Source organism: Bacillus sp. REN10, from assembly GCF_016820555.1.
Lineage (GTDB): Bacteria > Bacillota > Bacilli > Bacillales > Domibacillaceae > Bacillus_CE.
The window spans coordinates 244750-451744 of the sequence record NZ_JADHDW010000002.1 but is presented as its reverse complement, the minus strand read 5'-3'; the positions used below and the strand labels follow the sequence as shown (position 1 = coordinate 451744).

Here is a 206995-nt window from a genome sequence, read left to right as displayed (position 1 = left end):
CGGCTTAATTACACCGCTCTTGATTAATTGATTTAAATACTGTCTGCTGCATCCTAAAATTTCGATGGCTTCTGACGTATTTACAATGTGATTTTGCAAAAACTCTTCAATGTCTTCACGACTATTCAACTGGTGCATATCCCTCATCCTCTTTTCGCTCTAACTCGTTCGTATATACTTAGCGACTTCTCTATTATTGATACTACAAAGAAGATAATGAGACAAATATACAAGCCTATTTTTAGCATGCCGCTCGGTACGTGTTCATCTAAAAATATTAGGTAAATCAACCCTAGAAAAATGAACACATCATTCGTCGATTCTTGAATTTTTTTCATCAGTTTAATAAGTGGCTGTTTATGTTATAATTTAGGTAAGGAAGAGAAGCCCGAACTTCTCTCCCTCGCTCAAAACTTATTTACGCTTTCTCTTGCGGGGTTGGCGTTTAGTTTTGGGCTTTTTTATTTGGTTTTTGATGACTAGGATTTTTTCGACTATGGTTAGTGCTGTAAGTACGATTCCTAGTGCTAATGCGATTTCAGCCACTTTGTTCTCCCTCCTTTCTATACTTTAATTATACTAAATAACTTTACTCAAGTCAAGTTAATTTGTGTTTTTATTTAACTATTTTTCTATAAATTTCTAATGATTAAACACTATTTGTTTGTTTTGGACATAGAAAAAGCACCGGTTAAGGTGCCTTATAATCTCCAATAGATAATTCTTTTTTCATGGTCTTTCTAAGTTTATGTTTTTGAGATAAGATCCCCTTTTCAATGTTCCTATCTTCCGCAAGGGTTTCATCATCAAGAAAATGATAGTTAATCAATAATGAATTTAGATTTTCTATAATGGCTATACAGTAAGTACTTGTTTCTTCAGATAAGAACAACTCGTTTTCATATACCTTACTTTGAAAAACTTCTAACTGATACTCAGCATCCTGATATTCAAGCATCTTCAAACACTGTCTTAACCTTTTTACTGATGCATTTTTATCAAACTTCCATAATCGAATAATCTCATCAGATTCGCGTCTTGGAACACGATGGTTATTCATATATTCAAGAAGATCTTCTTCATTAAACCCCTCCCATGTAAGATAAATTCGTTGGTGTTTTAATCTCATAATCATTGAATCGGTAATTAATATGTGTTTGTAGATTTCTGGATAAACTTCATGCCTCTTATTAGTATATAGACTAAAATCGTGAACTTTTCTTTGAAAGTCAAACCTCATCTTTTCAGTAACTTTTAATAGATTATTTCGATGATTCTCTAATTCTTTATCAAATTTACTTCTAATCCTATTCTCTATATATTTATTGATAATTAAGAGTATTATTGCCCCGATTCCTATTGCTTTTAACCACTGGTATACCTCTAATATTAATTGTTTCCCAGTCATCTCATTCTCCGTTTGTTTTTTATAGATTATATCAAGGTCATCATATGTATTTTACCACCACTTCTACAAAAGGTTTTCACCAAATTTTATTTTGTTGTCTTCTGTACTCATAATATTTTTCTAGGTGTTTGTCCTTGCTTTTTAAAGCGATATTGCAAATAGATGTTATTCTATAAACACACTTTCTTATATCTTCTTCAGTGTGATTAGATTTAACTATGATTGCTCGTAAAGATTTTTGAAACGAATTTATAATTCGAACTTCATCAACATCCAAATATTTATAAACTGTTTTTCTGTGCCTACCTAGATCCTCGTAAAGATCCTTCGCAATTTTCAACAGTATTTTATAGTCTTCTTCATTCCCGTTGAATGATAACTCGTACATAAATACTCTGTTTAGATACACACTTAAATTTTCTTCAAATTCCTCTAATTCTATTAACTTTTCAGTTGCGCTATTTAAATATTTTTCTCTTTCTTGATACTGTATTGTCTGTCTTACACCAACTAAAGTTAAAATGCCACCTATTATTGAACCTAGAAATCCTATAATAGCAGCTGTAATTTCTTTTTCCCAAACACCGAAAACTTTCATTACTGCATAAAAAATAATGAAGTTTAAAATAACTGCACCCATTATAAACAAAGGTAATAAATATGATTCAAGCTTCTCTTTCATGTGCATCCTCCTTTTCCAATAATTATACTGGAAATGGAAGGTAAAAAAACGCAACCGCAAGGATGGCGTCTACATCGAATTTCACTTGAAGGATGTAAATAATTCACAAAAAAAACATAGACCCCAGACCAGGCCAACTAAAATCGCAACCGCAACACCCAAAACTTTTCTTATAAACAAGTTGCTCGTCCTCCTAAAATAAATTTTGAATGAACTTATTCATTCTCTGAAATTATGTGAAGTAAACGATATTTTTCAAGGGTGTTTTATCGATTTTATTATATTATTTCCTTCTCATGCTGCCTCGCACTCGTTTGGTTCCCATTAACTCTAGAATATCTTGCCTAGTAAGCTTTTCTTCTTCTACAGAAAGAGCAGCCAATTTCTTTTTATCTGTTGTAGATAAATGCTCCCTAATTTTCATATACGTCTCTCCTTAGTAAGCACCGCCTTATGCTATTTGCTTTTATATTTTTTAGGTTCTCCACTTCTGTTCAATCACCCAGGAGGATAGCTAGGATTGAGTAAGTGGCAGGCCATTGTTTCACCACACCTTGCATTGGACTCTCACCAATTGCATCCCCGTGCCGATCGTGCGCAATACTGCTAGGCTCCGATTACTCCCCCTGTACAGCTAGTAACCTTCATCGCCATTCGATCCATCCGAGTACACCATTGATAAAGGAAAGATGCGTCTACTACCAACTAAATAGTTGATAAGAAAATGTTACCGCTGTTAGGAAAATAAAAAGGTCCCCAATTTGGTACCCTTTTTGTTCGATTTTTGTCCGGTTTTTGTTCGTAAAAATAACAGCACTTAAATGACTCCAAGTGCTGTCGCAAGACGATATATGGCTGCTCTTTTTTTCTCATAGTATTTTCCTTTCTTTAATCCAAGGTCCAAATAAATATTAATATCTTTCGTCTCCTCGGATGTGAAGTATTTCATTTCGATGATTCTACGTTCGATAAAATCTAAGCTATGCTCTAAAGCGCGGTCAATCTGCTTCACCTTCAATTCGTTAAGGCGGTCTTGTTGCCGTACAGAAGGAAACAAATCAATAACTCCAGCGGCTTCTTGTTCTTTTTTATTCTCAATCTGAACCTTAAGCGCGCGATAGTTTCTTAACTCCGTAATAATTAAATCTTGAACCTCTTTCTCATCGATATCATTAAACATTGATAGTTGTTTAGCGTTCATATGATCACTCCTTTGGTTGTGGTCCATATTGGTCCGATTTGGACCAATAAAAAAGGACACCAAGCTCTAAAGCAGCTGTAAAGCTACTCTAAAGTTTTGGTGTCCTCCAGTTGGCTGGTAGAACTTATTATTCATCACATTTTTTATTAATCAATTCTTTTACTTCAAAATAACCAAAATATTTATTAGGATTGAACATATCATAATTGCGAATCACGGGCGTTAATACAAACGACTGATAATAACAAGTTGAGTAGGGATCAAAATATTTAAATTTTATAATTAACTTAGGCAACAAATAATCGATTCCAATCTGATCTCTTAGTATATTTATAAAAATTAAGAAAAGTTTTGGTAAATATATTTCGCCGCTAAAATTTTCAGTAGACTGATAGCTCTTTAAATAGCCTAATTCTTCAATGTAGTGTGTGGCTTTAAACGTAGGACACTTTACATATCCATCATATGTTCTTAAAAACTGCACGTTATATACATTCTTTTGGGATTCATCTTCCTTAAATTTCACTCCAACTTGTGTACGCCTTTTAATATCTGTCTCATTCTTTTCAATGATTTTTTTAATTTCTTCTATATTTTCAATCCCAACTGAATATTCAATATTTCTTGCAGGCACGTTTCCGAGATTTTCTGCAAGTAGACAATAATCCGAAGCATACCTTGGTCTATATTGCTCTGTATCGTTTTCCCAATCGCTTAAAAAATCACCTCCCAAATTTATATCGAATGATGACTTTTTAATATATATTGATGGCCTTAGCGATTTTTCCTGATACTCACGATTCATTTCTATTTGTTTAGCTGCCAACTTATTTGTACTCATTGCAGTCTTTACTGTGGAATAAGTAAATATGGCTGCTAAAGCGGCGGAAGTAGCCGCTACAATGTTTGCTGTTATTCCTGCTATCTCCCAAATATTACTCAAAATTCTTCCCCCTCTTCTTTTTTCAATCGTTTTACTTTGCCTTGATGCATAATAATTTTATATTCACCATGCTCAGGCAGCTCCCTAATTTTAGCTTTTCCATCACCGATTACTACAACACAATTGTTTGGCACTTCCAATACATCTATTAATCTTTTTGTACCGGAATCTATTTCTATTTCAGTTAATCTCACAAACTCACCTCCTATTTACACTATTGTTCAAAACACTAGTTTTTATTCGAAAAGAGACATTTTTTATTAAATTTTTTCTTCACATCATTGCTTTCCTAATTGAGCTGATAAATCCCCTCTCACCAAGCTATTACTCCCAATGCCCATACCTTTTCGTTTTTAACACCTTTCTCGGAACACCACCAATAAACTCACTAATGTACCCTTCTTTTTCCATACGATTAATCATTCTATCTGCAGTTGCAAACCCAATCCTAAATCTCCGCTGAAACGTTGAAATCGATGGATAAAGATCGTCAAGTTCTTTAATAACAGTTAAAAAATCTAATGCCTTTTGATATAGCGTTTCTTCAACATCGATGACATCTTCAATTGGTGCGCTATGGCGACGCGAAATTTTAATACCGTATTCGCCAGCAACCATGTCTGAAAGACATTTATCTATGTCTTGCTGCTTCGTGAAATCGTATGGGTTAAATGTGCGATCGTGAGGACCACACACCCCTTTTTCAGTATCGATAATCGTGTATCGCTTATGATCACCATCTTCCACTGTCGCTACAATAAACTTGTCACCTTTGGCTTTAACCGTGAAAGGCTGCGGCTCATCTTTTTTGAAAAATAACTTGTCAGCCACTTCAAGTAGTGATAATTGATGCATATTATTTCCTCCTTCTTTTATCTGGCGATTTATCAACGGACGATAAATTACTCTATTTCAGCGTGCAATCCATCGCCATTTAAAAAATCACATAAAATATCAAACTCACCATGATTAACTACTAATGTTTGTGGCACTTTAATTCCCTCCTCTCTGTCGGGTTTTCAACAAACTACGCATCAAAGATATCACTCTAATAAGACAAGATTCATTTAATCAGGCCGACCCATATATTGATTAAAAGGAGTGATAGTAAAGTGCAATATTATGTCAGAGAGTCTTCTCCAAACCTGGAAATCATTAATGATATATCTAAAGCGCTCAACGGTGAATATAGTGCTATTCACTGCTACAAACAATTGGCAAACCAGACGCCAAATCTTGAAATTAAAAAGCGTATCCTTGAGATAAGAAATGATGAAATTAGACACTTTCAAACTTTTTCGCATATCTATACATCTCTAACAGGAAGACAACCTTCCCCACAGATAACAGAACAATGCCCAACAAATTTTCGAAATGGAATACTTGCTGCATTTAAGGATGAACAAGAAACAGTAGACTTCTATCACGATATCGCGCGAAGTACTAATAATCCAATTATTAAAAACGCATTTATACAAGCCGCAGCTGACGAACAAAATCATGCAGTTTGGTTTTTGTATTTTATGAATCATCATTAATTTTGTAGAAACCGGCAACCTTGTCGGTTTTTTTACTGCATATTTTGTGTCTATTCTTCTTTAAAATGACCATGCTTTTTCATAACGGCGATAATTTCATCAATATACGGTTCATCTGTATTAATGACAATATGGGAGTTGTAAGGTTTCTTCCCATCCAGTTGGCGGCCTTCCTCGATCCAATCACAGAGATTATTGAAAGAGGCATGAAAATCTTCTTGCGCTCCTTGTGGCACGTACTTTTTTACATCGCGTTCATTGATTACGGTGTACCGTCTTTCCCTTCCTTCCAGAACAGTTCCTTTGAAAGCTGTCTCTTCCATGTAAACTCCTCCTTTTATGTTGTAATATGTGTCGAACATTCATCTGTTATAATCACTGCATACCTGTATTTTTTGATAGAGCCGGGAGAAACCCCGGCTTTTTATTATTCGTTAGTAGCTTCTTGCTGCTGTTTCGGCCAATACCATTCACATAGATGCTGATCATGTGTGAATGCATCCTTTGCTCCTAAAATGTATCGCGGGTTGCACCCGTTATCGCACCGCCCCAGATTTCCCATTCTTTTCTCCCAATAATGACAAGTCCGACATTCCTTCTTTTTTTCACTCATGTTCTTCACCCCCGCTTCCACTTATAGTAGCCAGTACCGACCATCCGAGAGCCTTAATAATATGAGCGGCCATTTGTGGCCAATTTTGTAATAACCCATAGATCAAGACTAAATATAACGACACCACTAGATTTGCTATCGATAAAAGATGAAATAAACTAATCATTTTGCCGCTCTCATTTCTAGTGCTCTATCTAGCTGTTGTTTGATTACTTTTCGCTTTTTAGAATGCTTCGTACAAGCCAGTTTTTGTTGCAACAATTTAACGCTGTCTTCTTTCCTCTGTCTCTCTACTTTCTGAGTAAAGTAATCCTTTGATCTGATAAGATACTGAGCGACTTCATTTCCTGCAGCGGCCGCTTCCCTGATCGCTTGAGCAACTGGACTATAAGGTTTTGTACTAGCCCTATTCATCAACATTCCACTTCAACCTTCAACTTCATCGGAATCTCTTGAGCAATAGCCACATCTCGTTTGCCAAATTCGACACATTTTTTTACTTCTTCTTTCGCTTCATCCAAGGATTCAAATTTCTTAATGTTATGCCCGCCCACTACATTTTTTACAATCACTAAGTACATATCCATTCTCCTTTTTATTTTCTGTTAGAAATAGCAGGGATGATGTCCCCTCGAAACTTCGTACAATCATATCCAACGCGACTGGAACAGCGGCGGTACCAAGAACAAAATGTCCGGCACGTGTACTCTTTGTCCTCTTGCTGCATCCATTTCGTACGATCATCTCTGATTACAACTTTCACTATTTACATTTACCTCCTTGCCGCTCCGCAGTTACGATCCAGCGAAGCGGCCTGAGTATTGTATTTTTAAGCGATAATGACTACACGACCTGATTCAATTTCTACTTCAAGAGCAGCGGCTAAATATTCTTTAATGTTTCTCATCGCTTGCAGTTCCCATGCACCGCCATCTGCTTCAAACAATGCACAACGTGGTCCTTGTTGCATACGGAAAATGAAATTACTTTCTGGTTGATCCACTTCAACAAAAGTTCTGTATGGCTTTAATGAAACTGGATTCGGCACTTCTACTAGACCAACTGTTGCTACACCTGTTTTAGCTTGCACTGCTTGACTGACTCCATCATCACCGACTGTTCTCACGTTCTCCTCTTTGATATTGCCAACGACTTTCAACATGATGTCACGGTCATCGTTTTTTACAAACACACTTTGAAGCTTGATGTTGAAATCTTCTGAATCATAATAGCGGTCAAACGTGAATTCAGGCAGCATCGCTTTAGCTGTAATGAAATGTTCACGGTTAAAGTCGTTATTGTAAGATGAAAAACAAGTAACATTTGTTGGGCTCTTTACGTGGATCATCACTTTGTCTTCACCATCAAATTTGGAGCTGATATATTCAATTAGTCCAGAAAGGCTGTGTACCGTTAAAGCTTCCGGTGTTGGTTCTGGAACCAGGTGCAAGCGCTGAGTAGAGAATTGCTGGTTTCCCACCTCTACCATGCGTGTATTTCCTAAACCTACGATGTATTCAAATGCTTCTTTAATCATGAAAAATTCCTCCTAATAGTGTGTTTTATTTGAATGGGGCTAATTTATTTAAACTTAACGATCTTTTCACCTGTGTCCGTGCTGATATCGCCTTCTGTATCCATGAATGTTTGACCTTTTGCTCCAGATTTGAGCTCGCCAGCCGTTACTTTTCCGTTACCGTCATAGTCCACTAGCAACTGTGTTTCAACATCTTTTGCCGCTGCTAATGTACATTTCCCTTGTACGGCTACATTAATTAATTCGCGTTTGTCATTTGATTTAACACTGATCGTCAAAGTTACTTTTCTTGCTTTTGTGGGATCCGTGTTTGGGTCCATGATATTTTCAATTACTTTCTGCATTTCTTGATTAAAGCGTTCAGCCATTGCGCCATCCGCGAAACTATTTAAACAAAATTGCATTTTCCTCATCCTTTTCGTTGCATTAACTGCAGTATTTTAAATAATCAAGGGCAACACCCCTTTCAGATCGAATCCTTTCGCAATTCAGATCAATGTCTGCAATTGGAATCGACTTGGGTCTACCATTCTCCGCTGCTAGCCAGTATTTGTGCAAGAAATCAAATGGCACAAAATACGACTGATTCAGCGTGGCAAATTCGATAATGAAGAAAGCAAGGCCACCTTGATCTTTGAATCTCTGTAAGTAATCTACTTGGTGTGCATGAACATTCTTTAAATCAAAACGTGTTTTATTCCTAGTGCTTTTCGCGTCAAAGGCAAGTGCTCGGCCGTGGGTAATACCGTAATAATCGACTGTGCTCTTCTTTTCATATGCGATGTGTCCACGGATATTTTTAGTAGGAGTCGGTACTTCGTCAACGACCGCCCAGCCTTTCAATCTGTAAATCTGATTTGTAAGATTAATAACGTTTTGCAATGCTTTCCCTCTGTTCGCATGACTGATCTTCAAATTGACACCCCCTTTCAAGTGGTCCGCTGAATGATGAGCGGTTACCAGTGTTTGAACATGCTCTGAAGCAGGCTTTGTGGATAGCGAGAAAACTTCTCCTGCCTTTTGCGTTGCGACAGAACTTTTTGAAATTCTCCAAGTCCTCTTTCTTTATTTACAACAGTCACTAAATTGATTTGCATTCGATCAAATCGAGCAGCTATACGATCCAACGTGTAACAGTCTTGGCATAGCACTTCTTTTGATTTCTCCACCGTGCCTGTTTTGATCATAGCGCCCTCCTAATAGCCGCTCTCTTGGCGCGCGTGGTTAATAGCATTCTTTTCTTTGTAAGCGGCCACGATCTGCTCTCGGCTGAATCCCAACGCTTCACCAAGGAATAAAAACCTATTCAACGTGAACTCATAGATCTCTAAGCATGGTTCATCATGTTTCCAGTTATGATAGAGAACGGATATACCACCGTGTAGTTCTAAAAATCGCACCGTAATTGGCTTTCCTGCATCAATGTCATTTTCGAATAAAAATATTGGCTGGAAGTCTAGTTCATTCCCAATGTGCAACAAGAAACTAAAGCAATCTGCATATTCTTCAAGTAGCGGACGCTCTTGAATACCTGATCCATTACAATAAGTACACATTTCCTTTTCGTCTGGAATAGATGAAAACACTCCAGTAAAACCACCTTTTCCTCTACAACAATGGCATTCAACCTTATATCTTGGTTCCTGATCATCACTCCAATGTTTAAATCCTCGCCATTCATTAGCCATCTCTCCAACTTCTGTGTACAAAGCTAGCAGCATATTTAAAAATAGATCTTGCCCTTCCAACCCTTTTGTTTCGATGATCTTCTCATCCAGTTCATGTTGCATTACTTGCAAATTTTTCAACTCTTCAACAAAATTCATTCAAAATACTCCTTCCCAAGTGCCTTTTTTATTTTTTTAAGCGTTTTTGGACCAATGCCCTCAACTTCTGCTAATCTCTCAAACTTGTATTTAAAAAAGTTTGTAGCTTTGTTAATCCCGTGCTCTCTTCCTAAAGCAAATCCTTCTTCAAATGCTTTCTGAAATGCTGGGTTCTTAAAACGAAATTTATTTACTTGCATAGGAATTCACTCTCCTTTGCAGTTCTCGCAATGCAGCGGCTCTGTATTTCGTATAGCGCGCCAAATAGTAGAGTTGACCCAGCGTTAGTTTATTCACGTTGACGACCTAATCGCCTGTTTTTAATTCTTGCTTCTAGCTCTGCTCGTTTCCTCTCGATCTCTGCCTCGTTTTTTAGCTGCGCTTCTAGTTCTTCTTTTTTGAATTCTGCACATTCTGCTTCTTGTTGTTGATCATTTTGTTTGTTCAACCAATCCGGCACTTTTTCTTCACGAATAGGACGACCATAACCACGAGGCTGTTTTCTTTGAGACCGCTGCTGTTTAAATGCCAATTGATCCGCTTTAACTTGAGCAACAGTCGTAAATCTCTTCTGTGCCCAGCTTCTAAGAATCGTCTCTACGTAATTCCAATTCGTCTTGCCGTTTTCCACTGCCAGCTGCATTGCGTATATAACCATTTCATCTGAAAGATCTTCACACCAAGAAATAATCTTTTGAGTGATTAAACTTCCAGGCGTTCCAAATCCGTTGTTTTCCCAAAAATCAAATGGATTGTTCACTGGGTCATGAACAGGCGCATCTTCTTCAACTTCTTTTTTAATATCTGAAGTACTCTTTGAAGTACTCTTTGGTAACGTTCTGTTCAATTTGAACACTCGGACTGTTCGTTTTGAACAGATGGACTGTTCAACCCCTCCACTTTTTCAAAGTCAATGGAATACCATTTCGTTTTGTCACTTTTCCGCTTATTAAAATTTCCGGCAATTAGTAAACCTGCATCTTCTAAACTTTTAATAGAGCGGCGAATTGTACTTATGGACCAAAACGGAAAGTGTTCTTGCCATTGTTCATACGTGTTATAAACCCATTTACGACCATCATGTTCATGCTCACTACTTTGCAACCAGTAGTGGACCTGCTGTAGGATAATCGATTCGTTCAGCCCGATCTTTGTTGCTAAAGAAGGAATGATAACTAAGGGCCTTTCATCCAAAAGTAATTTACTCATAATCTCACCCGCTTTGCTTAACTAATACCGCTGTCTTCCCTACTACTTGTTTCAACTTTAGGTCTGGATGTACTAAGCGGAAATGACTTTTAATCCGTTCGATGTAGTCCTCTTTGTTTCTGTAAAGGCTGACAATCTCATGGGGAATGGCGTATTCAAATTCACGCATACAACTCGCACTCCATAATGTAAATGTGATATGATGGACTTAATAATTTTTCTTTTAAGAGACTTTTTGCTTCGTTACGGCATTCAGTTACGGTGCTAGCGTATATGAATGCCGTTAACATGACTTCGTGTACATCATTTACAAACTCAACCTCATAGACCATAACTACTTTTTCGTCACCCCTTTTTAACTCACCGCTCTTTTGTTTTTATTCATTTCGAACATTTTTTGTTTTAGGCTAAGTTCAAAAGCAAGCAACAAAACTGGGTTGTTACGCATTTTCTCGCATTCTTTTCTGACTTCCGCAGCAGTTTTCAATCTGCTGGCTGTTAATACTCCATTCACGTTTCTTCACCACGCTTTCGACTTTTATTCCTTGCTTTTGCATTTCAAGCACAAACTCTCTTAATCTAGTTCTTCTAGAGGAGTGGCTTGTAGCACATCTCATCATCCCGCTCTCTCCTTTTGATTTAATAGCTTGTCCGCTACTCGAATGGCATCTTGCAACTGGTTCGTTAAAGATAGATACTGAGGGATCGTCAATGACTTCAACGCATGCTTTTCTTTATAGTTGTTTAGCTTCGCTTTAAGGTTTGTATGATAGGCTGTGTTGTAGGCCGTTCTGAATTCATTCCAGGCTTTTTGGAATGTCAAACCTTGTTGTTGAGCCAATTTTCTAACCATGGCATTCAACCTTTGTTGCAAGTCCCCGATTGTATCGATTCGATCGATATTGTCTAAACGGTGATTTACTGTTTCCAGTTCTTTACCTTGCCGTTCGACAGTCTGCCGGATCTCTTTCATACTTTGAGCTTGCATGATGATGAGGTCCTCAACACTTTGCGGCTTCTGTTGTCGAAATCGCCTTTCTACCTCGATAAAGTATCTGCGTATCGCTCTTCCCTGTTCGTTGCTCTCCAACATGGCAATTTCTTTACCAGCATCTAATAAAAAGAAGAACTGAGTTGCTGGTCTTCCTCCGTCACTTTCGGACAAAAATGTCCAAAAGTCTTCTCCTTTAACGAATCCGTAATTTTCAATTCGACGCTCGATCCACTTATGAAATGGAGTAGTGACTAATAGTTGCTCGTGTAGTTCGCGAGCATTGATCAGCTTTTCGTCATATTCATTTTCATAAACAGGCAGCATGTCATTAGCGATGGTTTTTAAGTTCATGACTTAGTCACCTCACTTTCAATTAATTAGTTGGTTGTTCTTTAATCCATAAGAGTAAAAACTCTTCGCATTCCTGTGCCGGAAAATACCATTTGCCCCCAATTTTATGTTTTGGAAAACGAGGATCATAAAAAAACTTCTCTTTGATATTGTTTTCTGACATGGAGACTTGACGGCAAAGTTCTTTCATGTCCCACAGGGTACGGCTCCGATCAATTCGATCAAGATGCTTTTTCAATTCTTCAATAAAAAGTTGTTCAATCATCATTTCATCTACTTGAACATTGATCATAGATTATAGCCTCCTTTTAGTAGTCAAAGGACTTTACACTATTTTCTTAAGGTTATTAGCTCTTTCAATTACCCTTGCTTTTACTTGTACGAATTTTTCGTACTTAATACCAAAAAAAATTTCTTCATAGGGAACATCGAATAAATACATATATTTTTTAATCAACTCATCAGGAATATTCGATGAATCTTTCTCATATAACCAAAGTGTTTTTGGTGATATTTCTAAGATATCGGCGAGTTCAGCTTGATTCAGCCCAGCACTTTCTCTTAATTCGTTTAATGTTCTCTTTGTCACTCTCATACTAAAAGCACCTCCATGTTTTTGATTATATTACTAATTTTACGTATTTCCAATAATGTTTTTCGAAAAAAACGTACTTTCTTCATGCTTTACGAATTATTCGTATTATGATATTGTTTAAATACATACTTTAAAAGGGGGTGAAAACGTGGTTGAACAACAAAAAAAAGCTATAGTCGAAAATATTAAAAGGCTGCTTAAAGAAAACAACATGACTCAATCAGATTTAGCAAACAGAATAGGTGTTGCCAAAAGTACGGTTAGTGATTATATGAACTACAGATCTAAACCAGGAGCTGGTGCACTAGAAAAGATGGCAACAGTGTTCGGAGTAACTAAAGCAGATATTGATACGACGTATAAAGATTCAACTGTTGAAATTATTGATGGGAAACTTGAGTTAGTAAGTAACATAAAAAAAGAAACAAAAATTCCTATTATAGGGACTATATCAGCAGGTACTCCTATTGAAGCAATCCAAAATATTGTAGATGAAATTAGACCTCCATACGAAACAAAAAATGATGATGAGCTTTTCGGATTAGTTGTTAAAGGAGAAAGTATGAATAAAGTTGTACCAAATGGTCATTACGCAATCATTAAGAAGCAACAATCGGTCGAGAACGGTGAAATTGCGGCAGTTATAGTTAATGGAGACAGCGCTACACTTAAAAGGGTATACAAGTTTACTGATTTAATTATTTTAGAACCCTGTTCATTTTACCCAAACTTCAAAGATCAACAATACTCTCAACAAAACTGTGAAGATATAAAAATCATCGGTAAATTTTTATACAGTGTCAGCCCCATAATTCAATGATTAGGCGGTGAAATGGTGTATATCGTCGGCAAATGTCGACTCAATGAAATCTTAAAACAAAGAAAACTATCTCAGGTAGATCTAGCTGATAAGTTAGGGATGAAAAAGCAACAAATTAATGCTTATGCTACTAATGAAAGCAAAATGACACTAAAGACAGCTAAGAATATTGCCTATCAGCTTAATGTTTCAATAGAAGAGCTTTATGATTTCATTTGGGTCGAACAGTGAGTTAATCTCACTGGATGCCGAAGTCAATTACTTCATTGACTTTTACACCGAAATTATTACAACTTCAAAATATCACCACGACTTACACCTCAAAAATATTTTTTCAAAGGGAGTTAATAAAAATGGCTACATTCCACAAATATAAAAAGAAAAATCATAATAAAGATTTTTGGGAATATCGAATTTATTATCAGGATCCGATCACAAGGAAAATGAGAGAAAAGTCTAAGAAAGGATTTGCAAGTAAAGCTGAAGCAAAATTAGCAGCTGAAGAAGCAGAGAGATTAATTCGCGAAGGGTTTGAGTTAACTGAAGAATCGTTGAAATCATATCTTGAAACATGGTTGGTTGAATTTAAAAAAGGGAGCATTGCAAAAAACACTTACGAATTGCATGAGCAAAATATTAAAAAACACATTGTACCGTATTTTAAAAATGTATTTTTAAAAGATGTAAAACCAGTCATGTATCAAAAATTTATTAATCACCTTGCTGATCAAGGTTACAGTAAACGGACTGTAGAAATTATTCATGGGACCTTGTATAGCGCTTATGAAAAAGCTATCGTACTTGGTAAAATTACAAAAAATCCTTGTACTGGTGTGACTATAAAAGGGAAGCAAAAACCAAAAGAAGCCATTAAGTTTATTGAGTCAGAACACATTGCAAATTTTTTAAGAGAAGCATACAAATACGATTACATCTACTGGATATTTTACAAAGTGTTGATAGAGACCGGATTAAGAAAAGGAGAAGCTGCGGCTTTACAGTGGAGTGATGTGAATTTAAAAGAACGTACAATTAACGTTAACAAATCACTCGACTTTAAAGAAGCGTCAAAGAATCCGAATCAAATGTTTGGTGATACAAAAACATATAACTCGAAACGAATTATCACGATCAGCCAGTCACTAACAAACGATCTGCGATTTCATCAGAACTACCAGAATCAAAATAAAATAGCTTTAAATGACGTATATAAATTTGATTTTAATTTGGTACTGTGCCGAAACGATGGAAACTACATGCCGAAATCTAGCCTTTTCAATTCATTCGCAAAGATATTAGATCGATGCGGACTACCATCGTTACCAATACATTCGTTACGACATACCCATGCAGTATTACAATTAGAGGCTGGTGCAGATATGAAATATTTACAAGAACGCCTTGGTCATGGAAGTATCCAAATTACATCTGATGTATATTCACATATCAGCAAGAAAATCGAAAATGACAATATGAATAAATTCGAAGAACATATGCGAAATGTTCTTGAATAATTTTTTTGAAAATATATCGGGCAAAAGTCGGGCAATTGCATTTTTGGATAATAGATATACAAAACTGCCCGATAAAAAACCCCTCAAAGCCTTATGGCTCAAGGGGTTTCTCTATTAATACATTTGCAAATATTGCTCGCGCTCCCAAGGGTGAACTTGTGTGCGGAACATATCCCACTCAATTTCTTTCGCTTCAATAAAGTGTTCTAAAATGTGTGCGCCAAGGGCTGATTGAATGACTTCATCTTTTTTAAGAAGTTCTAAAGCTTGCGCTAAAGTGGAAGGTAAATCTTCTACACCCTCTTGCGCGCGCTCTTCTAGATTCATCGCATAAATATTGCGATCAACTGCTGGAGGAGGTGTCATTTGATTTTTAATGCCGTCAAGACCAGCTTGTAAAAGGACAGCCATTGCTAAATATGGGTTGGCTGCAGGGTCGACACTGCGCACTTCTACACGTGTACTCATCCCGCGAGAAGCTGGAATACGAATAAGCGGACTACGGTTTTGTCCAGACCACGCAACATAACAAGGCGCTTCATATCCTGGAACTAGACGCTTGTAAGAGTTGACCGTTGGATTTGTAATCGCTGTAAACCCTTTCGCATGCTTAATTGTACCTGCAATAAATTGGTAAGCTGTTTCACTTAACTGCAACTCGCCATTTTCATCAAAAAAGGCATTTTTTCCTTCTTTAAATAAAGACATATTGCAATGCATACCTGAACCACTCACTCCAAATAATGGCTTCGGCATAAATGTTGCGTGCAAGCCATGCTTACGAGCAATCGTCTTAACAACTAATTTAAATGTTTGGATATTATCGCATGCCGTTACAGCATCTGCATATTTAAAATCAATTTCATGCTGACCTGGCGCCACTTCATGGTGGGAAGCTTCAATTTCAAATCCCATTTCTTCTAATTCCAATACAATATCACGGCGGCAGTTTTCACCAAGGTCTGTTGGTGCTAAATCAAAATAACCGCCGTTATCATTTAATTCAAGAGTTGGTTCTCCATTGGCATCTAGTTTAAACAAGAAAAATTCCGGCTCTGGTCCTAGATTGAAATTAGAGAATCCTAGTTCTTCCATCTCTTTTAAAACTCTTTTTAAATTATTTCGTGGATCGCCTTCAAACGGAGTTCCATCAGGTTTGTAAATATCACAAATGAGGCGAGCTACTTTTCCTTTTTCTGCTGTCCACGGAAAAACTACCCATGTATCAAGATCCGGATAAAGGTTCATATCAGACTCTTCAATTCGTACAAATCCTTCAATTGAAGATCCATCAAACATCATTTTATTATCCAGAGCCTTCTCCAACTGACTAACAGGGATTTCCACATTTTTGATTGTCCCTAAGATGTCTGTGAACTGCAAACGAATAAATTTAACGTTTTCTTCCTTTGCTAAGTTCATAATGTCTTCACGAGTATACTTTCCCATAAAAAATACTTCCTCCTCATTTTCAAATACAAGTTTATATCAAAAGATTAATGAAAAAAGCGATTTCTTTCACCATAAGGATACCCATTTCGATGAAAACGTCCCGCGTTAATTAATTCTTTACGCAACAATTTTCTCAGCTCCTCATCCGTGAAATTCTTTTTCTGCTCTTCCCCTTGTTCTTTTGAATTCTGGTGTGGTTCAAAATGTTTTTCATCTAGCAAAAGCTTCTTGATTCCTGCCATATTGATTCCTTGGTCCAGTAAATCTTTAATTTCTAATAATCGATCAATATCGTACAAAGAAAAGAGACGACGATTCCCATCTGTTCGTTCTGGTTGAATCAATTGATGTTCTTCATAATAGCGAATTTGCCTAGCGGATAAATCAGTCAGCTTCATCACTGTTCCTATTGGAAAAAGCGGCATCGAACGTCTAATATGACTGCTCATCTTGATCCCCCTTTCTCTTTCTGTTGAAAATTATATATCACGTCATAAAACTTGTCAAACTCATGTTAGGTTTTCTTACATGATTTTTTAAAGGTTTTATGAATCAATAAAATCCGCACGACGTTTTTATTCTTTTCAAAAAAAGCTAACCTCATCATCAGTCTATTGAGGTTAGCTTTGTGATCAAACTATATTAAGTTCTTTTCCATTAAATGATCAATAGCGCTACATACAGCAATTTTCACATGAGCATACGTTAATCCACCTTGTACGTAAGCAGCATATGGAGGACGCAACGGACCATCGGCAGATAATTCTATACTTGCTCCTTGCACAAAGGCGCCTGCTGCCATGATCACATCGTCTTCATACCCTGGCATATAGCTCGGATACGGGGTAACGTGAGAATTCACTGGAGAGGCAAATTGAATTGCTTGGCAAAATGAAACCATTTTATCGCGATCATTAAATTGAACCGCTTGAATTAAATCCGTCCGTTTTTCATTCCATTTCGGCATGGTTGTCATTCCGAGCTTTTCAAGAATAGCCGCCGTAAATACCGCTCCTTTTAAACTTTCGGCAACAACATGAGGGGCCAAAAAGAAGCCTTGATACATTTCCTGCAAGCTATAAAGACTCGCTCCCGCTTCCGCTCCAATACCCGGGGAAGTCATTCGATAAGAACAACTTTCTACTACCTCTTTTTTCCCAGCGATATAGCCACCTGTTTTCGCTAAACCGCCACCAGGATTCTTAATTAAAGATCCTGCTATTAAGTCCGCCCCTACATGACAAGGCTCACGATCTTCTGTAAATTCACCGTAACAGTTATCGACAAACACAATGATTTCAGGATTTATTTCTTTCACAAACCGAATCATCTCTGCTATTTCATCGATCGTAAACGACGGGCGAACCGCATACCCTTTCGAGCGCTGGATACCGATCATTTTTGTATTCGGTTGAATAGCGGCTTTAATCGCCGCATAGTCAGGATACCCATCATCTAATAATGATACGCTTTTATAGCTAATGCCAAACTCTTTTAGTGAACCATTTCCATTTCCACGAATGCCGACAATTTCTTCAAGCGTGTCGTATGGGTTCCCCGTGATATACAAAAGCTCATCCCCAGGTCTTAATACACCAAAAAGGGCGATTGAAATCGCGTGAGTGCCTGAAATGATTTGCGGTCGAACGAGAGCACTTTCCCCGCCAAATACTTCGGCATATATTTGCTCCAGCGTGTCTCTCCCTGTGTCATCATACCCATACCCTGTCGAAGGGGTGAAATGAAAGTCACTGACTTGGTGATTTTGAAAGCTGCGCAATACACGAAACTGATTGCTTTCTGCCTGACGATCAATCGCGCGGTGGACGTCGATGATTTGCTGTTCTATTTCTTCTACAATTGGCTGTATTTGCTTTCCATGCTTTAATAAATCAAACATAACAATCTCCCTTAATCCTTTGATATATATTGACTGATCTCTCCAAAGATAGGATGATCAATAAACGAATAACCTTTTACCATATACTTCTGATCCTCTTCTGCAAAGTTTATCTCCTCTAGCACCGTCTCAGTTTTCAATTGAGCAAGAAGCTTTCCTTCATAAGAGGGAACCATGGCATAATACGTGCTCATTTGCTGCTTCACTGCTTCTTCGATGTGCTTCTTCAATTGATCTTGGTCAGAAGCACTCAATGCGCTAATTAGCAAATGGTTCGCGTGTGAAGAAGGGACAAATTCCGGATGAACCGCATCTTTTTTGTTATACACTGTTAGCTCCGGTAAATGATCCATCTCTAGCTGCTTCAATAAGTCTCTGACTGTTTTTTGGTGCTGTGCATAATCAGGGTTAGAACTATCAACTACATGAAGAAGCAAATCCGCTTCTCTTACTTCCTCTAAAGTCGACCGGAACGCCGCGACTAAAGTCGTTGGCAAATCTTGAATGAATCCAACCGTATCCGTCAAGATCACTTGGTACCCGCTCGGTAAAATAAATTTCCTTGTCATTGGGTCAAGCGTAGCAAATAGCTGATTTTCTTCTAAAGAATCAGCAGCTGTTAATCGGTTAAATAATGTTGATTTCCCGGCATTTGTATATCCCACTAAAGCAATTTGAAACGTTTTGTTTTTCTTACGGCGATCGCGATACCGTTCACGATGTTCAACAATGATGTTTAACTGCCGTTTAATTTCATCAATCCGTCTTCGAATATGCCGACGATCTGTTTCTAGTTTCGTTTCACCAGGACCTCTTGTTCCAATTCCACCACCTAAACGTGAAAGAGCAGCCCCTTGACCTACGAGCCTCGGAAGCAAATATTGCAGTTGAGCCAGTTCCACTTGCAACTTACCTTCCTTAGAACGTGCTCGCCTCGCAAAAATATCAAGAATTAATTGTGTCCGGTCAATGACTCGAGCATTTAATTGTGCAGATAAATTCCGAATTTGACTAGGAGATAATTCGTCATTAAAAATAATTAAATCCGGCTCAAGTTGTTCTTCTAATTGATGCAGTTCCTCCACTTTTCCTTTTCCGATATATGTACTAGGGTGGATCCGCTCTCTTTTTTGGGTCAAAGTAGCGACCGGTTCTCCTTGAGCCGTGTTTGTCAACGACTTCAATTCATCCATAGAATAGAAAAAATGAAAATCGTCACTATGATTTAATTGACAGCCGACAAGGATCACTTTTTCTTGTTCATTTTTTTTCAATGATTTTCCTACTTTCATCAAATGTTCTATCCTTCATCTTAACAAAAATCATTCCAAAAAACTATTCACAGGGAAAAGAAATCCACATGACACTTAAATAAAGCTTTAATAAAGCTAGCATTTCGAATTACTTCATAATATAATGAATTGTCAATTAATTAATTTTCGCGCAAAGGACGATAGATAATGGAGATGACATGGGATATTTTCACAATTATCGGTACGATTGCATTTGCGATTTCAGGTGCAATTGTCGCGATGGAAGAAGATTATGATCTATTCGGGGTATATATATTAGGCATGATTACAGCTTTTGGCGGAGGAGCCATCCGTAACTTATTGATTGGCGTACCCGTTTCTGCTCTATGGGAACAAGGAGACTTTTTTCAAATTGCCTTATTATCGATTACAGCTGTCGTTTTATTCCCTAATAATTTATTAAAGCATTGGCATGTGTGGGGTAACTTTTCTGATGCCATCGGTTTATCCGCTTTTGCTATTCAAGGAGCTTTATACGCGACCAATATGTCTCATCCGCTTAGCGCCGTTATTGTGGCAGCTGTTTTAACAGGAAGCGGCGGCGGACTTGTTCGTGACATATTAGCTGGAAGAAAACCAGCCTTGTTGCATAATGAGGTCTATGGTGTATGGGCCGCTTTAGCCGGTGCTTTAATTGGATTAAATTTCGCTCATTCCCCCACTGGTTTATTTGCAGTGTTTATTATGATTACTGGTCTTCGAATCGCCTCTTATAAATATCAATGGAAGCTCCCGAAAAGAGCCATTCATCATTAAAAGGTGCCGCTTATAAAACGGCACCTTCCCTTCTGCTATCGATGCAGAACTTCTTTCAGTCAATGAAAGAGCTCTCTCTTAGTAAGCATCTAATATAACATCATCCGCAACAGATATCTCTGCTTCTGTGCAATTTAAAATATCTTCTACTGAATAACCACTCGCCACTTCAACTAGCTTCAAATGTGAACCTTCGACATCCATCACCGCACGATCAGTAATGATTCGTTGCACAACTCCTTTTCCCGTCAGCGGAAGTGTGCATTCTTTTAAAATTTTCGATTGCCCATGCTTATTAACATGGTCCATAATCACAATAATTTTTCTAGCCCCATGAACAAGGTCCATTGCTCCGCCCATGCCTTTAACCATTTTCCCCGGAATCATCCAGTTGGCCAAGTCTCCAGCTTGCGAGACCTCCATTCCGCCAAGAATAGCTACATCAATATGTCCTCCGCGAATCATAGCAAAGGATTCCGCACTATCAAAAAATGAAGCACCTGGTATGGCTGTGACCGTTTCTTTTCCTGCGTTAATTAAATCAGGATCTACCTGTCCTTCTTCAGGATAAGGGCCGATACCAAGCAGACCATTTTCTGATTGCAAAACGACTTGCTTATTATCAGAAATATAATTAGCAACAAGTGTCGGGATTCCAATTCCCAAATTGACATAGTTTCCATCTTCAATTTCTTTTTCTGCACGTCTTGCAATTTTTTCTCTACTGTTCATCTTTTCCCCTCCTTACTTGCGAATCGTTCTTTTTTCAATTCGTTTTTCTTGATCTCCTTGAATTAGCGCTTGTACATATATGCTAGGAGTATGAATTGAATCAGGATCTAATTCCCCTGTTTCCACGATTTCTTCCACTTCAGCAATCGTCACTTTGCCAGCTGCGGCAATCATCGGGTTAAAGTTACGAGCTGTTTTATTGTAAACGAGATTTCCCATGCGATCCGCTTTATAAGCACTCACTAAACTAACATCTGCTACTAACGCTTCTTCTAGCAAGTATTCTTTCCCGTTAAACTTACGCACTTCTTTCCCTTCAGCAATCGGCGTTCCAACACCAGCTGGAGTGAAAAAAGCCGGAATTCCCGCTCCGCCTGCACGGATTTTTTCAGCTAATGTTCCTTGAGGCGTTAGTACAACTTCAATTTCACCTGCGAGCATTTGCCGTTCAAACTCTTTATTTTCTCCTACATATGAGCCAATAATTTTCTTAATTTGCTTATTTCTTAAAAGTAATCCCAGTCCCCAGTCATCGACGCCACAGTTATTAGAAATTACCGTTAAATCCTTTACTCCTGAATGAGCAAGTGCTTGAATTAAATGTTCGGGAATACCGCATAATCCAAAACCGCCTACCATTAATGTCATACCATCTTTAATCTCGGACACCGCTTCACTTACATCAGTATAAATCTTTTTCACCCCGCATCCCTCCTTTTGTTATACTGGATTGACTCCGTGCTTGCGATCTGTGAAGTGCAAATATTTCGACATATACATTTCTAATCTAACAGACAACTCATCCCGAAGCTTATTTGGTTCGACAATATCATCAATGATCAGCTCTGACGCAAGATGGTAAATATCAATATCTTTTTTATATTCTTCTCTTTTTTCATTAATAAAAGCGGCACGCTCCTCTTCTGGAAGAGCCGCGATCTTATTAGCATATACAGCATTGACAGCCGCTTCCGGTCCCATAACAGCAATTTGTGCTGTCGGGAGAGCGATACAGCAATCCGGCTCAAATGCTGGACCTGCCATCGCATAAAGTCCCGCACCGTATGCTTTTCTAACAACGACCGTCATTTTCGGCACCGTTGCTTCACTCATCGCGAAAATCATTTTCGCTCCATGACGGATAATGCCCGCTTTCTCCACATTCGTACCAATCATAAATCCAGGAACGTCGGCGAGGAATAACAATGGAATATGGAAAGCATCACATAAACTGATAAATTTAGCTGCTTTATCTGCTGAATCATGGAATAGCACTCCGCCTTTTACTCGCGGCTGATTGGCAATGATTCCGACCGGTTGGCCATTAATTCGCGCTAATCCTGTAATTAATTCAGAAGCAAATAACTTCTTAATCTCGCAAAAACTATCTTCATCAATCAAGCGGTCAATGAGCTGATACATATCAAAAGGAGCATTTTGATTCTTCGGAATCAGCTCTTCAATCGTTTTTTCAAAAGCGGCTGGAGCTTTCGGTGAAGCTGGATCAGGTTTTTTTGTATAATTTTCTGGGAAATAAGCTAAATATTTACGAGCATATTTAATCGCTTCCTCTTCTGTTTTCGCCAGTACATCCCCGCACCCTGAAACGGAACAATGCATTTTCGCCCCGCCCATTTGTTCCAATGTCACCTTTTCACCAATGACCATTTCAGCCATTCGCGGAGACCCTAAGTACATGGAGGCATTTCCTTCTACCATGACGACGATGTCACAAAAAGCAGGAATATAAGCGCCACCAGCTGCAGATGGACCAAACAATAAACAAACTTGAGGAACTTTTCCAGACATTTTTACTTGATTATAAAAAATGCGTCCCGCTCCTCTTCTCCCTGGGAACATTTCAATTTGATCGGTAATACGCGCGCCAGCTGAATCAACAAGATACAACATCGGGCAGCGAAGCTTTTCAGCTGTTTCTTGAATACGAATGATCTTTTCAACCGTGCGTTTGCCCCATGACCCTGCTTTTACGGTTGAATCGTTAGCCATCACACAAACCGTTCGACCATTAATTTTGCCAATTCCCGTTACAACTCCGTCCGCCGGCAAGTCTCCGGCCATCACATTAGCAAACATTCCATCCTCTACTTGAAGATCATCATCGAACAAGAGACGAAGGCGGTCACGAACAAATAATTTGCCTTGTTCTTTATTTTTCGCATGATATTTCTCTAATCCACCCTGTAAAACGGATTGTTTCTTTTCCTCATAAGGTGTTTTCATTTCTGTTTCGTTCATCACTGCTTCTCCTCACTTTCCTTGATATATTGGCGGACGTTTTTCCGCAAAAGCGCGCAGTCCTTCCAAACGATCTTCTGTCGGTATTAACGAATTGTAAGCCAGCTTTTCTATTTCAAGTCCAGTCGCAAGCCCTACTTGCATGCCGTTATTGATCGCTGTTTTCGCCTGGATTAACGCGAGCGGTGCGTTTTTGACCATTTGTTTCGCTAAATTTAACGACCATTCCAACACATCGGTCGGCTGTACAGAGTACTCGACAAGCCCGATTTGCTCTGCTTGATCACCTGTTAAGCGTTTCGCTGTAAAAATCAGTTCCTTCGCTCTTCCAAGACCGATTAGTCTCGGCAATCTTTGAGTACCACCAGCTCCTGGAATAATAGCAAGCGATGTTTCCGTTAATCCTAGCTTTGCTTCCTTTGAAGCGACACGAACATCACAAGCTAACGCTAATTCTAGTCCTCCACCAAAAGCAACACCATTAAGAGCAGCAATGACAGGTTGCGGCAAAGCTTCTACTTCATTTACAGTAGATCCAATTAGAGCCACCGTTTGCTTCACTTCCGAGTCAGACATTCCTTTTCTTTCTTTTAAATCAGCACCGGCGCAAAAAGCTTTTTCTCCCGCTCCTGTCATAATAACTGCACGTACATCACGGTCGTGCTTAATCGTATGCAACGTATCATGCATGTCATATAAAAGTTGTTTAGATAAGGCGTTGGCTGCGTCTGGCCGATTTAAAGTGACAATCGCAATGCCATCTTCTCTTTTTTCCAATGTAATCGTTTCACCCAAACCGCTCATCCTTTCTCCACTTTTCTAAAGATATCCATTTGTTTACTATGAAGCGGCTTTGCTACGATCCTCTCTAGCAGTTCTCCCGCCTGTAAGAGTTCGTCCATGTTCACACCCGTTTCGATCCCCATTGCATTAAGCATATATAAAAGGTCCTCCGTCGCTATATTCCCTGAAGCACCTCTAGCATATGGACAACCACCTAACCCTCCTAATGCACTGTCAAACGTCGTGATCCCCATCTCTAATGACTTTAGCACGTTAGCTAAAGCAGTACCTCGTGTATCATGAAAATGCATCGCCAACTTCTCTGCTTGAAAAATGGGTAACATTGTTTCTAGCAATCTTTCAACTTGAGTTGGCACGCCCACTCCAATCGTATCACCTAAAGAGAGTTCATCAATTCCCATTGAAAATAGCTGATCAGCCACTTGAACGACTTGCTCTGGATTTACTTCTCCCTCATAAGGACAAGCGATAACGGTTGATACATACCCGCGAACCGTTTTTCCAGCCCCCTTCGCTTCTTTGACTACCTCCGCTAATACAGGGAACGTTTCATCAATGGTTTTGTTAATATTATTTTTATTATGGGATTCACTAGCTGACATAAAAACACTGACTTCATCCACATCCACTTTCAGGGCAGCTTCAAGTCCTTTCATATTAGGAACAAGAGCCGCATATGTAACACCTGGTTTTCTCTTGATCGCAGATAGTACATCAGAAGCATCAGCTAGTTGCGGAATCCATTTCGGATGAACAAAAGACGTTACTTCTATATAAGAAAGTCCACTCTCGGACAATTGGTTAATCCAAGCGACTTTATTCTCTGTACTTACGTGATGGGGTTCATTTTGAAGCCCATCACGCGGTCCAACCTCTTTAATCGTTACTTTATTCGGCAGTTTCACTCCATCCGCCTCCTATTCAATATCGACTAGTCCGTCCGCCTCATTTACGAAATCTCCCTCTTGAATATGAACTTTCTGGACTACACCATCTTCTTCCGCCGCAATTGGTATTTCCATTTTCATTGATTCTAAAATCACGACATCTTGCCCAGCTTTCACTTCATCTCCCTCGCTCACTAATACTTTCCATACGTTCCCTGCCATACTTGCCTGAATTGTTGTCATATAAAACTCCTCCTTATTTTGCTGATGTTAGTTCTGGCAAATAATACTCATCTACAAATTGGGTGGTTGTATAACCTTTTAAAAATTGTTCATGGCTGATCGTTTGAATCAGCATCGGAATATTCGTTTTGATTCCTTCAATCTTGTATTGTTCGAGCGCCTGTTTTAAACGCTCACAAGCCTCTTGCCTTGTTTCTCCCCAAGCGATCAATTTACCAATCATCGGGTCATAAAACGGCGTCACTTGTGAACCTTGTTCGATGGCACACTCATTGCGAATGCCCTCTCCTTCAGGTAGCTGGAAAACCGCAATCTTTCCAGGAGATGGGAAAAAGGTTTTCGGATCCTCCGCATAAATTCTCACTTCAATCGCATGGCCTTTTCGCTTGACTTCTTCTCTTGTAAGAGAAAGCTTCTCTCCAGCAGCCACTTTTAATTGCTCTTCCACAAGATCCAACCCTGTAATTTCTTCTGTTACAGGATGCTCCACTTGCAGCCTTGTATTCATTTCAAGGAAATAAAAATTTTGCTCTTTATCTACTAAAAATTCGATCGTGCCAGCGTTCGTATAACCGATATGCTGTGCGGCTTTCACAGCAGCATCCAGCATTTTTTCACGCGTTTTCTGGCTAATAAAAGGAGATGGCGCTTCTTCAACTACCTTTTGATTACGCCGCTGAATGGAACATTCTCTTTCCCATAAAGGAATCACTTCTCCATGTGAATCAGCTAAAATTTGCACCTCAATATGATGCGGCTCTTGAATGTATTTCTCTAAAAACATCGCTCCATCACCAAAGAAAGATTCAGCACGTTTTTTATTCCCTTCAAAAGCTTTGCCGAGTTCTTCTGGAGAATGAATCAGTTGCATGCCGATTCCGCCACCGCCTGCCGAAGCTTTCAGCATTAACGGGTAACCGATTTTCTCAGCGGCCGCTTTCGCTTCTTCTTCATTCGCAAGAGGAACATCTACTCCTTCGATAACAGGAACACCCGCTTCTTTCATCGTTTTACGAGCTTCAATTTTACTTCCCATAGAAGCGATGATCGTTGGGGAAGGACCGATAAATGTTAATCCTTCTTCCATACATTTTGTTGCAAATGCAGCATTTTCAGAAAGCAGTCCATAACCAGGATGAACGGCCTCTGCTCCGCTTTCTTTCGCAACACGAATAATTTCATCAGCATTTAAATAACTTTGATTCACCGGAGGCTTTCCGATACAAAACGCTTCATCCGCTTGACGAACAAACAGAGAACTTGCATCTGCTTCCGAGTAAACAGCAACCGTTTGAATACCTAGCCTTTGACAAGTGCGAATGACTCGAAGTGCAATTTCGCCGCGATTCGCAATAATGATTTTTGAAAACATAAAGATCGCCCCTTTTCCGTTATGTCAATAAGCTGAGTGACTGTTCCCGCAGCTTAAATTTTTGGATTTTTCCCGATGCGGTCATTGGGTATTCCTTCGTAAAAACGATATGCTTTGGAATTTTGTGGCGTGAGATCTTCCCTTTGAAATATTCTTTAATCTCTTCAACATCCGCTGTTTCTCCTTCTTTCAAAATGATCCACGCCATCACTTCTTCTCCATACTTTTCATCTGGCACGCCAATGACTTGTGCATCAAGAATTTTTGGGTGTGTATATAAAAACTCTTCAATTTCACGCGGATAAATATTTTCACCGCCGCGAATAATCATATCTTTCAAGCGACCAGTAATTCGAACGTAACCCGTTTCGTCCATGACGGCCAAATCTCCTGTATGAAGCCAGCCTTCTTCATCGATCGCCTCGTAGGTTGCATCAGGATTGTTATAATAGCCTTTCATGACGTGATACCCTCTCGTACACAATTCTCCTTGAACCATTGGAGGAACCCCTTCGTTCGTTCCCGGTTCAACGATTTTCACCTCTACATTCGGAAGGGCGCGGCCCACCGTTTCGACCCGAAGCTCGACTGGATCGTTCACTCTTGTTTGCGTAATAACTGGTGAAGATTCTGTTTGCCCGTAGCAAATCGTGATCTCTTTCATATTCATTTTGTCCATGACGGATTTCATCACTTCTACCGGGCAATTGGAGCCAGCCATAACTCCTGTTCGCAACTGAGATAAATTATATTTTTGAAAATTCGGATGATTCAATTCAGCAATAAACATCGTTGGCACTCCGTGTAATGCTGTGCATTTTTCTTTCTCTACCGTTTGCAACACAGCTTCTGGATCAAATTCTTGAACAGGTACCATCGTCGCTCCTACCGTTACACAGGCGAGTGTGCCGATGACACAGCCGAAGCAATGGAAAAATGGAACAGGGATGCAAAGACGGTCCGCTTCCGTTAATTCCATGCAGCTAGCAATATTAAAGGCGTTATTAATTAAGTTGCTATGCGTCAGCATAACACCCTTAGGAAAACCGGTTGTTCCGGAAGTATATTGCATGTTAATGACGTCATGAGGATCAAGGGATTTTGTGCGTTCATCCAGCTCGATCTCACTTACTTGATCAGCCATATTTAAAATATCCGCCCAACTAAAAGCGCCATTGTACTCCTTCTCACTTAAAACGATGACATTTTTCAAAAGCGGCAGCCGCTTCGATTGCAACTTTCCAGGCTCACAAGTGTGAAGCTCCGGACAAAGTTCATAAATGGTATCAATATATGAGTTCCCACGGTAGTCTTCAATTAAAATTAACGTTGTACTCTCGGATTGATTGAGTAAATACTCCAATTCTGCTGTTCGATAGTTCGTATTCACCGTGACAAGAACAGCTCCCATTTTGCCTGTAGCAAACTGAAGAGTCACCCATTCAGGTACATTCGTTGCCCAAATGGCCACATGTTCTCCTTTATCAACTCCAAGAGCCATTAATCCTTTGGCCGCTTTACGGCACAACTCATCAAATTCACTGTACGTATAGCGCAGATTGCGATCAGAGTACACAAGCGCTTCATGCTGTGGAAGTTGTTTAGCTCTTTTAGTAAGTAATTCCCCTACAGTTTGGTGAATCAATTCCGTCATAACATCCTTCCTCCTCTTTTCAATTAGCACCCTAGATGACGAGCAATGACCAGTCGTTGAATTTCCGATGTTCCCTCTCCAATTTCAAGTAGCTTTGCATCGCGTAAATATCTTTCTACATCATATTCGCGCATGTAACCGTATCCGCCATGAATTTGAATCGCTTGGTTGCTTGCGCGGAAGCTTGTTTCTGATGCAAATAGTTTCGCCATCGCCGCTTCCTTGCCAAACGGTTTGCCTTGATCTTTCAGCCAAGCGGCTTTGTGTACAAGATTGCGGGCAAGTTCAATTTCTGTTGCCATATCTGCTAACTTAAACTGAATCGCTTGGAATTTGGAAATAGATTGACCAAATTGCACTCGTTCTTTTGAGTATTGCAATGCTTTTTCAAAAGCCGCTTGAGCAATTCCTACCGCAAGCGCGGCAATAGAAATTCGGCCACCATCTAGCGTAAACAAAAATTGACTGAATCCTTTTTTGCTGTCACCTAACAAGTTTTCCTTTGGCACGCGAACATTTTCCAAAACAATTTCACAAGTGTTGGACCCACGAACGCCCATTTTGTCATAGTTACAAGAGATCGTCACTCCTGGTGTATCTGCCGGAACAATAATAGCGGATACAATGTTTTTGCCGTCTTCTCTTTTTCCTGTAACCGCCGTCACAATAATTTGGCGAGCATAACCAGCGTTTGTAATCCAGCACTTTTCACCGTTAATGACGTACTCATCGCCATCAAGCACCGCTTTCGTTCTCGTTCCGCCAGCATCTGAACCAGCGTTAGGTTCCGTCAATCCGAAAGAACCTAATGTTTCTCCTTTCGCCATCGGCACGAGCCATTCCTGCTTTTGTTCTTCCGTTCCGAAATAATAAATTGGACTCGCACCTAAACTGATGGCTGCCGCATAGCTTAAACCGGTTCCTCCGCAAGCTTTCCCGATTTCTTCAACCGCAATCGCATAGGAAACAGTATCCCCACCAGCTCCACCGTATTCTTCTGGGAATGGAATGCCCAACAATCCAAGCTCAGCCATTTTTTGAAATGTTTCAAAACGAAACTCTGATGTTTCATCCAAATGTTGCGCATAAGGTTTGATTTCCTTTTCTGCAAAATCCTTCACCATTTCTTTTAACATTTGCTGTTCTTTCGTTAATTCAAAATTCATTATTGCTCCCCCTTTGTTTTCAATGGATTGAAATTGTACAGACTAGTCGGTCTCTTATTGGCGTTTTAATAGCCAGCTTCAATTAACCGGCTGACTGTTAAGCAAGTATTTTGTTATAGTTGGATCTTTTATGCCTTGTTCTGTCACTAAAGCATGAACGAGTAAATCGTTAAAAATCTCCCCAATTTGTTCCATCGTTAACTTTCCATCTTTTTTAAACCATTTATACGTCCAATTCACCATGCCGATAATGGCCATTGTAGATATTTCCGCGGGCACTTCCTTACGAAAATCGCCGCTTTCTTGCCCCTCCTGTATCACTTGTAAAATCACTTTTCGGTATGCATCTCGCTTTTCATTAATCTGCTGCTCAAAATCCCCTTTTAAATACGTACTTTCTTGATAAAAAACCGTGATATGAGGTTTATAAAGATCGAATACTTTCGTAAAAGACATAATGATTGCACATAATCTCGAAACGGGTGTGTTATAATTGTCATACGCTTCTTGGGCACGATCTAAGACATAGGAAATAAAAACGTCATGAATATGGTATAACAATTCATCCTTCGACTTGAAGTTGTGATAAAATCCCCCCTTCGATGTTCCGCATTCTTCCACAATTTGATCTACTGTTACCCCGTGATACCCATGTTTCTCAAACATAACAAGAGAAGTATCAACAATTCTTTGCTTCAAATTTTTTTTTGTCATAAAGACCATCCTTTAGCTTCATATTATCATAATCTTCACATTATTGACAAACAATTTATCAGAAAATAAAAAATAATAAGTAATTCAAACTACTATCTATCCTACTATATATGTATTTATTTATTTTGACCAGGTCGTGATATGTCACAAAAAGTCTGACTGTACCAATATGAATAGTTCAGTCAGACCCTTTTGAGATCATCACTTTATATACATCCATTAACAGATAATATCTTTCGAACGAATTAACATCAGCTCTTGATAGTGATAGTTGCTTTCCTTCAATAGCCTAACCGCCTGTGCCCGCACGGCTTTCTCTATCAAATTTCGTACATATCTTCCATTGGAAAAGGAGGAAGTGTTTTTTTCTTTCACTAACATAAAATGCTCCCGCATCTTCATCTTCGCCTCTGGGCTGAATTGATATTGTTTTTCTGCCGCAATTTTCTCGGCAATCGCCATTAATTGATCCGGCTCATAATCAGGAAACTGAAAAACAAACGGAAAACGGGATTCTAACCCTGGGTTTAAAGTGAAAAAATAATCCATTTCCCTTGGATAACCAGCTAAAATTAAAATAAAATCATTTTGTTTATCCTCCATATGTTTCACGAGTGTATCAATCGCTTCCTTACCAAAATCTTTCTCGCCGCCTCGTCCTAATGAATACGCTTCATCAATAAACAAAATGCCGCCCATTGCTTTTTTGATTAAATCCCTTGTTTTTTGTGCGGTGTGCCCAATATATTCTCCGACTAAATCCGCTCGTTCCGCTTCAATTAAATGACCTTTAGATAATACTTTCATTTCAAAAAACAACCGCCCAATAATGCGCGCTACCGTTGTTTTCCCTGTACCAGGATTACCTTTAAACATCATATGAAGCACTTGGCTCCCGGACTTTAACCCGCTGGCTTCTCTTTTTCTATTAATGTAAATCCAGGCATATATTTCTCTAATCATTTTTTTTAACTCATCGAGCCCTACTAAGGCGTCGAGTTCATTTTCAATACTTTTCAAGACGGCATGTTCATTAGAATTAGACCATTCAAATGGGTTTTCATTACGGCTCGGCTGTTGTTCAATCCGATCAGCTTTTGTATGCAGCACAACTTTAATTTGACCGCTCTCTTTCACTCGTATTGGCTGCTTCATCTTGACCACCCCATCAACTTTGACGTAATTCGTCGCAATCTGTCTCAATTTGCGCTTACCCGAGAAATTATTTCCCTCTACCCATTCTATTCATGAAAAAATCAAACCATACATAAAAGACAGCCGCAGCTGTCTTTTCATTCATATAAATTTCTGTAATCTACTAAAGAGCTCTGTACTACCTTGCGTAAATACCATAAACCGATTAAGTTAGGAAGAATCATCAGACCGTTGAAAAAGTCCGCCAGCTCCCAAACTAAATCCACTTGATGAATCGAACTTCCGATCACAATGAATGCCAGCACAATCACTCGATACGGTATCACACCTTTGCCTTTCCATAGATATTTGATATTTAATTCTCCGAAATAAGCCCAACCAATAATGGTTGTAAAGGCAAAAAACAATAGACAAACCGCAATAAAAATTTGTCCGGACATACCAAAGCTAGAAACAAAGCTTTGTTGCGTGAGAGCAATCCCTGTTTCACCAGTCTGATAGGCACCAGATGCTAAAATAACTAAAGCTGTAACGGTACAAATGATAATCGTGTCAATCAATACTCCTAAAATCGCAACGAGACCTTGCTCTGCCGGATGGCGAACATTTGCTGTTGCATGGGCGTGAGGAGTGGACCCCATTCCAGCCTCGTTAGAAAACAGTCCGCGCGCTACCCCGTAACGAATCGCTTCCTTAATAGTAGCTCCAAGCACTCCACCGCCTGCTGCCTCCAATTGAAAAGCCGATTTAAAGATCATTTCAAATACAGGGATGATTTCGTGTTTAAATTGAAACAGTAAAATGATGCTCCCAATAATATATAAAAGAGCCATAAAAGGAACTGTTTTCTCTGCAAAAGAAGCAATTCTTTGAATACCGCCAAACAAAACGAAACCAACTAATAAAGCAATAATGATACCGATATAAATAGACGGAACTGGTAATATACCTTTAAAACCAGCCGCGATGGAATTCGATTGTACCATGTTTCCAATAAAGCCCAATGCTAAAACAATAAATACCGCAAACAAGATTGCCAGTTTCTTACTGCCGACTCCCTTATCTAAATAATAGGCAGGACCGCCAAGATACTCTCCATTTCTTTCTTCACGATATTTTTGGGCAAGTACCGCTTCGGCAAAAATCGTCGCCATTCCTAAAAAGGAGCTCACCCACATCCAAAAGATCGCTCCAGGCCCCCCGGCCGCAATCGCTGTCGCTACACCAGCAAGATTTCCTGTACCGACTTGTCCGGCTACCGCAGTTGACAATGCTTGAAATGAAGAAAGACCGCTGCCTTCTTTCGGGTCTTTCTTAAACACTACTTTGAATGCACGGGAAATTTGAGTCAATTGAACAAATTTCAACTTGAACGTATAATACACACCCGTTCCAAGCAGAGAAATGATTAATACCCATCCCCATAAAAATTCATTAATAACTGATACTGCTTTAAACAAATCCAATATAATCTGCTCCTTACCATAGTTGTCTATCTATTTTACATGATTTTAACGAAATAAAAAACGTGTACATAGTAAATGTACACGCTTCTATTTGTTTATTCTTGATCATCTAAAGAAATTTGCACGTTTCTTTGAGGAGCAAAAGTAGAAATTGCATGCTTATACACTAATTGTTGCTTACCATCTGATTCAAACAAAACCGTGAAGTTGTCAAAACCCTTTATATAGCCACGTAATTGAAATCCATTTAACAAGAATACCGTAACCATTGTAGCGTCTTTTCTTAATTGGTTTAATATTTGATCTTGGATATTGATGCCTTGTTTCATGTTTAATCCTCCTCTTTCTATCTGTACTTTAGTATACTTCTATTTCAAATGCAGCTTTCCTGCTATGAAATCCGAAATTTCGTTAATTTTTTTTGAGCGATTTTGCTCTTCCGACAAATCAAACCAATGTACATCCATTTTATTGTGAAACCAGGTTAATTGGCGCTTAGCGTATCGTCTGGAATTTTGCTTCAATTGCTCTACCGCTTCTTCCAAAGTAACTTCTTTGCGAAAATAGCTAAACAGCTCTTTATATCCTATAGCTTGAACAGCTTGTCCTTCTCTGATACCTTCATCCCACAACTTTTGTACTTCTTGAAGCAGACCTTCCTCCATCATCTGGTCAATTCTAGCATTAATTCGCTCGTACAAAAGCGCTCGATCCATTGTTAACCCGATGATGACTGTATCATATAACAGATCTGGTTGCTGTTCTGCCTGATAATCCGACATTTTCCTACCGGTTGTCCGATAAATTTCTAATGCCCGAACCACCCGTCGCACGTTATTCGGATGAATATGGCTAGCCGCTGCTGGATCAACAAGCAACAATTCTTCATAAAGCGCTTGCTTCCCTCGACGGTCTGCCTCCTTTTCAAGCTCAAGACGAAGTTGCTCATCCTTTCCCTTATCAGAGAAATGGTAGTCATAAATCACGGATTGAATGTAAAGCCCCGTTCCGCCAACAATCATAGGCAAGCTTCCTCTTTCCGAAATATCGGTGATCTTTTCTCGCACAATCGCTTGAAATTCAGCAGTTGAAAAAGATTCGTCTGGATCTTTAATATTTAACAAATGATGAGGAATCCCTTCCATTTCATTTTCTTTAATTTTAGCGGTCCCGATATCCATTCCGCGATAAATTTGCATGGAGTCGCCACTAATAATTTCTCCATTAAAGCGGTGGGCCAACTGGATGCTGAGAGCGGTCTTGCCAACGGCTGTTGGACCAATCAGCACGATCAATTTTTCTCGATGTTGCAATCTCTTCACTGCCTTTATGCTTTTCTCTTATCGTATCATATGTTTCGATACTTGTTGAGGATAATAATCCATTCTCACCACTTTTTTCACTTCTAAACATAAGATTTTATGAAGCGATAAAGTTAACTTTATACAAATATCCTCTGTACTTTAAGCTAAATAAAAAAGAACGATCCAAAGATAAGATGTTCCCCCTATCGGATCGTTCTTTTTATTTACATCATTATGGCTGAATTTCTACGGGTGTTTCAGCATCTTGAATTTCTTGGTCTAATTCAGCTTCATAAGTAGCTAACGTTTGCTCGTCCCAGTCAAGCAATTGTGCCATTAGCTGAATGACTGGTTTTTTATATGTTTTTGCCCATTCAATATTGAAAAATACGGCACCAGTGCGGCGAATGAAAAAGTCCACCGGTTTCGCGATCATCTCATGTTTAACTGTGTAAACAACTTGAGCATAAATATCTGGCGGTAAAGCTTGCTGCTTGTTAGCAGCTGCAATGTTAAACAATTCATCGACATTGGAACCATACATTTGAGTCAGTTTTCGTCCTTGTTCTTTCGTTAAACCGAAAGCAACCGCCTCATTTTCTTTTTTATGAACGAAGAATTCAAAGTTACTAGAACCTCCTACATCTCCGCCTGAAATCGGCATGTGAAGCGTTTGAACGGATTTAAAAGATTTGCCTTCTTCAGCCGTTAAGCGTTGCGCCACTAAATCAACAACCGTTTCTGCCATTTTCCGATACCCTGTCAATTTACCGCCAGCAATCGTAATTAGCCCGCTATGCCCTTCCCAAATTTCATCTTTACGAGAGATTTCAGAAGGGTCTTTTCCTTCTTCATAAATTAACGGACGAACCCCCGCCCAACTCGATTCCACGTCACTAGCTTCCACTTTTACTTCAGGGAACATGTAGCGGATTGCCTTTAAAATATAGTCTCTATCTTCAGCTAACATTTTCGGGTTCGCTGTATCTTTATCAAAGAAGGTATCTGTTGTTCCTACATACGCTTTGCCATCACGAGGAATCGCAAAGACCATCCGGCCATCTGGTGTATCAAAGTAGACGGCCTGACGAAGAGGAAACTTCGACTGATCAATGACAATATGCACACCTTTTGTTAATCTTAAATTTTTATTATTCATTGAGTAGTCTTTTTTGCGTACTGAATCTACCCATGGGCCAGCAGCATTGACTACTTTTTTCGCGCGAATATCCACCATCTTACCTGTTAATAAATCTTTCGCCTGGACCCCGACTACTTTCTTTTGATCATAAATAAAGTCTTCAGCTTTCATGTAGTTGATCGCAAGAGCGCCTTCTTCTACGGCTTTTTTCATTACTTCAATCGTAAGTCGAGCATCATCTGTTCGGTATTCTACATAATAGCCTCCGCCAACAAGACCCTCTTTCTTCACTAATGGCTCTTTATTTAATGTTTCATCGGCTGATAGCATTGTTCTTCTTTCTGATTTTTTAACGCCTGCTAAAAAGTCATACACTCTTAAGCCAATGCCTGTTGAAAATTTGCCGAACGTTCCACCCTTATGCAGTGGAAGAAGCATCCATTCCGGCGTCGTTACATGAGGACCATTTTCATACACAACGGCTCTTTCTTTTCCGACTTCAGCGACCATTTTCACTTCAAATTGTTTTAAATAACGAAGACCGCCGTGTACCAGTTTTGTTGAGCGACTCGATGTACCAGCGGCGAAATCCTGCATTTCTACTACAGCTACCTTCATGCCGCGCGTCGCTGCATCTAGTGCAATACCAGATCCCGTAATTCCCCCACCAATCACGACTACGTCATATGTCATTGTTTGCAGTTTATTAATGATGTCATTTCGCTGTAAATTTGAAAACGCCATCTTACTTCCCTCCATTTATCTTGTCTTTACACCGTGAAAAAACAAAAAGAGACCTATCATAGGCACAGCAAATTCTCGCTATGCAGATAGGTCTCTCTCATTCTCTAGACAATTTATTAACTTAACTTCATTATACTATATTTCTTTATATTTTAAAAGCTAAAGTTGCTTCAATCGCTTTTTTCCAGCCATGATATAGTCGATCTCGTTGGCTTTCTTCCATACTCGGGTCGAAGTTCTTCTCAATTTTCCATTGAGCAGAGATTTCACTTCGATCCTTCCAAAAACCGACAGCTAGTCCTGCCAAATAAGCTGCACCAAGAGCCGTCGTTTCATTGATGATTGGACGATCAACAGGTACTTGCAAAATATCACTTTGAAATTGCATTAAGAAATTATTTTTCACCGCGCCACCATCTACCCGAAGCGTTTTCAAGGAAATACCTGAATCAGCTTCCATTGCATCTAGCACATCTTTCGTTTGATAAGCAAGCGCTTCAAGCGTTGCACGGATAAAGTGCTCTTTCGTCGTTCCTCTCGTCAATCCAAATACAGAACCGCGTACTTCACTGTCCCAATAAGGAGTTCCTAGTCCAACAAAGGCCGGTACAACATATACTCCTTCTGTTGATTCGACTCTCTTTGCATACTCTTCACTATCAGGAGATTGCTTAATCATTCTCATCCCATCGCGCAGCCACTGAATCGCCGAACCTGCCACAAAAATACTTCCTTCTAAAGCATATTCGACTTTCCCATCAATGCCCCATGCAATAGTGGTTAATAAGCCGTTTTGAGAGGATACTGCTTTTTCTCCTGTATTCATTAACATGAAACAACCTGTTCCATACGTGTTCTTCGCCATTCCTTCTTCATAACAAGCTTGACCAAATAAAGCCGCCTGCTGGTCTCCCGCGGCCCCAGCAATGGGAACTTCATGACCAAAGAAATGATGCGGAGCTGTTAAGCTGTATACTTCAGAAGAAGGTCTGACTTCCGGAAGCATGGATTTAGGAATAGTTAAAATGCGTAAAATTTCATCGTCCCATTGTAGATCATGAATATTGTACATCAATGTTCGAGAGGCATTCGAATAATCCGTCACATGAGCTTTCCCTCCAGATAACTTCCAGATTAGCCACGTATCAATCGTTCCAAAAAGAAGCTCACCTCTTTCAGCTTTCTCTCGCGCTCCTTCTACATTGTCTAAAATCCATTTCACCTTCGTACCGGAGAAGTAAGCATCGATTAATAAACCAGTTTTCTCACGGAATAATGAATCATAGCCTTGAGCTTTTAATTCTTCGCAAATTTCTGCTGTTTGACGAGATTGCCAAACAATTGCGTTGTAAATCGGACGTCCTGTGTCTTTTTCCCAAACAACCGTTGTCTCGCGCTGATTGGTAATCCCAATCCCAGCGATTTGCTCGGGACTAACGCCGTTTTCAGAAAGCACTGTTGCCATGCAGGCAAGAACAGTTCCCCAAATTTCGTTGGCATTATGCTCGACCCAGCCTGGCTGCGGAAAATGCTGCGTAAACTCTTTTTGAGCCACATGAGCAATTTCACCTTGCTTATTAAACAGAATCGCTCTTGAACTTGTTGTTCCTTGATCTAAAGACAAAATATATTTTTCCATCATACACCCTCCACTTATCTTTAATTACTCGCATCGAGTCGGCTTGTTAACATTTGTCTCTCCTTGCTTAACAAGAAAGCTGCTAATAAAGTAATGGCAGTAACAGCAAGCACAATCAAAAATGTGAGATCAAATTCTCCTTGGAAAGCTCCTTTATAGAAAAGTCCTCCTAATGAGCCCCCTAAAACAGGTCCTACTACCGGAACCCATGCATATCCCCAATTGGATGGGCCTTTACCTGGGATTGGCAATAGGAAATGGGCGATTCGAGGACCGAGATCCCGAGCAGGGTTAATCGCATAACCTGTCGTTCCACCGAGAGATAAACCAATCGCTACAATCAATAATCCTACAATAAATGGATTTAAGCCATCCGTAAACTTATTTGCTCCAATCGATAAAATCCCAACAACTAAAATAAATGTGCCAATGATTTCGCTCATTAAATTAGAAAATGAATGCTTAATAGCTGGTCCCGTGGCAAAAATACCAAGCTTCACCCCTGGATCATCTGTTGCTTTCCAATGAGGTAGGAAATGAAGATAAACGATCGCTGACCCAATAATCGCTCCAATCATTTGCGCTAACATATACGAAGGGACATCACTCCAGGAAAAGTCCCCTGTAAAGGCGAGCGCTAGCGTTACAGCTGGATTCAAATGAGCTCCGCTAAACTGGCCAACTGCATACACAGCCATCGCTACCGCAAGCCCCCAGCCCCAAGTAATCACAATCCAACCCGAACCAAAAGCGTACGATTTCTTTAAGTTAACACTCGCGTTGACACCAGCTCCTAAAATAATTAATAGAGCCGTTCCAATCAATTCTCCCATAAATGGATTCACGACTATGCATTCCCTTCTACATAAAATAAAAAAAGAGAACAAAAAACCACAACTCGTCCCAATATCGGGATTTAGCTGTGACTCTCATTGTTCTCTCTCACAAATTATTAACTTGGCTTTATATTAAATCGTGCTGAAAGCGTTGTCAACATTTTTTCTGATATAAACTAAAAATATGCAAGTACCTTGCTCAGTTTCAGCTCATTTAGAAAAAGAGAATAGGAATATTTTTGAACTTTTCCCTTCAAAATGTTATCATATTCCTAGGATTAAAGAAGGAGAGAAAATAAATGAGCTATTATTTCAATTCAATAGATTTAACCAAACAAATAGAGAGTAAGAAAGACTATAAAAATCAGTTAAAAAAATATCAACAACGTTTATTAAGCTTACAGCAGCTACTTTTCAAAGAAAAAATCGCCTTAATTCTTGTGATGGAAGGTTGGGATGCTGCTGGTAAAGGGGGGGCTATTAAACGAGCTACTGAAAAACTGGACCCTCGTGGTCTTCAAGTGCATCCTATTTCTGCACCAGCTCCTCATGAACTGCGCTATCATTATTTACAGCGTTTTTGGAGAAAAATCCCTCAATATGGTCAAATCGCCATTTTCGACCGTTCCTGGTATGGAAGGGTATTAGTAGAGAGAATAGAAGGCTTCGCTACAAAAGAAGAATGGAAGCGAGCTTATGAAGAAATCAATCACTTCGAACAAGAACTGACAAACGATCACTACATCCTTTCAAAATTCTGGATTCATATTAGCAAAGAAGAACAAGCGAAGCGTTTTGCTGAAAGACAACAAAATCCACTGAAGCGCTGGAAAATCACGGATGAAGATTGGCGCAACCGTGAAAAATGGGATTCGTATGAAAAAGCAGCAGAAGATATGTTTGAAAAAACTAATGTTGAATGGGCACCGTGGCATATCATTCCTGGCAATGATAAAAAATATGCTAGAGTAGCAGTCGCTAAACAAATCGTTGAAGATATCGAAAAGAATTTAACAGCTAGAGGCATTAAGCTGCCAGATTACTCATTATTTGAATAACTCCCATTTAAAAAGCCTGCCCCCACAAGAAAAGGGACAGGCTTTTATCTTATGGTAAATAATACCATTTTTTTTAATAATAAAGCTTCCACAATTCTCGATTAGAGGTCGTAATCGCACATGCTCCTGCTTCAAGAGCCATTTCGACTTCTTTTTGTTCCTCAATTAATCCGCCAGCAAAGATCGGTTTGCCTGTTTTCTCATGCAACGCTTTAATCACTTTCGGCACAACGCCCGGCAACACTTCAATATAATCCGGATCAGTCTTTTCAATTAACTTAATGCTACGGTTTAAAGCACTTGAATCAATAATAAATGCTCTTTGCGTGACATATAAACCTTTTTGCTTCGCTTTAATCAGCGCATTTCCTTTCGTAGAAATAATGCCATATGGCTTCACATATTGAGCAATAAATTCAGCTGCATGCTCATCTGTTGTCAATCCATGAATTAAGTCTAAGTGTAGAAACATCTTTTTCCCTTGCTGGTGAGCATATTCAAATACACTTTTCATCATGCCAACATGAAGGTCAAGGAATACTCCATATTCAAACGGCGTATCTAACATCTTATCAAAATCCTTCATCGTTCGCACAGCAGGCAAAATTTTTTGACCATGAAAGCTCATTTTCATTCTCCTTTTTATTCTGTCATACTCGTTACTTTCTTTTCCGTATGCTGAAAATTGTACACCATAAATAGAGCGGCTAAAAAGAAAAACATGACGCTAATCATCATAAAAAAATTGATTTTCTCAAACATTTGTAGCATTAAGCCCCCTATATATGGACCTGTCAAGCTACCAATACTAAAACTCATGCCACACAATAAATTCCCTGTCGGCAGCAAATGCTTCGGCATTAAGTCCGTCATAAAACTGATGCCTGTACTAAATGTAGAACCAACGACCATTCCAGTCAAAAACATCATGAGTAAAAGAAGATAATAATGGTCAATCACTAAACTAGATACGAAAAATAAGCAGCAACCTACTGTTAAGATTGCTCCTAATACTCGCTTTCTCCCATATTTATCGCTAATCATCCCAAGCGGAAATTGAAACAGAATTCCTCCAGTTGCAAATGTCATCAGCAGGACCGATACTTCTTGAATCGACAAATTACTTCGAACGCCATATATCGGAAATATACCATTTAATGATGATTCGAGGAATCCATACCCGAAAGTGGGCAAAAAGGCGATCCAGCCATAATGTGAAGCTTCTCGAAAACGTTTTAAGGTTTCCATAAATGAATTCGTTTGAATCGACTGCTCCGGAAAATCATTTTTCAACAAAAATAAAAATCCCCAACAAATGAAGCAAAGCACACTCGACACGATAAAAGGCAAGGCTTCATTAAACTTAATTAAGCTAGTCATTAACGGCCCAAGCGCAAAACCAACACCGAAAAATAAACCGTACAATGAAATGTTACGGCCGCGGCGATGTGGTGGTGAAAAAGAGGTAATCCATGTTTGTGTACCGAAATGAAGCGCATGATCTCCTATACCAATCAGCAATCTTAACAAAAACCAAAACCAGTAAGATTGCCATAATGGAAAGCAGAGCAAAGAGATGATCACAAGCAATCCACCGCCAATAATCACAGGTTTATATCCATACTGTCTAAGCGGCTTTTCCATAAAAGGGGAGACGAATAAAATTCCAATATAAAGAGCCGACGCATGCAATCCATTTAAAGAAGCAGAGACCCCTCCCTGCTCAAAAAGAATCGCAATTAACGGCAGCAACATCCCTTGACTAAATCCAGAAATGGCAACAATACTAACTAATATCCAAAAACGGTACTGATCTTTTACTTGTATCATATGTAGCCTCACTACTTTTCCAATTGTTTACTCACCATTGTAAGCGAACGAGACGCATTCGTACAGAGTACTTTTTATTGCCTATTTTATTACTTCCTTCTTGCCCTTCACGTTACGTGATGTTTTATGATAAGGATAATTACTTTTAAGGAGAGATGAATGATGAAAACATACACGATCGGAGAATTTGGAAAACTGACAGGTACATCCGCTCGAACGCTACAATACTATGATGAAATTGGTCTACTAAAAGCTGAGCGAACCGAAGCTGGACACCGCTCGTATAAAGAAGAAGACTTTGCGACGCTCCAAAAAATTATCTCTCTAAAATTTTTAGGATTTTCTCTTGATGAAACGGCCAAGTATCTTTGCAATAAAAACTGGGATATGAAGGATTCCCTTGTGTTTCAGCGAGATATGATGAAGAAAAAGAGAGAACAGTTAGATGATTCTATTCGATTGTTGAATCTAGCGATCGAACAAATTGAGAATAATAACAAACTAGATTCCCAAGTCTATACTTCCATTATTAATAGTGTCCAAATGGAAGAGGCACATAAAGAATGGATGAATTCTCATTGGCCCGAAGAATTAGTTGAACAGCTTTATCGCAGAGTAAAAGAGGATCAAGAAGAATATGAGAAAAAAATGATAGATCTTTTTTCTCGATTTAAAGAAATCATGTTTTCTGATTTTACGAGTCCTCAAGTGGAAAAACTCGTTAAGGAGTTCATTTCTATGGCGAATATTATCGCTGGTGATGACCTTTCCACTTTAGAAAAATTAGCAGAGAAAGATATTCCGTTAGATCCTTGGCTATTTCCTAATCCATTTTCACCTAAAGAAGAGAAATGGCTAGAACAAGTGATGACTTACTACATGGAAAAGGAGGCAGAAAATCATGCAGAAGAGTAATGATGCTAAACAATGGAAAACCTTTTTTCAATTGTTCATACAAAGTAAAATGCCAAAATGGGTGATTATTTTAGCGCTCACTTTAAGCATCATCGAAACCGCTGCCGGATTAGTGGTTCCCTTATTTACCCGCAACTTAGTAGATGGGCTAGCTCAAAATCAATTGCCGCCATCTGTGATCATTTTTTTAGCTGGTAGCTTTTTGTTGCAAACCGTTTCAGGTGGCTTTTCTTTTTATTTGATGAGTTATATTGGCGAATACGTTGTTTCCTCGATTCGAGAGCGCTTATGGAATCAAGTACTCATTCTTCCTGTTGACTATTTTGATCAGCATGAATCAGGTGAGACGATGAGCCGGATCACACAGGATACAAATATTATCAAAACGTTAATTACACAGCATCTCGTCTCTTTTGTCACAGGAATTATATCGGTAATTGGAGCCGTTAGCATTCTATTATTTATCGATTGGAAAATGACGGTAATTATGCTACTAGCCGTTCCGATTGCGATAGTAATCATTGTACCATTAGGGCAGAAAATGTATCGGATTTCTAAAGGTACACAAGAAGAAATGGCTCAGTTTTCAGGAGACCTTGGACGAGTACTTTCCGACATTCGTCTAGTAAAAGCTTATAATGCTGAACATGTTGAAAAAAGCAAAGGGTTAAAACGTATCCAAGGTTTATTTCAATTCGGATTAAAAGAAGCTCGTATTCAAGCCGTCATCTCCCCTTTTATGACGGTAATCATGATGCTTGTTCTTGTTGTCCTAATTGGCTACGGTGGCGTCCGTGTAGCCTCTGGGGAGTTATCAGCTGGTTCACTTGTTGCCATCATCATTTACATGTTTCAAATTGTCATTCCCTTTAGTCAAATGGCTTCTTTTTTTACCTCGTTTCAAAAAGCGATGGGAGCAACCGAACGAATTCAAGAAATTTTGTCTTTACCGACGGAAGCAGAAGATATTGGTCTTCCGATAAAAGAGGCTTCAACGGATCTCGTGCTAAAAGATTTGTCATTTAGTTACAGTGGAGATAAGCCTGTATTAAAGCAGTTTAATCTTCATATACCTGCCGGAAAAACAACTGCTTTCGTCGGACCGAGCGGCAGTGGGAAAACGACGTTATTTGCCTTGTTGGAGCGTTTTTATCATCCAGACAACGGGCAAATCCTACTAAAAGATACTCCAATTCATGAGTTTCAGCTAGAAAACTGGCGAAATCAAATCGGCTATGTGTCGCAAGAAAGTCCCATTATGTCAGGAACCATTCTTGAAAATATTTGCTATGGGATAGAAGATCAAGTGTCGTTGGAAGAGGTGAAACGAGTGGCGCAGCTTGCCAATGCTGATGAATTCATTGAACGCTTACCCGATCAATATGATACCGAGGTAGGTGAGCGTGGGATGAAGCTGTCAGGTGGTCAGCGACAAAGAATTGCCATCGCTCGCGCCTTTATGAGAAACCCGAAAATTTTGCTTCTTGATGAAGCAACATCCAACCTAGACAGCGCCTCTGAACGACTTGTGCAAAAAGCGTTGGATCAATTGATGAGCGGACGAACAACGCTTGTAATCGCTCATCGCCTCTCGACAATCGTCAATGCCGACCAAATTGTCGTCATCGAAAACGGACAAATCACCGGAACAGGTACACATGATACACTATATGATCAACACTCGCTCTACCGAAAACTATCCAACCAACAATTTAACAACTAAAACGTATGAATGCAGTGAGGTACCCCACTGCGTTCAATGATGTTATTTTCCAGTAAGAAACATTTTAGTGATAGCTGCAAATTCTCTTATGTATGCTTGTACTTTCGTAATTTCCGGTGTAGGAGCAGCGAGCGTATATGCTTTGAGCCCTTGTTGTTCTGCCAGTTTCTTAGCCCGATATAAGTGAAAATCACTTGTAACGATCACCGCTTCTTTAATCTTAAATTTCTTTTTGGAAAAAATAATATTTTCATAGGTAGAAGTCGATTCATCTTCTACTAATATTTTGTCTTTCGGTATGCCGTTTTCAATAAAAAACCGTTTCATTGCTTCCGCTTCAGTGATCTCTTCTCCAGGTCCTTGTCCGCCGGATACGATCACTTTCGATTGCGGATTTTTCTTTAAATAATCAAGTGCTGTGTTCACACGATATTGCAGGCTTAACGACATTTCCGTCCCATTTACTTTCGCCCCAAGCACAAGAAGATGTGCCGCATTTGCGGGAGGCTTTTCAGCAGCTGTTGCTTTCATTTGCTGATAGTAATAGGTACATAACCCAATCGGCACTAATACGAACAAACTGCCTATCACCCATAGCTTGCGAATGAGCATGACATCCCCCTTTACTATTATATATTTTCATTCACGCAGCGGAGTTTCCTCGCTGCGTGAACATTACATAATGCGTTTAAACATTTTTTCCAACTCGTAAGTCGAGTAATGAATAATAATCGGTCGGCCATGGGGACATGTAAAGGGATCAGAGCTTTGCCTTAAATCATCAAGCAGCTGTTGAATTTCATCTTGTCTTAAGTGATGATTGGCTTTGATGGATGCTTTGCAGCTCATCATAATTGCCGCTTCTTCCCGCAACTTTTTAATATCCACTTGCTTCATCGATAATAATTGCTCGATCATTTCTTCAATGATCACTTGCTCTTCCCCTTTTGGGAACCATTGCGGATGAGAGCGGACAATGAACGCCCGATCACCGAACGGTTCTAAGAAGATGCCGACTTCCTCTAATGGCTCGATGTACTGCGAAATTTTGATGCAATCATCTGCTGAATATTCCAATGTTAATGGCATGAGCATATCTTGTAGCTCTTTTTCAACTTGCCCTACCTTTTCTCGAAAGTATTCATATTTCAGTCTTTCTTGAGCGGCATGCTGATCGATCATATATAGTCCCTTTTCGTTTTGAGCAAAAATGTATGTCCCGTGCATTTGACCGATCGGATAAAGCGGCGGAATGCGGCTTTCCATTGGCTTACTTTCTACTGCCGATTCTTCCTCCCCCTCATCCTCACTGATGAAACATCTGCTGTCTTCTTTTGTCACAAAGTAATCTGCACTCGCTGTTGGCTCTTCACTAAAAGCATACATCGGCTCGCTTGCGGCGGGCCCTCCTTGTTGTAAAAAAACAAAAGGCTTCTCTTCTTTTACTGGACTTTCTACTTCCGCATTGACAGGCGGGTCGAGATGATCAAGCGTCAACGTTTGCTGCTCAGATGGAACGCGCACCTTTTTTAGAGTCGGAGCAGCACTTGGGATCAATGTTTCTTTTTTGAAAGCTTGTTGAACCGCCGCTGTAATTAATTCGATTAATTGCTGTTCTTTACTAAAGCGAACTTCTAATTTAGACGGGTGGACATTGACATCGACTAACAGCGGGTCCATTTTAATATTAACTAAAGCAATCGGATAGCGTCCGATTGGAAGAAGAGTATGATAGCCTTCTAAAACAGCTCTGACTAATCCATAATTTTTAATAAAACGGCCATTAACCATCAGCGACATATAGTTTCTCGAAGCTCGTGTCACTTCCGGAAGCGCCAGCCAGCCGTCTATTTCAAAATCAAGCGAAGAAGCGGTTAAAGGTACCATTTTTTTCGCTATATTGACTCCATAAATGGCGGCTAACACTTGTCTGACATCACCGTTGCCTGTCGTATGCAACAATTCTCGCCCATTATGGCGGAGACGAATGGAGACTTCCGGGTGAGCTAAAGCTAGCCGATTGACGACATCGGTAATATTTCCGAGCTCGGTATGAATCGTTTTCATATATTTTAATCTAGCAGGCGTATTGAAAAATAAATGAGATACTTTAATGTCTGTCCCTTTCCGGCTGTTAGCTTGAAGATGTTCCGTCACTACACCGCCTGAAAGCACAATCTTTGAGCCTGCTCCTTCTCCTGTACCAGTCGCCATTTCTAATTGTGAGACCGATGCGATACTTGGTAATGCCTCACCTCGAAAACCGAGGGTGCGAATGCGGAACAGATCATTTTCATCTTTAATTTTACTTGTCGCATGACGGGCAAAGGCAGTCAGTACATCGTCTCGTTCAATCCCATTTCCATTATCAACGATGCGAATGCTCTCAAGTCCCGCTTCCTCGACATCGATTTCAATGACCGTACTCTGGGCATCAATGGAGTTTTCCACTAATTCTTTCACAACAGATGCCGGCCGCTCCACTACTTCTCCAGCTGCAATTTTATTAGATAACAGGTCATCTAACAGAATGATTTTCCCCATTGTCGTCACCCTCTTTCACCGGTTATTTTTTCACTTTTTTCTGCAGAGCATAAAGAGCATTCATCGCATCTAGTGGCGTCATTTCCAGTAAATCAAAGTTTTTTAATTCCTCAATAGTCTTGCTTTCTTTTGACTTCGGTTCAGGTGAAGAAGCTACCTCTTCTTGAAAGAACGATAATTGAGCTGGTTCGTCTGTTTGCACTGCGATGTTTGCTTCCTTGATTTGCTGAAGGTTCAAACGATTTTCTTGCTGTTGTCCTTTTGCTTCCAACCCTTTTAAAATAGCATTTGCCCGGTTAATTAATTCTTTCGGGAGCTCGGCTAATTCAGCTACATGGATACCATAACTTTTATCAGCTGCGCCTTCTTTTATTTTATGCAAAAATACGACTCTTCCATTTTGTTCGACCGCTTGAACATGAACATTCTTTAATTGTGTTAATTCTTCTTCTAATACCGTCAATTCATGATAATGAGTGGAGAACAGTGTTTTCGCTCCAATTTTGTCATGAATATACTCGATGATCGCTTGAGCTAACGCCATGCCATCGTAAGTGGACGTTCCGCGCCCGATTTCATCGAATAAAATTAATGAGCGATTCGTGGCATGAGTAATTGCGTTTTTCGCCTCTAACATTTCAACCATAAAGGTACTTTGACCGGAAATCAAATCATCTGCCGCTCCAATTCTCGTAAATACTTGATCGAAAATAGGGAGCTCAGCTTTCGTAGCTGGCACAAAACAGCCGATTTGAGCTAAAATAGCTGTTAATGCCACTTGCCTCATGTATGTGCTTTTCCCAGACATATTAGGCCCTGTAATGAGGAGCATTTCTCTTTCTTCATTCATGTCACAATCATTCGGCACATACTCCTGAGAATCCATCACTTTCTCTACAACTGGGTGGCGACCGTCTTTTAAAACTAATTCCCGGCCGTTTGTCAGCACAGGTCGCACATAGCGACGCATTTCACTCACTGTTGCAAAGCATTGCAGAACGTCAAGCTCACTGACTAAATGAGAAAGCTGTTGAAGCCGAGGAATGTACTCCTTCACACGTTCTCTTAATTGTAAAAATAGCGCATATTCCAGCTCGACCATTTTTTCATTCGCCTGTAAGATCATCGCTTCTTTTTCTTTTAACTCCGGCGTGATGAACCGTTCGCAGTTAGCTAACGTCTGCTTTCGTTCGTAACGACTGTCGTCGAGCGCAGCGAGATTCGCTTTCGTAATTTCAATATAATAGCCAAAAATACGATTGTAACCGATTTTCAAAGACTTAATACCCGTCCGTTCCTTTTCCTCCCGTTCTAAGTTAGCAATCCATGTTTTACCATTCCGACTCGCATCACGATACGTATCGAGTTCAGCATGAAAGCCTTCTTGAATCATGCCTCCTTCTTTAATCGTCAATGGGGGGTGATCTACCAACGCTCTTTCTAGCAAATCGGTCAATTCTTCACAAGGATCAATTTTCTCGGCCAGTTCATGCATTTCTATAGTGTTAATTTGAGAAAGTATTTGCTTTAAAAGTGGAATTTGCTGCAATGATTTTTTTAATTGAACGAGATCGCGCCCGTTCACGTTGCCAAAGGCGACTCTTCCGGCTAGACGCTCTAAATCATACACTTCCTTTAATTGTTCACGAAGCTCCTGACGCTCAAAGAAGGACGTAATGAATGTTTGTACCATCGTTAAACGTCGCTCGATTTGATCTTTTTGGATCAGCGGCCGGTCGATCCATTGCTTGAGCAACCGTCCTCCCATCGCCGTCATCGTCTCATCGAGAAGCCAAAGCAATGAGCCTTTCTTTCCTTTAGAGCGAATGGTTTCGGTGAGTTCCAGGTTGCGCTTTGAATACTGGTCGATTCGCATAAACTGATGAACATTATACGGTTCAACCGGCTGCAAATGATCTAAACTTCTCTTTTGGGTGCGATGTAAATAAGAGAATAGCAAGGAAACGACTTGTCTAAGCTCCGCTTGATTGACCTTTTTCATTAATGAAAGAAAGGCATCTTGTTCAGTATTCTCTCCTTCAACGGAAAGTGTGGCGGATAATCGCTCTTTTAATTGCCGTTGCACTGCCGCATCAAGATCCGCTTGAATGACAATTTCTTTCACTTGTAAAGTCGCTAATTCATTCATAACTTCATCTAATGAGGATAAAGAAGTCACTTTATTTTCTCCAGTGGATAAGTCGCTGGCAGCTAGCCCATACGTTGGATTAGAGAATTGCAACGCCGCCAAATAGTTATTTTCCTTATCTTGAAGCCCTTTTCCTTCCATGACGGTTCCAGGTGTAATTAATTGCACCACTTCACGGCGAACGACACCTTTTGCTTGCTTTGGATCTTCTGTTTGCTCACAAATCGCTACTTTATAACCTAAATCGATGAGTTGTTCAATATAACCTGCCGCTGAATGGTACGGAACACCGCACATAGGGATCTTTTCTGTTCCCCCTCCCTCCCTGCTCGTTAACGTAATTTCTAGCAGTTGGCTCGCTTTTGTGGCATCTTCAAAGAACATTTCATAAAAATCGCCTAAACGGAAAAATAAAAAGGCATCTTGATATTCTGCCTTGACTTTTAAATATTGTTGGATCATTGGGGTATATTGCTTCATTTAATTCCAATCCCTTTCCACGTTACCTATCTGTTTTCAAATTACCATTATATCATAACCATTATCGTGAAACAGAAAAAAAGTGCCGGCCATATTTTTCGGCCCGCACTGGTGATTAATGTTCATGTTCATCATCAAGAAATGATGTATCCAAGTCATCATAGTCATCATCAAAATCGCAATCCCAATCATCTTCACAGCCATGCGGATGAACCGCTACACAAATTTTTGTTTCGCCAACCACCTCAACTAAAAATTCTCTCTCTACATGCACAACGATTTTATTTCCGTGCTTCGAAATGACAGCTTCACAACAATTTGGTTGCTGTAACACTCTTGCTAGCACTTCATTATCGTCAAAGCAATGCTCATCACGATATTTCAGTTTAATGACATCTCTGTAGTCCACTTTCTCTGTGACAACAGATGTTTTCGTGTTATCGTGATGAGAATACCAGACGTTAATCTCATATGTGCCGTGCACTTCTACTGTTTTTCCGACCTTTTTGGCTTTATACTCATGGTTAATGATCCAGCAGCCTAAAATGCTCGATGGATGGTGCGGCGGACAAATCGTGTGATGAGACTGAGTAAACTTACGGCCTTTGGCAACGACCGACTTTGTTATAATCTCCCTATATTCTGCCATTCGAGCGTACCTCCTCGCTTGTTCTCCATTTATCCTATGCAGAAAAAGCAAGACATGTGCCTAGCAGAAATAAAAATTATTTGAACAGAAAGTGGCGTTCATAACGAGTTTGCACAAGTGAATAAATTTAAAACAAAAAAGGGATTGCTCTTTTTTACGAGCAAGTCCCTTTATCATATATAGTTCGATTAACTGCAGCTTCCCGGCTGGCTGTTTTTCACTTGCGCCCCTGTCTCACCTCGAAGCAAGTCTCCACCAGTGGTTTCAATAATACGGTCCGTCACAGTGTTAGAAATGGCAGAAGCGACAATTTGCAAAATTTCATTCACTTCTACTTGTGATTCTTTAAATTGTTGCACCACAGGAATTTCATCTAACTCCTGCTCGATTTTCGCCATTTTGTCTTCTACCATTTTTAACGCTTCTGTCTTTCCATAATGCTGAAAGTTTACCGCTTGTTTTTGCAAGCTTTTTAAGCTGGCGATTTTTTCGCGAACCTTTTGATTTTCATGAATTTTTGCTTCTGCTTCTTTAAAGAACGCTACTTCCTCTGTTTCAGAAATCATTTGAGCAAGTTCTTTTGCGCGTGCCAAAATATCATCTTTCGTATATACTGCCATATCAGTTCACCTCTGCCATTGTATGTTCTTCTACCATTTCACCATTTAAGGACCATGTTTTCGCTTCTGTAATCTTTACTTTAACAATTTTTCCAATCGCTGTTTTTGGTCCTTTAAAGTTTACGAGCTTATTTTTATTTGTATAGCCAGCTAGGATATCAGGATTGTTCTTACTTTCACCTTCTACTAGCACTTCAACAACTTGATCTTGATACTGTTTCATTGCTTTAGCTGATAGCTCGTTCACTAACGCATTTAAACGTTGTAGGCGCTCTTTCTTTACTTCCATTGGAACATTGTCTTTCATTTTTGCAGCTGGCGTTCCTTCTCGCGGAGAGTAGATAAATGTATAAGCCGATTCAAAGCCTACTTCCCGATAAAGCGATAATGTTTCTTCAAATTGCTCTTCTGTTTCATTTGGATAACCAACAATAATATCCGTTGTTAACGCCACATCTGGAATGGCTGCTTTAATTTTACGAACAAGCTCTAAAAATTGCTCACGGTTGTATTTGCGCGCCATGATCTTCAATATTTCCGAAGAACCTGATTGCACTGGTAAATGAATGTGATCCATTAAATTGCCTTTCTTCGCTAATACTTCAATTAAATGATCATCGAAGTCACGCGGATGACTCGTTGTAAAACGAACACGCGGAATATCAATTTTGCGGATTTCATCCATTAAATCGCCCAGTCCGTATTTAATATCTTCAAAGTCTTTTCCGTACGCATTGACGTTTTGCCCTAGAAGCGTAATTTCTTGATAACCTTGAGCCGCTAAGTGACGCACTTCTTGAATAATTTCTTCCGGGCGACGGCTTCTTTCTTTGCCTCGTGTATAAGGGACGATACAATATGTGCAAAACTTATCACAGCCGTACATAATATTAACCCAAGCTTTAATATTGCCTCGACGCACTTTCGGAAGATTTTCAATGACATCTCCCTCTTTAGACCACACTTCAACAACCATTTCTTTCGATTTATAAGCTTCGTCTAAAATCTCCGGCAAGCGGTGAATATTATGCGTACCAAAGATCATATCGACATGCTGATACGTTTTTAAAATTTTGTTAACAACCGACTCTTCTTGCGACATACATCCGCAAACACCTAATAATAAATCTGGTCGCTCTTGCTTTAAGCCTTTAAAATGGCCTAATTCACCAAACACCTTATTTTCAGCATTTTCACGAATAGCGCATGTATTTAATAAAACGACGTTGGCGTCATCGACAGAATCCGTAGCTTCATAGCCTAACGCTAAAAAGATACCAGCCATGACTTCTGTGTCATGCTCATTCATTTGGCAGCCATATGTGCGGATATAGAATTTGCGTCCTTCGCCCATTCCTCGAAATCTCTCATCAATTTTGAAGTCATTATGATACTTGACTTCCTCTTTTCCGCGTTTTTTCGCCTCCTTTAAGGATGGCGGCTGATACACTGATTCGAAATATTTACTATAATCCTTTTCGGATTTTTTGTCCGTTGGATTATTTTCACTCACTTGTTGTCCATGCTTGCGTTGTTCTTCGTTCATTTTATTTCTCCTTTCCTTTGCTGCTGCTAAGCAAAAAGAAACTACATTTGTAATGCGTACACATTATTTTAGTATATAATACAACAAACGAAAGAACAACTAGACGCGTTCAATATGCATGAAAGTGTCAAAAAGCATTTGTTTTTGATTCATTTTATCAATAAAAAGAGGGTGACGTTCAAAAGACCAGTTTTCATCGACCTTTTGACTCACCCTCTTTTTTTTCATTACATAAATTCTTTCACAAGCTTATCAAAATAAGCATCTTCTAATTTCAAATCTTGAGCCGTTAACGGTTCATCAGAATAGCCGTATACAAGTTCTTGGTAAGACGGTTTCTCTTTATTTTGATAAATAATTCCCGTTACAAGACTATCATGCTTCATTAATGTATTCATTGCTAATTCACGATCAGAAGGATCATACCCTTCAATCGTTGATAATTTTGTTAAATGTTCTTTAAACCAGTCATACGTATTAATTTTATTATAAGTCACGCATGGGCTGAATACATTAATAATAGAGAAGCCTTTATGCTCAATCCCCGCTTCAATGATCGCTGTTAACTCTTTTAAATCGGTGGAAAAGCTTTGAGCAACAAATGTCGCACCACTCGTAATGGCCAGCTCCATTGGGGAAAGCGCACTTTCAATCGCCCCTTTTGGCGTAGATTTTGTTTTGAATCCTTCAGCTGAACGCGGAGATGTTTGCCCTTTTGTTAATCCATAAATTTGATTATCCATAACAATATAAGTTAAATCAATATTACGGCGCATCGCATGAATCGTGTGCCCCATACCAATGGCAAAGCCATCACCATCTCCACCTGAAGCGATTACTGTTAAATCTTTATTCGCCATTTTCACCCCTTGGGCAATCGGGAGAGCGCGTCCATGAATTCCATGCAGCCCGTAAGAATTAATATATCCTGAAATACGACCAGAGCACCCAATCCCTGAAATGACAGCCAGCTTTTCAGGCGTTAAGCCGACATTGGCTGCTGCACGCTGAATCGCCGCCTGTACAGAAAAGTCACCGCAACCTGGGCACCAGTTTGGTTTCACATTATTTCGAAAGTCTTTAAACGTCGCCATTTAAAACAACTCCTTGCTGCTTGTATAAATATGATGCGGCTGGAATGGGTTTCCGTCATATTTGCACAAACTTTTAATTTTTTGTGGGTGGCCTACGTTCATTTTAATAATATTAGCAAGCTGACCTGTTGCATTGTTTTCTACTACTAACACATGTTTCGTTGATTCAATTAAAGGTAAGACTTCCTCTGTCGGGAACGGATGAATCAGGCGAATTTGCGCATGGTTCACTTTAATTCCGTCTTTCTCTAGCCGCTCAACTGCTTCTTCAATCGCTCCTCGAGTAGAATTAAAGCCAATTAACAATAAATCAGACTGTTCATGTTTTGCATTTTTATAAACAGGTGTTTTAAAGGATAGCTCGTTCAGTTTGCGCATGCGCTTGTCCATTTGCGCTTGGCGATTAGACGGAGATTCAGACGGCTTTCCTGTCTCATCATGCTCAACGCCTGTTACATGGTGAATACCATGCTTCATGCCGGGAATCACACGAGGAGAAACTCCATCCTCTGTCACTTCATAACGTTTAAAATACGTCTTTTCTTCTACTTCAGGCAGTTCGCCTTGAATCAATTTTCCGCGGCGAATGTCTACTTTGCTATAATCAAGCGGTTCAACCGTTTGTTTCCCTAATGACAGTTGTAAATCAGATAAGATAATAACCGGACATTGGTATTCTTCCGCTAAGTTAAAAGCCTCTACCGTGTCAAAGAAGGCTTCCTCTACTGTACTTGGCGCAAGAACGATCTTTGGAATTTCTCCATGCGTTCCGTAAATCATTGCCATTAAATCCGATTGTTCTTGCTTCGTCGGCAACCCTGTTGATGGGCCGCCGCGTTGCGTATCAACCACAACAAGCGGTGTTTCGGTCATTCCTGCTAGTCCAATCGCTTCCATCATCAGTGAAAGACCAGGTCCTGCAGAAGCGGTAAAGGAACGAATGCCTCCATAGTTCGCACCGATGGCCATCGTTGCTGCTGCAATCTCATCCTCCGTTTGGATAACGGTTCCACCGACATCCGGTAGTTTTTCAATTAAATACTCCATAATTTCAGAAGCAGGTGTAATCGGATAAGCCGCCATTAAGCGAACGCCGCCCGCAAGTGCCCCAAGAGCGATCGCATCGTTACCGATCATAAACATTCTTTGCTTGCCATCCGCTTGTTTCAGCTGCAGAACGCCTTCTTTTCCATTTAGTTGGTCCAACATATAACGGTGGCCTGCTTGGATCGCTTCCATATTCTTTTGGACAACTGCTTCACCTTTACGTCCAAAGATTTCTTGCACCACACCTGTGAACACTTGAACATCTATGTTAATCACAGCGCAAGTTGCTCCTACAGCCACCATATTTTTCATGAGTGATGTTCCAAGTGCTGTCGCCATTTCCGTAAATGGCACAACATACAGCTCTGCCTTTGTATCCTCTGGCTTTACAGGATTAAACTTCGCATCTGCCAAAATAATACCTTGATCGTGCAATTCCTTATAGTTCACATCAATGGTTTCCTGATCAAATGCCACCAATATATCAAGATCATCCGCTACTGCACGAACAGGAGTCGTACTCACGCGAATTTTATTGTTCGTATGCCCGCCTTTAATTCTCGATGAAAAGTGACGATATCCATATAAAAAATAGCCTAAGCGATTTAAAGCCATAGAGAAAATCTCTCCGGTGCTTTCAATCCCTTCTCCTTGCTGTCCTCCAACTTTCCAAGAAAGCTGCTCTATCATTGAACAAACACTCCTTTAATACGCTTCTTTCTTCACTAAACTAGTGTATCACTTTTGAGAAGAAATCACTAACTTTATACTTGCTCGTTTAGTTTGGAAATCTACGTGCGAAATTATAAAAAAGAAATTTTTCTGTTTGTTTTGAAGAATAATACTTGTTAAGTAATTCTCCCCATTTTTCATAAGCTTGGTAAGAAGTTAAACCGGGAATCGTTTCATCAATTCCATCAAAGTCGGAACCAAATCCAAGATGTTCCTCCCCGCCAAGCTCGCAAATATATTCGACATGCTTTAATAAATCATCTGCTGTTGCTTTCCTTCCCTCTTTCACAAAGAAAGGAACAAATGTTAAACCTATTACACCATCTTTTTCAATGATTGCCTTGATTTGTTCATCCTTTAAGTTTCTTGGATGCGGACAAAGCTGATAACAATTCGAATGACTTGCAATCGGCAAATGAGCAACTGTCATCACATCCCAAAATGCGCGCTCACATAAATGAGACACATCCGTCCATATAGCCCACTGATTAAGTTTCTCTACCACTTGTATGCCAAATGCTGATAAACCTGCTCCTCTTTTCTCTAAAACTCCATCTGCTGCAGCATTGGCATAGTTCCAAGTTAATCCAACGGAACGAACTCCAAGATGATATAAAGTACTTAATTTTAATACATCTTCTTCAATCGCTTCACAGCCTTCAAGTGTTAACACGACGCCAATGTCTTCTTCGGCTAAATGTAGAATATCTTCCCTCGATTTGACTATTTTTATATCAGGATGAGGCTTAACAATTGTCTCATAAAATAAATCCACTTGCTCTAATGCTGCCCGAAATCGTTCAGACGGCTTTAATGCAGGAGAGAGGAAAATAGCAAAACATTGAACTTTGCTTCTTGCTTTCTTTAACTGCTCATATGTAATATGTAATTCCCAATTTCGTTGAAAACTTAGTCCTTTTTCATTCTGAAGCCGATAAAGAACATCACAGTGAGCATCAAAAATCATTTTCCTCCCCCTTTAATGTTGATTATTTAAATAGGATTAATAAGTTTAATATATGTCATTTAACATAAAATTGCAAATATTTTTATTTAAATAACCTGATGCAAATAACTCCTTTTCACTTAACTAATTAAATAAGTAAAAAATCAACACGGCATTTTAACTAAGCTTAAATAAAAGGTCAGCCTCCTACACAGCGCAAGCGAAAACTGCCTTCATTTCCCCTGTGTTTGAGTCTGACCTTTTCATCTCTCTATCGTGGTTCGACAATCAATTTGATGGCTGTTCGTTCTTCTCCATCGATCAAGATGTCGGTAAAAGCAGGAATACAAATTAAGTCTACCCCACTAGGAGCAACAAATCCTCTCGCAATGGCGACTGCTTTTACCGCCTGATTAAGCGCTCCAGCCCCAATTGCTTGGATTTCAGCGGCACCTCTCTCGCGCAGAACACCGGCAAGTGCACCAGCTACAGAATTAGGATTGGATTTTGCCGAAACTTTTAATACTTCCATTTCATGGCCCCCTTTATTAAACTATACCGAATGCTCATTCCATAGAACACGGTTCATCGCTCGCCTTCCATTGTTACTATATTCGCGGAATAGCCCGTGTATTACTTGTCTCTTTAACAAAAGGGGCAACAAGAGATCACTCTGCAATAAATGGGTGATCGTCATTGATAAGAATCGGGTCAATCTTTTTCGCTAAACCTGTTTTCCGATCCAATTCAATAAGACAGCCGCTCAGTTGCGTACGTCCGCTCTTTGGCACTTCAAATCTAACAGGCAAACTGGTTAGAAATTTTTTCAGCACCGCCTCTTTCTCCATCCCTAAAATACTGTCATACGGCCCTGTCATACCCACGTCTGATAAATAGGCTGTTCCTTTTGGCAACACCCGATGATCCGCTGTCTGAACATGAGTATGCGTACCTATAACCGCAGAGACTTTTCCATCCAAAAACCAGCCCATTGCCTGCTTTTCACTAGTGGCCTCCGCATGGATATCGACAAAGATAAATGGAGTCCGCTGTTTCGCCTCTTCTACCAGTCTCTCTACCGCTGTAAAGGGACATTCTAATGGAGGCATAAATGTACGCCCTTGAACGTTAATTACCGCAACCTCTACGCCCGCTTGTTTCACAAAGATTACCCCTTTACCAGGTGTACCTTCTGGAAAGTTTGCTGGTCGTACAAGCTGCTTCGCTTGATCGATAAATGCAAATATTTCTTTATTGTCCCAAGCGTGATTACCTAATGTGACGGCATCCGCTCCATCCTGTAAAAATTGACGGTAAATTTTTTCTGTAATCCCGCGTCCTGCAGCGGCATTTTCACCGTTTACAATCGTACATTCAGGGCGATATTTCTTTTTGAGCATCGGTAAATATTCACTGACCATTTCTCTTCCTGGTGAACCGACCACATCGCCTACAAATAGTATTTTCATTTTTCTGTCCTTCCTATCATTCGTTTCCTTAAAAAGGGAAAGCGGTGTGAAGGATTCACACCGCTTTATTTCGCATATTCCACAGCTCGTGTTTCTCTTATCACTGTCACTTTAATATGGCCTGGATAATCCAGTTCCCCTTCAATGCGTTTTCTAATATCGCGCGCTAGGCGATGAGCATGAAGATCATCAATTTGATCTGGCTTCACCATAATACGCACTTCACGTCCCGCCTGAATAGCAAAGGATTTCTCTACTCCTTCATAGGATTCAGAAATTTCTTCAAGCTTTTCAAGACGTCGTATATAATTTTCAAGTGTTTCACTGCGAGCACCTGGTCTAGCAGCCGATAGAGCATCGGCAGCTGCCACAAGAACAGCAATAATGGATGTTGGTTCTGTATCTCCATGATGCGACGCGATACTATTGATGACAACTGGATGTTCTTTATACTTCGTCGCAAGTTCCACACCAATCTCCACATGGCTTCCTTCTACTTCATGGTCTACCGCTTTTCCGATATCATGGAGCAACCCTGCACGGCGAGCAAGAATTTCATCTTCACCAAGTTCAGCAGCCATAAGCCCTGTAAGAAAGGCAACTTCCATGGAGTGTTTTAACACATTCTGGCCGTAACTCGTACGGAACTTCAAACGTCCTAATATCTTAATTAAATCAGGGTGAAGTCCATGAATACCCACTTCAAATGTAGTTTGTTCCCCCATTTCGCGGATGTATTCATCCACTTCTCTTCTAGCTTTATCCACCATTTCCTCAATACGCGCCGGATGGATTCGCCCATCTTGAACAAGCTTCTCAAGCGCGATTCGAGCGGTTTCCCGACGAATTGGGTCAAAGCCTGAAAGAATCACCGCTTCTGGCGTATCATCAATAATTAAATCAATGCCTGTCAGTGTTTCAAGCGTTCGAATATTTCGTCCTTCACGACCAATGATCCGACCTTTCATTTCATCATTCGGCAAGTTCACAACGGAAACTGTTGTTTCTGCCACATGGTCTGCTGCACAGCGCTGAATAGCCAGAGAAAGAATATTTTTTGCCTTTTTATCGGCCTCTTCTTTCGCGCGATTCTCTTGCTCTTTTGTCATCACAGCGATATCATGTGCAAGTTCTTGTTCGACGCGTTCTAAAATGATCGCACGAGCTTCATCACGAGTGAGACTTGAGATTCGTTCCAGTTCAGCTTTCTGTACTTTCACCATCTCTTCCACTTTGCTGTCCATCTCTTCAATATGTTGTTGTCTCTCAGTCAGAGCTTCCTCTTTCTTTTCAAGCTGAGCTTCACGTTTATCTAACTGCTCATCTTTACGATCAAGGTACTCTTCTTTCTGTAACAAACGATTCTCTTGTTTTTGCAATTCGTTTCTTCGTTCACGAAGCTCTAATTCAGTATCTGTACGAAGTTTATGAATTTCATCCTTTGCTTCAAGCAGGGCTTCTTTTTTCAATGCTTCCGCTTCTCGGTTAGCATCATCAATAATTTGTTCTGCCGCACCCTTTGCTCCTGCAATTTTAGACTCTGCAATGGATTTCCTAACAAAATAGCCAACAACGACACCGACGATTAGGCCAAGCAAAATGGAGATGATTGTAATAGCATCCATGATTTCACCTCCCCTTGCTATGATCTTTTGTCATGTTTTTAACATGTCGGCTGATACATTGTTTCAACATTTCAATATACAGCTTCAATTCTTCCACTTTTAAGAGAAAAAAATGTAAAATATACATATTAATTTTATAGGTGCGGAAATTCGTTGTCAAGCGTTTCATCCTGTACACAGTATTAATTCTTTGAAATGTACGAAAAGAGCAGCATCATCAAACGCTGCTCTTAAAAGTTTTATTCATCCAAAAGGCTGAACTCTTCCTTCGCCCCATCTTCTGTCGGTTCGATCACATCTTCATCTAATCCGTATTGCTTTCGGATCTTCAGCATAATCTCATGAGAAATCTCTGGATTCTCTTTTAAAAATTGCTTGGCATTTTCACGGCCTTGTCCTAGGCGCTCTTCGTTATAAGAATACCATGCACCGCTCTTTTGAATAATATCTTCATCTGAGCCTAGATCAATGATTTCTCCTTCTTTCGAGATACCTTCTCCGTACATAATGTCAACTTCTGCAACACGGAAAGGAGGAGCGACTTTATTTTTCACTACTTTTATTTTTGTTTTATTACCAACCATTTCATTTCCTTGCTTTAGCGTCTCAGCACGGCGAACTTCTAAACGCACAGAACTATAGAATTTAAGCGCACGTCCGCCTGGTGTTGTTTCAGGATTCCCGAACATAACCCCCACTTTTTCACGAATTTGGTTAATGAAGATCGCGATCGTCTTTGATTTGTTAATAGCACCCGAGAGCTTGCGTAGCGCCTGAGACATCAGACGAGCTTGCAATCCAACATGCGAGTCGCCCATCTCTCCTTCGATCTCTGCTTTTGGCACTAAAGCTGCTACTGAGTCAATAACAAGAATATCGACGGCGCCGCTTCTGACTAGTGCTTCAGCAATCTCCAATGCTTGTTCCCCTGTATCCGGCTGTGATAACAAAAGTTCGTCAATGTTTACTCCTAGCTTTTGAGCGTACACTGGGTCTAGTGCATGCTCGGCATCAATAAACGCTGCCTGACCGCCAGTTGCTTGTACTTCAGCAATCGCATGAAGAGCCACCGTTGTCTTACCTGAACTCTCTGGTCCGTATATTTCAATAATGCGTCCGCGCGGATAACCACCTACTCCAAGCGCAGCATCCAAAGCAAGAGAGCCGCTTGGCACAGTCGAGATTTTACGGTCGGTTTGCTCCCCTAATTTCATAATCGATCCTTTACCAAATTGTTTTTCAATTTGTTTTAACGCCATATCTAAAGCTGCTTGACGATCGTTCATTGATATTCCTCCTTAAAATGATACATCTATTAAAAAATTAACTTATGGATTTTCTGTTTCAAAATCTATTATTACTATACCTTTTTTATGAGACAATTTCAAGAGAAAAGCGAACATTTATTCGTATTTTTTATTTTTTTATTTATTGGAGAAAAGAATGAAGCAGTCTAAAGAAGTAAATTTTTTAGAAGAAAATGAAAAGAAAAGCTAGTAAATATCCGCATATTTATATTAACATACTCTTTAGAAAGAGCGTTATTTTTATGACTTTTTAATAAGGTATTTAACCATTAAAATCGTGTGAACAACAAAAAAGGGCGATCACCAAAATGTGCCGTCTACATGATTAGCAGGAAAACTGCTCCATATAGATACACATTTCGGTGTTGCCCTCTCATATTATTTTTATACTTCAACAGTTACCCCTGTTGCTTTTTCAATTGCTTGATTTAAGTCAGCAATCAAATCCTTTGTAGATTCTAATCCGATCGATAGACGAATTAGCTCTTCTTTCACGCCGGACTTAACCAGCTCTTCATCATTTAACTGTTGGTGCGTTGTCGTAGCCGGGTGAATAATGAGTGACTTTCCATCTCCAACGTTAGCTACGTGAGACCATAGTTGAACGTTATCAATCACTGTTTTTCCTGCTTCACGACCACCTTTAATACCAAATACAACAATTGAGCCGTTGCTGTGTTTCAAATATTTTTGCGCTAAATCATAAGATGGGTGTTCCGGTAAACTCGGATGAGAGACCCACTCTACACCAGGGTGGTTATTCAAATAGTTCACGATTTCTAATGTATTTTGGTGATGGCGCTGAATTCGCAAGTGCAGCGTTTCTAAACCTTGAAGTAATAAGAAAGCGCTATTAGCACTTAAAGCCGGGCCAAAGTCTCTTAATAATTGAACCCGAAGCTTCACAGCAAATGCTGGGCCTTCAATATCAGCATACTTTAACCCATGATAAGATTCATCCGGTTCTGTAAAGCCAGGGAATTTTTCACTATCCCAATTAAATTTCCCTCCATCTACTACTACACCGCCAATCACTGTACCATGACCGCTAATCCATTTTGTTGCCGAATGAACAACAATATCTGCTCCCCAAGTAAGCGGTTTGCAAACATAAGGTGAAGCAAATGTACTATCGACAATAAGCGGAATGCCATGATCACGAGCAATTTCTGCTACTTTTTCCACATCAAGGACATTTAGAGACGGGTTACCGATGATTTCCCCAAACAAAGCTTTCGTTTTTGGTGTAATCGCTTTGCGGTAGTTTTCTGGGTCTGTCGAATCAACAAATTTCACTGTGATACCGTATTTGGGAAGTGTATTAGCAAATAAATTATATGTACCTCCATATAAATTACTCGCTGCGACGATCTCATCTCCCGCATGTGCTAAGTTCAAAATTGAAAAGGCAATTGCCGCCATTCCTGAAGAGAGTGCCACCGCAGCTGCTCCTTCTTCAAGTAAAGCCACTCGTTTTTCAAACACATCAACTGTCGGATTCGTAATACGCGTATAAATATTCCCCGGCTTTTGAAGAGCAAATAATGCATTCGCATGGTCTGTATCTTCAAATACATAAGATGTTGTTTCATAAATCGGTACTGCACGCGCTCCTGTTACTGGATCCGGTACTTGGCCTCCGTGTAATAATAACGTCTCTTGATCCCAATTTTCTTTCGTCATGTGTAAACCCTCCTAATTCGTTTCATTATTCTTTCAGAGGAAGATAAAAACCCTCTTCTTATCAAAAAAGAAGAGGGTTTGATTATTAGGTCCTCCTCTTATCTTCCAGACAAAAAGTCTGTAGGAATTAGCACCGTTTCAGGCGGTCATCGCCTGAAGGTTGCTGGGCTTCATAGGGCCTAATCCCTCCGCCGCTCGCAATAAGAGTATCAATGTTTAATTGAACTATTAAATAAGCTATTGAAAAGATTATATAATAATCAAATCGGAATAGTCAATAATATTTCGAATATTTTTTTATTTGCGCTGGTGAATCGCATGTAGTAAATAATGACAGCCATATTTCACAGAACGCTTCCGGATACCCGTTCGGCTTCCAGCCAAATTAAGCTGATAAGCTTTCGTCTCTTGAGAACGTTCAGCCAGTCCAATCCAAACCGTTCCCGGCGCTTGCCCTTCCATTTCATCGGGACCGGCTACTCCAGTAAAGCTAATAGCAAAGTCACTATCAAAAATAGCTCTCGTATTTTCAGCCAGTTCTAGGGCACATTGTTCGCTGACTGCTCCATATGTGTCAATCGTTTCTTTTTTGACATGTACGAGCTGCTTCTTTGTCTCATTGGAATAGCAAACAATTCCGCCTTTAAAAATAGCGCTAACGCCTTTCACCGCTGTTAACTCACTTTGAAAAAGACCTCCGGTTAAGCTCTCCGCCACTGCAACCGATAAATTCCTTTCCTTTAATAACTCTGCCAGCTCTTCCATAATGGTCGTTTGATCGTATCCGTAAAAATATTGACCGACGCGACGAAGAATCTCATCTTCTACTTCTTGGATCATTTGCAGGGCTACTTCTTCAGACTCATGCTTCGCTGTAATCCGGAGCGTGACCTCTCCGTCTCCTGCTAATGGAGCGATCGTCGGATTTTGCTGATTCAATAATAAATCCTCAACTTCTACTTCAAGAGCCGATTCACCGATACCAAAAAAGCGCAACACGCGCGATTCAATCCGTTCAACTTTCTCTAGCAATTGAATTAATTCGTTCTTTCCATACGCTAAAAACATCGGCTGCATTTCTTTTGGCGGTCCAGGCAATAGCATATAGTGTTTATTGTTTGCCTTTAATAACATTCCTGGAGCCATCCCATGATCATTTGGCAACACTTTACTTCCGCTCATGACTAACGCTTGTTTTTTGTTGTTTTCTGTCATCTTTCGGTTCACTTTAGCAAAATAGGCCTCTATGCTTCTTAAAGCAGCTTCATTATATTCAAGCTCAAGTCCAATATGTGTAGCGATGGCTTCCTTCGTCAAATCATCCTTTGTTGGCCCAAGCCCACCTGTAAAAATTAATAGGTCGGCACGTTTCTCTGCTTCTTTCACCACATCAATCAATCGTTTCGAATTATCTCCTACAACGGTATGGTAATACACATTGATGCCAATTTCAGCTAAATGGTGAGAAAGAAACTGAGCATTCGTATTGGTAATTTGACCTAATAATAATTCTGATCCTACAGCAATAATTTCAGCATTCATACTAACACCTCTACCCTTATTTACAGACTATATTAAAAAAGAGGCCGACAAAATGCAGAACAGCCAACCTTAATGTCCGTATAGGGTGTACTGCAAAAACTATACGACAGTAAGAGCGCCGAATTCTCCGTTTTAATCAGCCTCCGATCTCTATTATTTTGAATGTTTAAACACATGGCGATTAAGATAAAAATAATCCCACCCAGACCAAATCGTAAAGAATGTAGCCACCCACAAAGCAATATCAGCAAATGGAATGGACAAGCTCTCGAATGGAGCATTATGAAGCAATAAGGCAGAAATCGCAATAATTTGTGTCCACGTTTTAATTTTACCGAGCATGTTAGCAGCAACTACCTCTCCTTCACCAGCAAGAATAAGACGAAGACCTGTCACTGCAAATTCACGGCTAATAATGATAATCACAATCCAAGAAGCAGCAGCACCAAGCTCCACCAACACAATGAGAGCCGCAGAAACTAATAATTTATCCGCTAATGGATCTAAAAACTTCCCTAAGTTCGTTACTAGGTTATACTTTCTGGCAAAATGCCCATCCACCCAATCCGTTGTCGCCGCGATAATAAAGATGAGCGCACCCACAAAATGAGTCATTGGCATCGTCGTGCCTAAAAATTCGATCTCTCCCCAATTAAAATCAGCTACCATAATGATTAGAAAAATAGGGATCATCAAAATTCTTGATACGGTAATCTTATTTGGTAAATTCACAATCGTCCCTCCACTTATCACAGTGGAATGCTTCTAAACAGCATTCCACCATCAAAACCAGTCCTTACGTAAGAAGCTTACTTCTTTTGAATAATAATATTTTGTGTTACTTGGCTCGCCGCAGGAATTTGATATGTAACAACTTCACCGTTTACTTTCACTTCCGTATCAGGAGCATTCCCCACTCTAATCCTGACCTCCGTTTGACCAGTTAAATCAAATGTTTGTGTTTGGCCACTTTGAACCATATCACCGAAATAACTTTTCCCGCTTCCATCTTTTACACCAACCCAAGTACTTCCTTTCGATGAAATCGATACTTCAAACTTTTCAGCTTCTTTCAACTCATAAGTGGAGTCACTTCCGCTTGTTCCAACAGCTGTTAATACTTGCTTCGCAGTTTTTTCTGCTTTAGGTTTCTTTTCTTTTTTCTCATCCTCTTTCACAGGCGCTTCTGCTTTGTCATCCTCTTTGCTATTTTGCTCAGCAGATTCCTTAACAACGGGCTTTTCGACCACTTGTTTCTCGTCTGCACCATTTTTAGGCATTAACGCCCATACTAGGAAAAGAGCTCCAATGATAAAAGCCGTCAACAATATTTTCGGCAAGTGCTCTAACAACTTAGAAGGCTCCGCAGGTACGTTTGTTGTCACTTGCTCTACCTTTGTTGCCCGTTGCGGAATTTCATCCTCATGAGAAGACGGCACTTCACTTTTAAATTCCTCAAACAGCTCCTCTGCATTTAAACCAACCGCTTCGGCATATTGCTTAATAAATGCCCGAACATAAAACTTCCCTGGCATCATATCATAGTTTCCTTCTTCAATGCCCGTTAAATATCTTTTTTGAATCTTCGTCATTTCCTGTACATCAGCCAATGACAATCCTTTTGCTTTTCGCGCTTCTCTTAAGCGATTTCCTAGTTCAGTCACCAATAACACCTTCCATAATTAAAAATCAAAACCACCGAAATTCGAATCTTGGAAAAAACCATTCCTTTCCACTGGTTCGTATGTAATTTCTTCGTCAGGGTGATTTCGAAGTTCAATAATATAATCAAAATCCTCTATTTTATACTCACTATTTCGGACAAAAATATCCGGATGTTCTATTACTTTAACAGCAGGGAGACGCATAATTTCCCGAACGAGCTGCCAATGCTTTTCACTCGCTCTCTTTGTTGATACTACACCATCCATAATAAAAATATTGTTCGCATTGTACTCATCGCGAATTAACTGATCACGAACGGTTTGTTTAATCATCGTCGAAGACACAAACAGCCATCTTTTATTAGCACAAACGCTCGCAGCAACGATCGATTCCGTCTTCCCTACACGAGGCATCCCCCGTATGCCGATTAATTTATGCCCTTCCATTTTATACAATTCTGCCATAAAGTCAACGAGAAGTCCAAGCTCATCACGAACAAACCGAAAAGTTTTCTTATCATCAGCATCCCGCTCAATGTATCGTCCATGCCTCACCGCCATGCGATCACGTAATTTCGGTTCTCTTAATTTAATGATTTGAATGGTATCAATTGTTTCAAGAATCGATTCCAGCCTTCTAATTTGATCTTCACTTTGGGCGCGCATTAATAATCCGCGACTGCCATCATCAACTCCATTAATCGTAATGATGTTAATGGAAAGCATCCCCAGCAAGGAAGAAATGTCCCCCAACAGTCCAGGTCGGTTTTTAACAATTTTATATTCTAAGTACCAAACTTTCTTGGACATATAAACACCCCTTGTGACTTGACCTTGATCATGTCCATAAATATATAACATCTAACTTCTATCATAAATGATTTGTGCACTTTTTAAAAGAAAAAAGAGAGGAAATTCCTCCCTCTCTTTTATCGAGACCCATTATTTTGAACTAACTTCACCATTACGCTGGCAATTGCATGCTGTTCTTCCTCAGAAGCAACAGACCATAAATCAGATAATACACGTTCTTGTTCATTTTTCGGGTCGACTTTTTTCGCTAAGTAATCACCCACTTGATAAGCGATATTGTTGATTGTTTCATTGTTCATGCCTTGGTCTTGGGCCTGATTCAACTTTGTTCCTAAAAAGTTTTTCCACTCGTGCCAATTTTCAAGTACTGACATCTTATTGTCCCTCCCTTTATTGAGTTACAATATTAGTTTGTGTCGGTTTCAAGAAATTATTCAACAAGTTTACGTATACCATCCGCCGTTGACAGCCAATACTTGTCCCGTCATATAGGAAGAGGCACGCGAACAAAGAAAGCCAACTACAGCGCTAATTTCTGCTGGCTCTGCCAGTCTCCCCATCGGAATATCTTCAGCTATTTCGTTTACTTCTTCGCTAGAAAAATGCGACATCATCTTCGTATTCACCGCTCCCGGCGCGACCGCATTCACTTTAATATGAGAAGGTGCGAACTCTTTCGCCAGTGATTTGACTAGCGCAATTTGCGCACCCTTCACTGTAGAATAGACCACTTCACAAGCGGCTCCTGTTTGCCCCCATATCGATGAAATAAAAACAATCGAAGGCGCTTTTCCTTTTTGTAACTTAGATACTAGCCGTTGAATGATCATCATCGGGCTTTTGACGTGAAGAGCCCAAAGCAGATCCATTTCTTCTTCCTTTACCTCTTGAAACAAGCCGTATTGAGCCGTTCCATGCGCAAAAACAACCGCTTCCACCGAAAAAAGATGCTGAAGAAGCTTCTCCACCCCAACAGATGACGATAAATCTGCCTGCACCGAAAAACTCTCTACTCCGGTTGCCTCTATTTGTTTTTGTAATGCTTTTATTTGATTTTCCCCACTCGAATATTGAAGATATAAGTTCCAGCCGTCATGAGCCAATTGCCGAGCAATCTCCTGGCCAATCCCACCACTGGCACCCGTAACTAAAGCAAATCGTTTCATTTTAGTTGTTCCCCTCTTGCTCATCTTGCCTTTAAAAAGCCGGACTCCCAAAGCAATCTAGAGCCGGCTTTTCTTTCTGTTTTCACTGTTTTGGTACGATATGAAAAGCGGTTAAACGTTCCTTTGCTATCATATGGTCGGCAGCAGATTGAACATCCGCAAACGTAATGGTTTCAAGCATCGGCACCACGTCAAATAAATCCATTTCATTAAACGTATAGCGAGTAAATTGATTCGCGATGTATTCAGGAGAATTGACCGCTCGTAAAAAAGCACCGATTTTCTTTTTAACCGATCTCTTTAGCGCTTCCTGCGTTAAATGCTTCCCTTCCTTCGCTTCTAAGAGTATCTTTTGTACTCTTTCTTCGAGCTCATCTGGATGAGCTGTGTCTCCTCCAATCATCGCGAAACCGAAGCCCTTTTCTTGGGTAAAGTCATAGCCAAACGTATCATCAATCAATCCTTCGCGATACATTTGATAATATAATTCTGAGCTTTTTCCAAAGAGCATATCGAGCAAAATATTCATCGTTAATTCTCTTTTCAACAATTCCTTGCCTTGTAAATCCGTATCGATCGCTTTCAACCCAACTTCACATTTCGATGATTGCACATTCATCGGAAGCACTCTCTTCTTCTCTTTCACGGTTTCCGGTTCCTGTTCAAAGCGGCGCTCAATCGCAGGCTGTTCCTTAAATGGCTTTTTGGATTGATTGTTGCGGACGAGCTCGATCGTTTCTTCTGGGTTAATCGAGCCAACAACAAATAAGAGCATATTGCTTGGATGATAAAAAGTATGATAGCACTCATACAGATGATCCTTCGTAATATCTGCAATCGATTCGACGGTTCCAGCAATATCAATTTTGACGGGATGAGTATGGTACATATTTTGAATCACCCCAAAGTACACTTGCCAATCCGGATTATCATCATACATACGAATTTCTTGTCCGATAATCCCCTTCTCCTTTTCGACTGTTTTTTCTGTGAAATAAGGATCTTGCACAAAGTCAATCAATGTCTCGAGATTTTGTTTGACATTCGCTGTACTGGAAAATAAATAAGCTGTTCTCGTAAAGGAAGTAAAGGCATTGGCGGAAGCTCCTTGACGACTAAAATGCTGAAATACATCACCATCTTCTTTTTCAAACATTTTATGCTCTAAAAAATGGGCAATGCCGTCCGGTACTCGAATGAACTCTTTTTGATCTTTCGGGATAAATTGATTATCAATCGACCCATATTTTGTAGTAAAAGTAGCAAATGTTTTATTAAAGCCTTTTTTCGGAAGCACATAAACATCTAAGCCATTATCCATTTTTTCATAATATAGTTCTTCCTGTAGTTGATCAAAGACAATTTTCTTCATGAAACTCCCTCCGTTCCCGACAAAAAGTAGATCGTGTCCAACTCTACCTTAGCAGCGACGGCTGTCACTTCTTCAATCGTAGTCCGTTCCACTGCTTCTAGCCAATCATCTATTGTAATATTTTGTTTGGCGATGACATTATGATATAAGATCTCGATTAACCCTCGCTGCGTATCAATCGTTTCAAGCAATTGATTGCGAATGACTGCGCGCGTTTGCAAAATTTCATTTTTAGAAATGTCGCCTTGTTTCATCGCTTGTAATTGCTCATTAATAATTTTCACCGCTTGATCGTAATGGTTGCTGTCGATACCTGAAAGCACCATTAAAAAGCCTTTATGACTCTCTAAACGACTGGCCGCATAATAGGCCAAACTCGCTTTCTCCCGCACATTGGTAAACAATTTAGAATGGGAAAAGCCACCGAATATTCCGTTAAATACTTGCATCGCAAAATAATCCGGATCGCCAAAAGTCACATTCGTTTGATACCCCATATGAAGTTTGCCTTGATTGATTTCTTGTTTTTCTTTGACTGTTTTCGGTGCATCTGGACGAATAGAAAGCCCTTGTGACTGGATCGCCATTGGCTGACGATCGCTCATGACAAACAAAGAATCCACCATTTGCTCTACTTGCTGCTCATCTACATCGCCTACGATATATAAGTCAATCTCATCTTCTGCAAATGCTTTCTCATAGTAACTGTATAAATCAGCTGCTTCAATACCATCGACCTGATCGAGCTGTCCGTTTGGCTGTAAGGCATAGCGATCCTCTTTATACATTTCTTCTAACAGCCGCATGCTGGCATAACGCATTTTATCGTCGTATACAGATTGGATTCGCTGTTTTAAATTACGCTTTTCGCTTTCCACAATTTCTTGGTTGAATGCTCCATTTGACACAAGGGGATTTTTCAACACATCATTAAGAAATTGCAACGCTTGCTGCAATAAAGAATCCTCTGCTTGCAAATAGTTCTCATTGGCTATTTCAAGTGAAAAGCTTATCGTATGATAGTCGCCTTTTTTCGCCAAATCCACAAAAAAACTAGCACCATATAGATCATCTAAATGAGAACGTAAAGCAGTAGAAGTAGGAAATGTAGCGGATCCATTTTGAAGAACATAAGGAAGTAAGGCCCTCATCGTTACCGTCTGCTTTTCAAGCGGCGCTTTCATTTTCCATACAATCGTGTTCGTTTTGTATTTATCTGTTTTTATAATATGAAGATTATACCCTTTTTTCCTTTTTATGATCTCATTTACTAATGTCACTGAAACATCCTCCTTTTCCGTTGGCTATGTCTATATTTTTATCCGAATATAGCGCTCTTCATGCTTTTATTTTAAAACTTACTTTAACTATACACGAGCAGGAAGAGATTGAAAAATGAAATGCTAGTTTTTTGATATCAACAGAAACGCGAAAAAACTGCCCACCGAGATGGACAGTTTTTTATGCTTATCTTGTTCCCTTTACATATGGTGTGCCTAGTGCCTTCGGAGCATCGGCACGGCCGATAAATCCAGCAAGCGCTAAAATCGTCAATGCGTAAGGAGCCACCAGTAAATAGACAGCTGGTACATTTTCTAAAAACGGAATGCTTGAACCGACAACACTTAAGCTTTGAGCAAATCCGAAGAAAATCGCCGCTCCCATCGCACCTAGCGGATGCCACTTTCCAAAGATCATCGCCGCTAAGGCCATGAATCCTTGACCAGTAATCGTCGCATGACTGAAATCTAGCGAAATAGACTGAGCGTATACAGCGCCGCCTAGACCGCCTAGCACACCGGATAAACAAACAGCCATGTAACGCATTTTTGTTACATTGATCCCCATTGTATCAGCAGCCATTGGATGCTCACCTACTGCACGCAAGCGTAAGCCAAAAGGTGTTTTATACAATACATACCAAATGACAAACGCTAGAGCAATAGCGATAATCGCTGGGTAAGAAATATTGGAAAACAACAACTTTCCTAAAACAGGAATATCACTTAACACGGGCAAATCAACTTTTTTAAAGCTTTCTTTCACCATATCTGTCTGCCCTTTATCATAAAGCAATTTCACAAGGAATAAAGAAGCACCTAAGGCCAAGAAGTTAATCGCCACACCACTTACTACTTGGTCCGCTCGAAATGTAATCGAAGCTAATGCATGTAATAAGGCAAATAATCCGCCAACAGCCATAGCCGCTACAAGCGCTACCCAAGGCGTAGCCGCTCCCAATGAGGAAGCGAATGTTAAGTTAAAGACAATCGACGTAAACGCCCCTACAATCATTAAGCCTTCTAAGCCAATATTGACGACTCCTGAACGCTCTGAAAACACACCGCCTAATGCTGTGAAAATAAGTGGGGCAGCGGCAAATAAAGATGACGAAATGATAATAGATAAAACCGTCAAAATATCCACTTATTTCACCTCCTTTTTAAATCGGCTGATCAGCCATTTAATCATATAGCTTGAGGCAACGAAAAAGATGATTAAGGCAATTACAATTTCCACCAACTCATTCGGTACACCTGATTCAATTGGCATATTCAATGCCCCTACTTTTAAGGAACCAAATAAAAGGGCTGCCAATACGACACCGATCGCTGTATTGCCTCCTAACAGCGCTACCGCAATTCCATCAAATCCGACACCTGAAAATCCTGCATGTAAAAAGGCATTGCCGAATGTTCCAAGCCCTTCCATGGCGCCGCCAAGTCCGGCAAAAGCACCAGAAATGACCATGGATAATACAATATTACGATTGACGTTCATTCCTGCATATTGTGAAGCATGCTGGTTAAATCCAACGGAACGCAACTCATATCCAACTGTTGTTTTTTCTAACATAAACCACATAATAACTGCTGCTACAAAGGCTAAAAAGATTCCATTATGCAAAGTAGAGAAATCAGTTAATGATTCGAACCATGGTGATTTTAAACTAGCGGATTCGCGAACAGGATCTGTGGAATCTGCTTGATCACTAAGAACATTACGAATAAAATGATTCGTCACATGAAGAGCGATATAATTCATCATAATTGTCACAATTACTTCATGAACACGAAGCTTAGCTTTTAAAATCCCTGGGATCAGTCCCCACAGTGCTCCTGCAACAGCTGCTGCTAAAACAGCAAGTGGCAAATGAATGACTTTCGGTAAATCAAATGCGAGACCTACCCAAACAGAGGCTACCCAGCCAACTAAAAGCTGTCCTTCAACCCCGATATTAAATAACCCTGTACGAAAAGCGAACGCTACCGCTAAACCAGCAAAGATATAAGGAGTCATTTGTCGAAGCGTTTCCCCTAAATAAAAGGAATCTCCAAATGCTCCGTGCCAGAGAGCGGCATAACCAGCTATCGGATTATAGCCAGTGATCAGCATAATAATCGCTCCAACCAATAAGCCTAAAAGAACAGATATAATTGGTACCGCTAAACCCGAAAAACGTTTAGACATGGATCTCACCTGCTTCCTTACGTTTTGAACCTGCCATCAACAATCCTAATTCTTGTTCTGTTGTCTCTTTTGGATTGACAATGGCAACGATTTCCCCTTCATAAATAACAGCAATTCGATCACTCACATTAATGATTTCATCGAGTTCAAATGAAATAAGCAACACGGCTTTGCCATGATCACGCTGCTCAATTAATCGTTTATGAATGAATTCGATTGCTCCAACATCTAGTCCGCGAGTCGGCTGAGCCGCAATTAGTAAATCTGGATCACGATCGACTTCACGGCCAATAATCGCCTTTTGTTGATTTCCGCCTGATAACGCACGAGCTGGTGTATATTCATTTGGCGTTCTTACGTCAAATTCTTTAATTAAATGGTTCGCTTTTTTATAAATCTCTTTATAATTTAACACACCGCCTTTTGAAAAAGGCTTTTGGTAATACGTCTGAAGCACCATGTTTTCCCCAATTGGAAAATCTAATACAAGGCCATGTTTATGACGGTCTTGCGGAATATGAGCCACACCTGTTTCTGTAATTTTTCGCGGTTTAAAGTTCGTGATATCTTTCCCATTTAACTTAACCGATCCACTATCTACCTTTCTTAATCCGGTAATGGCTTCGATTAATTCCGTTTGTCCATTTCCATCGACTCCGCAAATCCCAACAATTTCACCCGCTTGGACTGTTAAATTTAACCCTCGCACGGCTTCAATGCCACGTGAATCCTTCACAGACAAATTATTTACTTCTAGCACACTACCTTCTGGCTTTGCTTCAGTTTTGTCAATTTTAAAAGTGACTTCCCTACCGACCATTAGGCTCGCTAAATGATTAGGGTCTGTCTCCGATACATTCACCGTCCCGATTCCTTTTCCTTTTCGGATGACAGTGACACGATCACAAACTTCCATAATTTCCTTTAGCTTATGCGTAATCAAAATAATAGACTTACCTTCTTGAATAAGAGTTTTCATGATTTGCATCAGCTCTTTAATCTCTTGAGGTGTCAGCACCGCCGTTGGCTCATCAAAAATTAGCATTTCTGCTCCACGATATAGCGTTTTCAAAATCTCAACTCTTTGCTGCATCCCAACCGAAATATCGGCAATTTTCGCCGTGGGGTCAACAGCCAGCCCATATTTTTCCGAGAGTTCACGCACTTCCCTCTCCGCCTGTTTAATATCAATTTTGCCCCCTGATTTTGGTTCTCTACCTAAAATGATATTTTCCGTTACCGTAAATGTATCTACTAACATAAAGTGCTGATGCACCATACCAATACCGAGATCATTGGCCACATTCGGATCAGTAATTTTCACCGGCTTGCCATGAACACGAATTTCTCCCTGCTCCGGCTGATACAGCCCAAACAATACATTCATAAGTGTCGATTTGCCCGCTCCATTCTCACCTAGCAAGGCATGAATTTCTCCTTTTCGAAGCTGAAGCGTGATATCGTCATTGGCGACAAACCCATTGAATTCTTTACGAATACCGAGCATTTCAATAACATATTCCACTGTATTTCACTCCTTGTGTAGGGTCTTTTCCTTCCAATTAGAAAACACTAACTATGATTTCACTATGCAAGTAGGATGTCTGACCTTCATAAGCTAGGATTTTCATCAATTACTTGTCCGCTCACATTTCTTTCTCTCATTTGTGCGGACTCGCTTTTAAAAATCCTAATAGAGAGACAATGTTCGCTTGTATCTCTATGACGATTTTTAAAAACGGGGAACGGTTCACGAATCCGCTCCCCTTCATACATCAATTGCTTATTTTCCTTCTGGCTTAACTGGCACTTTTACTTCGCCATTTTTAATTTTCGTTGTCCATTCTTCTACAGCTTTCTTCACATCATCTGATAAGTTATCTTGAGTTGGTGCAATGCTCACTGCTCCATCTTCAAGTCCATACTCAATCACTTCTCCACCAGGGAACTTGCCGTCTTTTGCTTTTGTTGCTAAATCTTTTACTGCGATGTCTACGCGTTTAACCATAGACGTTAATGTAACATTCATTTCTTTGCCTTTAACGTTCACTTTACCTTCTTCTGCCTGGTCACGGTCTACACCGATTACCCAATAATCTTTGTTTGGATCTTTTTGTTTCAAACCTTTTGCTTCTGTGAATACACCGTTACCTGTTGCACCTGCCGCATGGTAAATAACATCAATGCCTGAAGAGTACATAGCGGATGCCATTTGCTGACCTTTATCCGCTTTATCAAACGCACCAGCGAATTCAATTTTCACACTTGCTTTTGGATTAACCGCCTTCACACCTGCTTCAAAACCAGCCGCAAATTTGTTAATTAAAACACTGTCTGTTCCGCCGATGAAACCGACTTTATTCGATTTCGTTGTTAAACCAGCCGCTACACCAACTAAGAAAGAACCTTCATGCTCTTTAAAAGTTACGCTTGCCACGTTGTCAACACCTTCAATTTGGTCGTCAACGATAACAAAATGACTGTCTTTACGTTGTTTAGCTACTTCCTCAATTGCCGGTTTTAATTTGTAACCGATTCCGTAAATTAAATCAAATTTATTGCGAACAGCCGTGTTTAAGTTTGTTTTGTAATCGGTATCACTTTTTGATTGAATGTAGTCATAACCGTTTGTACCTTTTTCCATGCCGTTGTCTTTCCCAAACGCTTGAAGACCTTCCCACGCAGATTGGTTAAATGATTTATCATCTACCCCACCTACATCAGTTACCATCGCAACGGTAAACTGATCTTCTTTTTTACCGCCTTTTTCTTCTGTGCTTTTTTCCTTGTCTCCGCCGCCGCATGCGCCTAGCATTGTGCCCGCAGCAAGAACAAGTGACATCGCAAGACCAAATTTACGCTTTTTCATTAAAATACCTCCTCAATAATGATTTAAATGTAGTAGAAATGTTACACAATGTTAAATCCTCTTTCTTAAGACATGAAAGCTGAACTTATCCGCTTTAAAATAGTTCATTGAGTATAAAATAGGCTCGTCCAGCTCATCATAGTGAAGCTGTTTTAACAAAAGTAAAGCGGTTTCAGGATCACACTCAAGAATAGGGGATACCTTTTCATGATACCCAAATGGTTCGATTTGAGCCACCGCATGAGAAATTTTTCGCTTCCCTATCCGATCAAGCACCGAAAATAACGATTCATCTTGATAATTATAATCCTCTGGAAAAAAACGAGCGGGAATTTTGTCGAGACAGTAAACAACGGGTTCACCATTCGCTGTTCTTACACGCTCAACGACCACAATTTCTTCGTCTGGACGACAATGAAATCGCCGCTGATCTTCTTCTGTCGGACTTTGAGTGCCTGAACTTAAGAAAATAGTACCTGGTTCCATCTCCGCTTGAATAATCATATTGGTCACGCTTGTTAACTGTTCAATTCCTGATGTAAAAAGAGGCTTGGAATTAACAAAGGTTCCTACTCCATGTCTGCGGATAATGACATTTTCTTCTTCTAAAATTCGCAATGCTTCTCTTAACGTTGCTCGACTCACACCTAATTGTTTCGCCAATTCAAATTCAGAAGGAAGTTTTTCTTTTTCTTTGTAAATACCTACTTCAATATCACGTTTTAAATGATCAATGACTTGCAGGTATAGATGTCTGCTATCCGATTTAATCGTCATTCAACAACCACCCTCTCCCTGAAGACATCAGACCTCTGATGTATAACATTTCTACTAATTTCTTTTAAGATAGCACTTTTTATCATTCTTGAAAAGATGTATTCGCTTATTATCGCAAATTGTTTAAAATTATTTATTTTTTACATTTCACGTCTTGACAAAACTGAAATCCCTTTCAAAAAACAACGTCCTTCTCTCTTACTATTTACCCATTTATCTAAGAAAAAAACGCCTAAACATGTCCATTTAGGCGTTTTTACATTATTCCTCTGGTTTTGGAACTAACACATTTCGCGGCTTGCTACCTTCATAAGGACCTACTACTCCCCTCAGCTCCATTTCATCAATGAGCCTAGCAGCTCGGCTATAACCGATGCGAAAGCGACGTTGTAACATCGAAACTGAGGCTGTCTGCATTTCAGCAACAAGCTGAACAGCCTCTTCGTATAATTGATCTGCCACTTGAGAGGTTTGTTCAGGAACATCTTCCGGAATCATATCTTCTTGATATTGCGCTTTTTGTTGAGAAATCACATAGTCAACAACAACTTCTACTTCCTCATCTGATAAAAAAGCTCCTTGCACGCGAATGGGTTTAGAAGCACCGACAGGGAAAAATAGCATATCTCCTCTCCCTAATAGCTTTTCTGCTCCCCCCATATCTAAAATCGTTCTGGAGTCGGTCATGGAAGAAACAGCGAAAGCGATTCTAGATGGAATATTCGCTTTGATGACTCCTGTAATGACATCAACCGATGGACGTTGCGTTGCGATAATTAAATGAATTCCAGCGGCCCTTGCCATTTGAGCCAACCGAGTAATCGAGTCTTCCACATCGCTCGAAGCGACCATCATTAAATCCGCTAACTCATCAACAATAACAACAATATACGGAAGATACGGCTGCTTCTCTCCTGTTTCTTGATTCTCTCGTCTAATATGTTCATTATAACCTTCAATATTTCTTGTCCCGCTATGCGAGAATAAATCATAGCGCCGCTCCATTTCGCCGACAACTTTTTTTAATGCTTGGGAGGCCTTTTTAGCATCTGTCACAACCGGAGCAAGCAAATGTGGAATGCCGTTATATACATTCAGCTCAACCATTTTCGGATCAATCATCATCAGCTTGACTTCATGCGGTTTCGCTCTCATTAAAATGCTCGTAATGATGCCGTTAATACAAACACTTTTTCCACTGCCTGTTGCTCCGGCTACGAGTAAATGTGGCATTTTATTCAATTCTGCAGACACTGCTTCACCAGTGATATCCCGGCCAAAAGCAATCATCAGTTTAGAATTAGGCTTTTCATTCGCATTCGCTTCTAATACCTCACGCAAAGATACCATCGCCACTTCCGAGTTTGGCACTTCAATACCAATCGCTGATTTACCTGGGATCGGCGCTTCCATTCGAATATCTTTCGCTGCCAAAGCTAAGGCTAAATCATCGCTTAAACTAACGATTTTACTTACTTTGACTCCTACATCTGGATGCACTTCGTATTTCGTCACTGCTGGACCTAAATGAACTTGCGTTACTTTTGCTTTGACCCCAAAGCTTTGAAACGTTCGTTCTAGTTTCGCCGCATTGGCATGAATCAGCTGATATTCCCTGCTTTGATCTGTTTGCTTCGGCCTTTTTAATAGTTTCAGAGGCGGAAGTGTATAGTCTTTATTTTCCACTTCGGTAAAGGTAATGGCCGGAACACTTTCCTCTGCAATATCCTTTTTCTGTTTCTCTGTTGGAATGACATCCTCTGGAGGATCTTCTGAATAAGCACGTTCCGCAAAACTCGAAATAATCGGTTCATCGGCCAATGGATCGTCTTCATTCGCTTCTTCTACTACTTGCTGATGATCCTTTATTTTGACTGGAGCGTCCAGTTCGTGATCTTTTTTCTTCGCTTTTCTTTCACGTGTCCACTCTTTCATATCTTGCAGAAAAGCTGCCCATTGCTGGCTTAAAAATGTTCTGCCAACAACAAAGAATCGGCCAAATAATTCACTGAAAGATTTGCCAGTAATTAAGATCATTCCAATTAAAATAAGAACAAAGCTACAAATTCTAGTACCTAGTGTATCAAACAAAAAGTACGTAACGGAAAATAATAAAGCTCCAACTATTCCGCCGCCGAGATCACTCGATGCACCTGTTCCTTCTTTCACTTCCATCCAAAATAAGTTCCACGTATTAATTAACACACTCGGTTGTTCAAACGAACGACCGTTTCCGAGCAATTCAAATAACTTAACATGGCTAAGGAGTAGCATACTAATCAAGATTGTATATAATCCTACTAATCTTCTTTGAAAGAGAAATGGTTTTTCTCTTTTAAACATCATATAACTCGCATAAGCCATCACACTAATAAAACCAACCATAAACCACTGCCCAAAGAAAAAACGGAAAAAGTAGATAAACGCTTTTCCTACTGCTCCAAGCTGAATAATTCCGATTAAACTTAAGGCAATCATGACAATCCCAATCAATTCTAATTTGATCGTTTCTTTTATTTGTGGTGCTTTTTTAGTCTGCCGGGACGATCTCTTTTTTTTTCTAGCCATAGCAACCACCCACTCTATAGATTTCACAAAAACAAGAAAGCAGCCGCGCTGGCTGCTCATTATATTATAGCATATTTGTTCGTATTCATCTAATATGTTGAAAGAGAAATCATGCTACCTGGAGTGATTTTTTCATTTAAAAAGTCATTAGGATTGGTGCTCGCTACACGAATGACCCGATAATAATTTTCCGCTTTTTGAACATATAAGGGAACGCCTTGCCAATCAATTAGTTCAACCTCATCTCCAGTCTCAGAATGAGGAAAAATGGACTCCACTGGCATCATTGTGTATAAAATCATTGAACCATCTTTCCATTCTGTTCATTCTCTTTAATCAGTTCATTTAATTTTTTCATGGCCTGACCAATTCCCCCAACCTCATTAATCAATCCGCAAGAAACCGCGTCCTCTCCAACAACATTTGTTCCAATATCTCTCGTTAAATTCCCTTTGGCAAACATGAGATCTTTAAATGTCTCTTCTTGAATAGACGAATGCTTTGTTACAAATTTAATGACTCGCTCCTGCATCTTATCTAAGTATTCAAAGCTTTGTGGAACACCAATTACAAGTCCTGTTAAGCGAATCGGGTGAATGGTCATCGTTGCTGTCTGTGCAATAAAACTATAATCACAAGAAACCGCAATCGGAACGCCGATCGAATGCCCTCCACCAAGTACAATCGATACAGTGGGCTTCGATAAAGAAGCGAGCATTTCAGAAATTGCAAGCCCTGCTTCCACATCTCCTCCAACCGTATTTAATACAATGAGGAGGCCTTTAATCTCTGGGTTTTGTTCAATCGCGACAATTTGCGGAATGATATGTTCATATTTTGTCGTCTTATTTTGCGGAGGAAGCTGTATATGCCCCTCAATTTGACCAACAATCGTTAAACAATGAATAGATGTGTCCTTAGGAAGCTGCGGCACATTTGTCTGTCCTAATTGTTGAATTGTTTCAACTAAAGAGGACTCCGTCTTTGTTTGCTCTTCTTCCATCGGCCCTGTTTCTTCTCCAATTAGCCTCTTATCAGCACTCATACCCCTTTTCTCCTTTCTAAGAACGAATATAATTATTTTTTTCTTTTTTCTTGAAATAATACAAAGCAGAATATGGTATCAATGCAAAAAAAAAATGAACCATAGAGATTCATTTTTTATCGTTAAGCTGCTTCTTTATACTTCCATGATAATAGGTAAAATCATCGGGCGGCGTTTTGTTTTTTCAAATAGAAAAGCGTTCAGCTGATCTCTTACATCTTGTTTAATGCTTGACCATTCAAATGATTCCCCGGCCATATTTTTTTCAACAATATCTGTAATCAATTTAGTCGATTGTTCCATTAATTTCTCTGATTCTCTCACGTAGACGAACCCGCGTGAAATAATTTCAGGACCGGAAACGATCCGCTTTTCTTTTTTGCTTAATGTAATCACAACAATGAAGATCCCATCTTGAGAAAGGAGCTTCCGGTCGCGTAACACGATGTTTCCGACATCTCCTACTCCAATTCCGTCAATGAGCACATTTCCGGCAGGGACTTTGGAAGCTACGCGGAGCTTGTCATTTTTATACTCAATGACGTCACCTTTATCCGGTATCACGATATTCTCTTCAGGCACACCCACTTGCACAGCTAGCTTCGCATGCGCTTTTAACATGCGATATTCCCCTTGAATTGGAAGAAAATATTTTGGCTTCATCAAATTCAGCATAAATTTCAAATCTTCTTGGAAACCATGTCCTGATACATGTGCTTTTTTCTTACCTGTCAGTACATTGGCACCTGCGCGATACAGTAAATCAACCGTTTTCACAAGCAATAATTCTAGCCCTGGTGAAGGTGTAGCTGTAATTAACACTGAATCGCCTTTTTTGATTTTAACTAATTTATTTGTGCCTTTTGCCATTTTTTGCAGTGCTTCAATCGGCTCTCCTTGTACCCCCGTCGTTAATATCACAATTTGATGATCTGGGTATTCGGAAATTTCTTGCAAGCTGATCAGGACATCTTCCTGTACCTTTAAATAGCCAAGTTTAATTGCAATATCATTGACACGTTGCATGCTTTTCCCACTAACAGCCACTTTGCGGCCATTTCGATAAGCAGCATCAAATACTTGTTGAATACGAACAAGATTGGATGCAAAAGACGCAACAATAATGCGGCCTTTTGCCGAATGAAAAGCATCAGACAGCTGATTGGCAATCACCGCTTCTGAAGTCGTATGCCCTGGTCTTTCTGCCTCTGTGGAATCAGATAATAGCATAAACACTCCGTTTTGACCAAGTTGAGCCATCTTCCCAATATCCGGTTCATACAATCCTTTAGCTGCTTGATCAAACTTAAATTCACCAGTGTGGACAATTGCTCCTTCTGATGTATGAATCGCCACTCCTAGTGAATCCGGGATGCTGTGAGTTGTTCTAAAGAACGTGACCTCTACTCCGTTAAAACGCAAACGGGAATCCGAATGAACAGTATAGTATTTAACCTCTTCTTTTACATTTTCTTCACGAAGGCGCATTTTTGCCAAAGCGATCGTTAGCTTGCTTCCGTACACCGGCGCTTTAATTTTCTTCAAAACATATCCTAAAGAACCAATCGCATCTTCATGACCATGCGTAAGGAAAATCCCCTTCACCCGCTCTTTGTTTTCTACTAAATAAGTAATGTCTGGAATGACGATATCGATTCCAAGCATTTCATTTTCAGGAAACATCAAGCCAGTATCTACTACAAAAATTTCTTGGTCTACTTCAATGACCGTCATGTTTTTTCCAATTTCGCCAACTCCACCAAGTGGAATGACTTTAATTACTTCATTTTTTCTCTTACCCAATATACTCTTCCTCCTATATAAAGACCAGCCCGTCCTATACCATTGTTCTTATTATAATAGATGAAGGAAAGTAAAGCCAATACTATCTTTCCTTCATTTCAAGATCACTACTCTTTTAAAGAAAAAAACCCATATGATCAACGGTTAAAAGGTGCCGCATTCATCATATTTTCAATGAAAGCTTTATGAAACGCGAGTCAAAAAATGATTAAAATCAATGACATTGTTTCATATAGCCAAAATAAAAAAAGCGCCCAGCTAAACTCAACTTAGCCGGACACTTTTTTATTTCGGATCAGTCCTATTGTTTATAATAGCTTCATTAAATCTGCTCTCTCAGTTTCTGATAGAGGAACAAGCGGTAAACGCACACTTCCCATATCCATTCCCTTTAATTGTAAAGCGGTTTTAACAGGAACAGGACTTGGTGCGGCAAATAGCCCTCTAATTAAAGGCAATAGCTGCTGATGAATCTTTGCAGCTTCTTGATAATTTCCTGCTAAAAATGCGGAAACCATTTGTTGCATTTCATTGCCAACCACATGAGAAGCAACGGAAACAACCCCATCTCCTCCCACTGATAATACAGGAAGAGTCAGCCCATCATCTCCACTGTACACAAGAAAATCATCTGCTGTTCCAGCAATAATTTCCGTCACAGCATCAATATTTCCACTCGCTTCTTTCACAGCTACAATATTAGCTATGTTTGATAGTTTAATCGTTGTTTCTGGAGCTATATTCACACTGGCACGACCAGGAATGTTGTAGATCATCACCGGTAATGAAGTCGATTCAGCAATCGTTTTAAAGTGCTGATAAAGTCCTTCTTGATTTGGCTTATTGTAATATGGAGCCACCAGCATAATCGCATCGACGCCTGCTTCTTCTGCTTTCTTCGTTAACTCAATGGACTGCTTCGTATTGTTGCTTCCCGTTCCCGCAATCACCGGAACTCTTCCTGCTGCTGCTTCAACTGTATGGCGAAACAGTGCCACTTTTTCTTCTCCAGTCAAAGTAGGTGATTCTCCTGTCGTTCCAGCAACAACAAGAGAATCAGTGCCATTGTTAATCAAATGATTCACAAGCTGGGTTATCTTTTCAAAATCGATATTTCCTTTTGAATCAAAAGGTGTCACCATAGCAGTGGACACCCGTCCGAATGAAATCATACTGATTCCTCCTCCGTCAAGCTTACTTCTTTATTTCATATTCACTGTGGTCTTCATGTAATTCAAAAGCATCGTGCAGCGCATTGACCGCTGTAACTAATTGTTCATTCTTCACAAGCACCCAGATCGTTGTATGACTGTCAGCAGACTGTAAAATCCTCACATTCTTTTCAGAGAGAGCATGAACAATTTTTGATGTTACCCCTGGAACTCCTGTCATTCCAGCGCCGACAACAGAGACTTTGGCACAGTCTCGCTCAATATCAGGTTCATATCCCATCTCTTTTAATACTTGTTCTGCCCGATCAGCCATATTACCTGTAACCGTATAAACAACACCAGTTGGAGAAATATTAATAAAATCTACACTGATTTTCTCGTTAGCCATCGCTTTAAATACTTCAGCCTGTAAATTGTATTGATCTTTTTTCGCCTGTACTTTAATCTGAGAAACATCGGATACATGAGCAATTCCCGTCACTAAACGCTCTCTAATGTCAGATCCTTGATTTTGCTTTGATAAAGAAGTAACAAGTGTTCCTAAACCGTCAGAATTAGTTGACCGTATACGCACAGGCACCTTCGCCTGCATCGCGATTTCTATTGCGCGTGGATGAATGACTTTCGCGCCTTGGTAAGCCATATTGCAAACCTCATTATATGTGACAACAGATAGAGGTCTCGCTTTATCAGCTACCCGAGGATCTGCGGTCATAATGCCTTCTACATCAGTAAAAATATCAATCCAATCGGCCCCAAGAGCAGATCCTAAAGCAGCTGCAGATGTATCGCTGCCTCCACGTCCAAGCGTTGTCACATCACCTTCTGCATTCGCTCCTTGAAAACCAGCAACAACGACAACCTCGTGCGCCTCTAATTCTTTGCGAACACGGGAGCATTTCATTTCTAAAATCTTTGCATTTGTATGCTCACTATTTGTGACGAATCCAGCCTGTGCCCCATTTAATGCGCAAGCGGAAATGCCGCTGTCAAGCAGCATATTAGTAAATACAAGGCTTGAGATAATTTCGCCGCAAGAAAGAAGCATATCTTGCTCTCTTGCTGATAGCTTCATATCTTGCCCATTCACTAAGGTTAGAAGAGTATCGGTGGCATACGGTTCTCCTTTTCGTCCCATAGCAGATACCACTACGACTACCTTGTACCCTTCTTTCAGCGCTTTTTCAATATGACGTTTCGCATTTTGACGGCTTTTTTCATCGCGTACGGATGTACCGCCAAACTTCTGAATAATAATCTTCACTTTTTACACCTCTGCATTTCCTCGGTGAGAATTGGTCTACCAGTTATTTTGCTTCAACTAGACCCATTTCAACTAAAGTTTCAGCAATTTGGACAGAGTTCCAAGCAGCACCCTTTAATAAGTTATCAGATACAACCCACATATGGAAGCCTGTATCTTCATCTAAGTCTTTTCTGATTCGTCCAACAAATACATCAATTTTGCCGACGCAATGAGCTGGCATTGGATACACTTGCTCAGAAGGATTGTCTTCTAATACGATCCCTGGAGCATCCTTTAATTTGGCTTGGATATCTTCTGCTGTTACACCGCTTGCCTCTACTTCAAAGTATAATGACTCAGAATGTCCTGTGGCAATCGGAAGGCGCACACAAGTGGCTGCCACCTTTAATTCTGGCATATGCATAATTTTTTTTGTTTCATTAATCATTTTCATTTCTTCAAATGTAAAGCCATTTTCCTCGAACTTATCAATTTGAGGAATTGCATTGAAAGCAATTTGATAATGCTTCTTATCGCTACCTACAGGAAGAATTTCCGGTTGAAATTCTTTTCCTTCGATAATGGCTTTTGTTTGTTCGTTTAATTCTTGAACCGCTTTGGCACCCGCTCCTGATACAGCTTGGTACGTAGACACTAGTACCTTTTTCAAACCATACGCTTGACGAAGCGGTTCAAGAGCTGCGACCATTTGAATCGTCGAACAGTTCGGATTAGCAATGATGCCTTTATGTTGTCGTAAATCCTCTTTATTGACTTCCGGAACAACAAGTGGCACTTCAGGATCCATTCTGAACGCGCTTGTATTGTCAATAACAATCGCACCGCGTTTAGCTGCTTCTGGAGCTAACTCTTTAGAGATGCTTCCACCCGCGCTGAAAAGAGCGATATCGACACCTTCAAAACTTTCAGGCTTCGCTTCTTGTACGATCACTTCTTCACCTTTAAATACAATTACTTTCCCAGCTGAACGCGCAGATGATAGCAATGTAAGCTCACGAATCGGAAAATCTCTGTTCGCTAATGTGTCTAACATTTGTTGTCCTACTGCTCCTGTTGCACCTACTACAGCTACATGAAATCCTTGATTACTCATTTTTCTTCCCCTTTCCCTAGACCAAAATACTCGTGTATATGTAACACGTTTTTTCATAATAAAAAATAGTAGAAAAAATGTAACAACATTTTTTAATAGCTATTATTTTAACACATTAAAGTTTGAAAAGCAGAAGAAAATATTCAGTTATTAAAAAAAGAGAAAAAAGGGAAGGTTAATTCCCATCCCTAAACCGTTCAATAATGACAGGTTGAACTTGTTTTCCAAGTAACGCTGCCTCAATCGTTTCAATTAAGCTATCCATGCGCGCCACCATGGAATTAGGCTTTCTTACGGGGTCATCTTGACCAAATGGAATAAAATAAATATGTTTAGTAGGCATTAGCCTCATAATATTTATGCCATTTAATCCTAGAGCATCATTCGTAGATATGCCAAGGACAACTGGTCTATGATTACGAAGCGTTGCTTTTGCGGCCATTAAAACGGGAGAATCTGTCATGGCATTCGCTAATTTACTGAGAGAGTTTCCAGTAATAGGAGCTATTACCATACAATCAAGAGGGGATTTAGGTCCTAAGGGTTCTGCTTCAACAATAGAATCGATGACTGTCGTATTGGTTAATTTTTCAATTTTCTCAACCCATTCTCCTGCCTCTCCAAAGCGAGTTCCTGTCCCTTTGACGGTCCCTGTCACAACTGGAACAACTTCGGCTCCAAGCTGAACTAGCTGTTCAATTTGCGGGAAAATTTCACTGTACGTGCAATGCGATCCAGTGATGCCAAAGCCAATTCGTTTTCCTTTTAACGTCATATCCCTGCTCTCCTTTCATTTTGCTACATCATTCTTTAATAGTTCCGCCAACACGTTGGCTAATATTTGTCCGGCTGTTTTAGGAGCAACAAGACCTGGAAGCCCAAGGGCTAAAATCGCTTTTATGCCTCTTTTCTCCGCGTATCGAAAATCTGTCCCTCCAGGCTTGGAGGCCAGATCAATGATCAGTGTATGAGGTCTCATCTTAGCAATGGCAGACGCCGTTACCACTAAAGAAGGAACGGTGTTAATAATGATATCTGCTTTTTCTGCCACCGCTGATAATTCGTTCATTTTAAATGGCGTTACCCCCATTTCAATCGCCCGAGCCAAGTGCTCGCTCTTCCTGGCACCTACGAGAACATGCGCACCTAGATTGTTAAATGTTCTAGCCACACTCATTCCTACACGTCCCATCCCAATTACAACGACTGTTGATCCATGAATGGTGAAGTCGGTATGCTGAATTGCCATAAGAACAGCCCCTTCAGCAGTAGGGATCGAGTTATAAATGGCGACATCATCACGGTCAAACAAACGAACGATTTTTCTTCCTGCTTTTTCCGCCATATTCGTTAACAAGGGAGGGCTAATCCCTGTAAAAATGACACAATGGTCAGGTGTTTTCTCAAAAATATCTTTTGATAATCGTAAATGACTGTTTGAAAAGACAGTTTCTACTTCACCATTCGCTTGTAAACCAGCAACGGGCAGAACAATCGCGTCCATTTCTTCAAAAGGAATGTCTTCCATGCTTTCCTTTACTGCTCCAGTGAAACTTTGCTCTAATTGATCAAATCCAGCTAAATAAATTTTTGCATCCAGCTCTGTTAATTTCCGAATAATTTCAAGTTGGCGAGCATCTCCGCCTAATACAGCAACTTGAAGTCCCGTCAGCATCATTTTCACCATCCTTTTTATCTGTAGCACCGATTCACTTTTATATTGTATGAAAAAATTTTTTAAGGGTGAAATAAAATATCGTTTTCTAAAACAAAAGAATCCATCCTTCATCAGGACAGATCCTTGTTGCCAATCTATTAACTAACGTTTTTGATCCTCGCGCTGAAAACGTCCAACGATCCACATCGCCAGTAATTTTATATAGAAGCCGGCAGTTTTCCATCCGGACTAATAAGCGCGGCAGAATAATCTTCAGTAAAGATGATTTCAGCCATACGATTCACGGATTCAAGTGTTACCCCATCGATCAAACTAACCGTTTCATCTAACGAACGATGCTTTCTTAAAATAAGTTCATTTTTCCCGTTTCGGCTCATTCGACTATTAGTACTTTCTAGGCTAAGCATTAAACTTCCTTTTAACTGCTCTTTACTGTTATGCAATTCTTTTGCTGTAATGCCTTCTTTTTTCAAGGAAGTAAGTGTTCCTTGAATCGTTTCAAATAATTGATCTAACTGTTTGGCACCTGTTCCTCCATATATCGTTACAAGACCGCTATCTTGAAAAGAAGAGTGGTAAGAAAAGACGGAATAAGCCAGTCCCCTTTGCTCACGAACTTCTTGGAATAAACGGGACGACATACTGCCTCCAACAATGTTGTTCAATATAATTAAGCTATAAATATCTTCATTGCCTAAAGGCAGCCCTTGAAACCCTAAACATAAATGAGCTTGCTCTGTTTCTTTTCTTCTCGACAGTTGGTTGCAATAAAACTGCGGGACTGATTGATTCACCGTCCGGCTGCCACCTTCATAGCTTCCAAACAGCGACTCCGCTTGTTTGACTAATTCTTCACTCACGTTGCCAGCAATAGAGATAACTACGCGATCTGGCGTATACATATCATACATGTATTGTTTTAATGTATCTTGCGTAAAGCTGGATAACGTCTCTTCCGTCCCAAGAATCGGATAGCCCAGTGAATGATTCTCATATACCGCTTGGCTTAAGAGATCATGAACGATATCATCCGGTGTGTCCTCATACATTTTAATTTCTTCCGCCACCACATTCTTCTCTTTATTCATCTCTTCTTGGTCAAAGGAAGAATGAAAAAACATATCCGCAAGAGTAGATAGCGCATAAGATGCATGATTATCTAACACTTTCGCATAATAACAAGTGTATTCTTTCGATGTAAATGCATTCACTTGTCCACCGATGCTATCAAAGCTTTCAGCAATTTCCTTCGCTGACTTCGTTTCCGTCCCTTTAAAAAACATGTGCTCAAGAAAATGTGAAATTCCATTATTCTCCGGAACTTCATCTCTTGAACCTGTAGCGATCCAAATTCCGATCGCTGCCGATCTAACGGTTGGAATTTCTTCTAACACGATTATAACTCCATTGTCGCAAGTAAATTTCTTTATCAATGTAATCCTCCTGTTCTAGCTGTAACAAAAATCAAGCTCTGCCCTATCTCTATTTCAATATCCGTGTCTCACTTAATAGGTTGGATACCGTACCTATTTTAAAATCCTTTGCTTCAATTTCTTGAATGAGGGTGTTTAAGGAAGCAGATGAAGACTTTGTTGGATGCATTAAAATAATTGCCCCTGGATGCACTTTATCCATCACTCGTTCAATTAACGCATTGGGGGTCGGCTTTCTCCAATCAATTGTATCGACCGTCCATAATGTTGTCAGCATGCCAAGCTTATGCGCCTCTTGTATCGTTTGCTCGTTAAAGCTTCCGCTAGGCGGAGCAAATAATTTAGGTGTATGGCCCGTGATCGCTTCGATCACTTCATTCGTCTTAACCATCTCTTCCTTTGTTTTATTTGCGCTTAATACGGCCATATCTGGATGTGAATAAGAATGATTTCCCGCTTCATGTCCCGCCTTAACAATCATCTTCGCAAGATCAGGGTGTTTTTTGACCCATTTCCCTTCAAAAAAAAAGGTGGCATGAATTTGATGCTTTTTTAACGTTGCAAGCATGTCAGGTAAATACTCTTCTCCCCACGCAACATTGATGCCAAAGGCAATCATCGGCTTATCTGGATGCCCTCGATAAATCGGGGCTGGCGGTAAATCTTTTAAATGTTTTTTCGGGGGTATCTGCCTGTATATTAAATGTTTTTCAACAAATATTCCATCTTTTTTCATGTTTTTTAACGACTTCTCAACATCGACTTTCACTCCATTATACCCGGGGGTTGTTTTCCATACACGATCAATTGTAGCATCTTGAGGTTCTTGTTGCCGTTTTTTTGCCTCATCTCTTATTCTTCCCTCTAAGGATTGAAGCGACTTTTGTACAGTGATCGTATCATATTTCAAGCTATTTATATAGGTGTTAATTGATGTATAACTCATAATGGTAAAGGCGATGATCGCAATAACGATGAGACTTGCCACTTTTTTTGCTGTCGACATGCCTATTCCTCCCTTCGTTCATTTAACACTATGAATGAACAAATGGAAGTAGAACTCGGTCAATTGTACAAACAGCCAAATGTGTATATCCATGAAAAAAGGGCTTGCCCTCATGATTCAATACCTACAACCTATCATCGATAGCTTTTTGAGGTATGGTAACGTTCATGAAAGGCAGACCCGTTATAAAAGATCTTGCTATTAAGATTCTTGCTGCTGCTTTTCAGCGGCTTCCTTCTGCTCTTTTAATACTGCTTTACGAGAAATGTTTACTCGCCCTTGATCATCAATATTGATTACTTTCACTAGCAATTGATCTCCAAGAGACACAACATCTTCCACTTTGCGAACACGCTCTTCCGCTAATTCAGAAATATGCACTAAGCCGTCTTTACCTGGAAACAGTTCAACAAAAGCCCCAAACTTCTCAATGCGCTTAACTGTTCCTAAATACATTTGGCCAACTTCCACTTCACGAACGATGTCTTCAATGATTTTCTTCGCTTCGTTATTTTTAGCAGCATCTGTAGAGGAAATGAAAATCGTTCCATCTTGCTCGATATCAATCTTAACTCCGGTCTCATCAATAATTTTATTGATTTGTTTACCGCTTGGTCCAATAACATCACGGATCTTATCCGGATTAATGTTCATCGTTAAAATCTTCGGTGCATACGCAGATAATTCTTCTCGCGGTTCAGAAATAGTAGCCATCATATGTTCTAAAATCTGCATCCGACCTTTTTTCGCTTGTTGCAATGCTTCTTCTAAAATTTCTCGGCTAAGCCCTTCAATTTTAATATCCATTTGAAGCGCTGTTACCCCATTAGATGTACCTGCCACTTTGAAATCCATATCACCTAAATGATCTTCTAATCCTTGAATATCTGTTAACACCGTATAATTTTCGCCAGATTTCACTAGCCCCATCGCGATCCCTGCTACCGGTGCTTTAATTGGTACACCAGCATCCATCATCGCCATCGTGCTTGCACAAATACTAGCTTGAGAAGAAGAACCATTCGATTCTAGTACTTCTGACACAAGACGAATCGTGTATGGGAAATCCTTTTCACTAGGAACAATTGGCTCAAGCGCTCTTTCTCCTAGCGCCCCATGTCCAATTTCACGGCGACCTGGCGCACGAAGAGGACGAGTTTCACCAACACTGAAGGAAGGGAAATTGTAATGATGCATAAAGCGTTTTGATTCTTCCACACCTAATCCATCTAAAATTTGCACATCGCCTAGAGCGCCGAGCGTACAGATGCTTAGCACTTGCGTTTGTCCACGCGTAAACATTCCCGAACCGTGCGTGCGCGGCAAAATACCGATCGTAGAAGCAAGTGGACGAATCTCATCGATTTGACGTCCGTCTGGGCGAACTTTTTCCACCGTAATTAAACGACGAACCTCTTCCTTCACAAGCTTATCAAGCATTTGCCCTACTTGTTTCATCGTTTCGTCATCAGCTTCTTCTTCAATGAATTTCTCTTTCACTGTATTTTTCACTGCTGTGATGGCTTCTTCACGAGCGTGCTTTTCTTGCACTTGAATCGCTTGAATCATATCTTGTTCACAAAGAGCACGAACTTTTTGCTCAATATCTGCGTCAATCTCATATAGTTCAACTTCGATTTTTTCTTTTCCAACTGCCTGGACAATTTCCTCTTGGAAAGCAATCATCCGTTTAATTTCTTCATGCCCGAACATGATCGCTTCAAGCATTACTTCTTCAGGTACTTCATCCGCACCAGCTTCAACCATGTTGATGGCATCTTTCGTACCAGCAACCGTTAAGTTCATATCGCTTTTTTCCATTTGCTCAACAGATGGATTAATAATGAACTCGCCGTCAACACGACCTACAACAACACCGGCAATAGGACCTTCAAATGGGATATCAGAAAGGCTTAGCGCTAAAGAAGAACCAAACATCGCGGCCATTTCAGATGAACAGTCTTGATCTACGCTCATGACGATACTGATAACTTGCACTTCATTACGGAATCCATCAGCAAATAACGGACGAATCGGGCGATCAATTAAGCGGCTTGCTAACGTCGCTTTTTCACTTGGACGACCTTCCCGTTTAATAAATCCGCCAGGGATTTTTCCTACTGCATATAAACGTTCTTCATAATTGACTGTCAATGGGAAAAAGTCTACTGCTTTTGCTTCTTTTGATGCTGTTGCTGTGCTTAACACAACCGTATCTCCATAGCGGATTAATGCCGCTCCATTTGCTTGTTTAGCGACCTCGCCGATTTCTACAGTCAGCGTTCGGCCTGCCCATTCTATGGAAAATGTTTGTTTCCCTTGCTCCATAAATGAACCCCTCTCTATATCAATAAAAATGATGAATAATTTGCCATTCTACATAATAGCATAACATTCGTTGCATGCTATGCAAAGGTATAACCTTTAAATTACCTATCTTATGTATTATTTACTGAAAACTTATTGATTAAGCACTTATTTTTATCATTTGATGTAAAGAAACACCAAATGTTTTAAACGTAATAAAAAAGCGGGAAAAATCCCGCTTCTCGCATTGCTTATCGACGTAAGCCAAGTTTTTGAATTAGTTCACGGTAACGTTGAACGTCTTTGTTACGAAGGTATGTTAACAAGTTACGACGACGTCCTACCATTTTCAAAAGACCACGACGTGAATGATGATCTTTTTTGTGAGTACGTAAATGCTCATTTAGAGTGTTGATTTGCTCAGTAAGTACAGCAATTTGTACTTCTGGAGATCCAGTGTCACTCTCATGTGTTTTGAATTGGCTGATGATTTCGTTTTTGCGTTCTTGAGTTAATGCCATTTGTAATTCCTCCTTAAATTTTCAAATCCCCTGTTACTGAGCATACGTCGGAGTGGCGCGATGCCAAGCAAAGGTTCGATTTATGCGATCTTAATTGTATCGAATCTTCGATCAAAATGCAAGCTTTTTATAATGGCTTAGCCAAGTAATCAATCGCCATTTGTTTATCTCTTTCAATTTGGCGAACAAGCTCTTCAATACCATTAAATTTCTGCTCTCCTCGGATGTGAATAAACCACTGAATAGCGACTTCTTCCCCATAAATTGAGTGTTCAAAATCAAAAATATGTACCTCAATTGATAATGATGGTGCATCCGGATTTTTAAAGGTTGGTCGATAGCCGATGTTACAAACTCCGTTATACCAATGATCCTTTACTCTGATTTTCACAGCATAAACCCCTGTTTTCGGAACAATAAAATCAGCACTCACTTCAATATTCGCCGTTGGAAAGCCGATTTTTCTTCCTCGCTTATCTCCATGAATAACGGTGCCTCTCACCTCGTATGGTCGACCAATCAATTGATGAACGATATCCATTTGTCCATTTTCAAGCAGCGCTCGTATTCTTGTTGAACTCACCTTTTCTGCTTCATACTCCAGTTTATCCACCGTTGTAAAATCAAATTGGCCTCTAGAATGAAAATGAATGGTTTCCATCGTTCCTTTCCCTAACTTGCCATACGTATAATCAAAACCAGCTACTACATGCAAAACATGTAAACCAATAATATATTGGTCGATGAACTGCTGAGGCTCTAAAGCAGCAAAATCAGAAGTAAATCGAACAACAAATAAATAATCCGCCCCAAGCGAGTCAATCACTTGTTTTTTTTCTTGTAGCGGAGTAATATGTTTTACTTGTTTATGCTTTCGACCGAGTACAACAGAGGGATGCGGATCAAAAGTCATCACCGCACTTTTAATGCCTAGCTCTCGCGCTTTATTTACAGCTGTTTGAATCACTTGCTGATGCCCTTTATGCACACCATCAAAAAACCCAAGAGCCATCACAAGGGGCGGCAAGTCTTCTCTATGTAATTGATGAGGATGGCGCAATAAGATCATTTCCATTTTTCTTCACCCTTCTTCCTGGTCAATCACCTAATACTTTTACGGGCTTTATTTTCCCTGGTTTGGTCGGATGTAAACGATAAATGGCCAGTAAATGCCCTTGAAAGATCACAGCAGCTTCTGCTTCGTTTGCTGGCCAATGAGCTGGTTGATCAAGCACAGCTCCATTTTTCACTTTCTCTGCTAATGTATCACTTATCTCCCATTTCGGCAAATGAGAAATGCCTTTCTCAAGCGGATGTAACGTTGATGCAACTTCATTGTTTTCCTGCTTCCCCTCTAACTCCTTGAGAGTCAAACAGTCTGCTTGAGTAAACCCACCTGAGGCAGTTCTCACTAAATGAGACATGTGAGCAGGATACCCTAATCTTTCACCGATCATAACAGCAAGAGTACGGATATATGTTCCTTTGCCACAAACAACTCGAACGGAAAAACGAATCGATTCTCCAGAAAAGACATCTTGATCATCAAGAAGTTGTATGTCTTCAATCATTACTTTCCTCGAAGGACGATCTACTTCGATTCCTTGACGAGCATATTCATATAGACGTTTTCCATTTACTTTCACAGCGGAATACATCGGCGGCGTTTGAACAATTTCTCCTGTTAAAGACTGTAATATGTTCAAAAGATCCCCTCTTGAAACCTCTTCGGTCAATGCTCTTTTTTCTACTATCTCTCCGGAAGCGTCTTCTGTCGTTGTCGAATACCCTACCGTTACTTCAGCTACATACGTTTTCCCTGAATTCATAATATAGTCCGACAGCTTGGTCGCTCGACCGATGCAGATCGGCAATACTCCTTCTACATCGGGATCAAGCGTACCTGTATGGCCCACTTTTTTCGTGCGAAGAATTTTTCTAACACGAAAAACACAATCATGGGAGGTCATCCCTTTCTCTTTCCAAAGTGGTAATATCCCGTTCATCCTCATTTTCTCCTTTTCAGATTATTTGACAAAATTCCGTAAAAAAAAGAGGTCTTACGCCTCTTTATGAATGAAGTATAGAAAAAGTCTATATGCATTCAAATGAGAAACGAAAGACCTTTCACATTTAAGACTGATCGCTGTCAATTTGACGCAACAACGCATCAATCCGATTTCCATAATCGATGGATTCGTCAAATTCAAACAATAACTCTGGTGTTTTGCGTAGACGAATTCTCTGTCCCACTTCAGAACGAATGAATCCTTTCGCTTTGGCAAGAGCTTTTAACGTTTCTTCTCGTTTATGCTCATCGCCAAGGACTGTAATATACACCTTCGCTTGTTGAAGGTCGCCCGTAACCTCTACATCTGTAACAGTAATAAAACCAATGCGAGGATCCTTCACTTTACGGTTTAAAATATCCGTTAGCTCTTTTTTCATTTGTTCTCCGACACGATTCGAACGAAGAGTCATCTTTATTCACCTCTCTATAGCCATTCATAGGATGTCATCAGACGCTCCCATTCAGGAAACGAGTCTAGAAAATTCAATGCGTTTTCTAGTTCCCTCTCAGTTGCTTGTTTAGAGGAAGCGACGGTGACAATAGTAAGCTGTGTCCGCTGCCAAACGTCCTGATAATTCGTTTCGGCAACAGACACATTTAATTTTTGTTTTAAACGAGTGATAGTACGTTGAAGCACGGCCCTTTTTTCTTTTAATGAATGGGACGCGTGAATGATATATTCTACTTCAACGCAACCGATCATTTACGCTCAATTTCCTCTTCAATAAAGGCTTCAATAATGTCGCCTTCTTTCACATCATTGAAGTTTTTAATCGTGATTCCGCACTCATAACCTTGAGCGACTTCTTTCGCATCATCTTTGAAGCGTTTCAATGCATCAACTTCCCCTTCAAAAATTACGATACCATCACGAATTAAACGAACACCGCTATCGCGAGTGATTTTTCCATCCGTCACATAAGATCCGGCAATGGTACCGACTTTCGATACTTTAAATGTTTGACGGACTTCTGCTTGACCGATGATTTTTTCTTGGAATTCTGGATCAAGCATTCCTTTCATTGCCGCTTCAATTTCTTCGATGACTTTATAAATAATGCGGTGAAGACGCACATCGACTTCTTCCGTTTCGGCTGCACGTTTCGCGTTCACATCTGGACGTACATTAAAGCCGATCACAATCGCATTAGAAGCTGATGCTAAAATAACATCCGATTCCGTAATAGCCCCTACGCCCGTGTGAATGATTTTCACATTTACACCTTCTACTTCAAGTTTTTGCAAAGCAGCAGCAACCGCTTCAAGCGAGCCTTGAACGTCCGCCTTTAACACGATGTTTAAATCTTTCATTTCTCCTTGCTTCATATGTTCAAACAAGTTATCTAGGCTGACACGAGATTTCTCGCTACGTTGCGCCTGCAATGCTTCTTGTGCACGCGCTTCACCAATTTGGCGAGCTGTTTTCTCATCTTCAAAAACAACGAAACGGTCTCCAGCTAATGGCACATCATTTAATCCAGTGATTTCCACTGGTGTAGAAGGTCCTGCTACTTTCACGCGGCGCCCTAGATCATTAACCATGGCACGCACACGCCCGAATGTATTACCGACAACGATGGGATCTCCTACATTTAACGTACCATTTTGAACGAGCAATGTCGCCACAGAACCGCGGCCTTTATCAAGCTCAGCTTCGATCACTGTTCCAATGGCACGACGGTTAGGGTTCGCTTTTAACTCTTCTACTTCAGCCACTAAAAGAATCATTTCAAGCAATGTGTCAATTCCCTCACCGTGTTTCGCTGATAGAGGAACGAAAATCGTTTCGCCGCCCCAAGCTTCTGGTAAAAGACCATGCTCAGTCAATTCTTGCATCACGCGATCTGGATTCGCTGTTGGCTTATCAATTTTGTTAACAGCAACAATAATTGGTACTTCCGCCGCCTTCGCATGATTGATCGCTTCGATTGTTTGTGGCATCACGCCGTCATCCGCTGCCACAACAAGGATGGTGATATCTGTAATTTTCGCTCCGCGAGCACGCATCGTTGTAAACGCCGCATGTCCAGGGGTATCCAGGAACGTAATTTTTTTGCCTTGCTCCTCAATTTGATAAGCACCGATATGCTGAGTAATTCCGCCAGCTTCTCCTTCGGTTACTTTCGTGTTTCGGATAGAGTCAAGAAGAGTTGTTTTACCATGGTCAACATGCCCCATAATAGTTACTACAGCTGGTCGTTCAATTGTTGCCTCTTCTTCATCGACTCCAAAATAGACTTCTAAGTCCGCTTTATCAATCAAGACTTCTTCTTCTACTTCCACGCCGTATTCACCAGCGATTAACTCAATCGCATCGCTGTCTAATTCTTGGTTAATTGTCGCCATAATCCCTAGCATAAACAGCTTCTTAATAATTTCAGATGGCTCACGATTTAATTTCTTTGCTAATTCAGTTACTGTTAATGAGCCGGTAAACGTAATTTTTTCTGGCAGTTCTTTTACTTTAGGCGGAGTAGGTGCAGCTGGTTTTACATTTTTATTTTTATTTCCTTGCTGCTTATTGCGCCCTTGAACTTTATTATTCCCTCTTTGTTGAGGATTTCTCTTGGAATCTTGAGATTTAACCCCTTGTTTAGGTTTTGATGATGCGCCTTTAGCTGCGCTTTGTTTATTATTTGTTTTTGATTGATTTAGTGATTTATCCAATTTTTGCATAGCCCCCTCGTCAATAACAGTCATATGGTTAGAGACTTTTACGTTCAACTCTTTTAATTTATCAATGACTACTTTACTTGACACATTTTTTTCTTTCGCATATTCATACACTCTTTTTTGGTTCACTATATGTTCACCCCCGCATATTATCATCGAGAAGGGTGGCAAGCTTGTTTGCAAAACCTGAGTCTAACACAGCTAAAACAACCCTAGCCTCTTTGCCAATCGCCTGGCCTAGAACATACCGATCATCTACCCACCTTACGGGTACCTTATAAAAGCTTGCTTTATCTTGAATTTTTTTCTTTGTATTAGACGAAGCATCCATCGACAGCACAACGAGCTTCGCTTGGCCTCTTTGAATTTCTTTTACTGTCAGTTCTTCGCCGGAAATAATTTTTCTTGCACGGTTAGCTAATCCGATTAATCCTACCCATTGAGGCTGTTTCATGAATTAACGATTCTCCTTTTCTACAAGAGACAGCAATTCTTCAAAAACAGCATCCGGGATCTCTGCGCTTAAATGCCGAGATAAGATTCCTCTTTTTTTCGCTAATTCTATCGCTTCTTTATTTTTTGATAAATAAGCTCCGCGCCCAGATTTTTTGCCGGTTAAATCCACAGATACGTCTCCTTCTTTCGAACGGACGATTCTTACCATTTCTTTTTTCGACTTCATTTCTCCTGTAGCTACACATTTTCTTAATGGAACTTTTTTAGGATTAGCCATTGTTCTTCACCTCTTATTCAATTTCTTCGGAGGAAAAGTCATAAGCTTCTTCATCTACAGTGTTGATCGCTGCATCTTCTCGCGGATAAACACCCGCTGCACGAGCATCAGATTCGCTTTTAATATCAATTTTCCAGTTCGTTAACTTAGCTGCTAAGCGAGCATTTTGCCCTCTTTTACCGATAGCAAGTGAAAGTTGGTAATCAGGTACAATCACCGTTGTTGCTTTATTCTCTTCATCTACTTGCACATCGATGACTTTTGATGGACTTAATGCATTAGCAACAAATACTACCGGATCGTCGGACCATTTCACGATATCAATTTTTTCACCTTTTAATTCATTGACAATCGCCTGGACACGGCTTCCTTTTGGACCAACGCATGCACCGACAGGATCAATTTCCGGATTTTCTGCATAAACAGAGATTTTCGAACGATCTCCCGCTTCACGCGATACAGAACGAATCTCAACCGTACCATCAAAGATTTCCGGCACTTCAATTTCAAACAGGCGCTTTAATAGGCCTGGATGTGTTCTTGAAACAAAGATTTGCGGCCCTTTTGTCGTTCTCTCTACTTTTGTGATAAACACTTTAATGCGGTCATGCGGCTTATAGCTTTCATTAGGCATTTGTTCAGCTAACGGCAATAAAGCTTCAACCTTCCCAAGACTGACATAAATAAAACGGGAATCTTGACGCTGAACAATCCCAGTCATAATGTCTTCTTCGCGATCGATAAATTCAGAATAAATAATTCCTCTTTCTGCTTCACGTACACGTTGAGTGACGACTTGCTTCGCCGTTTGAGCCGCAATGCGTCCAAAATCTTTTGGTGTTACTTCTAATTCGACAATATCGCCAATCTCGTATGCCGGATTGATTTCTCTCGCAGCTGCCTCTGAAATTTCTAAACGGCTGTCAAATACTTCATCTACCACTTCTTTACGTGCAAACACACGCATTGTGCCTGTTGCTAAATTGAGATCTACGCGAACATTTTGCGCTTGATTAAAATTACGCTTATAGGCAGAAACAAGTGCCGCTTCAATCGCCTCAATGATCACATCTCTCTCAATTCCTTTTTCTGTCTCCAAATACACAAGAGCATCATATAATTCAGTGCTCATCGAACGTTCCGCCCCCTTAAATTAATTCAAACGATCCTTCACAAAAAGCTGTACAAAAACAAATTCCCTTTCACTATCGGATGGGAACTGTAAAGTCCTATATGTTTCCTCCTTTATGTATTAAGAAAAGGAAACTGCAAGGCGTGCTTTTGCCACTTTCTCCATTGGGATTTCCACTTGTTTTTTTCTTGTTTTGACCATATATTCAACGGTCAATGATTCTTGGTCGTAAGATAATAATGTGCCTTCAAAAGCTTTTTCACCATCGATTGCCTCATACGTTTTTACATGTACTCTTTTTCCGACAGCTCTTTCAAAGTCTTTTGTTTTCTTTAATGGCCTCTCCGCTCCCGGCGAAGAAACTTCAAGGAAATAGTTATATGGAATAGGATCTTTAGCATCTAGTTGCTCGCTTAAACGCTCGCTGACGAGACCACATTCTTCAATATCCACTCCTGTTTCTTTGTCAACACAAACGCGCAAAAACCAATTTTTACCTTCTTTTACGTATTCAATATCAACTAATTCCAAGTTTAAATCTTCTGTAATTGGTGCAACGAGTTCTTCTACAATTTCAATTACTTTACTCATATAATACCTCCTGGTTGACTAGCCTTCCGGACCAAGAAATGAAACTCTATACAAACACGAAAGAGTGGGTATGCCCCACTCTTTCAAAGAGAGTTATCAATTAGTATTTCCATTAAAAATATACCACATCCATCACATAGATGCAACTAAGGCGTGTCAAGCCTAAAATAATGACAATTGATTTTGATCCGGTAATGAAGCGAGACACCCATGATTATCCAAGTACTCAATAATCGTCTTAGATACCTTTCCCCGCTGTTGTAAATCTTCTTTTGATAAAAATTCCCCTTCTTCACGTGCTTTGACAATATTATAAGCAGCGTTCGTTCCTAAACCAGGAATCGCATTAAACGGCGGAATAAGCGATTGTCCATCGATCACAAATTGATCGGCACTCGAGCGATATAAGTCTACTTTTTGGAAAGAGAATCCTCGTTCACTCATTTCAAGCGCTAACTCTAAAACGGTTAACAGATTTTTTTCTTTCGGCGAAGCATCAAGTCCTTTCGCGTTAATCTCTTCTAGTTTAGATTTAATAGCGGCTGAGCCTCTAACCATTGCTTCAATATCAAAATCCTCGGCACGCACAGTGAAATATGCAGCATAATAAAGTAGCGGCAAGTGCACTTTAAAATAAGCAATCCGAACCGCCATTAATACATATGCAGCGGCGTGAGCCTTTGGAAACATGTATTTAATTTTTTTACATGAATCAATGTACCATTCCGGAACTTTTTTATTGCGCATTTCTTCTTCCATTTCCTCTGTTAACCCTTTTCCTTTACGAACAGATTCCATAATTTTAAAGGCGAAAGCCGGATCAAGATCTTGGTAAATTAAATACACCATAATATCATCACGACAGCCGATCACATCGCTTAATTCGCAAATTCCATTATGAATCAGCTCTTGCGCATTCCCTAACCATACATCTGTTCCGTGAGACAATCCTGAAATCTGTACAAGTTCAGAAAATGTTGTCGGTTTTGTATCCTCAAGCATTTGACGAACGAATCTTGTTCCAAACTCAGGAATGCCAAGCGTTCCTGTTTTACACATGATTTGTTCTTCCGTTACACCAAGCGATTCTGTTCCACTAAAAATTTTCATCACTTCTGGATCATCAGTAGGAATGGTTTTAGGATCAATACCTGATAAATCTTGTAGCATCCGAATGACTGTCGGATCATCGTGACCGAGAATATCGAGCTTTAATAAATTATCATGGATGGAATGGAAATCAAAATGCGTTGTTTTCCATTCTGATTTATCACTATCCGCCGGGTATTGAATCGGTGTGAAATCATAAATGTCCATATAATCCGGCACAACAATGATTCCCCCTGGATGCTGTCCTGTCGTCCGCTTTACTCCTGTACAACCTTTCGCTAAGCGATCGACTTCCGCTCCACGAATTTGCAAATTATTATCAGCGGCGTATCCCTTCACATACCCAAAGGCCGTTTTATCAGCCACAGTACCGATCGTTCCTGCTCGATACACATTATCTTCACCAAATAGTACTTTTGTATAATTATGAGCCCTCGGTTGATACTCACCGGAAAAATTCAAATCTATATCCGGAACTTTATCCCCTTTAAATCCAAGAAACGTTTCAAACGGAATATCATGACCATCTTTTGTGTAGCTTATGCCGCAATCTGGGCAGTCTTTATCCGGCAGGTCAAATCCGGAGCCGACAGATCCATCATTAAAAAACTCTGATGTGCGGCATTTCGGACAGACATAATGTGGAGGCAGCGGATTCACCTCAGTAATTTCTGTCATCGTAGCCACAAAGGATGAGCCAACGGAACCGCGTGACCCAACTAGATAGCCATCATCCAATGATTTTTTTACCAACTTGTGGGAAATCAAGTAAATGACTGCAAATCCATGTCCGATGATACTTTTCAATTCTTTTTCTAATCGGGCTTCCACAATTTCTGGTAAGTCCTCTCCGTAGATGCTTCTCGCCCGTTCATAACTCATATTTCTTATTTCTTCATCGGCACCTTCAATTTTTGGAGTATAGAGATCATCTTTAATCGGCTTAATTTCTTCTAGAAGATCAGCAACCTTATTCGGATTGACGACCACTACTTCTTTTGCCTTGTCTTTCTCTAAAAAGCTGAAAGCATCGAGCATCTCATTCGTTGTTCGAAAATGAACATCCGGTAGCTGATGACGATTGAGCGGATTCGCCCCCCCTTGGGAATTGACCAAAATTTTACGGTGAATTTTATCTGTCGGATTTAAGTAATGAACATTGCCTGTAGCGCAAACAGGCAACTTCAACTTATCGCCAATCTCAACAATTTTTGAAATAATGTCTTCAAGCGCATGATCATCACGAACTAACTCTAGCTCCAATAAGTGAGCATACACTTCTTTCGGATGAATTTCTAGGTAATCATAAAAAGCTGCTTTTTTCTCCGCTTCTTCACTACCTTTTTGCATCATACTCTCAAATACTTCCCCTTTATCACAACCCGAACCGATAATCAAACCTTCTCGATGTTTTTGTAATACCGACCTTGGGATGCGCGGCACACGATAAAAATAATTAATATGAGAAATGGAAACTAATTTAAACAAGTTTTTTAAGCCGACTTCATTTCGAGCAAGGATCGTACAGTGATAAGGACGAGCTCGCTTGTAAGCATCTCCTTCACCCATATGTTCGTTAAATTGATCATGATAAGTAATACCTTTTTCAGCCGCATCCTGAAGCATTTTTAACATTAAATACCCAGTCGCTTCTGCATCGTAAATCGCCCGGTGATGCTGAGTTAGCTCCACATCAAATTTCTTCGCTAACGTATTTAAACGATGATTTTTCATGCTCGGATATAAAAATCTCGCTAGCTCTAACGTATCAATGACTGGATTCGTTGCTTTTTCGATATTGTAGCGTTCATAACCCGCTTGTAAAAAGCCCATATCAAAAGAAGCATTATGGGCAACTAAAATAGCATCGGCTGTCCATTCTTTAAACTTTTGTAATACCTCTTCTACTTCTGGAGCATTTTCTACTAAATCATCTGTAATGCCTGTTAAATTGATCGTAGTGGCTGATAACGGATGATGCGGATTGGCAAAGGACTCAAACCGGTCGATAATCTCCCCATTCTTAATCTTGACGCCAGCTAATTCAATAATCGTATCATACACAGCTGATAACCCTGTTGTCTCGACGTCAAATACGACATAAGTTTCATCTGGCAAAAATCGATGAGCGTCATGATAAGCAATTGGCACGCCATCATCGACTAAGTTCGCTTCTAGTCCGTATAATACTTTAATACCGTGTTTCTTTCCGGCGCTATACGCTTCAGGGAATGATTGGGTAACGGCATGGTCTGTAACAGCAATCGCTTTATGCCCCCATTTACTCGCTTGAGCAACGAGGTCACTCACTGGTGTCACAGCATCCATTTGACTCATTGGCGTATGCAGATGAAGCTCGACTCGCTTCTCCTCTTCCGGAGCTGTATCTTGTCGGGTAACCGGCGAAATTTCGTTGATATCATTAGCAATCATCACTAAGTCTCGAACAAACGTATCATTTTGAACCGTTCCGCGAGCGCGAACCCACATTCCTTTTTTCATTCGAGTTAACAGAGCCGCATCTTCTTTATCGCGAGAGAACATTTTCACTAAAAGAGAGTCCGTATAATCAGTGATTTTAAAAGTGAGCAATGTGCGGCCGCTGCGAAGTTCTTTTGTTTCTGCATCGAATACATAACCTTCGATCGCAATGCGCCGTTCCTCATCTTGAATTTCTTCTAGCTTTTTGAATTCAGCATCATCTTTGATTTTCAACCCGATCATTAACGGACCGTCAAATTCCGATTCTTCTTCTTTCGCACTTGCTTCACGTTTCTGCATATCAACAACGGCCTGCATCGCTCGTTCCGCATCTTCTTTTTGCTTCGCCTCTAAAAATTGTTGGAAGGCCTCATCTTTTTCTGATTCAATAATTTCGACATCAAACGCCAAAGCCGGAAAGCCATAGTGTTGATAAGTACGGACGACCCATTCGCCATACTTATTTTTCAATGCCATTCCTTCCGCTTCATTATTGACTCCCACCACAAGCTTGTTTCCTTTGACAGTAGGCGGTTGTTTCGTTAGTAAAGCAAGCATAGGCGGCGAGATGCCTTCTAGTTGCTTCACACATAAATTCCAGTATTGTCCGATTAATACATCTGAGACCTCTGGATTTTTCGCTTTTATTGAAAATGTGACAGTGGCAATCTCTTTAAATGTGTGTACCAGTTTATTCGCAAAAAGCTCCAGCACTTGACAAGGAACAATACGTTCTACCAAAAACGAAAAATGCCATCTTTGCTGTTGTCGTTCTACCGTCAACTTAGAAATTTCCGCTCCCTCAAAGTGCTTTACGAAGACGTCATCAATCAGATTTAACTGCTGTAATAGTAATTGAAACCTTTGCCGCTTCCCTTGGGATTCTTGACTCATTTTTTCGCCTCCCAATTTTTTTATAATCGGAAGAAAAAGGCGCCTACGGCAGGCACCTTTTTCTCTCTTTCGCTAAACAACTTCTGATCCCTGTCTAGAAGTTTGCTAGCCATGTTCATCTTATCTATCCATTAAGCGATTGTTTGAAACAAATCATCCAATGTTGCCGCTAATTGTTCTTTAGACACTTCAATGGTTTCTCCCGTTGATCGCACCTTCACTTCTACGATGCCTTCAGATGCTTTTTTACCTACTGTAATTCGCACAGGTAAACCGATTAAATCACTGTCAGCAAATTTAACACCAGGCCGCTCCGCACGATCATCCAGCAACACATCGAAACGTTTCTCACGTAGCAAATCATACAGTTCTTCCGCTAATTCACGTTGATGATCATCTTTCATATTAATTGGAACGAGATGCACATCATATGGAGTTAACGCTTTTGGCCAAATGAAGCCTTTCTCATCATTAAATTGTTCAGCAACGGCAGCTAGTGTACGTGAGACACCGATGCCGTAGCATCCCATAATCATCGGTTGCGTGCGTCCATTGTCATCTAAATAAGTGGCATTCATCGCTTCGCTATAGCGAGTGCCTAATTTAAAGACATGCCCCACTTCAATTCCTTTGGCAAATTTGATTGTACCTTGTCCATCAGGAGAAACATCGCCCTCTTGAATAAAACGAAGATCCGCATATTGATCAACTGTGAAATCTCTTTCTGCATTGACATTCACATAATGGAATCCTTCTTCGTTTGCACCACACACCATATTTGTAATGGCTTGTACAGCGTGGTCCGCTATGACTTTTACGTCACCCTTCACACCTACAGGACCAAGGGAGCCGATGGAGCAACCTAAAACATCACTCACCATTTCAGGAAGAGCTAACTCGACTTGATCTGCTTGCAGCAAGTTTTTCAACTTAATATCATTCACTTCATGATCGCCCCTAGCGAGAACAAGCACGTACTCTTCATCTACTTTAAATAAAAGCGATTTAATGCATTTTTCTGGTGCTACATTTAACAAAGCAGAAACCTCTTCAATTGTTTTCGCATTTGGAGTAGCCACTTTTTCTTTTTCTTTTTCCGGCTCATCGCTTTTTTCATAAGCTGTCACAACAGGAGCCATTTCAATATTGGCCGCATAATCAGACTGATCGGAATAAGCAATCGTATCTTCTCCAATATCCGATAACACCATAAACTCATGCGTATCTTTTCCGCCCATCGCTCCAGAATCGGCAATGACTGCTCGGAAATTTAAACCGCAGCGGCGGAATACATTCGAATAAGCCGTAAATAAACGGTCATATACTTCATCTAAACTTTCCTGAGACGTATGGAAAGAGTAAGCATCTTTCATCACAAACTCTCTTCCGCGAAGCAAGCCGAAACGCGGGCGCTTTTCGTCACGGAATTTCGTTTGAATTTGGTATAACGTCAATGGTAAACGCTTATATGATTTGATTTCATCGCGAACTAAGCTAGTGATTACCTCTTCATGAGTTGCCCCTAAGGCAAATTCACGATCATGACGGTCTTTTAAACGCATTAGTTCAGGACCATACGTATACCAGCGACCTGACTCTTGCCACAGCTCTGCTTGCTGTAAAGCAGGCATTAATAGTTCGACTGCTCCAGCAGCATCCATTTCTTCGCGAACAATATCTTCCACTTTCCGCAAAACTTTCTTTCCAAGCGGCAAGTAGCTATAGACGCCGCTTGCGTTTTGTCTAATAAACCCCGCCTTTAATAAAAGCTGATGATTTTTCACCTCCGCATCTGCAGGAGTTTCTCTTAATGTAGGAATTAACGTTTGGCTTTGTTTCATGACATGCACCTCAAACTATATTATTGTAGAAAGAATCGTTGAATATCATTCCAAGTTACAACGATCATTAACAGCATTAATAAGGCAAATCCAACAAAATGGACCATCCCTTCTTTATGACGATCAATCGGTTTGCCCCGAACAGCTTCAACTAAGAAAAATATCAATCTTCCGCCATCAAGTGCCGGGAGCGGCAGTAAATTCATAATCCCCAGATTGATGCTTAATACACCTGCCCATCTCATTAAATTCATTATACCAGATTGAGCAACGGTCTCTGTAGAAACATAAATTCCAACTGGTCCAGAGAGCATATCAATGGAAAATTGGCCTGTTACTAGCTTGCCAACCATTTGGAAGATTTGTACGGTCCATAAATAAGTTTCTTTTGCCCCGTAGACAATAGAGCCGAAGAAGTCTTTTTCGACTGGACTGTATACACCAATCACACCAATCTCTTTTCCTTCGATTTCACGCGAATCTGGGGTTACAGGGATCTGCAATGTCTTTCCATCTCTCTCTATTGTGAAGTCCATTTCTGATTCCGGATGTTTCTGAATCAATTTCACAATCTCTTTCCAGTTTGAAACCCCTTCACCGTTGATGCTAATGATTTTATCTCCCTGAGCTAAGCCCGCTTCTTGTGCAGCACCATCTGCTGTTAATTCGCCTAACTTCGCCTCATTTGTTGGAATACCTTGAATCCAAGCAATAATGATAAACACGAAGAAAGCTAAAATAAAGTTAAACAGTGGTCCAGCGAAGATAGCCATAGCTCGTTGACCAAGTGTTTTTGACGCAAATTGCCGATCCCATGGAGAAATTTGTGTTTCAATTCCATCCTCAACAATGACAGCTTCCCGATGAATAGAGAAAGATTTGAGCTCTTCTTCTCCATCTTCATAGCCTCTGATCATTAACTGATGTTCAAGATCGGCTTGCTCTACTTCAATCACTCGAGCTTTCGGATAACGGTCTTTTCCGTTGATGATAATTTTGACAATTTCATCTTGTTCATTACACACGATACCAATTCGATGACCCGCTTTGAGATCAACCATTTCAGGATCTTCGCCGGCCATGCGAACGTAACCACCTAATGGCAATAGACGCAGTGTATAGACGGTTTCTCCTTTTTTATGAGCAAATATTTTCGGGCCAAATCCAATAGCAAACTCACGACAAAGGATGCCTGCTCGTTTGGCGAAAATAAAGTGCCCTAATTCATGAAAAAAAACAAGCGCTCCAAATATAACAATAAACGCTATCACTGTGTTCAAATAGATAACCACCTTTTTTATAAAAGTGAGTGGACGAAAATTCTTGTTTCTCGATCAGTTTGCTGAATTGTTTCTAAATCCGGATGCAATATTTGCCGATGCTGCTCTAAAGAACGTTCAACTAATTCATCAATTTGTAAAAATGAAATTTTGCCTTCAAGAAAAGCGGCAACTGCGGCTTCATTCGCTGCATTTAATACAGTCGGCATCGTACCGCCAGCCTTGCCCGCCTCGTAAGCTAATGCTAGCATTCGGAAGCGTTCAAGATCCATCTTCTCAAAATGAAGCTTCCCGACTTCCACTAAATTTAAGCGTTTAGAACCGGCTTGTACGAAGCGATCTGGATACGTTAAGGCATATTGAATCGGCACCCGCATATCCGGTGTCCCCAATTGAGCAATCACTGAACTGTCATGAAATTCGACCATTGAATGAATAATACTTTCACGATGTAAAATAACATCTATTTGCTCATATGGCAAATGAAAAAGCCAATGTGCCTCAATCACTTCTAAACCTTTATTCATCATGGTTGCCGAATCAATCGTTATTTTTGCTCCCATTGACCAGTTCGGATGATTGAGAGCCTCTTGGACAGTGACACCCTTCAATTCCTCGCGAGACCGATCGCGAAAACTTCCTCCAGATGCCGTCAAAATTAAACGCTCAATATTTTTTGTTTGTTCTCCTTGTAAACATTGAAAAATAGCGGAGTGTTCACTATCTACAGGCAGTAAGCTGACATTGTGCTTTCGCGCCGCTGCCATGACTAAATGTCCAGCTGTTACTAATGTTTCTTTATTCGCGATGGCAATCGTCTTACCTGCTTCAATCGCTTGCATTGTCGGAAACAAACCAACGCTTCCAAGCACAGCATTTACTAATAAATGAGCCTCAGGATAGACGGCTACTTCCACAAGCCCTTCTTCCCCATGCTTAATATTTAAAAAAGGGAATTCTGCTTGCAAACGAAGAGCATCTTCCTTTTCTTGAACAGACACAAGTTCTGGTCGAAACTTATGAATAATTTTTCTTGTCTCCTCTATGTTTCTTCCAGCCGAAAAAGCAACAAGGGTAAAGTCTTCACTATGATGCTCAATCACATCCAGTGTTTGCTGCCCAATCGAGCCGGTAGCTCCTAGTAGACTAATCTTCTTCAAACTCTTTCATCTCCTCAACCGATCTCTAATTAATAATCTGCAAAATATGGATGAGCGGGAATACAAACAGCCAGCTATCTACACGGTCTAAAATCCCTCCATGTCCTGGTAGGATCGTTCCGGAGTCCTTCACGCCATAGTGACGCTTTAAAGCTGATTCCGCCAAATCCCCCATTTGACCAAACGCTGAAAGCACGACTGTTCCCAATAATAACGGCACTAATGCGACATTCATGTCGGCGAAGAAATAAAACAATAAGGCAACGATAATAGCTGAAAGAATTCCTCCTAAAGAACCTTCAACCGTTTTTTTCGGACTAATTTCCGGCCACAGTTTGTTTTTGCCAAACGAGCGTCCAATGAAATACGCACCGGAATCAGTTGCCCATGTGATAAATAAAGCGAAGAAGACGAATACGACTCCGGCTTCTCTCGTCTCCATAAAATAATAAAATCCACAGCCGATATATAAGACGGATAGTACACAAAAGCCTACATCTTCAAATGTAAAGCGATTTTTCGACATGACCATGTACACTAATAACAGCAAGACAACTAGCAGTATCAGCTGCAGTTTATCATAACCTGCCCGCTCAATCATGCCGCTCATTTTATTAGGAATTAATAAAACGGCCAACATAATGATCGATAGAATTCCTGGTGCAGAAGCTAGTGAAATTTTTTTCATTCGAAGCGCTTCTCCCAGCCCGATAACAGCCATTAAAAAAGCAAGCAGTAAAAAGGGCCAATTACCATAAAGTACAATGGGTAAAAAAACGGCTGCAGCAATGACAGCTGTTATAATACGTTGTTTCATTTTATAAACTCCTAACCTTCACGAAATTCGAATTTATGACTGCAAGCCGCCAAAGCGACGAGATCGTCCCTGATATGCTTCAATGGCTTCTAACAAGTGATGTTCATCAAAGTCAGGCCAGAGCACATCCGAAAACCAAAATTCTGTGTACGCTAGCTGCCAAAGCATAAAGTTACTTAAGCGTATTTCTCCGCTAGTTCTAATTAATAAGTCTGGATCACTTAAATGCTTCGTCATTAAATAACGCGAAAACACTTCTTCATTCAAGTCCACTTCTTTTAGTATACCATTTTTTGCATCATGCATTATATTTTTCACGGCATCTAATATCTCTGCTCTACTTCCATAGTTCAAAGCAAAGTTTAAAATGAGTCCATCATTCTTCTCGGTTTCTTTTCTCGCTTTGTCGACCGCACGTAATGTGTGTGAAGGAATTTGTTCCCGGTCTCCCATCATTTCTACTCGAACATTTTCTTCAATTAATTCCGGCAAAAATGTACCGAGAAACTCTTCTGGAAGTTTCATTAAAAAATCTACCTCCAGCTTAGGTCGTTTCCAATTTTCTGTAGAGAAAGCGTATAAAGTTAATGTTTTAACCCCTAGACGATTAGCTAGTCTGGTTACTTTCCTAACTGTTTTCATCCCTTCATGATGACCAGCGACTCTAGGAAGAGCTCGTTTCTTTGCCCATCTTCCATTCCCGTCCATAATAATAGCAATATGTTCAGGCACCGAAGCTTGTTTGATTTGTTCAATCCTATCTTCAGTCGTATGGTGGACTGCATTTCTTCCCCACAGCTTCTTTTTGTTGATCATAAAATATCCTCCAAAATGTAACCTCATCAATGTAATTAAAAAACACTACCTATTATAATACCAAAATCTCTCGATGATTACTTTGTAGAATTTTATGTATTTCATTTTTCTTCTTAAAAACAAGAAAACCCTCTTACAAAGAAGAGGGTTATGAGCATTAAACTTCCATGATTTCTTTTTCTTTGTCTTTGGCGATTTCATCAATTTTTGCAATAAATTGATCCGTTTGCTTTTGAACATCTTCTGTGTAGCCACGCAAAGCATCCTCAGTAATTTCGCCCGCTTTTTCAAGCTTTTTAAAATCCTCATTCGCATCGCGACGAATATTGCGAATAGCCACTTTTGCATCTTCCGCTTCTTTTTTCACTAATTTCGCTAGTTCTTTACGACGCTCTTCTGTTAAAGCAGGAAAAGCAAGGCGGATCACAGAACCGTCATTAGATGGCGTTAAACCTAAATCTGATTTTAAAATCGCTTTTTCAATATCACCTAAAGCTGTTTTATCATACGGCTGGATGACTAAAAGTCTGGCTTCTGGCACGGAAACAGAAGCTAGTTGATTAATTGGTGTTGGCGCTCCGTAGTATTCTACTGTTATGCGATCTAATAATTGAGCGCTTGCACGTCCTGCACGAATGGATGCTAACTCTCTTGTTAAAGCTTGAATTGCTTTTGTCATTTTGTCATTTAATTGTTCCATTACTTTAGTTGGCATTATTCTTTCCCCCTAACAATTGTTCCAATATTTTCTCCCATGACAACACGCTTAATGTTCCCGCTCTCCATGACAGAGAACACAATTAATGGAATATCATTATCCATACATAAGGAAGAAGCGGTAGAATCCATAACAGCTAGTCCCTCTTTTAATACATCTAGATAAGAAAGCTCGCTATATTTCACTGCATCTTTCTCAATACGCGGATCGGCAGAATAGACGCCGTCTACATTATTCTTCGCCATTAAAATAACTTCTGCTTCAATTTCAGCTGCTCGTAATGCAGCTGTTGTATCTGTAGAGAAGTAAGGGTTTCCTGTACCTGCTGCAAAAATAACGACCCGTTTCTTTTCTAAATGACGAATCGCACGGCGGCGAATATAAGGTTCAGCTACTTGACGCATTTCAATGGATGTTTGAACACGCGTTTCAATACCTAGTTGTTCTAAACTATCTTGTAAAGCCATTGAGTTCATAACCGTTGCCAACATGCCCATATAGTCAGCTGTCGCACGATCCATCCCCATTTCACTGCCAATTTTCCCTCTCCAAATGTTTCCACCGCCAACAACAACTGCTACTTCCACATTTAATTCTGCAATTTCTTTTACTTGTTCGGCAATCGACTTAATGACTTTCGGGTTAATACCGAACCCAGCATCACCTGCCAATGCCTCTCCGCTAAGCTTTAATACAACACGTTTATACTTTGGAACGCTCATGTAAACCTCCATATGTAATGGTTTTAATTACCGATTTTGTCCAAGCTTCTATATGAAATCCCTCACCAACAAACGGTAAGGGATTTCCAATTTTCCATACATTCTTTCTGATGAAACAATAGTAAGGAAATTATTTTTTTACTTGGCTCATTACTTCTTCAGCAAAGTTATCTTGACGTTTCTCGATTCCTTCACCAACAGCATAACGAACAAGCGCTTTTACTGTTCCACCTTTAGAGGCTACAAATTGACCAACTTTTTGGTCAGGGTTTTTAACAAACGCTTGGTCTACTAGGCAAATATCTTCAAAGTATTTGCTTAGGCGACCTTCAACCATTTTCGCAACAATGTTTTCTGGTTTGCCTTCATTTAATGCTTGTTGCGTTAATACTTCACGCTCACGCTCTACTTCTTCTTGAGATACCTCATCGCGTGAAATGTATTTTGGATTTAAAGCAGCTGCATGCATCGCTACATCTTTCGCTGCTTCGCTATCTGTTGTACCTTCTAAAACAGCTAATACGCCAATGCGTCCGCCCATATGAAGATAAGCGCCAAATGCATCATTATCGCCTTTTGTTAACACTTCAAAACGGCGTAAAGTGATTTTCTCACCAATTTTAGCTACTGCTTCATTGATGCGCTCTGCTAATGTTTGACCATTGCTCATTGCTTGGTCATGCGCTTCTTCTACAGAAGCTGGTTTGCTTGCTAATAAATGATCAGCTAATTCTTTTACAAGCTGTTGGAAGCCTTCATTTTTTGCAACGAAATCTGTTTCAGAGTTTACTTCTAAGATCACAGCTTCGTTACCTTCAGCTTTAATGAAAGTCGTACCTTCAGCAGCGATACGGTCTGCTTTTTTAGCTGCTTTCGCCATTCCTTTTTCACGAAGGAAGTCAATAGCTTTCTCCATATCCCCGTTTGTTTCTGTTAAAGCTTTTTTACAGTCCATCATACCTGCGCCAGTTTTTTCGCGAAGTTCTTTTACCATTTGTGCAGTAATTGCCATAAGTATTCTTCCTCCTTTAATTGATATGTAGCCATTAAATATATGATTAGCCCAAGAAAAATGAGTATTCATCTTCTTTGGCATTTTCCCTTTAAAAAAAGGTGATAAGGGACTCTCGTCTTATCACCTTTTTATCAAGACTATTACTCAGCTGCTGCTACTTCTTCCGTCTCAGCTACTTCTACTGTTTCTTCGCCTTGTTTTGCTTCTAAAATCGCATCTGCCATTTTTCCAGTTAAAAGTTTGACTGCGCGAATCGCATCATCGTTTGCTGGAATTACATAATCGATTTCATCCGGATCACAGTTAGTATCAACAATACCAACGATTGGGATGTGTAATTTACGTGCTTCAGCAACCGCAATACGTTCTTTACGCGGGTCGATGATGAACAATGCATCTGGAAGACCTTTCATATCTCTAATTCCGCCTAAGAATTTCACTAAGCGTTCATGTTCTTTTTTCAATTGAACTACTTCTTTTTTAGGAAGAACGTCGAAAGTTCCATCTTCTTCCATTTTTTCGATATCTTTCAGACGTTGTACACGCTTTTGAATTGTTGAAAAGTTTGTTAATGTACCACCTAACCAACGTTGGTTAACATAGTACATGCCAGAACGTTCCGCTTCTTCTTTCACAGATTCTTGCGCTTGTTTTTTCGTACCAACGAAAAGAACTTTTCCGCCATCTTCTGCTAATTCTTTTACGAATTTATAAGCTTCCTCGACTTTACGAACTGTCTTTTGAAGATCGATGATATAAATTCCGTTACGCTCTTGGAAAATGTATTTTTTCATTTTTGGGTTCCAACGGCGTGTTTGGTGTCCAAAGTGCACACCAGCTTCAAGCAATTGTTTCATTGAAATAACTGACATTTTTTGTTCCTCCTAATGGTTTTGATTGTCCTCCGCTTGCCTCATTTTCGCACAGAAACTGTTTGAAACAGCACCATCTATACAAATCCGCAAACGTGTGTATTAACACCGTTAGTAAATATAACATATCCTTCTAAAGCAATCAACTATTTTTCCCGATGTTTGAAAATTTTAAGGCCAATTCCACTTCTGTCTTACCTTTATTTAGCTTCCTTGCGATTTCTTCTACTGAATAGCCTTGTTCATAAAGGACCGTTACTTCATCTTTAGGCGTGTTTTCCTTCGGCGCAATAACCGTTTCATTTGTGGCATTAGTTGTTTTGTATCCTTTCACCGCTCTCGCCCGCTGTAAATTGGGAATCAATATCTCCTGCTCTTTTACAAGAGGAGATTCTTTCTCTAGCGGTGTCGAGTTTTTGGAAAGTTGTTCAATAAACTTCTCATTTTCTTCTTTCATTTCCAGCAAATAAGCATCCATCATTTCTTCCATTTCCTGAGAAATTCTTTGCTGTTGTTGTTTTAATTCAAACAAGCGGTTTTGCCTCAAAAATAAAAGGATAATGGCAAATAGAGCGACCGCATTTAATATAAACGAAATCAATATGAAAAGTGTTGTCATGTTTCTTTCTTATCCTTTAAAATCAATTTGTTTTTCTTAATGAAAGCGCCGGTCCATTCACCTTTATTAACTGATTCTTTAATTTAAAAATAGCTTTTGAATGAATTTGCGAAATTCTTGATGTCGATAAGCTCATTACTTCACCTATTTCAGTCAAAGTTAGTTCTTCATGATAAAATAAACTTAACACCATTTGTTCCTTCGCCGTTAATTTAGAGATTTCTTGTACAAGTTCTTGAATGAGTTCACCTTTCAACACTTCTTCTTCCGGTGAAATTGTTTTCTCATCCTTTAGTATAAAGCCTTTAGCCTCTGAATGATCCGAATCTTGTACATGTTCATCCATAGAAAGCACATTTGCAAATAAATGTTCCGTCATCGTTTGATGAATTTCCTCTTCGCTCAAATTCAACTGTTCCGCTACTTCAATAGCTGTGACACGACGTAAATATTTTTGTTCCATTTCCTCTATTTTCGCTTCGATCTTTTTGGCTTTTTCTCTCGTCCCGCGAGGAAGCCAATCTTCTTTTCTTAGCCCATCCAATATCGCCCCGCGGATTCGAAAGGAGGCATATGTGTCAAACTTTAAATCCCTAGACGGATCAAATTTCGTTAATGCGTCTAATAGCCCCATTAAAGCTAAGCTCTTAATATCTTCCTTATTGACGCTCCGTGGCAAATTCGCTGAAATCCGCTGCGAATGAAAAGAAACAAGAGGCATATACTTTTCTACAAGTACATTTCCAGCATGACTATCACGATTCTTTAACCAAGCATCCCATAGCTTTTCTTCTTCATTAACGTTCATCCTAGGCATTTTTTATCTCTCCTCCTCGGGTTCATCTCGTCGAGAAGTTTATTTCTAACTGATTTCTTTTAGCTCATAAAGCTCTTATACTATAGTATAAGAAATTAACCACAAATGTCCGTTGTTAATTTTTGTTAATTATCTTTTTTTAACCATTATCCTTTTCATCCGTTCATCATTTCACGAATGGCTGCAGCCGCTTTCTCGCTATCTATCATTTCTGATTGTTTGGCCGCAGCTTCTTTATCAGCTTCGACAGTGATCTCCTCTTCTGACGTTTCTTGTGAAGCGAGCCGTTCCTTCTCTACATGCTCCGCGGTTAAATGCTCAGGAGGAAAAGCGACAAACAGCATAAAGCGAATAATAAACATTAATACAAAAAACACAGCAGACGCAGCAAATGAACCTAAAATAACAGGTAGCGGCTCTCCATTAGGAAATGAAAGTAGAAAATAAAGCGAAAACCCTGCGATCATCATCCAAATATTCCATAAAATTGAGCCTCTCATTATATTTCCCGAACTCCTTTATTAACGGTCCGAATCATTAAACGGCATGTCTCCGGGTTAAATTCAATCGTTCGGCCGCTATTGCCGCCCACATCCTCAGCGGCAATCCGAATATTTTCCTCTCTCAATTTACGTTTCACCGCCTCGACATTCCTTGGTCCGATTCTCATCGAATCACTTTGAGGGCTAAATTGAAACATTTGAGCACCGCCTGCCAGTTTTGCTTTTAACCTGTACATTTGAGCGCCTTCTCTTTTTAACATGTTAAGCAACTCGATAATTCCTGTATCTGCAAATTTGGCTTTATTAATATTATCAGTTTTAGCGAGAGCTGAGTCAGGCAGCATAACGTGAACCATTCCAGCAAGAGCCTGCTGTTCATCATAAATGACTACTCCAACACACGATCCTAAACCTGATGTCCGAATCGTATCTGGAGAACGAACGATATTTAGCTCAGCAATCCCTACTTTCACAATTTGCTTGATTCTATTCATTCATCTCGACTCCCAAGGCACGAAATATTGTTGGGAAGGAGGGGGGAGAAGGGAGTAGAAAGAAATGCCCTTTCACTTCCTCTTCTTCACCTGTCTCCTCTTCTTTCAGAACCGTGTCAATAACAATGGCATAATCCCCATATTGAGAGGCTTCTAATAAACCAAAACTAATAATAGCGCCAAACATATCAATGGCTAATTCAGGGACAGACGGATACAGCTGCAGCTGTGTAAAGTCGCTTAAAGCGGACAAATAGGACCCGGACAAAATATTCCCTAATTCTTGCATAGCCGAATATCCAATGGCTTCTCCATTTATCTCTTGAAAAGAAAATTGTTTATCTCCTGTCATATTGCGGATATAATTTTCGGCTTGTTCCAGTGACAAGATGAAAAACATGTTTCCGCTCGCTTCGCCTTCGATCCGTAAGCTTACACTAACAATTTCCTGGTCCGCTCCACCCGCCATTTCCATCATCTCATTAAAGCTAGCAATTCTCACACTAGGTACTTTCATATCTACTTTTTTATTTAAAAGTGTAGAGAGAGCAGTCGCTGCATGCCCCGCTCCAATGTTTCCTATTTCCTTCAATATGTCTAAGTGAAGAGTGTGAATTTGATCGATATAGTTCATGAACTTACCCCTTTACTTAAACACTTTTTCTAAACTTAATAAAATTAAAAGCCTTTTCTCTAATTTAGCTACTCCAACAATATATTCCGCTTCTAGAGAACCAACAACATCTGGCTGTGGCTCAATAATGTCACTCGGAATATCAAGCACATCATTCGCTCCATCAACAACTAATCCTACTTCCATCTCGTCGAAAGAGGCGATGATAATTCTAGTATTGTCGTTATATGGTTCGGCCGGAAGATTAAATCGATTGCGCAAATCAATAATCGGTGTAACGACCCCACGCAAGTTAATGACACCTTTAATAAAAGGAACTGTCCCCGGAACCCGAGTAATATGCATTAACTTCTCTATTGAATGGACTTGATGGACTGGGAAAGCATACTCTTTATCCATTAATTGAAAAGCAATTACTTTTATTGTAGACGGAGCACTCGTATTACTCATCATTTTCCTTCCTTCCATCAATTATTTTATTAAAGCATTACAATCTACGATTAAAGCAACCTGGCCATCTCCTAAAATCGTAGCTCCTGAAATAGCAAAAACATTTGTTAAATAGTTTCCAAGGGATTTCAATACCACTTCTTGTTGACCGATAAAGGAATCCACAACAAGTCCGGCCATTTTATCCCCTTTTCGAACAATAACGATTGAGTAGTATTCATCTTTTTCGTCAACAGTTGGCACTTCAAAGATTTGTTCTAGGAAAACAAGTGGAACGACTTTCCCACGAAAATCAATTACTTGTTGCGTATGTGCTTTTAAAATGTCCGTTTTCTTGACAATCGCTGTTTCAATAATAGAAGACAACGGAATCGCATATTTCTCTTTTTCCACTTCCACTAACATAACTGAAATGATCGATAACGTGAGCGGTAGCTGAATGGAAAAGATCGAACCTTTTCCTTCATAGGCATCAATGCTAATTGACCCTCCAAGGGACTCAATCGTTGTTTTCACAACATCCAGCCCGACGCCGCGCCCTGAAATATCGGACACTTGTTCAGCCGTTGAGAAACCAGAAGCTAAAATAAGCTCATAAATTTGTTTATCAGAAAGTGTCAGCGCCTGTTCTTCTGTAACAACTCCTTTTGCAAGAGCTTTGCTTAACACTTTTTCTTTATTAATTCCCGCACCATCATCTTCTATTTCGATAAATACGTGATTTCCGCTATGGTAGGCTTTCAGCTTAACTGTTCCTTCAGCAGGTTTGCCTTTCGCTTTGCGCTCTTCTGGCTTTTCGATGCCGTGATCAATTGCGTTACGGATTAAGTGAACGAGAGGATCACCAATTTCATCAATTACGGTACGATCAAGCTCCGTATCTGCACCGATAATTTCTAAGTTAATTTGCTTGTTCAATTCTCGGGCAAGCTGACGAACCATTCGAGGAAAACGATTAAATACAGTTTCAACAGGAACCATTCGCATGTTTAGGATGATATTTTGTAAATCGCCAGAAATTCTTGACATCCGCTCCACTGTTTCATTGAGCTCTGGATGATTCAGATCCCCAGAGATTTGTTCTAGCCTGCCGCGGTCAATAACAAGCTCTTCGAACAAATTCATCAAAATATCTAAACGTTCAATGTTTACACGAATTGTTTTATTGGCAACAGCTTGCTGTTTATTTTGTTTGGCTTCCTTTGTTTCTTTTTTCGCTTCTTTTTTTGTTTCTGTCACTTCTTTATTTTCAGCGGGCTTGCTAACCTCTTGTTGTGGTGCTGCATTCACTTTTAAAGGTTCAAACTCTACATTCGTAATCGTGACATTCACTACTTCTGATACTTTTTTAACTTTGCTTTCAATCTCTTGAGCAGGGTCTTTCGTAATGAGAGTGACGATGAATTTTTCATCAAATTTTTCCTCTTCTAATTGTTCTGTTGAAGGGGTTGTTTTAATCACTTCTCCACATTTCTCAAGCACTTCAAACACCATGAACACTCTGGCTGCTTTCAGAACACAATCGCTTCTTAAGTTAACTTCAATTTCTAGACAAGAGAAGCCTTGCTCTTTAGATTGTGTAATCACTGTGCGTTCAAATTCATCGTATTCAGCAGAATAAGATGTTTGAGGCGATATTTCCGATACTGCTACAGCTACTTCTTCAGAAGCAGTGACAGGGCTCTCCCCATTTTCAATTTTCAGCAGTTTCTCCACAATGGTTGTAACATCTCTTTTTCCCTCTCCACCAGAGGCAATATCATTGACCATTGCTTCCAAGTCATCAATGGAAGCAAAAACAACATCTAATATTTCCGCGGTAACATGGATTTTATGATTTCGAATCGCGTCTAAAACATTCTCCATTTTATGAGTTAAATTGGCTAAATCTTCGTATCCCATCGTTGCGGACATTCCTTTTAACGTATGGGCTGAACGAAAGATTTCATTAACAATTGAGATGTCTTCTGGATTTTTCTCTAAAACTAAAAGATTTTCATTTACTGCTTGCAAATGTTCCTTGCTTTCTTCAATGAAAATTTCTAAATATTGATTCACTTCCATTAGCCGCTCATCCCTCTCTAAGGTATATACTTAACAATTGTTTCTGCAATTTGATCCACCGGCACTACTTCATCTACTACATGCGTGGCGATAGCTGCTCTTGGCATGCCAAACACTACACAAGTCTCTTTCGACTCAGCAATGGCTGCTACCGTTCCTTTTCCCATCTCTTTCAATTTAAACAGGCCGTTAGCGCCATCCGCTCCCATGCCTGTCATAACGACAGCGACCTTGTTGTAATCGGATAGATCACTGACAGATTCAAATAGCACGTCAACAGAAGGTCGGTGACCATTCACTGCAGGGGTTTGATCTAAATGGACAGCTAAAGAAGCGCCCACTTTTTTCACTTTTAAGTGATAACTTCCCGGTGCAATATACGCCGTATTATTTCTTAAGATTTCCCCATCTTCCGCTTCTTTAACAGAAATGGCCGAGAGTGAATCTAATCTTTGAGCAAGTGAATGAGTAAAACCTGCTGGCATATGCTGAACAATTAATATAGGTGCATTCAAAGTTGCTGGCAACCTCGTTAATACGGTTTGAAGGGCACGGGGGCCACCCGTTGATGTCCCAATCACAATTAATGTTTTTCCATTTGTTTTTAAACGTTCTAGCCTATTGATTGGCAAAGAAGGTGTTGTATTAGCACTAAGGTTACTGTTCATTTTCGGTTTATTAAACGCAGAAATCGGACGAACGTTAGCTCGACTAGCCGCTAATACTTTTTCGATTAACTCATCTTTAATTTTGTATAAATCGACTGAGATGGTTCCAGAAGGCTTAGCGATAAAATCAACCGCGCCTTTTTCCATAGCTAACATCGTTGTTTCCGTGCCTTTTTTCGTTAAACTGGACAGCATAACGACAGGTGTTGGCTTGCGCTCCATAATGTAGCTTAGCGCATCAAGCCCATCCATCTCAGGCATTTCCACATCCATCGTCATAACATCCGGCTTATATTTTTCAAATTTCACAATGGCATCCTTGCCATTGCGCGCCGTTGCTACTACATCGAGCTCAGGATGATGATTTAAAATATCGGTGATGAGCTTTCTCATAAAAGCTGAATCATCGACCACAAGTACTTTTTTACTTTTCATGTTCGCTCCTGCCTTTCATAAAAAAGTGACGAAGCTTTTGAACAAAGCTAGATGCCCCCGCATTAAATGATAGTTCTTTTGAACCAGTCAAATAATTATTCGTCATCGTCTTACATGCCGTAGAAATAGGAGCATACGGAAAAGCGAGTGAAAAAGGCATTTGTTTGATAACTGCTTGCTTCACATGCTGATCCTCTGGCAATATCCCTAACTCTATAAGTTCTCTTTGCAAAAAACGGTCGACTACGTTTTGTAACCGTTTAATCACTTCCTTGCCTTCTACAAGACTTTCTGCCCGATTACAAACTAGATAAAACGTATTCGCCCCTCCTCGAAGGTGAATAAATTTGATCATCGAATAAGCATCCGTGATCGATGTAGGCTCAGGTGTAGTTACAACAAAAATATCGTCAACTGACATCAGTATATCTAAAGACTCTTTTGTCACTCCTGCTCCCATATCAAAAATTAAATAATCATATTGGTATTGCAACTCCTCAACTGCGGATAACCAACGTTCTAAATGATAGTCATTCCATTCCACTAACTGACTTAAACCGGAGCCTCCTAGTATATAAGACACACCTTCCGTTCCATTCATAATCAATTCTTCAAGGCTGCATCCCTTTTCAAAAAATTCAACAATGGAACGTTCTCCTGTTATACCTGATAGCACATGGATATTTCCCATACCTATATCCATATCAAATATTAGCACTTTTTGCCCACTACGTGTTAAATTTAAGCCAAAATTCATAGAAATATTGGATTTTCCAACGCCGCCTTTTCCACTAACTACCGCGACTGTTTTCGCTAGTTTTCCCGTCAATCGATTGATCTTCTGCCGCAACCCTGAAGCTTGATCATATGTCATACATCTTCACCAAAAATAATCCGCACAATGGTTTGCGTATCGACTTCCACTACATCATCTGGGACATTTTGCCCATTCGTCACAAAAGCGACTCCTTTTTGAAAGTGACACATCAAATTAAGAAGGGTACCATGAGTTTTCGTCTCATCCATTTTAGTAAAAATAAATTTTTCGATCGGAATGAGAGAAAATTTATCAATGATCTCTTTTAAGTCGTTTTCTTTCGATGTAAGAGACATCACTAAATAGCTTTCTACTTCTTCTTCAAAGGAAATCATACTTTTTAATTCTTGTACATATCTTTCATCCCGGTAATTTCGTCCTGCTGTATCAATATAGACGACATCATAATCCTCTAAGTGTTCTAAGATTTCTGTAAAGTCTTCCGCTTTATAGGCGACATGTATCGGTACTTTCAGCAGATCAGCATACGTTTTTAATTGATTAATCGCAGCAATTCTGTACGTATCAGTGGAAATAAAGGCGACTTTTTTCCCTTTTTCTAATACGCTGTCAGCCGCCAACTTCGCTAATGTCGTCGTTTTGCCCACACCAGTTGGTCCGACTATATTGATATATTTTTTCTTCTGGGCTGCTTGTTCTTGTAAAGGGCCAATTTTGCGGACTAACCATTGTTTCGCCCATTCAAACGCCTCTTGTTCATCTACATGTCCCTTTGAATTCTTCCATTTTAATAATAAATCTTGTTGCAACTCAGTGATTAAAACGTCTGATACTTCCTGCTCTTTTAATCTTACTAATGGAGGCTTCAATTCTTCTGGCAACCCATCAAAAGCTATCGCATGCTCACGGGGATACTGCGCTAATATTTTCTTTAATTCGTTCACTTCTTTAGCAAGCAAGTCTGCCTGATGGATGGATTGCATAGTAGGCTGGCTCTTTTCAACAATTGAACCAGCCCGAGGCTTCTCTTTTATTTCAGGGCGTGCATTAGGGTCGACGGCGGCTACCACTTCAATCGTTTTCTTTTTAAAAAAACCTAAAAATCCACCACTATAGACAGTTTTTGATTGAAGAATGACGGCTTGCTTTCCTAAATCAGCTCGAATTTTCTTCATTGCTTCCTGCATCGAAGAAGCTTGATATTTTTTCACTTTCAATCAATATTCACCACCCCAACACTTTGAACTTCAACGCTTGGCTCAAGCTCGTTATAAGAGAGAATCGGCAGTTGCGGAAAATACCTTTCAGATAATTGTTTTACATACATGCGAATGGCTGGTGAGCAAAGGATGATTGGTGTTTGTTGCATAAACGTCACTTGTTCGATTTGCGCAGCCATCGCTTCTAAAATCCTTTGCGAATCGATTGGATCTAAAGATAAGAAGTTTCCGTGTTCTGTTTGTTGAACACTATCCGCTATTAGCTTTTCAATACTTCCAGACAAGGTAATCACCTTTAAGGAGTCTGCCCCTTCTAAATATTGCCTTGTAATTTGTCTTGCAAGCGCCTGGCGAACATATTCAGTTAATAAATCCGTATCGGATGACATTTTTCCAAAATCGGCAAGCGTTTCGAAAATGATTGGTAAATTTCTGATGGACACATTTTCTTTCAATAACTTAGCCAATACTTTTTGCACTTCTCCTACAGAAAGCGGATTCGGTGTCACTTCGTCTACTAAAATTGGATAGGCTTCTTTCAAATGTTCGATTAATTGCTGCGTTTCTTGACGACCAAGCAATTCATGTGCGTTTGCCTTAATGATTTCTGTCAAATGTGTTGATACAACACTCGGAGGGTCCACAACGGTATAACCTAATATTTCGGCTTGTTCTTTCATCTCTTCTGTAATCCATTTAGCCGGTAAACCAAAAGACGGTTCAATGGTATCAATTCCCTCAATCGACTCATCATCCTCACCAGGACTCATCGCTAAATAATGATCTAATAATAGATTGCCTTGCGCCATGACACTGCCTTTAATTTTAATTTGATATTCGTTTGGCTGAAGTTGAATATTGTCGCGAATACGGACAACAGGAATCACTAAGCCTAGCTCAATGGCAAGCTGACGACGAATCATCACGACCCGATCCAATAAATCGCCACCTTGTGCAGCATCTGCTAGCGGAATTAACCCGTAGCCAAATTCAAATTCGATCGGATCAATATTTAATAAATTAACGACACTTTCCGGACTCTTCAGCTCGGCTGTTTCCACTTCTTCTTCCGCCTCAATTAAATCGAGCTCGTCTTTCTCTGGTGTTCTTTGAAGCATAAAGGCTCCTCCTGCTAGCATGCCCGCAATCGGAATCGTTAATAAATCATTAATAGGCGTCGCAATTCCTAATAAAAAAATCGTTCCGGCTGCAACGTATAGCATCATCGGATAAGCGAGTAGCTGGGACATAATGTCCTCACCTAAATTTCCTTTAGAAGCAGCCCTTGTCACTACAATCCCTGTTGCAGTCGAAATTAACAAGGCGGGAACTTGTGAGACAATCCCATCTCCCACTGTTAATAAAGAATATCTTGTAGCAGCTTCTGCTAACGGCAACCCTTGTTGAACACTTCCGATAATAATCCCAAAAATCAAGTTAATGATGACGATAATAATCCCTGCAATCGCATCACCTTTTACAAACTTCGTTGCACCGTCCATCGCTCCGTAAAAGTCTGCTTCGCGACCAACCTTCTCCCGGCGCTCTCTCGCTTCTTGTTCCGTGATCATCCCAGCATTTAAATCGGCATCAATACTCATTTGCTTCCCTGGCATCGCATCAAGAGTGAAGCGGGCAGCTACCTCTGACACACGCTCAGATCCTTTTGTAATAACAACAAACTGAATAATGATTAAGATTAAAAAGACAACCATCCCAACGACTACATTTCCACCGACAACAAATGTTCCAAATGTCTCAACAACACCACCTGCTTCACCGTTACTTAAAATCGAACGAGTAGTGGATACGTTGAGCCCTAAACGAAATAATGTTAATAACAACAAAAGTGATGGAAAGATGGAAAATTCTAATGCCTCTCGCATATTCATCGAAATGAGCAAAACTAAAAGTGCAAGAGAAATATTCATAATGATTAATACACTCAATAGCCATGATGGCAATGGAATAATTAACATGGCCACTATTAAAATGACACTCAATAACACGGAGATATCTCTTGCTTGCATTTCTCTCTCTCCTAACAACAAAACTTACAATTTATTTTTCACTCGATATACATAAGCTAATATTTCCGCTACTGCTTTAAAAAATTCTTCAGGTATCGGATCCCCAATGTCTGCTTGATCGTATAAAGCTCTTGCCAACGGCCTGTTCTCCACCATTGTCACTTCATTTTCACTGGCGACAAATTTGATCTTTTGAGCTAAATAATCCACTCCCTTAGCAACCACATATGGAGCGTCTAGCTTGTCTTCATCATATTTTAACGCGATCGCATAGTGAGTAGGATTGGTAATAACGACATCGGCTTGTGGAACCTCTTGCATCATTCGTCTCATCGCCATTTCCCGTTGTCTTTGCTTAATCTGTGATTTAATCAACGGATCTCCTTCAGCATTTTTATGCTCATCCTTTATATCTTGTTTGGACATGCGGATACTTTTCTCAAAATCATACTTTTGATAAAGGTAATCCAGAAGAGCAAGAAATAACAACGCCGCCGATGCAACTAGCCCCATTTTTACTGTTAAAATCCCCACTGTTTGCAGCGCATCTGAAACTGACTTAAAAGACAGCTTTAATACTTCTTGAATATTGGACCAGAGCACAATAAATGTAGCTGTTCCAACAAATGAAATTTTCAAAATGGACTTCAACAGCTCTACCAGTGCTCTTAACGCAAAAATACGCTTAAATCCTTTAATAGGGTCAATTTTTTCCAACTTGGGCTGGAGCGGTTCGCCAGTAAATAAAAAACCAACTTGCAAATAATTGGCAGCCACTCCCGCCACTAGCGCCACTAGCATCACTGGACCAAGAATATACATAAGCTGCTGCATAATTTCTAACACAATAACCTTTAAATTGGCCTCCGTCACAGGCATTAATATATAGCTTTGCAGCGAGTGACGAAAGAAGAAAAAAATATGTTTTCCTATAAATGATGCACCGACAAATAAAAAACCGAAAACGGCAAGCAAACTTATCGCTGTATTGACATCTTGACTCTTGGCTACTTGTCCTTTTTTTCGAGAGTCTTGACGCTTTTTAGGAGTGGCTTTTTCAGTCTTTTCCCCGGAAAAAAACTGAAGGTCTAACCGTAACCTTTTCAAGCTAACTCCCCCCTAACAATGTCATTACATCGCGCATTGTATGCAGCATAATTTCAAACAATTGCTGAACCACTGTAAACATAACGCTCATCACGACGATTAAAACAATAAACGCAACAGCAATTTTGATGGGAAAGCCAACAACAAAAATGTTTAGTTGCGGGACCGTTCTAGCCACAATTCCAAGTGCGACATCCACTAAGAATAAGGAAGCTACTACGGGCATCGCCATTTGAAAAGCAATGACAAACATAGAATTAAACGCACGAGTCACGTATTGAGCTAATTGTCCCTCCCCAAAAGGAAAGCCTAATTGATCAATCGGAATAAACTGATAGCTATAAAAAATTCCATCCAAAATTAAATGATGTCCATTGACTGCTAACAATAATAGTAAAGAAAACATATACAAATATTGGCCGATAAGTGGACTTTGCACACCGGTTTGTGGATCAATGACATTGGCGATCGCAAACCCCATTTGAAAATCAATAAATCCTCCAGCAATTTGAACGGCTGCTAAGATCATGTAAGCAATAAATCCTATGATCAAGCCGACTAATGCTTCTTTCATAATTAAAAGAAAATACTCACCATTGATGTCTAGTGCAGGAACCTCAAGCGCATAATACATCATCCATGACAGCACAACCGCAAATCCTATTCGATGCATCGCCGGTATTGTTCGATAAGAAAACAATGGCATCGTGACAAAGAAGGCGGATACTCGTACAACTATTAATAAAAACACAGATAGCTTCGGCAGTAATTCATCCATACTTCTACCCTACAAACTTCGTTAAATTTGTAAATATGTCTAATGTGTAAGACAAAATACGGCTAAGCATCCAAGGACCAAAAAAAATCAGTCCTACTAGCACAGCAACAATCTTAGGAATAAACGCTAATGTTTGCTCTTGTATTTGGGTGGTTGCCTGAAAAATACTGACAACGAGTCCCACCACAAGCGCCAAAATTAGCAAGGGAGCGCATACAATTATCGTTGTATAAACCCCTTTTTCTGCTAAGGAAAGGACCATTTCTGAATTCATTGTTTGCACCTACTTAAAAGCTTTGCAGCAAAGATTGAATAACTAAATACCACCCATCTACTAACACAAATAACAAAATCTTAAATGGCAAGGAAATCATTACCGGCGGCAACATCATCATCCCCATTGACATTAAAACACTAGCAACGATCATATCAATCACAAGAAATGGGATAAAGATCATAAACCCAATTTGAAAAGCTGTTTTAATCTCACTAAGGGCAAATGCCGGTACTAAGGAAGTTAGTGGAATATCTTCAATCGTTTTCGGTTGTTCTGCCTGAGCATAATCTAAAAATAACTGTAAATCTTTCTGTCTCGTATGTTCGCTCATAAATTCCTTTAAAGGTAAGCTAGCCTTGTCGTATGCTTGCTCCAGTTTAATCTCATCATTAAATAACGGAGTGAGTGCCTCATCGTTAATTTCTTGAAACACTGGAGCCATAATGAAAAATGTTAAGAAAAGAGAAAGTCCAATTAACACTTGAGTAGGCGGCATTTGCTGAGTAGCAAGCGCCGATCTGACAAAGGACAAAACGATGACAATTCGTGTAAAGCAAGTCATCAATATTAAAATGCTAGGTGCTAAAGACAAGACAGTTAACAATAACAATAACTTCACAGAAGTTGTTACTTGATCAGGTGAACTATCGTTAAAAAACTGGATAAACTCATTCATTTTGTTCCTTCTCCTTGCTGTTCATTTTCCTGATCGCTTTCTCTCTTGAAAGCTTCATATGACTAAGCTTGTCTTCAAATACCTTTTTAAATTTCTCTTGATCTTCATTCGTGTTTTTTCGATCAGATGTCCATTTATTTATAACATTGGACACCATGTCTTTTGGCTGTAACATTTGATCCATTTGATCATTGTACTGTTGAAGAAAACGATCATATTCTTCTTGATCACTAATTTCTTTCAGCAATTGGATATCCTCACCTACTCCGAGTACGAGCAGACGATCCCCAACCTTCACAATTTGAACGGAACGATTGCCCCCAAGAGGTGTCCCACCAATATGTTGTATCAGCTTTGTCTTTTGATAAGACCGGCTTTTTTGATTGACAAATCGCAACAGTACATAAATGAGCCCTACAACAAAAGCTAACGCACCGATCATTTTGACAAAATCCCAAATCGATAATCCTACAGCTTGACTATTTTCATCTTCTTTATATGATTGTTTTTGCTCTTTTTTATCAATGTCTTGCTTACATTTTTCTGGATGTTCTATACAATCTTTAACGTTATTGTTAAATGGCTCTGCCCAGGCAACGGAATCATTGCCTGTGAACAGAGCCACACTGAATAGTATAAGAACTATAAATTTCATTACTTGTTTCATCAAAGGATGCACCTTCTTAAGCTCAAGCTAAAGTTTTTGAAATGGCCTCAATCACTCGATCAGCTTGGAACGGTTTGACAATAAAGTCTTTTGCTCCCGCTTGAATCGCATCAATAACCATCGCTTGTTGCCCCATCGCTGAGCACATAATAATTTTTGCATTTGGATCGATCGCCTTAATTTCTTTTAATGCAGTAATCCCATCTTTTTCAGGCATTGTAATATCCATTGTCACTAAATCTGGTTGAAGCTCTTTGAACTTTTCAACTGCTTGAGCACCATCTGCTGCCTCTCCTACTACCTCAAATCCGTTTTTTGTCAAAATATCCTTAATCATCATTCTCATAAATGCTGCATCATCTACTACTAAAATACGCTTTCCCATTATCATGTCTCCCTTATTTCAAGTTATTCAAACGGTCGCTCTGACTCAAAATATCTGTGATTCGAACGCCGAAATTTTCTTCTATAACAACGACTTCTCCTTTAGCAATCAATCGATTATTCACTAAAATGTCGACTGGTTCACCCGCTAATTTGTCCAACTCAATAATCGACCCGGCTGTTAAATCGAGAACATCCTTTACGGATCGAGTGGTTCTGCCTAGCTCAACCGTCACTTGCAACGGAATATCAAGTAACATATTTAAATTACGAGCTTCATGCTGCTGTAATGCCGGCTGTTCAAAAGTAGCAAACGAAGCGGGTTGAACATTTACATTTGGCTGCTTCGGCTTCTCTTGTATATGAATCGAGACCGGCTCTTGCGTTTGTTGAACAGGTATACTTTCCTGCATAGTTGGTGTCGCTTCCGGTTGTTTCGTTTCTTCGCTGTTTGCCGGCGTTACTGGAGGCACCTCTGTTGCTGGTGCGGCAGATGCGGCTTCTGCAGAAGGATTGATCAATTCATTAACTAAGCTTTTAGCAAAATTCAGCGGCACAAGCTGCATAATATTAGAGTCAATTAACTCTCCAATCGTGAGACGGAAAGAGATTTTCACAAGCAAGTCGAGCTCAGGTATCGTATTCTCGCCTTCTCCTTGTTGTAAATCCATCAAAGCAATCGCTGGAGGTGAAATATCTACTTTTTTGCTAAAGATCGTAGACATCGAAGTTGCTGCTGAACCCATCATTTGATTCATGGCTTCTTGTACAGCACTTAATTGAATCTCTCCTAAATCTGAGTTGGGAGAAAGACCATCCCCTCCCAGCATTAAATCAGCAATAATTGCTGCATCGGTTTGTTTGATGACCAACAAGTTAGCACCTGAAAATCCTTCTGTATACTCCACCTCAATGGCTACATATGGATGCGGAAATTCATCTTTTAATTTTTTTCTTTCGATAATTGAAACAGTCGGTGTCGTAATATCCACCTTTTGATTCAATAAACTAGAGAGAGCCGTAGCTGAACTGCCAAATGATATATTCCCTATCTCACCTAGCGTATCTTGTTCAAACGAATCCAAGTAATCTTCCACGTTAGTTAACGATGCACTTGAAGCTTCGTTTTCTGTATGGTCTCCTCCAGTTCCTTTCAACAAAGCATCAATTTCTTCTTGAGATAGCATATCATCACTCATCATCGTCTTCTCCCCCCTTTATATGATCAAGAATTTGTACAGCCAATTGTTTGTTCACTTTACCCGGCTGTGCCGTAAACTTTGGTTTTTCACCAACTTTGACAGACAGAGGTTCATCAATACGCTGTTTCAATTCAATAACATCTCCTATCGCCAAAGTCAAGAAGTCCTCTACCGAAATGGTTGAATGTCCAAGCTCTGCAACGACAGAAACATTGGCTTTTTTAATGCGCTTCTCCAGCTTTTCCAGTTCGCCTGGCGCTCTTTCTTTTTTATCTGGATTTTGCATCCAATAATGAACAGATAATTTAGGAATGATCGGCTCTAACACAACATGGGGAATGCAAATATTAATCATTCCTGTCGTTTCACCAATTGTCGTATTTAATGATATCACAACTACTGTTTCATTAGGCGATACCATCTGCAAAAATTGCGAGTTTACTTCAAATTCAGTCATTAAAGGATCAATATCGACAAGATTCACCCAAGCTTCTCGGTAATTTTCGAAAGCTCTCTCGAACATATTCGACATAATTTTCGTTTCTATTTCCGTTAAATTGTCGACTTTATTGACGCTCGCCCCTCTTCCTCCTAATAAGCGATCTAACATGGCATATGCCACATTTGGGTTCACTTCCATTAAAATTCTTCCCTCAAGCGGAGGAACCTCAAAAACATTTAGAATCGTTTGATTAGGAATTGAACGAATAAATTCTTCATAAGGGATTTGATCAGCTGACACAACAGAAATTTGGACATATGTTCGCAACTGAGCTGAAAAGAAAGTCGTCAAAATCCGGGCAAAGTTATCATGCATTCTCGTTAAACTTCTAATTTGATCTTTCGAAAAGCGCAACGCCCGTTTAAAATCATATACTTTGACTTTTTTCTCAGCTTCTTCTTTCTTTAACTCATCCGCATCCATTTCTCCAGTAGATAAAGCTGACAATAAAGCATCAATCTCATTTTGAGATAATATTTCTCCGGACATGTTCTCACCTCCGTCAAATGAATTCATTATTGGATGATATAAGAGGTGATATACACTTCAAGAACTTTTCCATCCTGCATAATGTCGTTTAATTCCATTTTTAATTGTTCCGTTAACTGTTCTTTTCCTTTACTTCCTTTCAATTCTTCTGCCTTCATCTCAGACAGTTGCTTAATAATAATATTTTTTGCTTGGAAATCGCGCTTTGTCATTTCCTCCATCGCATCTTTACTATCCGTTTGGATTTTAAAAGAAATGCGAATATAATCATCAGAGGCTAAATTCGTTGTCAATTCAGGTATATCCACCGATGATTCAATGACTTCATCAATCGTTGGTTCTTTTGCACTGCCTTCATTTGAAGATTTTAAAATAATAATAACGGCAACTGTACCTACTAATAAAATAACCGTTAAGAGAACAAGCATTATCGTTAAAAGCTTATTTTTGCTTTTTACTTCTTGTGTTTCAGTCTCCATCCCGATCCTCTCCTATATCTAATTTTCCTAAAAGATGAACGCGACGATAAAACTCCTCCATCCGTTTTCTCACTTCATCCTCCGACTCACGAACGAGAAATTTCTTTCCGTTAGAAAGCGTAATCGTCGTATCAGGAAAGCTTTCCACCGTCTCAATATAAAGGGCATTTAACAAAAACGACTTGCCGTTTAATCTCGTCACATTAATCAATATGTTTCAGGGCTGAAGCGACACTCCAACCCTGGCCCCTCCCCTATGTGTAAAAATGATCCATTATCGTTTTAAGTTAACCAATTCTTGCAAAATCTCATCAGACGTCGTAATAATACGAGTATTTGCCTGGAATCCACGCTGCGCCACGATCATTTCTGTGAACTCTTCAGAAAGATCGACGTTGGACATTTCTAGTGTACCGGCAACGATTGTGCCAGCACCGCCTGTTCCAGGTATTGTAGCTGTTGCAGCACCTGAGTTTGGCGTTTCTTCAAACAAATTGCCCCCAACCTTCATTAAACCATCCGGATTTGGAAATTTAGCTAGTTGAATCGTTCCAGCTGTCTGTAAAGTTCCAGCAGCATCTGTATAAGTCACTTTACCATCAGCCCCGATGCTCAAATCTTTAACTGTATCAGGATTTGGTATCACAATATTCCCAACAGTTGTTGTTGTTCCAGTCGTCCCTTGAACAAAAAGTCCATCACTAGTTACTAAATTCCCTGATTTATCCAGATAGAAATTTCCTGCTCTTGTGTATAATGTGTTAGTTCCATCTTTTACTTGGAAAAATCCGTCACCAGAAATAGCTAAATCTAGTGTACGATACGTTGTTTGCGTACTTCCTTGCGTTTGCATTGTATCAATCGCCGCTAATTGTGAACCAAGCCCAACTTGACGTGGATTCGTTCCTCCTCGTGTTGTACCTAAAGGCGCACTAGCTCCTGATATTTGCTGACTGACCATATCTTTAAAAACAACACGACCTTTTTTAAACCCAAACGTGTTAACATTGGCAATATTATTCCCGATGACATCTAATTTCGTTTGAAAACCTTTCATTCCACTGATTCCTGAGTACATGGAGCGTAGCATAATTGAATTTCCCCTTTCGATTTTCGAACTGTTTTTTTAACATTTGTTATTATTCAATTTTAGTTAACGCCGATGAAGCAATTTTTTGGCCATTGCTTAAATGGAGCCAAGTAGTGCCATCTTTCAGTGATACGGATTGAACGGTCGCTGTTTGTTCCGCTCCGTCTTTCTCCCATGTGACCTTATGACCGATGAGTTGGCTTGCTTCAACGAGCGAATTGCCACTTGCGCTTGTTCCGCCTTTAATCTCAGAGATATTGCCCGGTTCTAGCTTCGTGCCATCTGCCAGCGTAAACTCGACTCCACCATCTTTGAACTGAACAGAGACAATTTTACCTGTGCCTTCTGTGACAACTGGCTTCTCCTCAGGATTGTCCTTATTAGGCTCAATTTTATGCCAAGTGACCTCTTTGCCAACAAATGAATTGTAGCTAATCATTTGTGATGCCTGTTGCATTTGCACCAGTTCCTTTATGGCTGATGTCATATTCACTTGCTGTTCAAGTGAGGAGAAGGTAGCCATTTGTGCAATAAAGTCTTTATCTTCCATTGGACTTAATGGATCTTGGTTTTGCAGCTGTACCATTAAGATTTTTAAAAACTCATCTTTTCCAAGACTGCTATTTCCTGTCTTTCTTTCATTTGGCTTATTCGGTAAATATAGACTTGGGTCGATTTTAGACATGCCATCACCTAAACTTCCATATTTTCTAGTACATCTTTAAATTCTTCTATCGGTTGGTCTTCGGTTTCTGTTTGTTGTTGCGGCTGTGGCTGCTCACGCTTCGTTTGTTGTTCTTGCTGAGAGGAACGATCAAACTTTTGCGGATCCGCTTGACTATGGGCCAATTCAATTTTGTCCACCGTGATATTTTGTTGATTAAAAGCATGCTTTAAGCTATGAACATGTTGCTCAAATAAATCTTTCACCATAGAAGTCGAAGAAAGGATCTTTGCTGTCATGACACCATTTTGCTGTAACAACTCAATTCTTAAACTACCAAGTTGCTCTGGATAAAGCTTAATCAGTAACCGATTGCCATTTGGCGTTTTCATTAAGTTAGAATTGCCAAGGATTTGCGAAAATTTTTCGATAAACTGTTCCATATTCATAGGCTTCGGATTCGTTGATACCATCATTGTTAAAGTTTCTATTTTGGAAACTGGATGAAAAACAGATGGAACGATTATGCCTTCTTTAGGCATAGTTTGATTTGTTTTCATCACGGCAGGTGATGATTGCTCCTCACTGACAGATTGATAGTTTTTAAAAGCCTGCTGCAACACACCCTCTAATTTACCAGCAAGTTCTTTCAACATACCTTTTAATACTTGCTGTTGCTCTTTCGTAACGGCCATGCTATCTGCCTTTTCACCAAAAAACCCCCAAATTTTTGCTGCTTGTAACAATGTTTGGACTAATTTCCCTTCACCTTTAGGCCAATCATTAGGCGAAGTAACCGTTAGTAATTGGATTGCATTGAGCAATTGACTCATATCTATTTCATCTGTTTCTTTTGAGTCATTTCCGTTAATCGGTGCTTCTTTTACTATTGTCACATTTTCCATTCTTATATTTGTCAGCTGTTTCATCAGCTTCTCAACCATACTTGTTAACTCCGTCGCATTCATTCCAAGAAACAAAGCAACTTCTTCAAAAGAAGGCATCTGACCATCAGACATCCATTCCTCCGCTACTGCCTTGCTCCCTGAAGCCAGCCCCGGCAATTCGTCAATACTTTTTGCAGTAAGAATTTGTTTCATTGCTTCCAATAGCTGTCCTAGATCACTTGGCATAGCTACACTTGTTTCAGCACTTAACATCGATTGAAATGTAGCCCCAAGCCCTGCTTGCTTAGGTGATGCGACTTGGTTCGTCTGTAAACCACCCAAAAATATATTTCCTACACCTATCATCTATTGGTCACCTCGATGTCTTCTTTCTCATTGAGCCAGCATTTTCGTATACTTTGCAGCTTTTTCTGGCGGGAGTTTCTCTAAGATCTTGGCTTGCTTATCTGTACTCATCGCTGAAATGATATTTACTGCTTCAGCATCAGATAAATTGACGATAATATTCGCGACGTTCTTCGGTGCCATTGATTCATATGTATCAATCAACGGGTTACCGTCTTTATCGTTTGATTTGCTTTTATCGCCTGGCTGGCCATCTCTACTGCCTTCTTGTTGTTTTTGCTGTTGTTCCAATTCAACCTCTAATCGATCTTTTTCAGTTAACAATTTCTCTATTTCCTTATCAGAAGCATCCAACTTTTTTTGTAATTTTTCAATTTCTGCTTTTTGTTCTTCCACTTCTGCCTGTAAGGAAACGAGACGACTTTTAGCTACTTTGCTGTCTTTGGACGATTCACTATCAATCATGGAAGAGACGCCTGGAACACTTCCCCCAAGCTCCTTGGCCTTATCAAAAATATTCACGCCGGCGACCGTCATAACAATTAGTGAAACGGTTACTGCGAAAAGGAGAGGAATCACAATTGCAAAAAGAAGCCATTGAAATTTACTCGTCTTGCTCTCGGTTTCTTGTTCTGCCTTTTCTTTTTTCTTTTTTCTTGCCATAATCGCTCTCACCTAATTTCTTTGGTTCATGAATTGGATCGTTGAAATTTCATCCATTTGGTGCTGCTCCGCCATAAGCAAACTTGCATTAAACTTCTTAAAATCTTTCTCTTTCATTTTTTCATATTTTTTCACTTCAATATTTCTTTCCTGCAATTGCTGTTCACACCATTGCATTTGATTGCGCGCTCGAATTACAATTTGTTGTTGAAAAGCAATCGTTTTCTCAAGATTGGAGACAAATTGTTGATAATGCTGAACCTCATAGATGGAAAAGCCGCTGCCCATTTTCTTTTCTTGATAATCAATGAGCTCTTCTTTTTTCTTTAAAAGCTTATAGAGCTTTTCAGCGGCTTCCTCAAATTTCTTCACCGATTCCATATAGCTATTTTGCATTTCTTCTTTTTCTTGTTCTCTTATTTGTAAAATCTTTTCAAATTTATAGCGATAAGTTACCATTACCATTCTCCTTTTTCAGCTAGCTGAATGAGAGATTGAATGCTTTCCTCTAATGTTACTTTTTCATCTGTTTGCTGCTTTAAAAAGGAGATAATCTTCGGGTAATAATCAATCGCCCGATCAATTTCAGCCGATGATCCCTTTTTATAGGCACCAATATTGATTAAATCTTCAGAGTTCAAGTATGTGCTCATCAATTCTCTTATCATGATGGCAGCTTGTTTATGATCCTTAGAAGCTAAATGGCTCATTAATCGACTGACGCTTTTTAATACATTAATCGCCGGATATTGGCCTTTATTCGCAAGCTCTCGATCTAGCACAATATGTCCGTCAAGAATTCCGCGAACGGCATCAGCAATTGGTTCATTCATATCATCTCCATCAACTAATACCGTATAAAAGGCGGTAATGGTTCCATGGTGATTAGTGCCTGTCCGTTCAAGCAATTTCGGCATAATCGCAAACACAGAAGGAGTATACCCTTTTGTAGCAGGCGGTTCACCTACAGCTAAGCCTACTTCCCGCTGTGCCATAGCCACGCGGGTCACAGAATCCATCATTAACATGACGTTTAAGCCTTTGTCTCGAAAATACTCAGCAATTGCGGTAGCGGTAAACGCGCCTTTAATTCTCATTAATGCCGGTTGATCAGAAGTAGCTGCCACAATAATCGAGCGGGCTCGTCCCTCAGGACCCAGGTCTCTTTCTACAAATTCGCGAACCTCTCTTCCACGCTCACCGATTAAAGCGATCACATTAATATCGGCAGTCGTGTTTCTAGCAATCATTCCGAGCAAGGTACTCTTTCCGACACCGCTACCTGCAAAGATCCCAATTCGTTGCCCTTTTCCCACTGTTAATAAACTATCGATCGCTCTTACTCCCACTTCTAACTTCTCGTTAATGGGCGGTCTGCTTAATGGGTTAGGCGGCTTCTTTTCTGTCCCTACCGTTGTCAATGACTTCGGTAAGGAAGTGCCATCTAAAGGTTCTCCCATAGAGTCAATAACTTTCCCTATTAAAGCTGGGCCTACTTTCACTTCAAGCGACTGACCTGAGTTCTCAACTAAACTCCCGGGAGAAATATCATTAATGTCCCCATAAGGCATTAAAACGACCATTTCTTCTTTAAATCCGATCACTTCTGCAGGAATGCAATTTTTCGGTTGTTCCTCTTTATTCGGATAAATATAACAAACATCACCAATTGAAGCTTTCGGTCCTTGAGATTCTATCATAAGTCCTATTACTCGTTTAATTCGACCATATCTTTTATACGTGTCTAGCTGTTCTATTTTGGAGGACAATGTCGTTATATTCACTGCTTTTCACCTTCAAGAAGTTCGAATAGTTGTGTTCTTAACTGCCATAGCTGACTATCAATTCCAACATCAATTCTTCCTTGTTTCGTATCAATGTAACAGCCGTTTTCTTGAAGCTCCTCATTCGGATAAATGTAAACAAGCGTATCGACAGGAAACATCGCTTCAAGTTCTGCTTTTTGTTCAACAACAAGCGGGTAATGAATAGGGTGAACATGAATTTGAATTTCTCTTTGGTCATATACTTCCTTTAACGCTTGTTGGACAACAGGAAGGAATGTGTTTGGTTGCTCCTTTACTACCTGTCGCAACACTTTCTCAGCGACTTGCATAGCTAAATGTACAATCGTCTTTTCTGCTTGCTGTACATTATTTTGATATTCTTGCTGCGAACTAGCTACCGTTTGTTTCGCTGCTTTAATTAGTTGTTCGTATTCACTGTAGCCCAATTGCTGGCCTTCTTGAATGCCGACTGTTACACCTTCCTCATGAGCTTCCGCTATTAATCGTTTTTTTTCTTCATCCCAGGCTTGCTTTTCTTCATTCACTTGCGTTCGAATTTTTTCACTTTCTTCTCTGGCTTGTTGGATCATTGAATTGGCCTCTATATAGGCTTCATCTAATTTTTTCTGCTTTTCTGCTTCTAACCAAGCCGTTTGCTGACTTTCTGCTTTCTGTTGTTCTGTGTCCAATTCTTTCTCTGACTGAATGACTTTTATTTCAATTATTTTTTCGGATTCTATTTGTATTTCTGTTCGCTGAGATTTAATTAGCCTAGACAATAATATCATCCCCTCCGCCACGCGCGATGATAATTTCACCAGCTTCTTCTAGTCTACGAATAGTAGCTACAATGCGGGATTGAGATTCTTCTACATCACGGAGACGAACAGGCCCCATATACTCCATCTCTTCTTTAAAGGTATCAACCATCCGTTTAGACATATTGCGGAATACGACATCTTTCACTTCTTCGCTAGATACTTTTAGAGAAAGCAATAAATCTTCGTTTTCACAATCGCGAATAACACGCTGAATAGATCGGTTATCCAACGTAACAATATCTTCAAAGACAAACATACGTTTCTTAATTTCTTCTGCTAATTCTGGATCTTGAATTTCAAGCGCATCCAAAATCGTTTTCTCCGTTGAACGATCTACCCCATTCAATACTTCGACAACCGCTTCTACTCCGCCCGTCTGTGTATAGTCTTGAGTCACCGTTGCACTTAACTTTCTCTCAAGAATCGCTTCCACTTCATTAATAATTTCAGGAGATGTGCTATCCATAATAGCAATCCGTTTAGCAATATCCGCTTGCATGTCTTGAGGCAGCTCAGATAAAATCTGGCCTGCTTGTTGCGGATCTAAATAAGATAAAATTAAAGCGATTGTTTGCGGATGTTCATTTTGAATAAAGTTCAATATTTGGCTAGCATCCGCTTTCCTTGCAAAATCAAAAGGTCTGACTTGCAAGGAAGACGTTAGCCGATTAATAATCATTTGCGCTTGGTCTTTCCCAAGAGCTTTCTCTAAAACGGTTTTGGCATAACCAATTCCACCTTGACTAATATAGTCTTGGGCCAGCGCAATGTTATGAAACTCTTCAAATACTTCTTCTTTTACTTCCGATTCAACCTTCTTAACCCCAGAAATCTCTAAAGTTAAACGTTCGATCTCCTCTTCAGACAAATGCTTATATACTGACGCAGAGACGTCAGGACCAAGAGAAATAAGAAGAATGGCTGCTTTTTGTTTACCTGTTAATTTTTTGTCTCTCACGACCACATCCAACCCCTCCTAATCCTCTGATAACCATGATCGTAGTAATTTAGCGAATTCTTCCGGTTTATCTTTTGCCATTTTCTCCAATTGTTTTCTTTTCACAGATCCTTCATCTGTTATTTGTTCAATGTCAGCAATCGTCTCTGGAAGTTCTAACCTGTCTTCCAACTCTTCCTCGTCATCCTCTTCATTTCTACGCGAGCGAATCATTAGGAAAATTAACAAACCAATCACAGCTAATAAAATTCCACCAATAACATAAGCCCACCAAGGTAGTAAAGGCTGAGCTTCCTCTTTAAAATCAACCTTTCCTTTAAATGGCTGAACAGAAACAGAAATTTTATCCTCTACGTCTTGATCAGTAAGTGCTTCTCCATACCCTTTGTCAATAGATGTGCGAACGATCGTTCCAAGCATTTGTTCAATATCATCTACCCGCTCTTGCGGAAGTGAGTCAGGATCGTTTGATTTAGGCGGTTCCACCATCACTTGAATACCTAAATCTCTAATTTTATAAGGGCTTTCGGTAATCACTTTACGAATGCGATTCACTTCATTATTAATGGTCTCTTCTGTTCGTTCGTAATCTCCTGATTCTCCGGCCCCTTGCATGTAAGTAGAGCCGAGTGCATCAGCAGGATCTTCTCCTTGCGGAACACCACCAGCAGGCGTCCCATTACCGGTAAACGTTTCTGTAATCCGTTGAGCACTGATTTGAATGCCTTCCATGTTGTCTTCATCTACAGGAGTAACAAGATTCTCTTCTCTTTTTTCTTGTGTAAAGTCAATATCGGCCGTAACGGATGCGACCACTTTCCCTTGTCCCATTAACGTGCCGAGCATATTTTGAACTTGACGCTGGATATCGCGTTCAATTTGCCTTTTCACATCCATTTGCTGAACAAGGCTATTTCCAGATAATGAATCCCCATTTTGAATATCAAAGTATTCGAAGTTTTGGTTCATAATCACGATATTTTCTGTCGGTAAATTCGGTACGCTTTTAGACACTAAATGATACAAGGACTTAATTTGCTTTTCATCAAACTGATATCCTGGTTCGGTATTTAATACGACTGACGCAGAGGCTTTTTCTCCATTCTCCTTAATAAATACATCTTTTTCAGGGAGAGTGATCATTACTTTTGCATCTCGTACCCCTTCAATTCCTGTCATGAGCTGAGCTAATTCAGTCTGCATAGCATCAATCTTCATGATGTTAAACTCGTTATCTGTCATCCCAAAACCGGCATTTTCACTAAAGAAACTATAATCAATATTTCCTGATTTCGGGAGTCCTTCAGCCGCCAGATCCACTTTTAAGGTGTCTACTGCTTCTTGCGGAACAAGAATTCCTGTTCCACCTTCCGTGATCTCATATTTAACTCCTCGCCCATCTAGATTTTCCTTAATTGCTCCAATCTCAGTCGGGGAAAGATCACTATATAGTGGAACCATATTCTTTTTCGTTGCAAGAAGGACTGTTACAGTAATAGCTGTGACAAACAGTAAAAAAGCGCTTATACCTATGATTTTTTGCTTTTTCGTTCGGCTATTCCAGTATTCTTTCACTCGATTTACTTGCTGACTAAATTTATCATTCATCACAATCCCCCGGTTAATTCACTGCTAATTGCAAATTTTTTATATTCTATTACATTTGCATTCTCATGATCTCTTGATAAGCTTCAACTACTTTATTTCTTACTTCCATTGTCAGTTGCATAGAAATACTTGCTTTTTGACTTGCGATGAGTACTTGATGAAGATCAACATTTTCTCCACGAATTAATTTATCCGTCATTTGTGTTGATTTTGTCTCTGATTTATTCAATTCATTAATTGAGTTCTTAAGCACACTAGCAAAACTCTCTTGTGCTTCACTGGGTGAAACTTTTTTACTACTGTCTATCGCATTTGTTTTTATAAAAGGGGACACTCCCTGAATCGATTCGATAGCCATTCATTTAACCTCCATTATTTCCCGATTTCTAACGCTTTCATCATCATCGACTTAGATGAATTGAATACTGTTACATTAGCCTCATACGACCTTGTCGCAGACATCAAATCTACCATTTCTCTTAATGGATCTACATTAGGCATTTGTACATACCCTTCCTCATTCGCATCCGGATGGCTTGGATCATAAATCATTTTATAAGGAGTGACGTTATCATCAATAATTTTAGTCACTTTCACTCCATCGCCTACACCATTTATTTGCTTGCCCATCGCTTTATGCAAAAAATTAGCAAACTGCCCTTGTTTTGGCTGTAACACAACAGACTTCCGTTGATATGGCTGCCATTTCCCATCTACTAATTTTGCACGAGTAGACTCCATATTAGCCATATTAGAAGAAACGACATCCATTCTTAATCTTTGAGCTGTTAAAGCTGATGAAGTAATGTTCATGCTTTGGAACATGGACATGTTACTTTCCTCCTTTAATTACATTTGTAAGAGAAGTAAACTTCCCAGCCATTCGATCAGCAAGCGCATTAAAATAGATTTGATTGGTCGCTAAATCCGACATTTCTTTATCCACATCTACACTATTGCCATTTTGGTTGTAAGACACATTTTGTTTCGTCACAATAGCAGGATGCTGACCGCTTGATTGAAATTCAAAATGACGAAAATCTGTGCGATTAGCTGTTATTTGCTCACTGATCGTCTCAGCAAACACTTTTTTAAAACTCACATCTTTTGCTTTATAGTTAGGTGTATCCGCATTAGCAATATTATTTGCCAACGTTTTTTGCTTCAGTGCTGAATAATTCAATCCTTTCTCTAAGGATACGAAAGACCCACCAAATAAATTCACTTACCATCACTCCAACTTTATGATTTTATGATATAAATTCGACGTATTTACGTATATTTAGACAATTACATTTAAAAATTATGTCAATAAATATACTACAAATATGATGTTTTCACATTATAATTCACAAAAATTATTATTTTTTTTTTAAAAACAATATACGAGAACTTAGATTTAGGACATTAGGTATAATAAACCCATTTTTTTGGAATCATATATCCTTATTTAATCACAAATTCCTATAAACAACAAATGATAAAAAGCACAAATTTAGTAAAATCCAATAAAAAACCACCTGTTTTTTACAGGTGGTTTTTTATTCTATTTATTATATTAGTTTGATTTTAATTTTTCGAGCTCCATTAAAAACTTGTCGTTTAGCACTTTAATATATGTTCCCTTCATACCTAATGAGCGAGATTCGATCACACCAGCACTTTCTAATTTACGAAGCGCATTCACAATCACTGAACGTGTAATACCTACCCGGTCAGCAATTTTAGATGCCACTAGCAAACCTTCTTTCCCATCTAATTCTTCAAAAATGTGCTCAATCGCTTCTAATTCACTATAAGATAATGAACTAATAGCCATCTGAACAACTGCTTTGCTTCTTGCTTCCTCTTCAATCTCTTCTGCTTTCTCGCGAAGAATTTCCATTCCTACTACCGTTGCACCATATTCTGCTAAAATCAGATCATCTTCATGGAATTGTTCTTCAAGACGGGCAAGAACTAAAGTTCCTAAACGTTCTCCAGCACCGCTGATTGGAACAATAGTCGTATAGCCATTTTTAAATAGTTCTTTATTTTCGATAGGAAATGCCGTATACTCACTGTTTACATCTAAATTTGAAGAAGTTTCTTGAATATTAAAAAGGTTTTTTGTGTACTCTTCAGGGAATTGACGCTCAGCTAACATTTTCTTCATGCGCTCATTCTCGATTTGTTGATTCACACCAAACCCTAACAATTTACCACGACGGCTAACAACGAAAATGTTTGCTTCAATAACTTCAGATAAAGACTCTGCCATTTCTTTGAAATTCACTGACTTCCCAGCAGCATTTTGCAGCATTTTATTAATCTTTCTTGTTTTATCTAATAAATTCATAATTAAATCCTCCTACAAGTGACTGAATACTGTACAGTCGATCCTAGTACTTCATTTTTTACATACAGTTCATATTACCCTTATTATGAGTATTTTGAAACATCATAATATAAATTGACTTAAGTCTTTATTACGTGAAATTACCTCTAGCTTCTCATTAACATACTGAGAGGTAATGGTGATCTTCTCCAATGTAATATCAGGAGCTTCGAAGGATAAATCTTCAAGCAACTTTTCCATAATCGTATGAAGTCTGCGAGCACCGATATTATCCGTGTTTTGATTGACTTCAAAGGCAATCTCAGCAATTCTACGAATAGCATCGTCAGAAAATTCAATTTCTATACCTTCTGTTTCCAATAATGCATGATATTGCTTTAATAATGCATGATCCGGTTCGATAAGTATTCGAACAAAATCTTCAACAGCTAGTTTTTGTAATTCGACACGAATAGGAAAACGCCCTTGGAGCTCAGGAATTAAATCGGATGGTTTTGACATATGAAAAGCTCCTGCTGCAATAAACAGAATAAAGTCCGTTTTGATGGAGCCATATTTAGTAACAACTGTTGATCCTTCAACAATTGGTAAAATGTCTCTTTGCACTCCTTCTCTTGAGACACTTCCCGATGATGAGGCCGCACCTTTAGCAGCTACTTTATCGATTTCATCAATAAAAATGATCCCTGTTTGTTCCGCACGATTCACGGCTTCCTGCGTTACATCATCCATATCAATAAGCTTTTGTGCTTCTTCCATCGTTAATACTTTGCGCGCTTCTTTCACCGTCAATTTTCTTTTCTTTTTCTTTTTAGGCATTAAACTGCCAAGTGCATCTTGCATATTCATTCCCATTTGTTCCATACCTGAGCCTTGGAACATATCAAACATCGAAGGAGGCTGTTCTTCCACTTCAATGGTTACCATTTCCTCTTCCATCTCACCACGTGCTAGTCGATCAGCCAGTGTTCTTCGCTGTTCCCGAATAGTGACTTCTTCTGAAGAATCATCCGGATTCGCATCTACTTGATTCCCATTTCCGCCAAACAGCATTTCAAAGGGGTTTTTCACCGTAGCGGTTTTCTTTTTTGAGGGCACTAATAACTCAACTAACCGTTTATTAGCTGCGACTTTTGCAGGTTCCTGCACAGCTTGGATCCGCTCCTCTTTGACCACTCTAACAGCGGTTTCCACTAAGTCACGAACCATGGATTCGACATCGCGCCCAACATAGCCAACTTCTGTGAACTTTGTCGCTTCTACCTTTACAAAAGGAGCTCCAGATAATTTAGCCATTCGACGAGCAATTTCTGTTTTACCTACTCCTGTTGGGCCGATCATTAATATATTTTTAGGAATGACTTCATCACGTATTTTTTCATGCAATAAGCTGCGGCGATAACGATTTCGCAACGCAACCGCTACCGCTTTTTTTGCCTCTTTTTGCCCAACAATATACTGATCCAAACGTTCGACAATTTGTCTAGGTGTCAGTTGTAATGATTTATTGTCCATGTTTATTCACTCCTCAGTCGAGTTCTTCCACAATGATTTTATCATTCGTATACACACATATTTCACCAGCAATTTCAAGTGCGGCTTTAGCGATTTCTTTAGCTGTTAAATGCTCACCGGAAAATTTCTTCAATGCTCTCCCAGCAGATAAAGCATAATTACCGCCAGAACCAATCGCTAATATCCCATCATCTGGCTCAATCACTTCTCCTGTGCCAGAAATCAAGAGCAGATTGGATTGATCCATCACGATCAACATCGCTTCTAACCTGCGCAGTACCTTATCTGATCTCCACTCTTTCGCAAGTTCCACAGCTGCACGCTGCAAGTTTCCGTTGTACTCTTGAAGTCGATTTTCAAATAACTCAAAAAGAGTAAAAGCATCGGCCACTGAACCAGCAAAGCCAGCAAGCACTTTTCCATTAAATAATTTACGTACTTTTCTAGCGGTATGTTTCATGACTACAGCATTTCCAAATGTCACCTGACCATCTCCGGACATGGCACACTTTCCTTTATGCTGCACCGCAAATATTGTCGTTGCATGAAATTGTTCCATCGCTTTAGACCTCCTTTAGGCACGCGGATGATGTGATACGTATGTTTTCCGTAAATGTTCTTTCGTGATATGTGTATAAATTTGAGTGGAAGATAAGTGAGCATGGCCAAGCAATTCCTGTACCGTCCTCATATCCGCTCCATTATTTAATAAATGAGTAGCAAAGGTATGCCGCAACATATGCGGATGAATCTTACCTGTTAACGAAGCCTTGCTCATAAGCTTTGTTAATATATAGCGAATTCCTCTCGATGTCAATGGAGCTCCTCGATGATTAACGAATAAATAATCGTGCTTTTCGACAGATTTCATTAACCCTTCTCTCTGTTCACATATGTATCTTTCGAGTGCTTGGTGAGCAAAGCTGCCAAAAGGTACATAACGCTGCTTCTGACCTTTCCCATGAACAAGCATGACAGACATCTCCAAATCAATATCCTTTAACTCGATTGCTGCACATTCACTCACGCGTATCCCCGTTGCATAAAGCAATTCTAACAATGCCTTATTACGTACTTGCAACGGGCTGTCTCCTTCGCATGCTACAAAAAGTTCTTCCACTTCTTCTTCGTAAAAAAAAGAAGGTAGCTTTTCCCCTTTTTTTGCCTGTTGAACAAGAGTAAAAGGATTTTCCTTCACCACTTTTTCCCGAACTAAATAACGAAAAAAGCTTCGCAGGCTGGAGACTTTTCTGGCAATAGATGACCTGGCCATCCGTTTTTCATAAAGTTTCGTCAAATACACACGCACGTTAAAATACTCAACCTGATCTAATGTCACTATTCCTTGTTCATTCATGAACAAAAAGAATTCATTAATATCTCGAGTGTAGCCGTCTATTGTATAAGCAGAGTAATTTTTCTCGATCCGTAAATATTCAATAAAATCCTTTAAATAATGATTGAAAAGTGTAGACATGAACACACCCCACAAAGGCTACTACATAGTATCACACTACTTTAACCCACGCAACAAAGTTTACAAACTTTTCACAAAAGTTTGAATTTTTTCTAATGCTCGAGTAGCATGAGCTTCATAGCGCTCTTTTTTATTCCTAATCTTAACAGGAAGTTCAGGAAATAAGCCAAAGTTCGCATTCATTGGTTGGAAGTTTTTTTCATTCGCTGTTGTAATATAACGAGCCATGCTGCCAATCGCTGTTTCAGGAGGAGCAATTAATGGTTCTTCTCCTTTTGCTAATTGCGCCGCATTGATTCCCGCAATTAAACCGCTAGCAGCCGATTCAACGTAGCCCTCAACTCCGGTCATCTGACCAGCAAAAAATAAACGATCTTGTTCTTTTAATTGATAAGTCGGCTGTAATACTTTTGGAGAATTAATGAATGTATTTCTGTGCATTACTCCATAACGAACAATTTCTGCTTCCTCAAGACCTGGAATTAGTCTCAATACTTCTTTTTGCGGACCCCATTTTAAGTGCGTTTGAAACCCAACTATATTATACAAAGTCCCTGCTGCATCGTCTTGTCTTAACTGCACAACAGCATAAGGTCTTTTTCCTGTCTTCGGGTCTTCCAAGCCGACAGGTTTCATCGGACCAAACAGCATTGTTTTCTTGCCGCGCTTAGCCAACACTTCAATTGGCATACAACCTTCAAAAAATATTTCCTTTTCAAACTCTTTTAAAGGAACGGTTTCAGCTGAAATTAATGCCTCATAAAAACGATCGAACTCTTCCTCCGTCATCGGACAGTTTAAATAAGCTGCTTCCCCTTTATCGTAACGAGATTTCAAATATACCTTATTCATATCTATGCTGTCTTTTTCAAGAATAGGTGCTGCTGCATCATAAAAATACAAATAATCTTCGCCTGTCAATTCCTTTAATTTTTGAGACAACGCTGGACTAGTCAACGGTCCAGTAGCAATAACAGTAATCCCCTCTGGAATTTCTGTCACTTCTTCATGAAACACAGTCACATTCGGATGATTCTTTACCCGTTCTGTTACTTTCGCGGCAAACTCATGCCGATCGACAGCTAACGCTCCTCCTGCCGGCACGGCACAATCATCCGCGGCAGAAATAATGACAGAGTTTAAATGTCTCATTTCTTCTTTCAATACACCAACAGCGTTTGTTAGTCCATTTGCACGCAATGAATTACTACATACTAGTTCCGCAAACTTGTCCGTATGGTGAGCAGGAGTTTGCTTCACTGGACGCATTTCATATAGATGCACCTTGATCCCTCTCTCTGCTATTTGAAACGCAGCCTCACTTCCTGCTAAACCAGCACCTATGACGTTAACTGTTTGCTCCATCTTTACATAACCTCCTGAATAATTAGTGGTACGTACAATTATATCCCTACAGCATTGTACAACAGACGTTCCCATAAAAAAAGCATTATATACTAAAAAAACAGAAAAAAGCGGGTTCTCCCCGCTTTTATGTCTGTGGTTCCTCTTTATAATCACAATTGGTACATTGAATCTGTACGCCTTTTTTCAATTTCTTTTCGATCAGCAATTGCTCGCATTTTGGACATTTTCTTTCAATCGGCTTATCCCATGATAGAAAATCACATTCTGGAAAGTGATCGCAACCGTAAAAAATTCGTCGTTTTTTACTTTTTCTTTCTATTATATTACCTTCTTTACATTTCGGACATTTCACACCGATCTCTTTCACAATAGCTTTTGTATTTCGGCAATCAGGAAAATTAGAGCAAGCCATAAATTTCCCATATCTCCCCATTTTGAAGACCATCGGATGACCACAAACTTCACAATCTTCACCTGCTGGTTCATCTTTAATCTCGACTTGCTCCATCTCGGCTTCTGCCTTAACTAAGTGCTGCTCAAACCCTTGATAAAATTCATCAATCACCTGAACCCATTCAACTTGTCCCTCTTCCACTCCATCGAGATCTCTTTCCATTTTCGCAGTAAACTCTACGTCAATAATGTCAGAGAAAAATTCAACCATTAATTCATGAACAATTTCACCTAACTCTGTCGGAACAAAGCGTTTGTTGTCTAATGCAACATAGCCGCGTTTTTGAATCGTATCTAGCGTCGGTGCAAAAGTTGATGGTCGGCCAATACCAAGTTCTTCAAGTGTTTTCACAAGACGGGCTTCCGTGTATCTTGGTGGAGGCTGAGTGAAATGCTGTTTCGGATCAATTTCTTCCGACGTCACCTTGTCCCCCACTTCTAAGTTGGGCAATTGCTTTTCTTTTTCTTCTTGTCCATCATCCGATCCTTCAACGTATACCTTCATAAATCCAGGGAATTTAATTTTGGAACCGGTTGCACGAAATGTTATTTCCCCATTGACTACATCAGCACTCACCGTGTCCATCACGGCTGGGGCCATTTGACTAGCAAGGAATCGCTCCCAAATCAATTTGTATAAGCGAAGTTGATCTCTCGATAAAAAGTTTTTCAGGCTGCTTGGCTCTTTTAAAATACTCGTAGGACGAATCGCTTCATGTGCATCTTGAGCATTCGATTGTTTTTTTTCTTTTTTAGGCGCTGCTTTTGTTGTGAACTCTTCCCCATGGGTCCCTTTCACATAATCGTATGCTTCTTTTTGCGCTATTTCAGAAATCCTAGTGGAGTCCGTTCTCATATACGTAATTAAACCAACTGTTCCTTCTTTCCCGAGATCGATCCCTTCATACAGTTGCTGAGCAAGCATCATCGTTTTCTTCGCTCTAAAATTCAGTTTACGTGCTGCTTCCTGCTGTAAAGATGATGTCGTAAATGGTGGAGCCGGATTTCTTTTTCGCTCTTTCTTTGTCACACTTGCCAGCTGAAATTCATTGCCTTGAATGGCTGAAAGGATGGCTTTCACGTCTTCCTCTGATTGCAGAGCTACTTTCTTCCCAGCTTTCCCGTAAAACGTCGCTTGGAATGTATCTTGTCCCTTCAAAAACTTCGCATCAATCGTCCAATATTCTTCTGGTTGAAAATGTTGAATTTCTTTTTCGCGGTCAATAATTAGTCGTAACGCCACCGACTGCACTCTTCCTGCACTAAGACCTTTTTTGACTTTCTTCCAAAGAAGAGGGCTGATGTTATAGCCCACAAGCCGATCTAATATTCTCCGTGCTTGTTGAGCATCAACAAGATCCATGTTAATCGGTCTTGGATGTTTAAAAGACTCTTTAATAGCATCTTTTGTAATTTCATTAAAAACAACACGGCAGTCCGAAGAAATATCCAAATTCAAGCTGTGCGCTAAATGCCAAGCAATGGCTTCCCCTTCTCTGTCCGGGTCAGCTGCAAGATAAATTTTCTTTGCTTTTTTGGCTGCTGTTTTTAATTCTTTTAAAACGGGACCTTTTCCGCGAATCGTTATATATTTCGGTTCATATTGATGATTTATATCTACACCCATCTGACTTTTGGGTAGATCGCGCACATGTCCCATGGATGCTTTCACTTTATATTTCTTCCCCAAATAACGTTCAATCGTTTTTGCTTTTGCAGGGGATTCCACTATTACTAAATAATCTGACATACAAAAACCTCCCCTAGAGGTGAAAATAAATAGATGTAACAAACATTATTATCTGCCGGAATAAATATTGTCAATGAATTTACGTTTATTTTTTCTATTTCGTTTTCACTGTATAATTATTTCATCTTCTCTATAATTAAAAATCATGATTCTTTTGCAAAATTTAATACAGATTACAAAGAATTGCAACCTTTTTTTTAAAAACTTTCCAAAAAGAATCACAAAAAGAGACGGTTATACCGAGTTTCTTCATTATATTTTCATCAAATTTTAATAATTTCGTCTAAAATATCTTCACTCGTTCTTACTAGTTTCGCTCCATCATTGATTAAATCATTCGTTCCTTCCGATAAAGGATCCGTGATGTTTCCTGGAATACAAAATACTTCTCTTCCTTGTTCTAAAGCACAATAGGCAGTAATTAACGAGCCGCTCCTTTTTCTAGCCTGTACAACCAATGTCCCAAGTGAAAGACCGCTTATAATTCGATTTCTAGCTGGAAATTGCCATTTTGCCGGGCGGACAGTAGGAGGATATTCTGATAGGATGAGTTGAGATTTCGCCATTTGACGAGCAAGCTCAATGTTTTCTGCTGGATACAAGTGATTAAATCCGCCGGCGATCACCGCTATAGTACGGCCAGATAGTTTCATTGCTTCTTTATGAGCCATTGTATCTATCCCTTTTGCTAAACCACTAACGATGACACAATGATGTTCTACTAGTTTAGGCATAAGCAATTGGATGGACCGCAAGCCATACTCACTTGCTTTTCTAGCTCCAACGATCGCCAACTTTCGTTCAGCTGAAAGCAAAGAGAGATCCCCTAACGCGTACAATCCCCAAGGAGGCTGTGGCAGATTCAATAAAAGTTCGGGGTACTTTTCACTAGAAAGAGGAATAAAGGAGATATTTTTTGATTTGTATAGTTTAAGAGTGGGTTCAATAGGTTGTTGTAAGTGTTTAATAATCTGAGAGGATTGAGAATTTGGGATGTTTAATAAGGAAGAATAATAGGAAGTTGAATAATTATACAACCCTTCTAAAGACGGATCTTGTTTTAATAATAAATAGATGGATTTCCAACCTATTGATGGACAATGCTGTAAGTGAATAAGCTTTTTTGTGAACAGGTCCACAGGACAAACTCCCCCTTTTTTAATGATGCCGCTTTTGACTTATTTATAAGCCAAAATAGTCATCCGACACATCAAGAATCAACATGATGACTTATAAGAGAAACAGCCCCATGTCTTACGATATGAGGCTGCTATCACCTATATTAGGCACAAATTAATGAGTTTTGCACTCGTCATAAATACCTTTTTCTTTAATGACTTCGATTAACGTTTCACCCATTACTGATGGTGTTTCAGCTACTTTAATGCCGCACTCGTTCATGACGCGGATTTTTTCATCAGCTGTCCCTTTTCCGCCAGAAATAATCGCACCAGCGTGGCCCATACGTTTTCCTGGAGGTGCTGTACGTCCGCCGATAAAGCCAACAACTGGCTTCGTCATGTTTTCTTTCACCCATAATGCAGCTTCTTCTTCAGCTGTTCCACCAATTTCACCGATCATGATGACAGCTTTTGTTTCTGGATCTTCATTGAATGCTTTTAAGACATCAATGAAATCCGTTCCGTTTACAGGGTCGCCGCCAATTCCAACAGCTGTTGATTGACCGATACCAGCTTGTGATAATTGATGAACCGCTTCGTACGTTAATGTACCAGAGCGGGAAACAACGCCCACATGACCTTTTGTATGAATGTAGCCAGGCATGATACCAATTTTACATTCGCCAGGTGTAATCACACCAGGACAGTTTGGTCCAACTAAGCGAGTTTTCTTATCTTGCATATAGCGTTTTACTTTCACCATATCCAGAACTGGGATATGCTCTGTAATACAAATCACTAAGTCAAGTTCAGCGTCTACCGCTTCCACAATCGCATCTGCAGCAAATGGAGCTGGAACGTAAATGACAGAAGCGTTTGCTCCAGTAGCTTTCACAGCGTCTTCCACTGTATTGAATACAGGAACTCCTTCTACTTCTGTTCCGCCTTTACCCGGTGTTACTCCACCAACGATTTTCGTACCGTACTCAAGCATTTGCTTTGTATGGAAAAGAGCAGTAGAACCAGTAATACCTTGAACGATTACTTTCGTATCTTTATTAATAAATACACTCATGCCTATACCTGCCTTTCGATTGTCAACTCTCTGAAATTATTTGCTAACAAGCTCAACGATTTTTTGCGCGCCATCAGCCATAGACTCAGCAGCTACAATGTTGATATCAGATTCACTTAAAATTTGCTTTCCTAAGTCAACGTTTGTTCCTTCTAGACGTACCACTAATGGCACAGAAAGACCTACTTGTTTAGCCGCTTCAACAACGCCCGTCGCGATTACGTCACACTTCATAATTCCGCCGAAAATGTTAACGAAAATTCCTTTCACATTTTGGTCAGAAAGAATGATTTTGAATGCTTCTGTTACCTTTTCAGCTGTCGCGCCGCCACCAACATCAAGGAAGTTAGCTGGGTCTCCGCCATAATGTTTAATGATGTCCATCGTTGCCATTGCAAGACCTGCACCATTAACCATACAACCGATGTTACCATCAAGAGAGATATAGCTTAAGTCGTATTTAGATGCTTCAATTTCTTTTGGATCTTCTTCTGCTAAATCACGATATTCTAAAATATCTTTATGACGGTATAATGCATTGGAATCAAAGTTCCATTTCGCATCTAACGCCATCACATTACCGTCGCCAGTAACTACTAATGGGTTAATTTCAGCGATTGAAGCGTCTTTTTCAACAAATGCCGTATAAAGACCCATCATAAATTTCACTGCTTTATTTACAAGGTGCGCCGGAATGTTAATATTGAACGCAATACGACGCGCTTGGTATGGCATTAACCCTGTTACTGGATCAATGACTTCTTTGAAAATTTTCTCAGGAGTAGCCGCTGCTACTTCTTCAATTTCTGTTCCACCTTCTTCAGAAGCCATTAACACAACTTTTGAAGTCGCACGATCAAGAACAAGACCGATGTAATATTCTTTTTGAATACCACAGCCTTCTTCAATTAGTAAGCGTTTTACTTCTGTTCCGTCTGGAGCATTTTGATGTGTGATAAGCGTTTTACCGAGAATTTCTTCTGCATATGTACGCACTTCGTCGATATTTTTTGCTACTTTTACTCCGCCTGCTTTCCCGCGGCCACCTGCATGAATCTGCGCTTTAACTACACAAACTTCTGTCCCTAATTCTTTCGCTGCTTCTACTGCTTCTTCAACAGAGAATGCAACTTTACCGTTTGGAACGGCTACCCCGTAACTTCTGAGGATTTCTTTACCTTGATACTCATGGATATTCATACTGATCCTCCTATCAATCTCAAAAAAAGTAGACTGCGCTTTCATTGTATATAAAGTCGTTATTTATGTCTACAATTTGGACATATTTTTGTTTGTTGTTCCAATTTTTTATTTTTTCTTAATTGTTTCATTGCTTTTGAACTTTATTAAAGCATCAACCGTGAGTAACGCAGCCTTTTTTATGTTGTCCCAGATTAAAAAATTTACACCTGTTTTTTTATTTTTTCCTCTGCTGATCAAGCCGATAAACAAAAGCGAATACTTCTGCTACCGCTTGATATAACTCCTCAGGAATCGACTCATTGATTTCGAGTTTACCTAAAAGCTCCACAAGGTTCGGATCTTCCTGAATTGGAATCTTATGCTCCTTCGCTTTCTCAATAATACTTTCAGCGATTTTTCCTTTTCCTTTCGCTAATAGCGTCGGAGCATGTTGCCCCGGCTGATAAGATAAGGCGGCTGCTTGCATTCTTTTTTCTGCTTGTTTCATATTCGAATATCCACCCCTGCATATGTCTGTTCATTCATGGCTTGGACAAAAGGCGATACGCTCTTTTGTTGTGATTGTTTAAATTGCACAGTTGACAACTGATAACCTTTTGACTCTATGGCCGCTTTTAAAGCCGGTACCATCGGAGTAGCCATCGTTTGAATGCCCGGAGTATCATTAAAAATTTGCAAACTAATGATTCGGTTTTGTACTTGCATATCAATGACCATCTCTTGTAGATGTTCAAGATTTAAGTAAAAAAGCACTCGACAATAGTTAGGATCAAGCTGACCATTTTCATTTTTTCTTCCCGACCATTGCAACGTTAAATCTGTTTGAAATCCGAATAAATTGAGGGGTATCTGCATAATTAATTGTTGAAGCGGGCCATTTTCCGCTGACAAAATATGTTGAGCATTCATGCGGCCGATCATTTTTTCAGCGAGGTCTCTTGTTGCTGGCGGAATTTCCTCTCCTAACAACGTTAATAGCTGCGTCTTCATCATTTGTTCTACATTCGTCTCTCCTGCACTTTTTGACCCAAGTATGGCCTCTAAATCGATCCCTAACGCAGTAAAAGCTTCCTTCATTAAAACGTAGGCCTCTTTTCCTACCATTTGAAATCTGGCTTGATCGTCGATGGATGCATACAATTGTTGAAACAGCGCTTCCTCGGGAGTCAATGACGCTTGTGGCTTCATTAAAATTGCAGCTGCTTCTTGTCGAAAATTTTGCATAATAGTCTCAGGTTCTTGATTGAAAAGAAGCGCTAGCACCCTCCCGGATTCTAACTGATTCTCATGAAAGCTGACCAGCTTTGCTGCTAGTTTAAACATGGTCGGGAGCTGGTCTTGTGGCCGATTGTTTCCCTTTAAATTGGCTATAAACAAATCGATTTCATCCAAGGTTTCTTGCGGGACGGAAGACTGCTGAGACAGATTTAGCAAAGCTTGTCTCACTCTTTCAACGGTTTGACTATTCGGTTCTGTCAGCAGTTGAGTCACAGCAGTCTGCAACTCATTGACCGCTGCATGAATCGGCAACTTCTGGGTATTTCCGCTCAACTCTCCTCTCATAGTATTCGGTATCTTCCATTGTTGAATAACTGTTTCTAAAGCCCCATCAATCGTCGCAGCTGAACTCGGAACAAGTCCGACGGATTTTAATAGCTGAAGAGCTGCATTCTTTTCGCTGCTGGGTCGATCAGATTGAGCAGCAATTTCTATTAGGGACGTCAACGCCTGTTGAATCGTACGTGCGTTAATTGGCTGTCGCCATTCTTGAATCGTTTTTAATAACTGGACAGCGGACTCGGGAGGATTAGTGAAATTTTGCAAGTTTGTGGCTAACTGTTCTGTTAACTTGCCGAAACTAACTGGAGATTGCGCGCTGACTAGTGCCTGAAAGATATCCTTTGTAAATGGAAGTGAACGATCAATCATCACTTTCATTGCTTGGATGCCTTCGTTGATACCGGACTTGGTCAACCATTCTCCTGTCTTTATCACTAGATCCTTTGTTAGCGGTAATCCTTCCTTCATCATGAATTGCACAAAGGCTTTATTTTCTTTCGTGAGAGGTAGCGTTAGCTGTTTTAAAATAGACTCAGTCATTTGCTGAATGTTATCTTTCAACGAACTAGGAGTGGACATTACCTTTAATTCAAGTCCATTTTCAACAGAGGTAACATGAAACAAGTAGCGTTCGCCTGCTTGCAGTGGTGCTTCTAGTTTAGCAATTATTTTATTAGAGCCAACCATAATCTCTGCCATATCATGTGAAAGAATTTTGACCACTTTTCCAGAAAACATTTGCCCCTCGCTTAATTGCAAAGGCTTTTCCTTGCCGACTAAACTTTTATTCATTGAAGTTAGCTCAATATTCAAGGTTTCTCCCTCCTTATTATTTCTCCGCCTAAAGCATCTCTTTCACAGGTGCAAAGGTTTTGCGATGAATATCACTTGGCCCAAATGTTTGCAATCCTTGTAAATGTTCTTTCGTACCGTATCCCATATTCTTTTCAAACCCATAGTGCGGATAAACAGCGGCATATTCCTTCATCAGTCGATCTCTCGTGACTTTCGCTGCTACTGAAGCCGCAGCAATCGAAACACTGTGTGCATCCCCTTTAATAATCGATGTTTGACTAATCGGTACATCCAGTTTCATGGCGTCAATCAGCAAATGCTCGGGCAAGGTTTTAAGAGCAGAAATAGCTCTTTTCATCGCGTGCTTAGTTGCTTCATAAATATTGATCTGATCAATCTCTTCGGAAGAGACAATCCCAATACCCACATCTGCTTGTTCGATAATCACATCATAAAATTGCTGTCTTTTCGTTTCACTTAGTTTCTTTGAATCATTTAATCCTGGTAAATAAAAGTTTATAGGTAAGATGACAGCAGCAGCAACAACCGGACCGGCAAGCGGGCCTCGTCCCACTTCATCGACCCCGGCTATATAAGTCATTCCTTGATCGATTAATCGTTGCTCGTATTTCAACATTTCCTGATACTCCAGGCGCTCTTGTTCCAATTTCTCCTGCGCTCTATACCATTGTCGCAAAGCTTGCTGAACGCCTTTACGGGAATCATCCAATAACGGTTTAAAACGCGGATCTTCTTGCGATTGAATTTCTTTGAGTAATGCTTTCACTTCAGATACAGATTGTGCCATGTTATTGTCCTTTCTTACATCATTGCCTTCAATACGCTTTCTCTTTATATCGGATGCTCAGAAATGAAATAAAGGCCCTTTTTAAGGACCTTTACTTTTCGTTATTGAGGAAGGAAAAGGTAGTCAGGATCATCAAAAGTCAACCTACCGAGTTTTTCTCCGCGAATATCACGAATAATCACCTCAGCTGTTTTATCATAGTCGACTTCATATTTGCTGATTAAACAACCTCTTAATTTTCCGATATGGTTAAAGACATCGACCACTTCATCAAATAACACTTCCATCTCATACCGCTCTTTTAATCTTTCAGGATAATTTCTTTCTAAAAAGCGGAGAGCAAATACCGCAACATCCTGCAAATTTAAAATCGCATCCTTGATTGCACCGGTTAATGCCAGTTTATACCCTGTTTCAGGATCTTCAAACTTCGGCCAAAGAATTCCTGGTGTATCTAACAGCTCCATCTCTTTGCCGGCTTTAATCCATTGCTGAGCCTTTGTAACACCTGGCATATTTCCTGTTTTTGCGATATTTTTTTTAGCTAATCGGTTAATCAATGTGGATTTTCCGACGTTTGGTATTCCGACGATCATCGCCCGAATCGCTCTCGGTCTAATTCCACGGGACTTCATGCGCTCAAGTTTTTCTTTTAATACTTCTTTAGCCGCTTTGCTAATCATTTGCAACCCACTACCCGCTTGAGAGTTGATCGGCAATGCTTTAATTCCTTCTTTTTCAAAATAAGCTAACCATTTAGTTGTCATTGCCGGATCAGCTAAATCGGCCTTATTAAGCAGAACTAGTCGAGGCTTTTGCTGAATAATCTCATCAATCATTGGGTTTCTAGATGAGATGGGAAGCCTAGCATCTACTAGCTCAAATATAATATCAACCAGTTTTAATTTCTCTGTTACTTCTCTTCTTGCTTTGGCCATATGGCCGGGAAACCATTGAATTGTCAAAAGCTCTACCTCCGCTCTATGATGTAGGTCTCGTTAATCGACTAAGCGCATGCTGCCTAGAGGCCAGAAAACAACATTTGTACTTCCGACTACTTCATCCATACTGACTGTCCCGATGTGGCGTCCATCTTTGCTATAAAGGCGATTATCACCAAGAACAAAAATCTCTCCTTCAGGCACTGTTTTCCGTCCCGTTATTTCCTCTAAAGTAAAATCTGGCGTGAGCGGACCAGGCTCTTTCGCCTTATATTCATCTAAATATGGTTCCTCATAGTATTTACCATTAATGTACAATTTATCGTTTTTATACTCAACCGTATCTCCAGGAAGCCCTATCACCCGTTTAATATAATCTTTATTTTCTGGGGCATGGAAGACAACGATATCAAATCGCTCTGGACCACCGATTTTATTGACAATCATCCAATCTCCATTGTGCAAAGTCGGCATCATGGACTCCCCGTCTACAACGATCGGTGCAATGATAAAATATCGAATGATAGCTGCAAGTCCAATTGCAATTAAAAAAGCTTTTGTCCATTCCCAAAATTCGTTTTTCTCCTTCGCCAAAATAACCACCACCTATTTTTTATATTACAATCATATCATGTAAAAACGTTTCAAGAAAAGTAAATGAGATTGAAAAAGGAGCTTGTTTCCAAGCTCCTTTCGCAAATGTTACATCATTATCGAATTTCTTTAATACGAGCAGCTTTACCACGAAGGTTACGTAAGTAGTAAAGTTTCGCACGACGAACTTTACCGCGGCGAATCACTTCAATTTGAGCGATTTTTGGTGTATGAAGCGGGAATGTACGTTCCACACCTACACCATAAGAAATTTTGCGAACAGTAAATGTCTCGCTAATTCCGCCACCACGACGTTTGATAACTACCCCTTCAAATACCTGAATACGCTCACGAGTACCCTCGATAACTTTTACGTGTACGCGAACTGTATCTCCAGGACGGAAAGATGGTAGATCTGAACGAAGTTGTTCTTGAGTAAGTTCTTGAATTAATTTTTGCATTATATTCCTCTCCTTCTAACAGATGCTCTTATCGGCTATCATTCGCCCCAGCGGAACACCGTTTTAACGGCTGCAGCTTTTGCTACAAACCACTTGTAAATTCTATCAAAACCGGATGAATAAATCAAGTTCTTTTTTGTTGATTCCACTGATGGATCCAAGTCAATTGTCGCTCAGTTAATGGATATTTGTCTAATAAATCCGGTCTACGTTCCCATGTGCGTCTTAATGACTGTTGATCACGCCATTCATCAATTAATCGGTGATTTCCTGAAAGAAGAACATCCGGCACTTTCCACCCTCGGAAATCAGCTGGTCTTGTATACTGCGGGTGCTCGAGCAAACCAGATGAGAAAGAGTCCAGCACAGGGGAAGCTTCATTTCCTAACACATCCGGCAGCAAACGAACCACACTATCCGCCACAACCATTGCTCCAAGCTCTCCGCCTGTTAACACATAATCACCTATCGAAATTTCATCGGTAACAAGATGCTCTCTAATTCTTTCATCATATCCTTCATAGTGGCCACAAATAAAAATTAAATGCTCTTCCTTAGCTAGCTCTTCGGCTTTTTTTTGTGTATATCGCTCTCCTTGAGGACACATTAATATAATTCGAGGCTGCGAGGAGGAAGCTTTCTCTTTTAAATGAGCGACTGCATCAAATACAGGCTGAGGCTTTAACACCATTCCAGCTCCTCCGCCGTAAGGATAATCATCCACCGTATGATGCTTCCCTTCAGCAAATTCACGGAAATTAACGACGTTGTATTGGACTTTCCCCTTATCGGCTGCTTTTTTTAGCATAGAAGAATGAAAGACACCTTGAAACATTTCCGGAAACAGCGATAAAACGTCGATATTCATCATGATAGAAGCCCTTCCATCGGTTCAATAATAATCACTTTCTCCTTTATATCTACCTTTTTGACAACTTGCTCAATATAAGGGATATAATGTTCTTTTCCTTTTTCACCTTTCACCACCCACACATCATTGGCGCCAGGTGTTAAGATTTCCTTTACTTTCCCGATTTCTTCGCCATCGAGCGTTTGTACAGCGCATCCGATGATTTCATGAAAATAATATTCCCCTTCTGGCAATTCACCAAGCTGGCTTTCTTTAATTTTTAATAAAGCCCCTTTTAAAGGTTCAACTTGATTGATGTTGTCGTACCCTTCTAACGTCAGCAAATCAAAGTTTTTATGCTGACGGTGAGAAGCCACAATAACAGGCTTCCCTTCTGTTTCCTCTTGCGTAAACAAGTACAGCACATTGCCTACCTTATATCTTTCATCTGGAAAGTCCGTTCGTGAAATCACTCTTATTTCCCCACGAATACCGTGAGTGTTGACAATTTTTCCAACATTAAACCACTTTTCCATCTTGTGTTTCACCTCTATCGAATGTCAATGATGATGCCATCTTTAATGACGATCGTTTTCTCGTTTTCAATATCGCTCCAGCGGTCACCGACATTCACTTCTGTCATCGTCTGAAGCTCTTTTTCTTTCAGTTCCCTTCCTAGCGGTAATAGGCTTAACTGATTGACTTGAAATTCGATGTTTTGGATTTTATCTAAACGCTTTTGCATTTCTCTTTCATATAGCTGAACACTCTCTTTTTGGCTATTTTTGTACTTCTTCTCCGCTTTCTTTTGCTCAAAACGAAGCTGTTCGTATTCTCTTTGGAGCTGGCTCTTTTGCTCCTCATATGAAAGGAGTAGCTGACGCTTCATTTTTTCAGTTAATACCTGTTTCACGATGACTGTTTGCAAAATGTACATGGCTAGAACCTCCCATTCATTTTAGGGAAGAAATGATAATTATATACACAAAAAGGGAGGTTTTCTCCTCCCTAATTGATTGCTACTTATTATTTGCCTAATTTAGCGTTATGGAATTTCTCCATGATGCCTTCGTTAGAGAATAGGTTACGAACTGTATCAGATGGTTTCGCACCATTTTGAAGCCATTTAAGAGCAAGCTCTTCGTTGATTTTCACTTCAGCTGGTTGAACAACTGGGTTGTATGTTCCAATTGTTTCGATTTGACGTCCATCACGAGGAGAACGAGAATCTGCTACTACGATACGATAGAATGGGGATTTTTTTGCACCCATGCGTTTTAAACGAATTTTTACTGCCATTTTTAAAGCACCTCCGAATAGTTTTACACAAGATAGTATAATAGCAAATAACACTATTGTTTGTAAAGGTTTTTTTCTTTACATTTTGTCTAGCTCTGCCGAGTCTAACCGGCTGTTTCCGCTTTTCCTTACATAAAAGGAAATTTGAATGGCATGCCTTTTTTCTTTCCTTTTTGCTGCATACCAGACATTTGTTTCATCATTTTTTTCATTTCCTCGAATTGCTTAAGTAGACGGTTCACCTCTTGGATGGATGTACCGCTCCCCTTAGCAATTCGCTTTTTGCGACCCGCGCTAATGATTTCAGGATGTTGCTTTTCTTCCTTTGTCATCGAGCGAATGATCGCTTCAATATGGCCAATTTGTTTATCATCGACTTGAATATTATTTAAGCCTTTAATTTTATTCGCTCCTGGAAGCATTTTAATGATTTCATCTAAAGGTCCCATTGAACGAACTTGACCTAATTGATCGAGGAAGTCATCAAATGTGAACGACATTGTTCTCATTTTCTGTTCTAGCTCTTTGGCTTTCTCTTCATCAACATTGGATTGTGCTTTCTCAATTAAGGTGAGCACATCCCCCATGCCAAGAATTCGCGAAGCCATCCGTTCCGGGTGAAAAGGTTCTAGCGCATCTAGCTTTTCTCCCATTCCGGCAAACTTAATCGGTTTGTCAGTGACTGCACGAATGGACAAAGCAGCCCCTCCGCGTGTATCACCATCAAGTTTGGTTAACACAACGCCCGTTACGCCAAGTTGATCATTAAAGCTTTGAGCGACATTGACAGCATCTTGACCTGTCATTGCATCAACAACAAGGAAGATTTCATCAGGGTTTGTCAGCTCTTTAATTTGCTTTAGTTCGTCCATTAACGCTTCATCGACGTGCAGACGCCCCGCTGTATCAATCAAAACATAATCATGATGATCAGCTTTCGCTTTTTCAATTGCTTGTTTAGCAATTTCCACAGGACTCACTTGATCGCCTAACGAAAACACAGGCATATTTAATTGCTTTCCGAGAGTCTCCAACTGCTTAATGGCAGCGGGTCGATAAATATCGGCAGCAACTAATAACGGTTTGCGATTATAGCGCTTACGAAGCAAATTCGCCAGTTTTCCTGTCGTTGTCGTTTTACCAGCACCTTGCAAACCAACCATCATAATGACCGTTGGCGGTCGCTTAGCCACAGCAATTTGACTTTGCTCTCCCCCCATCAACGCTGTCAATTCTTCCTTAACTACTTTAATGACCTGCTGACCGGGAGTTAAGCTTTTCATGACCTCTTGACCGACGGAGCGCTCACTGACTTTTTTTACAAAATCTTTGACAACTTTAAAGTTAACATCCGCTTCTAAAAGGGCGAGACGCACTTCACGCATCATTTCCTTTACATCTGCTTCGGTTACTTTTCCTTTGCCTCGGATTTTTTGCATCGTATTTTGCAGTCGGTCGGCTAATCCTTCAAATGCCATCTGTGCCGCCTCCTAATCTAATTTCTCCAGCGCTTCGAGAATAGGCCATTCCTTGTCAGAAGTCACTTTTTTCAACTTCTGCAATAGCTTCGTGCGCTCTTGAAATTTTTTGAATAAAAACAACTTACTTTCATATTCCTCCAACATAGATTCCGTGCGTTTAATATTGTCATAAACCGCTTGACGGCTCACTCCATACTCCTCCGCAATTTCACCAAGAGAGAAATCATCCAAATAATAAAGGGACATATAACTTCGCTGCTTTTCAGTTAACAACGATTGATAAAAATCATATAAGTAATTCATTCTCGTCGTCTTTTCAAGCACCCAAAGCCCCCCTTTGTTAAGTTAAAAACCTTTACACTCGAATATTGTACTCACAAACAAAACCAATGTCAAGAAAAAAACTTTACATAATCGAAAAGCGGAAGGCGCTGTTTAGCGACGTATGGACTGTAGCGAGCCGTATGAGATAAAGGAAACACCGACTTATTCTTCTTTCTCCTCCATTTGTAAACCAGAGAATAAACCGTATACATATTTTTCGGCATCGAATGGCTGAAGGTCGTCCATTTTCTCTCCTAATCCAACGAACTTCACTGGAATATCCAGTTCTTTTCGGATGGCAAGAACAATGCCACCCTTTGCCGTTCCATCTAACTTGGTTAACACGATGCCGGATACATCCGTTGCTTCTTTAAATGTTTTCGCTTGAACCATAGCATTTTGTCCTGTTGTCGCATCAAGAACGATCAACACCTCATGCGGAGCCCCTGGAATCTCACGCTCAATGACTCGTTTTACTTTTTCTAACTCATTCATTAAGTTGACTTTATTTTGCAGTCTTCCAGCCGTGTCACAAAGCAAAATATCTACATTTCTGGATTTAGCGGCACGAACAGCATCATACATGACCGCCGCCGGATCCGAGCCTTCTCCTTGCTTAATAACGTCAACACCTGTTCGTTCTCCCCATACTTCTAATTGATCAATCGCTCCAGCACGGAATGTATCTCCGGCAGCAAGCAGCACTTTTTTCCCTTCAGATTTATACTTATGAGCGAGCTTACCAATGGTTGTTGTCTTGCCGACACCATTGACACCAACGAACAAAATGACTGTTAAATCATTCTCTTGAATGTTTATTTCATTTGGCGTACCTTCACCGGCTTGATAAATCTCTACTAATTTCTCTGTAATAATATCTTGCACTTCTGCCGGATCCTTTGTATTGCGGCGTTTCACTTCAAATTTAAGCTGCTCTACTAACTCCATTACGATCTCAAAGCCCACATCAGCTCCGATTAAAATCTCTTCTAATTCCTCAAAAAAGTCCTCATCAATTTTGCGATAGCGAGCGACAAGATCATTCACTTTATTAGAAAAATTATCTCGCGTTTTCGTCAAACCGGATTTGAACTTTTCGGTTGCTTGATCAGTTGTGGCTGTAAACTTCTCTTTTAACTTTTTAAAAAAACTCATTTCACCATTTCCTCCTTCAATTGCGGTGTTTCTTCCATCCGAACAGACACTAATCGAGAGACACCCGATTCCTCCATCGTCACTCCATATAACACATCCGCTTCCTCCATTGTGCCCTTGCGGTGAGTAATAACAATGAATTGCGTCTCCTCACTGAATTGTTTTAAATACTTACTAAAACGATAAACATTTGCCTCGTCCAATGCCGCTTCGACCTCATCGAGCACACAAAACGGAACAGGGCGCACTTTCAAAATCGAGAACAATAAGGCAATCGCCGTCAATGCTCGTTCTCCGCCAGATAAAAGGCTTAAGTTTTGCAACTTTTTCCCTGGAGGCTGTGCAACAATGTCTACACCTGTATGAAGCAAATCATTCGGCTCCGTCAATTTCAATTCCGCTCTTCCTCCGCCAAACAGCGCTTGAAAGACCGGCAAAAAGTGAGAGCTGATCGCTTGGAATGTTTCCTTAAATCTCTTCGTCATTTCAACATCCATTTCTTCAATCACTTGCATCAGTGTATCTTTCGCCTCTTGCAAATCTACTCGCTGTTCTTCAAGAAACGTATACCGTTCATATACACGCTCATATTCATCAATGGCTCCGATGTTGACAGTGCCAAGCTCCTCAATCGACAACTTAATCAATTTCACTTTTTTGCGCACTTCGTCTATCGGAAACGGCAAAGGATAGGTGTCTTTTGCATATTCATAAGACATGGCATAATCTTTGCGTAATTGCTCTAGGCGATTTTCTATTTCCACATCGAGACGATTGATTTTCACTTCTTCATCTTGAACTGCCTCACTCATTGCTTTATGAAGCCGCCTTAACTCTTTTAGTTCTAGCTCTTCCCCTTCTAGCTTTTGCTGTTTCTCTAAACGTTCTTTCCTGCGCAAAGAAATGAGTGTAACCGTCTGCTCTTTATCAATTTGCTTCATGCGTGCCGCTTGCTCAAGCTCTTCTTCCCCCTGATGGCTAGAAGACATTTCTGATTTGAGCCAGTGCAATTCTTCTTCCCATTGCAGCTGTTTCTTTTTAGTCTCAGCTAATTCTTTTTGCACTTGTTCTAGTCGAGTTTGACCAGTGAATAATTGTTCTTTCTTAACAGCAAGCATCGATTTCGTGTCGCTCATCGACTGCAGTAAAGATTCTTTTAATGAGCTTTCCTGCTTCCTTTTTTCAGTTAAATTCTTAATTTCAGCATCTAGTGCCTTTATTTCTTCTTGTTGATGAGCCAATCGTTGTTCAACAGATTGATAGCGGTGAACAAGTCTTTCTTTTTCCTCTTGGAATTCTTTTTTCTCCCTATCATACAACGATAAACGTTCGTTGATCGTTTGATAAGAAAACTGCCACTCAAGCAGTTCATTTTTCCATTGCTGCTCTGATGCTCTCAATTGTTCGCCTTTAGTGCGCATACCTTCAAGCAAGATTTCATTTTTAGCAATCGTTTCTTTCAGCTTCTTGACTTCACGCTCAACCGTGGCTGTTTTCTCTTCCATAGAAGCCAGTTTTGTCTTTAAATCCTCCAGCTCATTTTTACGGGTTAATAAGGAGCTGGCTTTTTGTTTCATTGCCCCTCCTGTCATCGAACCTCCTGGATTGACGACATCTCCGTCTAATGTAACGATTCGATAGCGGTAACCGAGCATTTTCGCTAATTCATTTGCTCCTGTTAAGTCCTTTGCAATGACAACAAGACCTAAAATGCTCCTAATTGCCTGTTTATATCGTTCATCATATCGAATCAAATTCGAAGCAATTCCAATAAAACGGGCATCATTTTCGAGCTGAGAAAGAACGACTGCCGGGAATACTTTCTCTTTCATAGCTGTTAAAGGTAGGAAAGTGGCACGACCATAACGATTCGTTTTCAAATAAGCAATTGCTGCTCGAGCGGACGCTTCATCTTGAGTAATAATATGCTGCATACTGCTGCCGAGGGCGATTTCAATCGCTGTTTCATACTCTTTAGGCACATCAATCACTTCAGCTACTGCACCTTCAATGCCTGAAAGTGTATGATCTCTCGCTTTTAATATTTCTTTTACACCTTGAAAGAAGCCAGAATAATCCTCTTCTAAAGACTCTAGCATCTCTTTTCTTGACTTAGCGTCTTGCAAAATTTTGTAGGCTTGATATAAATTTGATTCTTGTTTTGTATACTTAGCTTTCAGCGCCTCTAACGTTTGTTGCCCGCTTCGAAACGCTTCAACATGCAAAGTCAGCTCATGTTGGGCCGTAGTTAATTTTTCCTCAATTTCTTTTTTACTGATCTCAATTTGCTGTCTTTCAGCTACTTGTTTTTCGTTTTCGCCATCAATTCTTTCTCTGCGACGAGTCAACTGTTCCATTTGTTGAGATAAATTATGAAGCTCGTTTTTCGCTGAAGCCTGTTCATTGAGCCCTTCAATATAATCAGCCTTTAATGACTCAATTTTCGCCTCTAAATCTTGCGATAACGTTTGCATTTCCTTTTGCTTTTCACTGAGCTGATGACGCAATTGTTCCTCTTCTAGCCGATCTGCCTGCACCTTTTGCTCAAGCGCTTGTGCTTGTTGCGAAAGCTCCGCTATTTTCTCTTTCGTTTCTTTCATATAATCAGCTAACTGACCTTCATTTTGAACAGCATTTTTTTTACGCTCTTTTAATACTTGCTTGCGGCCTTCTAATTTTTCTAGTTCCTCACTAGCTGCTAATAAAACAGTTTGCAAATCGTTAACAGATTCATCAAGTGCTGTTATTTGGTCCCTTAACGCTGCTGTTGAGGCTTCTTTACTTTGCAAATTAGCAGACAGCTGCATTTCTTTTTGCTGATGCAAAGTAAAGCTTTCCTTTAACCTTTCCCATTCGGCATGGAGCTGATCGATGTCATGAACGATAGAGGCGATATCATATGTTTTCAGCTCCTCTTTCTTCTCAAGGTAGTCTTTTGCCATGGAAGCCTGAATTCGCAGCGGCTCTACTTGACTTTCAAGCTCGTATAAAATGTCTTGAACACGATTTAAGTTTTCCTGTGTTTCAGTCAGTTTTTGTTCCGCTTTTCGCTTACGCACTTTGTATTTAAGAACACCAGCTGCTTCTTCAAAAATTGCGCGCCGATCTTCAGGTTTGCTGTTTAATATTTCTTCTACTTTCCCTTGGCCAATAATCGAAAAGGCCTCTTTTCCAAGACCGGAGTCCATAAACAGTTCGACAATATCCTTTAACCGGCACGATTGTTTATTGATGAAATACTCACTATCTCCTGATCGGTAGACCCTTCTTGTGACATTGACTTCATTGTATTCAATCGGCAGAACCTGCTTTTCATTATTTAAAGTTAACGTGACTTCAGCAAAATTGAGGGCTCTTCGAGTATCACTTCCTGCAAAAATCACATCTTCCATTTTTCCACCGCGTAAACTTTTAGCTGACTGTTCTCCTAATACCCAGCGAATGGCATCAGTAATATTGCTTTTTCCGGATCCATTCGGACCAACCACCGCTGTAACTCCATCGACAAAATCGACAGAAATGCGCTCTGCAAAAGACTTAAAACCTAAGATTTCCAATCTCTTCAGGAACATATGTCTTTCCCACTTTCTATTCTTTATGTTGCAACGCTGCTAAAGCCATTTGAGCAGCATATTGTTCCGCTTCCTTTTTTGATTTCCCCTGACCGCTTCCAAGCACTTCATCATTAAGCGAAACTTGAGCAACGAATTCTTTGCTGTGGGCAGGTCCTTTTTCATCAAGAATTCGATATTCAAGCTGTCCTTTCGTTTGTCGCTGCACTAGTTCCTGCAGCTGACTTTTGTAATCCATCATATGAGAAAAAGCACCGGAATTAATTTTCGGAAAAACCACATCTTCTAAAAAGGAAATGACCGTCTCCATCCCTTGATCTAAATACAGCGCACCAACAAACGCTTCGAATACATCAGCCAAAAGAGCCGGTCTCATACGGCCGCCTGTCATTTCCTCTCCTTTCCCAAGCAACACCACTTCACCAAATTGGAGTTCATTGGCAAACGTCACAAGAGAAGGCTCACAAACGATCGCCGCTCTTAATTTGGTTAAATCACCTTCTGATAATAGCGAATATTTTTTAAACAAAAATTGTGAAACAGTCAGCTCTAAGACGGCATCTCCTAAAAACTCTAACCGTTCATTGTCTTCATATGGTTTTTTCCGATGCTCATTCACATAGGATGAATGCGTAAATGCTTGTTTTAATAGTCGTTCATCATGAAATTGAATGCCTAATTTTTGCTGTAATTGCTTAAAGGATTCATCTTTTCTATGCGATGGTTTTCGATATTCTTTATTTGCTTTCCTCATGGGACTTCCTCCACTACATAACAAATTTACACTCAAAGACAGTTTAGTCGAAAATGAAAAAAATCGCAAAAGAAGAAAGCTCCGTTTAGATAACGGAGCCTGCATCTTTCAACGACTTAGTTTTTGCTGTTTATATAATTCACAGCGTCACCCACTGTCGCAATTTTCTCTGCATCATCATCAGAAATTTCCATATCGAACTCATCTTCTAATTCCATTACAAGTTCAACTACATCTAAAGAATCCGCTCCTAGATCTTCCTTGAAAGAAGCTTCTAATGTTACTTGAGATTCTTCTACTCCAAGACGATCTACGATGATTTTCGTTACACGTTCTAATACGTCTGCCATATTCGTTCACCTCCCCTCAAGTCATTATAGACGAATTCCCGTCAAGATTAAATAAATTTTCTATTACATGACCATGCCGCCATCAATGTGCAATGTTTGACCTGTCATATACTTTGAATCTTCCGACGCTAAAAACACAACTGTTTTTGCAATATCTGCCGGTTCACCAAAGCGAGCAAGCGGAATTTGACCCAGCATTGCTTGTTTCGCTTCTTCTGGCAATACATCAGTCATGTCAGTTGTAATAAAACCTGGCGCGATCGCATTGACTGTGATCCCTCTTGAAGCGAGCTCTTTCGCCGTTGTTTTCGTTAAGCCAATCACACCTGCTTTAGCAGCGACATAGTTTGCTTGTCCCGGATTACCGCTTACACCTACGATTGAAGCAATATTAACAATACGGCCACTTCTCTGTTTCATCATTGGACGAGTGACTGCCTTTGTACAAAGAAACACACCTTTAAGATTCGTATTAATCACATCATCCCACTCTTGCTCTTTCATACGCATCAGCAAGTTGTCTCTTGTGATACCTGCATTATTAATTAAAATATCTATTTTTCCAAACGTATTCACCGTTTGATTGACCATTTCTTGCACAGATTCACTGTTTGACACATTGCATTGAATAGCAATCGCTTGACGGCCAAGCGCTTTAATTTCTTCCACCACTTCATTCGCTTTCGCTTCACTACCTGAATAGTTAACAGCTACATCCGCTCCTTGACGGGCAAGCTCGAGAGCAATTTCTCGGCCAATGCCGCGTGAAGCGCCTGTTACTAAAGCTGATTTCCCTAATAATTTCATTGAGATGCCTCCTTTAATTGTGCTACTGCTGCCTGAATGGATTCTTCGTCTTGAATCGCAAACGTTCGAACTTGACGATTAATCTTTTTAATCAAGCCGGAAAGCACTTTACCTGGACCAATTTCAATAAAGGTATCCACACCCTCTGCAATCAGTGCTCCCACACTGTCTTCCCACAATACAGGAGAATACAATTGTTGCAATAGTTTTCGCTTAATTTCATCTGCCTGTTGAACAACTTTTGCATCTACATTGGCCATAACAGGTACGCGGCTATCATGAAGTTCAATTTCATTCAATACAGCTTCTAGCTGTTCCGTTGCTGGCTTCATCAAAGAAGAATGGAACGGACCGCTCACATTTAACGGAAGCACTCGTTTAGCCCCTTTTTCTTTCGCTAGTTCAGAAGCTTGTTCTACTCCTGCTTTTGTACCGGATATAACAATTTGACCCGGACAGTTTAAATTTGCAAGACCAACCGCATTTCCATTAGCGGTTACTTCATCCACTACTTGCTGTAACACGCTTCTTTCCATTCCTAATACAGCAGCCATCGTTCCTTCTCCTGCCGGCACAGCCTCTTCCATAAATTGACCGCGCTTATGAACAGCATAAACGGCATCCTCAAATGATAAAGCACCGGCTGCTGTTAAAGCGGTATATTCTCCTAAGCTATGACCCGCCACGTAATCAGGAACGATCCCTTCTGTAGAAAAGCGCTGCAACACCGCCATGCTAGTTGCTAATAAAGCAGGCTGCGCATTCATTGTTAACGTCAGTGTTTCTTGTGGACCATTAAAGATAATATCGCTTAAAGAGAAACCTAGTCTCTCATCTGCCCTCATAAATAATTGATGAATATCTTTATGCTGGTCGGCTAGCGATTGTCCCATACCGACTGCTTGTGAACCTTGACCCGGAAATACAAAGGCTATTTTCCCCATCAGTTTCGCCCCCTTAGTTTTTATTTTCTACTAACAAATTTGCTGCATCTTGAATGGTTGCTGGCACGTTCGCTTGCGCCATTGTATAGGCCTGTTTTAATGCATTATAAAACGCATTGGCATTAGATGAACCATGAGCCTTGATAACAGGGGCTTTTAAACCGAATAAGCCCGCACCGCCATATTCTGTATAGTCCATTTTATTTTTCAGTCCGTATAATTCAGATTTCAGTAAGCCTGCACCGATTTTTGCCTTTAGTGAAGAGGTTAAAGAAGACTTTAACATCGAGAAAATTGAAAGAGCTGTGCCTTCTAATGTCTTTAGAACCATGTTGCCAGTAAAGCCGTCCGTGACAACTACATCAGCAACACCATTGAGCAAATCTCTTGATTCAACATTTCCGATAAAATGAATGTTTGTTTGCTGCTTCAGCAGTACAAACGCTTCTTTCGTTAATTCATTTCCTTTTTTCTCTTCGGTACCGATGTTTAAAAGACCAACTTTAGGCTTTTCAATCCCTCTCACTTTTTCAGCATAGATCGAACCCATTAACGCATATTGCACTAAATGTTCCGGTTTCGCATCTGAGTTTGCACCGAGATCTAACATCACAAAGCCGCGACCGTCAATCGTTGGTAACGTAGGGGCTAAAGCGGGGCGCTGAATACCATCAATTCGACCGACGATAAATAAACCAGCCGCCATCAACGCTCCTGTGTTCCCTGCTGAGACACAGGCAGCAGCTTCTCCATCGGCCACAGCTTGAGCCATCATGACCATCGACGCTTTCTTTTTACGACGCACGGCACGAACAGGCTCATCTGCTCCTGAAATGATTTCCTCGGAATGAATAATAGTAGCACGACTCGTTGGAGTTAAAAGTGGCTTCATTTTCTCTTCGTCACCAAAAATTAGTACTTCGAGATCCGGAATTTCCTCTAAAGCTCGATTCGTTCCTAAAATAATCTCCTTTGGCGCATGATCTCCGCCCATCGCATCTACTGCTATTTTCATTTTATTTCATCCTTTGCTTCTATATTGGAACGATACATTGTGAAATCGCCTTGAAACACTAATTCATGACCAACATAACTATGTACTTCAACGATCGTTCTTTCATTTTCTTTATTGACATCGACCACTTTCGCTTTTGCCACTACTCGCTCACCTTCACGCACGGAGCGCTTAAAATGAATGTTCGCCTTTGCTGTCAAGGCTAATTCATCGTTAATGACAGCTACAGCGAGAGAATTGGCTTGAGCAAACAAGTGATGCCCTCGTGCAATGCCATTTCTCGTAAAGACATGCTCTTTCTGGACATCGAAAATGGAGATCGCACTTTTATCTAATTCAATATCAATCACATCGCCAATTACTTCTTCAATTGGCAATGAGCGAACTTCATCCGCTAATTTCTTTTCAGCCACATGCTTGATTCTTTCACGCAGTTCCGGTATGGAGAGCTCCATGCGGTCTAGACGAATCGTCTGCACGCTCACTCCGAAGCGGTCCGCCAACTCTTCATCCGTTACAAATGGATTATCTTTAATCGTTTCTTGCAACTGGGATTGTCTCTCTTTTTTTGAACGTCTCATCAATATTACACCATCCGATATTAGGACTAGGTACTAACAGTAGTATAAAAGCAAAAAAAACAGAATGCAAGGAAAATCTTGCATTCCCAATTAATCTAGTTTTTCTCCTGAAAGAACACCGGATTGCTGGAGGGACTCACGAAGCATCGAAAACTCTTCCTCCTGCCAAAACTCTTCCGATTCAATTAACCTTTTAGCATCTTCTCTAGCAATTTCTAATGTGCGATAATCATGCACCATATCAGCCACTTTAAATTCCGGTAAACCACTCTGCTTTCTTCCGAAGAAATCTCCCGGTCCGCGCAGTTCCAAATCTTTTTCACTTAATACAAACCCATCATTTGTTTCCGTCATAATTTTCATGCGTTCTTGACCGACTTCTGTTTTCGGATTAGCTAGTAAAATACAATATGATTGTTCACTCCCCCGACCAACACGGCCACGAAGCTGATGTAGCTGCGAGAGACCAAACCGCTCTGCATCGTAAATGACCATCATCGTAGCATTAGGCACATTGACTCCAACTTCTACTACGGTGGTCGAAACAAGCACTTGAATATGATTGTCCGCAAAAGCTTTCATGACCTGATCTTTTTCTTCAGCAGAAAGCCGGCCGTGCATCAAGCCCACTTGAAAGCGGCCATGAAAATAATGCACGAGCTGCGAATGGACATCTAAAGCGTTTTGCAGATCCATTTTCTCTGACTCTTCTATTAACGGGCAAATGACATAAGCTTGACGACCTTTCACTAATTCTTTTTCCATAAAGCCAAGGACGCGCTGGAGCATCTCTTCTCTCGCCCAATACGTTTCAATGGCTTTTCGCCCTGCAGGCATTTCATCAATGATAGAAACGTCCATTTCACCAAAAACCGTGATCGCCAGCGTTCGCGGAATCGGAGTAGCTGTCATGAACAGCACATCCGGACTCTCTCCCTTTTCCCTCAATATTCTTCTTTGATTGACCCCGAAACGATGCTGTTCATCGGTAATAACAAGCCCCAGACGGCGAAAATGAACATCCTCTTGAATTAATGCATGAGTACCAACCACGACATCAATTTCTCCAGCTTCCAGCCGCGAGAGAAGCTCTTTTCTGCGCTTCCCTTTCACTGAACTCGTTAAAAGGGCTAAAGAAATCCCCATTGGCTCAAACAGTTCAGTTAAAGAATCCGCATGTTGTTCAGCTAAGATCTCTGTCGGCACCATTAAAGCCCCTTGATTTCCTGCTGTTACACTGGCATATAGGGCAACAGCCGCAACAGCCGTTTTTCCGCTACCTACATCCCCTTGCAACAGCCGATTCATCCGATAAGGAGATTTTAAATCCGCACAAATCTCATTAACGACTCGCTTTTGGGCATTTGTCATTGTAAAAGGCAACGAATCAATAAAGAGCTTTAACTGCTGCACCTCATAATTTTGCTTCATACCTTGGGAGTGTTCCCGCTCAAATTTTCGCAAAGCTTGCATTTTCAATTGAAAAGTCAAAAATTCTTCATAGACAAATCTTCGCCTAGCTTGCTTCATGTCTTCTCCATTCGCCGGAAAATGGAGCGCACGAAGCGCATCACGGCAAGTTAACAACTTATATTGCCGCAAAAACTGAGCAGGTAATGTTTCTTCGATCCACTCTCCATATTGTGATAGTGCTAGCCCCACATATTTACGAAATAATTTTGGGGATACAATCCCTTTCAATGAATAAACAGCCTCAAAATCACCCTGCCTTTGATGAGGGCCAAGATTCATCTGCTGCGCCGTAATCGTTTGGCGACTTCTATCCCATTTCCCAGTGAGCGTGACCGTGTCATTAATATTAATTTTATTTTTTAAATATGGCTGATTAAAAAAAACAACACTGACTAAGTAACGGCCTACTAGTAACTTAAATGTTAAGCGTGACTTTTTCTTAGAATAAAACATTAGCGACGGAACGCTATGAACTTTTCCTTCCACTGTCACCCGTTCATCATGAGCCACTTCCGCTAAATCCTTTAAACGATAATCTTCATAACGATAAGGAAAGTAGTACAACAAATCATGAATGGTTTCTATACCAAGCTCTTTTAAAGAAGCGGCTGTTTCTTTGCCGACCCCTTTTAAACAGCTCGTTTCTTGTAACAGAGGGGAATCATTGACTTGCATTTCGGGTTGTTGATCCATAAATTTGTTCCTCCAACTTACGCCCGGTTGGTGTTGCAGCTAATCCTCCGCCGGCTGTTTCTCTTAATGCAGTCGGCATCGTTTGACCAATTTTATACATGGCCTCAATCACTTCATCACACGGAATTCGACTTGTTATGCCAGCGAGAGCCATATCAGCTGCGACAAGCGCATTGGCTGCTCCCATCGCATTTCTCTTCACACAAGGAACTTCCACTAAACCAGCCACAGGGTCACAGACAAGTCCGAGCATATTTTTTAAAGTAATCGCCATCGCTTCCGCACTTTGAGCAGGGGTTCCACCTGCCATTTCGACAATGGCAGCCGCAGCCATTCCAGATGCGGAACCGACCTCCGCTTGACAACCGCCTGCCGCACCGGAAATGGAAGCATTATTAGCAACAATAAACCCGAAAGCTCCCGCTGTAAACAAAAAACGAACCTTGTCTTCTTTGGAAGGTTTCAGCTTTTCTTGAATGGCAAATAAAGTGCCAGGGACCACCCCTGCGCTACCAGCTGTGGGAGTCGCACAGATGGTTCCCATAGCAGCATTTACTTCGTTAGTCGCAACCGCTTTACTCACAGCATCCAATAATAATGGTCCTGATAACGTTTGACCTTTAGCAATATAATCTTGCAACAAAACCGCATCTCCACCCGTTAATCCGGATAGGGATTTCACTCCACTTAATCCCCTTTTCACCGCTTGCTCCATGACATCTAAATTTCTCTCCATGAAAGACATCACTTCATCTAATGTTTTTCCAGTAACGGTCATTTCTTGTTCAATCATGATATCTGAAATCTTTTTCTGCTGCTCATTAGCCATGTTGACGAGTTCTGCTGCTGTTTTAAACATCTTGTTCACTCCTATTCTCATGGTGATGATCTAAATGACTTCTTTTTTCTAGGAAACTAATCTGCAATTCGCGCGACTTGAATGACATTAGGTAAATTCTCAATTGCTTTCAACACCTCATCATCAATTGGCTGGTCTACCTCTATGATCATTAAAGCCATTTCACCTTTCGCTTTTCGAGAAACCTCCATATGACCAATATTGATCTCATGTTTAGCTAGTTCATTTGAAACTGTTGCAATTGCTCCAAAACGATCATTATGAACAACCAAGATCGCTGGATGCTGACCAGAGAGTTTCAACTCAAACCCATTCAACTCGGTCACTTCAATTTTACCGCCGCCAATAGAGATTCCAACTAGCTCCATTTCTCCCCCATCATCACCAATGCGAACTCTTGCTGTATTCGGATGAGTAGGAACAGCCATTTCTTCGATGAATTGAATCTTCATACCTCGGCTCTTGGCAATCTTTATGGCATCAATAATACGTTCATCAAATGTATCAAAATCAAGGAGCCCACCAATGATGGCGACATCCGTTGCATGACCTTTATACGTTTGGGCAAAAGAACCGTAAAATGAGATAATTGCCCATTTTGGTTCTCTTCCAAATAAGCTTCTAGCTAAACGACCAATTTTCGCTGCACCCGCTGTATGCGAGCTTGAAGGGCCAATCATAATTGGTCCAATAATATCAAACACACTTTTATACTTCATGCTGTCGCCTCCTTGTATCATTAGGTTACTCTAAATAGGTCAATATCTATATTTTATTATACGCAACTTAAAAATGCACAAATAAAAAAAGAAGAGGAAGCTCCCCTTCTTTTTTATTCGACTGAGAAAATAAATGAATATAGCGGCTGTTTCCCATTATGGACTTCTACTTCCACTTCTTCATACTTCTCTTCTATAAATGAAGATATCTCCTGCACGTCATCAAGCTCGATATCTTCTCCATAAATAATCGTCACAATTTCAGATTCTTCATCAATTAAATGATTAAGTAACTCTTTCGCTGCTTCAATTTTATTTGGATTCGTTAACACGATTTTGCCATCCGCTAATCCCATGAAGTCATCTTTAGAAATTTCAACTCCATCGATATTCGTATCACGGACAGCAAATGTGATTTGACCCGTTTTCACATGAGAAAGAGCCTCTGTCATCGCCGATTGGTTTTCTTCTAATGTGGCTTCAGGATTGAAAGCAAGTAACGCCGCCATTCCTTGAGGAACTGTTTTAGATGGGACAACAACTGCGTCGATCTCAACGACTTCAGCTGCCTGTTCAGCTGCCATCACAATGTTCTTATTATTAGGCAAAATAATCACTTTTTTAGCATGCGCTTCTTCAATAGCCTTCACAATATCTTCTGTGCTAGGATTCATCGTTTGGCCGCCTTCAATCACCGCAGAAGCGCCAATACTTTGAAGCAACTCAGAAATCCCTTCGCCCATAGCGACTGTGACTACGGCATACTCTCGCTGTACTTCCGGCTTCTTAATTGCTGGCTTTTGCGACTTATCGCCACCAACAATATTGCTGTGCTGCTCTCGCATATTCTCGATTTTCATACTAATTAAGCTACCATATTTTTGCCCATAGGATAAAACTTCCCCAGGTTGTTCTGAGTGAATGTGAACTTTAGCAATTTCATCATCAGAAATAACAAGAAGCGAATCTCCATACACGCTTAAATCCGCTCGGAACTGCTCTTCTGAAAATGGATGTTTAGCTACCTTATCCGCTTCAAAGCGAACCATAAACTCTGTACAGTAGCCAAATTCAATATCGGCTGTGTTCATGAACCCTTGAACACTTTGATGATGCTGAGCGCTCACAAGTTCTTCCATATCAGGAGCAAGACCTGGACTGTCCGGTAACGTTTCTCCTTTTAAAGCTGCAAGAAATCCTTCGTAAACAAGCAAAAGTCCCTGACCTCCACTGTCTACTACACCTACTTCTTTCAATACAGGGAGAAATTCAGGGGTACGTGCTAATGAAGCTCGTCCTTCTTCCACTAAAGCTTCCATCATGACAACGATATCTTTTTGTTTTTTAGCTGTAGCCACTGCTTTTTTAGCCGCATCTTTCGCCACTGTTAAAATCGTTCCTTCTACAGGCTTCATCACTGCTTTATAAGCCGTTTGCACACCAGATTCAAAGGCATTCGCCAATTGTTTGCTATCCACTACCGATTGTTGTTCAATCGCTTTTGCAAACCCTCTGAACAATTGCGACAAAATAACACCAGAGTTGCCTCGTGCTCCCATCAGTAACCCTTTAGAAAGAGACGCAGCTGTTTGTCCAAAATGCTCGCTTGACTGTTGCTGAACTTCCTTTGCACCAGAAGTCATCGATAAATTCATATTTGTTCCCGTATCACCATCAGGAACAGGGAAAACATTGAGTGCATCTACCATATCAGCATTAGCTGAAAGATGATTAGCTCCCATCTTTACCATTTCGGCAAATTTTTTCCCATCTAACGAAGTAATTGACACAAATCTTTCCTCCTCACACTACGAGTTCGTCACTCGAACTCCTTGCACAAAAATATTAACTGAATCAACAGCTAGTCCAACTGTTTGATCGAGCGTATACTTTACTTTTGACTGAACATTGTTTGCCACTTCAGAAATTTTCGTTCCGTAGCTTACAATAATATACATATCGATATGCACTTGATCCTCTTCTTGACGAACGATCACGCCACGCGTGAAATTTTCACGGCGCAATATATCAGTAATTCCATCTTTAATTTGATTTTTTGATGCCATTCCAACAATTCCGTAGCAATCTACCGCAGCTCCGCCAGCAATCATGGCAATGACATCATTCGAGATGTCAATTTGCCCGTACTTTGTTTTAAGCTCAATAGCCAATGAGAGTCCCCCCTTATGAATGTTGCTAAGCTAATGACATTTTACTATACTTACCGCTTTTTTGAAAGCAATGTAATCACCAGTCTATATCATTTCAAAAGATAGGATATGATGTCAAGGTTTTTTTCTTGAAAGACTTATGAAGAACTATTGCATTCAAAAAAGTTGTGTGGTAAATTATTAAAGTATCTTTTAGAATATAACGAAGTGTTGAAACAAATTTTTTCAGCTTCAATGGTGAGGAGTGAATAATATGCCAAAAAAATGTGTTGTTTCTGGTCGTAAAGCTCGTTCCGGCAACGCTCGTTCCCACGCTATGAACGCTAACAAGCGTACTTGGGGTGCTAACCTTCAAAAAGTTCGCATTCTAGTAGATGGAAAACCTAAACGTGTTTGGGTTTCTGCAAGAGCATTAAAATCCGGAAAAGTTGAGCGTGTATAATACTTTTCAATGGAAAAAGCCAGCTAAATTCAGCTGGCTTTTTCTGTTCTTCCGTTTTATCTATTCTTAGCGTTGGACGACTTCATTTTTTGAATGTCCCAAGCATGGCACGAACAATTCCACCTAGAAATTTAGGCAATTTAATAGTATAAAATTTCATGATTGCCACCCCTCCAATATAGAACTCACCCATCAGAGCTTCTTATCATCATTAGTATGCCGGAAGAAAAAGAAAAAGTACCACTTTCTTGGCCTAGCTCATTGCTGACGTACAAAGTCGAACCGGGCTTCACCGTATGATCACTGAGCGGATACTTAAATCCCTTTAAGGTAAAATGAGTCACCTGACTTGTAATCGCAAAAAAAGAAAAGTATTTTTTTCCGGGATCCTCAAACACAGTATATGTACCTGGCCCATAAAGCGATACAACATTTTGTTTATCCATGATTTCTATTTTTGTTGCAGATGATATGATTTCCTTATTCATCAGCAAACTAATTGTCCCGAAGAAATGGTCTAGCCTCCCACCTGTCGCACCCAAAATAATGATTGTCTCCGGCTGTTGCTTTATCGCCCATAAAATCGCTAGTTCGAGGTCTGTTTCATCTTTTTCAGCAGGAAAACGATGAATATGATCGCTTCCCACTCCACTTTCAATCTTTTGCCACTCCGCCTCTGTAACTGAATCAAAATCACCAATCGCTACTTTTGGTGTAATACCTCTTTCTAATAAATACATCGTGCCCCGATCGACACCTACAAAGATCGTATCTTCTGTATGATAAGTTTGTAAATCAACCAATTCTGTTTCTGGCCCACTTGCAACCACGGCAATCCTCATTATAAAACCTCCTCCATATGAAAAAAGGAACCGAATGGAACGGTTCCTCTTCTTTCTAAACAACTGCTTTGATCATTCAGCAGCTGCTCTAATTTCCTCAATTGCTTGCTTGCGGTCTTCTTTATTATACACTGCAGAGCCAGCCACTAAAATGTCCGCGCCTGCTTCTGTGCAGAGCTTCGCTGTTTCAACATTGACACCGCCATCGATTTCAATTTCAACGTCTAAGCCTTTTTCGATAATCATTTGTTTCACTTGACGGATTTTAGGGACAACGGAATGAATAAAAGACTGTCCTCCAAAACCAGGATTAACGGTCATCAATAAGACCATATCAATATCTTCTAAAATATGTTCAATCATATGAACAGGTGTCGCTGGATTGAGCACGACTCCCGCTTTGACTCCATGCGAACGAATCAATTGAATCGTTCGGTGAAGGTGAGGACAAGCTTCGACATGAACAGTAATATAGTCAGCGCCTGCTTTTGCAAAAGCTTCAATATATTTGTCAGGATTCTCAATCATTAAGTGCACATCTAGCGGCAACTTTGTAATCGGGCGAATTGCATCGACAATCAGCGGCCCAATCGTAATATTGGGAACAAAGTGGCCATCCATGACATCCACATGAATGATATCAGCTCCTCCCATTTCTACATCCTTTATCTCTTCTCCCAATCGAGCAAAATCAGCAGATAAAATCGACGGTGCTATTTTAACCATGCTTAATACCTCGGCTTTCTCTCTTTTATTTCATCCATAAATTGCAAGTAATGTTCATAGCGATAAGACGGAAGATCTCCATTTTCAACAGCCTGTTTGACAGCGCATTTGGGTTCATTCACATGTAAACATCCTCGAAACTTACATTCATGGCTAAGTTCAACCATTTCAGGAAAGCAAAATGGCAGGTCCTCTACGTCTATGTCTGTAAATTCCAACGAACTAAAGCCCGGAGTGTCCGCAACAAGACCATTATCTACATGAATGAGCTCTACATGCCTTGTCGTATGCTTCCCGCGGCCAAGAGAGTCGGATATTTCATTTGTTTTCAACTTAAGCTCTGGACGAAGAGCATTAAGCAAGGAAGATTTCCCCACTCCAGACTGTCCAGCAAACACGGACGTCTTTCCCTGTAAGAAAGAACGGACGTCTTCTAAATTCATCTCTTCTTCTGAAGATGTTAAGACGACATGATAGCCAAAAGCCTTATACTGTTCAGCAAATTGCTGAATCGCTTCTGTTTGCTGATCCATCAGCAAATCCATTTTCGTTATGCAAATAACCGGTTCAATTTGCTTTGACTCAATTAACACTAAAAAACGATCTAATAGGGCGGTACTAAAATCTGGACGAACAGCCGAAAAAACGAGAATGGCTTGATCCACATTAGCAATAGGAGGGCGAATCAATTCATTTTTTCTTTCTTGAACAGCTAGAATATACCCTTCTTGGTCATTATCTGCTTGATATTCCACATAGTCTCCGACAAGTGGCGAAATCTTCTTTTTGCGAAAATTCCCCCGCCCTCGGCATTGAACAATCCGCTCCCCATCTAGGACATAATAAAAACCGCTCAGAGCTTTAATAATCTTTCCTTCTGGCATTACATTCCTCCTTGATCCTCTCCCTCATTTTCTGAGTACGGAATCGTTTCATCAAAAATCACTCGTTGATCACGAATTACTTTATACCCTGCTTTACTCCCTTTAGAAACGATAAATTCCAATGTTTTCTTCGTCTCTTCCTGAATCATAAATACTTCATAGGGCTCCGTCATACTATGATTCATATCTTCAATATATATTTGTACTTCTTGAGGCGTACCAAACTGGTCCGGTTCATATGGAATCGTAATTTCTTTTGTGACAGTGACTGGCGGAATCTCCTTTGGCCCTTTAGAAAGAATGACTTCCACTTTGTCTCCTTCTTCTAATCTCGTACCTTGCTGTGGAGTTTGCGATAAAACTAAGCCTTTTTCTATTTTATCGGAATATTCTTCCCCAGCAATAACAATATTTAAACCTGTCGACTTAGCATAATCTTTCAAACTTTTTTCATTATATTCCGTCAAGTCAATTAACGAAATCTTCTCAGGGCCTAAACTAACAGTGAATACTAACTCTGTCTCTTCTGGAATCACTTCATCGGCTGCTTCTGGAGTTTGATCAATGATCGTTCCCGCTTCACTTTCATCATGAACGCTTTCCTTACGAATCATTTTAAACCCTTGTTTTTTGAGCGTTTCATACACTTCATCGTATGGTTTGCCTTCATAATCCTCAAGGGTAAACGTTTCTTTCCCGCTGCTTATATAAATATTAACGTTTGATCCTTCGTGCACGATTCTTCCCGCACTCGGACTTGTTTTAATGACTTGTCCTTCAGGGACTTCATCACTAAATTGCTCATATGTTTCCTTTACAACAAAACCACTTGTGACTAGTTCTGATACCGCTTCATCTAATTTTTTGCCTTTGACATCTGGAATTTCTACCTCTTTAGGTCCTAGCAGACTAGGTATTAACACAGCTGCTAATCCCCCTAAAACAATAAGAAAAGAAAGAATCAACAAGATGATCGGCCACTTATTTTTCTTTTTCTTCGTGACAGGTTGCCCTGAGTCTGCCACTTGTTTCCCGTCCATCGGCGACCGAATCATCGTCGTTTGCGTATCTTCTGTCTGATTCATCTGTTTAATCACCGGTAGTGCTTTTGTTTCATCCTGATCGACAGACACGATAAATTTCGGCTCGTTTATCCGTTTAGGGTCGAGCGCCGTTGATAAATCCTGTTCCATCTCTTCTAATGTATGATAACGGTGAAATGGATCTTTCGCTGTCGCCTTCAATACAATATTTTCAACACTTTGAGGAATAGACGGATTCCACCTCTTCATGGAAGGTGTTTCCGTTTGTAAATGCTTCAGTGCAATGGATACAGCCGACTCACCCGAAAAAGGCAGCTGACCTGTTAATAATTCAAACATAACGATACCCAGAGCGTAAATATCTGATTTTTTCGTAGCCATCCCGCCGCGGGCTTGCTCTGGCGATATGTAGTGAACAGAGCCTAATACAGCGTTTGTTTGCGTAATCGAGGTGGCACTTAATGCCATCGCAATTCCAAAGTCAGTAATTTTCACATTCCCTTCGGCATCTATTAATATATTTTGAGGTTTAATATCCCGATGAATAATCGAGTTATGATGAGCAAAAGCCATCGCTGAAGAGAGCTGTTTCATAATATCAATAGCTTTTTCTACAGGAATGGGTGAAAATTGCTGAATGTATTGCTTTAAAGTCATGCCCTCAACGTATTCCATGACGATATAATTAATCCCTTCTTCTTCACCCACATCGTATATGCTAACGATGTTAGGATGAACAAGACTTGTTGCTGATTGCGCCTCTCGCTGAAAACGTCGAAGAAATTCTTCTTCATTAGCAAAATCTAAACGCAACACTTTAATGGCTACTTCTCTCTCTAGAATAACATCCTGAGCTAAATAGACATTAGCCATTCCGCCGCCGCCGACCATTTTCATAATTTTATAACGGCCGCTTAGTCGCTTCCCTATCAGCATCTTCTTACTCACCCGCTTTCAAGGCCAGCAGAATGTTTGAGAATCACAAGTGTAATATTATCTTCCCCGCCTTTTTCATTTGCTAATTGCACAAATGAATCCGCTTTTTCTAATAAGGAAAGGTCATTTTGCAAAATTTCTTGCATTTCTTGCTGCGCCAGTTTGTTAGATAAGCCATCCGAGCAAAGAAGCATATAATCTCCTTGCTCGAAGGTAATTGTGTGATAATCCGCTGTGACATGGGCATTCGTTCCGAGAGCACGTGTCAGCACATTCTTTCTCGGATGATGCTCCGCCTCTTCTCTTGTAATTTCGCCGGACTTAACTAGTTCATTCACAAGCGAATGATCATCTGTCACTTGTTTAAAACCATTATCATTCAATAAATAACAACGGCTGTCTCCAATATTAGCGATCGTACAAAAGTTCGGCGTACATACAGCTGCGACAAGTGTTGTGCCCATTCCAGTGCATTCTGTATGGTTAGTAGCATGAGACAATATCTTCTCATTAATTTGATGAATCGTCGATTTCAACCATTGCTCGGCTTGATTAGCGTTCTCAATTTTCTCCGTTTGCTGCCACATCGATTTCATTGACTCAATGGTAAGCTGGCTGGCAATATCCCCCGCATTATGACCACCCATGCCATCTGCTACGATGGCCAGGTAATCATTAGTTGTATTGGTAAATACACCACCATTATCTTCATTATGAGCTCGAATTCGGCCTTTATCTGTCCGAAAGACTGAATCCATCTTTACTCACCTCGTTTCTTCTTTCCGCTCTTTGGCACGCAACTGACCGCAGGCTGCATCAATATCATGGCCATGTTCACGACGGATCGTGACATTCACCCCATGCTTTTTCAATGTCTTTTCAAACCTAAAAATTTGATTTCTTGGTGTTCGAACGTAATCACGCTCAGGGACATAGTTAACTGGAATTAAGTTCACATGACATTTGATACCCTTGATTAATCGAGCTAACTCTTCCGCATGCTCCACAGAATCATTCTCTCCGCCAAATAGCCCGTACTCAAAGCTAACTCTTCGCCCTGTTTTATTCACGTAGTAGCGAACAGCTTCCATCAAATCAGCAAGCTTGTACGCTTTATTGATCGGCATCAATTTTGTTCTTAACTCATTGTTAGCGGCATGTAAAGAGATGGCAAAATTAATTTGCATATCTTCATCAGCGAATTTGTAGATTTTCGGAATGATTCCACTAGTCGAAACCGTAATATGGCGCGCACCAATATTTAACCCTTTATCATGGTTAATAATTTTTAAGAAAGCAAGCATTTGATCATAGTTATCAAACGGCTCCCCAATGCCCATAATAACGACCGAGCTTACGCGTTCTTCCCTTTCATCCAGCGCTTGTTGCACTTTAACTACTTGTGCTACGATTTCCCCGGCTTCTAAGTGACGTTTAAGTCCTCCGAGTGTAGAAGCACAAAATGTACAGCCAATCCGGCAGCCGACTTGGGTAGTTACACATACAGAATTACCATATTCATGGCGCATTAAAACCGTTTCAATCGAGTAACCATCATGAAGTTCAAATAAAAATTTGATCGTTCCATCTGCTGATTCTTGCTGAACAAGCGTTTTTAACGTAGTGATGGTGAAATGAGCAGCCAGTTTCTCTCTTAATGATAAAGAAAGATTGGACATGTCCTCAAAGCTAGTAGCCCTTTTTTTATATAACCAGTCAAAAACTTGCTCCGCTCGGAAGGGTTGTTCCTTTTGTTCCTTTAACCAGTCCTTTAAATCCTGCAGTTGCAAAGAATAAATGGATGGAAGCTGCGGCTCATTCGCTGATGAATCTTTTTGTAATTTTGTTTGCTCCATTATTGTACCTTCTTTCTAAATTTGCTGATAAAGAACCCATCTCCACCAAAATCTTGTGGAAATACTTGTAGCATATGATCCGTTGTTAACGCTTGAATGTAAGGAGGTAAATGATCTAATGCTGCTGGTTCAAACTCAGAGTGAGAAGCTAGAAATTTTGCTACTGTGCCTTCGTTTTCTTCGCGATCGACCGTACATGTGCTGTACACAAGCACTCCGCCTTTTTTTAACAGAGGTGTGACTGCCTGTAAAATCGCTAGTTGCACATTTTGTAAAGCCAAAAGATCTTCTTCCTTCTTAGCATATTTAATATCCGGCTTTCTGCGAAGAACACCAAGTCCGGAGCAAGGAGCATCGACTAAGATCCGATCAAAGCTTTCCTTTGGAAATACCTCACCTGCTTTTCGGCTATCAAGCGCTTTCGCTTCCACGTTTTCTAACCCTAGCCTTTCAGTATTTTCTTTAATTAATTTAATTTTATGTTCGTGTAAATCAAGGGCGATGACCTTCCCTGTCTGCTGTAGTTTTTCTGCAATATGCGTTGTTTTTCCTCCAGGAGCGGCGCAAGCATCAAGAATGAATTCATCTTGTTGAATATCGAGGGCATAAGCCACGATCATCGAGCTTTCATCTTGAATGGTAGCAAGACCTTTTGCAAACACTTCCGAACGAGCGATATTTCCCTTCAAAATTCGAATCGCTTCTGGTATAAACGGACTAGGTTCTACTTGAAACCCCTCTTCTTGTAACTTTTGAAGCACTTCATCCCGATTAGCTTTCGTCACATTCACCCGAATCGTTTGCGTCGGTGCGAGTAAGTTCAATTCACACATCGCTTCCGTTTTTTGGGCTCCGAATTGATCGATCCATCTTTGAATGAGCCAAAGAGGGTGACTAGTGGCAATCGATATGCGTTCTGCTTCATCTTTCATTTGATCAATATCTCGTAATCCTTCTCGTTGAACAGAACGGAGCACTCCATTCACTAAACCACTAATTCCTTTATGACCTCTTGCTTTAGCAATCTCTACCGCCTCATGAATGACCGCTCGCTCCGGTACTTTATCGAGATAGACCATTTGATAGACCGACATACGCAATAGCTGTCTGACCCACGGTTCAATCTTCTTTTTCAAAAACGGAGCTAAATAGAAATCTAATGTCATTTTCCGCTGAATGGTTCCGTAAGTCATCTCTGTCAGCAAAGCTGCATCCCTGCCAGAAAGGTGATGCTTTTCAATGGCTGAATGCAGCAACAAATTGCTGTATGACTGATGCTTTTCTACTGATTCAAGCAGATCGAGAGCAATCTCTCGCACTTGTTTCTTCTTTTGTTTCATGCTATTCTCCTAACCGCTTGCCGATTGATAAACCTGCACCGGCTCCTCTTAAATACTGTTGAGCAGACATTCTCTTTTTCCCAGAAGGCTGTAAATCTGTCACTTTAATCGCTGTTTTATTTCCTGTCGCCACAACAAAACCATCCTCTTCAACAGAAAGAACCGTACCAGCTAACGCTTCTTGATTGGTAGTAACTTTTTCCCCCCACCAAATCTTCAACACTTTTCCTTCTAGCTGTGTGTAGGCAACGGGCCAAGGGTGAAGTCCACGAATATGGTTATAGATGTCTTCGCCATTTCTTGACCAATCAATCTGTTCTTGCTCTCTTTTAATATTAGAAGCGAATGTGGCTTTCTGCTCATCTTGTTGAATCGGCTGAATCTCGCCAGCCAATAGCTTAGGAAGCGTGTCTGCTAAAAGCTTTGAACCGACGGCGCTTAGCTTATCATGCAAACTGCCGACATGGTCCGTCTCTTCTATTATTACCTCTGCCTGACTAATGATATCCCCAGCATCTAACTTTTCAGCCATATACATGATCGTGATACCTGTTTTTTCTTTTCCTTGCAAGATCGAATAGTGAATAGGAGCTCCACCGCGCAACTCTGGAAGAAGCGAAGCATGAACATTAATACAACCATGTGCTGGAGCTTCTAGCAGCTCTTTAGGGAGCAATTGCCCATAAGCCGCTGTCACAATCACATCAGGTTGCAAATCAATGATTTGCTGAAGTTCCTCTGATGAGCGAAGTTTCTCCGGCTGCAATACAGGAATATGATGCTTTAACGCTTCTACTTTTACCGGTGGGGGAGTCAGCACTCGCTTTCTTCCTACTGGACGATCAGGCTGTGTCACAACGGCTTGAATATGATAGCCATTTTGAATTAATGTTTGTAATACAGGAACAGAAAAATCAGGTGTGCCCATAAAAACGATATTCGTCATTCTGCTCCCTCCTTTTCTAATTGTTCTTCTGAAATGTATTTTTCTACTTTTGAAGTGAATAATACCCCATGCAAATGATCAATTTCATGCAAGATCGCCCTTGCTAAAAAATCGCGCGCCTCAATTAAAAAGTAGCGCCCTTTCAAATCTTGAGCCTTTACCTTCACATAAGAAGGGCGCGTCACATATCCATATAATCCAGGAAAGCTAAGGCAGCCTTCTACATCAGTTTGCTTGCCTTTTTCTTCTAACACCACCGGGTTAATTAATGTAATTAATCCGTTCTCATCTTCTATATCTACTACGGCTACTTGCAGATCCACACCAACTTGGGGAGCCGCAAGCCCCACTCCATCTGCTTCAATCATCGTTTCGTGCATATCACTTACTAACTTTTTTAATTTTTTATTAAACTCCGTCACACGCGCGCATTCTTTTTCAAGAATATCCGCCGGAGCTTTTACGATCGGTAAATACGCCAAACAATATCCTCCTCAATCTTTCTTTGCAACATTTCACTTTACATCATGATAAATGGATTGACATCTATCGCTACTTGTAAATGCTTATCTTTATGTTGTTTTGTGTAATGCTCCAATATGGTTTTTAATCCTTCATTTAGTTTCGGTTCCCGTTTGTATTTTATCAAACATTGATAGCGATATCTATCATTGATCCGCGGAATGGGCGAGGCGACTGGACCAAGAATGATCGCTGATTGCGACAACTGGGATCTTAAGTAATCCGTAATTTTTTCTGTAATCGATGCAGCCGTCATTATATCATAATGACTAACTGTCACTAATGCTAAAAAATAAAAAGGGGGGTAATGTCCGATCTTTCGAATCATCATTTCCTGTTGATAAAACTGATCGTAATCCTGCTTCCCAGCGAGCTGAATACTGTAATGCTCCGGCGTATACGTTTGAATGACCACTTCCCCTTTAAGCTCATGACGCCCTGCTCGTCCACTTACTTGCGTCAACAATTGGAATGTCTTTTCCGATGAGCGAAAATCAGGAATATGAAGCATCGTATCCGCTGTAAGAACACCTACAAGCGTAATATTAGGAAAATCCAATCCTTTTGCAATCATTTGCGTTCCTAATAAAATATCGGCTTTTCCCTCTTCAAATTGACGAAGAAGCTGTTCATGAGCTCCTTTTTTGCTCGTTGTATCAACATCCATTCTAATTACTCTTGCGTGGGGTAATAACTTCCCTAGTTCTTCTTCCACTTTTTGCGTCCCCGTTCCAAAATAGCGTATATGTTCACTGTTACATTCCGGACATGTATGAGGGACTGGCTCCTCATACCCGCAATAATGGCATTTCATTTGGTGGCTATAACGATGGTAAGTGAGCGAAATGTCACAATGAGGACAACCAGATACGTGCCCACAATCTCGGCACATAATAAAGGAGGAGTGGCCACGTCTATTTAAAAATAGTACTGTTTGTTCACCTTTTCTCAGCCGATCCTCTAGTTTTTCAAATAAAGAACGAGAAAACATCGAGCGATTCCCTTCTCTTAGTTCCTCCCGCATATCAACAATATCAACTTCCGGCAATGCTTGATCATTCATACGCTTCGATAATGTAAGCAGTTTGTATACGCCCTTTTGCGCGCGGGCAAAACTTTCTAACGCAGGAGTCGCACTACCTAAAATAACTGGGCAATTGTAGTATTGTGCTCTCTTGATGGCTGTTTCCCTTGCATGGTAACGCGGATTTTCCTCTTGCTTATAACTCGTTTCATGCTCTTCATCAATAATAATAATGCCTAGGTTTTCGAAAGGAGCAAAAATAGCCGAACGCGCACCGACAACGACTTTCACTTCCTTGCGCTGAATTTTTCTCCATTCATCATATTTCTCTCCGGTTGATAATCCACTGTGCAAAACAGCTACATCATCACCAAATCTCCCTTTAAAACGATGAACCATTTGCGGAGTGAGCGAGATTTCGGGAACCAATACAATAGCTTCCTTCCCTTTTTCTAATACTTTTTGAATCGATTGCAAATAAATTTCGGTTTTTCCGCTGCCAGTAACTCCATATAATAAAAAGGTGTCGTGCTGCTCTTGCTCAATCGATTGCAAAATCGGCGCAATCGCTTTCTCTTGTAACTCCGTTAATGGCAAAGATTCTGTTTTTTGAAACTCGCGATGCTCATAAGGATCTCGATACATTTCCTGCTTTGTTTCTAGTAAGATCCCTTTTTCAATTAAACTCTTTAAGGTTGCACTCGACGCATCGCTTGCTTCCATGACCTCTTTAGCTGGAATCCACTTCGGCGTCTGACTCAATAAATATTGCAAGACATTTTTTTGTTTCAGCGCATTAGCTGGCAATTCTTCAATATATTTTTTCGTTTCATCAGCAAGCAGAGCACATCCAACCATGCGGATCATTTTTTTGTTTCCTTTACTTGTCACTTTGTACACTAGCTCGATTAGGCCCGCCTTTACTTCTTCACGAAAAATAGGAAGCATCGCTGCAGCAGCAGCCTCTTCCCATGAAACCTCGGCTCGATGTTGAAACAGTTCCGCTACTTCCTCAACTGATGGTGTTTTTCCTTCAATCAAACGAAACACTTTTTCATATTTCACCTTCATCGCCGTAGGTAGCATCGCTTGATAAGCGGATATTTTAAAACACAATGTCGTTTCAGTTAACCAATCAGCAAGCTCTAGTAATTCTGTATTTAAAACAGGCACTAAATCCATCGGTTCGATCAACGGTTTTAACTTTTTCACTTCCGACCGGCTCTTTACTTCTATCACAAAGCCTTGAATGTTTCTCGGCCCAAAAGGAACAACGACGCGCATCCCCGGCGCGATCAGACCAGACCATTTATCTGGAATTAAATAATCAAACGGGCGATCCGTTTGCATAGCTGCTACGTCAACGATAACGCTCGCTACTTGCATGCGATCTCACCCTTTGTTAACTCAGCCACCGCCTCTGTCAAAATCTCATAAGCTGCCTCTTTCTTTGTCATTAAATCAAAGGCTTTTTTAGAGCCGTCTTTTTTGTAAATCGTAATGATATTTGTTTCGCCGCCAAAGCCGGCTCCTGCCGTTTTCACATTATTCGCCACGATCATATCGGCGTTTTTCGTTTCCAATTTCCGTTTCGCGTATTCTTCTACTCGATCTGTTTCAGCAGCAAACCCAATCAATAATTGATGCGTTTTCTCTTGTCCTAACGTTTTTAAGATATCCTTTGTTCTCTCCATCTCAAGGATTAGATTACCTTCTTTTTTCTTCATTTTGTCAGAGTGAACAACTTTCGGACGGTAATCAGCAACAGCAGCTGTTTTAATCACAATATCTGCCTCTCGGAATTTCTTCATCACCGCTTGATACATCTCTTCCGCGCTTTGAACTTGAGTGATTTGAACCCCTGTTGGTGTTGAGAGTGACACTGGACCGGATATTAATTCTACATTCGCCCCTAATTCTTTAGCTGCTTCCGCTAGGGCATAGCCCATTTTCCCAGAGGAATGATTCGTTAAAAAACGAACGGGATCAATCGCTTCTCTTGTCGGACCAGCTGTAATCACTACTGTCTTTCCTTTTAACGGCTGATGTTTCTTGCGGAAAAATTCATTCATTAATGTAATGATTTTCTCTGGTTCTTCTAAGCGTCCTTTCCCTACATAACCACAAGCAAGATAGCCTTCGCTCGGCTCTACAAATTGATAACCAAAGCTAGCGAGTGTCTCAATATTGCGTTTCACAGCAGGATGGTCATACATATGAACATTCATGGCTGGAGCAATCCAAATAGGGGCGGTGGAAGCAATAATGGTTGTGGAAATCATTTCATCCGCCAAGCCGTTTGCTAGTTTCCCAATTATATTAGCTGTGGCCGGTGCCACTAAAATTAAATCTGCCCAGTCAGCTAAATCAATGTGTGCAATGACTTTCGGATGCTTTTCATCAAAAGTATCTGTATAGACATCATGGCGAGACAATGCTTGAAAAGTCAAAGGTGTCACAAATTTTTGTGCAGAAGAAGACATTATGACCTTCACCAAAGCTCCCGCCTGAGTCAACTTACTTGTTAAAGCGACTGCTTTATAAACAGCGATGCCGCCAGTTACACATAATAGTACTTTTTTTCCATTTAACATAGAAAAACCTCCCGTTCTCGAAAAGATCAATTGCTTACATGAAAAGCTCTATAAATATCATTATTTTACAGGACCTAATGAAAAAATAAGGTGTCCCAAAAGTAAAGAGCCAGGCATCTCCACCGCCATATATAGTTAATCAAACACTATATGCGCAGCTAAAAATTGGAGACGCCAGGCACTTAAGGGACACCCTCTTCATTCTGTTTATATTTAAACTTCGTCAGAGTATGTTTCGTTTACATCCTTTTCTTTCATTGACAATTTATCAGCATAAATTTCTTCCAGCGCTCTCCCCACAAACTTGTGAGAAACGTAAGAGTCGAGCATTTGCGTAGAACTATTGTCTTGTAAGCTGCGAGCACGTTTTGCCGCGACACTGACTAATGAGTATTTTGAATCAATTTTAGTTAAAAGATTATCGATTGATGGGTATAACATATTATTCACTCTCCAACATTTTTTTATAGCGGTGCTGCACTCGCTCAAGTCGGCAATGTTCAGCAACAATGATTGATTGAATGCGGCTACAAGCTTTTTCAACTTCATCATTTTCAACGACATAATCATAAAGCTCCATCATTTCAATTTCCTTCCGAGCTTTCTCCATCCGTCCTTTAATCACTTCTTCGCTTTCCGTCCCCCGGTTTGTAATCCGGTTATGAAGGACGGAAAGGCTTGGCGGTGCTAAGAAAATAAACAGACCCTCCGGAAATTTTTCTCGAACTTGCTGAGCTCCCTGCACTTCGATTTCTAAGAAAATGTCCTTGCCGGCATCTAAAGTCTCACGCACATAATCCACTGGTGTTCCATAATAGTTGCCAACAAACTCCGCATATTCAAGCAATTTGCCTTCAGAGATTAATTGTTCAAATTCCTCTCTCGTTTTAAAGAAATAATCCACTCCATCTACTTCGCCTTCGCGGGGAGCTCGAGTGGTCATAGAAATAGAATATTCAAAGTCTAAATTAGACTGTGAAAAAATTTCTTTTCTAACTGTTCCTTTCCCCACACCTGAAGGTCCTGATAACACAATCAGCAACCCTTTTTCTTTCATGACGTTCCCTACCCTTCTTCTGTCTCTTCCTCTTTGGAAACGATGCGCTGAGCCACCGTTTCTGGCTGAACAGCGGATAAAATGACATGATCGCTATCCATTATAATCACTGCTCTCGTTCTTCTTCCATATGTAGCATCTATTAATGTACCGCTGTCTCTTGCATCTTGTACAAGCCGTTTAATTGGCGCAGATTCTGGACTGACAATAGAAATAATTCGGTTAGCAGAAACAATGTTTCCAAAACCAATATTGATCAATCGAATGGACATAAATTCCCCCCAAACTGCAGCTGAACAATCGCTCTAACGCTATTCGATATTTTGAACTTGTTCTCTCATTTTTTCAAGAGTAGTTTTCAGTTCAACAACAACCGAACTAATTGTCGAATCATTAGCTTTTGAACCGATCGTATTGACTTCTCGATTCATCTCTTGAATCATGAAATCAAGTTTTCGGCCAATAGGCTCTGTCAATTCAAGCGTCTGAAAAAACTGCTGAATATGACTATGAAGCCGAATACATTCCTCATGAACATCGGATTTTTCTGCAAAAACAGCCATTTCTGTTAGGATCCGATCCTGATCAAACGGAGCTGCCGTTAATTCTGTTAGCCTTCTCTCAAGCCGCTGACGATAAGATTGCACTACTAAAGGAGCAAGTTGTTTGACTTCATTAAGTCTTTGTTCAAAGTAAGTCAACAACCGAATTAAATCCTTTTTCAATTCTGCTCCTTCCACTTCTCTCATCTCATAAAGATGTTCAGCAGCTTGCTTAACAGCTTCAAGAACTAGTTGTTCCACCACAATGTTCTCTTCTTCATTCTCCTCGATTGTAATGAAATCTGGACGTTGTAGCAAATCTTTTAATTCGGGCTGGCCGGGAAGTTGATACTTCGTTGAGATTTCCTCCATCGATTGAATATACTCTTCTATCAACTTCCAATCAACATGCAGCTTCCGATGAATAAATCCTTCTCCGTCAATGCTAATGAACAGCTCTACTCGGCCTCTATGTATATATTGCGCCAATTTTTTCTTTATTTTATCTTCAATTTTCAGTAATTGTCGGGGCATTCGTATTTGGAATTCACTGAAACGGTGATTGACCGACTTCATCTCGACTGTTATCACATGATCGGCTGATTTGAGTTTACTTCTACCAAAGCCTGTCATACTGTTAACCATCAGCCACTCACTTCCTATCAAAAAATAAAAGGCAATAGAGAACACTCTACTACCTTTTCCATTATACCATATTTTATCGGCTTTTTCTTGCAAAAAATGAACCGGCTAATAAAAATGTCGGGATGGCTGACATTCCTACGACCAGTAACCATTCTCTCAGTTCTAACGGTACCGTATGGAAAACAGGCTGTAAGCTTGGCACGTAAATAACAGCGATCATTAATAAAAATGACGAAAGAACAGCGGCGATTAAATGTAAATTTCCAAATGGATTTCTAGCTAACACGGAATGTTCACTTCGACAATCAAATACGTGTATCAGCTGCGCCGTCACCAACGTAGCAAAGGCGACCGTTTGGGCATAAGCTAAATGATCGGGGTGCGCTTTTAACGTGATCATAAACGCGATTAATGTCACCGCACCTATTAAAAAGCCGCGGGAAATAATCTTCCAACCTAACCCTCTAGCAAACACCCCCTCTTTCGGATGCCTCGGCGGCCGCTTCATCACATTTTCTTCCGGGCGGTCAAGTCCTAGCGCTAACGCTGGCAAACCATCTGTTACTAAGTTGACCCATAAAATTTGAATCGGTACTAAAGGCAGCGGAAGGGCTAAAATCATCGCAAAGAGCATCACTAATATTTCCCCTACATTCGAAGCGAGCAAATAACGAATAAATTTGCGAATGTTTTCATAAATATTTCTTCCTTCCTCGACCGCTGCTTTAATCGTGGCGAAGTGATCATCTGCTAACACTAAAGAAGAGGCTTCTTTTGCCACATCCGTTCCTGTGATCCCCATCGCTATACCGATATCAGCCGCTTTAATAGCGGGCGCGTCATTGACCCCATCTCCTGTCATTGCCACAATATGTCCATTTTTCTGAAGGGCTTTTACTATTTTCAGTTTATCTTCTGGTGAAACCCTTGCATATACCGTCGTCTTTTCAGCAGCACTCGCCAGTTCGACATCAGTCATTTGACTTAATGCCTGTCCGTCTAATATTTTCGAGGCATCCCTAGCAATTCCTAAATCGTAGGCAATCGCAGCCGCTGTTTGAACGTGATCTCCTGTAATCATGACCGTCTTAATTCCCGCCTGCTTACATGCCGCAATCGCTTGCTTCACTTCTTTGCGCGGAGGGTCAATCATTCCTTGCAGCCCAATAAACGTCAGGCCATCTTCTACCGTTTTTCCTTTGCTATTTGGCGAAGAAAGCGGTTTATAGGCAATCGCAATCATGCGAAGAGCCCGAGAAGCTAATGACACCATCATCGCTTCTGTCTGATCGCGATAATCTTTTGTAAATAACTGCTTTTGTTCATTCCACAAAACATAATGACTGCGGCGCAATAACACATCCGGTGCACCCTTCGTGACGGCAAACCGCTGCCCTTTTGTATCCCTGACAATCACCGTCATCATTTTTCTTGTGGAATCAAATGGAATCTCTTCTTCAATCACGAACTGCGACAGGAGGTTCTCTCGGTGTAACCCCGCTTTTAAAGCAGCTGTGACTAATGCTCCTTCCGTTGGATCCCCTTGAACGATATACTCTTTTTCCTTCTCTTTTATTTCTGCGTGATTACACAAAAGCCCAAATGTCAGCAGCTGATACAAACTTTTCTCAGAAGATGGCTGCACTTCCCGCTGATCTTCAAAAAACTTCCCTTGAGGCTCATAGCCCTTTCCACTGACAAGCCAATGCTTACCACCGCTCCATACATCGGTTACTGTCATTTGATTTTGCGTCATCGTCCCTGTTTTATCTGAACAAATAATCGTTGTACACCCTAGCGTCTCTACGGCAGATAGCTTTCTGACGATTGCTTTTTGTTTAATCATTCGCTGGACACCTAAAGATAAAGCAACTGTTACAATCGCAGGAAGTCCTTCAGGAATGGCCGCTACTGCTAAAGACACACCCGCAAGCAACATCGTATACAATTCATGGCCTTGAAAGACACCAAGTATGACAACAAGTACAGTTAATAAAAGAGCGGCGATAATTAAATACTTGCCAAGCTGTTCTAATCGGCGCTGCAGTGGTGTTTCTGTTTTACCAGCTTCCTGTAACATCGTAGCAATATTCCCCATCGCTGTTTTCATGCCAATAGCTGTGACGACACCGATCCCATTCCCGCGAGTGACAAGCGTCCCCATAAACGCCATGTTTTTCAGATCAGCGAGCGCAACCGTGTCTCCTTTCATCGGAGAGGCATGCTTCTCAACAGGGACGGATTCTCCTGTCATCGAGGATTCTTCAATTTCTAAATTCACCGCTTCAAGCAGTCTAACATCCGCTCCCATCCGATCACCAGCTGAAAATTTCAATATATCACCAGGAACAATTTCTTTGGAAGGAATTTTCCTCCACTCATTATCTCTCAAGACAAGCGCTTGTGGAGCAGATAACTCCTTCAGTGCTCGCAGTGATCTTTCCGCTTTTCTTTCCTGCAAAAAGCCCAATATGCCATTAATAAAAATAATCGCCAAAATCGCGATCGAATCAATATATTCACCCATTACTGCTGATATCACAGTCGCCGCCACTAACACAAACACCATGAAATCATTGAATTGTTGGAAGAAAACAAGCCAAGCAGAAGGAAGCTTGGCCTCTTGCAATTCATTAGATCCCGACTGTTTCCTCCTTTTTGCTGCCTCCTCTTCGGTTAATCCGCGCTGAACGCTAGTTTGAAGCCGACTTTCAACCTCCTCATGTTTCAGCTGATGAAAATTCATCTACTCACTCCCTTTAGCGAACAAACTTGTCCTTCTCATAGCAAGATTATTCAGTGAAACGCAAAAACATGATATGATTTGAGTAAGTTTTTAAAAGACGGAAATTTATATGAAGAAAAGGAAGACAGCCTATGTCATTTGATGGTTTATTTACAAGAGCGATAACGAAAGAATTATTGGAACAGTTGCAAGGCGGCCGCGTCAATAAAATTCATCAGCCATATAAAAATGAAACTGTACTAGTGATTCGTGCAAAAGGTAGCAACCATAAACTATTATTATCTGCCCATCCTAGTTATGCACGCGTTCAACTGACAAACGAAGCGTATGAAAACCCACAAGAGCCCCCGCTTTTTTGTATGATGATGAGAAAGCATTTAGAGGGAGCTGTATTAGAAGATATTCAACAAGTTGGGTTGGATCGATTGCTCATTTTTGAGTTCAAAGGCAAAAATGAGATTGGGGATGTTTCATACAAACAGCTCTTTGTCGAAATTATGGGAAGACACAGCAATATTGTACTAGTAGACAAGCAAAAAGGGACGATTATCGATAGCATTAAACATATATCAGCAGCGGTCAATAGCTATCGTTCGATTTTACCTGGCTATGAGTATATCGCCCCTCCCGCGCAACACAAAGCCAACCCATTAGAAGCAGATATAGAAGAAGTATTGCGAAAAATTGACTTTAATAGTGGTCGTCTTGACCGACAGCTCGTCTCTAACTTTGCCGGACTTTCTCCTCTTGTGGCGAAAGAAATTATTGCGACATGCGGAATGGCGAATCGCGACACGCTTCCGAGCGCGTTTGTGAATGAAATGAGCACGATCAAACAGCATCAATATACTCCAACGTTCATTGAACAGGAGCAAAAGTCATTTTTTTATATGAAAGATTTGAGTCATTTAGAAGGAGAAAGAAAAGCATTCGCTACCTTGAGTGAATTGCTCGACCGCTATTATGTCGGCAAAGCGGCACGCGATCGAGTGAAACAGCAAGCAAATGATCTCGAACGATTCATTAAAAATGAAAAAGAGAAAAATGAAACAAAATTAGTCAAGCTGAAACATACTCTTCAGGAAGCGGAAAATGCCGATCAGTTTCAACTGACGGGAGAGCTACTGACCGCTCATTTATATATGGTAGAAAAGGGAATGACAGAAATCGAAGTCAACAACTATTATGATGAAGCAGGCGGAACAATAACGATTTCACTTGACCCGAGAAAAAACCCTTCTGAAAATGCTCAAAAATATTTCTCTAAATATCAAAAAGCGAAAAATGCGATCTTAGTCGTCAACGAGCAAATCGACAAAACGAACGAGGAAATCCTTTATTTTGATAACTTGCTCCAACAACTTGAATCCGCTTCACCAAAAGACATTGAAGAAATACGAGAAGAACTAGCTGAAGAAGGATATATTAAATTAAAAGCGACAAAAAAGAAAAGGCCCGCCAATAAAAAACCTGACATTGAAACGTTTACTGCCAGTGACGGTACCCTGTTATTTGTCGGCAAAAATAATAAACAAAATGATTATTTAACGAATAAATTCGCTCGCCGCGATGAAATTTGGCTACACACGAAAGACATCCCTGGCTCCCATGTCGTCATCCGTAGTGAAGAACCATCTGAACAAACAATTTTAGAAGCGGCAAATCTCGCTGCCTATTTTAGTAAAGCAAAAGCTTCTAGCTCCGTCCCAGTCGACTTCACAAAAGTGAGACATGTCAAAAAGCCGAACGGCGCTAAACCAGGCTTTGTTATTTATGATAATCAGCAAACCGTCTACGTCACACCGAATGAAGACTTAGTATTGAAGATGAAGGAAACGAAGTAAAATGGATCTTTCGGGGCGCCGATATTTCTTTGTGAAAGCCAATAAAAAAGCGTTCTTCCTTTAGGAAGAACGCTTTTTTATCCACCATATTAACTCCAGCTGCTAGGGCTTTCCTGCCATTTACGCAATGTTTCTAAGTCGCTTTCTTGTACATACTTTTTCTCTGCCGCTACTTTGATTAAAGTAGAGTATTCACTTAAACTGTGAGAAGAGATATTAGCTGCTGCTAATTTTTCTTTGCCAGCTTCTAATTCATATGTAAAGATCGATACAATTCCAAGTACTTCACAGCCTGCTTCACGCAAAGCTTCAACAGCCGTTACTGCACTTCCACCAGTAGAGATTAAGTCTTCAACTACGACGACTTTCGTTCCTGGCTCTGCTTTCCCTTCAATTTGATTGCCTTTTCCGTGCCCCTTTGCTTTTGAACGTACATAGCACATTGGCAGATCCATTAAATCGCTCACCCAAGCAGCATGAGGAATTCCTGCAGTCGCCGTTCCTGCGATCAACTCCGCTTCTGGATAATGTTCTTTAATTAATGAAACAAGCCCCTTTGCAATTGTCTTTCTTACTTCCGGATAAGACAGAGTTAAGCGATTATCACAGTAAATGGGAGATTGAATACCTGAAGACCATGTAAAAGGCTCGTTGGGCTGCAAAAATACCGCCTTAATTTCTAATAATTGTTCTGCAATTTGTTTATTTAACATGTTCCATTCCTCCCCAGAGCTGTTTTACTTTTTGATAGGCTTCAAGCGGTTGATCTGCCTTCGTAATCGAGCGACCAACAACGATCATCGATGAACCTAACATTCTCGCCATTTGTGGATCTGCCACTCGCTTTTGATCATTCGCGTCATCATCCTTCATGCGAATACCTGGTGTCACTTTTAAAAATTCCGTCCCGCACACTTCACTAATTTTTGCCGCTTCATGAACAGAGCAAACCACTCCGTCACAGCCAGCGGCTTTCGTCAATTTGGCATAATGAAGCACCGATTCTTCTAAAGAAACCGGTATGAGTTGTTCTGTTTGCATTTGTTCTTCTGACGTTGACGTCAATTGAGTCACTGCAAGTAAAATTGGACGTTGACCATTCGTTCCTTGTTCTAAGCCTTCACGAGCCGCTGCCATCATTTTTTGACCGCCTGCTGCATGAACATTAATCATGTCCACTCCCAGACTAGCTAACCCCTTCATGGCTTGCTGAACAGTGTTCGGAATATCATGCAGTTTCAAGTCTAAAAAGATACGATGATTCATCTTTTTTAAATGCTCAACGATCAAAGGGCCGTTTTGTAAATAAAGCTCCATTCCTACTTTAATAAATAACGATTCTCCTTCAAACGGTTGTAAAAAGGTTTCAGTTTCTTGCCAAGTTGGAAAATCAAGAGCAATAATAGGTTCTTTTTCCACTTTCACTCCAGCTCCTTCCCGTTAATTCACTAATGTGATCAATACCGTTCTGTTGTAAAAATTGATCTACCTCTGCAATTAAAGTTGGACAAATAAGCGGATCCACAAAATTAGCTGTTCCGACCGCTACGGCATCGGCACCTGCATAGAAAAATTCGATGATGTCTTCCACCGTCGAAATTCCACCCATTCCGATGATTGGGAGATTTGTCTGTTGGCTTACTTCGTAGACCATTCGAATCGCTACCGGCTTAATCGCAGGACCTGATAAACCACCTGTTCGGTTGGCGATAATCGGTTTGCCTGTTTTAATATCAATTCGCATACCGATCAATGTGTTAATCATTGTTAATCCATCGGCGCCGCCGTCTTCCACTGCTTTTGCCATTTCAACAATATTTGTTACATTAGGAGAAAGCTTCACATAGACAGGCACTTCTGATACTTCTTTTACTTTCTTCGTTAATTCTTTCGCTGTTTCAGGGATCGTTCCAAAGGCTATTCCTCCCGTTTTTACATTCGGGCAAGAAATATTAAGCTCTAATGCATGCACATTGTCCACTTTGGAGATATTTTTCGCTACTTCGACGTAGTCATCTACTTGAGAGCCGGCTACATTCGCAATAATGGGCACATCGTATTGAGACAACCAGGCAAGTTCATTCTCAATCACCTTTTCTAATCCTGGATTTTGCAAACCAATTGCATTAAGCATCCCAGCTGGTGTTTCAGCCACTCTTGGCATCGGATTTCCAAAGCGCGGCTCCTCTGTCGTCGCTTTAATCATGATCGCTCCTAGCTCACTTAAATCATAAAGCTGGCTGTATTCACGACCAAAGCCGAAGCATCCTGAGGCTGGCATGACTGGATTTTTTAACGTTAATCCTGGAAGTTCTATATTCAATCTACTCATAAAGCCACCTCCCCAATAGGAAATACTGGACCATCACTGCACACTTTACGATATTCGGCACCTGTTGGATCGTTTTGCGGATGACATACGCACGCAAAGCAAGCGCCAATGCCGCAGCCCATCCGTTCCTCTAATGAGATAAATCCTTTTTCCGTTAGCCGCATGGCTTCTAATGCTTTTAACATCGGAATCGGACCGCAAGAGTATAAAATATCTGCCTTCAAGTTATATTCTTTAATCACATCGGTAACGAAACCTTTTGTACCAAGTGAACCGTCGACTGTTGCCGCATACGTGTCGCCGAGTTGAGAAAACTTGTCCATATAAAAAGCCGTGTCTTTATCTTGAAAACCAAGCACATGAATCGTTTTGACTCCTCGAGCATTTAATCGCTTAGAGAGTTCGTAAAGCGGTGGAACTCCAATACCGCCACCGACTAAAATAGCCGTTTCACCTGATGCAGCTTCCTCTACAGGAAATCCATGTCCTAGTGGACCAAGCACATCCACGGTGTCTCCTGCTTTTTTTTCTGCTAATAATTTTGTTCCTTCTCCTTCTGCTCGATAAATCATCGTAAACTGTTGTTTTTCTTGATCGATGTTTGCGATGGAGATCGGACGTCTTAACAGCGGCATCATTTGGTTGCTTACTTTAAGATGAACGAACCGGCCAGGTTCGTTCATCTCCTTCACAAGCTCACCTTGAAGAGTGAGCTCATATATATGTTTCGCAATCTGTTGTTGGGCAATAACAGTCATCCATTCCTTCTTGATCATGAAAGCACCGCCTCAGTCTCAGAAGAAAGTTCTGATTTAGGCATTGCCTCCGCTGAGAAAATCATCGACTCAAGTACAAGCAAGATCGCTTCCGCCGTATCTAATGACGTTAAGCAAGGAATTCCATTTTCTACTGTTTCACGGCGAATGCGGAATCCGTCACGAGCTGGCTGCTTTCCTTTTGTTAATGTATTGATGACAAATTGGGCTTGACCGGAGCGGATAATGTCTAGCATATCTGGTCCTTTTGCACCGATTTTTGATACAACTTCAACAGGAATGTTTGCTTCATTTAATGATTGTGCTGTTCCTTGTGTAGCTAATAGGCGATAACCGATGTTATGGAATCTCTTTGCCAACGCCAATGCTTCTTCTTTGTCCTTGTCAGCTACTGTCATTAAGACAGCTCCTTTTGTTGGTATTTTAATACCCGAAGCAACTAATCCTTTATAAAGCGCTTTTGCTAAAGTCGCATCTTTCCCCATCACTTCACCCGTTGATTTCATTTCAGGGCCGAGTGTCGTATCAACACGACGCAGCTTCGCGAATGAGAAGACAGGTACTTTTACGAATACTCCTTTTTCTTCCTTCACTAATCCGGTAGCGTAACCCATTTCTTTCAATGAGTGGCCAAGGATTGCTTTTGTTGCTAAATTCGCCATTGGCACATTCGTAATTTTACTCAAGAATGGCACTGTACGGCTCGAGCGCGGATTTACTTCAAGGACGAACACGTCGCCGTTTGACACAACATATTGGATATTTAACAATCCAACAATGTTTAATCCTTTAGCTAGTTTAATCGTATAATCAATGATCTTATCCTTTTGATCTCGCGTTAATTGCTGTGGAGGATAGACAGCGATTGAGTCACCTGAGTGGACTCCTGCGCGTTCAATGTGCTCCATAATTCCTGGAATCACGACATCTGTTCCATCAGAAATCGCATCTACTTCGATTTCTTTCCCTGTTAAGTAACGGTCAATTAGTACTGGATGATCTGGATTTATTTTTACGGCATTTTCCATATATTGCAACAATTCTGCTTCTTTATACACGATTTCCATCGCGCGTCCGCCTAACACATAAGATGGACGAACAAGCACTGGATAGCCGATTTCATCAGCAATCTTCACAGCTGTTTCTACCGAAAAGGCTGTTTTTCCAAGCGGTTGTGGAATGCCAAGTGTTTGCAACGTTTGCTCAAACTTATCACGGTTTTCCGCACGATCTAAGTCTTCAAGGCTTGTGCCTAAAATTTTCACCCCGTGCTCCACTAGTTTTTCTGCAAGGTTGATGGCCGTTTGACCACCAAACTGCACCACTACACCCTCTGGTTGTTCCAAATCGATAATGTGCATGACATCTTCAACTGTTAACGGCTCAAAGTATAACTTGTCAGAAATACTGAAGTCTGTAGAAACCGTTTCTGGGTTGTTATTGATAATAATGGCTTCATAGCCTGCTTCTTTAATCGCCCAGACAGAGTGTACTGTCGCATAATCAAACTCTACCCCTTGACCGATACGAATTGGTCCCGATCCTAAAACGACAACACTTTTACGATCAGTGACAATTGATTCATTTTCTTCTTCATACGTACCGTAATAATATGGTGTAGCAGATTCGAATTCTGCCGCACAAGTGTCAACCATTTTGAAGACTGGTACGATGCCATTTTGTTTGCGCCAATCATACACTTCTTTCTCGCTGATTCCCCACAGTTTTGCAATCGTACAATCCGCAAAGCCCATTTCCTTTGCTGTCTTTGCTATTTCCGCATTAAATGGCTGAGCTTGCACATCTTTTTCAAACTCTACAATATTAGCAAATTTCTTTAAGAAGAACAGATCAATTTGGCTCCATTCATGGATCGTTTCGATCGTCATGCCGCGGCGCAAAGCTTCGCCGATATAGAATAGACGCTCGTCACCAGCTTTTCTAATGCGTTTTTCGATCATCGCATCATCCATTTCTTTCACTTCATCAAGCTCAAGATGATACACGCCGCTTTCTAGAGAACGGACAGCTTTTAGTAAAGATTCTTCGAGCGTACGACCAATCGCCATCACTTCTCCAGTTGCTTTCATTTGCGTACCGAGTGTACGATTAGCTGATTCAAATTTATCAAATGGCCATCTTGGAATTTTCGATACAATATAGTCAAGCGCTGGCTCAAAACAAGCATAAGTTTTTCCAGTCACTGGGTTTTTCATTTCATCTAGAGTTAAACCGACGGCGATCTTAGCCGCAAGCTTAGCGATCGGGTAACCTGTTGCTTTTGATGCTAAAGCAGATGAACGGCTCACACGTGGGTTTACTTCGATAATGTAATATTGGAAGCTATGTGGATCAAGCGCAAGCTGAACATTACATCCACCTTCGATACCAAGGGCACGAATAATTTTCAAAGAACAATTCCGAAGCATTTGGTATTCGCGATCACTTAACGTTTGGCTTGGAGCTACTACAATCGAGTCTCCTGTATGGATACCAACTGGATCGATGTTTTCCATGTTACAAACGACGATCGCATTATCGTTCGAGTCGCGCATTACTTCATATTCGATTTCTTTATAGCCAGCAATACTTTTTTCGAGCAAGCATTGCGTCACTGGACTGTACTTCAATCCGCTTGTAACGATTTCAATCAGCTCTTCTTCGTTCGTACAAATACCTCCGCCTGTTCCTCCAAGCGTATAAGCTGGACGAACAATGACCGGATAACCGATTTTTTCAACAAACCCATAAGCTTCTTCAAGCGTATGAATAATTTCACTTTCTGGAACGGGTTCGTTTAATTCATTCATTAACTGACGGAATAAATCGCGATCCTCTGCTTGCTCAATCGCTGATAGTTTCGTTCCTAAAATCTGCACGCCATACTCTTCAAGCACACCTGCGTTGGCCAGTTCCACCGCCATATTTAGTCCTGTTTGTCCGCCTAATGTCGGCAAAAGCGCATCCGGGCGTTCTTTTTGAATAATGCGGCTTACAAATTCAAGAGTAATCGGCTCGATATAAACAGCGTCGGCAATTTCCGTATCTGTCATGATCGTTGCTGGATTAGAGTTCACTAAAATAACTCGGTAACCTTCCTCTTTAAGAGCAAGACACGCTTGTGTACCGGCATAATCAAATTCGGCTGCTTGGCCGATGACAATCGGACCAGATCCAATAACTAAAATACTTTTAATATCTGTACGTTTAGGCATTTTGAAGCTCCTTTCCTGCGTTTGCTTTCATCATGTTGATAAATCGATCAAATAGTTGGTTATCATCTTCTGGCCCTGGGGAGGCTTCTGGATGATACTGAACAGAGAAGGCTGGGAATGTTTTGTGAGCAAGTCCTTCAATCGTTCCATCATTTAATGCCACATGAGTGATTTTTAGCTCGGTTTGAGCGATTGACTCTTCACTTACCGCATAACCATGATTTTGAGAAGTTAAAGCGGTTTTTCCTATTTCTAAATCTTTTACTGGATGGTTCGATCCGCGATGACCGAACTTTAGTTTAAACGTATCTGCACCTGACGCTAAAGCGAATAGCTGATGACCTAAACAAATTCCGAAGATTGGTACTTTTCCGATTAATTCTTTAATCGTTTCAATCGCATACGGCACGCTTTTAGGGTCTCCAGGTCCATTGGAGAGCATGATTCCATCTGGATTAAATTGAAGAATTTCCTCTGCTGTTGTATCGTGTGGCACAACGATAACATCGCAATCGCGCTTGTTGAGCTCACGTAAAATCCCGTGCTTCATTCCGAAATCCAGCAATACTACTCGATAGCCGCGTCCCGGACTAGGATAAGCTGATTTTGTAGACACTTGCGCGACTTGATTCGTTGGAAATACTGTTGCCTGCAGGCGATGAATGATTTCTTGTGCATCTTCCTCCGCAGAAACAATCGCACCTTTTAATGTGCCGTGTTGGCGGATAATTCTTGTCAGTTTTCTTGTATCAATGCCAGCAATCGCTGGGATGTTTTTCATTTTTAAATACTCATCTAATGTCATTTCGCTGCGGAAATTAGATGGATGATCCGCGGCTTCTTTCACAATTAATCCTTTGACTGCCGGATGAATCGTTTCAAAGTCATCACGGTTAATTCCGTAATTACCAACTAACGGGTAAGTGAATGTGACAATTTGTCCACAGTAGGAAGGGTCTGAAAGAACTTCTTGATAACCTGTCATCCCTGTTGTAAAGACAATCTCTCCCGTTGTATCTTTATCGCTTCCGAAACCTTTTCCGATAAAAATTGTTCCATCTTCTAAAATTAGTTGTTTTTTCATGCTTGCACCTTTCCTTCCTGCCAAACCATTTTTCCTTCTACAAATGTCGCTGTTGGCCAACCTTTGCATGTCCAGCCAGCAAATGGTGTATTTTTACCTTTTGATGCAAATTCATCAGGATTAACTTCTTTTTCAGTCGTTAAATCGATGATAGCTAAGTCAGCGATCGCTCCAACTTCTAGTTTTCCGTATGGAAGGTCAAACGCTTCCGCCGGCTTAATCGTCATCCAATCCACTAACTGCTTTAATGTGATGATTTCTTTTTTGACTAAGTTTGTATATAGCAGCGGGAAAGCTGTTTCTAAACCAACAATTCCGAATGGAGCGGATTGAATATTGGCTGCTTTTTCTTCCTCTGTATGAGGAGCGTGATCCGTGGCGATAAAATCAATCGTGCCATCAAATAGTCCTTCTAATAAAGCTTGTTGATCTGCTTTTCCTCTAAGAGGCGGATTCATTTTATAATTCGTATCGATTTCAGGAATGTCTTCATCGCAAAGCAATAGATGGTGCGGTGTGACTTCCGCTGTCACTTTAATTCCTGCCTTCTTCGCATCTCTCACCGTTCTTACAGATTCCTTTGTACTAATATGGCAGACGTGATAATGACAATTGGCTGCTTCTGCAAGTAAAACATCTCTTGCAATATGTACCGATTCACAAATTGATGGGATACCAGGGATGTTATGCTTTGCTGCAAATGTCCCCTCATGAACGGCTCCGCCGTAGATCAGGGAATTATCTTCACAATGAGCAACAACCGCCTTGTCAATAGCTGCTGCTTGCTTCATCGCTTCATACATCATGCCCGCCTCTTGAACGCCAACGCCATCGTCTGTAAAAGCGAAGGCACCAGCTTCTTTTAAACTGTTAAAATCAGTTAATTCCTTTCCAGCTTCTCTAATCGTAATCGATGCATACGGAAGAACTCGAACATGTGCCGTTTCTTCGATTTTTTTATTTAAAGCCGTTAAATGTTCCACTGTATCCGGTACAGGACGAGTATTTGGCATTGGCGCAATCGTTGTAAATCCGCCTTTCGCTGCTGCTAGAGTACCCGTTTCAATCGTTTCTTTATGTTCGCCGCCAGGTTCACGCAAATGAACATGCAAATCGATTAATCCTGGGACAATTAGTTGGCCGTCAGCTTCAAAGACATTCTCACTGTTTGCTGAGAGCTGATCCCCCACCTCTACAATTCTTCCCTCTTGAATACGAATATCTTGTTGAATCATTTCTCCATTATCAGCAAGAATACTTCCATGTTTGATTAGCCAGTTCATTTGACATTCTCCCTTCCAACGCTTGTTTTAATACAGCCATTCTGACATACACACCATTTTCCATTTGTTTAAAAATTCTAGAACGTTCACATTCTACTAGACAATCTGCAATTTCTACATCGCGATTAACCGGTGCTGGGTGCATAATAATGCTTCCTTGTTTCATTCTTCGCTCCCGTTCAACCGTTAATCCATACGCTTGATGATATTGCTCTTTTGTCATCACCGTTTCGCTGCCATGACGCTCATGCTGGATTCTTAGAAGCATAAGAACGTCCACTTCTTCCACAAGCTGATCGAGCTCTGTAAATTGACCTGCCTCTAAATATTCTTCTTCAAACCATTCTAATGGACCTGAGAATCGGACTTCTGCACCTAGCCTTCTTAAAGCCTCTGCATTGGATCGAGCGACTCGGCTATGACGAATGTCTCCAACAATTCCTACTTTCAATCCTTCAAAGCGACGAAATTCTTGTTGAATCGTAAACAAATCTAGCAAACATTGAGTCGGATGTTGCCCGCAGCCATCACCAGCATTGATCACCGGGATATTCACCTTATTTATTAATTGCTGATAGTACGCCTCTTCTTCGTGGCGGATTACTACCGCATTGACACCGATTGATTCAAGTGTGCGAACTGTATCGTATAAAGTTTCCCCTTTTAGCACACTTGAGCTTCCTGCTTCAAAAGGGATCACTTCAAGACCAAGTTTTCTTTCTGCTACTTCAAAGCTTGTTTTTGTTCGCGTACTTGCTTCGAAAAACAAGTTAGCGATAAAAGTCTGCTCTCCAGGATGCCAACTTTCTCCTTGAGCAAATTTTTGCGCCTGCATTAATATTAACAAAATCTCATCTTTATGCATACCCTTAATTGAAACTAAATTTTGCATCATTATCAATCGGCCTCCATTTTCATGAAAAAAACACCCTTTTTCAAGGGTGTTTTGCATAAAAACAAAAGTTTACACAGTTCTATGCTCACTTCTGCTTTTCTACCCTTGAATGCCTCTCTGGACATTATTAAAAGGTCGTTATTCATTTTTTTGTATATTTATATTCACAAACAAGATATTTCGATCATTCGTTCCTCTTTGTCAGTCTCTCTGGACAGCCATTAAAGAGTTCACTTATTCATGAATGGCTACTTTATCTGTATCGTCTACTTCTTCTAATGTCACAACAATTCTTTCACTGCTAGCAGAAGGTATATTCTTGCCTATGAAGTCGGCCCGAATTGGCAGTTCGCGATGTCCTCGATCAACGAGCACCGCCATTTGAATATGCGACGGACGGCCAATGTCCATAATCGCATCTAAAGCTGCCCTCACCGTTCTGCCTGTATAAAGCACATCATCTACTAAGATCACTATTTTATTCGTTATATCGACCGGAATATCAGACCCTTTGACCTCTGGATCTTTACTCTCTGTTTTAATGGATAAATCATCTCTATAAAGAGTGATATCTAAGTCACCAACCGGGATTTCTTCCCCTTCTATTTGCTTAATCCGCTCAGCTAAACGCTTCGCTAAAAAGATTCCTCTCGTTCGGATACCAACAAGAACACAGTCTTCAATCCCTTTATTTTTTTCCAAAATTTCATGAGCTATTCTAGTTAAAGCACGACGAATGGCTTGCTGATCCATCACTACTGCTTTTTCCATTTCTTTTCACCTCTCAAGCATTTCCTGGCAAAAAAAGCCTCTCACCACGTGGGTGAGAGGTCAAATTTTGCATAAGAAGAACACAGAACACTCCATGCCTATTCTCATGATCCGATACCTTCTCAGCCTCACGGGACTGTTGTTTAAAGGTCATATTCAACTGTTAACAAGCTTACCGTTTCTTTTTAAATTTGTCAATTATTTTTAGATAAAAACTCAAGAAGATTCTCAAACTCTTGAGGTAATGGCGCTTCAAATTGTAAGTATTCATCTGTTCGCGGATGAACAAAGCCGAGAATGCCTGCATGAAGAGCTTGCCCTTCAATATCCAATGTTTTTTTCGGTCCGTATTTCGGATCTCCGGCTAATGGGTAGCCGATGTATTTCATATGCACACGAATTTGATGTGTGCGGCCAGTTTCTAGCTCACATTCCACGAATGTATAATCTTTAAAACGTTCTAACACTTGAAAATGAGTCACTGCATGCTTGCCGCCATCAATCACCGCCATGCTTTGCCGGTCTTTTTGATCACGACCAATTGGCGCATCAATCGTTCCATGATCATGAGGAATCACTCCATGCACAATCGCTTTATATTTTCGTGTCACCGATTTATCAACGAGCTGCTGCACAAGCTTTTCATGCGCTAAATCATTTTTAGCAACCATTAATAACCCAGACGTATCTTTATCAATTCGATGCACAATCCCTGGTCGCATAACCCCGTTGATGCCGGATAAATCTTTACAATGCGCCATCAAGCCATTGACTAACGTGCCTGATACATGTCCTGGAGCAGGATGTACAACCATTCCTCGAGGCTTGTTCACGACAAGAACGTCCGCATCCTCATAATAAATATCTAAATTCATTTCTTCCGCCTCAATATCAAGCGGTTCAGGCGCAGGAATTTCAATAGTCAACTGATCGCCAGGAACACATTTATAATTGGCTTTCACCGATTTCTGATTCACTTGAACAAGACCAGCTTTAATCCAGTCTTGCACTTGTGTACGCGACCACTCTTCATTCAGACTAGCCACCACTTTATCTATCCTTGCATTTTTTTCTTCTTCAAGAACGATGTGCTCCATTTTTTCCATTTGAAAGCTCCTTTTCTTTCCGGTCTTCAATCAGCATCGCAATCATTAATAAAATAACACCAATCGTTAACGCTGCATCCGCAATATTGAAAATCGGAAAATCATAACTGAAAATATACGTATTAATAAAATCGACCACTTCTTTGCGAAAAATACGATCAATAAAATTGCCGATGGCTCCTCCTAATAAAAAAGCAAGCGCTCCTTGCATCAGCGGTTTATTTTTTGCTTCCGTTTGCATAT

The 206995-nt window shown here is 40.2% G+C and carries 213 protein-coding genes and 1 riboswitch (1 of these 214 cut by a window edge); of the genes, 10 read left to right on the top strand and 203 right to left on the bottom strand.

Going from position 1 to position 206995, the window contains the following annotated elements:
- Window positions 1-414: 414 nt before the first annotated feature.
- The 8 genes from IRB43_RS17965 to IRB43_RS05505 all read right to left on the bottom strand — a co-directional run bounded on the left by IRB43_RS17965 (window position 415) and on the right by IRB43_RS05505 (window position 5089).
- Window positions 415-546 carry a hypothetical protein gene (locus IRB43_RS17965; protein WP_275296750.1) on the bottom strand — a complete coding sequence of 44 codons (132 nt, stop codon included), beginning with the start codon at window positions 544-546 and terminating at the stop codon, window positions 415-417.
- 145 nt (window positions 547-691) lie between these two features.
- On the bottom strand, window positions 692-1408 hold the full coding sequence (locus IRB43_RS05535; RefSeq protein WP_203362432.1) for a hypothetical protein: 717 nt from the start codon (window positions 1406-1408) through the stop codon (window positions 692-694).
- Between the two features lie 76 nt (window positions 1409-1484).
- Window positions 1485-2090, bottom strand: coding sequence for a hypothetical protein (locus tag IRB43_RS05530; protein WP_203362431.1), 606 nt, complete (start codon window positions 2088-2090; stop codon window positions 1485-1487).
- Window positions 2091-2373: 283 nt separating this feature from the next.
- The gene (locus tag IRB43_RS05525; RefSeq protein ID WP_203362430.1) at window positions 2374-2514 is read right to left on the bottom strand and encodes a hypothetical protein; all 141 of its coding nucleotides are present in this window, start codon (window positions 2512-2514) and stop codon (window positions 2374-2376) included.
- A gap of 393 nt (window positions 2515-2907) precedes the next feature.
- Window positions 2908-3291, bottom strand: coding sequence for an ArpU family phage packaging/lysis transcriptional regulator (locus tag IRB43_RS05520; RefSeq protein ID WP_203362429.1), 384 nt, complete (start codon window positions 3289-3291; stop codon window positions 2908-2910).
- Between the two features lie 127 nt (window positions 3292-3418).
- Window positions 3419-4234 carry a hypothetical protein gene (locus IRB43_RS05515; RefSeq protein ID WP_203362428.1) on the bottom strand — a complete coding sequence of 272 codons (816 nt, stop codon included), beginning with the start codon at window positions 4232-4234 and terminating at the stop codon, window positions 3419-3421.
- Window positions 4231-4428, bottom strand: coding sequence for an XtrA/YqaO family protein (locus tag IRB43_RS05510; protein ID WP_203362427.1), 198 nt, complete (start codon window positions 4426-4428; stop codon window positions 4231-4233). Before IRB43_RS05510 ends, IRB43_RS05515 begins: the two co-directional genes overlap by 4 nt.
- A 130-nt stretch (window positions 4429-4558) precedes the next feature.
- Window positions 4559-5089, bottom strand: a complete 531-nt coding sequence (locus IRB43_RS05505; protein ID WP_203362426.1) for a DNA translocase FtsK — start codon at window positions 5087-5089, stop codon at window positions 4559-4561.
- A gap of 257 nt (window positions 5090-5346) precedes the next feature.
- Between IRB43_RS05505 and IRB43_RS05500 the strand changes: the two genes are divergently transcribed.
- The gene (locus IRB43_RS05500) at window positions 5347-5772 is read left to right on the top strand and encodes a ferritin family protein (protein ID WP_203362425.1); all 426 of its coding nucleotides are present in this window, start codon (window positions 5347-5349) and stop codon (window positions 5770-5772) included.
- Window positions 5773-5822: 50 nt separating this feature from the next.
- Here the strand turns inward: IRB43_RS05500 and IRB43_RS05495 are convergent, their stop codons facing one another.
- The 18 genes from IRB43_RS05495 to IRB43_RS05415 form a co-directional block, all read right to left on the bottom strand.
- Window positions 5823-6095 carry a hypothetical protein gene (locus IRB43_RS05495; RefSeq protein ID WP_203362424.1) on the bottom strand — a complete coding sequence of 91 codons (273 nt, stop codon included), beginning with the start codon at window positions 6093-6095 and terminating at the stop codon, window positions 5823-5825.
- 104 nt (window positions 6096-6199) lie between these two features.
- A complete protein-coding gene (locus tag IRB43_RS05490; RefSeq protein WP_203362423.1) occupies window positions 6200-6385 on the bottom strand; it encodes a hypothetical protein in 186 nt (61 codons plus the stop codon).
- A 162-nt stretch (window positions 6386-6547) separates the two neighbouring features.
- A complete protein-coding gene (locus IRB43_RS05485) occupies window positions 6548-6799 on the bottom strand; it encodes a hypothetical protein (protein ID WP_203362422.1) in 252 nt (83 codons plus the stop codon).
- Complete coding sequence (locus IRB43_RS05480) at window positions 6799-6966, bottom strand: hypothetical protein (protein WP_203362421.1); 168 nt, start codon at window positions 6964-6966, stop codon at window positions 6799-6801. The genes IRB43_RS05485 and IRB43_RS05480 overlap by 1 nt, the downstream gene beginning before the upstream one ends.
- A 14-nt stretch (window positions 6967-6980) precedes the next feature.
- On the bottom strand, window positions 6981-7148 hold the full coding sequence (locus tag IRB43_RS05475) for a hypothetical protein (protein ID WP_203362420.1): 168 nt from the start codon (window positions 7146-7148) through the stop codon (window positions 6981-6983).
- 66 nt (window positions 7149-7214) lie between these two features.
- A complete protein-coding gene (locus tag IRB43_RS05470; RefSeq protein WP_203362419.1) occupies window positions 7215-7922 on the bottom strand; it encodes a hypothetical protein in 708 nt (235 codons plus the stop codon).
- A 44-nt stretch (window positions 7923-7966) separates the two neighbouring features.
- Window positions 7967-8326 (bottom strand): replication terminator protein, encoded by a 360-nt coding sequence (locus IRB43_RS05465; protein ID WP_203362418.1) that lies wholly within the window; start codon window positions 8324-8326, stop codon window positions 7967-7969.
- A gap of 22 nt (window positions 8327-8348) precedes the next feature.
- Window positions 8349-8837, bottom strand: coding sequence for a Holliday junction resolvase RecU (locus IRB43_RS05460; RefSeq protein WP_238941811.1), 489 nt, complete (start codon window positions 8835-8837; stop codon window positions 8349-8351).
- Window positions 8838-8878: 41 nt separating this feature from the next.
- A complete protein-coding gene (locus IRB43_RS05455; RefSeq protein WP_203362417.1) occupies window positions 8879-9109 on the bottom strand; it encodes a hypothetical protein in 231 nt (76 codons plus the stop codon).
- Between the two features lie 9 nt (window positions 9110-9118).
- The gene (locus tag IRB43_RS05450; protein ID WP_203362416.1) at window positions 9119-9748 is read right to left on the bottom strand and encodes a dUTP diphosphatase; all 630 of its coding nucleotides are present in this window, start codon (window positions 9746-9748) and stop codon (window positions 9119-9121) included.
- The gene (locus tag IRB43_RS05445) at window positions 9745-9948 is read right to left on the bottom strand and encodes a hypothetical protein (RefSeq protein WP_203362415.1); all 204 of its coding nucleotides are present in this window, start codon (window positions 9946-9948) and stop codon (window positions 9745-9747) included. The genes IRB43_RS05450 and IRB43_RS05445 overlap by 4 nt, the downstream gene beginning before the upstream one ends.
- A gap of 89 nt (window positions 9949-10037) precedes the next feature.
- Window positions 10038-10595: a DnaD domain-containing protein gene (locus tag IRB43_RS17765; protein WP_238941810.1), complete on the bottom strand. Its 558-nt coding sequence runs from the start codon at window positions 10593-10595 to the stop codon at window positions 10038-10040.
- On the bottom strand, window positions 10592-10957 hold the full coding sequence (locus IRB43_RS17760) for a helix-turn-helix domain-containing protein (protein ID WP_238941809.1): 366 nt from the start codon (window positions 10955-10957) through the stop codon (window positions 10592-10594). Before IRB43_RS17760 ends, IRB43_RS17765 begins: the two co-directional genes overlap by 4 nt.
- A gap of 4 nt (window positions 10958-10961) precedes the next feature.
- On the bottom strand, window positions 10962-11126 hold the full coding sequence (locus tag IRB43_RS05435) for a hypothetical protein (RefSeq protein WP_203362414.1): 165 nt from the start codon (window positions 11124-11126) through the stop codon (window positions 10962-10964).
- A gap of 271 nt (window positions 11127-11397) precedes the next feature.
- Complete coding sequence (locus tag IRB43_RS05430) at window positions 11398-11577, bottom strand: hypothetical protein (RefSeq protein WP_203362413.1); 180 nt, start codon at window positions 11575-11577, stop codon at window positions 11398-11400.
- The gene (locus IRB43_RS05425; RefSeq protein ID WP_203362412.1) at window positions 11574-12302 is read right to left on the bottom strand and encodes an antA/AntB antirepressor family protein; all 729 of its coding nucleotides are present in this window, start codon (window positions 12300-12302) and stop codon (window positions 11574-11576) included. The genes IRB43_RS05430 and IRB43_RS05425 overlap by 4 nt, the downstream gene beginning before the upstream one ends.
- A gap of 22 nt (window positions 12303-12324) precedes the next feature.
- Window positions 12325-12594, bottom strand: a complete 270-nt coding sequence (locus IRB43_RS05420; RefSeq protein WP_203362411.1) for a hypothetical protein — start codon at window positions 12592-12594, stop codon at window positions 12325-12327.
- A 33-nt stretch (window positions 12595-12627) separates the two neighbouring features.
- Window positions 12628-12897: a helix-turn-helix transcriptional regulator gene (locus IRB43_RS05415; protein ID WP_203362410.1), complete on the bottom strand. Its 270-nt coding sequence runs from the start codon at window positions 12895-12897 to the stop codon at window positions 12628-12630.
- 148 nt (window positions 12898-13045) lie between these two features.
- On the opposite strand from IRB43_RS05415, the gene IRB43_RS05410 reads away from it, so the two are divergent.
- From IRB43_RS05410 to IRB43_RS05400, 3 genes are all read left to right on the top strand, one after another.
- Window positions 13046-13717 (top strand): S24 family peptidase, encoded by a 672-nt coding sequence (locus IRB43_RS05410; RefSeq protein ID WP_203362409.1) that lies wholly within the window; start codon window positions 13046-13048, stop codon window positions 13715-13717.
- Between the two features lie 12 nt (window positions 13718-13729).
- Entirely contained in the window at window positions 13730-13948 is a 219-nt protein-coding gene (locus IRB43_RS05405) for a helix-turn-helix transcriptional regulator (RefSeq protein WP_238941808.1), read from the top strand.
- Between the two features lie 122 nt (window positions 13949-14070).
- The gene (locus IRB43_RS05400; RefSeq protein ID WP_203362408.1) at window positions 14071-15231 is read left to right on the top strand and encodes a tyrosine-type recombinase/integrase; all 1161 of its coding nucleotides are present in this window, start codon (window positions 14071-14073) and stop codon (window positions 15229-15231) included.
- Between the two features lie 114 nt (window positions 15232-15345).
- Here IRB43_RS05400 and glnA read toward each other — a convergent pair whose 3' ends face one another.
- The 4 genes from glnA to hflX form a co-directional block, all read right to left on the bottom strand.
- Window positions 15346-16680, bottom strand: a complete 1335-nt coding sequence (glnA, locus tag IRB43_RS05395; RefSeq protein ID WP_203362407.1) for a type I glutamate--ammonia ligase — start codon at window positions 16678-16680, stop codon at window positions 15346-15348.
- Between the two features lie 47 nt (window positions 16681-16727).
- Entirely contained in the window at window positions 16728-17132 is a 405-nt protein-coding gene (locus IRB43_RS05390) for a MerR family transcriptional regulator (RefSeq protein ID WP_203362406.1), read from the bottom strand.
- A gap of 188 nt (window positions 17133-17320) precedes the next feature.
- Window positions 17321-18583, bottom strand: a complete 1263-nt coding sequence (locus IRB43_RS05385; RefSeq protein ID WP_203362405.1) for a methionine gamma-lyase family protein — start codon at window positions 18581-18583, stop codon at window positions 17321-17323.
- 11 nt (window positions 18584-18594) lie between these two features.
- Complete coding sequence (hflX, locus tag IRB43_RS05380) at window positions 18595-19875, bottom strand: GTPase HflX (protein WP_203362404.1); 1281 nt, start codon at window positions 19873-19875, stop codon at window positions 18595-18597.
- A gap of 174 nt (window positions 19876-20049) precedes the next feature.
- Between hflX and IRB43_RS05375 the strand changes: the two genes are divergently transcribed.
- Entirely contained in the window at window positions 20050-20652 is a 603-nt protein-coding gene (locus IRB43_RS05375; protein WP_203362465.1) for a trimeric intracellular cation channel family protein, read from the top strand.
- Between the two features lie 78 nt (window positions 20653-20730).
- On the opposite strand, the gene IRB43_RS05370 is transcribed toward IRB43_RS05375, so the two are convergent.
- The 17 genes from IRB43_RS05370 to IRB43_RS05290 form a co-directional block, all read right to left on the bottom strand.
- A complete protein-coding gene (locus IRB43_RS05370; protein WP_203362403.1) occupies window positions 20731-21384 on the bottom strand; it encodes a CoA transferase subunit B in 654 nt (217 codons plus the stop codon).
- Between the two features lie 12 nt (window positions 21385-21396).
- The gene (locus IRB43_RS05365; protein WP_203362402.1) at window positions 21397-22086 is read right to left on the bottom strand and encodes a 3-oxoacid CoA-transferase subunit A; all 690 of its coding nucleotides are present in this window, start codon (window positions 22084-22086) and stop codon (window positions 21397-21399) included.
- A gap of 18 nt (window positions 22087-22104) precedes the next feature.
- Entirely contained in the window at window positions 22105-23628 is a 1524-nt protein-coding gene (locus IRB43_RS05360; protein ID WP_203362464.1) for an acyl-CoA carboxylase subunit beta, read from the bottom strand.
- 27 nt (window positions 23629-23655) lie between these two features.
- Window positions 23656-24438: an enoyl-CoA hydratase gene (locus tag IRB43_RS05355; protein ID WP_481748116.1), complete on the bottom strand. Its 783-nt coding sequence runs from the start codon at window positions 24436-24438 to the stop codon at window positions 23656-23658.
- A gap of 5 nt (window positions 24439-24443) precedes the next feature.
- Window positions 24444-25352 carry a hydroxymethylglutaryl-CoA lyase gene (locus IRB43_RS05350; RefSeq protein ID WP_203362400.1) on the bottom strand — a complete coding sequence of 303 codons (909 nt, stop codon included), beginning with the start codon at window positions 25350-25352 and terminating at the stop codon, window positions 24444-24446.
- 12 nt (window positions 25353-25364) lie between these two features.
- Window positions 25365-25577: an acetyl-CoA carboxylase biotin carboxyl carrier protein subunit gene (locus IRB43_RS05345; RefSeq protein ID WP_203362399.1), complete on the bottom strand. Its 213-nt coding sequence runs from the start codon at window positions 25575-25577 to the stop codon at window positions 25365-25367.
- A gap of 13 nt (window positions 25578-25590) precedes the next feature.
- Window positions 25591-26949, bottom strand: coding sequence for an acetyl-CoA carboxylase biotin carboxylase subunit (locus IRB43_RS05340; RefSeq protein ID WP_203362398.1), 1359 nt, complete (start codon window positions 26947-26949; stop codon window positions 25591-25593).
- 19 nt (window positions 26950-26968) lie between these two features.
- Window positions 26969-28603 (bottom strand): AMP-binding protein, encoded by a 1635-nt coding sequence (locus tag IRB43_RS05335; RefSeq protein ID WP_275296749.1) that lies wholly within the window; start codon window positions 28601-28603, stop codon window positions 26969-26971.
- A 23-nt stretch (window positions 28604-28626) separates the two neighbouring features.
- Window positions 28627-29769, bottom strand: a complete 1143-nt coding sequence (locus IRB43_RS05330; protein WP_203362397.1) for an acyl-CoA dehydrogenase — start codon at window positions 29767-29769, stop codon at window positions 28627-28629.
- 78 nt (window positions 29770-29847) lie between these two features.
- Entirely contained in the window at window positions 29848-30483 is a 636-nt protein-coding gene (locus tag IRB43_RS05325; RefSeq protein WP_203362396.1) for a TetR/AcrR family transcriptional regulator, read from the bottom strand.
- Window positions 30484-30702: 219 nt separating this feature from the next.
- Window positions 30703-31638 (bottom strand): stage V sporulation protein K, encoded by a 936-nt coding sequence (gene spoVK, locus IRB43_RS05320; protein ID WP_203362395.1) that lies wholly within the window; start codon window positions 31636-31638, stop codon window positions 30703-30705.
- A gap of 137 nt (window positions 31639-31775) precedes the next feature.
- A complete protein-coding gene (locus IRB43_RS05315) occupies window positions 31776-33104 on the bottom strand; it encodes an alanine/glycine:cation symporter family protein (protein ID WP_238941807.1) in 1329 nt (442 codons plus the stop codon).
- 95 nt (window positions 33105-33199) lie between these two features.
- Window positions 33200-33433, bottom strand: a complete 234-nt coding sequence (hfq, locus tag IRB43_RS05310) for an RNA chaperone Hfq (protein ID WP_094835547.1) — start codon at window positions 33431-33433, stop codon at window positions 33200-33202.
- 39 nt (window positions 33434-33472) lie between these two features.
- Window positions 33473-34417, bottom strand: a complete 945-nt coding sequence (gene miaA, locus IRB43_RS05305) for a tRNA (adenosine(37)-N6)-dimethylallyltransferase MiaA (protein WP_203362461.1) — start codon at window positions 34415-34417, stop codon at window positions 33473-33475.
- Between the two features lie 223 nt (window positions 34418-34640).
- Entirely contained in the window at window positions 34641-36293 is a 1653-nt protein-coding gene (locus IRB43_RS05300) for a glycerol-3-phosphate dehydrogenase/oxidase (RefSeq protein ID WP_203362394.1), read from the bottom strand.
- Window positions 36294-36438: 145 nt separating this feature from the next.
- Window positions 36439-37932, bottom strand: coding sequence for a glycerol kinase GlpK (gene glpK / locus IRB43_RS05295; RefSeq protein ID WP_203362393.1), 1494 nt, complete (start codon window positions 37930-37932; stop codon window positions 36439-36441).
- Window positions 37933-37952: 20 nt separating this feature from the next.
- Entirely contained in the window at window positions 37953-38777 is an 825-nt protein-coding gene (locus IRB43_RS05290) for an MIP family channel protein (protein ID WP_203362392.1), read from the bottom strand.
- Window positions 38778-39067: 290 nt separating this feature from the next.
- Between IRB43_RS05290 and IRB43_RS05285 the strand changes: the two genes are divergently transcribed.
- The gene (locus IRB43_RS05285) at window positions 39068-39826 is read left to right on the top strand and encodes a polyphosphate kinase 2 family protein (protein WP_203362391.1); all 759 of its coding nucleotides are present in this window, start codon (window positions 39068-39070) and stop codon (window positions 39824-39826) included.
- 73 nt (window positions 39827-39899) lie between these two features.
- Here IRB43_RS05285 and IRB43_RS05280 read toward each other — a convergent pair whose 3' ends face one another.
- Together IRB43_RS05280 and IRB43_RS05275 are read right to left on the bottom strand one after the other, a co-directional pair.
- A complete protein-coding gene (locus tag IRB43_RS05280) occupies window positions 39900-40454 on the bottom strand; it encodes a glycerol-3-phosphate responsive antiterminator (RefSeq protein WP_203362390.1) in 555 nt (184 codons plus the stop codon).
- A 14-nt stretch (window positions 40455-40468) separates the two neighbouring features.
- Window positions 40469-41656, bottom strand: coding sequence for an MFS transporter (locus tag IRB43_RS05275; protein ID WP_203362389.1), 1188 nt, complete (start codon window positions 41654-41656; stop codon window positions 40469-40471).
- 159 nt (window positions 41657-41815) lie between these two features.
- On the opposite strand from IRB43_RS05275, the gene IRB43_RS05270 reads away from it, so the two are divergent.
- Complete coding sequence (locus IRB43_RS05270) at window positions 41816-42571, top strand: MerR family transcriptional regulator (protein ID WP_203362388.1); 756 nt, start codon at window positions 41816-41818, stop codon at window positions 42569-42571.
- Entirely contained in the window at window positions 42558-44294 is a 1737-nt protein-coding gene (locus IRB43_RS05265; RefSeq protein WP_203362387.1) for an ABC transporter ATP-binding protein, read from the top strand. Before IRB43_RS05270 ends, IRB43_RS05265 begins: the two co-directional genes overlap by 14 nt.
- A 42-nt stretch (window positions 44295-44336) precedes the next feature.
- On the opposite strand, the gene IRB43_RS05260 is transcribed toward IRB43_RS05265, so the two are convergent.
- The 126 genes from IRB43_RS05260 to IRB43_RS04635 form a co-directional block, all read right to left on the bottom strand.
- A complete protein-coding gene (locus IRB43_RS05260) occupies window positions 44337-44906 on the bottom strand; it encodes a YdcF family protein (RefSeq protein ID WP_203362386.1) in 570 nt (189 codons plus the stop codon).
- 63 nt (window positions 44907-44969) lie between these two features.
- Complete coding sequence (gene mutL, locus IRB43_RS05255) at window positions 44970-46838, bottom strand: DNA mismatch repair endonuclease MutL (protein ID WP_203362385.1); 1869 nt, start codon at window positions 46836-46838, stop codon at window positions 44970-44972.
- Between the two features lie 22 nt (window positions 46839-46860).
- On the bottom strand, window positions 46861-49467 hold the full coding sequence (gene mutS, locus IRB43_RS05250; protein WP_203362384.1) for a DNA mismatch repair protein MutS: 2607 nt from the start codon (window positions 49465-49467) through the stop codon (window positions 46861-46863).
- A gap of 115 nt (window positions 49468-49582) precedes the next feature.
- Complete coding sequence (gene cotE / locus IRB43_RS05245) at window positions 49583-50116, bottom strand: outer spore coat protein CotE (protein ID WP_203362383.1); 534 nt, start codon at window positions 50114-50116, stop codon at window positions 49583-49585.
- A 188-nt stretch (window positions 50117-50304) separates the two neighbouring features.
- The gene (locus IRB43_RS05240; RefSeq protein ID WP_203362382.1) at window positions 50305-50736 is read right to left on the bottom strand and encodes a YlbF/YmcA family competence regulator; all 432 of its coding nucleotides are present in this window, start codon (window positions 50734-50736) and stop codon (window positions 50305-50307) included.
- Between the two features lies 1 nt (window position 50737).
- The gene (miaB, locus tag IRB43_RS05235; RefSeq protein ID WP_203362381.1) at window positions 50738-52282 is read right to left on the bottom strand and encodes a tRNA (N6-isopentenyl adenosine(37)-C2)-methylthiotransferase MiaB; all 1545 of its coding nucleotides are present in this window, start codon (window positions 52280-52282) and stop codon (window positions 50738-50740) included.
- Between the two features lie 227 nt (window positions 52283-52509).
- Complete coding sequence (locus IRB43_RS05230) at window positions 52510-53376, bottom strand: 2-oxoacid:ferredoxin oxidoreductase subunit beta (RefSeq protein WP_203362380.1); 867 nt, start codon at window positions 53374-53376, stop codon at window positions 52510-52512.
- Window positions 53377-55113 carry a 2-oxoacid:acceptor oxidoreductase subunit alpha gene (locus tag IRB43_RS05225; RefSeq protein WP_203362379.1) on the bottom strand — a complete coding sequence of 579 codons (1737 nt, stop codon included), beginning with the start codon at window positions 55111-55113 and terminating at the stop codon, window positions 53377-53379.
- A gap of 88 nt (window positions 55114-55201) precedes the next feature.
- Window positions 55202-56122 (bottom strand): dipeptidase, encoded by a 921-nt coding sequence (locus IRB43_RS05220; RefSeq protein ID WP_203362378.1) that lies wholly within the window; start codon window positions 56120-56122, stop codon window positions 55202-55204.
- Between the two features lie 250 nt (window positions 56123-56372).
- The gene (gene spoVS / locus IRB43_RS05215) at window positions 56373-56633 is read right to left on the bottom strand and encodes a stage V sporulation protein SpoVS (RefSeq protein WP_094835567.1); all 261 of its coding nucleotides are present in this window, start codon (window positions 56631-56633) and stop codon (window positions 56373-56375) included.
- 136 nt (window positions 56634-56769) lie between these two features.
- Complete coding sequence (locus IRB43_RS05210) at window positions 56770-57570, bottom strand: TIGR00282 family metallophosphoesterase (RefSeq protein WP_203362377.1); 801 nt, start codon at window positions 57568-57570, stop codon at window positions 56770-56772.
- Between the two features lie 65 nt (window positions 57571-57635).
- Window positions 57636-59195 carry a ribonuclease Y gene (rny, locus tag IRB43_RS05205; protein WP_203362376.1) on the bottom strand — a complete coding sequence of 520 codons (1560 nt, stop codon included), beginning with the start codon at window positions 59193-59195 and terminating at the stop codon, window positions 57636-57638.
- A 239-nt stretch (window positions 59196-59434) separates the two neighbouring features.
- The gene (gene recA, locus IRB43_RS05200) at window positions 59435-60481 is read right to left on the bottom strand and encodes a recombinase RecA (RefSeq protein ID WP_203362375.1); all 1047 of its coding nucleotides are present in this window, start codon (window positions 60479-60481) and stop codon (window positions 59435-59437) included.
- A gap of 405 nt (window positions 60482-60886) precedes the next feature.
- The gene (locus IRB43_RS05195) at window positions 60887-62185 is read right to left on the bottom strand and encodes an O-acetylhomoserine aminocarboxypropyltransferase/cysteine synthase family protein (RefSeq protein ID WP_203362374.1); all 1299 of its coding nucleotides are present in this window, start codon (window positions 62183-62185) and stop codon (window positions 60887-60889) included.
- A 95-nt stretch (window positions 62186-62280) separates the two neighbouring features.
- Window positions 62281-62392: riboswitch (SAM riboswitch) on the bottom strand.
- A gap of 90 nt (window positions 62393-62482) precedes the next feature.
- A complete protein-coding gene (locus IRB43_RS05190; RefSeq protein WP_203362373.1) occupies window positions 62483-63727 on the bottom strand; it encodes a competence/damage-inducible protein A in 1245 nt (414 codons plus the stop codon).
- Between the two features lie 153 nt (window positions 63728-63880).
- Complete coding sequence (gene pgsA / locus IRB43_RS05185) at window positions 63881-64459, bottom strand: CDP-diacylglycerol--glycerol-3-phosphate 3-phosphatidyltransferase (protein ID WP_203362372.1); 579 nt, start codon at window positions 64457-64459, stop codon at window positions 63881-63883.
- Between the two features lie 77 nt (window positions 64460-64536).
- Window positions 64537-65391, bottom strand: coding sequence for a RodZ domain-containing protein (locus IRB43_RS05180; RefSeq protein ID WP_203362371.1), 855 nt, complete (start codon window positions 65389-65391; stop codon window positions 64537-64539).
- Window positions 65392-65409: 18 nt separating this feature from the next.
- Window positions 65410-66201: a YmfK family protein gene (locus tag IRB43_RS05175; RefSeq protein ID WP_203362370.1), complete on the bottom strand. Its 792-nt coding sequence runs from the start codon at window positions 66199-66201 to the stop codon at window positions 65410-65412.
- 119 nt (window positions 66202-66320) lie between these two features.
- Window positions 66321-66578, bottom strand: a complete 258-nt coding sequence (locus IRB43_RS05170) for a DUF3243 domain-containing protein (protein WP_203362369.1) — start codon at window positions 66576-66578, stop codon at window positions 66321-66323.
- 69 nt (window positions 66579-66647) lie between these two features.
- Window positions 66648-67370, bottom strand: a complete 723-nt coding sequence (ymfI, locus tag IRB43_RS05165; RefSeq protein WP_203362368.1) for an elongation factor P 5-aminopentanone reductase — start codon at window positions 67368-67370, stop codon at window positions 66648-66650.
- 82 nt (window positions 67371-67452) lie between these two features.
- Window positions 67453-68742 carry an EF-P 5-aminopentanol modification-associated protein YfmH gene (yfmH, locus tag IRB43_RS05160; protein WP_203362367.1) on the bottom strand — a complete coding sequence of 430 codons (1290 nt, stop codon included), beginning with the start codon at window positions 68740-68742 and terminating at the stop codon, window positions 67453-67455.
- Window positions 68739-70022: an EF-P 5-aminopentanol modification-associated protein YfmF gene (yfmF, locus tag IRB43_RS05155; protein ID WP_203362366.1), complete on the bottom strand. Its 1284-nt coding sequence runs from the start codon at window positions 70020-70022 to the stop codon at window positions 68739-68741. Before yfmF ends, yfmH begins: the two co-directional genes overlap by 4 nt.
- 187 nt (window positions 70023-70209) lie before the next feature.
- Complete coding sequence (locus IRB43_RS05150) at window positions 70210-71163, bottom strand: ABC transporter permease (protein ID WP_481748115.1); 954 nt, start codon at window positions 71161-71163, stop codon at window positions 70210-70212.
- Between the two features lie 6 nt (window positions 71164-71169).
- Window positions 71170-72213, bottom strand: coding sequence for an ABC transporter permease (locus IRB43_RS05145; protein ID WP_203362364.1), 1044 nt, complete (start codon window positions 72211-72213; stop codon window positions 71170-71172).
- A complete protein-coding gene (locus IRB43_RS05140; RefSeq protein ID WP_203362363.1) occupies window positions 72206-73738 on the bottom strand; it encodes an ATP-binding cassette domain-containing protein in 1533 nt (510 codons plus the stop codon). Before IRB43_RS05140 ends, IRB43_RS05145 begins: the two co-directional genes overlap by 8 nt.
- A 258-nt stretch (window positions 73739-73996) precedes the next feature.
- On the bottom strand, window positions 73997-75082 hold the full coding sequence (locus IRB43_RS05135) for a BMP family lipoprotein (protein ID WP_203362362.1): 1086 nt from the start codon (window positions 75080-75082) through the stop codon (window positions 73997-73999).
- Window positions 75083-75133: 51 nt separating this feature from the next.
- Entirely contained in the window at window positions 75134-75859 is a 726-nt protein-coding gene (locus tag IRB43_RS05130) for a GntR family transcriptional regulator (protein WP_203362361.1), read from the bottom strand.
- A 261-nt stretch (window positions 75860-76120) separates the two neighbouring features.
- Window positions 76121-78427, bottom strand: coding sequence for a DNA translocase FtsK (locus IRB43_RS05125; protein ID WP_203362360.1), 2307 nt, complete (start codon window positions 78425-78427; stop codon window positions 76121-76123).
- Window positions 78428-78516: 89 nt separating this feature from the next.
- The gene (locus IRB43_RS05120; RefSeq protein ID WP_203362359.1) at window positions 78517-78729 is read right to left on the bottom strand and encodes a YlzJ-like family protein; all 213 of its coding nucleotides are present in this window, start codon (window positions 78727-78729) and stop codon (window positions 78517-78519) included.
- Window positions 78726-79430 (bottom strand): ClpP family protease, encoded by a 705-nt coding sequence (locus tag IRB43_RS05115; protein ID WP_203362460.1) that lies wholly within the window; start codon window positions 79428-79430, stop codon window positions 78726-78728. The genes IRB43_RS05120 and IRB43_RS05115 overlap by 4 nt, the downstream gene beginning before the upstream one ends.
- 177 nt (window positions 79431-79607) lie before the next feature.
- Complete coding sequence (locus tag IRB43_RS05110; protein ID WP_203362358.1) at window positions 79608-81275, bottom strand: ribonuclease J; 1668 nt, start codon at window positions 81273-81275, stop codon at window positions 79608-79610.
- 308 nt (window positions 81276-81583) lie between these two features.
- A complete protein-coding gene (gene dapA, locus IRB43_RS05105; protein ID WP_203362357.1) occupies window positions 81584-82447 on the bottom strand; it encodes a 4-hydroxy-tetrahydrodipicolinate synthase in 864 nt (287 codons plus the stop codon).
- 22 nt (window positions 82448-82469) lie between these two features.
- Entirely contained in the window at window positions 82470-83711 is a 1242-nt protein-coding gene (gene dapG / locus IRB43_RS05100) for an aspartate kinase (protein ID WP_203362356.1), read from the bottom strand.
- A 43-nt stretch (window positions 83712-83754) separates the two neighbouring features.
- Window positions 83755-84807: an aspartate-semialdehyde dehydrogenase gene (asd, locus tag IRB43_RS05095; protein ID WP_203362355.1), complete on the bottom strand. Its 1053-nt coding sequence runs from the start codon at window positions 84805-84807 to the stop codon at window positions 83755-83757.
- 175 nt (window positions 84808-84982) lie between these two features.
- Window positions 84983-85582 (bottom strand): dipicolinate synthase subunit B, encoded by a 600-nt coding sequence (locus tag IRB43_RS05090; protein ID WP_203362354.1) that lies wholly within the window; start codon window positions 85580-85582, stop codon window positions 84983-84985.
- A gap of 15 nt (window positions 85583-85597) precedes the next feature.
- On the bottom strand, window positions 85598-86482 hold the full coding sequence (dpaA, locus tag IRB43_RS05085) for a dipicolinic acid synthetase subunit A (RefSeq protein WP_203362459.1): 885 nt from the start codon (window positions 86480-86482) through the stop codon (window positions 85598-85600).
- A gap of 200 nt (window positions 86483-86682) precedes the next feature.
- The gene (locus IRB43_RS05080) at window positions 86683-87918 is read right to left on the bottom strand and encodes a M16 family metallopeptidase (RefSeq protein WP_203362353.1); all 1236 of its coding nucleotides are present in this window, start codon (window positions 87916-87918) and stop codon (window positions 86683-86685) included.
- 49 nt (window positions 87919-87967) lie between these two features.
- Window positions 87968-88924, bottom strand: coding sequence for a polysaccharide deacetylase family protein (locus tag IRB43_RS05075; protein WP_203362352.1), 957 nt, complete (start codon window positions 88922-88924; stop codon window positions 87968-87970).
- Window positions 88925-89125: 201 nt separating this feature from the next.
- Window positions 89126-91252, bottom strand: a complete 2127-nt coding sequence (gene pnp, locus IRB43_RS05070; protein WP_203362351.1) for a polyribonucleotide nucleotidyltransferase — start codon at window positions 91250-91252, stop codon at window positions 89126-89128.
- Window positions 91253-91482: 230 nt separating this feature from the next.
- Entirely contained in the window at window positions 91483-91752 is a 270-nt protein-coding gene (gene rpsO / locus IRB43_RS05065; RefSeq protein WP_203362350.1) for a 30S ribosomal protein S15, read from the bottom strand.
- 127 nt (window positions 91753-91879) lie between these two features.
- Window positions 91880-92827 carry a bifunctional riboflavin kinase/FAD synthetase gene (gene ribF / locus IRB43_RS05060; protein ID WP_203362349.1) on the bottom strand — a complete coding sequence of 316 codons (948 nt, stop codon included), beginning with the start codon at window positions 92825-92827 and terminating at the stop codon, window positions 91880-91882.
- A gap of 22 nt (window positions 92828-92849) precedes the next feature.
- Window positions 92850-93758 (bottom strand): tRNA pseudouridine(55) synthase TruB, encoded by a 909-nt coding sequence (gene truB / locus IRB43_RS05055; protein ID WP_203362348.1) that lies wholly within the window; start codon window positions 93756-93758, stop codon window positions 92850-92852.
- A 127-nt stretch (window positions 93759-93885) separates the two neighbouring features.
- Window positions 93886-94233, bottom strand: a complete 348-nt coding sequence (gene rbfA / locus IRB43_RS05050) for a 30S ribosome-binding factor RbfA (RefSeq protein WP_203362347.1) — start codon at window positions 94231-94233, stop codon at window positions 93886-93888.
- A 14-nt stretch (window positions 94234-94247) separates the two neighbouring features.
- Window positions 94248-94526, bottom strand: a complete 279-nt coding sequence (locus tag IRB43_RS05045) for a DUF503 domain-containing protein (protein ID WP_203362346.1) — start codon at window positions 94524-94526, stop codon at window positions 94248-94250.
- Window positions 94523-96625: a translation initiation factor IF-2 gene (gene infB, locus IRB43_RS05040; RefSeq protein ID WP_203362345.1), complete on the bottom strand. Its 2103-nt coding sequence runs from the start codon at window positions 96623-96625 to the stop codon at window positions 94523-94525. The genes IRB43_RS05045 and infB overlap by 4 nt, the downstream gene beginning before the upstream one ends.
- Window positions 96626-96632: 7 nt before the next feature.
- A complete protein-coding gene (locus IRB43_RS05035; RefSeq protein WP_203362344.1) occupies window positions 96633-96950 on the bottom strand; it encodes a YlxQ family RNA-binding protein in 318 nt (105 codons plus the stop codon).
- Between the two features lie 3 nt (window positions 96951-96953).
- Window positions 96954-97229 (bottom strand): RNase P modulator RnpM, encoded by a 276-nt coding sequence (gene rnpM, locus IRB43_RS05030; RefSeq protein WP_203362343.1) that lies wholly within the window; start codon window positions 97227-97229, stop codon window positions 96954-96956.
- Window positions 97230-97242: 13 nt separating this feature from the next.
- On the bottom strand, window positions 97243-98361 hold the full coding sequence (gene nusA, locus IRB43_RS05025) for a transcription termination factor NusA (protein WP_203362342.1): 1119 nt from the start codon (window positions 98359-98361) through the stop codon (window positions 97243-97245).
- A gap of 120 nt (window positions 98362-98481) precedes the next feature.
- Window positions 98482-98952: a ribosome maturation factor RimP gene (gene rimP / locus IRB43_RS05020; protein WP_203362341.1), complete on the bottom strand. Its 471-nt coding sequence runs from the start codon at window positions 98950-98952 to the stop codon at window positions 98482-98484.
- A gap of 162 nt (window positions 98953-99114) precedes the next feature.
- Window positions 99115-103437 (bottom strand): PolC-type DNA polymerase III, encoded by a 4323-nt coding sequence (locus IRB43_RS05015; protein ID WP_203362340.1) that lies wholly within the window; start codon window positions 103435-103437, stop codon window positions 99115-99117.
- Window positions 103438-103568: 131 nt separating this feature from the next.
- The gene (locus IRB43_RS05010; protein WP_203362339.1) at window positions 103569-105278 is read right to left on the bottom strand and encodes a proline--tRNA ligase; all 1710 of its coding nucleotides are present in this window, start codon (window positions 105276-105278) and stop codon (window positions 103569-103571) included.
- Between the two features lie 20 nt (window positions 105279-105298).
- The gene (rseP, locus tag IRB43_RS05005; protein ID WP_203362338.1) at window positions 105299-106558 is read right to left on the bottom strand and encodes an RIP metalloprotease RseP; all 1260 of its coding nucleotides are present in this window, start codon (window positions 106556-106558) and stop codon (window positions 105299-105301) included.
- Between the two features lie 17 nt (window positions 106559-106575).
- On the bottom strand, window positions 106576-107718 hold the full coding sequence (dxr, locus tag IRB43_RS05000; protein ID WP_203362337.1) for a 1-deoxy-D-xylulose-5-phosphate reductoisomerase: 1143 nt from the start codon (window positions 107716-107718) through the stop codon (window positions 106576-106578).
- A 25-nt stretch (window positions 107719-107743) separates the two neighbouring features.
- On the bottom strand, window positions 107744-108535 hold the full coding sequence (locus IRB43_RS04995; protein WP_203362336.1) for a phosphatidate cytidylyltransferase: 792 nt from the start codon (window positions 108533-108535) through the stop codon (window positions 107744-107746).
- Window positions 108536-108568: 33 nt separating this feature from the next.
- Complete coding sequence (locus IRB43_RS04990; protein WP_203362335.1) at window positions 108569-109351, bottom strand: isoprenyl transferase; 783 nt, start codon at window positions 109349-109351, stop codon at window positions 108569-108571.
- A gap of 157 nt (window positions 109352-109508) precedes the next feature.
- Complete coding sequence (gene frr, locus IRB43_RS04985; protein ID WP_203362334.1) at window positions 109509-110066, bottom strand: ribosome recycling factor; 558 nt, start codon at window positions 110064-110066, stop codon at window positions 109509-109511.
- Window positions 110066-110791, bottom strand: coding sequence for a UMP kinase (gene pyrH / locus IRB43_RS04980; protein ID WP_203362333.1), 726 nt, complete (start codon window positions 110789-110791; stop codon window positions 110066-110068). The genes frr and pyrH overlap by 1 nt, the downstream gene beginning before the upstream one ends.
- Before the next feature lie 130 nt (window positions 110792-110921).
- Complete coding sequence (tsf, locus tag IRB43_RS04975; RefSeq protein WP_203362332.1) at window positions 110922-111803, bottom strand: translation elongation factor Ts; 882 nt, start codon at window positions 111801-111803, stop codon at window positions 110922-110924.
- A 143-nt stretch (window positions 111804-111946) separates the two neighbouring features.
- Window positions 111947-112678, bottom strand: a complete 732-nt coding sequence (gene rpsB / locus IRB43_RS04970; protein WP_203362331.1) for a 30S ribosomal protein S2 — start codon at window positions 112676-112678, stop codon at window positions 111947-111949.
- Window positions 112679-112820: 142 nt separating this feature from the next.
- Window positions 112821-113297 carry a DUF6115 domain-containing protein gene (locus IRB43_RS04965; RefSeq protein ID WP_203362330.1) on the bottom strand — a complete coding sequence of 159 codons (477 nt, stop codon included), beginning with the start codon at window positions 113295-113297 and terminating at the stop codon, window positions 112821-112823.
- A 22-nt stretch (window positions 113298-113319) separates the two neighbouring features.
- Entirely contained in the window at window positions 113320-114114 is a 795-nt protein-coding gene (locus IRB43_RS04960) for a FliA/WhiG family RNA polymerase sigma factor (RefSeq protein WP_203362329.1), read from the bottom strand.
- 155 nt (window positions 114115-114269) lie between these two features.
- Entirely contained in the window at window positions 114270-114614 is a 345-nt protein-coding gene (locus IRB43_RS04955; RefSeq protein ID WP_203362328.1) for a hypothetical protein, read from the bottom strand.
- The gene (locus IRB43_RS04950; protein WP_203362327.1) at window positions 114614-115111 is read right to left on the bottom strand and encodes a chemotaxis protein CheD; all 498 of its coding nucleotides are present in this window, start codon (window positions 115109-115111) and stop codon (window positions 114614-114616) included. Before IRB43_RS04950 ends, IRB43_RS04955 begins: the two co-directional genes overlap by 1 nt.
- On the bottom strand, window positions 115104-115745 hold the full coding sequence (locus IRB43_RS04945) for a chemotaxis protein CheC (protein WP_203362326.1): 642 nt from the start codon (window positions 115743-115745) through the stop codon (window positions 115104-115106). Before IRB43_RS04945 ends, IRB43_RS04950 begins: the two co-directional genes overlap by 8 nt.
- Before the next feature lie 12 nt (window positions 115746-115757).
- The gene (locus tag IRB43_RS04940; protein WP_203362325.1) at window positions 115758-116195 is read right to left on the bottom strand and encodes a chemotaxis protein CheW; all 438 of its coding nucleotides are present in this window, start codon (window positions 116193-116195) and stop codon (window positions 115758-115760) included.
- A 21-nt stretch (window positions 116196-116216) separates the two neighbouring features.
- On the bottom strand, window positions 116217-118259 hold the full coding sequence (locus tag IRB43_RS04935) for a chemotaxis protein CheA (RefSeq protein ID WP_203362324.1): 2043 nt from the start codon (window positions 118257-118259) through the stop codon (window positions 116217-116219).
- Between the two features lie 17 nt (window positions 118260-118276).
- Window positions 118277-119362: a protein-glutamate methylesterase/protein-glutamine glutaminase gene (locus IRB43_RS04930; protein ID WP_203362323.1), complete on the bottom strand. Its 1086-nt coding sequence runs from the start codon at window positions 119360-119362 to the stop codon at window positions 118277-118279.
- Window positions 119352-120236: a MinD/ParA family protein gene (locus IRB43_RS04925; RefSeq protein ID WP_203362322.1), complete on the bottom strand. Its 885-nt coding sequence runs from the start codon at window positions 120234-120236 to the stop codon at window positions 119352-119354. Before IRB43_RS04925 ends, IRB43_RS04930 begins: the two co-directional genes overlap by 11 nt.
- Window positions 120233-121351, bottom strand: a complete 1119-nt coding sequence (gene flhF / locus IRB43_RS04920; RefSeq protein ID WP_343070804.1) for a flagellar biosynthesis GTPase FlhF — start codon at window positions 121349-121351, stop codon at window positions 120233-120235. Before flhF ends, IRB43_RS04925 begins: the two co-directional genes overlap by 4 nt.
- A 2-nt stretch (window positions 121352-121353) precedes the next feature.
- Window positions 121354-123390: a flagellar biosynthesis protein FlhA gene (flhA, locus tag IRB43_RS04915; protein ID WP_203362320.1), complete on the bottom strand. Its 2037-nt coding sequence runs from the start codon at window positions 123388-123390 to the stop codon at window positions 121354-121356.
- A 24-nt stretch (window positions 123391-123414) separates the two neighbouring features.
- Window positions 123415-124497: a flagellar biosynthesis protein FlhB gene (gene flhB / locus IRB43_RS04910; protein ID WP_203362319.1), complete on the bottom strand. Its 1083-nt coding sequence runs from the start codon at window positions 124495-124497 to the stop codon at window positions 123415-123417.
- A 1-nt stretch (window position 124498) separates the two neighbouring features.
- On the bottom strand, window positions 124499-125275 hold the full coding sequence (fliR, locus tag IRB43_RS04905; RefSeq protein ID WP_203362318.1) for a flagellar biosynthetic protein FliR: 777 nt from the start codon (window positions 125273-125275) through the stop codon (window positions 124499-124501).
- 4 nt (window positions 125276-125279) lie between these two features.
- On the bottom strand, window positions 125280-125549 hold the full coding sequence (gene fliQ / locus IRB43_RS04900; protein WP_203362317.1) for a flagellar biosynthesis protein FliQ: 270 nt from the start codon (window positions 125547-125549) through the stop codon (window positions 125280-125282).
- 13 nt (window positions 125550-125562) lie between these two features.
- Window positions 125563-126228 (bottom strand): flagellar type III secretion system pore protein FliP, encoded by a 666-nt coding sequence (gene fliP, locus IRB43_RS04895; protein WP_203362316.1) that lies wholly within the window; start codon window positions 126226-126228, stop codon window positions 125563-125565.
- Entirely contained in the window at window positions 126221-126895 is a 675-nt protein-coding gene (locus IRB43_RS04890) for a flagellar biosynthetic protein FliO (RefSeq protein WP_203362315.1), read from the bottom strand. Before IRB43_RS04890 ends, fliP begins: the two co-directional genes overlap by 8 nt.
- Before the next feature lie 22 nt (window positions 126896-126917).
- Window positions 126918-127280, bottom strand: a complete 363-nt coding sequence (locus IRB43_RS04885) for a response regulator (RefSeq protein ID WP_203362314.1) — start codon at window positions 127278-127280, stop codon at window positions 126918-126920.
- Window positions 127281-127293: 13 nt separating this feature from the next.
- A complete protein-coding gene (fliY, locus tag IRB43_RS04880; protein WP_203362458.1) occupies window positions 127294-128478 on the bottom strand; it encodes a flagellar motor switch phosphatase FliY in 1185 nt (394 codons plus the stop codon).
- Window positions 128471-129472 (bottom strand): flagellar motor switch protein FliM, encoded by a 1002-nt coding sequence (gene fliM / locus IRB43_RS04875; RefSeq protein ID WP_203362313.1) that lies wholly within the window; start codon window positions 129470-129472, stop codon window positions 128471-128473. Before fliM ends, fliY begins: the two co-directional genes overlap by 8 nt.
- Before the next feature lie 26 nt (window positions 129473-129498).
- On the bottom strand, window positions 129499-129951 hold the full coding sequence (fliL, locus tag IRB43_RS04870) for a flagellar basal body-associated protein FliL (protein WP_203362312.1): 453 nt from the start codon (window positions 129949-129951) through the stop codon (window positions 129499-129501).
- Entirely contained in the window at window positions 129941-130162 is a 222-nt protein-coding gene (locus tag IRB43_RS04865) for a flagellar FlbD family protein (protein ID WP_203362311.1), read from the bottom strand. Before IRB43_RS04865 ends, fliL begins: the two co-directional genes overlap by 11 nt.
- 63 nt (window positions 130163-130225) lie before the next feature.
- Window positions 130226-131041 carry a flagellar basal body rod protein FlgG gene (gene flgG / locus IRB43_RS04860; RefSeq protein WP_203362310.1) on the bottom strand — a complete coding sequence of 272 codons (816 nt, stop codon included), beginning with the start codon at window positions 131039-131041 and terminating at the stop codon, window positions 130226-130228.
- 49 nt (window positions 131042-131090) lie between these two features.
- On the bottom strand, window positions 131091-131726 hold the full coding sequence (flgD, locus tag IRB43_RS04855; RefSeq protein ID WP_203362309.1) for a flagellar hook assembly protein FlgD: 636 nt from the start codon (window positions 131724-131726) through the stop codon (window positions 131091-131093).
- Window positions 131727-131734: 8 nt separating this feature from the next.
- On the bottom strand, window positions 131735-132958 hold the full coding sequence (locus IRB43_RS04850; protein WP_203362308.1) for a flagellar hook-length control protein FliK: 1224 nt from the start codon (window positions 132956-132958) through the stop codon (window positions 131735-131737).
- Between the two features lie 27 nt (window positions 132959-132985).
- A complete protein-coding gene (locus tag IRB43_RS04845) occupies window positions 132986-133621 on the bottom strand; it encodes a MotE family protein (protein WP_203362307.1) in 636 nt (211 codons plus the stop codon).
- A 12-nt stretch (window positions 133622-133633) separates the two neighbouring features.
- Window positions 133634-134080 carry a flagellar export protein FliJ gene (gene fliJ, locus IRB43_RS04840; RefSeq protein ID WP_203362306.1) on the bottom strand — a complete coding sequence of 149 codons (447 nt, stop codon included), beginning with the start codon at window positions 134078-134080 and terminating at the stop codon, window positions 133634-133636.
- Window positions 134080-135405 carry a flagellar protein export ATPase FliI gene (gene fliI, locus IRB43_RS04835; protein ID WP_203362305.1) on the bottom strand — a complete coding sequence of 442 codons (1326 nt, stop codon included), beginning with the start codon at window positions 135403-135405 and terminating at the stop codon, window positions 134080-134082. Before fliI ends, fliJ begins: the two co-directional genes overlap by 1 nt.
- A complete protein-coding gene (gene fliH, locus IRB43_RS04830; RefSeq protein ID WP_203362304.1) occupies window positions 135402-136187 on the bottom strand; it encodes a flagellar assembly protein FliH in 786 nt (261 codons plus the stop codon). Before fliH ends, fliI begins: the two co-directional genes overlap by 4 nt.
- Window positions 136180-137193 carry a flagellar motor switch protein FliG gene (gene fliG / locus IRB43_RS04825; RefSeq protein WP_203362303.1) on the bottom strand — a complete coding sequence of 338 codons (1014 nt, stop codon included), beginning with the start codon at window positions 137191-137193 and terminating at the stop codon, window positions 136180-136182. The genes fliH and fliG overlap by 8 nt, the downstream gene beginning before the upstream one ends.
- Before the next feature lie 12 nt (window positions 137194-137205).
- Entirely contained in the window at window positions 137206-138795 is a 1590-nt protein-coding gene (gene fliF / locus IRB43_RS04820; protein WP_203362302.1) for a flagellar basal-body MS-ring/collar protein FliF, read from the bottom strand.
- Between the two features lie 49 nt (window positions 138796-138844).
- Entirely contained in the window at window positions 138845-139153 is a 309-nt protein-coding gene (gene fliE / locus IRB43_RS04815; protein WP_203362301.1) for a flagellar hook-basal body complex protein FliE, read from the bottom strand.
- 14 nt (window positions 139154-139167) lie between these two features.
- Entirely contained in the window at window positions 139168-139626 is a 459-nt protein-coding gene (flgC, locus tag IRB43_RS04810) for a flagellar basal body rod protein FlgC (protein ID WP_203362300.1), read from the bottom strand.
- 1 nt (window position 139627) lies between these two features.
- On the bottom strand, window positions 139628-140020 hold the full coding sequence (gene flgB, locus IRB43_RS04805) for a flagellar basal body rod protein FlgB (protein WP_203362299.1): 393 nt from the start codon (window positions 140018-140020) through the stop codon (window positions 139628-139630).
- A gap of 333 nt (window positions 140021-140353) precedes the next feature.
- Window positions 140354-141133 (bottom strand): GTP-sensing pleiotropic transcriptional regulator CodY, encoded by a 780-nt coding sequence (gene codY, locus IRB43_RS04800; protein ID WP_203362298.1) that lies wholly within the window; start codon window positions 141131-141133, stop codon window positions 140354-140356.
- A 102-nt stretch (window positions 141134-141235) separates the two neighbouring features.
- On the bottom strand, window positions 141236-142648 hold the full coding sequence (gene hslU / locus IRB43_RS04795; protein ID WP_203362297.1) for an HslU--HslV peptidase ATPase subunit: 1413 nt from the start codon (window positions 142646-142648) through the stop codon (window positions 141236-141238).
- Window positions 142649-142661: 13 nt separating this feature from the next.
- Complete coding sequence (gene hslV / locus IRB43_RS04790) at window positions 142662-143207, bottom strand: ATP-dependent protease subunit HslV (RefSeq protein ID WP_203362296.1); 546 nt, start codon at window positions 143205-143207, stop codon at window positions 142662-142664.
- Window positions 143208-143222: 15 nt separating this feature from the next.
- Window positions 143223-144125 carry a tyrosine recombinase XerC gene (gene xerC / locus IRB43_RS04785; protein WP_203362295.1) on the bottom strand — a complete coding sequence of 301 codons (903 nt, stop codon included), beginning with the start codon at window positions 144123-144125 and terminating at the stop codon, window positions 143223-143225.
- Window positions 144126-144185: 60 nt separating this feature from the next.
- Window positions 144186-145490: an FADH(2)-oxidizing methylenetetrahydrofolate--tRNA-(uracil(54)-C(5))-methyltransferase TrmFO gene (gene trmFO / locus IRB43_RS04780; protein ID WP_203362294.1), complete on the bottom strand. Its 1305-nt coding sequence runs from the start codon at window positions 145488-145490 to the stop codon at window positions 144186-144188.
- A 127-nt stretch (window positions 145491-145617) separates the two neighbouring features.
- Complete coding sequence (topA, locus tag IRB43_RS04775; RefSeq protein ID WP_203362293.1) at window positions 145618-147696, bottom strand: type I DNA topoisomerase; 2079 nt, start codon at window positions 147694-147696, stop codon at window positions 145618-145620.
- Between the two features lie 263 nt (window positions 147697-147959).
- Entirely contained in the window at window positions 147960-148835 is an 876-nt protein-coding gene (gene dprA / locus IRB43_RS04770; protein WP_203362292.1) for a DNA-processing protein DprA, read from the bottom strand.
- Window positions 148836-148989: 154 nt separating this feature from the next.
- A complete protein-coding gene (sucD, locus tag IRB43_RS04765; protein ID WP_203362291.1) occupies window positions 148990-149892 on the bottom strand; it encodes a succinate--CoA ligase subunit alpha in 903 nt (300 codons plus the stop codon).
- Between the two features lie 36 nt (window positions 149893-149928).
- The gene (gene sucC, locus IRB43_RS04760) at window positions 149929-151092 is read right to left on the bottom strand and encodes an ADP-forming succinate--CoA ligase subunit beta (protein WP_203362290.1); all 1164 of its coding nucleotides are present in this window, start codon (window positions 151090-151092) and stop codon (window positions 149929-149931) included.
- 217 nt (window positions 151093-151309) lie between these two features.
- Window positions 151310-151582, bottom strand: coding sequence for an EscU/YscU/HrcU family type III secretion system export apparatus switch protein (locus tag IRB43_RS04755; RefSeq protein WP_203362289.1), 273 nt, complete (start codon window positions 151580-151582; stop codon window positions 151310-151312).
- Window positions 151579-153468, bottom strand: a complete 1890-nt coding sequence (locus tag IRB43_RS04750) for a hypothetical protein (RefSeq protein WP_203362288.1) — start codon at window positions 153466-153468, stop codon at window positions 151579-151581. Before IRB43_RS04750 ends, IRB43_RS04755 begins: the two co-directional genes overlap by 4 nt.
- Before the next feature lie 28 nt (window positions 153469-153496).
- Entirely contained in the window at window positions 153497-154258 is a 762-nt protein-coding gene (locus tag IRB43_RS04745) for a ribonuclease HII (RefSeq protein ID WP_203362287.1), read from the bottom strand.
- 101 nt (window positions 154259-154359) lie between these two features.
- A complete protein-coding gene (gene ylqF / locus IRB43_RS04740) occupies window positions 154360-155223 on the bottom strand; it encodes a ribosome biogenesis GTPase YlqF (protein WP_203362286.1) in 864 nt (287 codons plus the stop codon).
- A gap of 33 nt (window positions 155224-155256) precedes the next feature.
- On the bottom strand, window positions 155257-155793 hold the full coding sequence (gene lepB / locus IRB43_RS04735; protein WP_203362285.1) for a signal peptidase I: 537 nt from the start codon (window positions 155791-155793) through the stop codon (window positions 155257-155259).
- 116 nt (window positions 155794-155909) lie between these two features.
- The gene (gene rplS / locus IRB43_RS04730) at window positions 155910-156254 is read right to left on the bottom strand and encodes a 50S ribosomal protein L19 (RefSeq protein WP_094835657.1); all 345 of its coding nucleotides are present in this window, start codon (window positions 156252-156254) and stop codon (window positions 155910-155912) included.
- A 124-nt stretch (window positions 156255-156378) separates the two neighbouring features.
- Window positions 156379-157122, bottom strand: coding sequence for a tRNA (guanosine(37)-N1)-methyltransferase TrmD (gene trmD / locus IRB43_RS04725; RefSeq protein ID WP_203362457.1), 744 nt, complete (start codon window positions 157120-157122; stop codon window positions 156379-156381).
- Entirely contained in the window at window positions 157122-157640 is a 519-nt protein-coding gene (rimM, locus tag IRB43_RS04720) for a ribosome maturation factor RimM (protein WP_203362284.1), read from the bottom strand. The genes trmD and rimM overlap by 1 nt, the downstream gene beginning before the upstream one ends.
- Before the next feature lie 14 nt (window positions 157641-157654).
- Window positions 157655-158041 (bottom strand): YlqD family protein, encoded by a 387-nt coding sequence (locus IRB43_RS04715; RefSeq protein WP_203362283.1) that lies wholly within the window; start codon window positions 158039-158041, stop codon window positions 157655-157657.
- 89 nt (window positions 158042-158130) lie between these two features.
- Window positions 158131-158403: a 30S ribosomal protein S16 gene (rpsP, locus tag IRB43_RS04710; protein WP_203362282.1), complete on the bottom strand. Its 273-nt coding sequence runs from the start codon at window positions 158401-158403 to the stop codon at window positions 158131-158133.
- Between the two features lie 128 nt (window positions 158404-158531).
- Window positions 158532-159881 (bottom strand): signal recognition particle protein, encoded by a 1350-nt coding sequence (gene ffh, locus IRB43_RS04705; RefSeq protein ID WP_203362281.1) that lies wholly within the window; start codon window positions 159879-159881, stop codon window positions 158532-158534.
- 12 nt (window positions 159882-159893) lie between these two features.
- Window positions 159894-160187, bottom strand: a complete 294-nt coding sequence (locus IRB43_RS04700; protein ID WP_238941828.1) for a putative DNA-binding protein — start codon at window positions 160185-160187, stop codon at window positions 159894-159896.
- A gap of 183 nt (window positions 160188-160370) precedes the next feature.
- Entirely contained in the window at window positions 160371-161363 is a 993-nt protein-coding gene (gene ftsY, locus IRB43_RS04695) for a signal recognition particle-docking protein FtsY (protein ID WP_203362279.1), read from the bottom strand.
- The gene (smc, locus tag IRB43_RS04690; RefSeq protein ID WP_203362278.1) at window positions 161360-164935 is read right to left on the bottom strand and encodes a chromosome segregation protein SMC; all 3576 of its coding nucleotides are present in this window, start codon (window positions 164933-164935) and stop codon (window positions 161360-161362) included. Before smc ends, ftsY begins: the two co-directional genes overlap by 4 nt.
- Window positions 164936-164951: 16 nt before the next feature.
- On the bottom strand, window positions 164952-165689 hold the full coding sequence (gene rnc, locus IRB43_RS04685) for a ribonuclease III (RefSeq protein WP_203362277.1): 738 nt from the start codon (window positions 165687-165689) through the stop codon (window positions 164952-164954).
- 116 nt (window positions 165690-165805) lie between these two features.
- Window positions 165806-166039 carry an acyl carrier protein gene (gene acpP, locus IRB43_RS04680; RefSeq protein WP_041100323.1) on the bottom strand — a complete coding sequence of 78 codons (234 nt, stop codon included), beginning with the start codon at window positions 166037-166039 and terminating at the stop codon, window positions 165806-165808.
- A gap of 63 nt (window positions 166040-166102) precedes the next feature.
- Complete coding sequence (gene fabG / locus IRB43_RS04675) at window positions 166103-166846, bottom strand: 3-oxoacyl-[acyl-carrier-protein] reductase (protein ID WP_203362276.1); 744 nt, start codon at window positions 166844-166846, stop codon at window positions 166103-166105.
- Window positions 166843-167790 carry an ACP S-malonyltransferase gene (gene fabD / locus IRB43_RS04670; protein WP_203362275.1) on the bottom strand — a complete coding sequence of 316 codons (948 nt, stop codon included), beginning with the start codon at window positions 167788-167790 and terminating at the stop codon, window positions 166843-166845. Before fabD ends, fabG begins: the two co-directional genes overlap by 4 nt.
- A 13-nt stretch (window positions 167791-167803) precedes the next feature.
- Window positions 167804-168805, bottom strand: coding sequence for a phosphate acyltransferase PlsX (gene plsX / locus IRB43_RS04665; RefSeq protein ID WP_203362274.1), 1002 nt, complete (start codon window positions 168803-168805; stop codon window positions 167804-167806).
- Complete coding sequence (fapR, locus tag IRB43_RS04660; RefSeq protein ID WP_203362273.1) at window positions 168802-169386, bottom strand: transcription factor FapR; 585 nt, start codon at window positions 169384-169386, stop codon at window positions 168802-168804. Before fapR ends, plsX begins: the two co-directional genes overlap by 4 nt.
- A 90-nt stretch (window positions 169387-169476) precedes the next feature.
- A complete protein-coding gene (gene recG / locus IRB43_RS04655; protein WP_238941804.1) occupies window positions 169477-171552 on the bottom strand; it encodes an ATP-dependent DNA helicase RecG in 2076 nt (691 codons plus the stop codon).
- Entirely contained in the window at window positions 171521-172411 is an 891-nt protein-coding gene (sdaAA, locus tag IRB43_RS04650; RefSeq protein ID WP_203362272.1) for an L-serine ammonia-lyase, iron-sulfur-dependent, subunit alpha, read from the bottom strand. The genes recG and sdaAA overlap by 32 nt, the downstream gene beginning before the upstream one ends.
- 56 nt (window positions 172412-172467) lie before the next feature.
- Window positions 172468-173130, bottom strand: coding sequence for an L-serine ammonia-lyase, iron-sulfur-dependent subunit beta (sdaAB, locus tag IRB43_RS04645; RefSeq protein ID WP_203362271.1), 663 nt, complete (start codon window positions 173128-173130; stop codon window positions 172468-172470).
- A gap of 113 nt (window positions 173131-173243) precedes the next feature.
- Window positions 173244-174920, bottom strand: coding sequence for a DAK2 domain-containing protein (locus IRB43_RS04640; RefSeq protein WP_203362270.1), 1677 nt, complete (start codon window positions 174918-174920; stop codon window positions 173244-173246).
- An 18-nt stretch (window positions 174921-174938) separates the two neighbouring features.
- Window positions 174939-175301 carry an Asp23/Gls24 family envelope stress response protein gene (locus IRB43_RS04635; protein ID WP_203362269.1) on the bottom strand — a complete coding sequence of 121 codons (363 nt, stop codon included), beginning with the start codon at window positions 175299-175301 and terminating at the stop codon, window positions 174939-174941.
- A 253-nt stretch (window positions 175302-175554) separates the two neighbouring features.
- Here IRB43_RS04635 and rpmB point away from each other — a divergent pair, with 253 nt between their 5' ends.
- Window positions 175555-175743 carry a 50S ribosomal protein L28 gene (gene rpmB, locus IRB43_RS04630; RefSeq protein WP_094833853.1) on the top strand — a complete coding sequence of 63 codons (189 nt, stop codon included), beginning with the start codon at window positions 175555-175557 and terminating at the stop codon, window positions 175741-175743.
- Window positions 175744-175825: 82 nt separating this feature from the next.
- Here rpmB and spoVM read toward each other — a convergent pair whose 3' ends face one another.
- From spoVM to IRB43_RS04545, 17 genes are all read right to left on the bottom strand, one after another.
- Window positions 175826-175903: a stage V sporulation protein SpoVM gene (spoVM, locus tag IRB43_RS04625; RefSeq protein WP_094833887.1), complete on the bottom strand. Its 78-nt coding sequence runs from the start codon at window positions 175901-175903 to the stop codon at window positions 175826-175828.
- Between the two features lie 25 nt (window positions 175904-175928).
- Window positions 175929-176585 (bottom strand): thiamine diphosphokinase, encoded by a 657-nt coding sequence (locus IRB43_RS04620; protein ID WP_203362268.1) that lies wholly within the window; start codon window positions 176583-176585, stop codon window positions 175929-175931.
- A gap of 72 nt (window positions 176586-176657) precedes the next feature.
- Window positions 176658-177311, bottom strand: coding sequence for a ribulose-phosphate 3-epimerase (gene rpe, locus IRB43_RS04615; RefSeq protein WP_203362267.1), 654 nt, complete (start codon window positions 177309-177311; stop codon window positions 176658-176660).
- A gap of 2 nt (window positions 177312-177313) precedes the next feature.
- Window positions 177314-178195 (bottom strand): ribosome small subunit-dependent GTPase A, encoded by an 882-nt coding sequence (gene rsgA / locus IRB43_RS04610; RefSeq protein ID WP_203362266.1) that lies wholly within the window; start codon window positions 178193-178195, stop codon window positions 177314-177316.
- Window positions 178195-180174, bottom strand: coding sequence for a Stk1 family PASTA domain-containing Ser/Thr kinase (pknB, locus tag IRB43_RS04605; RefSeq protein WP_203362265.1), 1980 nt, complete (start codon window positions 180172-180174; stop codon window positions 178195-178197). The genes rsgA and pknB overlap by 1 nt, the downstream gene beginning before the upstream one ends.
- An 8-nt stretch (window positions 180175-180182) precedes the next feature.
- Window positions 180183-180932: a Stp1/IreP family PP2C-type Ser/Thr phosphatase gene (locus IRB43_RS04600; protein WP_203362264.1), complete on the bottom strand. Its 750-nt coding sequence runs from the start codon at window positions 180930-180932 to the stop codon at window positions 180183-180185.
- 6 nt (window positions 180933-180938) lie between these two features.
- Entirely contained in the window at window positions 180939-182030 is a 1092-nt protein-coding gene (gene rlmN, locus IRB43_RS04595) for a dual-specificity RNA methyltransferase RlmN (protein WP_203362263.1), read from the bottom strand.
- A complete protein-coding gene (gene rsmB / locus IRB43_RS04590) occupies window positions 182030-183370 on the bottom strand; it encodes a 16S rRNA (cytosine(967)-C(5))-methyltransferase RsmB (RefSeq protein WP_203362262.1) in 1341 nt (446 codons plus the stop codon). Before rsmB ends, rlmN begins: the two co-directional genes overlap by 1 nt.
- Window position 183371: 1 nt before the next feature.
- The gene (gene fmt / locus IRB43_RS04585; protein WP_203362261.1) at window positions 183372-184316 is read right to left on the bottom strand and encodes a methionyl-tRNA formyltransferase; all 945 of its coding nucleotides are present in this window, start codon (window positions 184314-184316) and stop codon (window positions 183372-183374) included.
- Entirely contained in the window at window positions 184313-184798 is a 486-nt protein-coding gene (def, locus tag IRB43_RS04580) for a peptide deformylase (RefSeq protein ID WP_203362260.1), read from the bottom strand. Before def ends, fmt begins: the two co-directional genes overlap by 4 nt.
- A gap of 38 nt (window positions 184799-184836) precedes the next feature.
- A complete protein-coding gene (gene priA / locus IRB43_RS04575) occupies window positions 184837-187248 on the bottom strand; it encodes a primosomal protein N' (protein ID WP_203362259.1) in 2412 nt (803 codons plus the stop codon).
- Window positions 187239-188456 carry a bifunctional phosphopantothenoylcysteine decarboxylase/phosphopantothenate--cysteine ligase CoaBC gene (coaBC, locus tag IRB43_RS04570; protein WP_203362258.1) on the bottom strand — a complete coding sequence of 406 codons (1218 nt, stop codon included), beginning with the start codon at window positions 188454-188456 and terminating at the stop codon, window positions 187239-187241. Before coaBC ends, priA begins: the two co-directional genes overlap by 10 nt.
- Window positions 188457-188669: 213 nt before the next feature.
- The gene (rpoZ, locus tag IRB43_RS04565; RefSeq protein WP_203362257.1) at window positions 188670-188897 is read right to left on the bottom strand and encodes a DNA-directed RNA polymerase subunit omega; all 228 of its coding nucleotides are present in this window, start codon (window positions 188895-188897) and stop codon (window positions 188670-188672) included.
- A 1-nt stretch (window position 188898) separates the two neighbouring features.
- Window positions 188899-189513 (bottom strand): guanylate kinase, encoded by a 615-nt coding sequence (gene gmk / locus IRB43_RS04560; protein WP_203362256.1) that lies wholly within the window; start codon window positions 189511-189513, stop codon window positions 188899-188901.
- Between the two features lie 8 nt (window positions 189514-189521).
- Complete coding sequence (remA, locus tag IRB43_RS04555) at window positions 189522-189785, bottom strand: extracellular matrix/biofilm regulator RemA (RefSeq protein ID WP_203362255.1); 264 nt, start codon at window positions 189783-189785, stop codon at window positions 189522-189524.
- Between the two features lie 39 nt (window positions 189786-189824).
- Window positions 189825-190700, bottom strand: a complete 876-nt coding sequence (locus IRB43_RS04550) for a YicC/YloC family endoribonuclease (RefSeq protein ID WP_203362254.1) — start codon at window positions 190698-190700, stop codon at window positions 189825-189827.
- A gap of 73 nt (window positions 190701-190773) precedes the next feature.
- On the bottom strand, window positions 190774-193446 hold the full coding sequence (locus IRB43_RS04545; RefSeq protein ID WP_203362253.1) for a cation-translocating P-type ATPase: 2673 nt from the start codon (window positions 193444-193446) through the stop codon (window positions 190774-190776).
- A 131-nt stretch (window positions 193447-193577) separates the two neighbouring features.
- Between IRB43_RS04545 and IRB43_RS04540 the strand changes: the two genes are divergently transcribed.
- The gene (locus tag IRB43_RS04540; protein ID WP_203362252.1) at window positions 193578-195290 is read left to right on the top strand and encodes an Rqc2 family fibronectin-binding protein; all 1713 of its coding nucleotides are present in this window, start codon (window positions 193578-193580) and stop codon (window positions 195288-195290) included.
- 89 nt (window positions 195291-195379) lie between these two features.
- Here IRB43_RS04540 and pyrE read toward each other — a convergent pair whose 3' ends face one another.
- From pyrE to lspA, 11 genes are all read right to left on the bottom strand, one after another.
- Window positions 195380-196003 (bottom strand): orotate phosphoribosyltransferase, encoded by a 624-nt coding sequence (gene pyrE / locus IRB43_RS04535; protein WP_203362251.1) that lies wholly within the window; start codon window positions 196001-196003, stop codon window positions 195380-195382.
- A complete protein-coding gene (gene pyrF, locus IRB43_RS04530; RefSeq protein WP_203362250.1) occupies window positions 195993-196709 on the bottom strand; it encodes an orotidine-5'-phosphate decarboxylase in 717 nt (238 codons plus the stop codon). Before pyrF ends, pyrE begins: the two co-directional genes overlap by 11 nt.
- Window positions 196681-197622, bottom strand: a complete 942-nt coding sequence (locus IRB43_RS04525; protein WP_203362249.1) for a dihydroorotate dehydrogenase — start codon at window positions 197620-197622, stop codon at window positions 196681-196683. The genes pyrF and IRB43_RS04525 overlap by 29 nt, the downstream gene beginning before the upstream one ends.
- The gene (locus tag IRB43_RS04520; protein WP_203362248.1) at window positions 197619-198398 is read right to left on the bottom strand and encodes a dihydroorotate dehydrogenase electron transfer subunit; all 780 of its coding nucleotides are present in this window, start codon (window positions 198396-198398) and stop codon (window positions 197619-197621) included. Before IRB43_RS04520 ends, IRB43_RS04525 begins: the two co-directional genes overlap by 4 nt.
- On the bottom strand, window positions 198395-201613 hold the full coding sequence (gene carB / locus IRB43_RS04515) for a carbamoyl-phosphate synthase large subunit (protein ID WP_203362247.1): 3219 nt from the start codon (window positions 201611-201613) through the stop codon (window positions 198395-198397). Before carB ends, IRB43_RS04520 begins: the two co-directional genes overlap by 4 nt.
- Window positions 201606-202697 (bottom strand): carbamoyl phosphate synthase small subunit, encoded by a 1092-nt coding sequence (locus IRB43_RS04510; protein WP_203362246.1) that lies wholly within the window; start codon window positions 202695-202697, stop codon window positions 201606-201608. The genes carB and IRB43_RS04510 overlap by 8 nt, the downstream gene beginning before the upstream one ends.
- Window positions 202694-203980, bottom strand: a complete 1287-nt coding sequence (locus tag IRB43_RS04505) for a dihydroorotase (RefSeq protein WP_203362245.1) — start codon at window positions 203978-203980, stop codon at window positions 202694-202696. Before IRB43_RS04505 ends, IRB43_RS04510 begins: the two co-directional genes overlap by 4 nt.
- Window positions 203943-204872: an aspartate carbamoyltransferase catalytic subunit gene (locus tag IRB43_RS04500; protein ID WP_203362455.1), complete on the bottom strand. Its 930-nt coding sequence runs from the start codon at window positions 204870-204872 to the stop codon at window positions 203943-203945. Before IRB43_RS04500 ends, IRB43_RS04505 begins: the two co-directional genes overlap by 38 nt.
- 237 nt (window positions 204873-205109) lie before the next feature.
- A complete protein-coding gene (pyrR, locus tag IRB43_RS04495) occupies window positions 205110-205646 on the bottom strand; it encodes a bifunctional pyr operon transcriptional regulator/uracil phosphoribosyltransferase PyrR (protein WP_203362244.1) in 537 nt (178 codons plus the stop codon).
- A gap of 194 nt (window positions 205647-205840) precedes the next feature.
- Window positions 205841-206752 (bottom strand): RluA family pseudouridine synthase, encoded by a 912-nt coding sequence (locus IRB43_RS04490; protein WP_203362243.1) that lies wholly within the window; start codon window positions 206750-206752, stop codon window positions 205841-205843.
- On the bottom strand, window positions 206724-206995 hold the 3' portion of the coding sequence (gene lspA, locus IRB43_RS04485; RefSeq protein ID WP_203362242.1) for a signal peptidase II. Its footprint extends 235 nt past the window's final position; 272 of the gene's 507 nt are visible here — the last part of the coding sequence; its start codon lies beyond the right edge, outside the window; the stop codon is at window positions 206724-206726. Before lspA ends, IRB43_RS04490 begins: the two co-directional genes overlap by 29 nt.

What these genes read in the sequence shown, in the direction of transcription:
- rimM (WP_203362284.1), bottom strand. Translation starts at nt 157,640, where the DNA reads ATGGAAAAGTGGTTTAATGTTGGAAAAATTGTCAACACTCACGGTATT.
- IRB43_RS04995 (WP_203362336.1), bottom strand. Translation starts at nt 108,535, where the DNA reads ATGAAACAACGTATTATAACAGCTGTCATTGCTGCAGCCGTTTTTTTA.
- IRB43_RS05330 (WP_203362397.1), bottom strand. Translation starts at nt 29,769, where the DNA reads ATGAATTTTGAATTAACGAAAGAACAGCAAATGTTAAAAGAAATGGTG.
- ymfI (WP_203362368.1), bottom strand. Translation starts at nt 67,370, where the DNA reads ATGAAACGATTTGCTTTAGTTACGGGTGCCAGTGGTGGGATTGGCCAG.
- flgD (WP_203362309.1), bottom strand. Translation starts at nt 131,726, where the DNA reads ATGTCTAAAATCGACCCAAGTCTATATTTACCGAATAAGCCAAATGAA.
- ribF (WP_203362349.1), bottom strand. Translation starts at nt 92,827, where the DNA reads ATGGAAATGATCTTATTGCGCCATCCTCATCAATTACATAGAGAAGAC.
- IRB43_RS05045 (WP_203362346.1), bottom strand. Translation starts at nt 94,526, where the DNA reads ATGATCGGTTGCGTTGAAGTAGAATATATCATTCACGCGTCCCATTCA.
- IRB43_RS05335 (WP_275296749.1), bottom strand. Translation starts at nt 28,603, where the DNA reads ATGACGGAATTGATTCACCAAACTGTAGGGGAATTACTTACTAAAAGA.
- IRB43_RS04505 (WP_203362245.1), bottom strand. Translation starts at nt 203,980, where the DNA reads ATGAACTGGCTAATCAAACATGGAAGTATTCTTGCTGATAATGGAGAA.
- IRB43_RS05340 (WP_203362398.1), bottom strand. Translation starts at nt 26,949, where the DNA reads ATGTTTTCAAAAATCATTATTGCGAATCGCGGCGAAATTGCACTTCGA.
- IRB43_RS05425 (WP_203362412.1), bottom strand. Translation starts at nt 12,302, where the DNA reads ATGAACTTAAAAACCATCGCTAATGACATGCTGCCTGTTTATGAAAAT.
- IRB43_RS04520 (WP_203362248.1), bottom strand. Translation starts at nt 198,398, where the DNA reads ATGATCAAGAAGGAATGGATGACTGTTATTGCCCAACAACAGATTGCG.
- fliF (WP_203362302.1), bottom strand. Translation starts at nt 138,795, where the DNA reads ATGAATGATAAATTTAGTCAGCAAGTAAATCGAGTGAAAGAATACTGG.
- IRB43_RS05535 (WP_203362432.1), bottom strand. Translation starts at nt 1,408, where the DNA reads ATGACTGGGAAACAATTAATATTAGAGGTATACCAGTGGTTAAAAGCA.
- rpoZ (WP_203362257.1), bottom strand. Translation starts at nt 188,897, where the DNA reads ATGTTATACCCATCAATCGATAATCTTTTAACTAAAATTGATTCAAAA.
- IRB43_RS05465 (WP_203362418.1), bottom strand. Translation starts at nt 8,326, where the DNA reads ATGCAATTTTGTTTAAATAGTTTCGCGGATGGCGCAATGGCTGAACGC.
- IRB43_RS05260 (WP_203362386.1), bottom strand. Translation starts at nt 44,906, where the DNA reads ATGCTCATTCGCAAGCTATGGGTGATAGGCAGTTTGTTCGTATTAGTG.
- IRB43_RS04715 (WP_203362283.1), bottom strand. Translation starts at nt 158,041, where the DNA reads ATGTACATTTTGCAAACAGTCATCGTGAAACAGGTATTAACTGAAAAA.
- sdaAB (WP_203362271.1), bottom strand. Translation starts at nt 173,130, where the DNA reads ATGAAGTATAAAAGTGTGTTTGATATTATTGGACCAATTATGATTGGC.
- IRB43_RS05275 (WP_203362389.1), bottom strand. Translation starts at nt 41,656, where the DNA reads ATGATACAAGTAAAAGATCAGTACCGTTTTTGGATATTAGTTAGTATT.
- fliE (WP_203362301.1), bottom strand. Translation starts at nt 139,153, where the DNA reads ATGGCTATCGAATCGATTCAGGGAGTGTCCCCTTTTATAAAAACAAAT.
- IRB43_RS04945 (WP_203362326.1), bottom strand. Translation starts at nt 115,745, where the DNA reads ATGAACTATATCGATCAAATTCACACTCTTCACTTAGACATATTGAAG.
- IRB43_RS05505 (WP_203362426.1), bottom strand. Translation starts at nt 5,089, where the DNA reads ATGCATCAATTATCACTACTTGAAGTGGCTGACAAGTTATTTTTCAAA.
- dpaA (WP_203362459.1), bottom strand. Translation starts at nt 86,482, where the DNA reads ATGCTGACGGGACTTCAAGTTGCTGTATTAGGCGGAGATGCTCGCCAA.
- dapA (WP_203362357.1), bottom strand. Translation starts at nt 82,447, where the DNA reads ATGATTTCATTCGGACGGGTGTCCACTGCTATGGTGACACCTTTTGAT.
- pyrR (WP_203362244.1), bottom strand. Translation starts at nt 205,646, where the DNA reads ATGGAAAAAGCAGTAGTGATGGATCAGCAAGCCATTCGTCGTGCTTTA.
- IRB43_RS05145 (WP_203362364.1), bottom strand. Translation starts at nt 72,213, where the DNA reads ATGTCTAAACGTTTTTCGGGTTTAGCGGTACCAATTATATCTGTTCTT.
- IRB43_RS04620 (WP_203362268.1), bottom strand. Translation starts at nt 176,585, where the DNA reads ATGAGGATTGCCGTGGTTGCAAGTGGGCCAGAAACAGAATTGGTTGAT.
- IRB43_RS05220 (WP_203362378.1), bottom strand. Translation starts at nt 56,122, where the DNA reads ATGATTTTTGATGCTCACTGTGATGTTCTTTATCGGCTTCAGAATGAA.
- IRB43_RS05420 (WP_203362411.1), bottom strand. Translation starts at nt 12,594, where the DNA reads ATGATCAATGTTCAAGTAGATGAAATGATGATTGAACAACTTTTTATT.
- rimP (WP_203362341.1), bottom strand. Translation starts at nt 98,952, where the DNA reads ATGAGTAAAGTAATTGAAATTGTAGAAGAACTCGTTGCACCAATTACA.
- IRB43_RS05120 (WP_203362359.1), bottom strand. Translation starts at nt 78,729, where the DNA reads ATGATTTTATACACAATGATGCCAGTGGAGTCCATTTTTCCTCATTCT.
- fliR (WP_203362318.1), bottom strand. Translation starts at nt 125,275, where the DNA reads ATGGATGAATTACTGCCGAAGCTATCTGTGTTTTTATTAATAGTTGTA.
- IRB43_RS04940 (WP_203362325.1), bottom strand. Translation starts at nt 116,195, where the DNA reads ATGAGTAATACGAGTGCTCCGTCTACAATAAAAGTAATTGCTTTTCAA.
- rsgA (WP_203362266.1), bottom strand. Translation starts at nt 178,195, where the DNA reads ATGCCAGAAGGAAAGATTATTAAAGCTCTGAGCGGTTTTTATTATGTC.
- IRB43_RS05130 (WP_203362361.1), bottom strand. Translation starts at nt 75,859, where the DNA reads ATGACGATTAAATCGGATAGCAGACATCTATACCTGCAAGTCATTGAT.
- cotE (WP_203362383.1), bottom strand. Translation starts at nt 50,116, where the DNA reads ATGGCAGAATATAGGGAGATTATAACAAAGTCGGTCGTTGCCAAAGGC.
- IRB43_RS05075 (WP_203362352.1), bottom strand. Translation starts at nt 88,924, where the DNA reads ATGTCGACAGCAAAAAAAGTGGCAAGTCTCATCGTTATTGCGATCATC.
- IRB43_RS04600 (WP_203362264.1), bottom strand. Translation starts at nt 180,932, where the DNA reads ATGGATTCAGTCTTTCGGACAGATAAAGGCCGAATTCGAGCTCATAAT.
- IRB43_RS04755 (WP_203362289.1), bottom strand. Translation starts at nt 151,582, where the DNA reads ATGAAACAAGCAGAAAAAAGAATGCAAGCAGCCGCCTTATCTTATCAG.
- topA (WP_203362293.1), bottom strand. Translation starts at nt 147,696, where the DNA reads ATGTCAGATTATTTAGTAATAGTGGAATCCCCTGCAAAAGCAAAAACG.
- rnc (WP_203362277.1), bottom strand. Translation starts at nt 165,689, where the DNA reads ATGAGGAAAGCAAATAAAGAATATCGAAAACCATCGCATAGAAAAGAT.
- rpsO (WP_203362350.1), bottom strand. Translation starts at nt 91,752, where the DNA reads ATGGCATTAACTCAAGAACGCAAAAACGAAATCATCAGCCAATTCAAA.
- pyrE (WP_203362251.1), bottom strand. Translation starts at nt 196,003, where the DNA reads ATGTTAAATAAACAAATTGCAGAACAATTATTAGAAATTAAGGCGGTA.
- frr (WP_203362334.1), bottom strand. Translation starts at nt 110,066, where the DNA reads ATGCCAACTAAAGTAATGGAACAATTAAATGACAAAATGACAAAAGCA.
- IRB43_RS05170 (WP_203362369.1), bottom strand. Translation starts at nt 66,578, where the DNA reads ATGTCAGTACTTGAAAATTGGCACGAGTGGAAAAACTTTTTAGGAACA.
- fabG (WP_203362276.1), bottom strand. Translation starts at nt 166,846, where the DNA reads ATGAAATTATTAGGGAAATCAGCTTTAGTAACAGGCGCTTCACGCGGC.
- ftsY (WP_203362279.1), bottom strand. Translation starts at nt 161,363, where the DNA reads ATGAGTTTTTTTAAAAAGTTAAAAGAGAAGTTTACAGCCACAACTGAT.
- IRB43_RS04890 (WP_203362315.1), bottom strand. Translation starts at nt 126,895, where the DNA reads ATGAAACAAGTAATGAAATTTATAGTTCTTATACTATTCAGTGTGGCT.
- IRB43_RS05370 (WP_203362403.1), bottom strand. Translation starts at nt 21,384, where the DNA reads ATGAACAGTAGAGAAAAAATTGCAAGACGTGCAGAAAAAGAAATTGAA.
- rpsB (WP_203362331.1), bottom strand. Translation starts at nt 112,678, where the DNA reads ATGTCAGTTATTTCAATGAAACAATTGCTTGAAGCTGGTGTGCACTTT.
- IRB43_RS05035 (WP_203362344.1), bottom strand. Translation starts at nt 96,950, where the DNA reads ATGAAACAGCCTCAATGGGTAGGATTAATCGGATTAGCTAACCGTGCA.
- plsX (WP_203362274.1), bottom strand. Translation starts at nt 168,805, where the DNA reads ATGAAAATAGCAGTAGATGCGATGGGCGGAGATCATGCGCCAAAGGAG.
- IRB43_RS05175 (WP_203362370.1), bottom strand. Translation starts at nt 66,201, where the DNA reads ATGTCCAAGAAAGTTTGGTACTTAGAATATAAAATTGTTAAAAACCGA.
- xerC (WP_203362295.1), bottom strand. Translation starts at nt 144,125, where the DNA reads ATGTCTACACTTTTCAATCATTATTTAAAGGATTTTATTGAATATTTA.
- glnA (WP_203362407.1), bottom strand. Translation starts at nt 16,680, where the DNA reads ATGGGAAAGTATACTCGTGAAGACATTATGAACTTAGCAAAGGAAGAA.
- hslV (WP_203362296.1), bottom strand. Translation starts at nt 143,207, where the DNA reads ATGGAACAATTTCATGCAACGACAATATTTGCGGTGCAGCATAAAGGA.
- rpmB (WP_094833853.1), top strand. Translation starts at nt 175,555, where the DNA reads ATGCCAAAAAAATGTGTTGTTTCTGGTCGTAAAGCTCGTTCCGGCAAC.
- spoVS (WP_094835567.1), bottom strand. Translation starts at nt 56,633, where the DNA reads ATGGAAGTATTAAAAGTTTCGGCAAAATCCAATCCTAATTCTGTAGCT.
- IRB43_RS04930 (WP_203362323.1), bottom strand. Translation starts at nt 119,362, where the DNA reads ATGAAAAGTAAAAAAGTACTTGTGGTCGATGATTCAGCTTTTATGAGA.
- mutL (WP_203362385.1), bottom strand. Translation starts at nt 46,838, where the DNA reads ATGGGGAAAATCATTCTGTTAGATGACCTGTTATCTAATAAAATTGCA.
- fliQ (WP_203362317.1), bottom strand. Translation starts at nt 125,549, where the DNA reads ATGAATTCAGAAATGGTCCTTTCCTTAGCAGAAAAAGGGGTTTATACA.
- pknB (WP_203362265.1), bottom strand. Translation starts at nt 180,174, where the DNA reads ATGCTGATAGGGAAGCGACTAAGCGGCCGTTATAAAATTATGAAAATG.
- IRB43_RS05225 (WP_203362379.1), bottom strand. Translation starts at nt 55,113, where the DNA reads ATGATAGAGCAGCTTTCTTGGAAAGTTGGAGGACAGCAAGGAGAAGGG.
- IRB43_RS04550 (WP_203362254.1), bottom strand. Translation starts at nt 190,700, where the DNA reads ATGGTTAACAGTATGACAGGCTTTGGTAGAAGTAAACTCAAATCAGCC.
- IRB43_RS04960 (WP_203362329.1), bottom strand. Translation starts at nt 114,114, where the DNA reads ATGCCTAGGATGAACGTTAATGAAGAAGAAAAGCTATGGGATGCTTGG.
- IRB43_RS05240 (WP_203362382.1), bottom strand. Translation starts at nt 50,736, where the DNA reads ATGGCAGTATATACGAAAGATGATATTTTGGCACGCGCAAAAGAACTT.
- asd (WP_203362355.1), bottom strand. Translation starts at nt 84,807, where the DNA reads ATGAGTAATCAAGGATTTCATGTAGCTGTAGTAGGTGCAACAGGAGCA.
- IRB43_RS04885 (WP_203362314.1), bottom strand. Translation starts at nt 127,280, where the DNA reads ATGGGAAAGCGTATTTTAGTAGTAGATGATGCAGCATTTATGAGAATG.
- IRB43_RS05485 (WP_203362422.1), bottom strand. Translation starts at nt 6,799, where the DNA reads ATGAATAGGGCTAGTACAAAACCTTATAGTCCAGTTGCTCAAGCGATC.
- priA (WP_203362259.1), bottom strand. Translation starts at nt 187,248, where the DNA reads ATGCAAGTAGCGAGCGTTATCGTTGACGTAGCAGCTATGCAAACGGAT.
- fliP (WP_203362316.1), bottom strand. Translation starts at nt 126,228, where the DNA reads ATGAATGAGTTTATCCAGTTTTTTAACGATAGTTCACCTGATCAAGTA.
- IRB43_RS04990 (WP_203362335.1), bottom strand. Translation starts at nt 109,351, where the DNA reads ATGATCAACAAAAAGAAGCTGTGGGGAAGAAATGCAGTCCACCATACG.
- rny (WP_203362376.1), bottom strand. Translation starts at nt 59,195, where the DNA reads ATGGATGCTATTACAATCATCTCCATTTTGCTTGGCCTAATCGTCGGT.
- spoVM (WP_094833887.1), bottom strand. Translation starts at nt 175,903, where the DNA reads ATGAAATTTTATACTATTAAATTGCCTAAATTTCTAGGTGGAATTGTT.
- hslU (WP_203362297.1), bottom strand. Translation starts at nt 142,648, where the DNA reads ATGGACAATAAATCATTACAACTGACACCTAGACAAATTGTCGAACGT.
- fliY (WP_203362458.1), bottom strand. Translation starts at nt 128,478, where the DNA reads ATGAGTGATGATATGCTATCTCAAGAAGAAATTGATGCTTTGTTGAAA.
- IRB43_RS05430 (WP_203362413.1), bottom strand. Translation starts at nt 11,577, where the DNA reads ATGATGAGATGTGCTACAAGCCACTCCTCTAGAAGAACTAGATTAAGA.
- rnpM (WP_203362343.1), bottom strand. Translation starts at nt 97,229, where the DNA reads ATGGCTAATCCTAAAAAAGTTCCATTAAGAAAATGTGTAGCTACAGGA.
- IRB43_RS04500 (WP_203362455.1), bottom strand. Translation starts at nt 204,872, where the DNA reads ATGCAAAATTTAGTTTCAATTAAGGGTATGCATAAAGATGAGATTTTG.
- IRB43_RS05345 (WP_203362399.1), bottom strand. Translation starts at nt 25,577, where the DNA reads ATGACAACAATTCAGGCAAGTATGGCAGGGAACGTATGGAAAGTATTA.
- IRB43_RS04545 (WP_203362253.1), bottom strand. Translation starts at nt 193,446, where the DNA reads ATGAATTTTCATCAGCTGAAACATGAGGAGGTTGAAAGTCGGCTTCAA.
- IRB43_RS04700 (WP_238941828.1), bottom strand. Translation starts at nt 160,187, where the DNA reads ATGAATTACTTATATGATTTTTATCAATCGTTGTTAACTGAAAAGCAG.
- rbfA (WP_203362347.1), bottom strand. Translation starts at nt 94,233, where the DNA reads ATGACTCTTCGTTCGAATCGTGTCGGAGAACAAATGAAAAAAGAGCTA.
- mutS (WP_203362384.1), bottom strand. Translation starts at nt 49,467, where the DNA reads ATGAAGCAATATACCCCAATGATCCAACAATATTTAAAAGTCAAGGCA.
- IRB43_RS04745 (WP_203362287.1), bottom strand. Translation starts at nt 154,258, where the DNA reads ATGGCACAATCTGTATCTGAAGTGAAAGCATTACTCAAAGAAATTCAA.
- IRB43_RS05125 (WP_203362360.1), bottom strand. Translation starts at nt 78,427, where the DNA reads ATGGCTAGAAAAAAAAAGAGATCGTCCCGGCAGACTAAAAAAGCACCA.
- IRB43_RS05470 (WP_203362419.1), bottom strand. Translation starts at nt 7,922, where the DNA reads ATGATTAAAGAAGCATTTGAATACATCGTAGGTTTAGGAAATACACGC.
- IRB43_RS04525 (WP_203362249.1), bottom strand. Translation starts at nt 197,622, where the DNA reads ATGAGTAGATTGAATATAGAACTTCCAGGATTAACGTTAAAAAATCCA.
- acpP (WP_041100323.1), bottom strand. Translation starts at nt 166,039, where the DNA reads ATGGCAGACGTATTAGAACGTGTAACGAAAATCATCGTAGATCGTCTT.
- IRB43_RS04965 (WP_203362330.1), bottom strand. Translation starts at nt 113,297, where the DNA reads ATGACAACACTTTTCATATTGATTTCGTTTATATTAAATGCGGTCGCT.
- trmD (WP_203362457.1), bottom strand. Translation starts at nt 157,122, where the DNA reads ATGAATATCGACGTTTTATCGCTGTTTCCGGAAATGTTTCAAGGTGTC.
- IRB43_RS05325 (WP_203362396.1), bottom strand. Translation starts at nt 30,483, where the DNA reads ATGACAAAAAAAAATTTGAAGCAAAGAATTGTTGATACTTCTCTTGTT.
- IRB43_RS05090 (WP_203362354.1), bottom strand. Translation starts at nt 85,582, where the DNA reads ATGACGTTAAAAGGAAAACGAATTGGCTTTGGCATCACTGGATCGCAT.
- IRB43_RS04540 (WP_203362252.1), top strand. Translation starts at nt 193,578, where the DNA reads ATGTCATTTGATGGTTTATTTACAAGAGCGATAACGAAAGAATTATTG.
- IRB43_RS05210 (WP_203362377.1), bottom strand. Translation starts at nt 57,570, where the DNA reads ATGAAAATACTATTTGTAGGCGATGTGGTCGGTTCACCAGGAAGAGAA.
- IRB43_RS05495 (WP_203362424.1), bottom strand. Translation starts at nt 6,095, where the DNA reads ATGGAAGAGACAGCTTTCAAAGGAACTGTTCTGGAAGGAAGGGAAAGA.
- flgG (WP_203362310.1), bottom strand. Translation starts at nt 131,041, where the DNA reads ATGCTACGCTCCATGTACTCAGGAATCAGTGGAATGAAAGGTTTTCAA.
- IRB43_RS17760 (WP_238941809.1), bottom strand. Translation starts at nt 10,957, where the DNA reads ATGAGTAAATTACTTTTGGATGAAAGGCCCTTAGTTATCATTCCTTCT.
- recG (WP_238941804.1), bottom strand. Translation starts at nt 171,552, where the DNA reads ATGGATCAACAACCCGAAATGCAAGTCAATGATTCCCCTCTGTTACAA.
- IRB43_RS04850 (WP_203362308.1), bottom strand. Translation starts at nt 132,958, where the DNA reads ATGATAGGTGTAGGAAATATATTTTTGGGTGGTTTACAGACGAACCAA.
- spoVK (WP_203362395.1), bottom strand. Translation starts at nt 31,638, where the DNA reads ATGAAGCAGCCAATACGAGTGAAAGAGAGCGGTCAAATTAAAGTTGTG.
- IRB43_RS05270 (WP_203362388.1), top strand. Translation starts at nt 41,816, where the DNA reads ATGATGAAAACATACACGATCGGAGAATTTGGAAAACTGACAGGTACA.
- fapR (WP_203362273.1), bottom strand. Translation starts at nt 169,386, where the DNA reads ATGAGACGTTCAAAAAAAGAGAGACAATCCCAGTTGCAAGAAACGATT.
- IRB43_RS05435 (WP_203362414.1), bottom strand. Translation starts at nt 11,126, where the DNA reads ATGCGTGAATTTGAATACGCCATTCCCCATGAGATTGTCAGCCTTTAC.
- IRB43_RS05230 (WP_203362380.1), bottom strand. Translation starts at nt 53,376, where the DNA reads ATGGCGACGTTTAAAGACTTTCGAAATAATGTGAAACCAAACTGGTGC.
- rpsP (WP_203362282.1), bottom strand. Translation starts at nt 158,403, where the DNA reads ATGGCAGTAAAAATTCGTTTAAAACGCATGGGTGCAAAAAAATCCCCA.
- IRB43_RS05385 (WP_203362405.1), bottom strand. Translation starts at nt 18,583, where the DNA reads ATGTTTGATTTATTAAAGCATGGAAAGCAAATACAGCCAATTGTAGAA.
- sdaAA (WP_203362272.1), bottom strand. Translation starts at nt 172,411, where the DNA reads ATGTTTAAAACAGCAGCAGAACTCGTCAACATGGCTAATGAGCAGCAG.
- recA (WP_203362375.1), bottom strand. Translation starts at nt 60,481, where the DNA reads ATGAACGATCGTCAAGCAGCTTTAGATATGGCGTTAAAACAAATTGAA.
- fmt (WP_203362261.1), bottom strand. Translation starts at nt 184,316, where the DNA reads ATGACGAATATCGTTTTTATGGGCACACCTGATTTTTCTGTTCCTGTA.
- IRB43_RS05285 (WP_203362391.1), top strand. Translation starts at nt 39,068, where the DNA reads ATGAGCTATTATTTCAATTCAATAGATTTAACCAAACAAATAGAGAGT.
- glpK (WP_203362393.1), bottom strand. Translation starts at nt 37,932, where the DNA reads ATGGAAAAATATATTTTGTCTTTAGATCAAGGAACAACAAGTTCAAGA.
- IRB43_RS05520 (WP_203362429.1), bottom strand. Translation starts at nt 3,291, where the DNA reads ATGAACGCTAAACAACTATCAATGTTTAATGATATCGATGAGAAAGAG.
- rpe (WP_203362267.1), bottom strand. Translation starts at nt 177,311, where the DNA reads ATGGTTAAAATAGCACCGTCGATTTTATCTGCTGATTTTGCTCGATTG.
- IRB43_RS05525 (WP_203362430.1), bottom strand. Translation starts at nt 2,514, where the DNA reads ATGAAAATTAGGGAGCATTTATCTACAACAGATAAAAAGAAATTGGCT.
- coaBC (WP_203362258.1), bottom strand. Translation starts at nt 188,456, where the DNA reads ATGTTAAATGGAAAAAAAGTACTATTATGTGTAACTGGCGGCATCGCT.
- IRB43_RS04935 (WP_203362324.1), bottom strand. Translation starts at nt 118,259, where the DNA reads ATGGAAGTGAATCAATATTTAGAAATTTTCATTGAAGAAAGCAAGGAA.
- sucC (WP_203362290.1), bottom strand. Translation starts at nt 151,092, where the DNA reads ATGAATATCCATGAGTATCAAGGTAAAGAAATCCTCAGAAGTTACGGG.
- IRB43_RS05405 (WP_238941808.1), top strand. Translation starts at nt 13,730, where the DNA reads ATGGTGTATATCGTCGGCAAATGTCGACTCAATGAAATCTTAAAACAA.
- gmk (WP_203362256.1), bottom strand. Translation starts at nt 189,513, where the DNA reads ATGAAAGAAAAAGGGTTGCTGATTGTGTTATCAGGACCTTCAGGTGTG.
- trmFO (WP_203362294.1), bottom strand. Translation starts at nt 145,490, where the DNA reads ATGGAGCAAACAGTTAACGTCATAGGTGCTGGTTTAGCAGGAAGTGAG.
- IRB43_RS05445 (WP_203362415.1), bottom strand. Translation starts at nt 9,948, where the DNA reads ATGCAAGTAAATAAATTTCGTTTTAAGAACCCAGCATTTCAGAAAGCA.
- ffh (WP_203362281.1), bottom strand. Translation starts at nt 159,881, where the DNA reads ATGGCATTTGAAGGATTAGCCGACCGACTGCAAAATACGATGCAAAAA.
- IRB43_RS05010 (WP_203362339.1), bottom strand. Translation starts at nt 105,278, where the DNA reads ATGAAACAAAGCCAAACGTTAATTCCTACATTAAGAGAAACTCCTGCA.
- smc (WP_203362278.1), bottom strand. Translation starts at nt 164,935, where the DNA reads ATGTTCCTGAAGAGATTGGAAATCTTAGGTTTTAAGTCTTTTGCAGAG.
- IRB43_RS05375 (WP_203362465.1), top strand. Translation starts at nt 20,050, where the DNA reads ATGACATGGGATATTTTCACAATTATCGGTACGATTGCATTTGCGATT.
- IRB43_RS05300 (WP_203362394.1), bottom strand. Translation starts at nt 36,293, where the DNA reads ATGGCGTTTTCAAATTTACAGCGAAATGACATCATTAATAAACTGCAA.
- IRB43_RS05115 (WP_203362460.1), bottom strand. Translation starts at nt 79,430, where the DNA reads ATGGAAGAAGAGCAAACAAAGACGGAGTCCTCTTTAGTTGAAACAATT.
- yfmH (WP_203362367.1), bottom strand. Translation starts at nt 68,742, where the DNA reads ATGAAGAAAATTGTCTTTGATCAACTACAGGAAGAACTATATTATGAA.
- IRB43_RS04950 (WP_203362327.1), bottom strand. Translation starts at nt 115,111, where the DNA reads ATGAATAGAATCAAGCAAATTGTGAAAGTAGGGATTGCTGAGCTAAAT.
- hfq (WP_094835547.1), bottom strand. Translation starts at nt 33,433, where the DNA reads ATGAAACAAGGCATCAATATCCAAGATCAAATATTAAACCAATTAAGA.
- IRB43_RS05390 (WP_203362406.1), bottom strand. Translation starts at nt 17,132, where the DNA reads ATGAGCAGTCATATTAGACGTTCGATGCCGCTTTTTCCAATAGGAACA.
- fliJ (WP_203362306.1), bottom strand. Translation starts at nt 134,080, where the DNA reads ATGGTAACTTATCGCTATAAATTTGAAAAGATTTTACAAATAAGAGAA.
- IRB43_RS05280 (WP_203362390.1), bottom strand. Translation starts at nt 40,454, where the DNA reads ATGAGCTTTCATGGTCAAAAAATTTTGCCTGCTGTGCGAACGATGAAG.
- remA (WP_203362255.1), bottom strand. Translation starts at nt 189,785, where the DNA reads ATGTCCATTCGATTGATCAATATTGGTTTTGGAAACATTGTTTCTGCT.
- IRB43_RS05190 (WP_203362373.1), bottom strand. Translation starts at nt 63,727, where the DNA reads ATGAATGCTGAAATTATTGCTGTAGGATCAGAATTATTATTAGGTCAA.
- carB (WP_203362247.1), bottom strand. Translation starts at nt 201,613, where the DNA reads ATGCCTAAACGTACAGATATTAAAAGTATTTTAGTTATTGGATCTGGT.
- truB (WP_203362348.1), bottom strand. Translation starts at nt 93,758, where the DNA reads ATGAACGGGATATTACCACTTTGGAAAGAGAAAGGGATGACCTCCCAT.
- codY (WP_203362298.1), bottom strand. Translation starts at nt 141,133, where the DNA reads ATGAATTTATTAGATAAAACAAGAAAGATTAATAAAATGCTGCAAAAT.
- IRB43_RS04845 (WP_203362307.1), bottom strand. Translation starts at nt 133,621, where the DNA reads ATGGCAAGAAAAAAGAAAAAAGAAAAGGCAGAACAAGAAACCGAGAGC.
- IRB43_RS04925 (WP_203362322.1), bottom strand. Translation starts at nt 120,236, where the DNA reads ATGACATATGATCAAGCTTCAGGGTTGCGGCAGAAGATCAATCGATTG.
- IRB43_RS05455 (WP_203362417.1), bottom strand. Translation starts at nt 9,109, where the DNA reads ATGATCAAAACAGGCACGGTGGAGAAATCAAAAGAAGTGCTATGCCAA.
- miaB (WP_203362381.1), bottom strand. Translation starts at nt 52,282, where the DNA reads ATGAACGAAGAACAACGCAAGCATGGACAACAAGTGAGTGAAAATAAT.
- IRB43_RS05480 (WP_203362421.1), bottom strand. Translation starts at nt 6,966, where the DNA reads ATGTACTTAGTGATTGTAAAAAATGTAGTGGGCGGGCATAACATTAAG.
- fliL (WP_203362312.1), bottom strand. Translation starts at nt 129,951, where the DNA reads ATGGAGACTGAAACACAAGAAGTAAAAAGCAAAAATAAGCTTTTAACG.
- rplS (WP_094835657.1), bottom strand. Translation starts at nt 156,254, where the DNA reads ATGCAAAAATTAATTCAAGAACTTACTCAAGAACAACTTCGTTCAGAT.
- IRB43_RS05530 (WP_203362431.1), bottom strand. Translation starts at nt 2,090, where the DNA reads ATGAAAGAGAAGCTTGAATCATATTTATTACCTTTGTTTATAATGGGT.
- hflX (WP_203362404.1), bottom strand. Translation starts at nt 19,875, where the DNA reads ATGAAAGTAGGAAAATCATTGAAAAAAAATGAACAAGAAAAAGTGATC.
- IRB43_RS05400 (WP_203362408.1), top strand. Translation starts at nt 14,071, where the DNA reads ATGGCTACATTCCACAAATATAAAAAGAAAAATCATAATAAAGATTTT.
- IRB43_RS05265 (WP_203362387.1), top strand. Translation starts at nt 42,558, where the DNA reads ATGCAGAAGAGTAATGATGCTAAACAATGGAAAACCTTTTTTCAATTG.
- flhA (WP_203362320.1), bottom strand. Translation starts at nt 123,390, where the DNA reads ATGCAAGCAAGAGATATCTCCGTGTTATTGAGTGTCATTTTAATAGTG.
- IRB43_RS04955 (WP_203362328.1), bottom strand. Translation starts at nt 114,614, where the DNA reads ATGAGAGGCTCAATTTTATGGAATATTTGGATGATGATCGCAGGGTTT.
- rlmN (WP_203362263.1), bottom strand. Translation starts at nt 182,030, where the DNA reads ATGGAGCAAACAAAATTACAAAAAGATTCATCAGCGAATGAGCCGCAG.
- pyrH (WP_203362333.1), bottom strand. Translation starts at nt 110,791, where the DNA reads ATGAGCGTTCCAAAGTATAAACGTGTTGTATTAAAGCTTAGCGGAGAG.
- pnp (WP_203362351.1), bottom strand. Translation starts at nt 91,252, where the DNA reads ATGGAGCAAGGGAAACAAACATTTTCCATAGAATGGGCAGGCCGAACG.
- rsmB (WP_203362262.1), bottom strand. Translation starts at nt 183,370, where the DNA reads ATGAAACAAAAGAAGAAACAAGTGCGAGAGATTGCTCTCGATCTGCTT.
- IRB43_RS04490 (WP_203362243.1), bottom strand. Translation starts at nt 206,752, where the DNA reads ATGGAAAAAATGGAGCACATCGTTCTTGAAGAAGAAAAAAATGCAAGG.
- nusA (WP_203362342.1), bottom strand. Translation starts at nt 98,361, where the DNA reads ATGAGCACTGAATTATATGATGCTCTTGTGTATTTGGAGACAGAAAAA.
- IRB43_RS04510 (WP_203362246.1), bottom strand. Translation starts at nt 202,697, where the DNA reads ATGAAAAAACAACTAATTTTAGAAGATGGAACAATTTTTATCGGAAAA.
- IRB43_RS05490 (WP_203362423.1), bottom strand. Translation starts at nt 6,385, where the DNA reads ATGAGTGAAAAAAAGAAGGAATGTCGGACTTGTCATTATTGGGAGAAA.
- fabD (WP_203362275.1), bottom strand. Translation starts at nt 167,790, where the DNA reads ATGGGGAAAATAGCCTTTGTATTTCCGGGTCAAGGTTCACAAGCAGTC.
- tsf (WP_203362332.1), bottom strand. Translation starts at nt 111,803, where the DNA reads ATGGCAATTACTGCACAAATGGTAAAAGAACTTCGCGAAAAAACTGGC.
- IRB43_RS05135 (WP_203362362.1), bottom strand. Translation starts at nt 75,082, where the DNA reads ATGAAAAAGCGTAAATTTGGTCTTGCGATGTCACTTGTTCTTGCTGCG.
- IRB43_RS05360 (WP_203362464.1), bottom strand. Translation starts at nt 23,628, where the DNA reads ATGAAAACACCTTATGAGGAAAAGAAACAATCCGTTTTACAGGGTGGA.
- IRB43_RS05195 (WP_203362374.1), bottom strand. Translation starts at nt 62,185, where the DNA reads ATGACGAAAGAAAATTGGGATCAAGAGACGTTATTATTACACGGAGGC.
- IRB43_RS05015 (WP_203362340.1), bottom strand. Translation starts at nt 103,437, where the DNA reads ATGAGTCAAGAATCCCAAGGGAAGCGGCAAAGGTTTCAATTACTATTA.
- IRB43_RS05450 (WP_203362416.1), bottom strand. Translation starts at nt 9,748, where the DNA reads ATGAATTTTGTTGAAGAGTTGAAAAATTTGCAAGTAATGCAACATGAA.
- flgC (WP_203362300.1), bottom strand. Translation starts at nt 139,626, where the DNA reads ATGTCCATGTTCCAAAGCATGAACATTACTTCATCAGCTTTAACAGCT.
- IRB43_RS05415 (WP_203362410.1), bottom strand. Translation starts at nt 12,897, where the DNA reads ATGAGAGTGACAAAGAGAACATTAAACGAATTAAGAGAAAGTGCTGGG.
- sucD (WP_203362291.1), bottom strand. Translation starts at nt 149,892, where the DNA reads ATGAGTGTATTTATTAATAAAGATACGAAAGTAATCGTTCAAGGTATT.
- fliM (WP_203362313.1), bottom strand. Translation starts at nt 129,472, where the DNA reads ATGTCCGGAGAAATATTATCTCAAAATGAGATTGATGCTTTATTGTCA.